We start from the raw sequence: 226,535 nt of genomic DNA on the forward strand, positions 1-226,535 counted from the left end.
GCTTGGCGAGGCGCGCCTTCGCCTCGTCGGTCTTGTCGAGGCGGTCGAGGTCGATCGCGCTCTGGATGTCCGCGTTGCGCTTCAGCGGCGAGGACGCGGGCACGCGCTCGTAGATCGCGATCGCGTCTTCGTACTGGTTCAGCTGGTCGTAGAGATCGGCCAGCGTGACGAGCGCCATCGGGTGCTCGGGCTGAACGTAGAGCGCCAGCTGGAGGTAGACGGTGGCGAGATCCTCGCCGCCCTGCCGGGCGAGCGCGCCGCCGATGCCGTAGAGCACCTCCGCCACGCCCTCCTGGGCGTTCGAGGCCACACGCGCAGGCGGGCGGCCCTGGGCGATCATCTCGCGCATCTCGCGGGCGAGCGGGTGGCGCGGCCCGTTCTTCTCGAAATCGTCGAGCGCCTTCAGCGCGCCGGCCGGATCGCCGTTGCGGGCCCGGAACGAGGCCGCGGCGAGCGCCACGCGGAGGGCGGCGCCGTCGCCGGAAAGCGCGGAGGCGAACCGCTTCTCGGCTTCGTCCTTCCGGCCCGTGAGGTCCGCGATCAGCGCCGCGTGATAATCGCGGAAGGCGCCGAAGAAGTCCGCGCCCTGAAGCTTGTCGAGCGCGGCGAAGGCGCGCTGCGGCTGGTTGGAGCCGACCCAGGACCAGCCGGTCAGCAGGTTGACGCTGAGATCGGCGAGCGGCCCGCGGGCGCCCTTTTCGAGCGCGGAGCGGGCCGAGCCGTAGGCCCCGGTCTTCAGCGAGCGCACCGCCAAGGCGAGCTGCGCGACCCGGTTGGTCGGATCGGCGGCGACCACCCGTTCGGCGAGGCGCATCGCGTCGCCCTCCCCGCCCTCGGCGAGGCTGAGAAGGAAGGCGCGTTCGAGCAGCTGGGGGTTCCGCGGATCGGCCTTCAACGCCGCGCGGAAGAAGGCCGCGGCCGCGTCGACGTCGCGCTGCGCGCCGGCCACCCGGCCCGCGAGATAGGCGCCGGCGAGCGAGGAGCGGCCGGCCAGCGAATCGATGTCGAAGGAGGTTTCGCGGGCGGCCGCAGGCGCGGCGGACAGCGCCGCAACGAGTGCGAAAGCGGCGGCGCGCCGATCGATGAACGTCACGTGTCCGGACCTCCGAGGCTTCCGCGCAGGGTCGCTTCGCGACGGCCGCGCATCGGCGCCACCATGGACCGGTTCGCCGGGCGCCCACAAGTCCGCCGCCCTGCGGCCGTGCGCCTGTTCCCGCGCGGCCGGGCCTGCTAGAGGCAGCGCATGTCCTACGCCGTCGCCGCTCTCTATCAGTTCACGTCGCTGCCGGACGCGGCCGCGCTGCAGGCGCCGCTGCGCGCGCTCTGCGAGGCTCACGACGTCAAGGGGACCGTGCTGCTCGCCCCGGAGGGCGTGAACGGCACGGTGGCCGCGCCGCCGGCGGCGCTAGACGCGTTCCTCGCCGAACTCCGCGAGGGGCCGCCGTTCGCCGGCCGGCTCGACGGCCTGGAGCTCAAGCTCTCGACCGCCGCCCAGGCGCCGTTCGGGCGCCTGAAAGTGAAAGTGAAGCGCGAGATCGTCACCCTCGGCGACCCCGCCGCCGACCCGTCCGTCCGCGCCGGCGCCTATGTCGCCCCCTCGGACTGGAACGCGCTGATCGCCCGCGACGACGTCGTCGTGGTGGACGTGCGCAACGCCTTCGAGGTCGAGATGGGATCGTTCGAGGGCGCGATCGACCCCCGGACCCGGCGCTTCAGCGACTTCAAGGCGTTCGCCGCCGAACGGCTCGGCGACGCCCGCGGCCGGACGATCGCGATGTTCTGCACCGGCGGCATCCGCTGCGAGAAGGCGAGCGCCCACCTGCTGGCGCAAGGGTTCTCCGACGTTCGCCAACTCAAGGGCGGCGTGCTGAAGTATCTTGAGGAGGTCCCATCCGCCGAAAGCCTGTGGCGGGGGACCTGTTTCGTGTTCGACGACAGGATCGCGCTCGGCCACGGCCTGGCCGAGATTCCTCCGGAGGAGACGACGCCATGACGATGAGCAGCGAGACGACGCTGATGGAGCGCCTGGAGGCGCTCGAGATCAGGATCGCCTATCAGGACGAGGCCATCGAAAGCCTGAACCAGACGATCACCCAGCAGTGGGCGCTGATCGACGCGCTCCAGCGCCAGACGGCCGCGCTCGGCGAGCGGCTCGACGACGCGGCGAGCGGCGTCGCGCCCGTCGACCGTCCGCCGCCGCATTACTGACGGCGCCTCGGCTCGCGCGGCCGGGGTGGCGGTGACGTCAGACGGCGACGTGAGCAGCGGCCCCTTGCCGCGGGCCCGCTGCGCGTAATGTTTCCCCGACCGGCGACCGCCCGGCGAGGAGACGCGACATGACGACCGAGGGACGGAACGGCATCACCTGCGTGGTCGTCATGGGGCCGTCCGGCGTCGGGAAGACGACGACCGCCGAAGGCCTCGCGGCGCGGCTCGGCTGGGCCTTCGCCGAGGCCGACCGGTTCCACCCGCAGGCCAACATCGACAAGATGACGGCCGGAATTCCGCTCGACGACGACGACCGCGCGCCCTGGCTGGCGCTGATCCGGGACTGGATCAGCGCGAAGGCCCAGGCCGGCGAGAGCACGGTCGTCACCTGCTCGGCGCTGAAGCGGCGCTACCGCGACGTGCTGCGCGGCGCCGACGCCCGCGTCCGCTTCCTCGAGCTGATGGGCGAGGTCGACACGATCCAGGGCCGGATGGCGTCCCGCAAAGGCCACTACATGCCGCCGTCCCTGCTCGCCTCCCAGTTCGCGGACCTCGAGCCGCTCGATGACGACGAGGACGGCGTGATCGTCGACGTCTCGGCGACGCCGGAGGAGGTGATCTCGGCCGGCGTCGCAAAGCTCGGACTGGCCCGCAGTTGATGTCCGCCGCCTCACTTCAGCGTCCCTAGGAGCCGCCATGAACGCCGCCGCCGCCGCCGCGCCCGCCCTCGGCGCGGGACCCCTGCTGATGATCGCGGCCGTCGCGATCCTCGCGCTTCTGGTTCTCATCATCTACCTGCGGGTCCACGCCTTCGTCGCGCTGGTGCTGGTCAGTCTGGTGACGGCCTTCGCGACCGGCGTGGCGCCGGGAAAGGTCATCGACACCCTCGTGAACGGCTTCGGCGCCACGCTCGGACCCGTGGCGCTGCTCGTCGGCTTCGGCGCCATGCTGGGACGGCTCGTCGAGGTGTCCGGCGGCGCCCAGGCGCTCGCCGACGACCTCATCCGCTTCTTCGGCGAGAAACGCGCACCGCTCGCGCTCGGCGTCGCCTCGCTGATCTTCGGCTTCCCGATCTTTTTCGACGCCGGCCTCGTCGTGATGCTGCCGATCGTGTTCTCGGTCGCGCGCCGTCTCGGCGGCGGGCTGCTGCGCTACGGCATCCCGGTCGCGGGCGCCTTTTCGGTCATGCACGTCTTCGTGCCGCCGCACCCCGGCCCCGTCGCCTCGACCGAACTGCTGAAGGCCGACGTCGGCCTCGTCACCCTGCTCGGCCTCGCGATCGCGATCCCGACCTGGTACGTGACCAGCTACCTCTACGGCGTCTGGATCGGCCGGCGGATCGTGCTGCCGGTGCCGGATCTGCTCGCGGGAGGGCCGCAGGAGGAGCGGAAGGCCAACCCGCCGAAGTCCTCGACAGTGGTGTGGCTGCTGCTGCTGCCGCTCGCCATCATCTTCGTCAACACCGGCCTGAACGGCCTGCGCTCGATGGGCCTCGCCGACGGCGACGCGACCTGGTTCCAGGTGGCCCGGGCGCTCGGGGCGACGCCGGTCGCGCTGCTGGTCGCCGTGCTCGTCGCCTCCTACGTGCTGGGCGTGCGCCGCGGCGAGAGCGCCCAGACCATCGAGAAACTGATCGACGGCGCGCTGGGGCCTGTCTGCGCCGTCATCCTGATCACGGGCGCCGGCGGCATGTTCGGCGCGGTGCTGCGGGCGAGCGGGATCGGGGACGCGCTCGCCGGCGCGCTGAACGGCATGGGGCTCCACATCTTCATCGCGGCCTACGTGATCGCGACCGCGCTCCGCGTCGCGCAGGGCTCGGCGACGGTCGCGCTGATCACCGCGGCGGGCCTCGTGCAGCCTGCGGTCTCGGCCGCCGGCTACGAGGGCGTGCAGCTCGCGGCGATCGTGCTGGCGCTGGCGGCGGGCTCGGTGACGCTCAGCCACGTCAACGACAGCGGGTTCTGGCTGGTCGGCCGGTTCTACGAGATGGACGTGAAGACCACGCTGAAGACCTGGACCGTGCTCGAGACGCTGATCGGCGTCATGGGCTTCGCGCTGGCGGGCCTGATCTTCGTGCTGGCCTGAAACGCGAGACGGGCGGGACCCGTGGGATCCCGCCCGTCGTTAGATCAGGTCGATGCGACGAAGGCCGCTCAGCGGACGCCGAGCAGCTCCACGTCGAAGATCAGCGTGGCGTTCGGGGGAATCACCCCGCCGGCGCCGCGCGCGCCGTAGCCGAGCTCGGCCGGGATCGTCAGCGTGCGCTTGCCGCCGACCTTCATGCCGGCGACGCCCTCGTCCCAGCCCTTGATGACCTGGCCGCCGCCCAGCGCGAACGCGAAGGGCTGGCCGCGGTCGCGGGACGAATCGAACTTCGCGCCCTTCTCGCCGCCCTTGTCGAGCCAGCCGGTGTAATGCACCTGCACCGTCTTGCCGGGCACGGCCTCGGGGCCGGAGCCGACGGCTTCGTCGACATAGGCGAGGCCCGAAGGCAGGGTCTTGGTTTCGGCGGCGGCGGCGCTGAGGGTCATGGCGAGAACGAAGGCTCCGGTCGAAAGACTGCGTAGAAAGGTCATGAGGATGGGTCGAGCTCCCGAGGATGTGGGATCAGGCGCCGGCGCCGAAGGGCGAGGCGATCATGCCCTCGCCGACGACGCGCTCGTGGCTTTCGCCGCGGCTCTTGACGCGGTACTGCGGCTCGAGGTCGTCGCGCTCGGCCGGCATGAGCCGGACGATCTCGACCTCGGCGGCCGTGCGGCCGTAGGCGGACGCGGCGAGCGAGACGTGCTGGCCGACTTTGTAACGATGGATGCGGTCTGACATCCGTCTTGATACCATGCCGCGCACGCCGGCGACAGCGCGCTCTTTGCGGGCGCTGCGGACATCGCGCACTTGACATCCGGGCCTCCGCCCCCAATTGAAGCGTCTCCCGTGGGCCGGCGTCGCGCCCGCGGCCGCGCCGGACTGATGCGGCTTCGCATGTCCGGCCCTTTGTTCGCCTAAGCCGTACCCACGAAGGCCTCGCGCCACTCGGGCGCGACTTGTTCCTTTTGACGGCGTGCGCCGGAACGTCTCCGCGTTCTCAAGCGCTATCGCTCCCGGCCCCGCGCCGCACACATCGAGCTTGAAGGAGACGACGTGCAGGTTCTCGTACGCGACAACAACATCGACCAGGCCCTCAAGGTCCTGAAGAAGAAGATGCAGCGCGAAGGCGTGTTCCGCGAGATGCGCCAGCGGAAGGCCTACGAGAAGCCGTCCGAGAAGCGCGCCCGCGAGAAGGCCGAGGCCGTCCGCCGCACCCGCAAGGCCGCCCGCAAGGCCGCCCAGCGCGAAGGCCTGATCCCCGGCCCGAAGAAGAAGCCCCGTCCCGTCGGCGGCGCCCGTTCGCCGCGCTTCGGCGCAGGCGCGCCCAGCGCCGGCGGCGCGGCCCCGGCCACCGGCGGCTTCGACCGGACCTGAGTCGAAGCGAGGCCCCAGGCCTCGCTCACGCGTCAGCACGCCTCGCTCACTTGCCCGCTCACTTGCCCGCCGGCACGTTGATCACCGTGCCGTTGGACAGAATGACGTCGCCCGGCCGCTGGCCGGGCGCGCATTCCCCGAGCTTCCGCGCCTCGATGGTGGTGCGGAAGCGGCGCTCGCCGCCCACTTCGCCCGCGAGCCCCGTCATCACGGTGGTGGCCTCGGCCCGCGCGAAGCTCTCGAAATCCCCCGACACCACGATTCTGTTGTCGATCGAGGTCGGCCCCGACCGGCAGATCGCGCCGGCCGCGTAGCCGCCGTCCTCGGTGCGCTTGAAGTCGTCGTTGCGGCAGGTGAGCCCCGTCATGGCCTGGCGCACCAGCCGGTCGGTCCCCGCCCCCACGCACTCCTTCGCGACCGTGCGCCCGGCGTCGGTGATCGTCGCGGTCTCCCACAGGCCCGGCGCGCGCGACGGCGGCGAGGCGGCGAGGGCTGCGCCGCCTAGGGCGAGCGAACCGGCGATCAGGGCGAGACGGGCGGCGTGCATGGCGGTCCTCAAGACAGGGCGCTCCTCGAAATGACGCGTCCGGCGTTCTGTCGCGCGCCGGATCGGCCGCGATGCTGGCCCGCCGCGCGGCGTTCGTCCATCGCCCGTTGGTCCGTGATCCCCATCGATCCCGCCTCCTCCGCACGCGAAAATCCGCCCGCCGGGGCTTATTCGCCCCACGGCCGTTCGATCCCTGCGATGACGACTCCACGCAATGTGAAACCGGGAAGGCGCGGAACGCCGGGCCACCCTGTTCTGTAGAAAGCAGATGTCGGTCGCCCGACGTTCCGCGCGCGGCGGTTTCGCGCCTGGCTGCAGTCGGCTCCGGGGCGCTCCTGCCGGGAGGCCTTTCCAAACCTGAGGGCGACCCCCTGGCTTGTATGTGGCGTCCCTCGCGGGGGGCTGAAGCCTTCGGCCTTTGGGACCGGAGGCCAAGCCGCCGCGTTCAGGCGGGTCCGACCCTGGTGTAGGGCGCCCGTCGTAGTGCGGGCGGGCCTCGCAACGCTTCTCGGCCCTTGCGCCCTCATGAGGAACGCGCGCGCCGGGAAGGCCCCGCAGCTCAGACGTCCCGGGGCGGTGACATCCGGTCATCCCCGCCGCAGGCGCCGCCCCCTCCCCGCATGGCCGGCCGGTCCGGACACGCCTCCCGTGACGGGGAGTGGCCGGGAAAAGGTGCAGGGTGATAGGAATAAAGTCAAGGGTGGTTGTGGGGGCGCCCTCTGCGCTTCCTTCCACGCGCCGTCGTGGTCCGGCTTGGCCGGACCACCCATGTCGGGCGTGGCGCTCGACGCTGGAGATGGGTCCTCCGGTCAAGCCGGAGGACGACGGGGCGGGTGGCCCGGAGCGATGCGGCGGAACGGTCCCCGCACCTTGCGGCAGCGTCGTGCGGGCCGCCCCCCCGCCCCCGCGAGCCGTCGTGGTCCGGCTTGACCGGACCACCCATGTCAGGCGTGGCGCTCGACGCTTGAGGTGGGTCCTCCGGTCAAGCCGGAGGACGACGGCGGTGGGTGGCCCCCTCGCCGAAGGCCCGCGCGTGGGTCTCCCCTCCCCCTTGTGGGGAGGGGCCGGGGGTGGGGGTGGTTCCGGATGAGCCGGTCCGCCCACGCCGCCGCTCGGCGTTGGCGCGCGCCGTTCTGCGCCACCCCCACCCTAACCCCTCCCCGCAAGGGGGAGGGGGACGAAGGCGCCGGCCCGCCCGGCCATTGACGCCAGCGCGGCGCCTGCGAAACATGAGCGCATGACCAGCCTGCCCGCCCCCGAGACCCACGACCCGCTCCGACGCCTGGCCACGCTCGCGGCGCTCGCCGTGCTGCTCGGCTTCGCCGTGCAGGGGCTGGTGCTGGCGGCGAAGCTGAGTTTTGGGGCCTCCGTACCGGCCGCAGCTTTTGCGGTCGATCTCGCGGCGGGCGTCGCCTGGTCGGCGGTGGTGTGCCTCGGGGCCTCGGTCGGGGTGTCGGCGTTCCGGGCGAAGGCGGCGCTAGCGGGCCTCATCGCCGCGCTGTTCGCGCCGCTCGGCGTCGCCGCCGCCAAGGCCATGAACCAGACGCTCAGCGCCGCGATCGGCCTGAGCGCGAAGCCCGCCGCCCTCCCCCTAATCGCGCTCGCCGGGTTGAAGGCGGTCGAATACGCCGTGCTCGGCTTCGTCCTCGCGACGCTTGTCCAGCGCGGCGTCCAGAGGCTGCCGCCCTACGCCGCGACGGGCCTCGCCGTCGGCCTCGTCTTCGGCGGCGCGGCGCTCGCCTTGCGCCTGTCAGCCGCGCTCGCCACAGCGCCGGAGATCGCGGCGCTCGCCGTCAACGAGATCGTCTTTCCCGTGGGGTGCGCCGCGGTGGTCTATGTGGGGCAGGCTATGGGGCGGGCGGGATAGACCGCCCCTCGGACCACGCGCTGCGTCATGTCCGTCAAAGCCCGGCATCCACGACTGCATTTTCAGTCAGTTGCTGTGCGGCCCAGTTGACGGTCAGATCGAGGAGAGAACGCTGACAGCCCCAGTTCGGGAGTGGCAGGCCATCTAAAGGTCCAGCTTAACCGCCATTCGTGAACATATTGCCGAACATCGATAGATAGGAATCGAGGACCGAAACGTGCAGCATGCACGAATTACGTGTCATCCGCGGAGTCGCGACTTTGAGTACCCTCACCCGCCAAGCCCTGCGAGTTTATTCGGCATTGTCTGAATTAGGCGGAGGCCAGGGCGACGTTCTAGATGCATTGATACCATTTTTTGATCCCGTACTGTCTGCATTCGACAACAAAATTTTCGATCATAGGTTATTCGCAACCGGAGTGCACCGATTATACGGATGGCGCTTCACTGGAGACATTGCCGAGAAATTCATACCTCGCCTCGAACGAAAGGGAATACTCAGGAAAATCAATCAATCGGGTCGGGACGCCGCCTATATTGTTCGATATCAATCGCAGGCTAGCGGTAACGAGACCGGAATTACTTTAATATTCGAAGAAATAATTGATCTATTTGAACGGTTTCCGGTACTAGTTTCTGATCTTCTTAGTTATCATAAAAATCGCGACGATCTTAAAGATATACTAATACGATTTCTTGTTTCGATGGACTCACAAGGACAAGGTGCCTACTCACCCGAGTTCGGCTATCTTGAACCTTCTGGAGAGGCACAATCAATTCTTGAGAAGCTTGAGGAAGGGGGACGCCCTCTAGATCCAAATGATCGGTACATCTGCGCCCGTTTTGTTCGATACCTCCTTCGAAAGCACCCGAAATACACGGAACATTTGGTAAGACTGGCATCGATTGCATTGCTTACAGAAGTTGTCGAAGATTTTATAAAGCCGACGACGTCTGAAGCAAAAACCAGCTTAACAATCATAATCGACGCTCCTCTCGCATTAGATTACCTTGGCTGCTCGGGCCATGCACACAAAGAGGATATCTCTGCCATACTCGACTCTCTTCGGGCTATTGGAGCTCGATTAATCGTTTTCCCTATCACGTGCCTAGAGATGCAAAGAAATTTGCGAGGCATGCTGACCTTGGAACCCAGCTTACGGCACGGGTACACGCACAACGCACTCATAAAGAAAGAAACATCAATTGAATATGTTCGCGCAGTAGCGAATAATCCAGAAGCTGCCTTGGAACGGTTAGGCATTACTATTAGGCAGATCTCCTTAAATGATAATCCGTATCTTCATAAATATTTTACATCAGAGCAGTACGAAGACTTTTTAGCGTCTGTTAGTTGGGTTGAGCAGCTAAATGCGCGAGAACACGACGCTACTGCAGCCGCTTTAACCATTAGGCTTCGTGAGGGTCGCAGCGCTATCGACATATTCAGTAACCGTTACGTTATGGTCACGCGAAACAATGCCTTCGTTAGGCACACAAGAAAGTATTGCTTGCAGAGTAGAATTATCCTTGAAGGACAAGAATCTCCGATAGTTCACCAGCGAGAGCTAGCCACGATTGCTTGGCTTAGAACCGGCCTTGGTCAGAATGATGCAATCCCGCGTGGGCATCTTATTGCATCTTGTGATAGAGTGCTTCAGCTCAGGCCAGAGGTTCGCCGTGCTCTCGCAGATCAACTCAAAAAGGTTACATCATCTAGAATTGACGAGTTTAACTTATTAATGCTGGACAGTCGGAGCGTCCAGAAGCTCACCGATGAAACATTCAACAACGAGAACGTAGTATCCGCAGAAAATGCAGAGCGCCTATTAGACGTGATCCGCGAGGCTACCGCCGACGAGGTCAGGGAGAAATATGAAGACCAGATTGCAAGCGATCGCGCTGCAGCAGCGGCAAAAATATCTCAGCATCAGATCGAAAGCGAAAAGGCACAAGAAGAACTCGCTAAAGCCGAGAAAGCAGCACAACTTTTTGAATCAAGAAGCGAAAAACAGCTGAATGGCCTAGTCGATAATATTAACAAAATAGCCAATTCTGTGGATTTTATTGCGAGATCAGTTATGATTTTTATTTGCATTCTAGCAGTTTATCAATATATTACAGGATATCTGACAGATCTAACGATTTGGAAAGTGATTATATCGCTCGTAAGCCTCTTTAGTCTTTACAACCTTATCTGCAATGCGCTCGGATACGATAAAGTTACACTACGTAGCCTTATCAACAAAATAATCGTCCAACGACTAAGATCCCAGGCACATCGACTTCACCTGCAGGACCAACTAAACTTCTACGACATCGAAACAGATCGAGGTCAGTTGAAAATCGTCAAAAAAGTTTAAGCTCACATCCCCGAATAATTCGGCCCGCCCGCGCCCTCCGGCGCGACCCACACTATGTTCTGATTCGGGTCCTTGATGTCGCACGTCTTGCAGTGCACGCAGTTCTGGGCGTTGATCTGGTAGCGCGGCGCGTCCGCGCCCTCCTCCACCCACTCATAGACGCCCGCCGGGCAGTAGCGCTGGCTGAGCCCCGCGAACACGTCGTGCTCCGAGGTCTTCTGGAGCGACATGTCCTTCACCTTGAGGTGCGGGGGCTGGTCCTCCTCGTGGTTGGTGTTGGACAGGAACACGGACGAGAGCTTGTCGAAGCTGATCCTGCCGTCGGGCTTGGGGTAGGCGATGCGCGCGAAGTCCTTCGCCTCGCCCGTCGCGGCGTAGTCCGGCTTGCCGTGGGGCAGCGTGCCGAACAGCGAGAGGCCGAACTGCTCCGCCCACATGGAGAGGCCGCCGAGCATGACGCCGAGGCGGGTGCCGAACTTCGACCACAGCGGCTTGACGTTGCGGACGGGCTTCAGGTCCTTGCCGATCGCGCTGTCGCGCCAGGCGGCGTCGTAGGCGTCGAGCGCGTCCTGGGCGCGGCCGGCCTTCAGCGCGTCCACCACATGCTCGGCGCAGAGCTTGCCCGACAGGATGGCGTTGTGGCTGCCCTTGATGCGGGGGACGTTGACGAAGCCCGCCGCGCAGCCGACCAGAGCGCCGCCGGGGAAGCTAAGCTTCGGCACGGACTGGAAACCGCCCTCGGTGATGGCGCGGGCGCCGTAGGAGAGGCGTTTGCCTCCCTCGAAGGTGTCGCGGATCGCCGGGTGCGTCTTGAAGCGCTGGAACTCGTCGAAGGGCGAGAGGTAGGGGTTGGCGTAGTTCAGGTGCACCACGAAGCCGACGGAGACCAGCCCGTCGCCGAAGTGATAGAGGAACGAGCCGCCGCCGGTCTTGTCGTCGAGCGGCCAGCCGAAGGAGTGCTGGACGAGGCCGGGCTTGTGCTTCGCCGGATCGACCTGCCACAGCTCCTTCAGGCCGAGGCCGTATTTCTGCGGCTCGGAATGGGCGTCGAGCTTGAAGCGGTTGATGAGCTGCTTCGAGAGCTGGCCGCGGGCGCCTTCCGCGAAGATCACGTAACGCCCACGCAGCTCCATGCCGCGGGTGTAGTTCGGGCCGGGTTCGCCGGATTTCGCGATCCCCATGTCGCCCGTCGCGACGCCGGTGACGGCGCCCTTGTCGTCGAACAGGATCTCGTTCGCCGCGAAGCCGGGGTAGATCTCGACGCCCAGCGCCTCGGCCTGCGCGCCCAGCCAGCGCGTGACGTCGCCGAGCGAGACGACGAAGGCGCCGTGGTTCGACAGGATCTTGGGCATGCCGAAGCCCGGCAGCCGGATCGCGCTTTTCTCCGTCAGGTAGAGGAAGCGGTCGTCGGTCACCTCGGTCTTGGCGAAGACGGTCTCGTCCTGGCGCCAGTCGGGGAGCAGCGCGTCGAGGCCGATCGGATCGACCACCGCGCCCGACAGGATATGGGCGCCGACCTCGGAGCCTTTTTCCAGCAGGACGACGGAGAGCTCGGGGTCGAGCTGCTTCAGGCGGATCGCCGTGGCGAGGCCCGCCGGGCCGCCGCCGACCACGACCACGTCGAAGTCCATGCCCTCGCGCTCGGGAAGATCCGCCGCGCCCGCCGCTCCATCGCTCATGTCAGCCCTGGCTCCTCAACTCAACGCTTTGGGTGCGCTGCGGCGCACGTTGGAACGGTTCGCATCCCTGCCCGTCCAAGGCTAGGGCGACGATCGTCCGAAGCGAGCAATTCGTGACCAAAGGTGGAGGAGCCGCGGGGCGGCGTGTCCGCGGCGACACGCGGGGGCGGGGCCGGGCGCATGAAAAAGCCGCCCGAAGGGGCGGCTCGCGCGCGTCGCTGGAGCAGCGGCCGCCGGCTCAGCGGCGCTCCTGCGGGGCGGACTGCTGGCAGCGCTGCCGGCCCTCGTTGACCTCGCGCCGCTCCTGCTCGGCGACGCGGTGCGCCGCGGCGGGCTCCCATCTCAGGGACCGAAAGCCCCAGTCCGCGTCCTCGGAAGCCCTGTCCCGATCCTCGAAATCTCTTTCGAAATCGTTCATTGCCCACCCCTCAGCGAGTTGACGCCGAGTGTGGGAAAGCGTTGGGCGCGAGTCAACGTACCGCAACGCAATATTGGCCGCGTCTTGCGCGCGTGGGTCGCAGGGAAGCCGCCCGCGGGGCGGCCTCCCTCTGCTTCGGCGGCCTAGCTCACGCCGGCTCGGCGGCCGGCGACGCCTTGGGTTTCGCGGCCCGGCGCTCCTTGCGCTTGGCGGCGACGCGCGCCGCCTTGGCGGCCTCGCGCGCCGCGGCCTTCGCCTCGGCGCCCGCCGCCACGCGCGCGGCGCGTTTGGCCTCGCGCTTTGCAGCCTTCTCGGCGTCGGTCGCGGACGCGGTCTCTTCAGCCATTGTGTCGTTCCTCATGCGGTGGCGTTACGCCCTGCATGTTGAAACGAGCCGGCAATTTGTCAAACTATTTTACGTTTTCCGCGCGCATGCGTCGCAGCGGAGCGCCTGCGGTAACCAGATCCGTCCTGATGCGGTAAGAAGAGGCCCCCCGCGCAACGCGTGGGATTCGCACGCGCGCCGGGCCGCGCCCTCGCCGAGGGACCGGGCGCGCGGTCGCGGCGTCGAAAACCGTCCATCGATCCCAAAACGATGGACGCAGTGGGAGAACGACCGATGAAACCGATGATCTTGCTCGCCGTCGGCGCCTGCGCCCTGGCGCTCGCCGGCTGCAACGGCGAACGGCGCGGCTACGGCGGCGGATACGGCTACGAACGCAGCACCATCGTGGTGGGCGAGGACTACCGCGGACGGCGGGACGACCGCCGCGCGCGGCGCGAATGGGAGGCCCGCCGCGACGCCGACCGCAGGGCCCAGCACGTCCGGCGGGAGCGTCGCGAAGACGCCCAGGATCGCCGCCGCGAGTGGCGCGAGCGCAAGAACGACTGGCGCTGACCGACGGATCGTCCGTCCCGGATGCGCGGCGCCGGCCTCACCGCCGGCGCCGCGCATCGCTCAGCCGGCGTCTTCGGCCTCGTTCATCAGCACCGTGACGTCTTCGGGCGTCAGCTTGTACTTCGCCATCAGCCGGAGCGTGATCGCCACGGCGCGCGGCACATCCTTGCCGTTGTCGTCCGCGGCCCAGCGCCGCGTGGTGCGCTCGTCGGCCTGAAAGAACTTGTTCGCGCTCGAGAGCGAGAGCCCGACTTCGGCCAGAGCGGCGCGGTACTCGGCAGGCGACATGGGGTCCATCTCCGTCAGGTTCGACCGTGAAAGCTCCCGCTTCCTAGCCCAAGGGCCGCGCCCTGTCCGCCTTGGCTCCCGCTCAGGTGCCGCAAAACGTCCGGTAGGGCTCCTCCGCGACCGGCGGCGCGTCGGCGTAGGGCGAGGCGTCGGCCTCCGGGGCGTAGGGGTCGGACAGCGCGGCGCGCAGGGCGTCGAAGGGCGCGAAGTCGCCGTCCTCGACCGCCGCGGCCAGCGCCGCCTCGACGAGATGGTTGCGCGGGATGAGCGCCGGGTTGGCGCGCTCCATCCGCCGCCGGCGCACGCCGGCGTCGTCGGGCTCGCGCGCGAGCCGCTCGCGGTAACGCTCCGCCCAGGCGTCGAACGCCGTCGGATCGACGAACAGATCGCGCGCGGCGGCCTCCGGGTCGCCCTCCGCGACCGCCGCAAGTCTGCGGAAGGTCAGGGTGTAATCCGCCATGCCCTCGGCCATGCGGTCGAGCAGCTCCTGGACGAGATCCGCGTCGCTGGCCTCCTCCGTCCGCAGGCCGAGCTTGCCACGGTAGCCGGCGAAATATGCGGCCTCGAAGGCGGGCGCGAAGCCGTCGAGGGCCTCGGTCGCCTCGGCGATGGCGCGGTCCTCGTCGTCGGAGATCAGCGGCAGCAGGCATTCGGCCAGCCGCGTCAGGTTCCAGTGCGCGATCGCGGGCTGGTTGGCGAAGGCGTAGCGGCCGTGGCGATCGATCGAGCTGAACACCGCCTTGGGATCGTAGGCGTCGAGGAAGGCGCAGGGGCCGTAGTCGATGGTTTCGCCCGCGATCGAGCAGTTGTCGGTATTCATGACGCCGTGCACGAAGCCGACGTGCATCCACTGCGCGACGAGCGCCGCCTGGCGCGCGACGACGCCTTCGAGCAGCGCGAGCGCCCGGTCGGGCCGCGCGGCGCGCTCGGGATAGTGCCGGGCGACGACGTGATCGACCAGCGCGGTCAGCGCCTCGAGGTTTCGGCGGGCGGCGAAGAACTGGAAGGTGCCGACGCGGATGTGGCTCGCGGCCACGCGCGTCAGCACGGCGCCCGGCAGCTTGCGCTCCCGGTGCACCGGCTGGCCGGTCGTCACCGCCGCAAGCGCCCGCGTGGTCGGCACGCCGAGCGCGGCCATCGCCTCGCTGACGAGGTACTCCCGCAGCACGGGCCCCAGCGCCGCGCGCCCGTCGCCGTTGCGCGAGAACGGCGTCGGGCCCGAACCCTTGAGCTGGATGTCGCGGCGGAGGCCCGCCCGGTCCAGGACCTCGCCCAGCAGAATCGCCCGCCCATCGCCGAGCTGCGGCACGAACTGGCCGAACTGGTGCCCGGCGTAGGCGGCGGCGATTGGATCGGACCCGGCGAGCACGGCGTTGCCGGCGAAGGCCTGCGCCCCCGCCTCGCCCGACAGCGCCCCGGGATCGAGCCCCAGCTCATCGGCGAGCCCGCGGTTCAGCGCGACGAGGCGCGGCGCGGCCACCGGCGTCGGCGGCGTCCGGCGATGGAACGCGTCGGGCAGGCGGGCGTAGCTGTTGTCGAAGGGGATGCTGAGCGTCACTGGGGTCCTGGCGGTCCGGAGGCGGGCGTTCCCGCCATATGGGCTGCGCGTCACGCGGATTGAAGGCCGCTCCGCCCATCTCCGACCCGTCGACTCAGACGGCGCGCCACCCGCGGGTTCGGGCGACGGCCTCGGCGAAGCGCGTGCGGCGGGCGTCCCGCGTCTCCGGCCCGCGGGGCGCATGGCGGCGAGCCTCAGCCGGGGCTGCGAGGTCGATCCCGAAGGCGGAGGCCGCGAGCGCCGCCGCGCCGAAGGCCGTGCGCTCGTCGAAGGCGCCGACGACCACCTCGCGCCCGAGGCTGTCGGCGAGGAACTGCGCGAAGTAGCCGCTGCGGCTGAGGCCGCCGTCGATGGATATCGCGGGCGCGAGGGGGACGCGCGCATGGATCGCCGCGACCACTTCCGCGGTGCGGAGCGCGATCCCCTCCAGCAGCGCCTGTCGGAGATCGGCGCGGGTGGTGGCGGCCGACATGCCGAGGAACAGCGCGGCGGCCGAGCGGTCCCAGTGGGGGCAGGCGAGGCCCGACAGCGCGGGGACGAAGACCAGCCCGCGGTCGATCGCCGACGGCGTTTCAAAGCCGTCGAGCTGCGAAAGATCGTCGACGATACCGATCCGCATCGCCCATTCGATGGCGGACCCGGCGTCGTAGACGCCGCCGTCCACCGCGTAGGTGGTCGCGTCGCCGATCGCCCAGGCGACGGTCGGCAGCAGCCCCTCCCCCGCCGCGCGCACGATCTCGCCGCCGGTGACCGCCAGCGCGAAAGCGCCCGTGCCGAAGGTGATCTTGGCGTCGCCGGGCGCGCGGCAGCCGTGGCCGTAGAGCGCCGCCTGCTGGTCCACGACCGAGGCGACGACGGGGACGCCCCCGATGCGGCCGAACCGGCCGACGGTGGGGCGGATCTCCGGCAGGCAGTCGAGAGGAACGCCGAACAGCGCGCAGAGCTCCGGGTCCCAGCGCCCCGTCGCGAGCCGCATCAACGAAGTGCGCGAGGCGGTGGCGACGTCGGTCGCGAACACGCCGGCGAGCCTGTCGAGAAAGAACGCGTCGGTCGTGCCGAGCCGCAGCCGCCCGGCCTCCCGCGCCTCGCGCACGCGCGGGAGGTGACGGAGCAGCCAGCCGAGCTTGGAGGCGGAGAAATAGGCGTCGAGCGGAAGGCCTGCGCGCGCCTCGACCAGCGCCGCGTGGTCGGCCAGTCCGGCCACCGCGTCAGTGGTGCGGTTGTCCTGCCACACGATCACCGGCGACAGCGCCTCGCCGGTGACGGCGTCCCAGGCGAGGCAGCTCTCGCCCTGGTTCGCGAGCGCGAGCGCGTCGACGGGGCCCGCCGCGGCGACGCAGGCGCGGACGTTGGCGAGCAGCTCGTCCGCGTCGTGCTCCACCCAGCCGGGGGCGGGATGGCTTTGCGCGTGGCGCACGGCGTGCGCGATCGCGGCGGCCCCGTCGCCCGTGTCGACCACGAGCGCGCGGGTGGAGGTGGTGCCCTGGTCGATCGCCGCGATCCGCATGGGCGCCACGTTACGGCGGGGGAAGCCGGCCGGCGAGGTCGGCGGCCAGATGATCGGCGATCGCACGTCCGCGGGACCAGCACCAGCCCGCGGTCTCGACGCTGCGGTCCAACACGCAGGCTGCGAAGATCCGCGGATCGCTCGACCGGCCGAAGGCGTCGAGGACAGGCCTCCCGCGCGCGAGGTCCATGGTCAGGCCCGCGGCGCGGGCGAGGCTCGCCTCCGGCGTGAAGCGGCCGGTGAACAGCACGCCGTCGCAGGCGATCTCCGAGCTCGAGCCGTCGGCATGGGCGAGCGTCGCCCGCCGCACCCGAGGGCTCCCAGCGATGTCGACGACCCGGGCGCCGTAATGCAACGGCACGCCGACGAGCCGCGGCAGCGCCATGAAGGGCGGAAAGCACTGCGGCCCGGCCCGCTCCTCGACCATGGCGACGGGCGCGGCGCCGATCCTGCGGCAGGTGAGCAGGCTCGACAGCGCGACGAGCTCCGTGCCGACGACCAAAGGATAGCGGAACGGCGCCTTGCCGTGCAGATACACGAAAGCTTGCAGCGCGCCTGTTGTGAGCACGCCGAGCGGCCGCTCGCCGGAGACCAGGCGGGCCGCGCGCGGGGTCTCGCGCACGCCGGTCGCGAGCGCCAGCCGGCGCGCGGCGATGCGGCGGACGCCGTCGTCGCCGGCGGTCGTGACGACCAGCGCCTCGCCCGCGCGCTCGATGGCGACCACGTTGGTCGCGAGCCTGAGCGCGACGCCCGCGCGGACCGCGCGCTCGGCCAGCCGCCGGGCGTAGGCCGGGCCGGTCAGCACGCGGCCGAACTCCCGCAGGCCGAACGGCGGATGGCCGCAGTGGCGCGGGTTGCCGCCGGCGTCCGCCTCGCGGTCGACGACCAGCACCGACGCGACGCCCCGCGCCTTCAGCCGCGTCGCGAGGCCAAGCCCCGCCGGACCGGCGCCGACGACCAGCGCCTCGACCTCGACGTCGACAGCCGCGCCGCTCACGGGGCCTCGGTCGGGGTCGCGAGCGGCGCTGCGAAGCGCCCCTCGGTCAAGACGGCGAGGCGCGCGAGACAATGAAAACCCTGGCAGCGCCCCATGGCGCAGCGGGTGCGGCGCCTCAAGCCGCCGAAGTCGCCCGCGGGCAGCGGACCTGCGAGCGCCTGTTCGATCTCGCGCTTGGTGACCAGTTCGCAGTGGCAGACGACTCCGCCGTGGCCGGCTGCGCTCCAGTCCCGCGGCAGGTGCTCGGCGAGGTTGGGCATGGGCGGACACTCGGGCTCGGCGACCGCCGCATGCGAATGGCCGAGCCGCTCGTAGAGGCCGTAGACATGGCGGGCGATCCCGAGCGCCGCCGTCATGCCGGTGGAGCGGACGCCGCCGACCGTGATCCAGCTCCTGTCCGGCATGGCCGCGATCCGGTAGCCCTTCTCCTCGGTCGCGGGGCGGAGGCCCGCGTAGGTCGCGGTGACGGGCATGCCCTCGAGCGCCGGCAGCATCTCGACCGCGCGGGCGATCAGCGCCTTGAGCGCGGCCTCGTCGGTCGCGGCGCGGTCGCGGTCCTGCTGCTCCTCGGCGGTCGGCCCCACCAGCACGTTCCCGAACGCGGTGCGGCAGAGCACGACGCCCTTGGTGCGCTCGGTCGGAACCGGCAGCACGATCGTGCGCAGCAGGCTCGCGGCGGCCTTGTCGAACACCACGAACTGGCCCTTCCGGGGCCGGATCTCGAAGGCGCTCTCGCCCAGCAGGCGGCGGTCGACGACGTCGCCATAGAGCCCCGCGCAGTTGATCACGACGCGGGCCCGGCGCCGTCCGCGCGAGGTCTCGAGCCGCCAGTGCTCCTCCTCTCTGCGCCCCGCCGCCACCTCCGCCCCGAACAGGATTTCGGCCCCGAGCGCTTTCGCCTGCAGGAGATAGGCGAGGAAGGGCGACCAGGGATCGATGACATGCTCGCGCGGGACCAGCAGCGCCTCGCGCGCGCCCTCTCCGAGATGGGGCTCCCGCGCCCGGATCTCGGCGGGGCCGAGCCGCCGCACGTCGTCGACGCTGTTCGCCCGCGCCTGCGCCTCGACGCCGTCGAGCGCGGCCTGCTCCGCCTCCGTCCAGGCCACGACCATGGCGCCCGTCTCGAGCACCGGCAGGTTGAGGCGCCCGCGGATCGCCATGTACTCGGCGTAGCCCGCCTGCACGCAGGCCTGCTCGAGACTCCCCGGCGGTGCGTCGAAGCCGGTGTGCAGGATGGCGCTGTTGGCCTTGCTCGCGCCCGACAGGAGATCGGCGCCGCGCTCCAGCACCAGCACCTTCGCGCCCTCGAGAGCGAAGCGCCGGGCCATGGCGCAGCCGACCGCGCCCGCTCCGATGATCGCCACGTCCGCGAGGGGCATCGCGCTCCGCTGCTCCGGTTCCCGCGCCAACAATGGCGCGCTTCCACAACATGAAACTCTCAACTTGACTGTTCGGTCAACATGAATGACCGTTCGTGCATATCAGGGGAGAGGCGCGGCATGAGGCCGGACAAGCGGCGCGAGCGGATCGTGGCGATGGTGCTGGAGCGGGAGAGGGTGTCGGTCGACGCTCTCGCCGACGCGCTCGACGCGTCCCGCGAGACCATCCGCCGCGACCTCGCCGAACTCGACGGCCAGGGCCGGCTGCGCAAGCTGCACGGCGGCGCCACGCTGCCGGGCCTCAGCCTGTACGAGCCGGACCGCGAAGGCCCGTTCCAGGCGCGGCTCGCGGAGAACGCCGCCGCCAAGCGCGCCGTCGCGCGCGCGGCGATCGGGCTGTTCCGGCCCGGCGACACGCTGTTCGTCGACACCGGCACCACCACGCTGCTGTTCGCCGAGGAGCTGTCGCGGGCGCGCGGGCTCACCGTCATCACCAATTCGGCGGCGATCGCAGCCCTCGCCTCCCGCGGCGAGGACGCCCAGGCCTTCCTGCTCGGCGGCGAGTACCGCGACGGCGGCGCCGAATGCCTCGGCGCCATGGCGATCGACCAGATCCGCCGCTTCCACGCGGTCCACGCGGTGCTGACCGTCGGCGCCGTGCATGAGGCGGGCGTGCTCGACTACGACGCCCGCGAGGCCGAGATCGCCCGCGCGATGGTGGCCCAGGCGCGCGCCGTCACGGTGCTCGCGGACGCGTCGAAGTTCGACCGCAACGCGCCCTTCGTCGTCGCGCCGCTGGAGGCGGTCGGCCGGATCGTCACGGACGCGGTCCCCGCGGGACCGATCGCCGACGCCTTGGTCGCGGCCGGGGTCGAGGTGGTCGACGCCGGCGGGCCGGCGCGGGACGTGGCGCCATGACCGTCGCCGCAGAAACAGGCATGCCTGAAAAGTGGCCCTGTCGCTTCTTGCCCAAGCGGCGCTTTTGGCCGGACCGCTCGAGCGCGAACGTGGCCTCCGAACGCGACCGATCCCGCTTTCAGGAGCGAACCACATGAGCGACACTGCGCCGGACTTCTCGATGGGCGCCGCCTACATGAACGGCGTCTACGTGCCGATCGCGGAGGCCAAGATCCCGATCGGCGACTGGGGCTTCACCCATTCCGACGTCACCTACGACGTCGTGCACGTCACCGACGGCGCCTTCTTCCGCCTCGAAGACCACCTCACCCGCTTCCACAAGTCGCTCGACGGCTACCGGCTCGACCCGGGCGTGACCCGCGACGAGATGCGCGAGATCCTCGGCAAGGTGGTGGCGCTCTCGGGCCTGAAGCGCGCCTTCGTGGCCATGCTCTCGACCCGCGGCATCCCGCGCGTCTACGGCTCGCGCGACCCGATGGACTGCGACAACACCTTCATCGCCTACGCCGTGCCGTGGGTGGACGTGATCAAGCCCGAGGTGCAGGAGCGCGGCGCGCATCTGCTGGTCGCCTCGGTGCCGCGGATCTCGCCGAAGTCGCTCGACCCGACGCTCAAGAACTACATGTGGCGCGACTTCACCCGCGGCATGTTCGAGGCGAAGGACAAGGGCTTCGACACGGCCATCCTGCTCGATCAGGAGGGCTACCTGACCGAAGGCGCCGGCTTCAACGTCTTCATCGTCAAGGGGACCAAGGTGATCACGCCGGACCGCGGCGCGCTCGAGGGCGTCACCCGCCTGTCCGTGCTCGACCTCTGCCCGGAGCTGGGGCTGGAGCCGGTCATCGGCCCGATCACCTTCGACGACCTGATGGACGCCGACGAGGTGTTCACGGCGACGACCGCCGGCGGCGTCATGCCCTGCTCGCGCGTCAACGACCGGATCTACGGCAACGACCGGCCGGGGCCGATCAGCCAGACGCTCAAGGACACCTATTGGCGGAAGCATGTGGAGGGCTGGCACATGACGCCGGTCAACTACGCCGACGCCGAGAACCCGTTCAAGGCCGCGGCCTGAACGGACCGGACTGCGAAGCGGGCCCGGCTGCCGCCTGCGGCCGAGGCCCGCGCGAAGAAATCGGGGAAACGACCAAGGCAGGCTCGGACGCTCACACCCCTCGTGACAAGGGCTTGGCCATGACGACGAACGACAGCCTACCGCTTGGGTCTGCGGCCTCGCCCGCGGGCTTCGACCGCCGCAAGGCGCTGAAGACGATCGCCGCCGGCGCCGCCGCCGCGGTGGCGATGCCCTACGTCCGCCCGGCCTCCGCCGCGCCGACCACGCTGCGCGCCCTGATGTGGGAGGTCTACGCCATCCCCGAGGTCATCAAGGCCTTCGAGGACAAGCACAACGTCAAGTTCTCGCCGACCTTCTTCGACGGCAACTCCGAGGCCTACAACAAGCTCCGCGTCGGCGGCACGCGGGACTTCGACCTGGTGCAGGCGGACGGCTTCTGGCCGGGGCTGTACTACCGCGAGAAGCTGATCCGGGCGATCGACTACGCCAAGATCCCGAACACGGCCAAGGTGTTCCCGGTGTTCAAGCCGGACCGCTTCAAGCTGCTGACCGACGAGGCCACCGGCACGCACTTCGGCGTCACCTGGTGCTGGGGCAGCTACGGCACGACCTACAACACCGCGATGATGCCGAAGGACAAGGTCCAGAGCATCGAGTGCCTGTTCGATCCCGCGTTCTCCGGCCGGCTCGCCACCAGCGCGCGCTTCGAGGAGAACATCGCGCTCGCCGGCATCCTGGTCGCGACCCGCATGGGCACCAAGGACAAGCCGCGCCCGGACGGCAAGCCGTTCAACCCGTACGTCCTCACCGACGAGGAGCTGGCCGGCGTCGAGAAGCTGCTGATCGAGCAGAAGAAGCTGCTGCTCACCCGCTACAACGACAACAACACGCTGCAGCAGCTGCTCGAGAGCGGCGCGATCGCCGCGGCGCCGGAGTTCGCGCAGTCCTACCGCGTGCTGCTCGCCAAGAAGGCCAAGGGCGAGATCGACGCCGACTTCGCCCACCAGCTCATCCCGAAGGAGGGCGGCCTCGGCTGGGTCGACACCTGGCTTGTCACGTCCGGCGTCGCGGACGGCCCCACGCTCACGCTCTGCGAGCAGTTCATGGACATGATGCTCTCGCCCGACATCATGAAGCAGCAGGCGCTGATCGGCGGCGCCTCGACCACGATCGACATCCGCTCGATCGCGACCCCCGAGGAGCAGAAGCTCTACCTCATGGACCGCACCGAGGAGCTGTCGGACATGTACATGTTCGACCAGCCGTCCTCGACGGAGAAGTGGGAGCGGGTCTGGTCGCGCATGCAGGCCGCCTGAGCCCTTCGAGCGCGCGCGGTCCTTCCCGGGCCGCCGCGCTCAAGCGGCGCGCCGGCGTCCGTCTCGCCCACGAACGCCGGCGCGCGAGCCCTTTTCCGATCCGCGTCGTCCGCAGGAGTTCCCAGCGCGTGTCCTACATCTCCCTCGACGGCGTCTCGAAGCAGTACGGCGCCGCATGGGCCGTCGACCGGGTGGCGATGGCGATCGAGAAGACCGAGTTCGTCTCGCTGCTGGGCCCCAGCGGCTCCGGCAAGACCACCCTGCTGCGCATCATCGCGGGGCTGGAAAAGCCGACCAACGGCCGGGTGCTGATCGGCGGCGAGGACGTCACGGACCTGCCTCCGCACAAGCGGGGCGTCGCGATGGTGTTCCAGGAGTTCCTGCTGTTCCCGCACCGGACCGTGCGCGAAAACCTCGCCTTCCCGCTGCGCATGCTGAAGCTGCCGAAGACGGAGATGGACGAGCGCATCGACTGGGTGCTCGGCATCCTGTCGCTGCGCGGGCTCGAGGGCCGCTATCCCAACCAGCTCTCCGGCGGCCAGCAGCAGCGCGTCGCGCTCGGCCGCGGGCTCGTCGGCCGGCCGAAGGCGCTGCTGCTCGACGAACCGCTCGCCAACCTCGACCGCGAGCTGCGGCAGGAGATGGAGGTCGAGATCCGCAAGCACCAGACGGCGCTCGGCATTCCCTTCATCTACGTCACGCACAACCAGGAGGAAGCGCTCTCCATGAGCGACCGGATCGCGGTGGTGCGGAACGGCCGGATCGAGGACTTCGCGCCGCGCGCCGAGATCTACGACCGGCCGAAGACCGCCTTCATCGCCCAGTTCGTGGGGCGCTCGAACCGCTTCGTCGGCGTGTTGAAGCGCGAGGGCGCGACCGCGGCGATCGACGCCGGCGCCGTCGCGCTCGCGACCGCCGACCGGCCCGGGCTCAAGGACGGCGCGCCGGTCGCGGCCTATGTGAAGAACGAGAAGATCCGGCTGCGGACGCCGGAGACGCTGCACGCGGTGGGCGCGAACGCGCTGGCGGCGACCGTCAAGCACGTCATCCTGCGCGGGCCTTACGCCGAGTACGTCCTGACCTGGGCCGCCGGCGAGATGATCGCGAGCCGGCCCCGCGCCGAGGTGGAGTTCTCCGCCGGCGACGCCGTGGTCGCGCACTGGGACCCGGCCGACGTCGACGTCTTTCCCGAGAAGGAGGCCGCCGCGTGAGGAGCCGCCTCGCCCCCTGGCTGACGCTCGGCGTCCCGACCGTTTTCCTGATCGCGCTGTTCGTCCTGCCGCTGCTCTCGATGCTGGTGCTGAGCGTCTGGCGGACCGAGAACTACCACATCGTCCAGGACTGGAACCTCAGGAACTACTGGGTGCTGGCGACCGACGGCGCCTACGCCACCTTCCTCCTCCGCTCGATCGCAATGGCGACCGCGGTCTCGGTGATCTGCACCGCCATCGCCTGGCCGGTCGCCTACGGCATCACGCTCTACGGCGGGCGCTACAAGCTGCTGCTGACGCTGGGCTTCGCGGTGCCGTTCCTCACCGGCGAGGTGCTGCGGGTGATCGCGCTGCAGGGGCTGCTCGGACCCGTGGGCCTCGTCAACGGCGTGCTGATGTCGCTCGGGGCCGCGCCGCTGCGCGCCATCATGTACACCAACGTCGCGAGCGCGATCGGGCTCGTCTACCTCTACCTGCCGATCGTGGTGACGGTGATCTACCTGTCGCTGCTGAACTTCGACCAGCGGCTGCTCGACGCCGCCAAGATCTTCGGCGCGAGCCCGGCGCGCGCCTTCTTCGAAATCGCCTGGCCGCTCAACCTGTTCGGCACGCTGATCGGCTTCGCGCTCTGCTTCATCCCCTGCCTCTCGGCGACGCTCGCGCCGCGCTTCCTCGGCGGCCCGAACGGCACGCTCTACGGCATGGCGATGGCGCAGCAGTTCGGCGAAAGCGGCACCTGGGCGCTCGGCGCCGCCATGGGCGTGGTGCTGTTCGTGCTCTCGATCGCGGCGGTGTTCGTGGCGTTCCGCACGGTCGACCTGCGCCGCACCGGCTTCACGGGCTTCGGGAGGAGCTGATGCGGTTTCGTCCGGGCAAGATCGCGCTGATCGCGACCGTCGTCGTCTCCTACCTCTTCCTCTACCTGCCGATCGTGCACATCGGCCTCGCCAGCCTGTCGCGGAACTCGAGCTTCCCCTACCCCCCGCACTGGTCGTTCGCGACCATGTCCCGGCTGCTCGGCAATTCGCTGTACCAGACCGCGCTCGGCAACAGCCTGCTGCTGGGCGTGCTCGTGGCGACGCTCTCCACCGCGCTCGCCGGCGCAGCCACCATCGGGCTGATGCGGCACGCGGGGCGGAAGACCACCCTGTTCCTCGCGCTGTTCATCGCGCCGCTGTTCGTGGCCGAGGTGCTGCTCGGCATCTCCTCGCTGATCTTCAGCGGGCTGTTCCTGGGGCTGCAGGGCAATCTCGGCTCGGCGGTGCTCGCCAACGTCGTGCACTGCTTCTCCTACGCCCTGCTGATCATGGCGACGCAGCTCTACCGCTACGACTGGCGGCTCGACGACGCCGCCATGGTGTTCGGCGCGACGCCGGCGCGCACCTTCTTCGAGGTGACCCTGCCCCTGATCTGGCCGGGACTGCTGGGCGCCTTCATCGTCACCTTCATCATGGCGTTCAACAACCTCGAGATCTCGTTCTACCTGCTGGGCGCCACGCCCACCCTGCCCTCCGTCGCCTGGGGCGCGCTGCGCTACGGCGTGAAGCCGGAGCTCTACGCGCTCGCGACCTGCGTGAACCTGGTGGTGCTCTGCGTGCTCGCGGTGATGTTCGTGCTGATGCGCACCGGGCTCGCCACCTTCGGCCATCGGCCGGAACGGGAGCGGGCGGCGGTCTGAGCGCCGCGCCCCCGCGGCGCGAATCTTGCGTGCGGTCGGCGTCACGCGACCCTCGCCCGGAATGCCGCCTTGCCCCTGCTCGACGCCCTCGGTCTCGACCTCGAACGCCGGCCCGACGCGCCGCTGCACCGGCAGCTCTACGACCGGCTGGTCGACGGCATCGCCGCCGGCGCCATCAAGCCGGGCGAAAAGCTGCCCTCGACGCGCGATCTTGCGCAGTTTCTGGGCGTCTCCCGCAACACCATCATGCTGGCGTTCGAGCACCTGACGGCGGAGGGCTTCCTCGAAGGCCAGAGCGGCTCCGGCACCTACGTCGCCCGCGAGCCGCCGTCGAAGGCGGCGACGCCGGCGCCCGCGCGCATCAACCCGGCGCTCCGCGCAGCCGGCACGCTCGACCGCTCCTTCGCCTGCGGCTCGGGCTTCGCGGACGTGCCGGCGACGCTCCGGCACATGCGCCGACCGGTGCCGTTCCGCTCCAACTTCCCGGCGGTCGACGCCTTCCCCGTCCAGGTCTGGGCGAAGCTCGCCGCCGACATCTACCGCAAGATGAGCCCCGAGCTCGCCGGCGAGCTGATGGGCGAAGGCGACCCGCAGGGCTACGCGCCCCTGCGCGCCGCGATCGTCGAGCACGTCACGCTGGGGCGCGGCCTCGTCTGCCGGCCGGAGAACGTCGTGGTCTTCGCCGGCGCCCAGCACGCGGTCGACCTCGCCTGCCGCATCCTGCTGACCGAGGGCGAGACCGCCTGGTGCGAGGATCCGGGCTACGACGGGGCCTACGCCTCCGTCACGGCGGCGGGGGCGCGGCCCGTGGCCGTCCCGGTCGACGCCGACGGGCTGGACGTCGCCGCCGGCGTCGCGCGGGCGCCCGACGCGCGGCTCGCCTATGTCTCGCCCTCGAAGCAGTTCCCGCTCGGTATGAGCCTCAGCCTCGAGCGCCGGCGCGCGTTGCTGGACTGGGCGAGCCGCGCCGACGCCTGGATCCTCGAGGACGACTACGACGCCGAGTTCCGCTACGCCGGCCGCCCGCTGCCGGCCCTGCACGCGCTCGACCGCGAGGGCCGCGTGATCTACCTCGGCACCTTCTCGAAAACGCTGTTTCCGGGCCTCAGGCTCGGCTTCGCGATCGTGCCGGACGCGCTGGTCGAGGCCTTCGTCGCGGCGCGCTCGGTGACCGGCCGCTACTCGCCCATGCTGGAGCAGGCGCTGGTCGCGCGCTTCATGAGCGAGGGGCATTTCGCCAGCCACGTGCGCCGCATGCGCAAGCTCTACGCCCAGCGACAGACGCACCTTCTCGACGCCCTCGCCCGCCGGCTCAGCGACTGGATGACCCCGGAGCCGACCGACACCGGCATGGAGATCGTCGCCCGGCTGCGGCCCGGCCTGAGCGCGCGGCGGGTGGCCGCCGCCGCGATCCAGGAGGGGCTCGAGCTGATGCCGCTGTCCGCCCTCGCCCGCGAGGCCGAGGTCGACGATCTCCTCACCATCGGCTTCAGCGCCTTTTCGGCGGAGCAGATGGACGAGGGCGTGGAGACCCTGCGGACGGTGCTCGTGCGCCTGGATCAGACGCCGCGCGCGAACTGAGGCGCGGCGAGGAGCCGGCAGGCGCAGAAATCAGGCCGGGCCGCCGCCTGCGGCGCGCATCTCGAGCAGGCCGGCGTCGATCGCGACCCAGACGAGGTTGGCGTCCGTGCGGGCGTTGAGCTTCGCCTTGATGCCGGAATGGTAGTTCTGGATCGTCTTCTGGCTGAGGGAGAGCGCGTCCGCGATCTCGTCGGTCGTCATGCCGGAAGCGATCAGCTGCAGGATCTCGACCTCGCGGGGCCCAAGCGCCTCCAGCGGCGACTTGCGGCCGGAGAGCCGTTCTACGGCGATCTCATGGGCGATGTCGTCGCTGACCGCCTTGCCGCCCGCCGCGATGGTCGCGATCGCCGCGATCAGCGCCTCGGGCGGGCTGCTCTTGGTGACGTAGCCCGCCGCGCCCGCCTCGAAGGCCTTCAGCGCGTAGGACAGGCCCTCGTGCATCGTGAAGACCAGGATGCGCGCCTTGCGGTCGACCGCGCGGATGCGCCGGATCGCCTCCAGCCCGCTCGAGCCCGGCATGCTGAGGTCGACGACGACGATGTCGGCCGGCTCCCGGCGGTAGGCGAGATAGGCGGCCGCCGTGCTGTCGGCCTCGCCGGTGACGCGGTAGCCCGGCTGAAGCTCGATCAGCTTGCGGTAGCCGGCGCGCACGACCGGATGGTCGTCCACCAGAAGGATCGTAAGGTCGCTCATCGCCTCAGGCCGCCTTGTGCTCGATCGTCGGGCCGCGCCGCTCGCCCACGCGCGCGAGCGGGATCACCGCCGAGATCCGGACGCCGCGTCCGGTGGCCTCCGCGTCGAACCGGCCGCCGAGCGCGTCGACGCGCTCGCGGATGCCGACGAGGCCGTGTCCGCGGCCGGCGCCGAGATCCTGCGCCGATCCGCCGCCGTCGTCCTCCACCGTCACCGAGACGGCGTCCGCCGGCTCCGCGGAGCGCTCGACGCGCAGGCGCACCTCCTGCGGCCGGCCGTGCTTCGCGGCGTTGGTCAGACCTTCCTGCGCGATGCGGTAGACCGTCAGCGCCGCCTGTTCCGGCGTGCCGTCGACGTCGCCCGCGACTTCGAGCCGGAACACGGGCCGCTGCGCCGCGATCGCGACGCGGGCGTTCCAGCTCGCCACCAGATGCGCGAGGCTGTGCTCCAGCCCGACCTCGTCCAGCTCCGGCGGCCTCAGGCGGGCGAGCGCGTTCTTCAGGGTGGCCGCCATGCCTTCGCTGAGGCCCGCGATCTCGCGCGCGCTTTCGGCGATGTCGGGCCGGTCCCTGGCGCTCGCGGAGGCGATCGCGGCGGCGAGCGCGCGGGCGCCGGTGAGGCACTGGCCGAACTCGTCGTGGAGGTCGCGCGCCAGGGCGAGGCGCTCCTCCTCCTGCACGTTGAACAGCCGCCGGGTCACCGCCGCGCGCGCCTCGGTGGTGCGGGCGAGGCGCTCCGTCAGGTCGTTGAACGCCCGGGCGACATGGGCGAACTCGCGGGCGGCGAAGTCCGGCAGGCGCACCGAATGGTCGCCGCCCTCCAGCCGCTGCAGCCCCCGCACGATGGTCTCGACCGGTCGCAGCGCGTGGCCGATCGCGAGCGTGGCGAGCAGCGCGATCGCGATCGCCATCGCGCCCGCCACGCTGATCACGACGCTGACCTGCCGCCAGGCCCGCCAGGCCACCGTTCCCGGCTCCGCCTCGGCTTGGACGGTCCCGACCTCGTGGCGGCCGCTCGCGACCTTGCGCGTCGCCGGCTCGACGGCGCCGAACACGGCTTCGTTGAGCGTCTGGAACCAGCGGGGCGCCTCGCCGATTTCGGAGAGGCCGCCGCAGAAGCGGGTCGGCGCGTCGCCCGTCCAGGCGAGCGTCACGCAGAATCCGGGACCGATGATCCGGAGCGTGTCCGCGGTGCGCCACTCGGGAAAGGCGAGCCTGGCGCCGGACCCTTGCGCGCCGCGGAACATGACTTCGCGCCAGGCGAGGTTCCGGGCCTCGCGCTCGACCCGTTGCGCGGTCGCCGTGACCTCGTCCCGGATGACGCGGTTCGCCTCGATCATCGTCCAGGCGCCCGCGCAGGCGAGGCACAGGGCGACGACGGCGAAGATCCGCAGAACGAGGGTCGCCACCAGCGACATGTTTTCGCCTTTCGTCTCAACGTCTTGGTGTCCAAGACCAAGGCCGCGAAAGCAAGTGTCCCCCGCGAGATCAGGAGAAGTTCCCAGCGCAAGTCGGGAGCCGCGCTCTTGGGATCCTCGCTCTTATCAGCAGTTTCACAACATCAGCGGACGGAACGCTCGAGACGCACCAAAAGACGCCGCCGGCGCCGCCCGCGCTTCCGGAGAACGTCCATGAAACGCGCACTGCTTTTCGGCCTCGGCGCCGCGATCCTCGCCGGGTCCGCGCCCGCTTTCGCCAACGACAGCGTCGAGGCGATCCTCAAGGACCCCAAGCAGTGGGGCATCCAGACCGGCGACTACGCCAACACCCGCTACTCCAAGCTCGACCAGATCACCGCGAAGAACGTCGACAAGCTCCAGGTGGCCTGGACCTTCTCGACCGGCGTGCTGCGCGGCCATGAGGGCGGCCCGCTTGTCGTCGGCGACGTCATGTACGTCCACACGCCGTTCCCGAACAATGTGTTCGCGCTCGATCTGAACGACAACGGCCGCATCATCTGGAAGTACGAGCCGCGCCAGGACCCGAACGTGGTCCCCGTGATGTGCTGCGACACCGTCAACCGCGGCGTCGCCTACGCCGACGGCATGATCTTCCTGCAGCAGGCGGACACGACGGTCGTCGCGCTCGACGCCAAGTCCGGCAAGAAGATCTGGTCGGTCGTCAACGGCGACCCGAAGAAGGGCGAGACCAACACCGCCACCGTGCTTCCGGTGAAGGACAAGCTCATCGTCGGCATCGCCGGCGGCGAGTTCGGCGTGCGCGGCCACCTCACCGCCTATGACCTCAAGACCGGCAAGCTGGCGTGGCGCGCCTATTCGATGGGGCCGGACAAGGATCTCCTCGTCGATCCGGAGAAGACCACCGAGCTCGGCAAGCCGATCGGCAAGGATTCGTCGCTGAAGACCTGGCAGGGCGACCAGTGGAAGATCGGCGGCGGCACCACCTGGGGCTGGTACTCCTACGATCCGAAGCTGAATCTCGTGTATTACGGCTCGGGCAACCCCTCGACCTGGAACCCGAAGCAGCGGCCGGGCGACAACAAGTGGTCGATGACGATCTGGGCGCGCGACCCCGACACGGGCGTCGCCAAGTGGGTCTACCAGGTGACCCCGCACGACGAGTGGGACTACGACACCACCAACGAGATGATCCTCACGGACCAGACGATCGGCGGCAAGGCGCGCAAGCTCCTCACCCATCCCGACCGCAACGGCTTCGCCTACACCCTCGACCGTGAGACCGGCGAGCTGCTGGTCGCGGAGAAGTACGACCCGGTGGTGAACTGGGCCACCAAGGTCGACATGGACAAGTCGTCCAAGACCTACGGCCGTCCGCTCGTCGTCGCCAAGTATTCGACGGAGCAGAACGGCGAGGACGTCAACAGCCAGGGCATCTGCCCGACCGCGCTCGGCACCAAGGACCAGCAGCCTTCGGCCTACTCGCCCGAGACCGAGCTGTTCTACATCCCGACCAACCACGTCTGCATGGACTACGAGCCGTTCCAGGTGGCCTACACCGCCGGCCAGCCCTACGTCGGCGCCACGCTGTCGATGTACCCGGCGCCCAACAGCCACGGCGGCATGGGCAACTTCATCGCCTGGGACAACAAGGCGGGCAAGATCGTCTGGTCCAACAAGGAGATGTTCTCGGTGTGGTCCGGAGCGCTGGCGACCGCCGGCGGCGTGGTGTTCTACGGCACGCTCGAGGGCTACCTGAAGGCCGTCGACGCCAAGACGGGCAAGGAGCTCTACAAGTTCAAGACGCCGTCCGGCATCGTCGGCAACGTCATGACTTACGAGAACAAGGGCCGGCAGTACGTGGCGGTGCTCTCGGGCGTCGGCGGCTGGGCCGGCATCGGCCTCGCGGCCGGCCTGACCGGCGGCAACGAAGGCCTCGGCGCCGTCGGCGGCTACGCCGCGCTCGCCCAGTACACCGCCCTCGGCGGCCAGCTCACGGTGTTCGAGCTGCCGCACTGACCTGACTTCGGGCCTGGACCTCCGGGCCCAGCGTTTTTCCATAGCGTGTCCGGGCTTCCCTTCCTCCCTCGGCCTCGACGCAGAACTTATGGACACGGCGAGCTCCCTCGTGGGCTCGCCGTCTTTTTTTGCGCTGACGCCGCCAACTGTATGCATACATTATTGACAATGTATGTTTTGCGACTTACGTCTCCTCGCATGCAGGACCCAGAGGAGGCCCCCATGACGGCGGCGACCTACCCCCGCCAGATCCCTTACGACGTCGGCGTGCGCGGCCGTTGCCCGCGCTGCGGCGAGGGGAAGATGTTCAACGGGTTCCTGACGCTGAAGCCGAGCTGCGAGGTCTGCGGCCTCGACTATTCCTTCGCCGACCCGGCGGACGGCCCGGCCTTCTTCGCCATCACCTTCGCCTGCCTGCCCTCGGCCTGCTTCGCGGTCTGGCTGGAGCTCGCCTACCAGGCGCCGTACTGGCTCCATCTTTTCACGACGGTGCCGATCATGCTGGCGACGCTGCTGCCGCCCCTGAGGCCGCTGAAGGGCTGGCTGGTCGCGAGCCAGTACTACCACAAGGCCGCCGAGGGCCGTCTCGTCCGCCCCGGCGAAGAGGACGACGCCGAGCGCTGAGCGTCGGCGGAGCGTCGATGGCGCTCAGACCACGTCGTGCAGCGTCCGCCGCCCGTCGCTCAGGATGTCGGCCAGCGTCGTGAGCGCGGACGCGAGCCGCGCCCGCTCCGGCACCGCGCCGAGCGAAATCCGCACCGCCTCGACCGCCGGCCCGCCGACGTTGAACGCGTCGGACGGCGTGACCGCGAGCCCCTGCGCCCGCGCCCGGTCCGCCAGCCGGTGTCGATCCCAGCGCGCCGGCAGCGGCAGCCACAGATGCAGGCCGTTCCGGTGCGCCCGCCCGTCTGGCAGCACGGCGCGGGCCAGCGTCTGGCGCGCGGCGGCCTCGGCGCGCACGCCGTCGAGAAAGGCCTGCGCCGTCCCCTCCCGGATCCAGCGTCCCAGCACCGCCGTCATCAGCGGCGGCGCCATCAGGCTGACCGCGCGAAGACCCGCGACCAGCTCGGCCCGCGCCGCCGGCGACGGCGCCACAACGTAGGCCACGCGCAGGCCCGGCGTCAGGCACTTCGAGACGGTGTGGACGTGCCAGGTGAGGTCGGGCGCGAGCGTCGCGAAGGGCGGCGGCGCGTCCGACGCCAGCGGCGAATAGGGGTCGTCCTCCAGGATCGGCAGGCCGTGGGCGGCCGCGACGTCGGCCAAGGCGCGCCGTCGCGCCTCCGGCATCGTGATCGTCGTGGGGTTCCCGATCGTCGGGTTGAGGTAGGCGAAGGCCGGCTTGCGCGTCCGGCACAGGCGATCGAGCGCCTCCGGCCGCATGCCGTCGGCGTCCGCCTCGACCGCCTGCGCCTCCAGGCCGTACTGATGCGCGATCGACAGAGCGCCGGGATAGACCAGCGGCTCGCAGGCCATGGCGTCGCCGGAGCGCGCGAGCGTCGTGGCGATCGCCGCCATTGCGCCCTGCGCCCCCGCCGCGACGAGGATGCGGTCGGGGTCGACCGCCCCCAGCGTCGGCCGCAGCCAGGCCGCCGCCGCCGCCCGGTCGGAGGCCGAGCCGGCGCCGGGGTGATAGGACATCAGCTGGTCGATGTCGGTCCGCGCGACGAGGTCGGCGACGCTCCGCCCCAGCACCTCGGCCAGCCGCACGCCGCGCGGCGCGGGCGGGATGTTCATGCCGAGGTCGATCGGCGGCGCCGCGGGGTCCCGGCGGGCAGCGACGAACGAGCCGCGCCCCGTGACAGCGTCGAGCAGGGCCCGGCGCCGGGCCTCGGCGTAGGCCCGCGTCACGGTGGTCAGATCGACGGAGAGCGCCTGCGCGAGGCTGCGCTGCGGCGGCAGCCGGTCGCCCTCCCGCAACGCGCCGGAGGCGACGGCGCCCTCGATGGCGTCCGCGATCTGCAGGTAAAGCGGCCCGCCCACGGGGTCGATCCGGGGCGTCCACGACGTCGCGCCGCTCATCCCCCGGCCCTCATCCATGCGCTGGCCGGATTGTATGCGCGACCTTCCCGCCCACAATCAAGCGCCGCATGGCGGCGTCGGGACGGAGGGTCTCTCCCGCCTGACGCGGCGCCCTCCTTACGGCGAGGGGATGGCGCCTTCCGCCACCACCTGCTTCCAGCGGGCGATCTCCTTGGCCTGGAACGCCTCGAACTCCTTGCCGGTGTTCGCCACCACGTCGAAGCCGGTCTTGGCGAAGGCAGCCTTCACCGCGTCGGCGCGCAGCGCGGTCGTCAGCGCGGTCTCGAGCTTGGCGCGGACGGCCGGATCGAGGCCCTTCGGCGCGCCGAAGGCCTGCCAGGAGTAGACGTCGACGCCCTCGACGCCCTGCTCCTTCAGCGTCGGAACGTCCGGCAGCATGGCGTGGCGCTCGTCGCTGGTGACGGCCAGCGCCTTGACCTTGCCGGAGGAGATCTGCGGGGAGATCACGCCAAGGTTCTGGAACGAGGCGTCGGTCTGCCCGCCGACGAGGTCGACGATGGCGGGCCCGCCGCCCTTGTAGGGGATGTGGTTCCCGTGGGTTCCGGTCTTCTGCCAGAACAGCTCGGCCGTCAGGTGGTCCGAGGAGCCGGAGCCGGAGCTTGCGAACGAGACCTTCTCCGGGTTGGCCTTCAGATAGGCCACGAACTCGGCGACGGTGTTCGCGGGAAAGTCCTTCCGCACCACAAGCACGTTCGGCGTGCGCACGGCGACGGTGAGCAGGTCGAAGTCCTTGGCGGCGTCGTAGGTCAGGCCCTTGAACAGCGCGGGGTTGATCGACCACACCGACAGCGCGGCGCAGAGGATGGTGTAGCCGTCCGGCGCCGCGCGGGCGACGGCGGCCGCGCCCATGTTGCCGGTCGCGCCCGGGCGGTTTTCGACGATCATGTTCGTCCCGATGCTCTTCTCGGCTTCCGCCGAGACGATGCGCGCCGCGACGTCCGACCCGCCGCCCGGCGGGAACGGCACGACCACGGTGATCGGACGCTCGGGATAGCCGGCCGCGAAGGCCGGGACCGCGGCGGCGACGATCGCCGCGGCGGCGCAGAAAGCTCGAACGATGCGCATGAGGCGCGTCTCCTGTCAGGCGTTCCCTGGGGTGGGCGCTCTGGCGGCGCCGCTGCCGAAGGGAGACGCTAGCGGGGGCGTCGATGCCGGTCTAAACCAGATGCGGCATCGTCTGATGCCGTTGGCGCATCGTTTGGCGGCGGCCCCATGTTCGAGTTCACCCATCTGCGCTGTTTCGTGGCGGTGGCCGAGGAGCTGCATTTCGGGCGCGCGGCGCGGCGGCTGAACATGACGCAGCCGCCCCTCAGCCGTCAGATCCAGCTGCTTGAGCACCTGCTCGAGGCGAAGCTGTTCGAGCGCTCGAACCGACGGGTGGCCCTCACTCCCTCGGGCCGGGCCTTCCTGCCGGAGGCGCGCCGCCTGCTGCAGCTCGCCGAAGGCGCGGCGATGTCGATCCGGCGCATCGGCGTGGGCGAGGCCGGGACCGTGACGATCGGCTTCACCGCCGCCTCCGGCTACGACTTCCTGCCCCGCATCGTGCGCGAGCTGCGCGCCGAGCTTGCGAACATCGACCTCGTGCTGCGCGAGGCCGTGACCTCGGCGCAGCTCGACGCCCTCGCCTCCGGCCGCCTCGACATCGCGCTGGTGCGGCCGCCGGTCCGCCGCGCGACCTTCCGCTCGCGGATCGTGCTGCGGGAGCCGATGATCCTCGCGCTGCCCGCCGGCCACCCCATGGCCGAGCGCGAGGTGATCGACCTGCACGACCTCGGCGACGAGCCGGTGATCAGCTACTCGCCATTCGAGGCGCGCTACTTCCACGACCTTGTGCTCAGCCTGTTCGGCGCGGCCGGCGTGCAGCCGACGATCACCCAGCACGTCAGCCAGATCCATTCGGTGCTGGCGCTGGTCCGCATCGGCCTCGGCCTCGCGCTGGTGCCGGAGGCGGCGGCGAAGCTGCGGTTCGACGGCGTCGTCCACCGCCCGATCCGATCCCCCGGCGGAGGCATGGCGCAGCTCGCGGCGGTCTGGAGAACCGACCAGGAAAACCCCGCCGCGGAGCGCGCGCTCGAGGTGATCCTGCGCCAGGCGCCCCCGCTCGACGGCTGAACGATGCGCAGGCGACATCAATCGATGCCGTGTTTGTCTTGGACAGCAACGACGCGCGCTGGGACCCTCGCCTCCAAATAACCCGCGCAAAGCGGATCCAAGGAGGACTCCCATGACGTTCGCAGCGACGCCGCTCACCCGCCGCATCGCGCTCGGCCTCGCCGGCGCGGCCCTTCTCGGCGTCACCGCCGCAGCGCCAGCCGCGGCGCAGACCTTCGATCGACCGGTCCGCCTCATCGTGCCCTACGCGCCGGGCGGCACCTCGGACACCCTCGCCCGGATCATCGCCCCGCTCCTGCAGGAGAAGGTCGGCCAGCCGGTCGTGGTCGAGAACAAGCCGGGCGCGGCGGGAAACATCGGCGCCGACGCCGTCGCCAAGGCCGACAAGGACGGGCAGACCTACCTGCTGACCGACGTCGGCACCGTGGCCTCGGCCCCGGGCCTGTTCGCCGACCTCACCTACAAGCCGCTCGAGGACCTCGCGCCGGTGACGATGGTGATGTTCTCGCCCTATGTGCTCGCGGTCAGCCCGAAGCTCGAGGGCGTGACCGACGTCGCGAGCCTTCTCGCCTACGCCAAGGCCAACCCCGGCAAGCTCGCGGTCGCGAACTCAGGCATCGGCGGCGTCAACCACATCACCGCCGTCGCGCTCGCGAAGGAGCTCGGCATCCAGTGGAAGACCGTGCCCTACAAGGGCGGGGCGGCCGCGACCCAGGCCGTGGTCTCCGGCGAGAGCAAGGTGATCATCAACGGCGCCACCGCGACGCTGCCCTTCGTGACCAACGGCCAGCTCAAGGGCCTCGCGGTGACGGGCGACGAGCGGGTCGCCGCCGCGCCGGAGCTCCCGACCTTCAAGGAGGCGAAGCTGCCGCAGCCCGACGTCGGCTCGTGGCAGGGCCTGCTGACCACCGCCGGCTCGCCGCCGGAGAAGATCGCCGCGGTGAACGCCGCGGTGAACGAGGCGCTGAAGCGCCCCGAGGTGATCGAGCGCATCAAGCAGCAGGGCGGCCGCGTAGTCGGCGGACCGGCGGACGACCTCAAGACCTGGCTCGCGACCAACACCGAGAGCTGGGGCAAGATCATCGCCGACGCCGGGATCAAGGGCCAGTGAGGCCGTGACCTCCCGCTTCGACCTGCAGGACGCGCTGTTCGGCGTCTTCCTCATCGCCGTCGCCGCGCTCGTGTTCTACGCGACGCGGACGCTGAGCTTCGGTTCGCCGGCGGACATGGGGCCGGGCTTCATGCCGCGGGCGCTGGCCGGGATCGCGATGGCCTTCGGCCTGTTCTTCGCCGCGCGCGGCTTCAGCCGCGGCGGCGAGCCGATCGAGCGTCCGCGCCTGCGCCCCTTCGTGGCGGTGCTCGGCGCGATCGCGGCCTTCGCCCTGCTTGGGCTGAAGGCGGGCCTCGCGGTCGCCGCCGTCGCGACGGTGCTGGTCGCCGCCGCCGGCAGCGACGAGACCCGGCCCGTGGAAGCGATCCTGTTCGCGATCGCTCTGGCTGCGGCCTCCGTGCTGCTGTTCGTGACGGCGTTGGCGCTCCCCATTCCCGCCTGGCCCTGGTGACGGCATGGAGCTTTTCGACAGCCTGTTCCTCGGCCTTCAGGTCGCGGTCGAGCCGCAGAACCTGCTCTACTGCCTGTTCGGCGTCCTGATCGGCACCGCGATCGGCGTGCTGCCCGGCATCGGGCCGATCCCGACCGTCGCGCTGCTGCTGCCCTTCACCTTCGGGCTGGAGCCGGCGACCGCCTTCATCATGCTGGCCGGCATCTTCTACGGCGCGCAGTACGGCGGCTCGACCACGGCGATCCTGGTCAACGTGCCGGGCGAGACCTCGTCGGTCGTCACCTGCATCGACGGCCACCAGATGGCGAAGAAGGGCCGCGCCGGCCACGCGCTCGCGATCGCCGCGCTCTCCTCCTTCTTCGCCGGCACCGTGGCGACCATCGTCATCGCGCTGCTCGCGATCCCGCTCGCCGCGCTGGCGCTCAAGTTCACGGCGGTGGAGTACTTCTCCCTGCTGGTGCTCGGCCTGATCGCCGCGGTCGTGCTCGCCCACGGCTCGGTCGCCAAGGCGCTCGCCATGATCGTGCTGGGGCTGATCCTCGGGATCGTCGGCATCGACGTCTCTTCCGGCGCCTCGCGCATGACCTTCGGCATCCCGAACCTCGCGGACGGGCTGGATTTCGTCCCCGTCGCCATGGGGCTGTTCGGCCTCGGCGAGATCATCGCGAACCTCGAGCGGTCGCCCGAACGCCGCGTGGTGGCGCAGAAGGTCGGCAGCCTGATGCCGAGCTGGGCGGATCTCCGCCAGGCCTTCCCCGCCATGGCGCGGGGCACCGCGATCGGCTCGTTCCTCGGCGTGCTGCCCGGCGGCGGCGCGGCGCTGCCGCCCTTCACGGCTTACGCGCTGGAGAAGAAGTTCGCGAAGGATCCCTCGCGCTTCGGCCACGGCGCGATCGAGGGCGTGGCGGGGCCGGAGGCGGCCAACAACGCCGGCGCGCAGACCAGCTTCATCCCGCTGCTGACGCTGGGCATCCCGTCGAACGCGCTGATGGCGCTGATGATCGGCGCGCTGATGATGCACGGCATCCAACCCGGCCCGCAGATCATGACCGAGCAGCCGGCGCTGGTCTGGGGCCTGATCGCCAGCATGTGGACCGGCAACCTGATGCTGCTGGTCATCAACCTGCCGATGATCGGCATCTGGATCTCGATGCTGAAGATCCCCTACCGGCTGATGTTCCCGGCGATCGTGCTGTTCTGCTGCATCGGCGCCTACGGCATCTCGAACTCGATGTTCAACGTCTGGCTGATGCTGGGCTGCGCGGCGATCGGCTACTTCTTCATCAAGGTCGGCGTGGAGCCCGCGCCGCTGCTGCTCGGCCTCGTGCTCGGACCACAGCTCGAGGAGAACTTCCGCCGCGCCATGCTATTGGCCGACGGCGACGTGACCGTGTTCGTCACCTCGCCGATCAGCGCCGTGATCCTCGCCATCGTCGCCCTGCTGCTGATCGCGATGTGCTCGCCGAAGATCGCCCGCAAGCGCGAAGAGGCGCTGGTGGAGTAGGGGCTGGCTTTGACGGCCTCTCCGCCCCGACGGCTATACGGATATGCGCATAATTTATTTTTATACGCATATCCGTATAATATATTCTTATACGCTAAAGCGCATATTGTTGTTTTATGCGTTATCGCGTATGCTCTCGGCTATGGCCGAAGACATCGCCCGCACGGAAGAACAGCTCGGCTCGATCCTGAGGCGGCGTCGCCGAGCCGCTGGCCTGACGCAAAGCGCTCTCGGCGAACGGGTCCACCTTCGGCAGGCGACGATCTCGCGGCTCGAGGCCGGGGAGCCCGCGGTTCAGCTCCAGACGGTCATGGAAGTGTTGAGCGCACTTGGGCTCGAAGTCGTCGTGCGCCCGCGCTCGACCACGAAAAGCATCGTGGACCTGTTCTGATGGCGCGGCGCCCCGCCAGTGTTCCGCTCAACGTCTTTCTAAACAGCCGGCATGTGGGTGTGCTGCGGCGGGAGCCGAGCGGCGCGATCGAGTTTCGCTACGCGCAGAGCTGGCTGGAGTGGGAGGCAGCCTTCCCCATCTCGCGCTCGCTCCTGCTGCGCGAGGACCGCTACGTCGGCGACGCGGTCTCAAACGTCTTCGACAACCTGCTCCCGGACAGCCTCGCGCTACGGACACGCATCGCCGAGCGCGTCGGCGCGACTGGGATCGACGCGTACAGCCTGCTCCGATCGCTCGGCCGCGACTGCGTCGGCGCGTTGCAGTTCCTGCCCGATGGCGAGGATCCTGGTCCGGCAGGCGAGGTTCATGCCGAGCCCATGACCGAAGACGACGTCGCCCGGCTTGTCGCCAATCTGGGGCAGGCGCCGCTGGGTGTCGGCCCGGACGGGGATTTCCGCATCTCGCTGGCCGGCGCGCAGGAGAAGACGGCGCTGCTGCGCATCCGGGACAAGTGGTTCAAGCCCGTGGGCGCCACGGCGACCACGCACATCCTGAAGCCCGAGATCGGCCCGAGGACGCTTGGCGTCGACTTTCCCCACAGCGTCGAGAACGAGCATTTCTGCCTCAGGCTCATGGCCGCGTTCGGCCTTCCCGTCGCCGAAACCGAGATCGCCGAGTTCGGCGGACGGCGCACGCTGGTCGTCCAGCGGTTCGACCGCTACTGGCGCAGCGACGGAAAGCTCCTTCGCCTGCCGCAGGAGGACATCTGCCAGGCGCTCTCCGTGCCCCAGACGCTCAAGTACCAATCCGAGGGTGGGCCGGGCGCGGCGCAGGTCGTCGACCTGATGAAGGCGAGCGACACGCCGCAGGACGACGTCGCAACGTTCCTGCGGGCGCTGGTCGCCTTCTGGCTGATAGGCGCGACGGACGGCCACGCGAAGAACTTCAGCATCTTCCTCGCGCCGGGCGGGCGTTTCCGCATGACGCCGCTCTACGACGTGCTGACAGCTCAGCCGACAGTAGACGCGGGTCTCATCACACGGAACCAGTTCAAGCTCGCGATGTCCGCCGGCAAGAGCCGCCACTACCGCATCGACACCATCGCCCCGCGGCATTTCTTGGAGACCGCGACGGAAGCCGGCGTCGGCGGCTCCATCATGCGCGCGATCCTCGACGATCTCGCGGAGAACGCCCTGCGCCTCGCGACCGAGGTCGTCGACAAACTCCCCGCAGGCTTTCCGGAAGAGCTGACCGCGTCGGTGCTGAGCGCGATCCGACGCCGCGCGGACCTGCTGTCCGTCTGAGAAGTCCGCTCCTCTCACCCCCGCTTCCCCTCCTCATGCGTCGCGACCGTCCAGGCGCGGGCCTGGTCGCTGATGGTGAAGCCGAGGCCGGGGCGGTTCGGCACCACCATGCGGCCGTCGCGGATCTCGAGCGTCTCGTCGAACAGCGGCTCCAGCCAGTCGAAGTGCTCCACCCACGGCTCGCGCGGGTAGGCGGCGCAGAGGTGGAGGTGGATCTCCATGGCGAAATGGGGCGCCATCTTGAGGCCCTTGAAGTCGGCGAGCGCCATGATCTTCAGGAACTGGGTGATGCCGCCCACCCGTCCGGCGTCCGGCTGAATGAAGTCGACCGAGTCGTTGCGGATGAGTTCAAAATGCTCGGCGACGGAGGTCAGCATCTCGCCGGTCGCGATCGGCGTGTCGAGGGCGGCGGCGAGCCGGGCGTGCCCCTCCGCGTCGTAGGCGTCGAGCGGCTCCTCGATCCAGAACAGGTTCATGGGCTCGAGCGCGCGGCCGACGCGGGCTGCGGTCGGGCGGTCCCACTGCTGGTTGGCGTCGACCGCGACGGGGAAGGCGTCGCCGAGCAGCTTGCGCACGGCCTCCACGCGGGCGAGGTCCACCATCGGGTCGGGCTGGCCGACCTTGATCTTCACGCCGCCGATGCCCTTGTCCTTCAGGCGGGCGCAGCTCTCCAGCACCTCCTCGATCGGCGACGACAGGAAGCCGCCTGAGGTGTTGTAGGCGCGCACGGAGTCCCGGTGGGCGCCGAGGAGCTTGGCGAGCGGCAGGTTCGCGCGCCTGGCCTTCATGTCCCAGAGCGCGATGTCCATGGCGGCGATCGCCTGGACCGCCAGCCCTGAGCGGCCGACCGAGGCGCCGGCCCAGCAGAGCTTCTCCCAGAGGCGCGCGATGTCGTTCGGGTCCTCGCCAATGAGGTTGTTCGCGATCTCCTTGGCGTGGGCGAACATGCCCGGCCCGCCGGCGCGCTTCGAATAGCTGAAGCCGTGGCCGAAGGCGCCGTTGGCGCTCTCGATCTCGCAGAACAGGATCGCGACCTCGGTCAGCGGCTTCTGCCGCCCGGTCAGCACCTTGGCGTCGCTGATCGGGGTTTTGAGCGGCAGGACGGCAAGCGAGAGCTTCACCCAGGCGATGCGGTCGGTGGTGGCTTCGCCGGGCGCGAGGCGCGCCATCAGCGGGTTTGCGGCGATCGTCGCGGGCGTCGGGGCGGTCATGGGCGGTCTCCTCGGGTTGAGGCCGCCGTTCGCGCGCGGCCGTCTTGGCGTCGCGCTGAGGGGGACGCGACGATAGCCATACCGCGTCCTGGCGCGCCTCTTTGATCCAGAGCGCGCATCGGTTCATGCGAGGTTTGACTTCATGCGGTGGGGCATCGACGGCGTCGCTGTCTCCCCTCCCCCCTGCGGGAAGGGGTAGGGGGTGGGGGTGGTTCCGGATAAGCCGGAGTTGGAAGAAGCAGCGCTCGACGCCGAACGTCGGCGTTCGATGTGCGCCACCGCCACCCCCGCTCTCCCCACGAGGGGGAGAGAGCGCGTCGCGGCTTCATTACCGCCTGCACGATGCCCATGACGCATCGAACCATTCCCTCTTTGGCTTGGACCGGCATCGTCGCCGAGGCTTAACGTCGGCCTCGCACCGGCCGCCAGACGCCGGATCGAGGGAGTCGAGATGTCCGGACCGAGCGACACGCCCGTCGTCACCGAAATGCGCGTCGTGCCGGTCGCCGGCCACGACAGCATGCTGATGAACCTGAGCGGCGCGCACGGCCCGTTCTTCACCCGCAACCTCGTCGCGCTCACCGACAGCGCCGGGCACACCGGCCTCGGCGAGGTGCCCGGCGGCGAGCGCATCCGCCAGACGCTGGAGGACGCGCGCGAACTGATCGTCGGCAAGCCCATCGGAAGCTGGAACGGCGTGCTGAACGTCATGCGCGCGGCCTTCGCCGACCGGGATTCGGGCGGCCGCGGCCTGCAGACCTTCGACCTGCGCATCACGATCCACGCCGTGACGGCGATCGAAAGCGCCTTCCTCGACCTCCTCGGCCAACATCTGAACGTGCCCGTCGCGGCGCTGCTCGGCGAGGGCCAGCAGCGCGACGCCGTCGAGATGCTCGGCTACCTCTTCTACGTCGGCCCCTCCGACCGGACGCCCCTGCCCTACCGGCGCGCGGCGAGCGGCGACGGCTGGATGCGCCTGCGCGACGAGGAGGCGATGACGCCCGACGCCATTGCGCGGCTCGCGGAAGCAGCCCACGCGCGGTACGGCTTCAACGACTTCAAGCTGAAGGGCGGCGTGTTCGCGGGCGAGGACGAGATCGCCGCCGTCACTGCGATCAAGCAGCGCTTCCCCGACGCGCGCGTGACGCTGGATCCCAACGGCGCCTGGTCGCTGAAGGAGGCGGTCCGCGTCTGCAAGGGCCAGGGCCACATCCTCGCCTACGCCGAAGACCCCTGCGGCGCGGAAGAGGGCTTCTCGGGCCGCGAGATCATGGCCGAGTTCCGCCGCGAGACCGGCCTGCCGACCGCGACCAACATGATCGCCACCGACTGGCGGCAGATGCGGCACGCGATCCAGCTCGGCTCGGTCGACATCCCGCTCGCCGACCCGCACTTCTGGACGCTCGCGGGCTCGGTGCGCGTCGCCCAGCTCTGCCGCGACCACGACCTCACCTGGGGCTCGCACTCGAACAACCACTTCGACGTCTCGCTCGCCATGTTCACCCACTGCGCCGCCGCGGCGCCGGGCCGGGTGACCGCGATCGACACCCACTGGATCTGGCAGGACGGCGAGCGGCTGACCAAGGAGCCGCTGCAGATCAAGGGCGGCCTTGTGGCCGTGCCGGAGCGGCCGGGCCTCGGGATCGAGATCGACTGGGCCGAGGTCGAAAAGCATCACGAGCTCTACAAGACCCACGGCCTCGGCGCCCGCGACGACGCGGCGGCGATGCAGCACCTCATCCCCGGCTGGACCTTCGACAACAAGCGCCCCGCAATGGTGCGCTGACCCATGCGCGCACTTCCGTCATGCCCGGCTTCCCCGGGCGTGACGGCGAAACTCCGAAAAGCCGAAAGAAATCAGAAGGGCGAAGCGCGATGAACCTCCCCCAGAACACCTTCAAGACCGCGGTCCAAGCCGGCCGCCAGCAGATCGGCCTGTGGTCGAGCCTCGCGAGCCACATCTCGACCGAGGTGATCGCGGGCTCCGGCTTCGACTGGATCCTGCTCGACATGGAGCACTCCCCGAACGACCTCGCGGACGTCTACGTCCAGCTGCAGGCGATCATGGAGGGTCCGACCCAGGCCATGGTGCGGGTGCCGAGCGACGACCCGATCACCATCAAGCGTATCCTCGACGCCGGCGCCCTGTCGCTGATGATCCCGAACGTCGAGGACGCGGCCCAGGCCGCCCGCGCGGTCGCCGCCACCCGCTACGCCCCGCGCGGCGTCCGCGGCTTCAGCCAGGCGCCCCGCGCCGCCCGCTTCGGCCGCGTGGCGAACTACCATTCGCTGTGCGAGGAGCAGATCTTCGTGACCGTCCAGATCGAGTCCCAGCGCGCGCTGGACAACCTCGAGGAGATCGCGGCGGTCGAGGGCGTCGACGGCGTCTTCGTCGGCCCCGGCGATCTGTCCACCAGCCTCGGCTACATCGGCCGGCAGGGCCACGAGGACGTGGTCGCCACCATCGAGGCCACGCTGAAGCGCATCGTCGCCGCGGGCGCTGCCCCCGGCATCCTCACCGGCGACGAGACGCTCGCCCGGCGCTACATCGCCGCCGGCTCGCTGTTCACCGCGGTCGGCTCCGACATGAGCCTCCTCGCCCGCACCACCGAGGCGCTGGCGACGCGCTTCAAGCAGGGCTGATCACGGCGCGGCCTGTCACGGGCGCCCACGTCCCTTCACCTCTCCCCGCCGGGGAGAGGTGAAGACCAGAGACCGCTCGAAGCGTCCACAGTTTCGCCATAGCTATCCACCGACCGGAGACCTCTCATGAACATCGGATTCATCGGCCTCGGCATCATGGGCAAGCCCATGGCGGGCCACCTCATCGCCGGCGGCCACACGCTGTTCCTGAAGACGCGGCGCGAGGTTCCGGCCGAGCTGGTCGCAGCCGGCGGCAAGCCCTGCGCCTCCGCCGCCGAGGTCGCCGAGAAGAGCGACGTCGTCATCCTGATGCTGCCGGACACGCCGGACGTCGAGCACGTGCTGTTCGGAGAGGGCGGCGTGGCGGAAGGCCTGTCCGCCGGCACGGTCGTGGTCGACATGAGCTCGATCTCGCCGATCGCCACCAAGGCCTTCGCGGAGAAGGTCGCCGCCAAGGGCGCGTCCTACCTGGACGCGCCGGTTTCCGGCGGCGAAGTGGGCGCCAAGAACGCGGCGCTCTCGATCATGGTCGGCGGCGAGCAGAGCGACTTCGACCTCGTGAAGCCGCTGTTCGACCTGATGGGCAAGGCCGTGACGCATGTCGGCCCGGTCGGCTCCGGCCAGGTGGCGAAGGTCGCGAACCAGATCATCGTGGCGCTGACGATCGAAGCCGTCGCCGAGGGGCTGCTGTTCGCCTCCAAGGCCGGCGCGGACCCGGCCAAGGTGCGTCAGGCGATCACCGGCGGGCTCGCCACCTCGCGCATCCTGGAGCTGCACGGCGAGCGCATGATCAAGCGCACCTTCGACCCCGGCTTCCGGATCGCCCTGCACCAGAAGGACCTGAACCTCGCGCTCGAAGGCGCCAAGGCGCTCGGCGTCAGCCTGCCCGCGACCGCGATCGCCCAGCAGCTGTTCTCGGTCTGCGTCGCGAACGGCGGCGCGGGCTGGGATCACTCCGGCATGGCGAGGGCGCTGGAGATCATGGCGAACCACGAGATCGCCAAGGCCTGAGCGGCGCGCCGCGGCGGCCGGTCGAGCCCGGCCGCCGGCGGCGTCAGTAGAAGCCGGTGAGCGGCAGGCGCTCGCCCGAGATCAGGTGCTGCCCCACGCTGCGCGCCTTGTAGGCGGCGGGGTTGTGCGAGGCCAGGGTGCGGGCGTTGCGCCAGTGCCGGTCGAGGTTCGCGCTCTTCTTGGTGGCGGAGGCGCCGCCGGCGTCGAACACCTGCGAACCCGCGCGGATCGCGAGCGCGTCGACCACCACCTTCGCCTTGGCCGCCGCGAGCGCGCCCGCGTGCGCGGCGTCGATGTCTGGCGCCCCATCGACGCGCGAGGCGACGGCGCGGTCGAGCGCCTCAGCCGCGGCCAGCACCGCCGCTTCGGCCGCGAAGGCGGAGCTTGCGATCTCGCCCACCGCCTGCTGCAGGATGGGGTCGTCCGCCGGGTGTTCGGCCGGCGCGAAGGAGAACGAGCGCTTGCGGGTCCGCACCAGCTCCGCCGCGTCCTCGGCGGCGTTGCGCAGGATGCCGGCGACGATCGCCGTCAGGAACAGCTGAGAGTAGGAGCCGGTGTAGGGCCGGGCGAAGCCGAAGCCCTCGCTCTCGTCGTCGAAGATCACCTCGTCGGCCGCGACGCGGACGTCGTCGAGCCGGGTCGTCCCCGTGCCGGTCAGCCGCTGGCCGAGGCCGTCCCAGTCGTCCTCGAGCGTCAGGCCCTTCCGGTCAGCGGGCACGATCGCGCTGACGAAGCGGTCGGCCTCGTCCTGCGCGCGGATCATCACGTAGTCCGAGAACAGGCTTCCGGTGCTGAAGTACTTCACGCCCGCCAGCGTGAAGCCGTCGCCGCGCGCGACGAGCCGCGTGTCGAAGCTCGTGCCGCCGAGGCTGCGCGCGTTGATCTCGTTCATCGCGAGCCCGACGATCGCGCCGCCGGCCACGAGCTGCGCCCAGCGGAGGTGGCGGTCGCCGGTCGAAGGCAGCGCGAAGCGCTCGACGTAGCCAAAATGGTTTCGGACGATGTGCGCGACGTTGGGATCGGCGGCCGCGAGTTCGATCACGACCGACAGCAGCTCGCGCAGCGTGAGGCCGGCGCCGCCCTCCTCCTTTCGCAGCCGCAGCGCGCCGAAGCGCGCCGCCCGCAGCAGGTCGATCTGGGCGAACGGCAGCGTGCGCGTCGCGTCGCGCTCGGAGGCGCCCTCCGCGACGGCGGCGAGCAGCTCCGCAAGCTCGCGCGAGCCGGGCGTGGGCAGACGCGGCGCGACGATGCGGAGGTTGGGGCTGGCGGCGGTCATGGGCGTCTCCTGATCATTCGGCGGCTTCGACTGTTGCGCCGGCGCGCCGGAAGGCGGCGCCGGGATGCGCGGCGCCGAGGCGGGGGCCTGCACCGCCGAGCTTCTCGCGGAGGGTTCCCGATCGGTACGACCGCTTGAAACGGCCGCGGCGCTGCAGCTCGGGCACGAGGTGCTCCGCCACGTCCTCGAACGTCTCCGGCGCAACGGCGTAGGCGAGGTTGAAGCCGTCGACGCCCGTGGCCGCGATCCAGGCCTCCATCCGGTCGGCGACGGTCGCGGCCGAACCGACGAAGACGGGACCCGCCCCGCCGATCCCCACATGCTCGGCCACCTCGCGCACCGTCCAGACGCGGGACAGGTCGGCGCGGGTGACGTTCTCCATGGCGGAGCGCCCGGCCTCGGTCTCCACGTGCCGCACCTCCTGGTCGAGCGCGTAGGCGGAGAAGTCGACGCCGGTCCAGCCGGACATCAGCGTCAGCGCGCCTTCGGGACTGACGTAACGGCGGTAGTCCTCGAGCTTGGCCTCCGCCGCGGCGTCGGTCGGGCCCGTGATGACGGTCGCGAGCGCGAAGACCGTGATGGCGGCGGGGTCGCGCCCGGCGAGGGCGGCCAGGCGGCGGATGTCGGCGACGCGCGGGGCGATCGCCTGCGGGCTCGGGCCGGAGAGGAACACGCATTCGGCGTGGCGGGCGGCGAAGGCGCGGCCCTTCGGAGAGGTTCCGGCCTGGTAGATCACCGGCGTGCGCTGGGGCGAAGGCTCGGACAGATGCACCGCGTCGAGCTGGAAGTGCGGGCCGCGATGGACGACGGCCCGCACCTTCGCCGGATCCGTGAACACGCCGCTCGCCCGGTCGCGCACCGCCGCGTCGTCGTCCCAGCTCTGCTCCCACAGCGCGTAGACGACATCCATGTACTCGTCGGCGACGGCGTAGCGGTCGTCGTGGGCGCGCTGTTGCGCAACACCCGCCGCGCGGGCGGCGCTGTCGAGATAGCCGGTCACCACGTTCCAGCCCACGCGGCCCTCGGTGAGATGGTCGAGCGTCGACATGCGGCGGGCGAAGGGAAAGGCCGGCTCGTAGGAGAGGTTCGAGGTCACGCCGAAGCCGAGGTTCGCGGTGACCGCGGCCATGGCGGGCACGAGCAACGCCGGGTCGTTGGCCGGAACCTGCGTGCCATGCCGCAGCGCGGACGCCGGCGAACCGCCGTAGACGTCGTAGATCCCGAGCACGTCCGCCAGGAACAGGCCGTCGAACAGCCCGGCCTCCAGCGTCTTGGCGAGATCGGTCCAGTAGCCGAGCCGGTTGAACTCGCCGGAGCGGTCGCGCGGATGGCGCCAGAGGCCGGGCGACTGGTGGCCGACGCAGTTCATGGCGAAGGCGTTGAGGCGGATTTCCTTCGGCATCGGCCCCTCCCCTAGCGCGCGCTCAGGCGGCGGACCACGAGGTCGCCGGCGAACTGGACCACGCAGACGAGCGCGATCAGCACCACAATGACGGCCGCCATGACCGTGGTGTCGAAGCGCTGGTAGCCGTAGCGGATGGCGAGGTCGCCGAGCCCGCCCGCGCCGACTGCGCCCGCCATGGCGGAGGCGCCGATCATGGTGACGACGGTGATGGTGAAGCCGCCGACGATGCCGGGCAGCGCCTCGGGCAGCAGGACATGGCGGACGATCTGCCGCCGCCGGCAGCCCATGGCCTGCGCGGCCTCGATCAGCCCGGCGTCGACCTCGCGCAGCGACACCTCGGCGATGCGCGCGAAGAACGGCGTGGCCGAGATCGACAGCGGCACGATCGCCGCCCAGACGCCGATGGTGGTGCCGGTGACGAGCCGGGTCAGCGGCAGCAGCGCCACCAAGAGCACGATGAAGGGCGTCGCCCGGAAGCCGTTGACCACGGCGGCGAGCGCGCGGTTGATCCGCGGCGCCGGCGACAGCCCGTCGGGCGCGGTCATCACCAGCAGCACGGCGATCGGCACGCCCGCCGCGAGCGCGACCAGCGCCGACGCGCCGACCATGGTCAGCGTGTCGAGCAGGCCGTGCAGCAGGCGGTCAATCATCTGCGGCGACATAGCCGAGCACCTTGGACGAGGGCGCGAGGCCCGAAAGCTGGGGAGCGGCCGCGAGCCGCACGGCGAGCAGCAGGCGCCCCTGGGTGTGGCCGCCGATGCGGTCGAGCTGCGCCGAGAGGATGCGCGGCTTGGCCCCGCCGAGCGCCGCCGCGAGCGCGCCGACGTCCGGCTCGCCCTCGCCGGAGAAGGCGAGCTCGACGATCGCGTCGCTCCGGCCCTGCGGCGCGGGGTGCGGCTGCAGGCGGGCGGCGACGTCCTCGGGAAGCCCTCGCGCCAGAGGTCGCAGCAGCGTGCGGGTGGCCTCGTGCCGCGGCTCGCCGAACACGCGCCAGACCGGGCCGACCTCGGCGATCGCGCCCTTGTCCAGCACGAGCACCCGGTCGCAGACCTCGCGGATCACGCTCATCTCGTGGGTGATGAGCACGATGGTCAGGCCGAGCCTGCGGTTGATGTCCTTGAGCAGGGCGAGGATCGACTGCGTGCTCTCGGGATCGAGCGCCGAGGTCGCCTCGTCGCAGAGCAGCACGTCGGGCCCCGCCACCAGCGCGCGGGCGATGCCGACCCGCTGCTTCTGACCGCCGGACAGGCGGGCGGGGTAGGCGTCGCGCTTGTCGGTCAGCCCGACCAGCGCCAACGCCTCACGCACGCGCGTCTCGATCTCGGCGCGCGGACGCTTGGCCACGACCAGCGGCAGCGCGACGTTCTCGGCCGCGGTCTTCGCCGACATCAGGTTGAAGTGCTGGAAGATCATGCCGACGCGCCGGCGCAGCGCGACCAGACGGCCCTCGTCCAGCGCGCCGACGTCCTCGCCGCCGACGAGCACCTGGCCCTCGGTCGCCGTCTCCAGCCGGTTGATCAGGCGGAGCAGAGTCGATTTGCCGGCGCCGGAGCGCCCGATGACGCCGAAGATCTCGCCCGGCTCGATCGCCAGATCGATCCCGGCGAGCGCCGGCGCGGCGCCTTCCGCGTAGATCTTGGAGACGCCGCGGAAGGAGATCGACCCCGCGCCGGCCGCCCGGTCGCGCTCCGCGCTCCGGTCGAACATCAGCGGCTCGACGAACTTCGGCGTCCAATGAGGGGCCGCGAGGGGCCGCGGCGCCGCGTCCGCGCGGGCGAAGAGGGCCTCCATCACTTTTCCCACGCGATCGCGTAGAGCTTCGGGTTGTTCGCGAAGGCCTTGCCGATCGCCTCGCGCACCTTCGGAGAGGAGTGATAGATCTCCACGAACTTGAGGATGTCCGGGTCGGTCTCGCGCCCCTTCTTCACCACGAAGCGGATCGCGAACTGCCGGTCCTCGATGCCGGAGTAGATCAGCGCGGAGCCCGGATCGAAGGTCTTGGCGGCGACGATGAAGTGCGGGTAGCCGAGCGCGAGGTCGACGTCGGCGGTGATCCGCACGAGCTGCGGGCCCTCGACCTCGGTGAAGGTGAGCTTCTTCGGGTTCTCGACGATGTCGTCCAGCGTGCCGAGGAAGCCGACGCCGTCCTTCAGCTTGATCAGCCCCGCCTTCTCCAGCAGCAGCAGCCCGCGGCCCTGGTTCACCGGATCGTTGGCGATCGCGACCGTCCCGCCGTTCGGGATCTCCGCGAAGCTCTTGTGGCGGAGCGAATAGAGCCCGACGTTCGCGAGCGTTCCGACGCCGGCGTCGGTGAAGGCGTAGCCGCGCTGCTTGACGGCGTTGTTCAGGAACGGCTGGTGCTGGAAGTAGTTGACGTCGATGTCGCCGGCCTCGAGCGCGACGTTGGGCGTCGTCCAGTCGCTGAACTCCACCACCTCGACGTTCAGCCCCTGCGCCTTCGCCTCCTCGGCCGCGGCGGCGACCGAATCCGCGTAGGCGCCGGGCGTCACGCCGATCTTCAGCCCGGCGGCCGCGGCGGGCGTGACGAGGGCTGCGGCGAACAGGACGACGGCTGTGAAAAGTCTGCGGGTCATTGTCCGTGATCCGGTGAAGGGTGCGAGGGCGCAGTCTGTTCGGCGCGCGAGCCGCGCGCAGATCGACGTGGCGGTTCGCTCAAAAGACATTAAATCGATAAATTCAGTCAACATAATTTTGCACGTCCTGCCCGGAGGCGGTATCAAGCGCCACGCGCGCCTCGCCGGACGGGGCGACGCGACCGGAGACGACGCTCATGACCAAACCGCTCAGCCTGTTCTGGTTCATCCCCACCCAGGGCGACGGGACCTATGTCGGAACCGACGTGGGCCACCGGCCTGCGGACTACGGCTACCTGCGCGAGGTCGCGACGGCGGTGGACCGGCTCGGTTTCGAGGGCGTGCTGCTGCCGACCGGCAAGGGCTGCGAGGAGAGCTGGATCGTCGCGACCGCGCTTGCGACCGCGACCGAGCGGCTCAAGTTTCTCGTGGCGCTGCGGCCGGGGGTGACGAGCCCCGCCTTCGCCGCGCGGCAGGCCGCGGCGCTCGACCGGATCAGCGGCGGCCGCCTGCTGCTCAACGTGGTGGTGGGCGGCGACGCGGCGGAGCTTGCCGGCGACGGCGTGTTCCTCGACCACGACGCCCGCTACGACCAGGCGGCCGAGTTCCTCACCGTGTGGCGGCGGATGCTCTCCGGCGAGACGGTCGACTTCGAGGGACGGCATCTGACAGCGAAAGGCGCGGAGCTGGCCTTCCCGCCGGTTCAGACGCCGCACCCGCCGCTGTGGTTCGGCGGCTCCTCGGACGCCGCCATCGACCTCGCGGCCGACCAGACCGAGGTCTACCTCTCCTGGGGCGAGCCGGTGGAGCAGGTCGCGGAGAAGATCGCGCGGGTGAAGACGGCGGCCGCCAGGCGCGGACGCACGCTGCGCTTCGGCCTGCGGATCCACCTCATCGTGCGCGAGACGGCGGAGGAGGCCGGGGCCGCCGCGGACAGGCTGATCAGCAAGGTCAGCGACGAGGCGATCGCCGCAACGCAGGCCAAGGTCGCGCAGTCGGACTCGGTCGGCCAGCAGCGCATGACGGCGCTCCACGGCGGCCGGCGCGACCGGCTCGAGATCGCGCCCAACCTCTGGGCCGGCCTGGGGCTCGTCCGCAAGGGCGCCGGAACCGCGCTGGTCGGCGATCCCGCGGCCGTCGCCGAGCGGCTGCGCGAGTATCAGGCGGTCGGGATCGACACTATCATCGCCTCGGGCTACCCGCACCTCGAGGAGTCCTACAAGGTCGCGGAGCTGCTGTTCTCGGAGCTCGGGATCGGCCCCGCCCGCCGCGGCGCCCATGGCACGATCGCCGGCGAGTTCGGCGTCCGCGCGCAGGACAGGCGCGCCGCGACCTCGTGAGCGCAGGCCGCGACTGGCGAAACGCCTTGTGATTTCGGATCGACCGACCGCAGGGCGCGGCGCCTCGACGCGGAGGGCGGCGGGTATTATATCAACCGGTACAAAAACACTGGGATGCCGGAGATGGGCCGCCACAAGGAATTCGACGTCGACGAGGCGCTCTGCGCCGCGCTGCAGGTGTTCTGGCGCCGCGGCTTCGAGGGCGCGTCGCTGACCGACCTGACGGAGGCCATGGGCATCACGCGCCCCAGCCTCTACGCGACCTACGGCAACAAGGAAGAGCTGTTCCGCAAGACGCTCGACCGCTACGAGCAGATGCACCTCTGCTTCGTGGCGCAGGCCATGGAGGCGCCGACCGCGCGCGGCACCATCGGCGAGCTTCTGCGCGGCTACGCCGACGTGCTGACCGATCCCATGCATCCGCCCGGCTGCATGGGCGTCAACAGCTCGGTCTGCACCGGCGGCGGCGAGGCGGAGACGATCCGGCAGGAGCTGATCGCCCGCCGCTCCCTGAACGAGGAGACGCTGCGGCGTCGTCTGGAGCGGGCCGCGGCAGAAGGCGAGTTTTCCGCCGACGAGGACCCCGCCGACTGGGCGCGCTACGTCATGTCGGTCGGTCTCGGCATGGCCGTGAAGGCCGCGGCGGGCGCCACGCGCTGCGAGCTCCATCGCGTCGCCGACATCGCGCTGCGCGCGCTCCCCATGCGGGAGCCGGCGCTGGCCTGAGCCGGCGCGCTTTTTCCGCCGAGTTCAGACGCACGCCTCGTGTTCCGGCTCAAGGCCGGACACGAGCGGCGCATCCGCGGCGATCGTTCGGCCCTACTCGATCCACCCCCAAATACAGCGACGGCCGCCGGGGGATCGTCGGCGGCCGTCGTCGTCGGGAGGGGCGGGCGGGCGTGGGACGCTTCGCGCGCCGCCCCTCCTAACCGATGGAGAGCGGATCGGCGTGGCCGGGTCCCGTCGGCGCGGGACCGGCGGGCGACGGCTCGTGCCCGTGACTCTTGAGCTTGCGGCCACCGGCGAGCGTGCGGATGACGACGTAGAACACCGGCGTCAGGAACAGGCCGAAGGCGGTGACGCCGATCATCCCGGAGAACACCGCGACGCCCATGGCGGCCCGCATCTCCGAGCCCGCGCCGGTGGAGGTGACCAGCGGCAGCACGCCCATGATGAAGGCGAGCGAGGTCATCAGGATCGGGCGCAGCCGCAGCCGGCTAGCCTCGACCGCGGCCTGCAGCGGCGTGCGGCCGGCGATCTCCAGCTCGCGGGCGAACTCCACGATCAGGATCGCGTTCTTCGCCGACAGGCCCACCAGCACGATCAGGCCGATCTGGGTGAAGACGTTGTTGTCCCCGCCCGAGAGCCACACGCCGACCAGCGCGGCGAGGATGCCCATCGGCACGATCAGGATGATCGCGATCGGCAACGTCAGGCTCTCGTACTGGGCGGCCAGCACCAGGAACACGAGGAAGATCGCCACCGGGAACACGATCATCCCCGAGTTGCCGGCGATGAACTCCTGGTAGGTCAGCTCGGTCCACTCGAAGGTGAAGCCCTTCGGCAGCGTCTCCGCCGCGATCTTGGTGACCGCCGCCTGCGCCTGGCCGGTGGAGAAGCCCGGAGCCGCGCCGCCGTTGACGTCGGCCGAGAGGAAGCCGTTGTAGCGCATGGCGCGCTCGGGTCCCGCGCTGGGCTTCACCGTCATCAGCGCCGACAGCGGGATCATCTCGCCCGAGGTCGCGCGCACCTTCAGGAAGCCGACGTCCTCGGCCCGGGCGCGGTAGTCCTGGTCGGCCTGGACGCGGACCGAGTAGGTGCGGCCGAACTTGTTGAAGTCGTTGACGTAGAGCGAGCCGAAATAGATCTGCAGGGTGTTGAACACCTCCGCGATCGGCACGCCGAGCTGGCGGGCCTTGGTGCGGTCGATGTCGGCAAACAGCTGCGGCACGTTCACCTGATAGGAGGAGAACAGGCCGGCGAGCTCCGGCGCCTGGTTCGCCCGGGCGAGGAAGGCCTTCGTGGTCTCGTCCAGCGCCTGGTAGCCGCGGCCGGCCTTGTCCTCGATCTGCAGCTTGAAGCCGCCGATGGTGCCGAGGCCCTGCACCGGGGGCGGCGGAAACATCGCGATCACCGCGTCCTGGATGCCGGCGTACTGCTTGTTGAGCTCCATTGCGATGGCGCCGGCGTTGAGCGACGGGTCCTTGCGCTCCTCGAACTCCTTCAGCCCGACGAACACGATGCCGGCGTTGGAGGAGTTGGTGAAGCCGTTGATCGAGAGGCCGGGGAAGGCGATCGCGTTCTTCACGCCCGGAGTCTTGAGCGCGATGTCGCTCATCTTCCGGATCACGTCCTCGGTGCGGTCGAGGCTCGCGGCGTCCGGCAGCTGGGCGAAGCCGACGAGATACTGCTTGTCCTGGGCGGGCACGAAGCCGCCGGGGATCGTCTTGAACAGCTGTCCCGTCACGCCGATCAGCCCGGCGTAGAGCACAAGCATCACCAGCTTGCGGCCGATGGCGAAGGTCACGCCGCGGCCGTAGCTGTCCGCGCTCCAGGCGAAGAAGCGGTTGAAGCGGCGGAAGAACCAGCCGAACAGAAAGTCGATCCCGCGCGTCAGCCGGTCCTTGGGCGCGCCGTGGCCCTTCAGCAGGAGGGCGGCGAGCGCGGGCGACAGGGTGAGCGAGTTGATCGCCGAGATCACCGTGGAGATCGCGATCGTGAGCGCGAACTGGCGGTAGAACTGGCCGGTAAGCCCTGAGATGAAGGCGAGCGGCACGAACACCGCGATCAGCACCAGCGCGATCGCGACGATCGGGCCGGACACCTCCTGCATCGCCTTCAGCGCGGCGGCGCGGGGGCTGAGGCCCTCCTCGATGTTGCGCTCGACGTTCTCCACCACGACGATCGCGTCGTCGACGACGATGCCGATCGCGAGCACCAGTCCGAACAGGCTGAGCGCGTTGATGGAGAAGCCGAAGAGGTGCATCACCGCGAAGGTGCCGACGATCGAGACCGGCACCGCGATCAGCGGGATGATCGACGCCCGCCAGGTCTGCAGGAACACGATCACCACCAGCACGACCAGCGCGACAGCCTCGAGCAGCGTGTGGAGCACGGCTTCGATCGACGAGCGCACGAACTGGGTCGTGTCGTAGACGATCGAATAGTCCACGCCGTCCGGCATGCCGGCCTTGATGTCCTCCATCTCGGAGCGCACCCGGTCCGCGATCTCGATCGCGTTCGAGCCCGGCGCCTGGAACACCGGCACGGCGACGGCCGACTTGTTGTCGAGCAGCGACCGCAGCGCGTAGTCGGAGGCGCCCATCTCGAGCCGCGCGACGTCGCGCAGGCGCACGATCTGCCCGTTCGCGCCCGACTTCACGATGATGTCGCCGAACTCCTCCTCGCTCTGCAGCCGCCCCTGGGCGTTGAGCGAGAGCTGCAGGTCGACGTCCGAGGGCGCGGGCGAGCCGCCGACGACGCCCGCCGCCGCCTGCACGTTCTGGGCGCGGATCTCGGCGACGACGTCGGAGGCCGAAAGGCCATGCTCGGCGACCTTCTGCGGGTCCAGCCAGACGCGCATGGAGTAGTCGCCCGAGCCGAACAGCTGGACCTGGCCGACGCCGCGGATGCGCGCCAGCCGGTCCTTCACGTTCAGCACGGCGTAGTTGCGCAGGTATTTGGAGTCGTAGCGGCCGTCGGGCGAGATGAGGTGGACGACGAGGGTCAGGTCCGGCGAGGACTTCACCGTCGTCACGCCGAGCGAGCGCACCTCTTCGGGCAGCCGCGGCTCGGCCTGGCTCACCCGGTTCTGGACGAGCTGCTGCGCCTTGTCGGGATCGGCCCCAAGAGCGAAGGTCACGGTCAGCGTCATCACGCCGTCGGTGGTCGCCTGTGAGGACATGTACAGCATGTCCTCGACGCCGTTGATCTGCTCCTCGATCGGCGTCGCCACCGTCTCCGAGATGACCTTCGGGTTCGCGCCGGGATAGGTCGCGCGCACCACGATCTGCGGCGGCACCACGTCCGGATACTCCGAGATCGGCAGCGCCGGGATCGAGAGCAGGCCCGCCAGGAAGATGACCGCGGAGAGGACGCCGGCGAACACCGGCCGGTCGATGAAGAACTTGGAGACGTTCATGGCCGGAGCCTTCGGGTCGCAGCTTGGGCGTCGTCCCGGACGCCGGCGTGCGGCGGAGCGGGGGCAGGCGCAGGGAAAGGCGTTCAGGTCTCGGCGGCGTCCCGGCGCGGCCTCGCGGCCGGTCGGGACGCCGTCACGTCATCGGGTCGCGGAGGCCTGGCGCTCGACCAGCTTCGCGCCGTCCATGCCGACCGGCTCCGGCGCGACCAGCGCGCCCGGGCGGAGCTTCTGCAGGCCGTTCACGACCACCCGCTCGCCGGCGTTCAGGCCGCTCAGCACCACCTTGAGGCCGTCGGCGGAGGCGCCGAGCTTGACCTCGCGGTACATCGCCTTGTGGTCGTCGCCCACGACCAGCACGAAGGTCTTGTCCTGGTCGACGCCGACCGCGCGCTCGCTGACGAGCAGCGCCGGCGCGGACTTGGCCTGGCCGAGCCGCAGCCGCGCGAACTGGCCCGGCATCAGCGCGCCGTCCGGATTGTCGAACGCCGCGCGCAGCCGCACCGTGCCCGCCGTCGCGTCGACCGAGGGGTCGACATAGGACAGGCGGCCGATGACCGGCGCGCCGGTCGCGGTGGTCATCTCGACCGGGATGGCGGCGAGCTTGTCGGCGTGATCGCCGCCCCCGGGAAGGCTTGCGAGCGCGCGCGCCACCGCGCCCTCGTCGGCGTCGAAGCTCGCGTAGACGGGATCGACCGAGACCAGCTTGGCGAGAGCCGGCGCGCCGGGACCCGCGGCGATCAGATTGCCGACGGTCACCTCGATCCGACCGACGCGGCCGGCGACCGGGGCCCGGATCTCGGTGTAGCCGAGGTTGAGCTCCGCGGTCCGGAGCGCCGCCTGCGCGCCCTGCGCCGCGGCCTCCGCCTGCCGCAGCGCGCTGTCGCGGGTGTCGAGATCGCGCTCGGAAATGGTGGAGGCGGAGGTCATGCGGCGGCCGCGCGTGAGGTCGTTGCGGGCGAGCGACACCCGCGCCTGGGCGGCGGCGAGATCGGCGCGGGCGCGGTCCACCTCGGCCTGGTAGGGATCGGGATCGATGGTGAAGAGCGGCGCGCCCTTCGCGACCAGAGCGCCCTCCCGGAAGTGGACGGTCCGGATCTCGCCGGCGACCCGCGAGCGGACCTCGACGCGGTCGACCGCCTCGAGACGGCCGGAGAAGCTCGACCAGTCCACGATGTCGCGCGGCTCGACCGCGGCGACGCTCGCCGGCGTCGCCTGCGGCGCGGCCGGCGCGTCGGCGGAGACGCCGCCGGTCGGCGACAGGATGACGGCGGCGAACGCCAGGACGGCCGCGGCGCCCAAGGCGGCGGCGCGGGCGGAACGAATGACCATCGCTTGCGTCCCCAGCAAGATGCAAAACCATACCGATCAGTATGGTACCGATAGGTAGATTTGCGGAGGCGGGGAGTCAAGGCGAAAGATATCGAACGGTATGAAAAACGCCAGAGACCCTCGCACGCGCTCGCAGGCGGCGCGCGGGAGGGTCTCTGGCGGGAGATCGGCTCGGCTATGTGGAAGCGCCCGCGCGGGCGACCCTCCGGAAGGGTCGTCCGCGGGCGGGGGTGAGCTCACTCGGCGGCGACCGCGCGGCCTTCCGGATCGTCGCCGCGCTCGATGTAGGCCTGGGCGTCCTCGCGGCGCTCGAACACGTGCGGCGCGAGGCCGCGACGGCTGAGAGCCTCCTGCATCTTCAGGCGCAGGAAGGCGCTCGTCGCGTAGCGAGTGGTCTTCAGGTAGTGGTGCTCCGACATGTACTCGATCATCTCGGCGTAGGCGTCGTACAGGTTCTCGCTGATCTTGAAGCCGTCGTGGTTGATCACCGAGTTGACGCGCCGGCCGACCGCCTTGCAGGCGTTGACGAGGATGCGGCGCAGATCCGCGATGTCGTTCTTGCTGCGCGCCTGCCAGCCCTCGAGGTTGACGAACAGGATGTTGCGGTCGTGGTCGTAGCTCACCCGCTCCGGCAGGCGCAGGTTCAGCAGGTCGGCCTTCAGCTCCATCGGCTCATCCATGAAGATGCGCCGGTCCATCAGGCCGGGGTTCCTCACGATCGGCTTGAAGTCCATGTGCGCGAGGATGTCCTCCTCGATCTCGATGCCCGGCGCGACCTCGATCAGCTCGAGACCCTCGCGGGTGAGCTGGAACACGCAGCGCTCGGTGACGTAGATCACCGGCTGGCCGCGCTCCGCCGCGAACTCGCCCGAGAAGGTCACCTGCTCGACGTGGTCGATGAACTTCCGCGAGCGGCCTTCCTTGACGATCTTCACCTCGCCGTTCTCGATCTTCACCTCGAGGCCGCCGACCGTGAAGGTGCCGGCGAACACCACCGCGCGGGCGTTCTGGCTGATGTTGATGAAGCCGCCGCAGCCGTTCAGCTTGCCGCCGAAGGACGAGGTGTTGACGTTGCCGTAGCGGTCGCACTCGGCCATGCCGAGGCAGGTCATGTCGAGGCCGCCGCCGTCGTAGAAGTCGAACATCTGGTTCTGATCGATGATGCAGTCGGCGTTGCTCGCCGCGCCGAAGCTCGACCCGCTCGCCAGCACGCCGCCGACCGCCCCGGCCTCGGTGGTGAGGGTGATGTAGGGCGTCACCTTCTCCTCGGCCGCGATCGCGGAGATGCCCTCCGGGGCGCCGACGCCCAAGTTGACCACGCCGTTCGGCGGCAGCTCGAACGCCGCGCGACGGGCGATGATCTTGCGGGCGTCGAGCGTCATCTTCTTCATGGAGGCGACCGGCACGCGCACCTCCCCGGACAGCGCCGGATTGTGCAGCACGCCGTAGTTCATACGGTGCATCTCGCCCTCGGCGACGACCACGCAGTCCACCAGGATGCCGGGAACGCGCACGTCCTTGGGGCGGAGCGAGCCGTCCTCGACGATGCGCTCCACCTGGGCGATCACCACGCCGCCGTTGTTGCGAGCGGCCATGGCCTGGGCCAGCACGTCGAGGGTGAGAGCCTCCTTCTCCATGGAGATGTTGCCATGGGGGTCGGCGCTGGTGCCGCGGATGAAGGCGACGTCGATCTTGGTGGCCTTGTAGAACAGCCACTCCTCGCCCTCGACCTCCACCAGCTTGACGATGTCCTCGTCGGTCAGCTCGTTCACCTTGCCGCCGCCGAGGCGCGGGTCGACGTAGGTCTTCAGGCCGACCTTGGAGAACAGGCCGGGCTGGCCCGCGGCGCAGGCGCGGTAGAGCTGCGAGATCACGCCCTGGGGCAGGTTGTAGCCATAGATCTTGTTGGCCTTGGCGGCCTCCGCCACCTTCGGCATGCGGCCGAAGTTGGCGGCGATCACGCGCTTCAGCAGGCCGTCGTGGTGCAGCCGGCCGGTGCCGAGGCCTTTGCTGTCGCCGGCGCCGGCGGTCATGATCAGCGTGAGGTCTCGCGGCGCGCCGCTCTCGACGTAGCGCTTCTCCAGAGCCGCGTGGAGCGCCTCCGGGATGCAGCTCTGGACGAAGCCCGTCGTGGTGACGACGTCGCCGTCCCGAATGAGCGCGATCGCCTCGTCCGCCGTGATGACCTTGTTCTTCTTCATGCCCAGCCGTGTCCTGACCCTTCGCCGCGCCGGCCCGCGTGCTGGCGACGCCCGCGCTCTGCGCTTTGTCGTCAATGTAACGGATACGTTCCGGACCGTGCAATCGCTCCCTATGGAGGAAGACCATTGGAGCGACCGGAGAAAAGAGCATTTCGCGAACAGTTGTGCCTCGCCCGCGCCCGCGCTTGTCGTCCGCTCAACGCAGGGATGCGGAACGGCGCGTCTGCGCTGGCATTCCAAATGCCTTGCTGCAGCGCAGCATAAACATGGCAATACTTCACGGCCGCGGCTCCGTGGGGCGGCGTGGCGCGACGGCGCCGTTGGGGGATTGAACCGTGAAGCCGGCCGCGCAATGGTGCCGCGGAAAAATCGGGAACATTTTCCATGCGCATGCTCACCACAGCCGTTCTTCTCGCCTCCGCCGCCGCCCTCCCCGCAGCGGCCGCAGGTTTCGAGCTTCCGCCGCGCAAGCCCGGCCAATGGGAGATGTCGATCCAGGTCGACACCGCCGCCATGCCGCCGCAGGTGATCCGGATGTGCCTCGACGCCGAGACCGACAAGCTCCTGAACGAGAAGTTCAGCGGCATGGCCTCCAACATGTGCTCCAAGCAGGAGCAGACGAAGGACGGCGACGCCATCGTGCTCGACAGCGTCTGCCAGCTCGGCGATATGAAGTCGGAGTCGCACTCGGTGGTGACGGGCGACTTCGACAGCGCCTACACCATGAAGACCGACATGAAGATGAGCGGCAGCAATGCGCCGAACGGGGTGAAGAACATCACCCCCGGCGGGCCGATGACCCAGCAGACCACGCTGAACGCCAAGCGCACCGGCGAGTGCGAGGCCGCGATGAAGCCGGGCGACATCGATCTCGGCGGCGGCCGCGTGCTGAACGTCCGCGACATGCCCTCGCCCAACATCCAGTGAGCGACGGCGGCGCGGAGGCGCCTCAGGCCGCGCGCGGGCGCTCCGCCGCGCCGTAGAGCGTGCGCCCCGCGTCGGTGAGCGCCAGCTTGGTGCGCTGGGTGCGGGCGTCGCGCGAGGCGACAGCCACGAGGCCGAGGTCGTCGGCGAGATCGGCGACGGCGCGCAGCACCAGCGCGTGGGCGAGGCCGAAGACCTTGGCGAAGGAGCGGCTGTCGGCGGCGACGCCGGCGCCCAGCGCCGTCACGAGCCCGGCGTGCAGCGGCGTCAGTCCGGGCGCGGCCTCGGTCACGGCCTCGACCGCGGCCATGAAGGCGGTCTCGTCCTGGGCGAGCGCCGCGGTCACGCCGCCGCCTCCGCGCGGGGCGCGAGCGACACCAGGACCGACTTCGACAGCGGCGTGTCGCTGAGGTCGCCGACCTTGTTGAACGGCACCACGGCGTTGAGCTCGGGATAGTAGCCCGCGATGCAGCCGCGCGGGATGTCGTAGGCGATCAGGCGGAAGTCCTCGGCGCGCCGGGTGCGGCCGTCGTCGGCCGAGCCCACCACGTCGACCCGCGCGTTCGGCGCCGATCCCATCGCGGCGATGTCGTCCGCGTGCATGAAGATCACCCGGCGCTCGCCGTAGACGCCGCGGTAGCGGTCGTCGAGGCCGTAGATCGTGGTGTTGTACTGGTCGTGGCTGCGGAAGGTCTGCAGCACGAACTGGCCGCCGGTCCGGCGCGCCGCCTGATGCTCCACCTCGACCGGGAGCGGGACGGCCGAGAACTCCGCCAGGCGGGAGGGGGTGTCCCACTGGCGTTCGGCGGCGGGGTTGCGCAGCCGGAAGCCGCGCGGCCGGCGGACGCGGACGTTGTAGTCCTCGAAGCCCGGGATGACGCGGGCGATGCCGTCCCGCACGAGGTCGTGGTCCTCGGCCATGGCGGCCCAGTCCACATGGGCGGAGCCGACCGTCGCCGCCGCCATGCCGCAGATGATCGCGACTTCGGACTTCAGATGCGGCGAGGCCGGCTTGTTGATGCCGCCGGAGCCGTGGACCATGCTCATCGAGTCCTCGACGGTCACGATCTGAGAGACCTTCTTGGCGTTGCGGTCGATCTCGGTGCGGCCGAGACACGGCAGGAGGTAGGCGACCTCGCCCACCGACATGTGGCCGAGGTTCGGCTTGGTCGCGATCTGCACCGTCAGCCGGCAGGCCCGCAGCGCCGCCTCGACGACCTCGGTGTCCGGCGTCGCGCGGGCGAAGTTGCCGCCGAGGCCGATGAAGACCTTGGAGCGGCCCTCGACCATCGCCTCGATCGCGTGCCGCACGTTGTGGCCGGGCTTGCGCGGCATGGCCTTGCCGTAGACCGCCTCGAGGTTGTCGAGCAGCCAGGCCGGCGGGTTCTCGTTGATGCCGACGGTGCGGTCGCCCTGCACGTTGGAATGGCCGCGCACCGGGCAGAGCCCTGCGCCTTCGCGGCCGATATGACCGCGCAGGAACAGCAGGTTCGCGATCTCGCGCACGGTCGCGACGGAGTGCTTGTGCTGGGTCACGCCCATCGCCCAGGTGGCGATGACGCGCTCGGCGCCGAGGTAGACGTCGGCGAGAGTCTCGATCTCGTCGTAGGTCAGGCCCGACTGGTCCTCGATCGCGCCCCAGGAGGTCGCCTCGACCTCCGCGCGCCAGGCGTCGAGCCCCGTGGTGTGCGCGGCGATGAAGGCCTCGTCGAGCAGCGACGCGCGGCCCGCCGCCCGCTCGGCGGCGTCGCGGGCGAACACGACCTTCGCCACGCCGCGGATCGCGGCCATGTCGCCGCCGAGCTTCGGCTGGAAATAGTGGCTTGCGATCGAGGTCGACCCGCCGCGGATCATCTCGATCTTGTCCTGCGGGTCGGAGAAGCGCTCCAGCCCGCGCTCGCGCACGGGATTGAGCACCGCCACACGGGCGCCGCGCTGCGCGGCCTTGCGCAGGTCGCCCAGCATGCGGGGATGATTGGTGCCGGGGTTCTGGCCGATGACGATGATCGCGTCGGCGTGGTGGAAGTCCTCGAGCGTCACCGTGCCCTTGCCGACGCCGATCGCCTGGATCAGGCCGACGCCGCTCGCCTCGTGGCACATGTTGGAGCAGTCGGGGAAATTGTTGGTGCCGTAGACCCGGGCGAACAGCTGGTAGAGGAACGCCGCCTCGTTGGAGGCGCGGCCCGAGGTGTAGAACTCGGCCTCGTCCGGATGGGCGAGCCCGTTGAGCTCCTTCGCGATGCCGGCGAAGGCCTGCTCCCAGCTCACGGGAACGAAGCGGTCGGTCGCGCGGTCGTAGGCCATCGGCTCCGTCAGCCGGCCCTGGCCCTCGAGCTCGTAGTCGCTCCAGCCGCGCAGCTCGCTCACGGTATGCTTCGCGAAGAACGCCGGCGTCGCGCGCTTCTCCGTCGCCTCCCAGGCGACCGCCTTCACGCCGTTCTCGCAGAACTCGAAGGATGAACCGTGCTCCGGGTCGCCCCAGGCGCAGCCCGGGCAGTCGAAGCCGTCGGGCTGGTTCGCCTTCAGCATGGCCTTGGCGCCGGTCAGGACCGCGCCGCTCGCCATCAGGTGCTTTCCGCAGCTGCGAAGAGCGCCCCAGCCGCCTGCGGCGTGGGAGCGTTTGAGGGGAGCGGTCGCCTCGGCCATGGGTCAAACCATTCTAAGGAGAAGCGCGAGCCCTACGCGATCGGGCCAGCAATCGATCTGCGAGATAATCCCGAATTTCTCCAACTGCAACAACAGATCAATCGAATACTCCGCACGCAGAAGCTGCATGGCTCCTATGCGCGAAGTCTAAAACAATTCAAGGGAGGCATTTCCCACCCTTACTATCGGATCGGGCTATCGAACGATCGAGGAATCGCTCCAAATATTTCGAGTCATCTACGAGCGCGATCATATGATAGGAAAATCGCATCATGCCGCGGCGCAATATCGAAACCGCGTCCGCGAAGGGTTTTTCCGGCCACGTCGAGTGATTAGATTGCGCGTCCGCCGTCGCCTGCCGCGACGGAGCAAAGGCGTCTGTCCCGCATGCAATCCATCATTTCGATCTCCGGCCTGTCGAAGACCTACGACGGGGGGTTTCAGGCGCTGAAGCGCGTCGATCTCGACGTCGCGCCCGGCGAAATCTTCGCGTTGCTGGGGCCGAACGGCGCGGGCAAAACCACGCTGATCTCGATCGTCTGCGGTCTGGTGAAGGCGACCGGCGGCTCGGTCCAGGTCGGCGGCCACGACATCGTCGCGGACTACCGCGCGGCGCGCTCGCTGATCGGCCTCGTGCCCCAGGAGCTCTCGACCGACCGTTTCGAAAGCGTGTGGGACACGGTGGCGTTTAGCCGCGGGCTGTTCGGCAAGCCGAAGAACCCGGCCTACGTCGAGAAACTGCTCCGCGACCTCTCGCTCTGGTCCAAGAAGGACGAGCGCATCCTGGCGCTGTCCGGCGGCATGAAGCGGCGCGTGCTGATCGCCAAGGCGCTGGCCCACGAGCCGCGCGTGCTGTTCCTGGACGAGCCGACCGCGGGCGTCGACGTCGAGCTGCGCCGCGACATGTGGCGGCTGATCCGCGAGCTGCGCGACACGGGCGTCACGGTGATCCTGACGACCCACTACATCGACGAGGCCGAGGAGATGGCCGACCGGATCGGCGTCATCCGCGCCGGCGAACTGATCCTCGTCGAGGAAAAGACGGCGCTGATCGCCAAGCTCGGCCGCAAGGAGCTGATCCTGCAGCTCGGCGCGCCGCTGGCGGAGGTTCCGGCGTCGCTCGCCCGCTACGGGCTGGAGCTGCGGCGGGAGGGCTGCGAGCTCGCCTACGTCTACGACGGCGCGCGCGAGCACGCCGACCTCGCGGCGTTGCTGACCGAACTGACGGCCGCGGGCGTCGCCTTCAAGGACATCCGCACCACCCAGTCCTCGCTCGAGGACATCTTCGTCGATCTCGTGAAAGAGCGCGCATGACCCCCTCCGTGAACCTGCGCGCCGTCGGAGCCATCTACAAGTTCGAGATGGCCCGCGCGCTCCGCACGATCATGCAGAGCGTGATCTCGCCGGTGATCTCCACCTCGCTCTATTTCGTGGTGTTCGGCGCGGCCATCGGCCAGCGGATGCAGGAGATCGACGGCGTCCCCTACGGGACCTTCATCGTGCCGGGCCTGGTCATGCTCTCGCTGCTGACGCAGAGCATCGCCAACGCCTCGTTCGGCATCTACTTCCCGCGCTTCGCCGGCACGATCTACGAGATCCTGTCGGCGCCGGTGTCCTACCTCGAGATCGTCGTCGCCTATGTCGGCGCGGCGGCGACCAAGTCGATCGTCATCGGCCTGATCATCCTCGCCACCGCCTCGCTGTTCACGCCGCTCACCATCGAGCACCCGGTCCTGATGGTGACCTTCCTGCTGCTGACGGCCTTCACCTTCAGCCTGTTCGGCTTCATCATCGGCGTCTGGGCGGACGGGTTCGAGCAGCTGCAGATCATCCCGCTGCTGGTGATCACCCCCCTCACCTTCCTCGGCGGCAGCTTCTACTCCATCGACATGCTGCCGCCCTTCTGGCGGGCGGTCAGCCTGTTCAACCCCGTGGTCTATCTCGTCAGCGGCTTCCGCTGGAGCTTCACCGGCAAGGCCGACGTCCACATCGGGGTGAGCCTCGCGATGACGATGGTGTTCCTGCTGGCCTGCCTCGTGGCGATCCGCTGGATCTTCAAGACGGGCTATCGCCTCAAGGCGTGACGGCGCATCCCGAAAGCAAGCAGCCCCGCGCGTCGTTCCGGGCGAAGTCCCGGGACCTAACACCCCGCCGCTTTTAGGTTTTCCGACAACGGCGGGGGATGGGTTCCGGCATTCCGCTTCGCTGCAGCCGGAACGACGCCGCGTGTTTGCCGCTCAGTCCGCCGGCTTCACCTTCAGCGTGGAGCCCTCGGCGGCCATCACGCGCACCCGCGCGCCGGCGGGGAGATCCGGGCCGGTCGCGCGCCAGACCGTGTCGTCGATCCGCACGCGGCCGGCGCCATCGACGAGCGGCTCGTCGAGCGACAGAACCCGCCCGACGCAGGCGTGCGCGCGCCGGTTCAGGAGCGGCCGGTCGCTGACCGCGGCGTTGTCGCGGCGGCCGAAGAACCACCAGCCCACGGCGGCGGCGAGGCCGAGCACGGCGAAGGCCAGCACCTCGGTCTGCCAGCCGGGATCGACGAGAAAGGCCAGCGCGCCGACGGCGATCGCCGCGAGCCCCAGCCACAGCAGCACGGTGCCGGGCGCCACGAGTTCGATCGCGAGCAGCGCGACGCCGAGCACCACCCAGCGCCACGGCCCGAGGCCGCCGATCAGTTCGACCAGCACCGCCCTCAGGCCCCCGACGCCGGAGACGCGCCGGCGTTCGGCACGCTTCCGCGCCGGGACCCGGAGGTCCGGGCGGCCGGCGTCGCGCCGCCGTCGCTTCCGAAGGTGTCGCGCGCGATCTCGGCGATGCCGGCGAGCGAGCCGATCAGCGCCGTCGCCTCATAGGGCACGATCAGCGTCTTCTGGTTCGGCGAGGTGGCGAGCGCCTTCATGGCGTCCACGTACTTCTCGGCGATGAAGTAGTTCAGCGCCGCCATGTCGCCGCGCGCCACCGCCTCGCTGACGAGCGAGGTCGCGCGCGCCTCGGCCTCCGCCTGCCGCTCGCGCGCCTCGGCGTCGCGGAAGGCGGCCTCCTTGCGGCCCTCGGCCTCCAGGATCTGCGCCTGCTTCGCGCCCTCCGCCACCAGGATCGAGGCGCGCTTCTCGCGCTCGGCCTTCATCTGCCGGCCCATGGCGGCGACGAGGTCCGCCGGCGGGGTGATGTCCTTGATCTCGATGCGGGTGACCTTCACGCCCCAGGGCCCGGCGGCGGCGTCGACCACGTGCAGCAGCTTGATGTTGATCTCGTCGCGCTGGGACAGGATGTGGTCGAGGTCCATGGAGCCCAGCACCGAGCGGATGTTGGTCATGGTCAGCGCCATCATCGCGCGCTCGAGGCTCGTCACCTCGTAGGAGGCCTGGGCCGCGTCGATCACCTGGTAGAAGGCGACGCCGTCCACCGTCACGCTGGCGTTGTCGCGGCTGATGACCTCCTGGCTCGGGATGTCGAGCACCTGCTCCATCATGTTCACCTTGCGCCCGATCTGGTCGATGAACGGCACGATGATGGTGAGGCCGGGGTCCAGCGTCCGGGTGTACTTCTGGAAGCGCTCGACGGTGTAGTTGAAGCCCTGCGGGACCGTCTTCACGCCGGCGAAGATGACGAAGATGATCAGCAGCGCCGCCGCGATCGCGACGATGTCGAAGCCGGACAGCATAAACGAGGTCCCCCTTTTTGGCGGCGCCATGAGGCGCCAACGGCCTTGCGAACGCAAGCCGCAAGGGCGGCGGCGCCCTTCGGGCGAGGGAACCCGGAGCGCTTGAAAGCCGCGCGTCCCGCGCCCACCTTAACGATCGGCCGGACACCCCGGCCTTCGGAGCGCTTTGTTTACGAGGCTCCGTCAAAGTCGCTTATGCGAAGGACTTTGAACATGTCGCGTATGACGAGTTTTCAGAGCCCGTTTCTGCTCGGGTTCGACGGCCTTGAGCGCGCGCTGGATCGCGTCGCGAAGAGCGCCGACGGCTACCCGCCGTACAACATCGAACGTGTGGGCCCGTCGCTCGACGGGCCGGAACGGCTCCGCATCACGCTCGCCGTCGCAGGCTTCCAGCCCGAACAGCTGGAGGTCACGATCGAGAAGAACGAACTGGTGATCCGCGGCCGGCCGCCGGCCGAGCGCGAGGACCGCGTCTACCTCCACAGGGGCATCGCGGCCCGCCAGTTCGTGCGGGCCTTTCTGCTCGCCGAAGGCATGGAGGTTCTCGGCGCCGATCTTGCGACGGGACTTTTGGTCGTCGATCTCGTTCGTCCAGAGCCGAAACGCGAAGTTCAACGTATCGCCATCGCGTCGCGCGACGAAAGCAGCCGCTTAGCGGAGAAGGAGTGAGTCATGATCCGGGAAAACGCTTCGGTCCGTCAGGGGCCTCTGAGCTCCGCCGAATTCGCGGCCGTCGGCGACGGCCACATCGCCTACGTGAAGCCGATCCTCTCCGAGGAGCTGAACGCCCTGTTTCCGGAGGCTCCCGAGCTTGAGCCGGGTCTGAAGCTGTTCGCGCTGCTCGGCGCCAACGGGCAGCCGATCGTGGTCGCGGACAGCCGCGAAGCCCTCTTCGAGAGCGCGCGCGAGCACGAACTCGTCACCGTCAGCCTGCACTGAGGTCAGCCGCGAAGACCTAAAGCCGGACGCCCTGCGGAGTCACGGGGCGTCTGGCGCTTGCGCTCGGCGCGTGGCCGACCGCCTGCAAACCAAGCAGGCTTAAGCCGCGTTCGAGGCCAGGGGCTGGGTCAGCACGGCGTGCAGCGCCGTCGCGTCGCGGGAGGCGCGCAGCTTCTGAGCGGTCGCGGGGTCGCGTAGGACGCGGGCGACCCGCGCGAGCGCCTTCAGATGGTCCGCTCCCGCCGTTTCCGGCGCGAGCAACAGGAAAGCGAGGTCGACGGGCTCGCCGTCCAGCGCGTCGAAGTCGATCGGGCGGTCCAGCCGCGCGAACAGCCCGAACAGCCGGTCGAATTTCGGCAGCTTGCCGTGCGGGATCGCGATGCCCGCCCCCACGCCCGTGGAGCCGAGCCGTTCCCGCTGCAGCAGCGTCTCGAACACGTCGCGCTCGGGCAGGCCCGTGAGCTCCGCGGCGCGCGCCGCAAGCTCCTGGATGGCCTGCTTTTTCGAATTGACTTTGAGCGCCGGTAATATCGCGTTCTGCGCGACGAGGTCGGCTAGGGGCATCTGACGTCGAAACCTCGGCTGCGCGGCCCGCAGCGACGCATGGGAGCCTGTCCCACGCGCCACGACCGCGGCTCGAATTCAGTGGCCGTCCGCGCCGCCAACCGGGGGCGGGTCAATCCAGCCGACGTTACCGTCAGCACGGCGATACACCATATTGATGCGGCCGTGAACCGCATGCCGGAAAACGACCACAGGCGCGCCGGTGAGGTCGAGCTCCATCACCGCAAAACCCACGGTCATGCGGCGCAGCTTGGTGGTGGTCTCCGCGACGATGACCGGGCTCCAGCCGTCGTCCTCGAGGTCGGTCTCGTCGGTCGGGCTCTCGAACACGACGTAGGGCGCGTTGTCGTTCGAATCAGCCTCGGCGTGATGGTCCTTGAGACGCGCCTTGTACCGCTTCAGGCGGCGCTCGATGCGGGCCGCGGCCTGGTCGAAGCTGGCGTAGGCGTCCGCAGCCGCGCCGGCCGACTGCAGGACGATCCCGCTGTCGAGGTGCAGCGAGCACTCGGTGCGGAACCCGGAGCCGTCCTTGGCGACGGTGACGTGGCCTGAGAATCCCCCGTCAAAATACTTCGACATCGCGCCAGAAATACGATCCTGAACCTGCTCTCGAAGGGTCTCTCCGAGATCGAGGTTCTTTCCGGAAACGCGCAACGACATGGATTTCGCTCCACGGCTGACGACAGGAGGTCGGGCGCTGGAACCATGCCTCGACGCCGCCAAAACCGCGTCGCCGAACGCACCGTCGTCGCCCCTCCTTTTAAGACCTAAGAGCCGCCCATATCGAAGTCAATCGGCCCTTCGGCACGATCATTTTTCCGCTAATCCCTTGAAAAACTTGTCGGAACTCTATTGAGCCGGCACGTTGCGCGCCGACGTCTTCTCGCGCCGCCGCTGCACCGAGGAGGGAATGCGCAGGCTCTCGCGGTACTTGGCGACGGTGCGGCGGGCGATTTCGACGCCCCCGTCGTGCAGCCGCTTCACGATCGTGTCGTCGGACAGAACGTCGTCCGGGCTCTCGGCGTCGATCATGGTGCGGATGCGATGCCGCACGGCTTCCGCCGAATGCGCGTCGCCGCCGTCGGCGCTCGCGATCGAGGCGGTGAAGAAATATTTGAGTTCGAACACGCCGCGCGGCGTCGCCATGTACTTGTTGGCGGTCACCCGCGACACGGTCGATTCGTGCATGCCGATGGCGTCCGCGATCGTGCGCAGGTTGAGCGGCCTGAGGTGCGCGACGCCGTGGACGAGAAAGCCGTCCTGCTGGCGCACGATCTCGGTCGCGACCTTGAGAATGGTCCGCGCCCGCTGCTCGAGGCTGCGCGTCAGCCAGTTCGCCGTCTGCAGGCATTCGGTCAGGAAGGTCTTCTCGCCCTCGTCCTTCGCAACCCGCACCACCTTGGCGTAATAGGCCTGATTCACGAGCACCCGTGGCAGGCTGTCGGCGACCAGCTCCACGAGCCAGGCGCCGTCCTGGCCGAGCCGCACCAGCACGTCAGGGCTGACCGACAGCACCACCTCGCCGCCGAACCCGCGCCCGGGCTTGGGTTCGAGCCGCTTCAGCTCCGCCAGCATGTCGGCGAGGTCCTCCTCGTCGACGCCGCACAGCCGGCGCAGCGCGGCGAAATCGCGGCGGGCGACCAGCTCCAGGTTCTCGACCAGGGCCTGCATGGCGGGATCGTAGCGGTCGCGCTCCCGCAGCTGGATCGCGAGGCATTCCGCGAGGGTGCGCGCGCCGACGCCGCTCGGCTCGAAGGTCTGGATGACGCGCAGGACGTCCTCGACCGCCTCCAGCGAGGCGCCGAGACGCTCGGCGATCGATTCGATCGGCTCGCGGATGTAGCCGGCTTCGTCGACCAGATCGATGAGGTGCAGGCCGATGGCGCGCTCGACGGTCGACGACACGGCAAGCACAAGCTGGCGCTCCAGGTGATCGGCCAGCGTCGGACGGTCGGCCACGTAGGCTTCGAGGTCGGCGCCCTCCCCCGAACCGGCGGAGCCCGGACCGATCGACGACCAGTCGCCGACGTCGGGCGGGGTCTCCGCCGGCGTCCGGGCCGCCTCCTGGGGCGCGTCGTCGGGAAAGACGTTGCCGAAGTCGGTGTCGAGCCGCTGTTCGATTTCGGACCGCGAGCCGGCGCCGCCGTCCTCGGCCCAGTCGTCGGAGCTCTTCGCGCCCTCGAAGGCCTCCTCGAGGCGGCGCTCCTGCGCCTGCGCCTCGTCGGGCACGTCTTCGACCCGCTCCTCCTGCCGCTCCAGAAGCGGATTCTGCTCGAGCTCGTTCTCCACGTAGGTCGCGAGGTCGAGGCTCGACAGCTGCAGCAGCTTGATGGCCTGCATAAGCTGCGGCGTCATCACCAGCGACTGGGATTGGCGCAGAAGCAGCTTTGGGGTCAGGGCCATGAGTGCGGGCGCTCGGACGGCTGAGGCGACGCGGCCCCGGCTGTCGCGCACTCGTTAGCGGCGGCCGGACCGCGTCGTCGACACGGGAACTGGGCGGCCGCGAAGCGCCCGCCAAACGGATCGTCTGCGACTTCGACCCCCGCCGCAAGGCGTGTGGGCCGATTCTTGCATAACGAACCGCTTCGCCGTTCTTAAAGCCGAAACTCTTCGCCGAGGTAAAGCCGCCGCACGTCCGGATGGGACACGATCTCGTCGGGCGTCCCCTCCATCAGCACGCGCCCCGCGTGAATGATGTAGGCGCGGTCGATCAGCCCGAGCGTCTCGCGGACGTTGTGGTCCGTGATCAGCACGCCGATGCCCCGGTTCGTGAGGTGCCGCACCAGCGCCTGGATGTCGCCGACCGCGATCGGATCGATGCCCGCGAACGGCTCGTCCAGCAGCATGAAGCTCGGCCGGCTCGCGAGCGCGCGGGCGATCTCGACGCGGCGCCGCTCGCCGCCGGACAGCGCGATCGACGGCGACTTGCGCAGCCGCGCGACGCCGAACTCCTCCAGCAGGGCGTCGAGGTCGTGCTCGCGCCGCTTGCGGTCCGGCTCCACGACCTCGAGCACGGCGCGGATGTTGTCCTCCACCGACAGGCCGCGAAAGATCGAAGCCTCCTGCGGGAGATAGCCGACCCCTAGCCGCGCGCGGCGGTACATCGGCAGGCGCGTCACGTCGTTGCCGTCGAGCTCGATCCGGCCGCGGTCGGCCGGAACGAGTCCGGTGATCATGTAGAACACCGTGGTCTTGCCGGCGCCGTTCGGCCCGAGCAGGCCCACGGCCTCGCCGCGCCGCACCGACAGGCCGACGTCGTGCACGACGGCGCGGGAGCCGTAGCTCTTGGCGAGCCCCCGCGCGACCAGCGCGCCTTCGGCGACGTCGGCGGTCTCGAAATCATGGCCGTCCGCCGACGGCGAATAGGCGGCCTCGGGCTGCCGCCGTCCGGCGGCGAAACGCGACATCAGGCTCACGCGGCGCTCCTAGGGCTGCTGGCGCTGCGCGGGCTTGAACACGCCCTGCACGCGCCCGCCGCCCGCGGCGCTTTCGACGCGCGACCGCTGGGTCGTCAGGTCGACGTGCAGCCGGTCGCCGCGAATGACGTTGTCGCCCTGGGAGACCACGACGCCGCCCGTCAGCACCACGGTGTTGCTCGGCATGTCGAACACGCCGTGCTGGCCCGTGGCCTTCTGCTCCTTGGAGGTGACGACCACGTTGCCGTCGGCCTCGAGGCGGCGGATGTCGCGGCCCTGCGGCGCGCTCGGCGTGCCGCTCGGGCCCGAGGTCGCGCCCTGGGTCGGACGCTGCCCGTCCTTCGGCTTCTGCGGCTGATCGTTCGGGCCGTAATAGTAGATCGTCAGCTGCTTCGACTTGAGCGTCGAGTCGCCCTGCACCACCTGGACGTTGCCGGAGAACACCGCGGCCTGGTCCTTCTCGCGCACCTCGAGATTGTCCGCCTCGACGTTGACCGGCTCGTCGGAGCGGCCGGAGAACCCTTCGAACGCGCTTGTGACGGACTGCGCCGAGGCGACCGCCGGCAGCGCGAGACTTGCGAAGATCGCGAGAACGAAACGCATCGGCGCCTCCTTGGGCGTAGTGTTTTGAGCTTTCACGGCGTTGGCGGGGGATTGGTGGGGAGAGCGGCGTCCGCGGCGGGGGCCCCCCGACGCAGCGTCAGCTTAACACGGCCGGAGAACCGCATGCTGTCGCCGCTGTGCAGGATCTCCATCCGATCCGCAGTGAGCAGCGAACCGCCCATCTTGATGGTGACGGGCTGGTCGGACACGATCCGGCCCGTCTTCAGTTCCGCCCGTGCGCTGTCGAAGGTCGCGTCGTCGCCCTTGTCGGAGATGGCGCGCACGCTCTTCGTGAGGTCGAGCACCTGCGTCGTCGCGTCGTAGACGCCGACGCTGGAGGTGAGCGTCGCCCACCCCTGGTCCGTCATTTCGATCCGCGCTCCGAGGCCGTCGAGCTCGATCCTGTTGGGGCTTGCGATGGTCTGCCGCGCGGTGCGGGCGGTGACGTCGTAGGCGCGGTCCTGCCCGTTGAAGCCGCGCAGCCGCGGCGCGTCCATGGCGACCGTGGAGCCGCCGACGTCGATGCCGGCCACGTCCACGTGCACTTCGTCGGACAGGGGCTCCAGCACCGCCGCGGCGCCCACCGCGACGACGAGCGCCGCCGCCAGCGTCGGCGTGGCGATCCTCAGCCGCCGCACCAGCCGGCTGTGCCGCTCGGCGCGCCGGAACGCCTCGGCCGGGACGCCGCCCGCCGCAGCCAGGGCGATGATGGGAGAGGACCTCAGCACGCGGTCGTTCCGTCAGGCGTGCGAGAAGATGTCGTTCTCGGCCCAGCCCGCGAGATCAAGCGCCGCGCGCACGGGAACGAAGGCGAAGCAGGCGTCGGCGAAGGCCGTGCGGTTCTCGCGCGCCAGCACGCCGTCCAGCTTGGCGCGCAGGGCGTGCAGATGCAGCACGTCGCTCGCGGCGTAGGCGAGCTGCGCGTCCGACAGCTCGTCCGCGCCCCAGTCCGACGACTGCTGCTGCTTGGAGATCTCGACGCCGAGCATCTCGCGGACGAGATCCTTCAGGCCGTGGCGGTCGGTGTAGGTGCGGACCAGCTTGGACGCGATCTTGGTGCAGTAGACCGGCTCGGTCATGACGCCGAAGGCCTTGTAGAGGGCCGCGACGTCGAACCGGGCGAAATGGAACAGCTTGGTCACCGCGCGGTCGCGCAGCAGCGCCTCGATGTTCGGGGCGCGCGTCTGGCCTGGCGCGATCTGCACGAGATCGGCCGAGCCGTCGCCGGTCGAGAGCTGGACCAGGCAGAGCCGGTCGCGGTGGGGATTGAGGCCGAGGGTTTCGGTGTCGATCGCGACCGCAGAACCGGGGACGTAATCGTTGGGAAGATCGCCCCGATGAAGTCGGATCGTCATGCGCGGCTCTACCGATCATGCGCGCCGGGCGTGCGACGAAGCGAAGCCGCCGGGCAGGCGCGCGTCAAGACGAACACGTTCGAGCGCCGCGAGAATGACTTCGCGACGCTCGAACGTGGATGTGGTGCCCAGAAGAGGACTCGAACCTCCACGGTGTTACCCACACGGACCTGAACCGTGCGCGTCTACCAATTCCGCCACCTGGGCTCGCGGTGGGTCTTAGGGGGTCGACAGGGGGCCTGTCAATGGCGCTGTGAAGCTTATCCCAGGCATCCGCCGCGCGCCCGCCGGGACGGGCGGAGGACATCCGACCTATTGGACGGGGCGCGCGCAATTCAGCCCTAATCGTTGACGAAGGATGAACGCGGGGCCGGCCGAACGTCATCGCAGGGATTTGCCCGATGTCTCTCCACGCACCATCCGCAGCGGCGCTCGTCGCGACGCTCGCGCTTGTCTCCTCCGCATCCGCCCAGCAGCCGCCGAGCGCGTCCCAGGCCGCCGCGGCTCTGGTCGGCCAGGGCGTCGCCGCTCGGGCCGTCGACGACGCCGCCTGCCCCCGCGTCGTGGCGCTCAAGGGCGCGGAGAGCTTCCCGCGCGGCAAGGGGGGCGCGAATCAGGCGACGCTCGGGGGCCTCGCCCGCGACTGCGCCGACCTGGGCGCCGAGACGCTGGTGAAGGTCGCCGTGACCGGCGACGGCGTCCGGGCGACGACCGCCGGACCGAGCTGGTTCAACGCGCCGCTCACCATCGCGGTGCTCGACGACCGCGGACAGGCGGTGGCGACCCGTCGCGCCAAGGTGAAGGTTCAGCTGCCGCGCGGCGCGACGTCCGGCCCGTTCGCCTATGTGGTCGAGGACCTGTCGCTGCCGCCGGCGAAGGACTACGCCGGCTGGTCCGTGGTGGTCGGCTTCGAGATGAGCCAGGCCGAACTGCAGCGCGCCGCGAAGGTGGTGACGGCGGGGCGGTGAGGCGGCCTCGCCTCCGGATCGGCCGCAGACACGACGATCACAAGAAGGCGCCCAAACGAAAAGAGCCGCCCGGAGGCGGCTCTTTTGAAACCTAACGTCGCGTTCGCTCAGTTGAGCTTGGCGCGGAGTTCCGAGAGGCCGTTGTCGAACAGCGTGTCGCCCAGCGGCCCGCGGGCCTGGGAGGTCAGCACGTCGGCGGCGGCGGAGACGGCCGCGTCGGCGGCGGCGGAGCGCACCTCGGTGACGGCCTGGGCCTCGGCCATGGCGATCTTCTGCTCGGCCTGCTTGGTGCGGCGGGCGACGAACTCCTCGACCTTGGCCTTCGCGTCGGCCGCGAGACGTTCGGCGTCGGCGCGGGCGGAGGCGACGATCTCCTCCGCTTCACGGTCGGCCTGGTCGCGCTTGCGGGCGTATTCGGCCAGCAGGCGGCTCGCCTCCTCGCGCAGGGCGCGGGCTTCGTCGAGTTCGGCCTTGATCTTGGCCGCGCGGCGGTCGAGCGCGGCGGTCACCTTCCCCGGCACGCCGAGATAGACGAGCACGCCGATGAAGATGACGAAGGCGACGAGAACCCAGAATTCAGCGCTTCCCATGGTCCCGTCTCCTCAGCGTGCGAGCGAGGCGTCGACCGCCCGCTCGATCTCGGCCGCCGGCGCCGAAGCGCCCGCCAGCCGCTCGACGATGGCCGAGGCCGCGTCGACGGCGATCACGCGGACGTTGGACAGAGCCTGCGCCTTGGTCGCGCCGATCTGCGCTGCCGCGGCCTCGAGCTTGGCGTTCAGCTCGGCCTCGGTGCGCTTGCGGTTGTCGTCGGCCTCCTTGGAGACCCGCTCGCGGGTCTCGGACGCGATCGTCTGCGCCTTGGAGCGCGCGTCGGCGAGCGCCTTTTCGTAGGCCTCGCCGGCCGCCTTGCTTTCGGCCCGCAGACGGCGCGCCTCGGCGAGATCGCCCGCGATGCGTTCGGCGCGGCCTTCGACGATGTTGGCGACGCGCGGGATCGCGACCTTGCTCATCAGCAGGTAGAGCAGGCCGAAGAAGATCGCGAGCCAGAGGATCTGGCCGGCGAAGGTGGACGAATCGAACGGCGGAAACGCGCCGCCGCCGCCATGGCCGCCGCCGTGCGCTTCCGTGCCGGCGTGCGTCTCGGCGGGCGTCGCGTGCTCCGCCTGCGCCAAGATGATTGTGCCGGCCGGACCAGCGGTCTCGGTCATCGAAAGCTCTCCATCGATCGCGCGTCAGGCCGCGCGGGCGGCCGGGAGGGCCGCCTCACGCGAAGGTCCGTCCGAAATCAGACGGCGAACAGCAGCAGCAGCGCGACGAGCAGCGAGAAGATGCCGAGCGCTTCCGTCACCGCGAAGCCGAAGATGAGGCGGGCGAACTGGCCGTCGGCGGCCGAGGGGTTGCGCAGCGCGCCGGCGAGGTAGCTCGAGAAGATGTTCGCGACGCCGACGGCGGCGCCGCCCATGCCGAGGGTGGCGAGACCGGCGCCGATGAACTTCGCGGCTTCAGCTTCCATGACGAGAACTCCGATTGGGACAGTGGGTTTCGGGGCGATGACGCCGCAGGCCTGATCAGTGGCCGGGGTGCAGCGCGTCGTTGAGGTACATGCAGGCCAGCAGCGTGAAGACGTAGGCCTGCAGGAAAGCGACGAGGAACTCGAGCGCGGTGATGCCGATCGCCAGGATGAGCGGCAGCACGCCGAGCGCGAGGCCGACGCCGCCGAGGCTCGCGGAGAGCATCGTCACGAAGCCGGCGAAAACCTTCAGCGTGATATGTCCGGCGAGCATGTTCGCGAACAGACGGACGCTGAGGCTGATGGGGCGCGAGAGGAACGAGATGACCTCGATCGCCGCCACGAGCGGAAGGATGTAGCCCGGCACGCCCGACGGCACGAACAGGTGCAGGAAGTGCGTCCCGTGCTTGGCGAAGCCGTAGATCACGACCGTCAGCATCACGACCATCGAGAGCGCGAAGGTGACGATGATGTGGCTGGTGACGGTGAAGGTGTAGGGGATCAGGCCGATCAGGTTCGCGAACAGCACGAACATGAAGAGCGAGAACACCAGCGGGAAGAACTTCATCCCGCCGTCGCCGGACGTTTGTCGGACCGTGCCGGCCACGAACTCGTAGGACATCTCCGCCAGAGACTGCAGCCGGCCCGGCACAAGGGTGCGGGCCGAGGTGCCGATCATCAGGAAGCCGGTGATGAGGACGACCGTCAGCGCCATGTAGGCGGCGGAATTGGTGAAGGCGAACGTGCCCTCGCCGATGAGCGGAACGATCTGGAACTGGTGGATCGGATCAAGTGCGCCGGCCATCGTTCCTTCAGCCTGTTACGGGCGCGCCGCTCTTGGCGTCCCTCGTCCTCGAAAAATCGGACGTCTCCGGGGTCCCGAAGGCGTCCGACGAAACTGCGCGGCGCGCTTTTCGGGAGGCCTAGTGGCCCGGGCCTTTGACGAGGCCCGCCGAGCGCATCACGTTCAACACCCCGGCGGCGAAGCCGAGCAGCAGAAAGACGATCAGGCCCCAGGGGCTCGATCCGAACAGCTTGTCGACCAGAAAGCCGACGATGCCGCCCGCCACCACGCCCGCGACGAACTCCGAACTGAGCCGGAACGCCTGAGCGAGGCCCGAGGAGACGTCGCCGCCGGAGCGGCCGTCAGCGCCGGTGGATTTGGAGGAGCCCCGCTTTTCGATCTCGCGATCGAGCCGCTCGAGACGCCCGGCCAGATCGCCGTCGCCGGGAGCGTCGTTCCGATCCGGACGCTGGTCGGAGCCTTGCGTCATAACGCTCGCATCCCCTCCCGACCCCCGGAGCCGTTCGTCGCCCCCTTCAAGTCGCGCGCACCCTAATTTTTGGGGCATAGGCTGTCAAGGTTCCGCCGCAAAGTTACAACGCCTTGAAAATAATGTGAAAAACACCGCCGCTCGGGGGTGCGGCGGAAACGTCGCGGGCGCCGGGCGGTATCTCTTGCGGGATATTCGGCGGAAGTCGCCGGCCGGCCGGCCGACAAAGGCGCGCCCGGCTCCGCCAAAGCGGCCGCCAACGTCGTCAAGGCCGCGAATCTGCGTCCAGGAGCGGCCGGGCTTGAACGAGAAAGGCCGGCGCCTCCTGGAGGCGCCGGCCCGTAGCGTCGCGCGATGGGCGATGGATCAGTCGAGAACCGCCTTGCCGTTCGCGTCGACCTTCACGTCCTTCTTGCCGTCGGCCGCCGCGACGTCGATCTCGTAGGCGACCGCGCCGCTTTCGCGCTCGACTTCGGCGCTGACCGCCTTGCCGCCGGCGAGCTGCTCGGCCGCGGCCACCGCCGCCTTGAGCTGGGTCGAGGCCTTGTTGAAGTCCGCGGGCTTCAGCATCGTGAAATAGACCTCGATGGGCTGGTTGGCCTCGCCGGTCACCTGGCCGGAGTTCGGGTCGACATAATACTCGGTGAGCTTGTCGCCCGTCGCGCTCAGCACCTTCACTTCCCAGCGGCCGCCGTTGTCGTCCTCGAACTCGACCTCGGTGGCCTTGCCGCCGCCCTTGGCCTCGGCCGCGTCGATCGCCTGGACCAGCGACACCTTCGCGTTCTTCGCCATCTCGGTCTCGTCGGCGCGGGCGCCGGAGACGGGAGCGAGAGCGACGGCGCCGAGCGCGAAAGCGCCGAGAGCGATGCGGGACACGGTGGACATGACGTAACCTCCGGAAGCCGGTCGGGTTGAGCCGACCGCACGTTGAACGAGGTCGGCGACAGCCGACCTTGGGCAGGCTCAACGCGGAGGCGCTTGCTATGTTTCGTCGCGCGCAGGAAATAAAGCGTGATCCCGCCCCCTTGGCCGGGGGCCGCGGCCGCCCCATGCACGCGCTTTCAGGACCCCGCCTTGCCCTCTCCCCTCTCGGCCGTTCTCAATCGCGATCTCGCGCTCGCCCGCGGCGGCGGGGCCGGGCTCGGCGTCGTCTTCTTTCTTCTGGTGGTGACCGTCACGCCGTTCGCGGTGGGGCCGGACCTGCCGCTGCTCGGCCGCATCGGCCCCGCCATTCTCTGGCTCGGCGCCCTGCTCGCCACCCTGCTCGGGCTCGACCGGCTTCTGCAGGCGGACCACGAGGACGGCGGGCTCGACCTTATGCACCTCGCGCCTGCGCCCCTCGAGCTGGTCGTCGCGGCCAAGATCCTCGCCCATTGGCTCACCACGGGCGTGCCGCTCGTCGTCGCCGCGCCGCTGTTCGCGGTGATGCTCGACGTCGGCCCGCAGACCTCGCTCAAGGTCGCGGCCTCGCTGCTCCTCGGGACGCCGGCGCTCGCCTGCCTCGGCGCGGTCGGCGCGGCGCTCACCGTCGGCCTGCGCCGCGGCGGGCTTCTGGTCCCGGTGCTGATCCTGCCGCTTGCGATCCCGGTGCTGATCTTCGGCGTCGCCGCGAGCGACCCGGCCCGCGACGGCTTCGGGCCGCTCGGCGTGCTGGCGGGCCTCGCGCTCGGCTATGCGGTGCTCGGCCCGGTCGCGGCCGCGGCCGCGCTCCGCCTGCTGCGGGATTGAGATGTGAACGCCTTGCGACGGATGGCGCGTTTCCTGCGGCGCAAAGGCGCCTTAGGTAACGGCGACCTCAGGATGGACGCATTCGACGACCGTAGATCCCGCGAAGACTGACGATCCCGGTTCGCCGGCTTCGCCGCCGACGACCACGAACGGACCGGCCCGACCGAACCCATGTCCCTGCTCTCCCCCGTCACCTCGCTCGCGAACCCCTCGCGCTTCGCGGCCTTCGCCGAGCGGCTCACGCCGTGGCTGATCGGCGCGACTGCGTTCGTCTTCGCGGTCGCGCTGTACCTCGCGCTGGTCGTCGCGCCGCCCGACTACCAGCAGGGCGAGACGGTGCGGATCATGTTCATCCACGTGCCCTCCGCCTGGCTCGCCATGTTCGCCTACACGCTGATGGCGATCGCGAGCCTGGGCGTGCTGATCTGGCGCCACCCCCTCGCCGACGTCTCGGCCAAGGCCGCAGCCCCACTCGGCGCCGCCTTCACCTTCCTCGCGCTGGCCACCGGCTCGCTGTGGGGCAAGCCGATGTGGGGAGCCTGGTGGGTCTGGGACGCGCGGCTGACCTCGTTCCTGATCCTCTTCATCATGTACCTCGGGCTGATGGCGCTGCGCTCCGCCATCGAGGAGCCGTCGCGGGCGGCGAAGGCCTGCGCGATCCTGACGCTGGTGGGATCGGTCAACATCCCGATCATCAAGTTCTCGGTCGACTGGTGGAACACGCTGCACCAGCCGGCCTCCGTGATCCGCGCCGGCAAGCCGACCATGGACCCGTCCATCCTTTGGCCGCTGCTGATCGCAGCCGTCGCCTTCACGCTGCTGTTCACGACGCTGCACCTCGTCGGCATGCGCACCGAGCTGCTGCGCCGTCGGGCGCGCACCCTGCGCCTCACCGCTGCGGCCTCGGCGCCCGCCGCCCTCGCGCCGGAGCCGGCGGAATGACCGACCCGCACTTTGGCTACATCGCCGCCTCCTACGCCATCGCCTTCGTGGTGATCGCGGGCCTCATTCTCTGGACCGCGCTCGACCAGCGCGCCCAGCGCCGGGCGCTTGCGGAGCTTGAGGCCCGGTCGGGGCGACGGCGCGCCGCCGACGGACCGCGCCCATGACCGCGCCGACCACGCCCGGCGACCGGCCCTCGCCACTGCGGCGGGCGCTGTTCGCGCTGCCCGTCGCGCTGGTCGCGGTCGGCGTCTGGTTCTTCTACGGCTCGCTGACGAGCGGGCGGGACCCCGCGGCCCTGCCCTCGGCGCTGGTCGGGCGGGCGGCCCCGCAGACGGCGCTTCCCGCGCTCGAGGGGCTGCTGGCGAACGGCGCGCCGGTCGCGGGCTTTTCGAGCGCGGACCTTGCGACCGGGCAGGTCACGCTGGTGAACGTGTTCGCCTCCTGGTGCGCCCCCTGCCGGCAGGAGCATCCGGTGCTGATGCGTCTGCGGGAGCAGGGCGTCCGCATTCTCGGGCTGAACTACAAGGACACGGCCGAGAACGCCCGGCGCTTCCTCGGCGGCCTCGGCAACCCCTACGAGCGCGTCGGCGTCGACGCCAGCGGCCGGGCGGGCGTCGAGTGGGGCGTCTACGGCGTACCCGAGACCTTCGTGGTGACGGGCGACGGCCGCGTCGCCTTCAAGTTCGTGGGGCCGCTGACGATGGAGTCCGCGGAGGCGACGCTGAAGCCGCAGATCGAGAAGGCCAAGGCGGCGAAGCCCGCGACGGACAAGCCGTCGAGCTGACCGGGCCGGAGCGGGATCGGGCGCCCCGGGACCGGGCTTCGCCGCTCCACGCCGCAGACTTCGGCCAGCGCCCCTCCCCGCGCGCGGCGAAACTCTTATCTCTCTCCCCGTGTCCACCCGCGCCCGCGTCCCCTCCGCAGCCGTGCTGCCCGACCGCTTCGTGCGCTGGTTCGCCGGGCGCGGCTGGAGCCCGCGCGTCCACCAGCTCGAACTCATGGCGCACGCGCAAGGCGGCCGCGACGCGTTGCTGATCGCCCCGACCGGCGCCGGCAAGACGCTGGCGGGCTTCCTGCCGACACTGGTGGAGCTCGCCGAGCGCGGGGCGTCGAACTCCGGCAACGCCGGCATCCACACGCTCTACGTCTCGCCGCTGAAGGCGCTCGCGGTCGACGTGGCGCGCAACCTGGAGCGGCCGATCGCGGAGATGGGTCTCCCCGTCCGCGTGGAGGGCCGCACCGGCGACACGCCCGCCTCCCGCCGCAAGCGGCAGAAGGAGCAGCCGCCGGACATCCTGCTCACCACGCCCGAACAGATCGCGCTGCTGATCGGCGACCCCAGCGCAGGCCGGCTGTTCGAGACGGTGAAGCGGGTGGTGGTGGACGAGCTGCACGCGCTCGGCCCAACCAAGCGCGGCGATCAGCTGGCGCTGGCGCTCGCCCGCATCCGGGCGCTGGCGCCGGACGTCGTCACGGTCGGGCTCTCCGCCACCGTAAGCGACCCCGACGCGCTGCGCCGCTGGCTGGTCGACCCGCGCCGGGGCCGCCCGATGGCGGAGCTGGTGCAGATCGCCGGCGGCGCGGCGCCGGACATCTCGATCCACCAGACCGACGAGCGCCTGCCCTGGTCCGGCCACGGCGGCCGCCATGCGCTGGGCGCGATCTATGAGGAGATCAAGCGCCACAAGACCACGCTGCTGTTCGCCAACACCCGGGCGCAGGCCGAGCTGACGTTCCAGGAGCTGTGGCGGATCAACGAGGACACGCTGCCGATCGCGCTCCACCACGGCTCGCTGGACGTCGGCCAGCGCCGCAAGGTGGAGGCCGCCATGGGCGAGGGCCGGCTGAAGGCGGTGGTCGCGACCTCCACGCTCGATCTCGGCATCGACTGGGGGGACGTCGACCTCGTAGTCCACATGGGATCGCCGAAAGGCGCCTCGCGGCTGCTGCAGCGGACGGGCCGCGCCAACCACCGGCTGGACGAGCCCTCCAAGGCCATCATGGTGCCGGCGAACCGCTTCGAGGTGATCGAGTGCGAGGCCGCCAGAGCCGCGGCGCTCGCCGGCGAGCAGGACGCGGAAGCCGCGAAGCCCGGCTCGCTGGACGTGCTGGCGCAGCACGTGCTCGGCGTCGCCTGCGGAGGCCCGTTCGACGCCGGCGCGCTGTTCTCGGAGGTGACCTCGGCCGCCCCTTACGCGAACGTCGACCGCGCGACCTTCGACGACGTCGTCGCCTTCGTCGCCACCGGCGGCTACGCGCTGCGCTCCTACGAGCGCTTCGCCAAGATCCGGAAGACCAAGGACGGGCTGTGGCGGGTCTCGAACCCGCAGGTGGCGCAGAGCTGGCGCATGAACGTCGGCACCATCATCGAGGCCACGACCCTGAAAGTGCGCCTCGCCAAGGCGCGCCGCAGCAAGGCCGGGGCGGTGGGGCCCGGCGGCTTCGGCGGGCGGGTGCTGGGCGAGATCGAGGAGTACTTCGTCGAGACCCTCACCCCCGGCGACACCTTCATGTTCGCCGGCGAGATCCTGAAGTTCGACGCGCTGGTCGACACCGACGTCTACGCCTCGCGCTCGACCTCCGACGCGCCGAAGGTGCCGACCTACGTGGGCGGCCGCATGCCGCTGACGACCGACGTCGCGGCCCGCGTGCGCGGCATCATCGACGACCGCGCGAGCTGGCCGACGCTGCCCGAGCAGACCCGCGAATGGCTCGGCCTGCAGCAGCGCCGCTCGCTGATCCCGGAGCCGGAGCAGCTTTTGGTCGAGACCTTTCCGCGGGCGGGCAAGAACTTCCTCGTGGCCTACACCTTCGAGGGCCGGCTCGCGAACCAGACGCTCGGCATGCTGCTGACCCGCCGGCTGGAGCGGGCGCACGCCGCCCCGCTCGGCTTCGTGGCGAGCGACTACTGCCTCGCGGTCTGGGCCTTGCGGGACATGGGCGCGATGATCGCGGGCGACCTGCTCTCGCTCGACGCGCTGTTCGACCAGGACATGCTGGGCGACGACCTGGAGGCCTGGCTGGAGGAAAGCGCGCTGATGAAGCGCACCTTCCGCAACTGCGCCATCATCGCCGGCCTGATCGAGCGCAACGTGATCGGCGCGAAGCGAAAGACCGGGCGGCAGGTCACCATGTCGACCGACCTGATCTACGACGTGCTGCGCCGGCACGAGCCCGACCACGTCCTGCTCCGCGCCGCCCGGGCCGACGCCTCCCGCGGCCTGATCGACCTCGAGCGCATCGTCGAGATGCTGGCGCGGGTGAAGGGCCACATGGTCCACAAGCCGCTGTCGCGGGTTTCGCCGCTGGCCGTGCCCGTGCTGCTGGAGGTCGGCCGCGAGCCAGTCTACGGCGCCTCCCAGGACGCGCTGCTGAAGCTGGCGGCGGACGATCTCGTGGCGGAGGCGATGGCGGAGGACTGAGCAACGGCGTCATCCCGGACGGCCGGAGGCCGAGCCGGGATCGTTCGGGTTCGCGCGCAGCCCATACCCACCGCGTCATGGTTCGGCTTGACCGGACCATCCATGCCGGACGTCGAACTCCACGTCGGAGATGGGTCCTGCGGTCAAGCCGGAGGACGACGGGGTGCTTCGCGTGATACCTCCGCCATGGACCGCCGCCTTTATGGACCGCCCCTCCAAGTTCCTGCTACGTTCTCATCCATGACGATTCGCTCCGCCCGCCTCACGCACGACGCGATCGAGCCCACGCTCGACGTCGCGGGCGTTGCGCTGGTCGCCGATCCGCTCGGGGCGCTCTTCGAACCGGCCTCGGGCGCGCTGATCGTGGCGGACCTGCATCTGGAGAAGGGCTCCTCCTTCGCCCGCCGCGGGCAGATGTTGCCGCCCTACGACACCGCGACCACGCTCGGCCGGCTCGCGCGCCTCGTCGCGGCCTACCAGCCGCGGGCGGTGATCGCGCTCGGCGACAGCTTCCACGACGACGGCGGCCCCGCGCGCATGCACGCGGCGGACCGCGCGGCGACGGCCGAGCTTCAGCGCGGGCGCGACTGGATCTGGATCGCCGGCAACCACGACCCCGCGCCGCCGGCGGGCCTCGGCGGCGAAGCGCGCGACGCCCTTGCGCTTGGCGCCCTCATGCTGCGCCACGAGCCGACGGCGGGCGCGGCGCCCGGCGAACTTGCCGGCCATCTCCACCCGGTGGCGAAGGTGGCGGTGCGCGGCCGCTCCCTGCGCCGCCGCTGCTTCGCCACCGACGGCGCCCGCGTGGTGCTGCCGGCCTTCGGCGCCTATGCTGGCGGCCTGAACGTGCGCGACAAGGCCTTCGCTGGCCTATTCTTAGGCGACGCCTTCACCGCCTGGATGCTGGGCGACGCCGGCGTCTACGCCTTCGCATCGCGCGGCCTCCGGCCGGACTGACGCGCCCTCCCGTCCCTTCTCCCCTTGCGGGAGAAGGGGATGGCGGCGCAGCCGACAGCCGGATGAGGGGTGGTCCGGGACATCCTGAACGGCGACGAGGGCGTCCCGGACGACCCCTCATCCGGCGCTTCGCGCCACCTTCTCCCGCAAGGGGAGAAGGGAAGGAGGCCCCGCTGCTCGGATGAGCTGACGGCCTAGATCCGCACCCTCTTCTCCGCCACGGCGGCGAACAGCTCCACGTCGAGCGGCGTGAAGCGGCCCTCGGTCGGGTGCGCGAGGTAAAGCGGGTCCGTCACCAGCGCCGGGTCGCAGCCCTCCCGCACCAGATCCATCTTGCGCTGCTTGAACGTGCCGGTGACGTCGATCGTCCGGCCGATCCGCAGGAACACCGGCCTCGCATAGGGCGGCAGGCTGGACGCCAGGAAGGCGTGAAGGCCGGCGAGGTCCAGCTCGCCCTCCGTCACCAGCAGCGCCATGCCGGCCCGGCCGTCGTAGCCCGGCGCCGCCACGCCGTAGACCGTGACGTCGGTCACGCCGGGGAACATCGAGATCGTCTCGGAGACCTCCGAGGTCGCGACGTTCTCGCCCTTCCAGCGGAAGGTGTCTCCGATCCGGTCCACGAAGTAGAAATAGCCGTCCGCGTCCTGCCGCATCAGGTCGCCGGTGCGGAACCAGCGGTCGCCGGGCTCGAAGGCGTCGGTGAGGATCTTGCGCTTCGTCGCCTCCGGGTCGGCGTAGCCCTCGAAGCGCATCGAGGGCTTCGACGGGTCGTTGAGGATGCGCCCCACCACCTCGCCCACTTCGCCCGGCGGGCACTCCAGGCAGCGGCCCGAGGCGTCGCGCACCTCCTCGCAGGCCTCCACGTCGAAGCGGATGACCTTGGTCGGGAACTTGCGCTTCATGTACCAGGGGATGCGCCCGACGGCGCCCGGCGTGCCGTCGAGGTTGAACAGCGCGACGTTGCCTTCGGTCGCCGCGTACCATTCCAGGATGAAGGGGATCTTGAAGCGCTCGGCGAACTGCGGCCAGACGTCGGGGCGCAGGCCGTTGCCGCAGACGAGGCGCAGCTTGTGCCGCGTCTCGGCCTCGCAGGGCGGCGTGTGCACGAGATAGCGGCAGAGCTCCCCGATGTACTCGGCCAGCGTGCACTCCGTCGCGACCACGTCGTCCCAGAACCGGCTCGCCTGGAAACGCTCGCGGATCACCACCGATGCGCCCGCCAGCAGCGGCGCGCAGGCCGCGATGACGCCGCCGACGGTGTGGTACATCGGCAGGCAGTCGTACATCCGGTCGTCCGGCCGCACGCCCATCGCGCCCATGAAGCCATGGGTGATCGCCATCAGCCGGTAATGGTTGATGTTCGCGGCCTTGGGCATGCCCGTGGTGCCGCTGGTGTAGATGAACAGCGCGCGGTCCTCGACCGTCAGCCGCGGCAGATCGGCGGCCGGCAGCGGCTCGCCGGAAAAGCCCGCCAGCGCCTGGTCGATGCGCGGCCCGTCGAAGGCGGCCTCGCCCTCGGCCGCGCCATGGAGCCAGACCGCCGGGCGCGGCTCCACGCTCACGAAGGCGTCGGCGGAGGCGTAGGCCGGGGCGAGGTTCGCGCCGACGATCACGTGCTTCGGCCCGACGATCGAGACGCAGTGGGCGAGCGGTCCGCCGGACAGGTTGGTGTTGAGCAGCGCGACGACGCCCCCGACCCGCGTGATCCCGAGCCAGCAGGCGAGATAGTCCGGCCGGTTGGTCATCAACAGAGCGACCACGTCGCCCTTAGCCACGCCGTTCGCCTGCGCCCAGCGGGCGTAGGCGTTGGCGCGGGCGTCGAGCTCCGCGAAGCTGTAGGTCTCGTGCTCCGAGATCAGGGCCGTGCGGGAGCCGTGCTTCGCCGCGAGCTCCGCGACGACGTGCGGGAACACCCGCCCGCGGTCGCGGCCGATCGGCATGGTGGCGCGCAGCGCCCGCAGAACCCCCTTGAGGAAAAGCCAATCCCGCGCGAGCCGCGACCACGGCGCCATGCACCCTCCTGCGCTTCGTTCAGCCCGCGATGCGGCGGCGAAGCGTCTTCGTTGTCATCCTGCAGTGAAGCCCGCCCGCAGGCGCGCTGTCCACCCCTGCGAAGAGGCGACGCTTGCGACGGTGAACGGTCACCCGAGCAGCCCGCCGGCGCGCGGGGCGAGCGGATTGTCGGTCATGGCCGCACGGTCCGCCCGGTCGGGGGCGATGCGGCCGGCGAAGGCGGCGTAGAGCTTCGCGAGCAGGTCTGGCTCCAGCCCCTCGCCGATCGCGACCAGCCGGGTGCGGCGGTCGTCGTCCGGCCAGGCGTCGAGGAAGCGCGGCGCGGCGAAGACGTGGCGCACGCCCTGCACCACCAGCGGCCGGTCCGGCTCCTCGACCAGCCGCACCAGCCCCTTCAGCCGCAGCAGCTTCGGCGCGTGCGCCGAGCGCAGCAGCTCCACGAACAGATCGTAGGACGCGCGCGTCAGCGGCGCCTCGCTCGCCAGCGCGACCGAGACCACCGAGCCATGGATCGCCGGCAGCGCGGGAAGATCGGGCTTCGGCGCGTCATGGCGCTCGAGGATCTCGCCCGCCGTCACGGTCGCGGCGTCGACCACGCGCGCCAGCGGCGCGAGCGCCGCGACGGCCGCCCGCGTCGCGGCGGCCTCCGGACCGCTCGCCAGGTCGATCTTCGAGAGAGCCACGAGATCGGCCATCGCCGCCTGCCGGGCGGCTTCGGCGCGCTCGCTGAGCGTCGCCGCGCCGTCCACGGCGGAGACCACGGCGACGACGCCCGCCACCTGGAAGCGCAGCGCGAGATAGGGATGCAGCGACAGCGTCTGCAGCACGGGGACGGGATCGGCGAGGCCCGTCGTCTCCAGCATCAGGCGGCTGAACAGGGGAATGCGGCCGTTGTCGCGGGCGCGCAGCAGGCCCTCCAGCGTCTCGATCAGGTCGCCGCGCAACGTGCAGCACAGGCACCCGCCCGCGAGCGCCACGACGCCTTCGGCGGCATGCTCCACCAGCAGGTGATCGACGCCGATCTCGCCGGCCTCGTTGACCACGACCGCCGCGTCCGACAGCGCGGGGTCGCGCAGCAGCCGGTTCAGCAGCGTTGTCTTGCCGGCCCCCAGAAAGCCGGTGAGCACGGTGAGCGGGATCGGGGTGAGGCGGGGGTCGGTCATGGGACGGGGGCCGGGGGAGACGGGGACATCGGAGATCTGCCGGCTCAGAGAAGGTCCCTACGGCGCCAAAACCCAGCGCCCGTCATCCCCCGGCTTGTCCGGGGGATCCAGGCTTCATGGGACGCAGGGTCCGCTCCGTGGACGCGCCGGATAAACCGGGGCGTGACGAGCCTTATCCTGAACGTTCGCGACGCGAGCCCTCAGAACGACGACTTGCCCTCGGCCGGCACGGCGTTGCGGTAGATCCCGCCGGGCACGGCGACGGGTGAGTTGGAGGCGGCGTTGGGACCCGGCGACAGCGTCTGGCCCGCCTTCTTCGGGGTCAGCTCGATCTTCACGCGGCCCTTTTTGTCGGTCGAGGCCGCGGTCTTCTTCGCCCCCTTCGCCGCGGGCTTCGCCTTCTGGGGCGTGGCGGCCTTCAGCGGCTTCACCTTGGCCGAGCCCGGCTTCACGGCCGCGCCGGGGATCAGCGCCGGGGTCGTCGAGGCCTTCGGCGCGAAGGCCGGCGGGTCCTCGTCGAGACCGCTCGGCTTCGCCGCCACCTGCGGCGCGTTGGGCGCCGGCGTGGCATAGACCATCACCGGATTCACCTGGGTCTTGGACATCAGGATCGGCCGCCAGGGATGGCCGTTCGGGTCGAGCTTGCGGGCGGCGCGGACCTTGGCGGTGGACTTGCCGCACATCTGCTCGCGCAGGTCCACGGGGAAGGCCGCCGTCATGTCGGGCAGGCTCGCCAGCGCGCCGCGCACCGTGGTCGCCGCGAAGCCGCGCTCGAAGGCGTCGATCGCGGTCTCCGACCGCTCGATCGGCGTCGGCGCGCCGAGCACCACGGTGACGAGGTGGCGGCTGCCGCGGGTCGCGGTCGCCACCACGTTGAAGCCGGACGAGCAGACGTAGCCGGTCTTCATCCCGTCGGTGCCGGGATAGCGGCCGACGAGGCCGTTGTGGTTGCGCAGGATGCGGTCGCCGATCTGGATGGCGTCGAGCGAGAACAGGCCGGCCCACTGCGGGAAGTCGCGGTAGAGCCGGGTCGCCAGCACCGCCATGTCGCGCGCCGTGGTGCGCTGCAGGTCGGGGCCCGGCCTCACGGGCAGCCCGTTGGGATTGACGAAGTTGGTGTTCGTCATGCCGATGCGCTTGGCCGTCGCGTTCATTTCGGCGACGAAGCCCTCGACGCTCCCGGAGGCGCCTTCGGCCAGCAGGAAGGCGATGTCGTTCGCCGACTGCACCATCAGCATCTTGAGCGCGTCGTCGACGGTGACGGTCTGGCCGACCTGGAAGCCCATCTTGGAGGGCGGCTCGGCCTGGGCGCGCGCGGTGTAGACCAGCGGGGCGTCCCGGCGAAGCTTGCCGTTCTGGAGCGCCTGCAGGACCACGTAAGTGGTCATCAGCTTGGTCAGCGAGGCCGGATACCAGGGGACGGTCGCCTCCTGCGCCTCCAGCACCTGGCCGGTGGCGACGTCCGCGACGACGAGGGGGTTCGCCGAGGCCGGCGCGACCAGCGCGAGCGTTGCGGCGAGCCACGCGACGGCGCGGCGGGCGGGGGACTGGAGCATGGGCGCGATCGTACTCGTGATGCGTGGTCGTCGAGGCGACGCTCTCGCCCTCGCGCATCGCCGACGCGCGACCGGGCCAGGGACGGCTGCCTAAAGAACGCCTGCCTGAGGCAGGACCGTTGTACCTTCAGAGTCGGAAAAGGTCCAATGACGGGCGTTCACGAGGGGCGGAGCGGGGACGGTCTTTGGGGAGAAGCCCGCGCGCTCTTTCCCTTCTCCCCCTGCGGGAGAAGGTGGCGCGTAAGCGCCGGATGAGGGGGCGTCCGGGACGCCCGCTCCGGCGTCACCCCAACTGCGGCGCGGGATCCTTCTCGTCGGCCGCGTGCGCCAGCGCCTGGGCGGCGACCAGCTTCGCGAAGGGGCCGTCGGCCGCCGCGAGACGGGCGAAGGAGCCGCTTTCCACGATCCGCCCGCGCTCGAACACCAGCACGCGGTCCGCGGAGCGCACCGTCGCCAGCCGGTGGGCGATGACGAGCGTGGTGCGGCCGGCGCGCGCGGCGTCGAGCGCCGCCTGCACCTTCTGCTCGGTGTGCGCGTCGAGCGCGCTGGTCGCCTCGTCGAGCACGAGGATCGGCGGGTCCTTCAGCAGCGCGCGGGCGATCGAGAGCCGCTGGCGCTCGCCGCCCGAAAGCGAGGCGCCGCGCTCGCCGAGAACGGTGGCGAAGCCATGCGGCAGGCGCCGGACCACGTCCAGCACCTCGGCCCTGGCGCAGGCGGCCTCGAGCTCCGCGTCGGTCGCCTCGGGCCGGCCGACGCGGAGGTTGTCGGCGATGGAGCGCGCGAACAGCATCGGCTCCTGGAACACGACGCCGATGTTCCGGCGCAGTCCTTCCAGCGTCATGTCGCGGATGTCGATCCCGTCGATCAGCACGCGGCCCTCCTGCGGGTCGAAGGCGCGGTGCAGCAGCGACAGCGTGGTGGACTTGCCCGAGCCGGTCGCGCCCACCAGCGCCACCGTCATGCCCGGCGTCGCCTCGAACGAGACCTCGGCGAGCGTCGGCCTCCCCGCCTCATAGGCGAAGGAGACGCGGTCGAAGGTCACCTCGCCCCGCACCCGGCCGGGATCGCGCGCGTCCGGGCGGTCGGCGACCTCGGGCACGGCGTCGAGCAGGCGCAGGAATTCGCCGATTCGCGGGGCGTTCAGCAGCGCCATGTTGACGAGGGCGACCGCGTCGCCGAGCCGGGCGACGACGAGCGTCGCGAGCGCCGCGAAGGTCACGATGTCGCCGACGCTCGCGAGCCCCTGCGCGTTCAGCGCCGCGCCCGCCAGCACCACGCCGAGCACCGTCAGCGTGCCGGCGGCGGGCGTCGCGGCGGCGGCGTAGGCCCACCACGACAGGATCGGCATCTGCGCGTCGAGCAGGCGCTGCATCACCCCGCGCACGACAGCCATCTCCCGCCCGACGCTCGCGAAGCTCTGCACCACCGCGACGTTGCCGATGGCGTCGGCGGCGTGCTGGGCGAGGTCGGAGTGGTAGCCCTCGATGTTCTCCTGCTGGGTCTGGGTCTTGCGCAGCAGCGCGATGAGCGCGATCCCGAACACGACCACGAGCCCGATCAGGATCAGCCCCAGCCAGAGGTTGAGCGCGAGCGAGGCCGGCAGCAGCGCGACGACGCCCACCAGCGTCGCGAGCCCCGAGCGGAAGAACGACAGCCAGACGTCGGCGAGCGCGTTCGCGCCCATGGTCAGCGCCTTGACGATGCGGCCGGAATGGGTGCGCCGATGAAAGCTCAGCGGCAGCGTCAGCACATGGCCGAAGGCCTCGGTCATGGCGGCCAGCCGCCGGCGGTGCGACAGCCGGTCGGCGTGGAGGCCGACCAGAACCCGGCCGACGATGGCCGCGAGCGCCACCGCGCCCCAGGCGGCGGCGAGCGCCGGGATGGCGTCCGCCTCCCCCCGCGTCAGCTTGTCGATCACCTTGCCGAACAGCACCGGCTCCGCGAAGGCGGCGAGCGCCAGCGCGACGTTGCCCAGCGCGAGCATCAGCGCGAGCGGCCGCTCCGGCCCGAGCAGGCCGATGGCGCGGACGTAGGTGGCGAAAATCCCGGGAGCGGGGCGATCGGCGGCGGAGGGCACGGACATAGCTGGAAAGATCGCCAAAACGGCCTGCGGCGCAAGGCGACGCGGTAACGCAACCTTAAGATCCGCCCCTGGCCGGACCACACGTTAACAGCTTGTTTACCCTCTTCGTTAACTGTGCGTTGAGAGGTCCACGCCCGGCGCGGCCTCGATCAAAGCCCCTAACCCGCCGCGCGGAGCCGGACCGCCGGGCGCGATGGGACGGGGCGACGCCCAGGGTGCGCGCCATGAGCTTGAGCGATCCGAGATACGTGACAGCCGGCGCCGACGAAGCCGACGCAGGCGGCCATCGGCTGGAGCGGCTGGCGGAACGCCTTTCGGACGCGCGACGCGACGGCGACAGCTCCTCTCCCCTGCCGGAGCTGGAGCAGCTGGTCTCCATGCTGGCGCAGCGCAACATCCAGACCGAGGACCGCCTCGCCAACGCGCTCGAAGGTCTTGCGCGGTGGGTCGAACGGTCGGACGCCAACGCGCCCGCAGCCCAGGCGGCGGTCGCGGCGCTCGAACCGGTCGCGCCGGCCCCGGCGCCTTCCGCCGAGCCCTCGGCGGGCGACCTCGAGGCGCGCCTCACCGTTTTCGCGCGCACGCTCACCGAAGCCCCGGCGCCCGCCCCCATTCCACCGGCCGAGCCGGCGCCGAAGGCCACCCAGCCCGGCTCGCTGCGCGCCGCGCTCGCTGAAATCGCCGCCCGTCAGAAGGATCTGGACGCGAACGAGGAGGCTCCGCCCCTCCCCGCCGCCGTCGCTCCCGACGCCGCGCAGGCGCCCGCCGCGCCGATGGTCGATCCGATCGCGGTCGCCGGCCTGCGCGAAGAGATCGAGACCCTCGGCTCCGCGATCCGCGACATGCCCACCCGCGCCGAGGTCGACGGTCTCGCCCGCGAGATGGCGGCGCTGGCCGCCCGGCTCGGCGAGGACCGGCCGGCCCGGCTCGATTCCGTATCGCTGATGGCGATCGACACCCTCGTCTCCGAGGTCGACAGGATGCGCGGCGACGCGGCGAGCCCGCAGATGCTGGCCCGCTTCGCCGACGAACTCGGCGCCGTCGCGGCGCGGCTCGACCATCTGACGCCGGCGAGCCCCGAGCTGTTCGACACGCTGGCGCAGCGGATCGAGCAGGTGCGCGAGGAGCTCACGCAGTTCCCGCCGATGGCCGCGGTCGAGAGCCTCGCGACCGAGATCCAGGCCGTGCTCGCCCGCCTCGACGCGCAGGAGCGGGCCGCCGCGCCGACCCAGCAGGCGGTCGCGGAGCTGTCGGGCAAGGTCGCGGTTCTCGGCGGCAAGATCGACGGCATCGCCGCCGCCGCGGAACAGCGCGCCGAGGAAGCCGAGCGCATGGGCCAGGCGGTGCGCGCCGAACTCGCGACCCTGTCCAGCGCCGATGCGATGGAAAGCTTCAGCCGCCAGATCGAGAACCTGACCGCGAAGCTCGAGAGCCGGCGCCAGCAGGGGCTGTCCACGGACGAGCTCGGCGCGAAGATCCCGGCGCTGATCGACAAGATCGACGAACTGACGGCGACGTCGGACGCGCGGTCCTCGGACGCCGAGCGCGTCGCCGAGGCCGTGCGCGCCGAACTCGCGGCGATCGCCCAGCCCGCCGCCAAGCTTGACGACATCGGCCGACGGATCGAAGCGCTCACGCTCGAGCTGGCCCGGCGCCCTTCGGGATCCGACGGCGCCGAAGCCATCGCCGGGAAGATCGACGGTCTCGGCGTCCGGCTCGAGGCGGTCGCCGCCGCCGCCCGCGCCCGCGGCGCCTCCGCCGAACGTGTCGAAGAGGCGGTCCGCGGCATCGCCGAGCACCTGATCGCGACCGCGCAGGCGGACGCCGGCGGGGCCAAGGCCTTCGTCGGTATAGAGACCTTCGGCGGCCTCGAGACGCGCATCGAACAGGTGGTCGACGGGCTGGACCGCGCCGGCGGCCGGCTCGACGACCTCAACGCCGGCTTCGCCGCGCTCGCCGCGCGGGTCGAGCAGGCCGCCGCCGAAGCCGGACGGAACGCCGTCGCGGCGCTGCGGGCCGACGTCGGCCAGAGCGCGACGCCCCTCGCCGACGGCTCCGACCAGCTCGCCCACGCCCTGCTCGAGATCAAGGCCGCCGCCAAGCGCGACGACCGGCGCACCTCCGACACGCTGGACGCTGTCCGGCTCACGCTCGAGCGCCTGATCGACCGGATGGAGGCGATCGACGAGGCGTTGAACGCCCAGGGCGTCGGGGTCGGCTTCGCGGAACATCGGTCCGCCTTCGACGACCGCCCGCAGACGGCGCCCGGGCCGCGCGTCGACGCCACCGAGGCCGCTCGCGCCGCCGCGCGCCGGGCGATGGAGGAAATCGACGCCTCCGGCGACCTCGCCGCGCGCTTCGGACGTCCGCCGGCCGACGCCGCCTTCCGGCCGGTCGCCGATCTCGCAGCCGACCACCCGCTCGAGCCGGGCGCGGCGCTGCGCGCCGAGCGCCGGACCGACGGCCTGCTGGACGCCCCTCACGAGCGGCAGCCCGAGGGTCCCTCGGGCGAAGTCGGCGCGCTGAGCGCCGCCGCGCTGATCGCCTCGGCCCGGCGCGCGGTGACGCGGCCGGCGCCCGAAGCCGAGAACGTGATTGCGGAGCTGGCGACGGACGAGCGCCGCTCGCGCGCCGCCGGCGTCATGGCCGTCCTGAAAGCCCGGCGTCGTCCGATCCTGCTCGGGATCGCGGCCGCCCTGATCGTGCTGGGCGTGCTGAAGGCCGCCACCAGCATCAACGACCACGGCGCCGAGACGGCCGCCGAACCGGCCGCCCCGACCGCGGAGAGCGCGCCGCCCGCCCAGCCGGCCCCGCAGCTTCAGGCGCCGGAGCCGGCGCCCCAGCCGGCCCCCGCCGCGCCCGCGGAGCCGCAGCCCGTCGAGCCTGCCCCGGCGCCGAAGCCGCGGGCCGAGGTCGCGCCGCCGCGGGCGAAGGCCGCCGACATCACCGATTTCGCCTTTTCCCAGACCCTCGATCCGTCGGGCCAGAAGTTCACGGCTCCGCCGAAGTCGGACGACATCGTGACCGGCTCGATCAACCGCGGCGACGCGCTGCCGGATTCGATCGGCGGCTCGATGCTCCGGCTGCGCGCGGTGCAGGGCGATCCCTCGGCGCAGCTCGAGATCGCGGACCGTCTGGCCGCCGGCCGCGGCGTCGAAGCCGATCCGGTCGCCGCCGCCCGCTGGCTGGAGAAGGCCGCGGTCCAGGGCCTCGCCCCGGCGCAGCACCGCCTCGGCAGCCTTTACGAGAAGGGCCGCGGCGTGCCCCGCGACCTCGCGATCGCCCGGCGCTGGTACGAGCAGGCGGCCGCCTCCGGCAACGTGCGCGCCATGCACAATCTCGGCGTGCTGCACGCCGAGGGCGGCCTCGGCAAGCCGGACTTCGGAGCGGCGATCGTGTGGTTCCGCATGGCCGCCGAACGCGGCCTGGTGGACAGCCAGTACAATCTCGCGGTGCTCGAGGCCCGCGGGCTCGGCGGCAAGCGCGATCTGGCCGACGCCTACAAATGGTTCTCGCTCGCAAGCGCACAGGGCGACCAGGACGCCGGCCGCAAGCGGGCCGACGTGGCGAAAGCCCTCGGCGCCGCCAACGTCGCGAGCGCCGATCAGCTGGTGACGAACTTCAAGCCGCGCGCGGTCGATCCCGCCGCAAACGAGGTCCCCACCCCTCCCGGCGGCTGGGACCAGGCCTCCGCGAACTCCGCCGCCGCCCCGATGCAGCTGCGCTGATCGGCGCCTGACGCGTTGACAACGCCCGCTCCGGCGGGCGTAACCACATCTGACGGGACGGCGCGACGGGCGCGCCGCCCGCGCGTCGCGGTCCATGCAGATCTATCTTCCGATCGCTGAACTTCCGGTGGACGTGCTGCTCGTGATCGGCATGAGCCTCGCGGTCGGCTTCGTGTCGGGCCTGTTCGGCATCGGCGGCGGCTTCCTCATGACTCCGCTGCTGATCTTCATCGGGGTGCCGACCGCCGTCGCCGTCGCCTCCGAAGCCCCCCAGATCGCCGCCTCCGCCTTCACCGGCGCGCTCGCCTACTGGCGCCGCCGCGCGATCGATCTGAAGCTCGCCGGCGTGCTGCTCGGGGGCGGCGTCGTCGGCACGGGGCTCGGCGTCTGGTTCTTCAACGCCATGCGGGCCGCCGGGCAGCTCGAGGTCGTGATCGCGGTCTCCTACGTCGTGCTGCTCGGCGCGATCGGCGGGATCATGCTCACGGAGTCGCTGAAGGCGCTCCTCAAGACGAAGCCCGCAGCGCCCGCCCGGCGCGTCGGCGGCCGCAGCCTCATCGACCGTCTGCCGCTGAAGCTGCGGTTCAAGCAGTCGATGATCTACGTCAGCGCGATCCCGCTGGTGGGCCTCGGCGTGTTCGTCGGCTTCGTCGGCGCCGTGCTCGGCATCGGCGGCGGGTTCCTGCTCGTGCCGGTGCTGGTCTATGTGTTCCGCGTGCCGACGGCGGTCGTGGTCGGCACCTCGCTTGCGCAGATCCTGATCACCATGCTCGCGGCCACCGTGCTGCACGCGACCGTCAACGCCTCGGTCGACGTGGTGCTCGCGATCCTGCTGATGCTCGGCGGGTCGATCGGCGCGCAGTTCGGCGTGCGGGCCGGCCAGAAGCTGCGCGGCGAGCAGCTGCGCCTGCTGCTCGCGCTGCTGCTGCTGGCCGTCGGCGCCCGCTTCCTGGTCGAGCTCGTGGCGCAGCCGGCGGAGCCGTTCTCCGTCTCGACGACGGGACGGCCGAAGTGAAGCCGCTGGCGGCCCTGGCGGTTCTCGCGCTGGTCGCCGCGGCGGGGCCGGCGCGGGCGGAGAAGCTGGTGCTGGCGCTGTCCTCGCAGCAGATCGCCATCGCCTCGAACTACGCCGGATCGGACGTCACCCTGTTCGGCGCCGTCCGGCCGGACGGCGAGACCGAGGCGCTGCAGCGAAGCTACGATCTCGTGGTCACCGTGCGCGGGCCGGCGACCACGCTCGAGGTGCGCGAGAAGGAACGGACCGCGGGGCTCTGGGTCAACCGCGAGCGCCGCCGGTTCCCGCGCACGCCGTCCTATCTCGCCACGCTCTCGACCCGCCCGCTCGACGACATGCTGTCGCCGGAGATCCGCGAGGGGCAGCGGCTCGGCCTGAAGGCGGCGGCCGCGCCGCGCGGCGAGGACCTCGGCCGTCCGGAGTTCTCCGAAGCGCTGATCCGCCTGCAGACCGGGCGCGGCCTGTGGCGCGAGGAGCCGAAGGGCGTCGTCTTCCTCGACCCGACGCTGTTCCGCACGACCTTCCACCTGCCCCCCAACGTCCCGTTCGGCGCCTTCGAAGCGGACGTCCGCCTGTTCGCGAGCGGCGTGCCGATCGCGCGCGAGACCATCACCTTCCGGGTGGTAAAATCGGGCTTCGAGGACCGCGTCGCCGCGCTCGCGGAGAACTGGCGTCTCGCCTATGGTGTCGCGACGGCGCTGCTCGCGCTCGCCTTCGGCTGGACGGCGAGCGTGGCGTTCCGCCGGGATTGAGCCCGACCGCCGTCGCGGAGCCGCCATGACGCTGATCGCATCCGAACCGGCCGGCGACGACCGCGACATCCCCGAGACGCCGCTGGCGCTGGGCCTCGCCGGGCTCGCCCCCTTCATCGCGCTCGCGCTCGCGATCGCGCTCCAGCACCGGGTGGTGTTCGGGATCGACGCCGCGTTCGCGCTGACGGCCTATGGCGCGACCATCCTGTCATTCCTCGGCGGCGCGCACTGGGGTCTCGCGCTGCGCCATCCCGCGCCCGACATCCGCCGCGCGCTCTACGTCGGCGCCATGGTCCCGCCGCTGTGGGCCTGGGTCGGCCTCCTGGTCGGCGGCGCCGCCGGCCTCGCGCTGCTGGCGGTCGGGCTCGTCGGCCACGGAATCGTGGACGCCGCGCGGTCCGGGCGTTTCGCGGCGCCGCGCTGGTACGGGCGGCTGCGCCTCGTGCTGACGGCGGTCTCCGCCATCGCGATCGTGGCGGCGGCCGTGGTCGTCGGCTACGCGGGATGACGCCGCTTCCGCCGAAGGCCGCGGTCGCGACCGTCGGCTTCTGGCGCGCGGCCGGCCCCGACCGCTGGTACGCGCAAAGCGACGCCTTCGACGCGCGGGTTCGTCGCCGCCTCGGTCGGCTGCGGCGCGCGGCGGCCGAGGGCGCCCTCGCCGGCTGGGCGGGGACGCCGGTCGGCGCGCTCGGCCTGCTGATCCTTCTCGATCAGGCGCCCCGCAACCTGTTTCGCGGCGCTACCCAAGCCTTCGCGACCGACCGCGCCGCGCAGGAGGCCGCGACGGCGGCCGTCGCCCGCGGCTTCGACCGCCGCACGCCCTGGCCGCTGCGCCAGTTCTTCTATATGCCGTTCGTACATGCCGAAGATATTGCGCTGCAACGTCACGCTATCGAGCTGTTTCGCGCGTCGGGCGACGCCGAAAGCCTGCAATGGGCCGTCCTCCACGCCGACATCATCGAACGGTTCGGACGATTTCCCCATCGCAACGGCGCAGTTGGACGGCGATCAAGCGCCGCTGAACTGAAATACCTCGAGACTGGCGGCTTTCAGGGATGACTTCGTTTACGATCTTCCCGAACCCATCCTTAAACGCGACGGCGTTATTTGATTGCCTCAATCGAGTAGGGATCGTCGAATGCCCAGCGACGCAAGCGCATGCCATGACGGCCGCGACGCCGCAGGACGGCGCGGGTTGACCCCCGTGGCCCGCCTCGCCGCGCGCCTGCGTGGGCTGCTGGCGGACCGCTCCGACACGGCGACCGCGAAGAAGGTGGCCGGCGGGGCGTTCCTGTTCCGGGTCGGCAACGCCGGCATCGCCTTCGCCTCCCAGATCCTGCTCGCGCGCTGGATGGGCGAGAGCGAGTACGGCGTCTACGTCTATGTCTGGACCTGGGTGCTGCTGCTCGGCGGCATGACCAGCCTCGGCCTCGCCTCCGCGCCGCAGAGGTTCATCCCCGAATACGCCGACGGCGGCGATCACGCGCTGCTGCGCGGGTTCCTGCTCGGAAGCCGCGTGCTCTCCATGGCGTTCGCGACCGCGGTCGCGGCCGTCGGCCTGCTGGCGCTCTGGCTGTTCGGCGGCGCGCTGGAGCACTGGGCGGTGATCCCGCTGGTGCTCGCGCTGGTCTGCGTGCCGATGTACGTGCTGACCGACGTCCAGGACGGCATCGCCCGCACCTACAACTGGATCGACGTCGCGCTGGCGCCGGCGTATCTCGTGCGGCCGCTGCTGATCCTCGCGCTGCTCGCGGCGCTGAGCTGGGCCGACTACGCCCCGACCGCCGTGACCGCGATGGCCGCGACCATCGTCGCCACCTGGGTCACCGCCATCGCCCAACTCGCGCTGCTGGAAAAGCGGCTGCGCGCGCGCACGCCGCGCGGCCCCCGGGCCTTCGCGCTGCGCACCTGGATGGCGGTGTCGCTGCCGATCTTCATGGTCGAGGGCTTCTACCTGCTGCTCGCCTACACCGACGTGCTGGTGCTCTCCGCCTTCCGCGAGCCGCACGAGGTCGGCGTCTACTACGCCGCCGTGAAGGTGATGTCGCTCGTCGCCTTCGTCTCGTTCTCGGTCTCGGCCGCGGTCGCCCATCGCTTCACCGAATACGCCGTCGCCGGCGAGCGCGAGCGGCTCGAGACGATGGTGCGCGACGCCGCGCGCTGGACGTTCTGGCCCTCGCTCGGCGGCGCCATGATCATCCTGGCGCTCGGATGGCCGATCCTGTGGCTGTTCGGCCCGGCCTTCGTCGAGGGCTACCCCGTGCTGTTCGTGATCGCGATCGGGCTGCTCGCCCGCGCGACCGTCGGCCCGCTCGAACGCCTGCTCAACATGCTCGGCCAGCAGAACGTCTGCGCCGCGGTCTACGGCGGCGCCTTCGTCCTGAACCTCGCCCTCGCGGTCGCCTTCGTGCCGCCCTTCGGCATGATGGGCGCCGCGGCCGCCACCTCGCTCACCCTGGTGATGGAGTCGATCCTCTTGTTTGTCATCACCCGCCGCCGGCTCGGCCTCGGCGCCCTGCCCTGGGGCCGCGGCCCGGGCGGCCGTCCCGTCGTTTCGCGGCTGTCGCGCGTCGCCGACAGCGTCGCGACCGGCGCGACCGACATGGGGCTGGCCGGCCCCGCGCCCGCGCTCGACCTCGGCGCCGCCTCCGGCGCCCGCTTCGAGATCCTCGACGTCGCGGCCATGACGCGGGTCCGCGACGCCTGGGCGGATCTCGCCGCCCGCGCCGCCGAGCCGACGCCTTTCGCCGCGCCCGATTTCGCGATCCCCGCCGCAGCCCATCTGTCGACCGCCCGCCGCGTCCGCTTCGCGGTGGTGTGGCACGCGGACGGCTCGATGCTCGCCGCGCTCCCCATCACCCCACGCCGCCTGTTGCCATGGACCGGCGGCGCGTCGACCACGCTGTGGGCCTATCTCGGACCGCTCGGCACGCCCCTGCTCGACGGCGCGCGGGCCGCCGAGGCCGCAGCCGCGCTGCTCGACGGCCTCGCGCGTTCGGGCCGCGCCACGCTGCTGTTCCGCCTGCTGCCCGAGCACGGCCCCGCCGCCATCGCCCTGCGGACGGCGCTCGCCGCCACCGGCCGCGCCTCGGAGCGCATCGACGGCTACGGCCGCGCCCTGCTCGTCACCGGCGCCGATCCGGAGGCCTTTCTCACCGCCTCGCTGTCGTCGAAGAAGCTCAAGGAGCTGCGCCGCCAGCTGCGCCGCCTCGGCGACGAAGCCCCCATCGTCTTCTCCGAGGCCCGCGCGGCGCACGAGACTCCGGCCGCGCTCGACCGTTTCCTCGCCCTCGAGGCCAGCGGATGGAAGGGCAAGGGCGGCACGTCGATGCGCGACCACGCCGACCAGCTCGCCTTCATCCGCGAGACGATCGCGAACCTCGCCGCGAACGGCGACGTCCGCTTCCTGGAGATGGCGGCCGGCGACGCCGTCGTCGCCTCAGCGCTGGTGCTCGTGAACGGCCGCCGCGCATGGTATTATAAAACGGCCTACGATGAACGTTTCGCCAAGAACTCGCCGGGCGTGCATCTGACGCTCGAACTCACGCGCCGCCTGCTCGAAGACCCGGAGATCGACAGCGTCGACTCCACCGCCATCGCGAACCACCCGATGATCGATCACATCTGGCGCGACAAGCTCGCCCTCGTCGACCTGATGGTGTCCTCGCGTCCCGGGGCCGACCGCACCCTCGCCCTCGCCGCCGCCTCTGAACGCCTGCGCCGCCGCGCCCGCGTCCAGCTGCGGGACCTCTACCTCCGCGCAAAAGGACTCGTTCGATGACCGCAACGCTCAGCGCCGCCGCGACGGATCTCGCGGCCTCCTACCCGCTCCGCCATTTCCGCATTCAGCACGATCTCGCCTCGCATCCGCTGCTGCAGCTGCCGCGGCTGATCGCGCTGACGAAGGAGCTCGAGCGCGACCGGTTCGAGTACAACTCCGGCAAGCTGCAGCCCAACCAGAAGGCCGAGGACACCCCGCTGGTGAGTCTCACGCCCGAGGAGGTGGTGGCGCAGATCGAGACCGCCGGGGCCTGGATGGTGCTGAAGCGCGTCGAGAGCGTGCCGGCCTACCGCGCCATGATGGAGGAGGCGCTGCTGTCGATCGCGAAGCAGCTCGGCCACACGAGCCTCGACAGCGCGAGCTTCCGCGACATCGAGGGCTACATCTTCGTGTCGTCCGCGAACTCGGTGACGCCGTTCCACAGCGACAACGAGGACAACTTCTTCGTCCAGATCCGCGGCCCGAAGTTCTTCCACCTGTTCGACAACGACGACCGCTCGCTGGTGTCGGAGGAGCTGCTGGAGAGCGCGCCGTCCAAGCACCGCAACCTGCCCTACGAGCCGAAGTTCGAGGAGCGGGCGACGGTCTACGACCTCAAGCCCGGCGAAGGCGTGTTCGTGCCGTACCAGGTCCCGCACTGGGTCCGCACCGGCGACGACTACTCCATCTCGATGGCGATCACCTGGCGTTCGGCGGACGTGGTGCGTCGGAACAAGCTGCTGTTCATGAACGCCTGGCTGCGCGAGAAGGGCTTCGCCCAGGCGGCCCCCGGCCGCAAGCCGGCGCTCGACGGCCTCAAGGTCGCGGCCTACACCGCAGCCCGCTCGGCGATCGAGCCGCTCCGCCGCAACGAGACCATGCGCCGCCTGCTGCGCTCGGTCGTGTTCGGCAAGAAGGCGAACTACTACTACGAGGCCCAGAAGGCCGCCGAGAAGAAGGCCGCCTGACGCCGCGCTTCGACGCTTCAGAACATGACGCGCGAATCCCTCCTCGCGCCGAAGGCGTGGGGAGGGTGGCCCTTGGCGCAGCCAAGGGTCGGGTAGGGCCTTCGGGCGTAGGGCGCGGCCGCCGCGCCTGAGCTTCATTCGGCGCCCCACCCCACCCGGCCGGGCTCCGCCCGTCCACCCTCCCCTGTGCCAGGGGAGGGATTTCCCGCGCTTGTCCTTCTATCTTCTCGCCGCCGCCGCTTATCCCCGCTCGCGAAGCAGCCGGCGGATGACCTTGCCGGTGGTCGTCAGCGGCAGTTCGGCGACGAACTCGACCTCGCGTGGGTATTCGTGCGCCGACAGCCGGTCGCGGACGAACGTGCGGATCGCGTCGACCAGCGCGTCATCCCCGACGACGCCCTCGCGCAGCTGCACGAAGGCCTTCACAATCTGGGTGCGCGTCGGATCGGGCTTGCCCACGACCGCCGCGAGCGCGACCGCCGGATGGCGGGAGAGGCAATCCTCGATCTCGGTCGGGCCGACGCGGTAGCCGGACGAGGTGATGACGTCGTCGTCGCGGCCTACGAAGCGCACGTAGCCGTCGGCGTCCATGACCGCCTGATCGCCGGTGGTCATCCAGTCGCCGCGGAACTTGGCCGCGGTCGCCTCCGGCTGGTTCCAATAGCCGAGGAACATCACCGGGTCCGGCCGGCGCACGCAGATCTCCCCCGGCTCGCCCGGCGCGCAGGGCCGTCCGTCGGCGTCGAACAGCGCCACCTCGTGGCCCGGCGTCGGCCTGCCGACGAAGCCCGGGCGCGACACGCCGACGCCTGCGGCGGAGGCCAGCACGTAGTTGCACTCGGTCTGGCCGTAGACCTCGTTGACGGTGAGGCCGAGCTCGTCCTGGGCCCAGCGGAACGCCGCCTCGCCCAGCGCCTCGCCGGCCGACACCACCGAACGCAGCTCCAGCCGGAAGCGCCCGCGCGGCTTCGCGACCGCGGCCATCAGCCGGAGCGCGGTGGGGGGCACGAAGGCGTTTCGGATCTCGGCCTCCTCCAGCAGCGCGAAGGCCGCCTCGGGATCGAACTTGGCGCGGGGCTGCGCCACGACAGGCACGCCATAGTGCAGCGCCGGCATCGCCAGGTTGAGCAGGCCGCCCGCCCAGGCCCAGTCCGCCGGCGTCCAGGCGCGGTCGCCCGCCCTCGGCAGGAAATCGTGGGTCATGCGGAAGCCCGGCAGGTGCCCGATCAGCACCCGGCCGGCGTGCAGCGCGCCCTTGGCCGCGCCGGTCGTGCCGGAGGTGTAGATCATCAGCGCGGGCGCTTCGGGCCCAAGCTCGACCTCGGGCGCCGTTCCGCCCTCCGCGAGCAGCGCGTCGTAGCCGAGCGCGTCGCCGGAGGCGCCGTCGACTGAGACCACGATCTCGAGCGCCGGCGCGGGCGTCTCCATGCCGGCCAGCCGCTCCAGCCCGCCCGCCGTGGTGACGACGGCCTTCGCGGCGGAGTCGGTCAGGCGGTGCGCCAGCGCGTCCGGCCCGAAGGCGAGCGCGAGCGGCATGGCGATGGCGCCGAGCCGGGAGATCGCCACATGGGCGACGATCGCCTCCGCGCCCTGGGGCAGCATCACCCCGACGCGGTCGCCGCGCACGACCCCGCGCGCCGCGAGGCCCGCGGCCAACGCATGGGAGGCCGTGCGGATCTCGCCGTAGGTGGTGGGGACGAGCGCTTCGCCGGGCCGCTTGACGAGCACCGCGACGCGGTCGGGCTCGTCGATCGCCCAACGGTCGCAGATCGCTTCGGCGATGCTGAAGCGGGCCGGCAGGTTCCAGTCGAAGGCGGCGCGGAGCCGGTCGTAGTCCCTGATCTCCGGCAGAAGCACGGCGTCCTCGCCGAGCCGCGCCGGCCCGCCGCCGCTCACGCGTCGGCCGCCTTGACGACCGGCGCGAAGGCCTTGAGCACCTCGTCGTAGACGCCGCGCTTGAACGGCACGATCAGCTCCGGCAGTTCGGCGATGTCGGCCCACCGCCAGTCCGAGAACTCGGCCTTGTGGCCGCCGGGCGAGGCCACGTCGATCTCGGCGTCGGGGCCGGTGAAGCGAAAGGCGAACCAGCGCTGCGTCTGGCCGCGGTAGCGGCCGGAGCGGGTGCGCGCCAGCACCTCCGGCGGAAAGTCGTAGGCGTACCACGCGGGGGATTCGGCGATCAGCTCGACCGACGACACGCCGGTCTCCTCGTAGAGCTCGCGCTTGGCGGCGGCCAGGGGCTCCTCGCCCCGGTCGATCCCGCCCTGCGGCATCTGCCACTCGTAGGCGCGGGCCCTGGGCTCGACGTCGCCGCCCTTGCGGCGACCGACGAAGACGCGGCCGTCGGCGTTGACGAGCATGATGCCGACGCAGCGGCGGTAGGGAAGATCGGTCATGGGCCAGTCACGATCGGGTCTGCGCGCCGCCGGCGGCGCTGACGGGCACGAGCGCGACGCCGCGCTCCGCCAGACCCGCCCGCCAGATGTCGACGCGTTTCAGGAGCAGGGGCGACAGCGTGGCCCAGCCGACGGCGACCGTGCCGGAGCGCGCCTCGCGTTCGAGGCGGGCGAGCGCCACGTCGACGCCCTCCGCGTCGGACGCGGCGTCGACCACGACGGCGGGACGGGCGAAGGGCAGCCCCGCCTGGCTCGCGATCGGCGAGGCCTTGTCGGCGCGGTTGGGCGCGCCGCCGATGAACATCAGCCCGCGCCGGGCGAGCTCGACGAAGATCGGCTGCAGCGCCGGCTCGGTCTCGAGGAAGCGGGCGCCGGCGAGCGGAGCGAGGCCGACATAGCCTTCGGCGCGGCCGAGCGACCAGCGCAGCCGCTCGAGGTTGGCGGACGCCGGCAGGTTGGTCAGCAGCGTCTGCGGGCCGGGGTCGTTGGCGGGGTAGTCGAACGGCTCCATCGGGGCCTGGAGCAGCACCTCGCGGCCGCCGCCGCGTGCCTTGGCGACGAGATCGGCGACGTCGGATCCGTAGGGAGAGAACGCGACCGAGACCTCAGCCGGCAAGGCCGCCAGCGCCTGCAGCGTCGCCTCTCGGCCGACGCCCAGGCCGCCGACGACCAGCGCGACCCGCGCGCCCGTGGCGGTCTCCGCGCCGCGGGCGTAGGCGTCGAGCGGCCGCCGGCCGTCGGCCGCGACGCGCGGCAGGCCGCCGTAGCGGCTGTCCTCCAGAAGCGCCTTGTCGATCTCGCCCGGCGCCGCGGGCGCCCCCCCGCGGGCGGGGCGCGCGTCCTCCGCGCCGGGGACGCGAATGATCACGGGACCGCTCTTCGGCATGGGATCGCCCGGCCGCACGATCGGCACCCCGTCGCGGGCCGCGGCCTCCGGCTTCGCTTCGGCGTGGGTCTCGGGCGCCGCCGCAGCCTCCGGGGCGGGAGCGCCGCGGCGCTCGATCGCCGCCGTCATGACGGGCTGGCCGCCGAGCGGGTCGGTCACGACCATCGCCCAGACGCCGCCGAACGCGAGGACCGCTACGGCGGCGACCGCGACGACCAGCGCCGGATCGACGCGCGGACGCCGACGCGCGGCCGCGGCCCGCGTCTTCGCCAGTCTGCCCTCCACGGGCTTCTCGAGATCGTCGTGGGTCATCGCCCCGGATCGTTGCGCGCCTTCCCGATGGCGCGGTGCGAATCATAGCGGATTCGCACCGCGGCCGCCTCAGGCTTTCGCCGGAGACGGCCGCGGAAGATCAGGTCGGACGGCGCCGGCGTCAGTTCGCGCTGGAGGACTTCGCCGCCGGCGGGAAGTTGGCGTTGCTCTGGATGCCGCGCAGCAGGTCGAGCGCGTAGTTGAGCTGCTTGTCGTCCTTCTTGTCGGCCGGAACATAGGCCGAGGAGCCGGACGCCTCGTCGTCGCCGTTCTTGAGGTGGCCCTTCAGGCCGGCCTCGCCCTTGGTCTCGTCCTTGCCCTTCACGTCCTCGGGGATCTCCTGGACACTCTCGATGTCCGGGACGATGCCCTTGGCCTGGATCGACTTGCCCGAGGGCGTGTAGTAGCGCGCGGTGGTCAGGCGGATCGCGCCGTTGCCGCCGAGCGGGATGATGGTCTGGACCGAGCCCTTGCCGAAGGAGCGCGTGCCGAGCACCGTCGCGCGGCGGTGGTCCTGCAGCGCGCCGGCCACGATCTCGGAGGCCGAGGCCGAGCCGCCGTTCACCAGCACGATGATCGGCTTGCCCTTGGCGAGGTCGCCGGAGCGCGCGTTGAACCGCTGCGATTCGTCGGGGTTGCGGCCGCGGGTCGAGACGATCTCGCCGCGCTCGAGGAACGCGTCGGAGACCGCGATCGCCTGGTCGAGCAGGCCGCCCGGGTTGTTGCGCAGGTCGAGCACGTAGCCCTTGAGCTTGTCCTTGGCGATCTTTTGGTCGAAGTCCTCGAGCGACTTCTTCAGGCCCTCGAAGGTCTGCTGGTTGAACTGGCTGACGCGGATGTAGCCGATGTCGTCGCCCTCGACGTTGAACTTCACCGAACGGATCCGGATGACGTCGCGGACGATCTTGATCTTGACCGGCTCGGTCGCGCCTTCGCGCTGGACCGTCAGCTCGATCGGCGTGTTGACCGGCCCGCGCATCTTCTCCACGGCCTGGTTCAGGCTGAGGCCCTGGATCGACTTGCCGTCGAGCTCGGTGATGATGTCCTTGGCGCGGACGCCGGCGCGCGCGGCCGGCGTGTCGTCGATCGCGCCTTCGACGCGGATCTGGTTCTCGAACATCTGCACTTCGATGCCGAGGCCGCCGAACTCGCCGGAGGTCTGCGTCTGCATGTCCTTGAACGCCTTGGCGTCCATGAAGCTCGAATGGGGATCGAGCCCGGAGAGCATGCCGTTGACGGCCGATTCGATCAGCTTGGCGTCGTCCGGCTTCTCGACGTAGTCGGAGCGCACGCGCTCGAACACGTCGCCGAACAGGTTGAGCTGCCGGTAGGTGTCGGCGTTGCCGGCCGCTTCCGCGGCTGAGCCGAAGAACGCCCGCGGCTGAAGCGCCATGCCCGCCGCGGAGGCGCCAAGGACGGCTCCGAGCAGGACCAGGGAAACCTTTCGCATCATCCGCCTACCTTTTCGCCTGGGACGCCGGCCCACCATGGGGTCGGGTCGATCGAGCCGCCGTCCTTGCGGAACTCGACATATAGCACGGATTTCTGAGCTCCGGCTGCGGCGGTCGGCGTCGCTCCGGAAGGATCCCCGCTCATCACGGCCACCGGTTCGCCCTTGAGGACGAACTGCTTGAGGCCGACGGTGATCCGCTCCATTCCCGCAAGAAGGATATGATAGCCGCCGCCGGCGTCGAGGATCAAGAGTTGCCCGTAGGAGCGGAACGGCCCTGCGTAGACCACCCAGCCGTCCGCGGGCGCCGTGACCGGCGCGCCGGGCCTCGTGGCGAGCGAAAGCCCCTGTTCCGCGCCGCCCGCGCCGTTCGGCCGGCCGAAGTCGCGAAGCTTCTGACCCGACACCGGCAGCGGCAGCATGCCGCGCGTCTCCGCGAACGGCAGCGCCGGCGCCAGCCTGGTGGCGTCGTGCAGGGCCGCGAGGTCGACCTTGCGCCGCGTCTCGTCGCCGGCGGGCCGGCCAGCCGCAGCCGCAGCCTGCGCGGCCTCGGCCGCGGCGCGGGCGCCGGCGACCTCCTGCTCCACGCGGGCGATCAGCCCCTCGAGGTCCTTGACGTCGCGGGCGATCGCCTGCGCCTTGGCGGTCTCGTCGGCGAGATCCGTTTCGCGGGCGCCCATGCGGCGCTGGCGTTCGTCCACCAGCGCGGCGAGGCGCGCGCGTTCGCGTCCGAGGTCGGCGAGTTCGCCGGCCAGCTCGTCGCGCTCGTCGGTCATCATGCCTTTGAGGCGGGACATTTCGCGCAGGTCCGAGCCGAGCGATTCGGCCTCCGCGCGCATGTCCGGCACCACCGCGCCGAGCAGGATCGCGGAGCGCACCGCCTCCAGCGCGTCGTTGGGGCGGACCAGCAGCGCCGGCGGCGGCTGCCGTCCCATGCGCTGCAGCGCGGCGATCACTTCCGCCAGAACGCCGCGCCGCGCGAGCAGCGAGGCTTTCAGCTGGCGCTCCGATTCGGCCATCTCGGCGATGCGCGTCTCGCGCTCGGCGACCTGTGGCTCGCGCTGGCGAATGGCGCCGGCGGCGTCGATCAGGGCGGCCTGCAGCTTGCCGCGCTCGCCCTTCAGCGCCTCGATCTCGGCGGCGATGCGCTGGCGCTCCTCGTCGGCCAGCCGCAGCGCGTCGCGCTTCTCGTCGAGCGCCTTGCGCTGGTCCTCGGAGACGGCCGGCGGCGGCCCGTCCTGGGCGCGCGCGAACGCGCCCGACGCCGCGGCCAAGGCGGCGCCGAGCCCAAGCGCGCGGAGAAGGCGAAGTCGGCTCATCGGGGGATTTGAGCGGCCTGAGGCTTAAGGTTTCGCTAACCACACCTGCCGGGTTTTCGGCCGGCCCGCAACGGGGCGGTGGAAAACCATCGCGGAAGAGCGCGGGTCTCGACGCGCAAGCTTGGCCGGCTCGGTCGAGGATAGGCGCGCCGTCGCGGTCCCCCTCTCCCCTTGCGGGAGAGGGTTGGGGTGAGGGGTCGTCCGGGACGACCTCCATCGCTTCAGGATGTCCCGGATGACCCCTCACCCGGCGCTCCGCGCCACCTTCTCCCACAAGGGGAGAAGGGAAGAGGGCGGCCGGCTTCAGGATCTCACGACCGGTGGTAGGGATGACCTGCGAGGATGGTCGCGGCGCGGTAGAGCTGTTCGGCGAGCAGCAAGCGCACGATCTGGTGCGGCCAGGTCATCGCGCCGAAGGCGAGCTTCGCGGTGGCGCGCGCCAGAAACTCCTCCGCCAGCCCGTCCGCCCCGCCGATCACGAAGGCCACGCCCGCCGCGCCGTCGTCCCGGCGGCGGCCGAGGTCGGCGGCGAAGGCTTCGCTCGAGGGCGACTTGCCGCCCTCGTCCAGCGCGTAGATCAGGAGCCTGGGGTCGAGCGCGGCTGTAAGCGCCGCGGCCTCGTCGCGCTTTCGGTCGTCCGGCCTGCGGGCGCGGCTCTCGTCGAGCTCCACGAGCTCCGGCGCGGACAGCGCGATCCCGCGGCCGACCTGGCCGGCGCGCTCGACGTAGCGGCCCAGGAGTTCGCGTTCGGGCCCGGCCTTCAGCCGGCCGACGGCCGCAATGACGAGACGCATCGCGGCGCGGCGATCAGGACGCCGAGGCTTCCACCGGACGGTCGGCGGACCACATCTTCTCGAGATTGTAGAAGGCGCGGACCTCCGGACGGAAGACGTGAACGATCACGTCGCCGGCGTCGATCAGCACCCAGTCGCAATGGGGCAGGCCCTCGACCAGGGCCTTGCCGTGCCCCTGGGCGCGGAGCTCCTCGACCAGCTTGTCGGCGATCGAGCCCACGTGCCGGTTCGAACGACCGGTGGCGATCACCATCTCGTCGGCCAGCGCGGATTTTCCGCGCAGGTCGATGACCACGGTGTCTTCCGCCTTGTTGTCGTCGAGCACATCGAGGATGAGGTGAAGCAGCGCCGGGTTCGCCGCATCGGGCGCTCCGCCGCCGATATGAGGCGCCATCAACGGCGTCTCCTTCAGCGCTATGGTGGACAGGGGTCTTCGCCTTCCGTCAGCCGTCCTCTTAAGCCGGAGGCTCCTCCGACCGCTTCCACATTAACGGCTTCGCAGGGCCTTTTTCAACCGCCTCAACCCAGGAAAGCGCCGCAGCGTTCACGAATCCTGTCGGACGCCGCGCAGCGCGGTGGAGGACAGCGGCGAACGGGGGCCGTGCAGGAAGGTCCAGGCCGGCGGCGGCGAGCCGGCGAGTTCGGCCGCGGCGGCCTCCGGAACGCGCCGTCCCGCCATGCGCGCGGCCGCCCGGGCGCGAATCGCGGAGAGCGTCGCGCCGGGGCGGTCGACCACCGCGATCGGGACCTTGGCCGCGATCGCGCGCCAGCGCTCCCACATGTGAAACGTCTCGAGGCTGTCGGCCCCCATGATCCACACGAAGGCGACGCCCGGCGCCCGTCGGGCGAGATGCGCGATCGTGTCATGAGTGAACCGGGCACCGAGGGCGTCCTCGAATCCGGTGGCGACGATGCGGGGATGACGCGCGACCGCCTGCGCCGCGGCGACCCGCGCCGCCACCGGCGGCAGTTCGGCGTTGTCCTTCAGCGGATTGCCGGGCGTCACCAGCCACCACACCCGGTCGAGCTTCAGCCGCTTCATGGCGGTGAGCGTCGCCAGCCGATGGCCGGCGTGCGCCGGATTGAACGAGCCGCCGAACAGGCCGATCCGCATGCCCGGGGCGTGCGGCGGCAGCACCGGCGTGCCGACGCGACCCGCCGCTCCCCGGGCTTGGCGGTTCACGGACGCGTCTGGCCCGTCCCGCGGACGCGGTAGTTGAAGGTCGTCAGCTGCTCCAGCCCGACCGGCCCGCGCGCGTGCAGGCGGCCGGTGGCGATGCCGATCTCGGCCCCGAAGCCGAACTCGCCGCCGTCTGCGAACTGGGTCGAGGCGTTGTGCAGCACGATGGCGCTGTCGACCTCGGCCAGGAAGCGCGCGGCCTCCGCCTCGTCGGCCGTGACGATCGCGTCGGTGTGATGCGAGCCGTAGGCGTCGATGTGAGCGAGCGCGCCCTCGAGACCGTCGACCACCCGAACCGCGATGATCGCGTCGAGGAACTCGGTGCGCCAGTCCTCGTCGGTCGCGGGCGTCACGCGCGGATCGACCAGCCGGGTCTCCGCGTCTCCGCGCACCACGCAGCCCGCGTCGAGCAGGTCCGTCACCAGGGCCGAGAGGTGGGAGGCTGCGACCGCGCGGTCGACCAGCAGCGTCTCGGCGGCGCCGCAGACGCCGGTGCGGCGCATCTTGGCGTTCATCAGGATCGACCGCGCCATGGCGAGGTCGGCGCCGGCCGCGACGAAGACGTGGTTGTTGCCGTCGAGATGGGCGAACACCGGCACCCGCGCCTCGGCCTGCACGCGGGCGACGAGGCCCTTGCCGCCGCGGGGCACGATGACGTCGATGTTACCGTCGAGGCCCGCGAGCATGGAGCCCACAGCCGCGCGGTCGCGCGTCGGCACGAGCTGGACCGCGTCTTCCGGCAGGCCGGCCTCGGCGAGGCCGAAGGCGAGCGCGGACTGGATCGTGGCCGAGGAGCGGAAGCTGTCCGTGCCGCCGCGCAGGATCGCGGCGTTGCCGGCCTTGAGGCACAGCGCGCCGGCGTCGGCGGTGACGTTCGGCCGGCTCTCGTAGATCACGCCGATGACGCCGAGCGGCGTGCGCACGCGCTCGATCGCGAGGCCGTTCGGCCGCGTCCAGGCCGCGGTCGTCTCGCCCACGGGGTCGGGGAGCGCCGCGACGGCCTCGAGGCCGTCGGCCATGCCCTTGATCCGGGCCGGGGTGAGGGTCAGCCGGTCGAGGAAGGACGCGGCGACGCCGGACGCGCGGGCGGCCGCGAGGTCCGCCTCGTTCGCGGTCAGGATCTGCCGCTCTGTCGCGAACAGGCGGCGCGCCGCGGCCTTCAGGGCCTCGTCCTTCGCCGGGCGGGCTGCGAGCGCGAGCGTCTTCGCGGCGGCGCGGGCGCTGCGGCCGACCTCCAGCATGATGGCGTCGATCTCGATGAGCCGTTCGGCGGCGGCGGACATGGCTGAACCTCCAAGGGAACGCGCCCTTTAGCGCGTTTCGGAAGCCGCGTCATTACACCGTGGGCGCTGAACGGACCTGCGCGAGGTCCCAAGCCGCGGTCATGGTCCGGCTTGAGCGGACCGTCGATGTCAGCCGTCGCGTTCGACGTCGCCGGTGGGTTCTCCGGTCAAGCCGGAGGACGACAGCGCGCTTTACGCCCCCGTCAGGACGAGATCGTCGCGGTGGATGATCGCCGAGCGCCCCCGGAAGCCGAGGATCTCCTCGATGGCGGCGGTCGGCTTGCCCACGAGCCGTTCGGCGTCGGCGGCGTCGTAGGCGACGAGGCCGCGCGCAAGCTCCTCGCCGTCCGGCGCCCGCACAACCACGGCGTCGCCGCGGGCGAACTCGCCCTCGACGCGCAGCACGCCCGCGGGCAGCAGCGAGCGTCCATGGTTGAGCGCGGTGGCGGCGCCTGCGTCGACGAAGATCGCGCCGCGGGGGGCGAGCACGCCGGCGATCCAGCGCTTCCGGGCCTGCGTCGGGTTCTCGCTCGGCAGGAACCAGGTGCAGCGCCCGCCCTGCTCCACCACCGAGAGCGGGCTGTCGACCTTGCCGGAGGCGATCATCATGTGGATGCCCGCGCCGGTCGCGATCCGGGCGGCCTCGACCTTGGTGCGCATCCCCCCGCGCGAAAACTCCGACGCCGCCCCGCCGGCGATCGACTCCACCGAGGCGTTCACGCGCTCGACGATCGGGATCAGCGTCGCGGTCGGATCCTGGGCCGGGGGGGCGGTGTAGAGCCCGTCGATGTCGGAAAGCAGCACAAGGCAGTCCGCGCTCGCCATGGACGCGACGCGGGCCGCCAGCCGGTCGTTGTCGCCATAGCGGATCTCGGAGGTCGCGACCGTGTCGTTCTCATTGACGACCGGGATCGCCTTCAGCGCCAGCAGGCGGGCGAGCGTGGCGCGCGCGTTGAGGTAACGCCGCCGCTCCTCGGTGTCGCCGAGTGTCAGCAAAAGTTGACCTGCGGTTAACCTGTGATCACCCAGAACCTCGGACCACGCGCGGGCCAACGCGATCTGTCCCACCGCGGCGGCGGCCTGGCTGTCCTCCAGCCGCAGCGCGCCGCGCGGCAGCCCGAGCACCGTGCGGCCGAGCGCGATCGCCCCCGACGACACCACGATCACCTCCGCACCACGTGCGGCGTGGCGTGCGAGATCGGCCGCGAGGCTTTCCAGCCAGGCGCGCTTGAGCGCGCCCGCGACCTGGTCGACGAGCAGCGCCGAGCCGATCTTGACGACGATGCGGTTGAAGGAGGCGAGCGAGGGAGCGGTCACGTTGTGAAGGCCGGCTGGATGTCGGTGTGGGTAAAGTCATCGCCCTTGAAGAGCAGCGGGAGACGGTGATGTTTCGCGACGGCGTATGACATGCAGTCGCCGAGATCGAGCTGAGCCTTAGTGCCGCGCCCCTTGCCGAAATGGGAGATCGCGAAATCGGCCGCGCGGTAATGATCGAGCGTGAACGGCGTGACCTCCAGCGTTGGATCGTCGAGAAAGTCGTTCATGAAAAGCGAGGCCTTGCCGTCCGATCCAAGTTTGCCCGCCAGCACGACCCGGGCCTCGATCAGCGTCGGAGCGCCGACCAGCGCGCCCCTGGCGACAAGCCGCACGAACGCCTCCTCTTCCGGCTCCGCCAGGGCGATCGCGATGATCGCGGACGTGTCGAGAGCGATCACTTCGGCAGACCGTACTCGTCGTACAGGTCGTCATGGTCCGAGGTGGCTCCGGGAAGCGCCTGCGCTGCGGTGCGCTTCGCCAATGCGCGCAGCGATTCATACCGCTGCAACTGAGTTGGGGTCATGCCGTCCACCGCCGGCAGGGTCTCGCCGTAAACCCGCAGGGCGTCTCGGACGACGTCGGTCACCGGCCGCCCGACGCGGCGCGCAATGATGTGCGCGAGTTCGTAGGCTTCGTCGTTACGGACGTTCAGCTGGCGTCCCATGCTAGCTCTCCTTGAACACGAGCTAGCATACACCCGCGCCGTTACGGCCGCCACGCCTCCACGGCGATCTGCGGCATGGCCTCGGCCGCCTCGACGCCCTTGGCCTCGTCGATCACGCCGAGCAGTTGGCGCAGCGTCGCGTCGATCGCCTCGCCGGACTGGGCGGAGAGCACCACCGGCGTCTTCTTCGCCGCGCGCTTCAGGCGCTGGAGCTGCTGCTTGCGGAGCTCCGGCGAGAGCGCGTCGGCCTTGGACAGCGCGACGATCTCGGGCTTGTCGGTCAGCCCGCCGCCATAGGCCTCGAGCTCCGCCCGCACCACCTTGTAGGCCTCGCCGGCGTGCTCGGAGGTCCCGTCCACCAGATGCAGCAGCACGCGGCAGCGCTCGACGTGGCCGAGGAAGCGGTCGCCGAGGCCGACGCCCTCGTGCGCGCCCTCGATCAGGCCGGGAATGTCGGCCATCACGAACTCGCGGCCGTCGACGCCGACCACCCCGAGGTTCGGGTGCAGCGTGGTGAAGGGGTAGTCCGCGATCTTGGGCTTCGCGGCGGAGACGGCGGCCAGGAAGGTGGACTTGCCGGCGTTCGGCAGGCCGACGAGGCCCGCGTCGGCGATCAGTTTCAGCCGCAGCCAGATCCAGCGCTCCTCGCCCTCCTGGCCGGGGTTGGCGCGGCGCGGCGCCTGGTTGGTCGAGGTGGTGAAGTAGGCGTTGCCGAAGCCGCCGTTGCCGCCCTTGGCGAGCACGTAGCGCTGACCGATCTCGGTGAAGTCGAAGAGCAGCGTCTCCTCGTCCTCGTCCAGGATCTGCGTGCCCACCGGCACCTTCATGACCACGTCCGCGCCGTTCGCGCCGGTGCGGTTCTTGCCCATGCCGTGGACGCCGGTCTTGGCCTTGAAATGCTGCTTGAAGCGGTAGTCGATCAGGGTGTTGAGGCCCTGCACGCACTCCACGATGACGCTGCCGCCGCGGCCGCCGTCGCCGCCGTCGGGGCCGCCGAACTCGATGAACTTCTCGCGCCGGAACGAGACGCAGCCGGCGCCCCCGTCGCCGGAACGCACATAGACTTTGGCTTGGTCGAGGAATTTCATGAACGTCGCTTCGTCGTCTGGCGTGTCAGGCGCGCGAGGCTCGCGACAAACGCGTCATGCCCGCTTTTGGCGGGCGTCCACGACTTGAGCGTCGCGTTCGACGTCAGGAAAGGCTCGTGGACGCCCGCCAAAAGCGGGCATGGCGGCGTGCGGCCGTGCGCAGCAGCCGGCCACTGGCCAAACTGCTTTCGCGCAGGCTCTAGCACATTTCTGGCGTAAGCGAACGTCCCAAGGTCAGCGGCGCGGAGCGGCCATGCGGATCACGATGTCGACCGTGCCAATGGGCAGCCCGAGCTTGGACACGCGGGCCTTGTTCTCGACGACGCCGGGGCCGCGGCGCACCAGCGTGTCCTCGAAATGCACCTGCGCCGTGCTTCCGCCGGTCTTGAGCTTCACGTCGTAGGACAGGCGCAAGGTGTTGCCGCTCTCCACACCGGTCGCGACGCCCACAACGTCGTCACGGCGGCCTTCGTAGCGGCCGGGGCCGACTCGGCGGAAGCGCCAGACGTGGCGCTCGGTCTCGCCGTCGGCGTAGGCGATGTCCTCGGCGAGATCGAGCCCCTGCGCGGTGCGACGGCCGTTGAAGACCACCTTGAACGGCCGGGTCGAGCCGGTGAGCGTGTTTCGGAACACGCCCTCCCCCGTACCCCGTCCGGCGAAGGTCCGCTCCAGCGCGAAGGCGGGCCCGGGGCCGTCCTCGCCGACGACCTTCGGCGCGCCGGCGCAGGCGGCGAGAGCAACGGGGAGAGCAAGAGCGGCAAGGACAGCGCGCATGGAAGATGCCTCCGGCGGACGGGACGGTCGACGTGGATACGTCGCCCGTCCCGCCGCGGATGCGCCGCCCGTCAGCCCCCGAAGGCGCGGACGTCCGACGCCGCCCATTCCCGGAACGACAGGAAGGTGTCGCGGTCGAGCCGGAAGCGATCCGCCGCCAGCGAGCCGCCGGAGGCGGGCCGCACCAGCGTCGAGCCCTCCCACTGGAAGCCGCAGCGGATCAGCACCTGGCGCGAGGCCCAGTCGCTCGCCCGGCAGTTGGCGCGCGCCGCCTTGGCGCCGCCGCCGAGGAAGGCCGCCTCGAGCGTCGCCCGCGCCGCCTCCACCATCAGGCCGCGGCCGCGGTGGGCCGCGCCCAGCCAGAAGCCGAGCTCGACCACGCCCGGCTCCACCGACCGCCAGCCGACGCCGCCCACCACCGTCCGCTCATCCTTGAGCCGCAGGATCAGGCTGAGGTTGGTCGGCCGCATCTCGCGCGCCGCACGCAACACGAGGGCCTGGGCGTCCGCGGTGAGGGCGAGTTCGGCGAAGGGCGCCGTGGCGAGGCCGAACGGAGCCTCCGCGGCGCTTGCGATCTCGGCCACGTCGGCGCGCGTCGGCATGCGCAGGCTGAGGCGCGGCGTCTCGATCGCCGGCTGGCCGTCGACCCAGGCGGCGCGCGCAAGCGCCGACGTCGCGATCCGCACGGTCGCGCCGCGCGCCTTTGAGCAGACCTCGGTCTCGCCGGTCGGCTGAAACCCGAGTCGCGCAAGAAGACGCCCCGAGGCGGGGTTGTCGAGCATATGCCCGGCGGCGATCGTCGCGACGTCGGTCGTGGCGAAGACGAAGTCGACGAAGGCGCGCACGGCCAGCCGGCCGACCCCGCGGCCGTGGAAGGGCGCAGCCAGCCAATAGCCGAGCTCCGGCGTCACGCCGGAGGCGTCGATCGCGACCACGCCGGCGAGAACGCCGTCCACCGAGACGCCGGCCGCGAGCATGTCGCGGCGCCCGGCGACGCTCTTCAGCCAGGCTTCGGCGTCGTCGAGGCCGTAGGGATGGGGGACCTGCGTGAGATTTCGGGCGACGGCGACGTCGCTCAAGGCCGCGGCGATGGCCGGGGCGTCGTTCAGGGTCAGGCGGCGGAGGCGGACGATCGTCTCCGCGGTGGTACAGTCTTCGAGCAACAGACCTTCATCGAACAGCATCGACATCGAACCGGACCTTCCGAAACGGCGACGGGGGAGAACGGTCGCCCGTCTCCCCCGTCGGTCCGGACCTATTCGGTCCTGTCTTGATCCGCCGGGGGTGTTGGGCCCGGCGGGAAGCGTCGCTTCAACCCGCCGTCATTCCGCAGCTTCGGCCGCCTGGGCGGCGGTCACGTTCACGTAAGTGCGGCCGTTGGCTTTCGATACGAACAGCACCTGACCTTCGACGGTCGCGAAAATCGTATGGTCCTTGCCCATGCCGACATTGGCGCCCGGATGCCACTTGGTGCCGCGCTGACGCACGAGAATGTTGCCCGGAATGACGTGCTCGCCGCCGAACTTCTTCACGCCGAGGCGTCGGCCTGCGGAATCGCGGCCGTTGCGGGAGGAGCCGCCTGCCTTCTTATGAGCCATCGGAGTTCTCCTTTTCTCGAGCCGGTCAGTTCTTGGAGGCGCCGGTCAGGCCGACGATCTTGACGATCGTGTGGTCCTGACGGTGGCCGCGCTTGCGCTTCGAGTTCTGGCGGCGGCGCTTCTTGAAGGCGATGACCTTCGCGCCGCGCGCGTGCTCGACGATCTCGGCCGCAACCGAAGCGCCCGAAACGAACGGCGCGCCGAACGTCACGTCGTCGCCCGAACCGATAAAGAGGATCTCGCCAAAATTCACTGTGGAGCCGGCCTCGCCCTCGAGCTTGCCGACCGTGATCACGTCGCCTTCGGCGACCCGGTGCTGCTTGCCGCCGGTCTTGATGACTGCGAACATCGTTTTCAAAGTCCCGTGTTCATAACGCGCTCCCGAGGCGGAATGCCCTTGGCGCGGCTTTTTGTCAGTCTGGGTCGTGTCGCCCAAACGGAATGGCGCGAATGAGAGGTCCCACCGCGCCAGCGCGTGTCTCTACAGCGGGAGCGGGGTTCCGGTCAACCGCGAAGCGTCGTCTCTCCCCCGCGCGGCGGCGACGTCAAAGTCCCTTCATCAGCGGGGCTGAGAACGGCGGCCAGTCGCCGACCGGGACCCCGCCCGCGCGCAGCATCTCTCCGGCCCAGACGTTGCAGGTGCGGACCGGCGAAAACGCGCCCACGGCCGCGAAGTAGGCGTCGCCGTAGCCCTGCGTCGCCCCCGCGAGCGGCTGGACGCGCCCTTCGGCGTCGCGGGCGAACGAGGCGTCGATCCGCGCCGTCATGGCGGCGTAGAGCGGCGCGGCGATCCCCACCGCCCGCACGTTGGCGCCGTCCGCCCGGACGCGCGCGACCGGCAGCACGTGCATCACCGTCCGGTCGAAGGCGAGCGCGCGCAGCATGGCGCCGACGGTGAGGTCGGTCAGCGCGCCGACCTCGGCATAGGCCGTGCGGGAGCCCCAGCCGAACGCGACATAGGGCGCGTTGCGGCCGGGCGTGGCGATGGGCGACGCGTCGAGCAGCGACCGCCAGTCCTTCGACGGGTCGATGGTCGGGAGCACGAGATCGATGTGGTAGCCGTTGTCGACGACGAAGATCGTCACCCGCCGGCCAGCCATCGCCGTCATCGAGGGGCCGAAGGCGATCGACCCGGTCGCGGCGGCGCCGAGATAGAGCACCCCTGCCACGGCGAGGGCCTCGATCAGCCCGAGCAGACCCGCGATGATCGTCCGCGCCGCGCGCGCTCTGTCCACAGGCCTCTCCGAGGTTCGAAAAAAGCGACGATACCCGCCTTGCATTCCTTCGGCGGCTGCGGCATAGGAAGCGCCTCGTCGGCGGCAGCGTCGACGGTCGACGAAAGCGGGCGGGCGTAGCTCAGGGGTAGAGCACAACCTTGCCAAGGTTGGGGTCGTGGGTTCGAATCCCATCGCCCGCTCCAGTCGACAAAACGACGAAAGCCGCGGGTAGCTCCGCGGCTTTCGTCGTTTTCGGGCTATGTCGGCCGCTCGTGCGGCGGGCGCGCCAGCAAGATCCAAGCGCTCACGGATGGGCAGGCCCGGACTGATCGGCCGGCGCGTCGCCACGCGACGACCGTCTCGCCACAAGCTTCCTCGCCGCTGTCCGCATCGCCGTGGCCGCTCCTGGTCCCGGGTCCGAGCTACGAAGCGTAGCTGACTTGCGCGGGCCTTTTTTTGATGGCGTTCGATAATTTGATGGCGCTCAATGAGCGGTGCCCTTGGAAATGACGTTGGCAACGTCGGCAGCGACGACGCCTTCGAGAACTTCGACGGGCGGGGAAAGGTCTCCGCGCTCGTCGACCGCACCCTGTCCGTCGATGTTCAGTATTAAAGTGACTGACTCTGCGCGGGTCCGCCGGGCTGCTCTGCGCGGGCGATACCCTCGACAATTGCCTCGTCGGCGGCGAGGCGGAGCGGACAAGCGCCGCGCCGCCCTTGCGGCGACGCCATCTGGGGTGGAACAGTGGCCCGACGAAAGGCCGGCTACCCGAATGGTTCTTTGAGCCTGGTATCCCCGATGCTTCCATCGGAAGCGCTGTGCGGGACATCGCGTTTCGGCAGGCGGCCACTGAGCCTGAGCAGTTGCGACGAAAGAGCTGCATGCCTCGGGTGCGTTTTGAACAGCTCCAACTGAATCTTCACTAACGGACCTTCATTTTTCGAATGAGCGCAATTCGAAACAAGCTCGACATAGCGGTCGCCCTTATCGATGGGGCCCGCGTAATGAGGGCCGCGAGGGATGAGCGATCTCGCTGACGAACCAGATTCGAATTCCAGCGCCCAGGCGATCGGGAGCTGGCTTGCAGTTCAAGCCGCCGTCGACTGGTCGGCGGCGGGCTTGCCCAGGTTCGAGGACTGGGACGTCGCGCTGGTCGCGATAGCGCGCTTGCTGGCGTGCTCCACTTCTCCGATGGCGATGCTGGTCGGAGAAAAAGGCGTCCTCATCGCCAATGACAGCGCCCAGGAATTATTCGCTGAAACGACCGGAGCCGTGAATGGGCGCTCCGTGCTGGAGGCTCTGCCCGACAGCGCGGCTTTTTATTCGTCCGTCCTCGAAGCCGTTCTGAAAGGAAGGGCGCTCAGATTTTGCAAGCAGCCTATCAAAATCAAGCGGCACGGGCAGTTCGTTACGCGCTGGTTCGATTTGGATTTCACGCCGATCACGAGTGCGAACGGCGATGTGCTGGCCGTTTTGGGGATCGCGTTTGAAGTTACGACCTTTGTCCATCGGGTTCGTAGCCTTTCCGAGGCCGAGCAACGGCTGCGCCTCGCTCTGGACGGGTCAGGCATGGTGGGCGTTTGGACGCTTGATGTCGCGAGCCGTACGACCGTCGCGGACGCCAGCGTGGCCCGTACCTATGGTCTTCCTGTCACCGCGTGCGAGGCTGGCATTGCAGATGACCAGTTCATGGCCGCGATCCATCCCGAAGACCGCCAGCGGGTAAGCGACGCCTTGAGCCAAGCGATTGAGACCGGCGCGGTCTACAGATGCAAATACCGCGTCAAGGCGGCCGCCGGCCCGACCCGCTGGGTGATCACATCCGCCAAGCCGGCCTTTGACGAGGCCGGAGATGTAAGTCGGCTTCTGGGCGTGATCATCGATGTGACGGACCAGATGGAGACGGCTTCGGCATTGGCCGAGAGCCGCTTTCAGTTTCAGACTTTGACCGAAACTCTGCCTCAGATCGTCTGGAGCTGCGACGCAGAAGGACGTCACGACTATTTTTCGACGCGATGGAGCGAGTTCACTGGCATCCAGCCGGAAGAAACCTCCGAAGACACGTGGAAAGCCTTAGTCTATCCGGAGCACTGGCCGATCGTCACCGAGGTTTGGGAACACGCCAGGAGCACCGGCGCTCCCTATGACATCGATTATCGCTTCCGCCATCGCTCTGGCGCATATCGCTGGCTGCGCGTCATGGCCCTCCCAATTCGCGACGAGAGGGGCCGGATCACCCGTTGGTTCGGCACAAGCACAGACATTCACGAGACGTATCTCATCAACGAAGAGCGCGAGCGCCTGGCCCGCGAGTTCGAACGCATTGCGACCGAAGATCATCTGACCGGCGTTCTTACGCGCCGCGCCTTCCTCGAAAGGACGTCCAAGCTGGAGGACGGGCAACCCCGCTCTCAGAGACAGACAAGCGTGCTGATGCTCGACATCGATCACTTTAAATCAATCAATGACACGTACGGACATCCCGCCGGGGACCAGGTTCTCTCGGAGACGGCCGCCATGATTAAAGCATCCGTTCGCAAGCAGGATATTGTGGGCCGGCTGGGAGGTGAAGAGTTTGCCGTTTTTCTGCCGCGATGCGCTCGGGACGAAGCCATTTCGGTCGCCGAGCGGATCAGAAAATCCGTTGAGAGCAGAATAGTGTCGTTTAATGATCGCTCCCTGCGCGCGACGGTAAGCATCGGCGCCACGAGCGCGTCGCCGAAATGCATCCACCTTGAGCGACTGCTGACGACCGCTGACAAAGCCCTTTATGAGGCCAAGACATCGGGTCGAAACCGAACCGTATTCGCAGCGACCGCCTTATAAGGCAGGGCTCATATACGTTTTTCTAACCATAGAACATTGAGAGCCTAGCTCATATCGCCTCGAGCGAGGTTGACGGAGCCAGGTTCTGGATCGGATGCCGCGGCCGACCAAGGCTAGCGAGGCGAGAACCGGACCGGCGCCGTGATGGTCCTCTGGGCTCCCGGCGGCGGCGCGGGCACAGGCGAGGCGCGCCGGACGAGGGCCACGACCTCGCTGTCCAGTTCCGGAAATCCGGACGAGCGGGCGAGCGAGGCGGCGCGGACAGCTCCGGCGCCGTCGATGGTGAAGCGCACATAGGCGACGCCCCGCTCGCCCCGCGCTTGCGACCCGGAGGGGTAGCGCTTGCGACGCTCCAGATGAGCCATCAATCGGGCCTGCCAGGTGGCGAGACTGGCCGCGGACGCGCCCGATGAGTTTTGGGAGGCAGCCGTCCGTTCCGCTTGGCGAACCTGGGCCTGCGCCTTAGCCGCGGTCCGGGCGGCGGCTGTCGGACGGACGGGATCGCGCCGTTCCTCGCGCTTCGGCGAAGGGCGGGACGTTTCCGTTGCGCGGTCCGGCGAAGGCTTTGGCCGCGTGCGAGGCAGAAGAACCTCGGCCTGTTCCGAGACGATCTCCTCGCTTTGAGCTTCCGCCGCCTCGAGCTCCGGCTCCGGCGAAGCGAACTCGGCCTGGGGGGCGGCCTCGGACGCCTCCTCGACGGCCAGGGCCTCCGGCGCGGTTTCCGCCGCGACCGCCTCGGTCGGGGCGGCCGGCGCGCTCGCCTCCGAAGATGCGAGGTCCGGAGAGACCTCGTCGATCTCGGTCGCGGCCGCCTCGGGCTCCGGTGCGAGCTCGATCATGATCGCCGCGGGCGGGGCTCCATCGGCGGGCGTAACGGGCGGCGCGCGGAGCAGCCACAGCGCCCCGGCCACATGCAGCGCGAACGCGGCGAGACCGGTCGCTCCCCACAGCGCCGCCGCGTTCCAGCGTGAGCGACGCTCCGCCTCCGGGACCCTTGCGACCGCGAACGCGGGCGCCGAAGTCCAGGCGGCCGAGGTCATCCGAACATCGCCTGAACGCAGGCGCGGACCCGGCGGAATGCGGCCTCGGCCCCGGCGACGACCCGGGCGTCCTCCGTCTCCGACAGCGCGACGGCGTCGAGGGACGACGCGAAGGCGCGCCAGTGCAGGCCTCGGCCCTCCGGCGCGCCCGCGAGATGGCGCGCTCCGAACGTCTCCGACAGACCGAGCTTCGCAGCCTCCTTCAGCAGGAAGGCCGCGCCGAGGTTCGATCCCTCGGCCACGTAGAGCCAGCCGAGCGCCGTGGGCAGGTCGACGGCGCCGCGGGCGAATGCGGGCGGGCCGTCGTCCCTCGCTGCGACCCCGAGATCGGCGAGGTCCTGCTCAATCTGTCCCAACCTTCGGCGTCCGGCGAGATCGGGCAGCAAGGCGTCGAGCGCGGGCTCGGCGTAGAGCGCCTCGATGTCGTGGTGGAAGGCGCGCTGGACGGCGAGGAACAGACCATAGCGTTCCCGGCTTGCGAAGGGAGCGCAGGCCATGATCAAGCGGTCCAGCCGTTCGTGGCTGGGCTCGGTGGCGCTCTTCAGGCGTTTTGTGCGCGGCAGTCCGACCGCGGCGGCGATAAGGGTCATGATGGTCTGCTCCGGGCGGGTCAGCCTCAGAATTTTGCGGTGAGCGCGGCCCGGACGGTGCGCCCCGGCGCCGGCACGAGACCCACGGCGAGGGCGTCCACATAGTAGCGGTCCGTCAGGTTATCGACGTTCAGCTCGGCCAGCAGGTGGTCGTTGACCTTCCAACTCGTGAACAGATCGACGAGGGCGTAGTTCCGCCAGGAGGTGAGCGTCGTCCATCCGGTTCCAGACCCGCCGTTGACGCCCTCCACGGGGCGCCCGCTCACGTAGGTGACGCGACCGCCCAGCGTCACCTTTTCTTCGAAGAACCGCGCCCCGAGCGTCAGCGCCGCGGTCTTCTCCGGCGGCACATGCAGCTGCGCGTAACCCGCGTTCACGCCGCCTTCGTTGCAGCGGGTCTCGCCGAGCTCGGCCGCCTCCGCAGCCGTCAGGCAGAACTGGGTCTTGAGGTAGCGGGTGAAGTTGGCCTCGGCGAAGTATCGGCCGGTGTCGTAGCCGGCGGACAGCTCGACGCCCTTGAAGCGCGCGCGCTCGATGTTGCGCAGCGTGAACACGCCGCTGGTGTCGCCGCCGTAGGTGCGGGTGATGTAGTCCTTGATGTCGTTGTCGAAATAGGCCGCCTTGAACCGGAATTTGTCGCCCTCGAGCAGAACGTCGTTCCGCAGGACGTTCATGCCGAACTCCCAGTTCTTGGCGTGTTCAGGCACGAGGTCGAAGAAGGGCGAGACCGTGAAGGATTCGCCGCGGGTCGCCTCGTAGAGGCTCGGCGAGCGGATGGCCTCAGCGTAGCGTCCGTAGAACTGCACGCCCTTCCACGGCTCGACGGTGACCGCCGTGATCGGCGCGAACCCGTCATTCGACGTGTCCTTACAGATGTTGTCGATCTCATAGACGCAGTCGTCATGGGTCTTGGTCGACGTGTAGCGCAGGCCTGCGTCCAGCGTCAGCCAGTGCAGCGGCCTCCACTGGGCCGAACCGAACGCGCTCCATTCCTGCCGGTCGCCGGCCTTGCCCGGATACTTCACCGGGTCTGGGAAGTAGGGCGGCAGCGGCTCCGTGGTCCGGATCTGAGTCATGTCCTCGTCGGTGTAGGAGAAGCCGTAGTCGAACTTCCAGGCGCCGAAGGACGTGTCGAAGCGCGACGCGTTCGAGACGTTCGCGCCCCATCGCGTCGCGTCGACCCCCGTGTTCGTGACCCACAGGGCGTTCCCGAGCAGCGCGATCGGCGTCGTCTGGGCGATGTCGAAGTTGACGTCGGACCGCCAGAGATTGACCCGCAGGTCGATGAGGTCGTTATCCTCCGGCTTCCAGGTGTAGGTCGCCGTGTAGGTGTCGAGGTCGGTCTTGCTTGGCGCTTCCTGAAAGGGGCCGCCGAACCAAATGACCTGAGACGGGAACATCTCATAGTAAGTGCTGAGATACTTGGTGTAGGCGAGCTCCAGCCGGTGGCCGCCGTCGAGCTTCAGCACGCCCTTCAGCAGATAGGATTCGCTGTCGTTGGACGTATTGAGAACCTCTTCGCCCGGCTGGAAGTGCGTAAGCCCGCCGAGCGTTGGCCGGACGGTTCCATCCGGCTGGACGACGTTCACCGCACGGCCGCCGTCGTCGCCTTTCTTGCCGGCATAGTAGTTGCCGAGCTTACGCCGCGCGGCTCCGGCGACCACCTCGAACCGGTCGTTGCGAGCCGCCGCTGTGAGGCTTCCAAAACCGGAGTTCGGGTCGAGAAGCGACGGCCGGTTCAATCCATCGGTAAAGGCGAAGGAACTCGGCAGCGCGCCGGGGTCGTAGGTCTTGTCGAGCAGCGACCCGTTGATCCCGCCGCGCGTGCCGTGGGCTGGAGGACGGGTCGAGTTGCCCACGGCTCCGCCGCGGACCCGCACGCCGTAGTCCTTGCCGTCGAGAAGGATGTCGTCGGCGTTGATCGTGCTCATCCGAACCACGCCGCCGGTCGCCCCCGCGCCGTCGGACGCCAAGCTCGGCCCCTTCTCGACGGTCACGCCGCCGATGAAATCGGGATCGATGTAGCTGCGGCTCGCCACGCCGGCGTAGCCGCGATAGACGGTGTTGGCCTGCTGGGCCCCGTCCACGGTCACCGGCACGCGGTCCATTCCCTGCATGCCGCGAATGTTGACGTCGACCGCGCCGCTGGTTCGCTTGGCGCCGACCAGGACGCCCGGATTCCCCTCGAGGAAGTCCCCTGGCGAGGTTCCGCGGAAGCGGTCGATCTTCTCGGCGGAAATGTAACTGCTCGAGCCGGGGGTCACGTAGGCGGCGTCCTCGGCGTTCGCCCCACGGCGCGCCGTGACGTCGATCGGATCAAGCACCAGCGAGCCGTCCGCCGGCGGCGCGTCGGAGGGTTTTTCCCCGCCCGTGCGAGTGATCACCACAGTGCGGCCGGAGGTCAGCTGATAGGATAGCCCCGTGCCGGCCAGCAGCCGCGCCAGCGCCTGCTCCGCCGACATTGAGCCGGACACCGAACCGGAGATCACCCCGCGCGACACGGACGACATGGCGGACACTTGCATGCCCCCCTGGCGACCGAAGGCGCTTAAAGCGTTTGGGAGCGGCTGCGCGGGTATCGAGAAAGCGGCGACCTGCTGTCGCGCGCCGTCGTCCGCTTGGGCCGTCGCCGGCGCCGCGGCGTAAGCTGTCAAAGCCGTAGCCGCCATCAAGACCGTGAGCTCCCGACCCCTGCGGCCGCTGCACCAACGCGCGTTCATTCAATCCCCCAAGTCCTCGCCGCGCTTCCAGTGAAGCGCGTTCGGGGACAAGACGGAGAGGCGCCACGTTTTTTTCAGGCTCGGAGAAGAAAAATGCGCCGCGAGGGTCAGAGCCCGGAGACGAGTCTCAGATACGGCGAGATCGAGAGGACGGCGCCGCCGAACGGGGCCACCAGGGCGTGGAGCGCGCGGTCCGGATCCGTAAGGTCATAGAGACCCGTCACCCGTTTCGCCGCGAGCTCGCGATCGGCGAGCACGATCCAAGCGCCGTGCCGGCGGCGGATCTGCTCGACGACCGACTCCAGCGTCGCGTCCTCCACGAACAATCGGCCCTGCCGCCAGCTTCCGACATCTTCAGGAGCGATCGGTCGGCGGCTCGCCTCCCCGGTCGCCCTCGAAAACGACAGCGCCTCGCCGGGCGCAAGCGGCGCGGGGCCGGGGCCGTCGGCCGAGCCGTAACGGGCCTCGACCGCGCCTTTCGCAAGCTCCACGTCGACCATCCCGGAGGTCATGCGCAGGTCGAACACCGTGCCCAGCACGCGCACCTCGACCCCGCCCGCGGAAACGGCGAAGGGCCGGTCAGGATCGCGCGCGATCTCGAACAGGGCTTCGCCCTCGAGCAGCGCGGCGCTGCGCCCGGAATTCGCCTTCAGCGCGCTGCCGGGGCCAAGATGAACCGTGGAGCCGTCGGCGAGACGAATGACACGGGTCTCGCCCGTTCCCGTGACGTAATCCGCTTCCAGCCAGAGCGCCAGCGTCGGGCCGAGGACCAGCGCGAGACATGCGGCGAGCGCCGCCGCGGCGATGACGGCTCGTCCGCCCGAGCGCCAGGCGGCGGGCGGCGGGCGCTGCCACACATGACGCAGCGCCGGCTCGCTTCGTCCGAGCGCGCTCCACGCCATTTCCGCCTCGTCCCACGCCGCCTGCCGCTCGAGCGACGAGGACCGCCATCGGAGGCCGGCTTCGGCGAGGCGCCGGTCGCCCGGCCGATCTCGCAGGCGCAACAGCCAGTCCGTCGCCTCTTCGAGATCGGAGTCGTTTTCGTCGCTCAACGTCCGCTTCCGTCCAACCTGGATCGTCACGCCCATATCATGCGCCTGCACGCGACAAGACGATCGGCGCCGGAATTTTTTTCATTCGATCTGGATAGGGCGGCGAACGTCAGTCGCCTTCGGCCATGCGGCGCGCCACGTGCGTCAGCCCCGCCCGCACGAGCCGATGGGCGGTCGCGATCGAGACGCCGAGCCGCGCGGCGACCTCTTCCAGCCTATGGCCGCCGAAACGATGCATCTCCACGGCGACCCGCGTCTGTTCCGGCAGTTCGGCGAGAGCGCGCTGCGCCTTTCGGGCTTCGTCATCGAAGACCGATTGCTGCTCGGGCGTCCGTATCGACTGCGGCCTCGTCCAGAAGGGAGCCTCATGCTCGGATTGATGGACGGCCTCGAGCTTGCGCCGCCTCAGCACGTCCAGCGCGAGATTGCGAACGATCCGATGGAGATAGCTGAGCGGACTTTGAGCGGCCGCGGCGGCCTGGGCGCGAAAGAACGCCTCCTGCACGACATCTTCCGCGCCGTCGCGCGACCCCACGATCGGCGTCGCGTAATCCACGAGCGCCGCCCGATGCGCCAGAAAAAGGCTGACGTGCTCTTCCGACCGCCCCATGACCCGATGCGTTGTTTGCAAACCCCGCTGTGGCAATACGCCTTCGCAGGCGCGCCCGCAACCAATAGGCAAGTAATATCAAAACTTTAGACCACATCTAATCTATAGGCCGAGGGTGTGTTCCGGTCGAGACCCGCTCATGAAGACGCAAGCCGCATGCGCCCGATCGGTCTTGCACCGATAGATCCGGGCGCATCGATCAAGGACGGCTTGTCGCTCTGTTCGGCAGGCGCGCGGGGAGCGCCCAGCCGCGTCGCGGCGGCGAACTCAAAAAGCGGCGGCGGACATCGCGCCCGGACCGCTCCTGCCCCTCAGATCTGACGGCCGTTGAGGTTCGGATCCTGGGTGCTGATCGCGTCGGTGGTCCGCGGTTCGGGCTCCGGGTGGCCGTCGGCGCGCTCGATCCAGATGCGGATCGGTCCGGGCTCCATGTTGCCAAACGGCGTCGCGAACGCGATTTCGGCCGCGTCACGACCGACGCCGATGCGCACGAGCCCGTCGAGCGCCGCTTGGCGCGTGCCGTCGAACAGCCACCAGCGCCCGTCGAGATAGGCTTCGAACACCGCGTGGAAGTCGGACGGCGAGAGGCCGAAGGCGTAGCAGCTGACGAGCCGCGCGGGAATGCCGAGCGCGCGGCAGAAGGCGATGCCGAGATGGGCGAAGTCGCGGCAGACGCCCGCGCGCTGCACCAGGATCTCCGTCGCCGTGGTCTCGGAGTCGCTCGAGCCGCGGACGTAGTCGATGTTCTGGTAGATCCAGCTGCAGATCGCGCTGACGCGCATGTGCCCGCGCGGGAAGTCGCCGAACTCGCGGTAGGCGAAGGCGGCGAGCCGATCGGACGGCACGAACCGGCTCGGCAGCAGATAGGGCAGGATCTCAAGCGGCAGGTCGCGGATGTCGGTCTCCTGCACCGTCGTCGGATCGGCGCGGTAGACGTCGAGGTCGACCTCGGCCTCGTAGGCCAGCGAGAACTCGCCGGGCGAGGCCAGCGCTCGGACGTAGCGGTTGCCGATGTCCGGGGCGACGTAGCCAAGCTGCTCGACGTTCGGCGTGAACGACAGCCGGTCGACCAACCCGACGTGGCGCGGCAGCTGCGCCACCTCGACGTTGAAGATGAACACCGTCTCCTCGACGATCGTGTAGGCGAGCTCGCAGCCGAGCTTGAACTTCATGGCGGTCTCCGTGGCCCGGGGCCGGACAAGGCTCCCGGCGGGCGGGAGGATCCCGAGGCGGCGAGAGAGCGCGCGGAACGCGCGAGCGCCCGTGCGGTTCCGAACCTAAGGCTGCTTTCTCGCTCCGTCGACGCAACAACGCCCTCGGACCCGCCGCGCGGCGCCCCGCGGAAGGGTCTCAGCCTTCCCCGAGATAGCGCCGCTTCAGATGCGCCTTGAACACGCCGGCGTCGAGCGGGCGGCCGGTCGCGCGGGTGAGAAGCTCGTCGGTCTCGTAGAGCGAGCCGTGGGCATGGACATTGGCGCGCAGCCACGCCACCAGCGGGCCGAAGTCGCCGCGGCCGATCGCGGGCAGGATGTCGGGGTCGGCCGTGCGCGCGGCGTCGAACAGCTGGGCCGCGGTCATGGCGCCCAGCGTGTAGGTCGGGAAATAGCCCCAGCCGCCGGACGGCCAGTGGATGTCCTGCAGGCAGCCGACCTTGTCGCTCGGCGGCGTCACGCCGAGCAAAGCCTTCATGCCGTCGTTCCAGGCGGCCGGCAGGTCGGCCAGCGGCATCTCGTCGGCGATCAGCGCCTTTTCCAGCCGGTAGCGCAGGATGACGTGGGCGGGATAGGTGACCTCGTCGGCGTCGACCCGGATGAAGCCGCGGCTGACGCGGGTGTAGCGCCGCCACAGCGCGTCCGCCTCCCAGGCGGGGCCGGAGCCGCCGAAGGTCTCGCGCATCACGGGCGCCGCGAAGGCCACGAACTCCTTGCTGCGGCAAGCCTGCATCTCGATCAGCAGCGACTGGCTCTCGTGCAGGCTCATGCTGCGGGCCGCGCTCACGGGCTGGCCGAGATAGGCCCGCGGGCGGCCTTGCTCGTAGAGCGCGTGGCCGGTCTCGTGCAGCACGCCCATCAGCGCGCTCGCAAAATCCGATTCGTCGTAGCGCGTGGTGATGCGGACGTCATTGTCGGCGCCGCCGCAAAACGGGTGGGTCGAGACGTCGAGCCGCCCGCGCTCGAAGTCGTAGCCGAGCGCGGCCATCATACGCAGGCCGAGCGCCCGCTGCTTCTCCACCGGGAACGGCCCCTGCGGCGCCTCGTCCTTCGGCCGGCGCGCCTGCGCCGCGATAACCTCGTCGGCGAAGCCCGGCAGGAAGGCCGCGAGATCGTCGAACAGCGCGTCGATCTTGGCCGCACGCCCGCCCGGCTCGTAGTCGTTCAGCAGCGCGTCGTAGTCGCCGAGGCCGAGCGCCTCGCCCTTGGCGCGCGCCGCCTCGCGCTGCAGCCGCAGCACCTCGGCGAGATAGGGCAGCAGGCCGGCGAAATCGGACTCCTCGCGCGCCTTGCGCCAGCGCATCTCGCAGGCCGAGGTCGCCTTGCTGGAGGCCTCGACGAGGTCCGCCGGAAGCGCGGTGTCCTGGGCGTAGACGCGGCCGATCTCGCGCAGGTTCGCCTTCTCCCACGGCCCGAGGCCGTCGTCGTTCGCCGCGGCCTCCAGCCAGTCCCCGACGCGGGGGTCCGTCGCCATGCCGTGCCGCAGCACGTCGAGCAGCGCGACGCTGTCCGCCCGCGTCTCCGCGGCGCCCTTGGGCATCACGGCGGCGTTGTCCCAGTGCAGGATGCCGAGGGCGTTCGACAGCGCGGAGACGCGGCCGAAATGGGCGGAAAGCTCGGAATAGGCGGTCATCGGCGGGAGAACGTCCGGGTTCGCGACGGGAAGCTCATCCAGAGCAAGCCTCGCCGCCCGGTTCAAGGGGCGCGTGGGGGCGCTGCGGCTTGATGGATCCGCCGCCTCGGGCGCCCGCCGCCGTCCTGACTTACGTGGAGAGCAGCGGAAGCACCTCCAGCCGCGGGGCCGCGGTCCACAGGATCGCGGCCTTCACCGTCCGCTCGGGCCAGATCTCGGCGAGCAGCTCGGCGTAGGCCGCGAGCTGCGCGGCGTAGCCGGCGGGGATCGCGCCGGGCGGCGGCGGACGGCGGTCGGTCTTGTAGTCGACGACCAGAATCTCGGCGTCGGTGACGGCGAGGCGGTCGATGCGGCCGGAGACGGCGCGGCCATCCCTGAGCCGCCCGACAATCGGGACCTCGCCGCGGCCGGCGCCCGAAAACACCGCCGCGAAGGCGGGATCGTCGACGATGCGACGCGCCGCCGCCGCGCACTCCGCCTTGAGCGCGTCGTCGAGCCCCGGCGTGCGTCGGCTGAGCCGCGCGGCGGCCTCGGCTCGGCGCTCGGGCGCCACCTCGGGCAGCGTCTTCAGAAGACGGTGCAGCAGCACGCCGCGGGCGCGGGCAGCCTCCGCGCCCGGGCCGGCGGGCGCGGGTCCCGCGTCGTCGTCGGCGACGAGCGCCGAGGGCGAGAGCGGCGGGCCCGGCGCTTCCTCGTGGGCGACGGGCGCGAACAGCCAGTCCGGCGTCTCGTCGTCCGCGGAGGCCTTCTCCTCGGCCTGAGAGGCGCCCACGAACGGGCCGCCGGTTGCGAGACGGTAGAGCGCGCCGCCCTCCGGCTGCTCGATCGTCTCCACCCCCTCGGCCGCGGCGAGGCCCTCGCGGACCAGATCGTACCAGGCGCCCTCGGGACGCGCCCGCCCCGAGTCGTGGCCGCAGACGATCAGCCGGTCCTTCGCCCGCGTCATGGCGACATAGAGCAGCCGGCGGTGCTCGGCCTCGGCCTCGGCGCGGACCAGCGCGCGGGCGGAGGAGAGCGCCGGCGGATCGTCCTCCTTGCGCCCCGCCCAGACCGGGATCTTCGCGGCGCCGTGCCCGGCGCCGGCGCGCGCCACGTCGATCAGCGCGGAGCCGCGGCCCGAGGCCGCGCCGCCGCAGGTGTCGGCCAACACCACGAGGCCGGCCTCGAGGCCCTTGGCGCCGTGCACCGTCATCACCCGCACCTCGCCCGAGGAGACGTCGAGATCGCGCTTAATCTCCGCGGGCGCCGCCCGCATCCAGCCGAGGAAGCCGGCGAGCGTCGGAGCGTGGGTGGTCGAGTGGTCCTGCGCGAGGTCGAGGAAGGCGTCGAGGGGATCGTCGACCTCGTGGCCGAGCCGGGCGCGGTAGGCCTTGCGGGCGCCGCCGCGGGCGATCAGGTCGGCGTAAAACGCGAACGGCGTGCGGCCCGCGGCGTCGTGGGCGAGCGCGGCCAGGCGGTCATGCGCCGCCTGCGCCCGCGGCGGCCCGTCGCCAAGCGCGTCCCGCAGCCGCCCCATGCCCCGGCCGGGCGCGATCGCCATCAGGTCGTCGTCGGTCAGCCCGAACAGCGGGCTCTTCAGCGCGCAGGCGAGCGCGAGGTCGTCGTCCGGCGTGGTCAGAGCGTCGCCGAGCGCCAGGAGGTCCATGACCGCGATGTGTTCGCCGACGATCAGCCGGTCGGCGCCCGCCACCGGCACGCCTTTGCTCTTCAACGACCGCAGCACCGCCTCGAACAACGCCTTGCGCTGGCGGACCAGCACCAGGATCTCCCCCGCCGGCGTCTCCCCCGACGCGATCGCCCGCGCGATCTCCTCGGCGATCCGTTCGGCGAGGCGCACCACGGCGCTCGCCGGTTTCACGGCGTCGAACGGCGCGTCCCAGGCCTCGTCAGCGTGCGCCGCCGGCGCCGCGGCGACCAGCGGCCAAAGTTCGACGGAGCCCGGCGCGCCCACCCGCGTCGTCGAATGCGCGGTGCCCGCCGCGTCCGACGACAGGCCCTTGCGCGCGTTCTCCAATGCGAACACGGCGTCGACGCCGGCGAGGACCGCGGGCGTGGAACGAAAACTCTCCTGCAGCCGCACGTCGTCGAAGCGGAGGTCGACGGCCTGATGGCCGCGCGCGTAGGCGCTCCGGACCTCGCCGAAGATCGCGGGCTCGGCGCCCTGGAACGAGAAGATCGACTGCTTCTCGTCGCCGACCGCGAACACCGTGCGGGTGTCGCCTCCCCGCGCGCCGGCGCCGGCCAGGAACTCCTCGGTCAGCCGCCGGACGATCTCCCACTGCGCCGGCGCGGTGTCCTGCGCCTCGTCCACCAGCACGTGGTCCAGCCCGCCGTCGAGCTTGAACAGCACCCAGGCCGACTCCGTGCGCGCCAGCAGGTTGCGGGTCTTCGCGATCAGGTCGTCGTAGTCGAGCAACGCCTCCGCCGACTTGGCGCGGGCGTATTCGGCGGTGGTGGCGTCGGCGAGCGTGAGCAGCGCGCGGGTGCGGGCGACGATCCGCGCGGCGGCGCGGCGCGGCAGCAGCGCGGCCAGCCGCTCGCGCTCGCCGTCGAGCATCGTCGCGAGGTTGGGGAAAGCCGCGCGGGTGCCCTTGGTGACGAACCGGTTCGGCGCCCGCGGCTGGCCTGTCGCCGTGAGGAACACGGAGAGATAGGCCTCGCGCCGCTCGGTCTCGTCCCCGGCCGCGACCGCCTTCAGGAAGCAGGCCGCCAGATTGCCGTCAGTGGTCGTGCCCTCCGCCAGCGCGTGGGCGATGGCGGGCCACTCCTCCGCCGGCAGGCCGGCGCCGAGGATCGCGGCCTCCAGCGCCTCGGCGTCCTCATGCGGGGCGAGGTCGAAGGTCTCTCCGAGCGCCCGCGCCGCGCCGTCGGGTCCGCCGACGGCGGGGTCGTCGAACAGCCGGCGCAGGTCGTCGCGCCCGCCCACGGCCTCGGCCACGGCGTCGTCGATGGTCTGCGCGGCGACGCGCGGCACGAGGTAGCCAAGAGCCGCGCCGAGCGGTCCCTCCGGATCACGCGCCGCGCGGGCGAGCACCCGGGCGCGGGCGCGGGCCATCATCTCGGCCTGGTCGCGCTCGTCGATCTCGGCGAAGCCCGCGGGCACGTTGGCCTCGAACGGGAACTGCCGGAGCAGGCGGCCGCAGAAGGCGTGGATGGTGTAGATCTTCAGCCCGCCCGGCGTCTCCAGCGCCTGGGCGAACAGCCGGCGGGCGCGGGCGAGATGGGCCCTCGAGGGCTGAGCGCCCTCGAGTTTCGCGACCTCCGCCGCCAGCGCCTCGTCCGGCATGGTGGCCCAGCCGCGCAGGCGCTCCACCACCCGGTTCTGCATGTTGGCCGCCGCCGCCTTGGTGAAGGTAAGGCAGAGAATGCGCGAGGGATCGGCCCCGGAGAGCAGCAGCCGGACCACGCGCTGCACCAGCACGTAGGTCTTGCCGGAGCCTGCGTTGGCCGAGACCCAGGCCGAGGCGTGCGGGTTCGACGCCAGCGCCTGCCGCTCCAGCGTCGCAGCGCTCGGACCGCTCATTCGCCGTCTCCTTCGCCGTCCGATGCGCCGCCGGTGGCGGACCACTCTTTCACCCGCGCGAGGTGGGCGTAGGGGCCTTCCGGGCGCGACAGGAAGGTGGGGTGAGACAGCGAGCGATAGGGCTCGGCCTCGTCCTCGAAGCGATCGACGACCTGCCGGAATCGCGTGAGCGCCTTGGCGGCGACGTCGGCGATCGGCTCGTCCTTGGCGCGCACGTCGACCACCTCGCCGGCGGGATCGCGCCCGGTGAGACGGATCAGCGCGAGGCCGCTCGGCGTCCCGCCGTCGGGCGCGGCGTCGGCGAAGCCGCCGACGGCGAGCAGCGCGGCCTCCAGCGGCAGCTGCGGCGCGAAGCCCGCGAGCACCTGCTTCACAGAGGCGGTGCGGCCGGTCTTGTAGTCGAGGATCGCGAAGTCGCCGTCGTTCAACGCGTCGATGCGGTCGGCGCGGGCGGTGAGCGCGAACTCCCGGCCCATGCGCGTCGTGAAGCGGTGGGCCGCGGTCTGCTCCACCAGCGTGCGCGCCACGAAGGGGGCGCGCGACCGTTCGAAGCCGAGGAACCAGTCGACGATGCGGGCGTACCGCGGCCACCACAGCAGCCGGGCGTCGTCGCGTTCCAGCAGGGGCCCGAAGGCGGCCTCGCCAAAGCGCAGCAGCGCCGGCCGGGCGTCGGGGTCAGCGGCCGTCAGGCCGCTGCGGGCGAAGGCCTCCAGGGCGGCGTGGATGACGTCGCCGAGCTCGCGCGCGCCGGGCTCCGGTCCGACCGGGCCGAGCTCGTCCAGCCGAAGCACGGCGCGGGCGTAGAGCGAATAGGGATCGCGCAGCCAGGTCTCGACGCCGGTCACGCTGATCTGGAGGGGCCGCAGCGCGAGCGGAGGACGCGGCTCCGGCGGCCGGGGCGCGGGCTCGCGCGGGGCCTCGTCAAGCTTTTCCGCCAGCCGCGCCAGCCGCGCGCCGCGGGCCTTGGCGGCGGCGTGGGCTATGGGGTCGGCGACCGCGGCGAGCCGCTGCAGCCAGCGCGAGGGGATGGTCGGCGCGCCGCCGGCTTTCGCCGCCCGCGTCAGCGTCACCTCGCGCGCGCCCAGGCCCTGAACGAAGTCGTGCGCCGAGAGGCCGATGCGCCGCTCCGGCGGGGCGAGGCCAAGCTGCGCCCGCAAGGGCCGGTTGATCCAGGCGTCGCTCTGCGGCGTCGGCGGCCAGACGCCCTCGTTGAGGCCGCCGAGCACCATGTGATCGACGTGCAGCAGCCGAGCCTCCAGCGGCCCGAGAATCCGGAGCCGCGGATGCCTGTCGCGCGGCGGCCGCACGACCCGCCCCGCCATCAGCGCGACCAGCACGCCGGGGAAAGCCCGCGGCGCGATCGGCTCCGCCTCGAGCGCGGCTTCGCGCAGCTCCTCGAGGAACTGGACGACCGCCTCGGCGTCGTCGCCCTCTGCCTCGCCCGCGATCTCCGTGTAGGCGCCCGTGAGCGCGGCCGCGAGCCTTTCGAGCGGCGCGGTCGGCGCATCTAGGGCGCTCGCGAGCGGGCTGAGCGCCGCCTCGAGGCTGTCGACCAGCGCGCGCGCCGCGGCGCGGTCGGGGCCTCCAAATCTCTTCGCCGGACCGTGGCGGCGCTCGCCCTCCTCCGGCTCCCGCAACGCGCGCCGCAGCGCTTCGAAGCCTCGACCCGGCAGCGCCTCCCGGAAGGCCAGGATGTCGAGCGCGTCGGTCGCGCGGGGACCGAGGCCGGGGGCGTCCGCGAGCCGGCAGCGGGGATGGCGCAACAGCGCGAGCAGCGGCGCCGGGCGAGAATCGAAGGCGGCTTCGGCGACCAGCCGCAGCAGGCCGCCGGCGGGCGTCGCCTTGAGCGCCGCGCCCGCGCTGTCGTCGATCGCGACGCCCCAGCGGGCGAGTTCGGTGGCGACCCGCGCCGCGAGGCCGCGGTCCGGCGTCACCAGGGCGGCGGTCTTGCCCGGCGTCGCGAGCGTCTCGCGCAGGGCGACCGCGATGGCCGCGGCCTCGCCGCGCGGGTGCGGCGCGTCCACCAGCGCGACGCCGTCGAGCGACCCGACGACCTCGAACAGGTCGCCCGAACTCGCGCCCCAGGCGTCGGTGGTCTCGGCCGGCCGCAACGCGTCGCCGGCGAGGCGAGCGCGGGCCGCGAGCGCAGGCGAGGCCGGCGCAAGCTCGCGCACCTCGGCGCGGCTGACGCCCAGCGCCTGCGCGAGGCGCGACAGGCCCCGTTGCGGGTGGCCGTAGAGACCGGGCGCGTCGCCGTCGCGCAGGGCGGTCCAGGCGGCGTCGTCGAGGCCGTCGCGATCGAAGCCCGGCAGCACGACGGCGCCCCGAGGCGCGTGGGCGATCGCCGCGATCAGGCGGCGGGTGGCGGGCGCCGAGCCGGTCGAGCCGGCGGCGATCACCGGCCCGGCCCCGGCGATGACCTGCGCCGCCGCCGCGTCGAGCTGCAGCCTGCGGCGCCGGCTGGGATCGAGGCGGCCGACCTGTTCGAGATGCTCGGGCCAGGCCGTCAGCGCCACTTGCAGGAAGGATTGGGTGATCGCCCAGTAGCGGTCGTGTTCGCCCGGCGCGAGGGCGCCGAGCGCCGCGACGTCGACCTCCTCGGTCTCGATCTGGTCGATCAGGGCCTCGAGCTCGGCCGCGAGATGGATCGCCTCCGCCGCCGTGGCCGGGATCAGCGGGCCGTCTTCGTCGCTCAGGCGGAGCATCGAGCGGTCGAGCGCGCCGGCGAAGCCGAACACCAGCCGGGCGAGCGCCAGTCGCCGCTCCAGCGGGGCCGCGGCCGGCGGCAGCTCGCCGTCGGCTTCCGCCGCGTCCTCCGCCGCGCCGGCGTCGTCGTCCACGTCGCCGAGCGGGGCGATGCGCGGCAGCAGCGTCGCCCGGCCGTCGAGCTCGGCCAGGAACGCGTCCCTCAGCGCGCGGGCGGCGCGGCGGGTGGGCAGGAAGATGGTGGCCTCGGCCAGCGCCAGCGGGTCGCCGCGCGGCGCGAAGTCCGGCACGACCGTCCCGTCGAGAATTCCGCGCGCGAGCGTCGCCAGGAACGGCGCGCCGGCGGGGATCGTCAAGACGTTGGGGGCGCGGCCCGTGCTCATGGGTCGGGCGAGCCTAGACCGCCCGCCCGATTCGCCTCAAGCGCCGCTCAGACGCGGGCTTCCGTCACCGCGTCGAACATGTGGAGGTCGCGGCGGTCGGCGCCGAGGATCAGGCGCGCTCCCGGCGCGAGATCGTCCGGGGCGGCGGCGGCGAAGCGCGCGGCGACGGGGACGCCGCCCACAAAGCCCTCGATCCAGGTCTCCGCGCCGAGCCAGGACACCACGGTCACGTCGACCGGCAACCGCGCGCCGTTTTCGGGCGGCAGGCCCTCGCCGATCGGGAACAGCCGCTCCGGCCGCACGCCCAGCAGGCCGTGGGTCTTGGCCGTCATCACGCTCGCCGCCCCGAGCCAGGTCCCATCCTCGAGCGAGAGCCCCGTCTGGTTGGCGCGCACGGGCAGTACGTTCATGCCCGCGGGGCCGGTGAGCCGCGCCACGCGAACGTCCGCCGGACGGCGATAGAGCTCGTCCGGCGCGCCGACCTGAAGAACCTCGCCCCCGTCGAGCGCGACCTGGAGGTCGGCCGAGCGCAGGATCTCGTCGCCGGGCCGGCCCGCGACCACCGCGACGGCCCCGGTCTCCGCGAGATGCGCGCGGAGAGCTTTGACCGCGCGGGCGCGGTCCTCGACGCCGAGCGCCGCGAAGGCGCCGTCGATCACGATCGCTCCCGGCCGGCGCGCAAGCGCCTGCGCCAACGCCGCGAGGATGCGGGCCGACGTCGAAACGTCGCGCGCGCGGCGGGCGAGCAGCGGCCCGAGACCGAGGGCGTCCGCGAGCGCCAGGACGCGCGTCTCGGCCGCGCGGCCCTCGGCGCCGAACCGCGGCAGCCCACGGACGATGTTGGCGTAGAGGTTCGCGCGCGGCTTCAGACCGTCCGGCGCGACCATCGCGGCGAGGCCGGGCACGGCGGTTCCAAACGAGCGCAGCGGCGTTTCGCCGATCGCGATCTCGCCGCTCGTCGGCCGTTCAAGGCCCGCGATCAGCCGCAGCAGCGTCGAGGCCCCGGCGCCCGCCGGGCCAGTGACCGCGCAGAGCGCGCCGGCCGGAACGGCGAAGGACGCGCCCTTCAGGACCGCGCCCCCGGAGTAGGTTTTGACGACGTCGGTGAGCGTGACCGCGGACATCGCCTCAGCCGTAGACCAGGACGCCGGCGAGGCCGGCCGAGCCCACGATCAGCCGCCACCAGGCGAAGGGCGCGTAGCCGCGCTTCGAAATGAAGTCGAGCACGTAGCGCACCACCACCAGCGCCACGAGGAAGGCGCAGACGAAGCCGACCGCGACCAGCCCGATGTCGTCGAGCGAGAGAATGCCGCGGTTCTTGTAGAGGTCGTAGGCGAAGGCGCCCGCCATGGTCGGCATGGAGAGGAAAAAGGAGAACTCCGCCGCCGCCCGCTTGCTGGCGCCCAGCAGCAGCGCCCCGACGATCGTGGAGCCCGAGCGCGAGACGCCGGGGATCAGCGCGAGGCACTGGCAGAGGCCGACCGCGAGGCAGAGCCAGAGCGGGAAGCGCATCGCGTCGTCGAAGCGTGCGTCGCCGTGCGCGCCGTCCGCCAGTGCGTGCGGCGCCCCGTCGAGGTCGCGCGCCTCGTAATGCTGGGTCGGCGTGCGGGCGTCGACCCAGAGCAGCACGAGGCCGCCGACGATGAGCGCGACGCAGATCAGCGCCGGCGTCTCAAACAGCACGGTCTTGATGAAGCTGTGAAGCCCCGCGCCGATCACCGCCGCCGGCAGGAAGGCGATCAGCACGCCGAGCACGAATCGCCGCGCGGCGGGGTCGGTCGGGATGCGCCGGGCGACGTCGATCAGCCGCTGGGCGTAGACCAGCAGGATCGCGAGGATGGCGCCAAGCTGGATCAGCACCTCGAAGGTCTTGCCTGTCGACTCGAAGCCCAGGAAGTGACCGAGGAGCAGGAGGTGCCCTGTGGAGGACACCGGCAGGAACTCGGTCAGTCCTTCGACGACGCCCAGAAGCGCCGCTTCCAGCAGGCTTGCGATGTCCATGACGTTGGAAACCCCTCGGCTCGGCGGCGATTCGCTGTTGTCGCGCGACGACGCCGGTTCTATACGGGGTCCCCGCGCCGCGCCATCGAACGACCGGCGTTCCGGCAGGGCCGCGGCAGGCCGGCCACAGTTCCAAAGCGCAAGCGTTCCCCCGGTCCATGGCGATCCTCTACCACCATCCCCTCTGCCCTCACTCGCGCTTCGTGCGGCTCGTCATGGGCGAGTACGGCCTCGACGCCGACCTCGTGGAGGAAAAGGTGTGGGAGCGGCGCGAGCCCTTCCTCCACCTGAACCCGGCGGGCACGACCCCGGTGCTGGTGGAGGCCTCGATCCCCTCCGTGCCCGGCGCGGACGTGATCGCGGAGTACCTCGACGAGACCCGCGGCCTCGCGCTCGGCGACCGCCGCCTGCTGCCGGAGGCCCCGCGCGACCGGGTCGAGAGCCGGCGGCTGACCTCCTGGTTCAACCAGAAGTTCTTCGACGAGGTTTCGTCCCACCTCGTGATGGAGAAGATCTACAAGCGCTTCATGCCGACCAACCTCGGCGGCGGCGCGCCGGAGATGGCCGCCATCCGCGCGGCGCGCTCCAACATCCGCTATCATCTGAAATATGTCGGATATCTGATCCGGCAGCGGAACTGGCTCGCGGGCGACCGGCTGACCTACGCCGACCTCGCGGCCGCCGCGCATCTGTCGGTGGTGGACTTCTTGGGCGACGTGCCGTGGGACGAGGACGAGACCGCGAAGAGCTGGTACGCGCGGGTGAAGTCGCGCCCCTCCTTCCGCCCGCTGCTCGCGGACGGGATGCCCGGCATGCAGCCCTCGCTGACCTACGCCAACCTGGATTTCTAAGGGCTCTGCGACCGCGTAACGAAGCGCCTTCTTCCCCCCTCCCCCTTGCGGGGAGGGACCGGGGGTGGGGGCGGTCCAGAACGGAACGCGGAGGGCTTAGCCGCCCTGGACCCGACCGTTGCGCCCCATCCTGCGCCACCCCCACCCTTACCCTCCCCGCAAGGGGGAGGGAGACCGAGACCTCGCGCTCTCGTTGCCGAGATCGCGCAGGACTCAGGCCTCCAGGCGCGCGCCCGCGCCGCAAGCTCGCCTTCGCCCCATGACCCCATCCGCCCTCAAGGACGAGCTCCGCGCGCGCGCAGCCTCCTACGGCTTCGAGGCCTTCGGCGTCACGACGCCGGACGCGGTCGTCGCAGCCGGCGCGCGGCTGCTGGAGGCCTTGGCGCTCGGCCGGCATGGGAGCATGGCGTGGCTGGAGGACCGGGCGCAGTGGCGCGCTGATCCTCGAGCGCTGTGGCCGGAGGCGCGCTCCGTCGTCCTGCTCGGGCTGAACTACGGGCCGGACCACGACCCCCGTGCGGCGCTCGAACGGGCGTCCCATGCCGCGATCTCGGTCTACGCCCAGGGCGACGACTACCACGACCTGATCAAGGGCCGGCTGAAGCAGGTCGCAGGGGCGCTCGCCTCCGCGGGCCATGCGGCCAAGGTGTTCGTGGACACCGCCCCGGTCATGGAGAAGCCGCTCGCCGCCGCCGCCGGCCTCGGCTGGCAGGGCAAGCACACCAACCTCGTCTCACGCGCTCACGGCTCCTGGCTGTTCCTCGGCGCGATCTTCACCACCGCCGAGCTTCCGCCGGACGAGGCCGAAACCGACCGCTGCGGCTCCTGCCGGGCCTGCCTCGACGCCTGCCCGACCGACGCCTTCCCCGCGCCCTACCAGCTCGACGCGCGGCGCTGCGTCTCCTACCTCACGATCGAACACGCCGGCCCCATCCCGCGGGAGCTTCGGCCCAAGCTCGGCAACCGCATCTACGGCTGCGACGACTGCCTCGCCGCCTGCCCCTGGAACAAGTTCGCGGAAACCGGCCGCGAGATGCGGCTCGCCGCCCGCGACGCCTTGCGCACGCCGGAGCTACGCCGGCTCGCAGCCCTCGACGACGCCGGCTTCCGCGCGCTGTTCGCGAAGTCCGCCGTGAAGCGCATCGGCCGCGACCGCTTCGTCCGCAACGTCGCGATCGCAATCGGAAACTCCGGCGACGCGAGCCTCGCCGAGGCGCTCGGTCCTCTCCTCGACGACCCCTCGCCCGTGGTGCGCGGCGCGAGCGTGTGGGCGATCGCGCGGCTCGCCCCGCCTGCGACGCTCGCGCCCCTTGCCGCGCGGCGGCTTGCGGCCGAAACCGACGGAGACGTGCGCGCCGAGTGGCGCGCGGCGCTTGACCAGGAGGCGGCGTGAGACGGCTCGTCGTGTTCGGCTGCGGCTACACCGCCCGCCGCTTCGTCGCCCTGCACGGGTCCGCGTTCGACCGCGTGGACGTCACGTCGCGCTCGGACGAGACCGCGGCGCGGCTGACGGCCGACGGTCTCGCCGCCCATGTGTTCGACGGATCTGGCCTGACGCCAGCGCTGGGCGAGGCGCTACGCGCCGCGACCCATGTGCTGGTCTCCGCCCCGCCGGACGCCCACGGCGACCCCACCCTGCGCGGCGCCGGCGAAGCCTTGCGGGCGGCGGGGAACCTCGCCTGGGTCGGCTACCTCTCGACCATCGGCGTCTACGCCGACGCCGGCGGCGGCTGGGTGGACGAGACCACCGAGCCCGAAGCCGACAGCGAACGCGGCGCCCGCCGCATCGTGGTGGAGCGCGACTGGCTCGCGTTCGGACGGGAGCGGAGCGTCCCCGTCCAGATCTTCCGCCTCGCGGGCATCTACGGCCCCGGCCGCAGCCAGATCGACAACCTGCGCGCCGGCACGGCGAAGCGCTTGGTAAAGCCCGGGCAGGTGTTCAACCGCATCCACGTCGACGACATCGCGGCGGCCCTCGCGGCCGGGATCGCGCGCCCCGAGGCCGGGCCGATCGTCAACGTCACCGACGACGAGCCCGCCGCGCCGCAGGACGTGGTGACCTACGCGGCGCGCCTGATCGGCGTGGAGGCGCCCCCGGAGCAGCCGTTCGAGACCGCCTCGATTTCCGAGATGGCGCGGAGCTTCTACTCCTCCAACAAGCGCGTCGCGAACCGCGTGCTGCGCGAGGAGTTCGGGGTGCGGCTGGCCTATCCCACCTATCGGGAGGGCATCGCGTCGCTGGCGGAATGAGCGTTGCAGACTCGGCGGCGCGTCCCGTCGCAGCGGGAACCATGCGCCGGGCTCGGCGGTTCGCAGGGGACGCGATCGAAGATCGCTCGCCTGCCGGCAGGCTGAACCACCGTTCCGCCATCCACGACCTCCGCAGCCTGGAGACGCTCTCGTGAGCCCCCTCGTCTTCCCTGCCCTCACCGCCTTTTACAGCGCCCTGCTCGCGCTCCTGTTCGTTGGGCTGTCCGCCTGGGTGGTCGCCGGCCGGGTGGGCGACAACGCGCTGCATGGCGACGGAGGCCACGAGGGTCTCGCCAAGCGCATCCGCGCGCATGGCAACTTCGCCGAATACGTGCCCTTCGCGCTGCTGCTCGTCGGGTTCTACGAGGCTGGCGGCGGCTCCACAGGGCTCGTGCGCGGGCTGCTGATCGCGCTGCTCGTCGCGCGGCTGCTGCACCCCGTCGGCATGTTCGCGCCGAAGAACACGCCGACCCAGTTCGTCTGCCGCGGCGGCGGGATCATCGTGACCTTCGCCGTGCTGGCGATCGCAGCCGTCGCTCTGCTGCTGCGCTGACGGCAATTGGCGCCGCGCTTGCGTGCTTTGCTCGCGCCGGGCCCTCGCCCGGCCTCAGCGACCGGAGAACGCATGCCATGTGCCGCGGCGACGACGCGACCTGCCCACAATTCGAGCTGCATTACCGCGCCTTCCGCGAGGATCTTGATCATGAGCGCCGCGGCTTCCTGAAAAGCGGCTTCGTGGCGGCCGGCGGCCTCGCCACGCTGGGCGCCGCCGGCGCGTCGCTGGTGACGCCGGCCCTGGCCCAGGCGACCGCCGCGCGCACGCCTGGCGAGCGCAAGCATCACTTCCTGCCGGCCAACGCCGACACCGTGCACTGGGGCTACTTCTCGAAATCGCTGAAGCCGCGGGTCGAGATCGAGAGCGGCGACATCGTCACCATCGAGACCCTGACCCACCACGCCAACGACGACGCCGAACGCATGGTGCAGGGCGACGAGGGCGCCGAGAGCGTGTTCCTCTGGACCAAGGACAAGAAGGGCGTCGACCGCCGCGGCGCCGGGACCACCGATCCCAAGCTCTACAAGAAGGGCTCCGGCGAGGGCCAGGGCGTGCACGTCATGACCGGGCCGGTCTACGTCCGCGGCGCGGAGCCGGGCGACGTGCTCGAGGTGCGCATCCTCGACTGCGCGCCGCGCCCCTGCGCCAACCCGAAGTTCAAGGGCAAGGCCTTCGGCTCGAACGCGGCCGCCTGGTGGGGCTACCACTACAACGACATGCTCGACGGCGCGAAGCGCGAGGTCGTGACGATCTACGAGGTCGACGCCATGGGCTCCAAGAGCTGGGCGCAGGCCGTCTACAACTTCAAATGGGTCCCGCAGACCGATCCGTTCGGCGTCGAGCACGCCACGATCGACTATCCCGGCGTGCCGGTGGACCACACGAAAACCAGCCGCAACTTCGACGTGCTGAAGGGGGTGCGGGTGCCGATCCGCCCGCACTTCGGCACGCTCGGCCTGGCGCCGGCGGAGGCGGACTTCGTCGACACGATCCCGCCGAACTACGTCGGCGGCAACATCGACAACTGGCGCATCGGCAAGGGCGCGACGATGTACTATCCCGTCGCGGTGGAAGGCGGCCTGCTCTCGGTCGGCGACCCACATGCGAGCCAGGGCGACAGCGAGCTCTGCGGCACCGCCATCGAGTGCTCGCTCACCGGCGTGTTCCAGCTGATCCTGCACAAGAAGGCGGACCTCGGCGGCACGCCTCTGGAGGAGCTGAACTACCCCATGCTGGAGACCCAGGACGAGTGGCTCGTCCACGGTTTCTCCTTCGCCAACTACCTGAAGGAGCTGGGGCCGGAGGCGCAGTCCGCGATCTACGGCAAGTCCTCGGTCGACCTCGCGATGCGCGACGCCTTCCGCAAGATGCGCCACTTCCTGATGACCACGCAGAAGCTGACCGAGGACGAGGCGGTGTCGCTGATGTCGATCGGCGTGGACTTCGGCGTCACCCAGGTGGTGGACGGCAACTGGGGCGTCCACGCCGTGGTGAAGAAGGACATCTTCGCCGGCCGCGCGTGACGCCAGATGAAGGGCGCGGCGTCCAGCGCCGCGCCCTTTTGGTTCCTCAGCGCTGGCCGCCGGAGGCCGCCAGCGTTTCGCCGGTCACCCAGCCCGCCGCGTCGGAGGCGAGGAAGACCGCGACCTTGGCGATGTCGTCCGGCTGGCCGAGACGGCCGAGCGGGGTCGAGGCGATCATCTGCCGCTCGAACTCGCTGCCCATCACGCCGGCCGTATGGGTGCCTTCGGTCTCGACGCCGCCGGGATTGACCGCGTTGACGCGGATCTTCTTCGGGCCGAGCTCAGCTGCGAGCACCCGCGTGAAGTGGTCCACCGCCGCCTTGGTCGCGCTGTAGACGGAGGTCGTCGGGTAGACGCCGCGGCCCGCGACCGACGAGACGTTGACGACCGCGCCGCCCTCGGGCCCGAAGCGCTTGGCCGCCTCGCGGATCGCGAGCAGCGAGCCGAGCACGTTGATGTCGAACTGGCGGCGGTAATGCTCGACCGTCAGGTCTTCGATCGCGCCGAACTGGTAGACGCCGGCATTGTTGACGAGCACGTTCGGTCGCCCGACGGCGGCTTCGGTCTCGTCGAACAGGCGCAGCACGTCGGCCTCCTTCGAGACGTCGCCCTGCACCGCGACCGCGCGGCCGCCGGCCGCCTGAATGTCGGCGACGACGCGGTCGGCGCCCGCCTTGTCGGACGCGTAGTTCACGACCACCGCCGCGCCCGCGACGCCGTACGCCCGCGCTATGCCCGCACCGATGCCCTTCGAGGCGCCGGTCACGATCGCGGTCTTTCCCTTGAGTTCGCTCATTGGATTTCCCCTGCAGCGATTTGTTTCGATAGTTAGATGAATGTCGAACTATCGGGGCGCAAGGGGCCGACGCGAGGATTTTTGCGGGGCGTCAGATCGCGGCGAGACGCGCGAGATAGGCGGCGAGCACCTCGCGATTCAGGGTGAGGCTGGCGCACCGGCCCTCCCGGAGAATCGAGACCAGCCCGGCGGTCTCGAGCTCCTTCATGTGGTGCGAGAGGGTCGCGGGGCTGATGCCCTGCGCTTCGTGCAGGGCCGCGCAAGGGGTCGGCTCGGCGTTGCCGCCGATCTCCTTCAGGATCTGCACCCGCCGCGGCTCCGCCAGCGCGCGCGCGATGCGCTCAAACTGGCGGTCCGGCAGAGTGTCGTCGCTGTTTGCCATGACGCTTAGGTAGTGCGTCCCGCGCGAATGTGTCGAGACGCCGCGGCATGGCGGCCGCGCCTCACCGGCGGCGCTCAGTCCGCGACGAGCGAGTCGACGCAGACCTTCCATTCGCCGGCGATCTTCTTCCAGACCACGACGTACTTGCCGGAATTGTCGGTCTCGCTTCCGGCGTCGCCCGTCTTGAAGGCGTAGGTCCCGACCTCGAAGGCCATCGCCCCCGCCGGGTCCACGTCGATCGTCGTCGGACCGAAGACCACGGTGTCGTTGGTGGCGGCGAGCAGGCCAGCCCAGAACTCGGCGATCGCCGCCCGGCCCGCGATGACCGGCGCGCCTGCGACCAGGATGCGGCCGTCCTCCGCATGGACCTCCGCGATCTTCGCGGCGTCGTTCGCCCGGACGGCGGCGAGCCAGACGTCGATGGCGGAGCGGATTTCCGACTCGGAATTGGATGCGAGGGACATGGTTCTCTCGTCTGCGGGGAGACGCGCGGGGCGCGCAAAAAGGGGGGCGGACCGGTGCGTCGCATCGGGACCGCCGGCACGCTACGACAGGACGCCCGGAGTAGACAGCACAAGAAAACGTCATGCCTCCTTCGAAAGCGCCCGCGAGAACGGCCGCGCCCGCGGCGCGGCGACGGGGACGCGCTACCCGGTCGCGTCGAACCTCCGCCCGCCCCTTGATTCCCTTGCCGTGGGGCGCCGCGCCTGCTATCCGCCGCCCATGGCCGCCGAACCCCAGACCAACATCCGCAACTTCTCGATCGTCGCGCACATCGACCACGGGAAGTCCACCCTCGCCGACCGTCTGATCCAGACCACAGGCGGCCTGCAGGCGCGCGAGATGACGGAGCAGGTGCTCGACTCGATGGACATCGAGAAGGAGCGCGGCATCACCATCAAAGCGCAGACCGTGCGCCTCACCTACCCCGCGCAGGATGGCCAGACCTACATCCTCAATCTGATGGACACGCCGGGGCACGTCGACTTCGCCTACGAGGTCTCACGCAGCCTCGCGGCCTGCGAGGGCTCGCTGCTGGTCGTGGACGCGAGCCAGGGCGTCGAGGCGCAGACGCTCGCGAACGTCTACCAGGCGCTCGACAACGGCCACGAGATCGTGCCCGTCCTGAACAAGATCGACCTGCCGGCGGCCGAGCCCGACCGCGTCAAGGAGCAGATCGAGGAGGTCATCGGCCTCGACGCCTCCGACGCGGTGCCGATCTCCGCCAAGTCCGGCATCGGCATCGACCTCGTGCTCGAGGCCATCGTGAAGCGCCTGCCGCCGCCGAAGGGCGACCGCGCGGCGCCGCTGAAGGCCATGCTGGTCGACAGCTGGTACGACACCTACCTCGGCGTCGTGGTGCTGGTGCGCATCGTCGACGGCACGCTCAAGAAAGGGATGAAAATCCGCCTGATGGGCGCGAACGCGGTCTACGACGTCGATCGGGTCGGCGTGTTCACGCCGAAGATGACCGACATCGCCGAGCTCGGCGTCGGCGAGATCGGGTTCTTCACCGGCTCGATCAAGGAAGTGGCCGACACCCGCGTCGGCGACACCATCACCGAGGACAAGCGCCAGACCAAGGACATGCTGCCGGGCTTCAAGCCGGCGCAGCCCGTGGTGTTCTGCGGCCTGTTCCCGGTCGACGCGGCCGACTTCGACGACCTGCGCGCCGCCATGGGCAAGCTGCGCCTGAACGACGCCAGCTTCTCCTTCGAGATGGAATCATCCGCCGCGCTCGGCTTCGGCTTCCGCTGCGGCTTCTTGGGGCTCTTGCACCTCGAGATCATCCAGGAGCGGCTGGAGCGCGAGTTCAACCTCGACCTGATCGCGACCGCGCCCTCGGTGATCTACAAGATCAACCTGTCCGACGGGAGCGAGATCGAGCTGCACAATCCGGCCGACATGCCTGATGTGATGAAGATCGCCGAGATCAACGAGCCGTGGATCCGCGCCACGATCCTCTCCCCCGACGACTATCTCGGCTCGGTGCTGAAGCTCTGCCAGGACCGGCGCGGCCTGCAGATCGACCTCAGCTACGTCGGCAAGCGCGCCATGGTGGTCTACGACCTGCCGCTGAACGAGGTGGTGTTCGACTTCTACGACCGGCTGAAGTCGATATCGAAGGGCTACGCCTCGTTCGACTACCACATCACCGACTACCGGGCCGGCGACCTCGTGAAGATGTCGATCCTGGTCAACGCCGAGCCGGTGGACGCGCTCTCGATGCTGGTCCACCGCACCCGCGCCGAGGCCCGCGGCCGGGTGATGTGCGAGAAGCTCAAGGAGCTGATCCCGCCGCACCTCTTCGTCATCCCGGTGCAGGCCGCGATCGGCGGCAAGATCATCGCCCGCGAGACCATCCGCGCGCTGCGCAAGGACGTGACGGCCAAGTGCTACGGCGGCGACGCCAGCCGCAAGCGCAAGCTGCTCGACAAGCAGAAAGCCGGCAAGAAGAAGCTGCGCCAGTTCGGCCGGGTGGAGATTCCGCAGGAGGCGTTCATCGCGGCGCTGAAGATGGACGAGTGAGGCGGTCGCTTACTCGAACGCCGCCTCGAGGCCTCGCTCCGACCGCGTGACGACCCGGCAGGGCGCGGGGTCCTCGCCGTCCATGACCAGATCGAACCGCGTCGGCAGTTCGGCGGCGCCCAGAACGTCGAGCCGGACGCGGCCGGCCGACACCGCCCGGACGGTGCAGGGTACGCTCTCGCGGCCCGCGCCGAGCACGAGGCTCCCGCGCTTCAGAACCCGCCGCAGGCCCGCGCCCCTCCCGATAGGGCTCGCCGCCACGACGCACCTATTCCGCCCGGCGGCCTTCGCCTGGTACAGCGCCATGTCGGCGGAGCGCAGCAGCATGTCGATGTCGCAGGCGCCGTCGGCCGGCGCCGAAGTCACCCCGAGGCTAGCCGTGACGCGGAAGGTCCCCTCGCGGAACGCGTAAGTCTCGCCGCGGATCGCCTCTCGGATCCGCTCGGCGACGCTCAACGCCCGATCCGTCCCGACGTCGGGCAGCAGCACCGCAAACTCCTCGCCGCCAAGCCGCCCGATCCGCTCCCGGCCCGCGAACTGCGCGGCGCAGGCCAAGACGCTTCCGATCAGCGCCGCGTCGCCGCGATCGTGTCCGTAGGTGTCGTTCACGCGCTTGAAATGGTCGAGGTCGATGACGATCAGGCTCAGCGGGCGCTCGGCGTGGGCCGCCTGATCGATCGCTTTCTGCGCTTCGGCGCGGAAGGCGCGGCGCGACAGCGCACCGGTGAGCGCGTCGGCGTCCGCCAGCAGGCGAAGCTCCAGCTCATCGATCACGATGCGCGCGAGATCGACGAGGATCTCGCGCTCGTCGTCGGTGAACGCTCGCTGCGCCTGGTCCATAACGCACAGAGTGCCGAGCATCTGCCCGTCGGGCGTAACCAGCGGCGCGCCCGCGTAGAACCGGATGTGGGGCTCGCCGGTCACGAAGGGATTCTGCGCGAACCGCGGATCCCGCCGTGCGTCGGTCACGATCAGCGGCGACCCCTGCTCGATCGTGGAGCTGCACAGCGCGGGCCCTCGCGCGGTCTCCTGCGGCCCTACGCCGTGGCGCGCCTTAAACCATTGGCGGTGGCCGTCGATCAGGCTGATCGTGACCATCGAGGTGCGAAAGACCTTCTGCGTCAGCCGGACAATCCGGTCGAACGCCTCTTCGCCCGGCGTGTCCATCACGTCGTAACGCGCAAGAGCCGCAAGCCGCAGATCCTCGCAGGACCTGCCGAGAGCATGGGCGCCCTCGGTCCCGCAGGCTGGCGTTCGCCGTTCCGCTGTCAACGACTGCTCCTCGGTGGAGAACGCCTCCAGACGCGCGTCGCCGGAGGCGCCTCGTCTCCGATGCAATAGGCTCTTCGGTTTACGGAGACGTTAGCGGCGGCTGCGTCTATCAAACGCAGAGAAACGACCGAAGCCGATCGGCCAGCCCCGAGGGGTCCTTCAGCTCGCACTCCCAGATCGTCAGCGCCTCCCAGCCGAGCGCGCCGAGCTCGGCGAGCGTCCGCCAGTCCCGCGCGACGTTGCGCGCGATCTTCGCCTGCCAATACTCCGCATTGGTCTTCGGCATGCGGCTCCCCCGCGGGCAATTGTGACCGTGCCAGAAGCAGCCATGGACGAAGATCACCTTCTTGCGCGAGGGGAACACGAGGTCCGGGCTGCCCGGCAGGTCCTTGCGGTGCAGGCGGAAGCGATAGCCCAGCGCATGGGCGGCGCGCCGGACCTGCATCTCCGGCTTGGTGTCGCGGCTCTTCACCGCCCGCATGACGGCGGAACGGGCTTCGGGCGTCTGCGGAGGCGCGGGGCTGCGGCTCACGCCGTGCGCCGCGCGGCCGCCCCGCGACCGAGCAGCGGCTCCAGCAGCTCATGGGCGAGAAAACGCACCACCGGCACCGCGACGCCGTCGCCCGCGAGCCGGTAGGCGTCGTTGTAGTTCGAGGGCAACGCGTAGGCGTCGTCGAGCCCCATCAAGCGTGCGGCTTCGCGCGCCGACATCAGGCGCGAGCGCACGACGCCGTTCTCGATCACCAGCAGCGTCTGACGGCTCGAGCCGCCGGCGGGCGTGCGCAGACAGCCGGCGACGCCGTCGAACCGCGCCTCCGCGCGCTGCACCTTCGCCCCCGACGCGTCGAGCCGCATGCGGCGGTAGACCGCGCCGACCCGGCGGACCTGGGAAGCCTTGAGGCTCTCGATGCGGGCGCGGTGCAGCGGCGCCATGAGCGCGAGCAGCGCCTCGGTCTCATGCGGGGCGCGCCAGGGCGCGGTCGCCGGGTCGTCTTCGACGATGTCCTCGAGCGCGCGCACATTGACGCGCGGCGGCGACAGGCGCCACCAGATCCAGGCCTTCCGCGCGGCGGGACCGAGCGCGGCGTGGGCCATGTGAAGCGCCTTCGGCCGGAAGGCGGACGGCGCGCCGTGGGCCGGATCGACGGCGGAGGCCGGCGGCTCGACGTCGTCGGCGATCGCCACGATGAAGAGGCGCGGGCGCGACTGCGGGAGGAACAGGGCGGCGTCCACCACCAGCGCGCCGAACCGGTAGCCGGCGTCGCTCAGCGCGGCGCCGATCGAGGCGAAGTCGCGCCCACCGCGCGAGGTCAGCGCCCCGCAGACGTTCTCGAGCACCAGGGTCTTCGGCGCGCGGCCTTCCGCCTTGAGCTGGAGGACCGCGTTCCAGAAGCCCCAGAACGCGCCGGAGCGCGCGCCGGCGAGGCCGGCCTTCGCGCCGGCCAGCGAGAGATCCTGGCAGGGAAAGGAGCCCCAGGCGAGATCCGCCCGCCCGGGAAGCATCGCGGGCGTGACCGCGTGGACGTCGCCCACGTGCAGGTCGTCCCCGCCGAAGTTCGCGCGGTAGGCGGCGGCCTTCTTTGGGCTGAGATCGTTCGCGAACAGGCAGCGCCAGCCGGAGCCGAGGCCGACCCGGGCCATGCCGCCGCCTGCGAAGAACTCATAGAAGGTGAGCTCGCTCACGCCGCCGCCGCCGGATGGCCGCCGCCAGCCGCGTTCAGGCGACCTCCGTGGTGGTGTCGACCACGTCGGCGTCCGGAACGTTCTTCTTGATGGATTCGATCGCGCTCTTGGCCGAGGCCTTGGTGGTGTAGCCTTCGGAGCCGAACATCGGCTCGCCGTTCGACGCGACGTAGCGGAACCGGAATTCGCCCTTCTTGTCTTTGTAGATTTCGAACTTCGCGGCCATTTTCATCTCCCGTTACGGGTCTGCAACGCCCGACTCGCAGGCTATGTCCAACTTCGCGCGCCCGCCAAGCGGGAAGCGGACCGCGTCAGTGGAAATCGCGCGATTTCGGCAGAATGCGGACGTCGCGGGGGTGCGCGCGCGGCTGCTGCGGACGGTCGGGCTGGGGACGACGCATCTCGTCGGCGCGCGCCAGAGGCGGCTCGAGTTCCCGGCTCGACAGGCGGGAGAGCTCGTGGGTGCGGTCGACGAGACGCTCCGCCACCAGATGGACGATCCCTTCGGGGCTGCGCTGGACGCGTCCCTCGACCTGGATCAGCCGGGCGGCCATCACCTCCCGGCGAAAGCGAAGGAGCACGGTCGGCCAGACCACGGCGTTCGCCACTCCGGTCTCGTCGGCGATGGTCATGAACACGACGCCCTTGGCGCTGCCCGGCTTCTGCCGGACGAGCACGACGCCGGCCGCCGTCAGCCGCCGCCCGTCCCGGGCGTCTTTGACGTCCGTGCAGGAAACCGCGCCTTCCCGCGCGAACAGGCCGCGCAGAAACTGCATGGGATGGCCTTTGAGCGAGAGCCGGGTCGTCTGGTAGTCCGCGACCACATGCTCCGACAGCGCCATGTCGGGCAGCGCCTCGCTCCCCTCCTCCGCGCCGAGGTCCGCCGCGTCCGCCGCCTCGAACAGCGGCAGCGCGACGTCGTCCGGCAGCCGCCGCACCTCCCAGAGGGCTGCTCGCCGGTCGAGCCGCATCGAGCGGAAGGCGTCGGCGTCGGCGAGCTTGACCAGTGCGGCCTTCGGCAGCCTGGCCCGGCGCTTCAGGTCGTCGATCGAGTCGAAGCCGCTTCCGCGCGCCGCGGCCAGCGCCTCGGCCCAGTCCTCACGAAACCCGTCGATCTGCCGGAAGCCGATGCGCAGGCGCAGCGCGTCGTCCGGCCGTCTCTCCAGCGTGTTGTCCCAGTGGCTGACCGCGACGTCCGCCCCGCGGGTCTCGACGCCGTGCTCGCGCGCGTCCCGCACGATCTCGGCGGGGGCGTAGAATCCCATGGGCTGGGAGTTGAGCAGCGCGCAGGCGAAGGCCGCGGGATGACGGCATTTCAGATAGGACGAGATGTAGACCAGCTTGGCGAAGCTCGCGGCGTGGCTCTCGGGGAAGCCGTAGGAGCCGAAGCCCTCGATCTGCTTGAAGCAGTTCGCGGCGAACTCCGGATCGTACCCGCGCGCGATCATGTTGCCGACCATCCTGTCCCGGAACACGCCGATGTCGCCGAGGTTGCGGAAGGTCGCCATGGCCCGGCGCAGGCCGTTGGCCTCCTCGCCGGAAAACTTGGCCGCCACCATGGCGATGCGCATGGCCTGCTCCTGGAACAGCGGCACGCCGAGCGTCTTCTCCAGCACGTTCCTCAGTTCGTTCGGGTCATGCGGCGGTCCGGGCTCGGGATACTTGACCAGCTCCGGATTCTGGCGGCGCTTGAGATAGGGGTGGACCATGTCGCCCTGGATCGGGCCCGGCCGCACGATCGCGACCTGGATGACGAGATCATAGAACGCCTTCGGCTTCAGCCGCGGCAGCATGTTCATCTGCGCGCGGCTCTCGACCTGGAACACGCCGAGCGAGTCCCCGCGCGACAGCATGGCGTAGACGTCCTCCTGGCCCGGCTTGATGGTCGCCAGTTCGAGCGCCTGGCGTTCATGGACGCGGATAAGGTCGAAGGCCTTGCGGATGCAGGTCAGCATCCCGAGCGCGAGCACGTCGACCTTCATCATCCCGACGGCGTCGATGTCGTCCTTGTCCCATTCGATGAAGCTGCGGTCCGGCATCGCCGCCGGGCCGACAGGCACACATTCGTCGAGCCGGTCGTCGGTCAGCACGAAGCCGCCCACGTGCTGAGACAGGTGGCGCGGGAAACCGACGAGTTCGCTCGCGAGCTTCAGCGCCGGAAGGAGATAGGGATTGGACGGGTCGAGCCCCGCCTGGCGCACCTGCGCCTCCGTCAGCCCGTCGCCCCAGCCGCCCCAGACCGTGTTGGCGAGCGCGGCGGTCAGATCCTCGCCCATGCCGAAGACCTTGCCGACTTCCCGCACGGCGCTGCGCGGCTTGTAATGGATGACGGTTGCGACGAGCGCCGCGCGCTCACGGCCGTAGCGCGCGTAGATGTGCTGGATCACCTCCTCGCGCCGCTCATGCTCGAAGTCGACGTCGATGTCCGGCGGCTCCGACCGTTCCTTGGATAAAAATCGTTCGAACAGAACGTTGGACTCGGCCGGATCGACCGCGGTGATCCCGAGCACATAGCAGACGGCGGAGTTCGCCGCGGACCCGCGCCCCTGACAGAGAATGCCCTGCGACCGCGCGTAGGCCACGACGTCATGGACGGTCAGGAAGTAATGCGCGTAGTTCTCGCGCTTGATGAACGCCAGTTCCTTGGCGACCAGCTTCGCCACCGCCGGGGGCGTCCCTCCGGGATAGAACCGGGCGAGACCCTCGCGCACGAGGTCGCGCAAATGGCCGTGCGGCGTCTTGTCCGCGGGCACCGGCTCGTGCGGGTAATTGTACTTCAGGTCCTCGAGACTGAAGACGACCTGCTCCGTGAACCTCAGCGTCTCCGTCACCGCGTCCGGCGCGTCCCGGAACAGCCGGGCCATTTCGGCCCCCGGTTTCAGGTGCCGCTCGGCGTTCGCCTCCAGCCTGCGGCCCGCGCCGTCGAGCGTCACGCCCTCGCGGATGCAGGTGACGACGTCGAGCAGCGGGCGTCGGTCGGGCGTGTGGCAGAGCGGCTCGTTGGTGGCGAGAAGCGGGACGCCGACGCGGGACGCCAGGCGCTTCAGCCGCGCAAGCCTGCGGGCGTCGTCGCCGCGCCGCGGCATGGTCGCGCCGAGCCACGTCGCGTCCCGTCCCGTCTCCTTCAGCGCCGCGAGCGCTCGCTCCGTCTCGCGGCCGGGCGCCCGCGACGGCATGACGATGGCGAGCAACCCCTCGCGCCACGCCAGCAGGTCCTCGAAGAGCAGGCGGCACTCGCCCTTCGGTGCGCGCCCCTTGCCGAGGCTGAGCAGCCGGCAGAGCCGCCCCCAGGCGGCGCGGTCGCGCGGATGGACGACGACGTCCGGCGCATCGTCCTCGAACACCAGACGCGCGCCCACCACCAGCTTCGGCGTCGGTTGCGGCAAGTCCTTGTTGCCGAGCGTCGCATAGGCGCGGACGACGCCCGCGACGGAGTTCACGTCCGCGATCCCGATGGCCTCGAGCCCGTAGAACGCCGCGGCCGCGACGTACTCCTCCGGCCGCGAGCCGGCGCGGAGGAAGGAAAAGGCCGTCATGGCGGCGAGTTCGGCGAAGGCGGTCATCCGAACAGGCCGTGCAGGAACCAGCGCGGATGCTCCGCCTCGCAGACGTAAAGCCCGTCGCGGTAGAGCCAGAACCGGGCCCCTTCCGCGTCCTCCACCCGAAAGTAGTCGCGCGTCAGCGCGCCCGGGTCGCGCCGCCACCATTCGAGGGCGATCCGCTCCGGCCCCTCCGCGCGGGCGACCGCATGCGCCACCCGCCGCCACAGGAAGCGGATCGGCGGCCCGTCCGGCACCTCGGCCAGAACCTCGATCGGCTCCGGATCGGCGAACAGCCGCAAGGGCCGGCGCGGCGGCTCCGCGACGGACGGCGCCGGCCAGCTCGCCGCACGCGCAGCCGATCGCCCGCCCCCGGTCGACATCGCCTGGGCCGGACGCGCCCGCGCCTCGCCCTCCGGACGATGGACGTCGCCGGCCAGGAAGCGCAGCACGCGGCGGCGACCATGACGCGCGGCGAGCCGATCGACCAGCTCCGCGACCGCGCCTTCCTCCGCCGCGCCCGGATCGAGGCTGACGGCCTCGGGAGCGAGCGGCTCGACCGCGAGCGCCGACAGCCGGACGAGATCGAAGCCGAAGCCGGGATCGATCGGATCCGCCAGCGCGTCGAGCCGCTCCCTGAGGAGCCGCAGCAGCATGTCCGGATCCCGCGTCGGACGGCCGGTGGCGACCGAGATCCGCGAGACCTTGCCGTCGGCGCGGAAGAAGGCGGCCTCGACGCGGGTCACGCCCTCGCCCGCGGCCTCGAGCCTGCCGGCGAGCGCGCCCGCAAGCGCCCGGCACGCCGCGACCACCGCATCCTGGGTGAGGACGGGTTCGGGAAACCGGCGTTCGATCATCCGCGCCGGCGCCGGCCGCCGCGGCGAAATCGGCGGATCGACCCGGCCGAACGCCTGGTCGAGAGCTGCCACGAGACCGAAGCCGAACCGTGCGGCGAGCTCGCCCCGGCCACGGGCCGCGAGTTGGCCAAGCGTCGTCAGGCCGGCGCGGGCGAGCCCCGTGCGGACCGCTTCGGCGGGACCCAGCGCCGCGACCGGAAGCGCCGCGAGGCGCGCGCGCTCCTCCTCCGGCGTCGCGACGCCGCCGGGCGTGAACCACGCCAGCGCCCGGGCGACGCCGGCCCCGCCCGCGACAGAGACCCGGGCGGTGAGCCCTTGGCGCGCCAGCGCCTGCGCCACATCCTGCGCCATCGCCGCCTCGCCGCCGAAGAAATGCGCGCAGCCCGCGACGTCGAGCAGCAGGCCATGGGGCGGATCGAGCGCGACGAGCGGGGTGTAGCGGTCGCACCAGTCGGCCACCGCCGTGAGCATGGCGTGATCGGCCGCGGCGTCCGCCGGGACCGCGCGCAGATCCGGACGGATCGCGCGCGCCTCCGTCAGCGGCAGCCCGGGCCTCGCGCCCGCCGCCTCCGCCGCGGCGTCGAGCGCCACGATGCGGAGCGCCGCGCCCTGGCGCTCGACGATGACGAGCGGGCGGTCATCCGGCGCGCCGGAGCCCGCCGCCCGCTCCCGCCGCCGCACCCGCTCGACGGGGAGGTTCGGCAAGGCGACCGCCATGATCCTCCGCGCCGGCCCCGAAGCTTCCCGCGTTCCCTGCGGCCACGGCGAAGCCGCGCTCATGGCCGTTCCACCCGAGCGTCCACCGCCCGAGGCCGCCGCGCCGGTTGCGCACCAGCTCGACGTGAAAGCGCGGCCGTCCCCAGTCCACCTCTCCGGGAGGCGATGCGGCGGGGGCGACCCGCCAGCGCGTTTCCGCCGCTGAAAACCCAACGGGCGCGGCGAGCGAGGGCGCCCCCGCCCGCACCACGATCGCCGGCACGCCGGAGCGGCCGGCGGCAAGCGCCAGCCGCCGCACCGCCACGCGGTCGAACGCCGCCAGGCGACCGAAGGGCTCGATCAGCGTGACCGCGAGAGCCGGACAGGCAAGCGCGGCTTCCGCCGCGCGGAGCGTCGCCGCCTCGTCCGGCGCGCGCACCAGCACCAGCCGGTCGGGATCGAAGCCGAGCTCCGCCAGCCCCATCGGCCAGGGCTCCCCGGTCTCGCGCCCGGACATGTCCTGTCGGATCCATACCGCCGTCCTCCCCCGCCGCCCCGCCCTGACGGCGAGCGCGACCGCAAACCCCGTGGCCGCGACGGCGCCCGCCGCGGACACGCCCGACACCGCATGCAGCGCGCCGCGCCGGAGCCCGCCGCCGAGCGCCGCGTCCATCTCGGGCACGCCGAGGACGATCCGCTCCTCCGCGCCGAGAGCGCCCGACGTGTCGGCCTCGATGCGGGCCACAACCGTCCTGAGCGCGTCCAGCGTCTCCGCCACAGCGCGCGTCGTCATCGTTGAAATCCGCAAAAGTTCTTGTTCTGTTCTCTTATAGGGAGCGCTTCAAAACTGAGTCAAGACGCCGCAGACGCCCCGCGTGGGTTTCCTCCCGTCGATCGCAAAAGACTCACCTGAGCACCTCTTGATTGGAACAAATATCGAACATATGGTCGAGGGCCAGACGGGAACAGAGAAAGAACTCCGTGGACATCACCGCCAAGCTCGCCATCCTCGCCGACGCCGCGAAGTACGACGCGTCCTGCGCCTCGAGCGGCACGGACAAGCGCAACTCGGCGGGGTCGAAGGGCGGGCCGGCGCGCGGGCTCGGCTCCACCGAGGGGGCCGGCATCTGCCACTCCTACGCGCCCGACGGCCGCTGCATCTCGCTTCTCAAGATCCTGCTGACCAACGCCTGCGCGTTCGATTGCCTCTATTGCGTCAACCGCGCCACCAGCAACACGCCGCGCGCGCGCTTCACGGTCGAGGAGGCGGTGACGCTCACGCTCGACTTCTACCGGCGCAATTACATCGAAGGGCTGTTCCTCTCCTCCGGGGTCATCCGCAACGCGGACTACACGATGGAGCAGGTGATGCGGGTGGCGAAGAGCCTTCGCCTCGACCATGGCTTCAAGGGCTACATCCACTTAAAGACCATTCCGGACGCGGCCCCCGAGCTGATCGCGGAGGCCGGGCTCTACGCCGACCGGCTGTCGATCAACGTCGAACTGCCTGATGAGACCAGCCTGAAGCGCCTCGCGCCCGAGAAGGACCTGCGCGCCGTCCGCCGCACCATGGCGGATCTGCGCGGGCGGATCGAGGAGGCGAAGGAGCCGACCGCCGCCGGCCGGGCCCGCCCGCCGCGCTTCGCGCCCGCCGGCCAGAGCACCCAGATGATCGTCGGCGCCGACGCCTCCGACGACCGCGCCATCCTGACGACGTCCGCGAACCTCTACGGCTCGTACCGGCTGAAGCGGGTTTATTTCTCCGCCTTCAGCCCGATCCCGGACGCGAGCGCCGCCCTACCGCTCGTCGCGCCCCCGCTGGTGCGCGAGCACCGGCTCTATCAGGCTGACTGGCTGATGCGGTTTTACGGTTTCAGCGTTGCCGAGATCACCGAAGGCGGCGGCATGCTGGACCTCGCGATCGATCCAAAGCTCGCCTGGGCCTTGCGTCACCGCGAGCAGTTCCCGCTCGACGTCGCCCGCGCCTCCCGCGAACAGCTGCTGCGCACGCCCGGCCTCGGCAAGACGGTGGTGGACCGCATCCTGTCCGCCCGCCGCTTCCGCATGCTGAGGGTCGAGGATCTGCGCCGCATGCGCGCGCCGCTCGCCAAGGCCCTGCCCTTCCTCAAGCTTGCGGACCACATGCCGTCGATCGCGACGCTTGAAAGCGAGCGCCTGATCGAACGCTTCGTTCCCCAGCCGCGGCAGATGGCGCTCGCGCTGTGAGTCCGCGGCGGATTGCGCTTGCGGGGCCGTCCGATATCGCCGGCTGGCGCGCGGCCGCGCGCGCGCTGGCGTCCGAAGGCGCGCCCCCGCACGACGTGGTCTGGAGCGTGGGCGACGAGGGCGGCGACCTGTTCGCGGCGCCTGTTGCGCCGCAGGCGCCGCCGCTCGCCCCCTCCGCGCTCTCGGTGCCGCGCGCCTTCCTCGACCTCGCCGAGGTCGCGCTGCTGCACAGCGACCCCGGCCGCTTCGACCTCTGCTACCGGCTGCTGCTGCGGCTCGCCGCCGACCGAACCCTCCTGGGGGACGCCGCCGACCCCGACGTCGTGCGCGCGCACGGCCTCGCCAAGGCGGTGCGGCGCGACAAGCACAAGATGACCGCCTTCGTCCGCTTCCGGGAGGTCACGCGCGAGGACGGCGCGTGGTTCGTCGCCTGGTTCGAGCCGGAGCACCACATCGTCGAGGCGACCGCGCCGTTCTTCATGCGCCGGTTCGCGGCCATGCGCTGGTCGATCCTGACGCCGGAGCGCTCCGCGCACTGGGACGGCGCCGCGCTCGCGTTCGGCGAAGGCGGCCGCCGCGCCGACGCGCCGGACAGCGACGTTCTGGAGGACGCCTGGCGGACCTACTACGCCAGCATCTTCAATCCCGCCCGGCTGAAGGTCCACGCCATGCGGGCCGAGATGCCGCGGAAGTATTGGCGCAACCTTCCGGAGGCCTCGCTCATTCGTCCCCTGATCGCTTCGGCCGCCAAGGCGACGGCCGACATGGTCGCCGCCCCCGCGCCAGCGCCGAAGAAAGGCCAGCGCATGACGCCGATCGAAGCCTCCCCGGACCGCGGCGAACCGACGTCGCTCGAAGCGCTGCACGATGAGGTCGACGCCTGCCGCGCCTGCCCGCTGTGGGAGCCCGCGACCCAGGCGGTGTTCGGCGAAGGGCCGCCCACCGCGACGATCGTCGTCGTGGGCGAGCAGCCCGGCGACAAGGAGGACATCGCCGGCCGGCCGTTCGTCGGCCCCGCGGGCGCGCTGTTCGACAAAGCCGCACGGGAAGCCGGCCTCGAACGCGACAAGGTCTACGTCACCAATGCGGTGAAGCACTTCAAGTTCGAGCCGCGCGGCAAATTCCGGCTGCACAAGACGCCGGGGCCGACCGAGATCAACGCCTGCCGGCCCTGGCTCGAGCGAGAACTCGCCCTCCTGAAGCCCCAACTCGTGGTGGCGATGGGCGCGACCGCCGCGCGGGCGGCCTTCGGCAAACCGGTGAAGGTGGGCGAGCACCGCGGACGCATCGCCCGCCGCGACGGCGCGCCGGACGTGCTGGTGACGGTGCACCCCTCCTATCTGCTGCGCCTGCCGGACCAGGCGCGCCGGGAGGAGGAGTACCGACGCTTCGTCGACGACCTCGCTCTCGCGGCGAACTATCTCGCCGAAGCTGCCTGACGGGCGTCGCGCTTCTCAACCCAGAACGACGTCAGGGCGAGCGCCAGCCCGCCGAGCGCGAGCACCGCGCCGACCCAGCCCGGGGCCGTCCAGCCGAGGCCGGCCGCGATCGCAACGCCCCCAAGCCAGGCGCCGATGGCGTTGGCGAGGTTGAAGGCCGAATGGTTGAGCGCGGCGGCCAGGGTCTGCGCATCCGCCGCCACGTCCATCAGCCGGGTCTGGAGCGCAGGCCCGATCGCGATGCAGGTGCCGATCAGGAACAGGTTGACCGTCGCGGTCCACAGCGTGGCGGAGCCGTAAACGAAAGCTCCGATCACCGCCGCGCTCCAGACCAGCGTCCCGAGGATCGTGGCCTTGAGCGCGCGGTCCGCGAGCATGCCGCCGACGATGTTGCCGGCGATCATGCCGAGGCCGAGGACGGCGAGCATCACCGGCACGAGGCTCACGGGAAGGCCCGTCACTTCCGTCAGCGTGGGCGAAATGTAGCTGTAGACCGCGAACATGCCGCCAAAGCCGACGGCGGCCACGCCGAGCGTGAACCACACCTGGGGCTTTGCGAAGGCGCCCAGCTCGCGGCGCGCGCTCGCGCCCTCCGCGGCGGCGATCGCAGGCAGGAAGGCGCGCACCATCGCCGCCGTCAGCAGGCCGAGCGCCGCCACCGCCATGAAGGTCGCGCGCCAGCCGAAGGTCTGCCCGAGCCAGGTGGCCGCCGGCACGCCCACCACATTGGCCGCGCTCAGGCCGAGCATGACGTTGCTGACCGCCTGCGCCCGCTTGTTCGGCGCGACGAGCGACGCCGCCACAAGCGCGGCGACGCCGAAGTAGGCGCCGTGCGGCAGGCCGGCGACGAACCGTCCGGCGTTGAGCGAGAGATAGCCCGGGGCGAACGCGCTCGCGAGATTGCCCAGCGCGAAGAACAGCATCAGCCAGACCAGCAGCGCGCGCCGCGGCGCCTTGGCGAACAGCACGGCGAGCAATGGCGCGCCGACCACCACGCCCAGCGCATAGGCGCTGATCATGTGGCCGGCGGCGGGGATCGAGACCGCGACGTCCGCCGCGACGTCCGGCAGCACGCCCATGGCGGCGAATTCGCCGGTGCCGAGCGCGAGTCCTCCGACGGACAGAGCCGTCAGAGCGAAACGGGCGCCGTAGGGCGCGCTCGGAGCGCGCTCGGCGGCGTAGGCGTGGGGTTCGGCGGTGATCGCCGCGTCGGAGACGGACATGAAGCCCTCCGGAAAAAAAAGGGCCGGCAGAGCCGGCCCAAGTCTAGGGAGGAAACGCCCAAGGAGGGCTAGGCCAGCGCGAGCGCCGGCCACGCCGATTGGTATACTGTGGCCACGATCATGCTGCAACGCAGCAGTTTGCAGGGCAGTCATGCGTTGGCGCGCAGCGTCACGATCGACCCAGCCACCTGTCAAACAACGGTCATTTGCGCTCCGCAACGCTGCTGCAGCGCAACGATCCCGTTTATTGACCAATAGATATTATCTATTAAAAATCTCGCTCCGGTTGCACGAAGCCACGCCTACGCGCGATCGACGCCGAACCGGCCGAGGCCTGGGAGGTTGATCGCGGGGCTTCGGAACTCCAGCCCGAACACTGCGCCGAGGACGTTGATCTCCAAGCCCTCCATCCAGCCTAGCGTGACGCCGCCATAGCCGCCCGCCGTGACGCGCAGGCCCGTCTTCGAGGGCGTCAGCGCGACCCACCGTCCGTCATAGGGATAATCTTTCCCCAGCGCTGTCGTCGGCAGTTTGGCGTCGAGCTCCGGAACCGCCGCCATCACGGCCGCCACGAAGGTGTTTGAGTTCGGACCCGGCCAGGCGCGGTAGTCGCCGATCGCGGCGAACCCATAGCCCGAGATCGCCTCGCGGATCTTGGGGATGGCCCGCTCGGCCAGAGCGCCGTCGGCGGCGAAGACCAGCTCCGGCGCGCGGCCGAACCAGCGGCCGTCGGCCACGAAGCCGTTGACCCGGATCGGCTGTCCCCAAGCTGTGTAGTCGTAGCGCGTGTAAGCGTCCGCTCCCTTCGGCTTCACAACGATCCAGCAGTGGGAGGCGAAGATCCCGCGCCACCGCACCGTGCGCGCCGCGAACACGCGCACGACCGCCTCCGGCTGCTGGGCGGCGGGCGGCAGCAGACCTGCGCTGGAACGGTCCGCCGCCTGCCAGTCGCGCGGGGCGCTCCCAAGCGCGTACAGCAGCGCGGACAGGCCGAGCGGCAGCAGGAACAGGACGACGAAGCTGCCGGCGAGCACGCCGAACGTTCGGAAAATCATACGCACCCGGGGCAAGACGAGTTGGAGCCGCGTCCGATCCGGACGCTGCGCGAACATAGGCGGGCGGGGCGCTGGGCGGGAGCTGCGCGCTCGATTTCGTGATGAGGCGTATAAGGGCGTCGAATCGGGCTCCGGTCCGAGTGCTCGGCAGGGAGTTTGTGATGCGTCGCTTCGCCAAGGGGTTGGTCGCCCTCGCGGCCGTCGCTGGTTCGGGATGCGCGGCGGACGTGCGCCCGTCTCTCTCGCCCAGCGCCGAACTGGCCGATCCCGTACGTTACGCCTGCAACGACGGCTCGTTTCTCTCGGTGCGGTTTCAGGGCGACGCGGCGGACGTCACCATGGTCGACGGCGAGAAGGCCCGGCTGTCGCGCCTCCGCGCGACGTCCGGCGTCCGTTACGCCGCCGACGGCTACGACCTTTGGAGCCAGGGCGACACGGCCACCTGGACGGCGAAAGGAAGCCCCGCGACTGCATGCCTCGCGACATGATCGGCTGCGTCGGGACGATCACCCGCAGTCGACCGACTAGTCCGTCGCGATCACGCAGCGCGACTTGCCCGCGAGCTTGGCCTGATAGAGCGCGGCGTCGGCCATCTGCAGCAGCTCCGGCAGATCTTCGCCGTGATGGGGCGTCAGCGCGACGCCGACGCTGACGCCGATGGTGACCGACATGCCGTCCCCAAGATCGTAGGGGGCGCCGACTTCGCGGATCAGCCTCTCGCCGAAGGCGGGCGCCTGCGCCCGGTCCACATCGCGGGCGATGATGACGAACTCGTCGCCGCCGATCCGGGCCGCGACGTCGCCGGCGCGCAGCAGGCCCTTGAGCCGGACCGCGGCCGCTTTCAGCAGCCGATCGCCGGCGGTGTGGCCATAGGTGTCGTTCACGGCCTTGAAGCCGTCGAGATCCAGATAGAGCAGAGCCAGACGATGGCGCTCGCCGCGCCCAACTGCGTCGAGCGCCTGCGTCAGGCCGTCTCGGTTCGAAAGCCCCGTCAACGCGTCGTGCCGCGCGCGGCGGTCGTTCTCCCGCTCGGCCTCCATGGTGCCGACCAGCAGACCGTTGAGCCGATAGGCGGCGAGCCGCATGCTGATGAGGTAGAACGGTATCTGCACCAGCGCCGCCAGCATCGCGGGCTCGCCGGAAAACGGCGCCACCAGACAGATGGGGCCAAGGCTGAGCGCGATCATCAGTGCGACGAGCCGCGGAGCGGCGAAATTCCGGAAGCAGATGCCGCCGACCATCGCCGCGGCGGACATGCAGGCGACCGTCGCGGAGACCCAGTCTCCGCTCAGCACGCAGATCGACGCGCCGTAACCCACGCTCGCCGCCCAGACCACCGACAGCAGGAGATAGACGTCGGTGGGCGTCCCCTGTCCCGCTTCGGCGCGGCGGAACGAGAACACCAGCACTGCGAGGCGCAGGACGCCGATCACGATCTCCGCCACGAACCAGGCGATCAGAAGAGGCTGTCCCAGTCGCGCGGCGACGATCCCGGCGATCAGGATGCTGTTGAACACGCCGCCGGCGAAGATGGGCAGAGTGCCGTGCAGGCTGGCGATCAACGCCCGGCGGATCTCGGGCGGCACGTCTTTCCCGGCCTCGGTCAGCCAGCGCATGACCCGCCATCGCGGGAGACTGAAGAGGCCTTTGTGTCCCATGCCGCCAGAATCGTTTGCCGGAGTTGCCGGCCGTTAACCACGGACAGCTTCCATGAACATGATTCCTGCTGCGCTCAAGCCTAACGTGTAGGCGCTCGCGCAACCATCCCGCGCGACCATGCGGAGTCCGCGCCCGCGCGACCGCCCTATGGCGGCCATCCCGGCCCCTCCTTCCCAAAAGGTTGGTATAGAGATCTGACCCGCATCGCAGATCCGCCACGGCGGGCTCGCGAAACAGTTCGACGCCGCGGCGGCCTTCGCAGTAGATTCTCGCTCTCGCGGAACGCCCGGAAGACTTCGATGACCGACGCCGTCGTCCAGACCACCGAACCCTTCGACCTGACGGCTGCGGAAACGGGCAATCTCTTCGAGTCCGTCATCGACATCGCTCTCGCGATCAAGGCCATCGCTACGCATCTGTCGGAAATGGAGGCGTTGAAGGCGCACGGCCTGACGTTCGAGGACTACTGCGTGCTGAACGCGATCGCGGCCGCGCCGGGACGGAAGGCGGCGGCGATCGCGCGCGAAGTCGGCCAGTCGCGCCAGCGGTTCCAGCAGATCTCGGACGACTTCCGCGCGCGCGGGCTGATCCAGAAGGCGAGTTCGGAGGAAACGCCCCGGGCGAAGCTGTTGACGCTGACCGAAACCGGCCGCGCGGCGATCGAGGCGGTCGCGGCCCAGGGGGCGGCGCTCGACGTGCACCTCGATCCCCGCGAGCTTCGCCACGTGGCCATCGCCCGGCGCGCGCTGGTGCGGCTCGACCGCAGCTTCGCCGAGGGCCTCGGCCTGCGGACGAAGAAAGACAAAAAAGCCAGCTGACCACGAGCCGCCAGCGATTTGAGGTGCGCGGACGGTCCCTACCCGCCGGTCAGTCCATTGCTTGCTCGGGCCGCTCCGGCGTGTCCTCGGTCAAGACGCGGGCATCGGGGAAATACCGCGCGTAGAAATCCGCGAAGCGATCGAGGACGATCTCCTGGTCCTTCGCGGACATTTCGCGCCTATGCCGGTGAGGCTGCGCGACGTTGCGTTTCCCGTTCGGCCAGGATGCCGCTTGCAGCGTGATCGCTTCGACGCCGCTCTTCGGCGGCTCGAGATGGAGGTGGCGACAGATCTTTTCGATGGTGCGTTCCGGCGAGAACGCCGTCTCCTCGTAGTGGAGAAGCAGCGCGTCCGGCGCCGCCGTCCACTCCGCCACGCGCGCGATGTTGGCGTTAATCACCGAGAAGGTGCTGGTGATGTCGTCCGGGCGCACATCGTGTTTGAACTCCCTGCCAAGGGATTGGCGACGGGTGGCGACGTCCCTCATGGAGAGAGCCAGATCGCGAGGATCTCTGATGGCCACGCTGAGTTTGGCTTTCCCTTTCGAGAGCATCCTCAGGATGGACTGCGAAGGAGATGCGTGCGTCCTGAGACTCACGAGCGCGTTCGAGGGGACCGCAAGACGGATTGATCGAACGACGCCGTGCCGCCAATCCCGAACGTTATTGACGCCTCCGCCGTGCCCTTTGGCGTCGTCTCGAACCTCGGGCGACAGCTGCACATGCGGATGCCCCAGAGCTTCGAAAAGCGCTTGCGTCAGGTAATAGGTGTAGGTGGAGCCACCTTTTTCCATTCCGAAGCAAACGTACAGCATCTCTTAGCGTCCCGTTCGATGGCTCATTCTTGAGGCAATTAGATGCGACCCGACTTTCGTCTGTAGAGACCGCTGAGGCAACCAAGCCGCGTCTTCGCCCCTGCCCGACTCCACGACGGCAACCGCCACAGCCAAGCCGAGTTTACCGGTGCGTTCAATCCGGGCGATTGAGCGAGCGCCCCGTGTAGCGAACCCTCCCGCGCTGCGGTAGGGTCTGCGCCGCGCTCAAACGGCGGAGGCCGAGGCGCTGCGAATTGCGCGCGCCGGACCCGCCCGCAACATGGAGATGTCGATGTCGAGCAAGCCTTCCGTCGTGTTGCTGGGATTCTTCGCCCGCGGAAACGCTGGCGACGAGGCCTTTCTCCATGTGCAGCACGATCTGCTGAAGGACGACTTCCACGTCATCGTGCCGATCGAACACAAGAACGCCTGCGAAGGCTTCCAGAGCTGGGAGCCCTACAACCAGTGCGAGATCATCAATTACGACGACGTGCCCCGGGTCTATGGCTCGGACGTCGCCGCGCTGCACATCGGCGGCGGCTCGCTGCCGTTCGGTTTCTCCGGGCAGTTCCTGATGTCCGCCCTCGACGCGCAGAAGCGCACGATGATCACGGGCGTCGACTCCTCGGTGAAGTCGGCGCTGGGCCGCGACCACATCCGCTTCGACATCTACAACCGGCTCGACCTGTTTTCCGTCCGGACTACCAAGTCGATCTTCAACCTGCGCAAGGCCGGAGTCGGCGTGCACCACGGCGCAGACTGGGCGCTGGGCCTGAAGGCTATCGAGCCCCCGGCGCACAAGCGCGGCGGAGCCCTGGTCACCCTGCGCAACTTCGGCACGCCGGACCAGGAGCACATCGACGCGGTCAACCGCCTGCACGCCTATCTGGAGCGCCAGGGCCACAAGGTACGCTACCTGCCCTTCGCCCCCGATGACCAGCGCTTCATGAAGTTCTTCCCGACGGCGAACGCCGACAACACCGAGCTCTGCTGGCATGACCCCCGCCAGGTGAAGGGCCTGATCGGCGCGGCCGACGTCGTCGTCAGCGTCGGCCGTCTCCACACGCTGATCATGTCGATGACGTCGCAGGTTCCGACGCTCGCGATCGATCCGAAGATCATGGTCGACGGCAAGCACATCCTGAACCGAAAGAACGTGTTCTTCTGCGAGGAGGTTGGCCTACCGTTCTATTACTCGGTCGACGACATGATCGCGGAGTACGGCGACGACTTCAACAGCCGAGTCAAGGTGATCGACTTTGCGCCGGACTACTACGAGCGACTGAAGCAGCAGTTCGACCTCGTGCTGAAGACGGCGCGCGGCGACGCCGATGTGGACAAGAGCTGGCGCGCCGGCGCCGCTGCGGTTCCGTCCTTCGGGGCGGCGGCGCAGCCGGGCGCGACGTCCCTCCCGAAGCCGGTCAAGGGACCTGACTCCCCCGAGCGCGCCGCGGCGCGTGAAGCCAAGCGCGAAGCCAAGAGGCTGGAGCGCATCCGGGCGAAGGAGGAGGAGCAGGCCGCCAAAGGCGGGACGAGCGAAGCCGCAGAGCGGTCCGACGCCGCCTGATCTCGGCGCCGCCTGCGATCCGACGGCGCGCCCGCGCGGCGCGCCGTTTCGTTCAACCGCGATCGAAGGCGCGGCGGATCGTGGAGATCATGGTCTCGAGGCGCCTCTGGCCTTCGCGCAGCGCTATCTTGCCTGAGGGACGGGCGCGTCCGCCCGAGATGACGGCCATCGCGGCGTCGACGTTCGGCAGGTAGTCGATGTCCAGTTCGGCGGCCATTGCAGCGATCTTGGCGAAGGAGCCGGGATCCTGGTCCTCGACCAGCGGCGGGCAGATCTGCATCACCGGCGTGCGCGTGGTCGCCGCGAAGATGGTCGGGTGCAGTCGACCGACGCTGATCATCAGACCGCTCGAAGCGATGAACTGCTTCACCCGGCGCGAGTTCCACCAGTGTCTCTCGCTCGGCGCCAGGCGATCGAGTCCGAGATCGGCGGCGAACTTGTCGTCTTCCGCGCAAAAGGGCATCAGCGTCGGCTCATAGCCGTTCGCCGCCAGCTCGCCGATCAGCCGCTCGACCTCGCGCACATACTGATACGACACGACCTGCAGCGGAAACTCCCGCAAAGTCACGAGCGCGCGGCGCTCGTTCATCGTGACGTCCGTCGCCTTGTCGGTGACGAGACGCAAAGCCCAATCCGCGCCGTAGGTCACCTTGCGTTTGGCCGCGTTCGCCTGCTCGACCGCAGCGGCCGAGCGCAGCGCGACCACGTTGAACAGCCTCAAGTAGCTTTGCAGAGCGGCGTCCGCGGCGGGTCCCCGGTGAAACCGGCTCGCGGGCAGGTCGGTGCCGGCGAACGCGATGGGAATGCCGGCCGAGCGCGCGGCGATGACCTGATCCGCCACGAAACCGATCGGCAGTCCGCCGCCGCCGACGATCATGGCGCGCGCCGTCCGCGCCGGGTCCGCCAGATTGCCCTGATGAATCCGCTTGCAGCGCTCGTAGGGGTACCAGTTCCAGTAGCCCTCGGCGGCGCCATGCTCGTCGAGGCTCACGATCACGTCGTAGTCGCGCGCGAACTCCTCGTAGATCACCTGGAACAGCGCTTCGTCGCCGCAGTTTCCCCGGCCGAAGAACCCTGCGACCAGGAGCGCCGGGCGGTCGGCGGGCGCGGCGAGCGTGACCACGTCGGCGGCGCTGCGATAGCCCACGTCGGAGACGGAAGCGCCGTCAACGCCTTTCGGCACAAGCAGGAACAGCGCGCTGTCGGCCTGGAAGAAGCGCCAGAACACGCTGAAACCAGCCAATGCGGCGGCGTTCTCGAAAGCCGCGACCGCGGCCGAGCGCCCGACATTGTCGCCGCTGCGCGGCGCAGGCGTCGAGGCGAGAACGGGGGTTCGGGCCTTGGCCAACCGCCGCAGCAGCCCTTTGTCGTCGCGCACGGCGCCGAACACGCCGAGCGCCGTGATCAGGTCCGCCGCCGGCAGTTCGAGACGCGCGAAGTTGCGGCGGGGGACAGTGGATTCGAACTCGACGACGTCGCGACTGTCCCAAGAACTCGGTCTCAGATGCGCTTCGATCGCCGCAGGCTCACGGCCGAGGTCCAGCACATTCAGCCCGCGCCGCACGAACCGGCTCGCGAACCGCGCCTGCGCCTCAAGTCCTTCCGCCATCGCACTCCTCGTCCGCACGCAGCGGGCGCACTCCAACATGCAGCGACCAGCTCACCATGGGTGTGTAGCCGCAATTCCGGCCGCCCCGGAAGCCCTTTCGCTGGGCCGCGGCGTCGAACGCAGCGTTCCGGCTGCGTCCCGTTCGGTCGAGCCGACCGGTTACGCCTTTTTCAGAAACTCGGTGCGCAGCACCAGTCCCTTCACCTGCTTGGTGTTGCACTCGACCTGCGCGGGGTCGCCGGTCAGGCGGATGGCCTTGACGAGCGTCCCGCGCTTGAGCGTCTCGGACGTTCCCTTGACCTTCAGATCCTTGATCAGCGTCACGCTGTCGCCATCCTGAAGCGCCGCGCCGTTGCAGTCGCGCGTGATGTCCTCGTCGCTCATCGGCGGCGTCTCCTCAGTTCCGATTCTTCGCTGCGGCAAGGCAGACCACGACGGAGCGGCGGAGAAAAGGCTCTGCACGGCGCGCGGCCTGCCGCCGGTGGGCGGCGGTTCGCCGCAAGGCCGCCCGGTCCGTCTTTGTGCAGGATCGGCGCTCGGACGCGCGGCGCCTCCTCGGACGAGGGCGCCCTCCCGCGCGGGGCGGCGGCTCAGACCGAGCGCGGGGCCTTTCCGTCTGCCTCCAGCGCGGCCTCGAGGTCGGCCGGGTCGACGCGGTGGAAGGCGTGGGGACCGCCGCGCACGGCGATCGCCGGCGTCTCCAGCGTGGTCGCGGTGCGGCGGTAGGCGAGGAACGAGAGTCCCAGGATCTCCTCCTCGTCGACGACGACCCGGTAGGTCCCGGCCGGCTGGGCATCGCCGATCGCGGCCAGCCGGAACGGATGGCCGAAGGTGACGGTCGTCTCGCTGGTGCGCGTGGACACGCCCTGGCCTCAGGACTTCTTCGGCTTTTCGGCCTTCCCGGCCGAGGCCGAAATCCCGCGCGTGAGCGTCATAGGAGCGGCGACGGGCTCCTTCACCTTCTTCGGCTTTTTGGCTTCCTTGTTGCCGCGCTTTTGTGCTTTGGCCATGAGCTTCGCTCCCGGAGCACCGGCCGCGGGTGCGGACCGGACATCAAAAACCCCGCCGCCTTGAAAGACGACGGGGCGCAGCCGCTGAACGGCTCTTTGGGCGTGACGCCTATGCGCGACGCTCGGACTGCGCCGACCGATGGGTCGACCAGCCGACAAGGCGCCTTGGCGGCGGCCTCAACTCCCGATCAATCGGGAGACGCGATCAGCGCGGAATCTGCAGCTTGTCCGCGGTCATCTTGCCGCTCTTGCGATCGGCCACGAGCTCGTAGTTGATCTTCTGACCCTCCTGGAGATCGGAGATGCCGGCGCGTTCCATGGCGCTGATGTGCACGAAAGCGTCGGCGCCGCCGTCATCCGGCGCGATAAAGCCGAAGCCCTTTTGCGCATTGAACCACTTCACTGTTCCCGAAGACATGGGAATTCCTCTTCCAATAAAAACAATACCCGGGCCGACCCGCAGATTGACCGCGGCTGATTTTGTTGCCGCAACAACAGAACTCGACGTACGTCATTCTATAGTCGACAACGTCCAAATCCTACGTCTTTGAAGCAACATTTCGAAAATGCGCCTACGGCGCAATTTTTACAAGGACCGACTTTGCTAATTTTCGTAAGGTCGAGCGCGGGGCTAAGCCGCATGGTTCTCTTCCTTGATCATCAGGCCTGAGCACGGCCTGGCGGCGACATTTTTAGGAACGCCCTTGGACGTTATGGTCAAGCCGGTCGATGGCCGGGACGAGTGGTTGCTGACCGATCTGCTCGGTCGCCCGATGGGCGTGATCCGCGTGACGGATACGGGCGCGCTTCTCATCGAACCGGACGGCAACGCGCGCATGACGATGACCGGCATGCGCTGTGGCCCCTTCCCGTCGCTCGACGAGGCGCTGGCCGCCATCGAGACGCACACCCGAGGCGTGTGCCGCCGCGAAGCCGGAGAGACGAAGCCCTAGGCGACCCACGTTTCGGACGCGTCGCCAAGGACGGAGACCGTCACCTCCATGTCCGCGAAGGCGTCGCCCGCGCCGAGATAACTGCCGGACACCGGCATGATCTGCCGGATGTCCCGCGCGACGGCCACGGGGATCAGGTTGGCGCTTCCGACGCTCCGGTTCGTCGGATCGAAGGTGATCCACCCCGCGCCCGGAAGATAGACCTCGGCCCAGGCGTGGGTGGATCCCGCGCCGGCGGAGCCGGTCAGCCCCTGCGCCGGGTCGTAGAGGTAGCCGGAGACGACCCTGGCCCCGAACCCCAGGCTGCGGGCCGCTTCCGCGAACAGCGTGGCGAGGTCGCGGCAGGAGCCGCGCCGGCGGCTCAGCGTCTCCACCGGCGTCTGCGTGCCCTCGTCCTCCCGGATCTCATAGACCACGCCGCTCCAGACGCCGACGTTGAGGTCCTTCAGCAGCGACAGCGTGTCGGTGCGGTCGCCCATCACGAAGCCCCGCGCCCAGGCGCGCAGGCGCCCTTCGATGTCGAGGTGCTGGTTGAGCGTCAGCGATCCGAGGTCGGTCCGCTCGTCGTCGGAATAGGGAAAGGGATAGACGACCGCCGAAGCGGCGATGGAAAACACCGGCCAGGCCGGCGCGTCCAGTTCGATCCGCGACACGCAGTCGATCCGGAGCTCGTCGGCCGGGCTTGCGAAGCTCGCGGTCGCCACCGCATTGCCGAAGACGTCGTGCGCCCAGGCGACCGAGGCCTCCGGGGTCAGCGCGAGCTCCGCGCCGACCAGCCGGAGCTCGCGGCTCTCCCGTGGTCTGAGCACCAGCCGATGGGGCTGCAGCCGGACGGGCGTCCTGTACCGGTAGATCGTCCGGTGGCGGATCGTGATCGCGGTTGGGGCCACGCTTTCCCCTTACTGCTCGTCCTCGACCGCCCTCAGACGCGCCGCCACCGCCAATGTGGTCTCCGAGGAGTTCACCACCGCGCCGCCTTCGAGGACGATGACGGTGGATCCCGTCGCCGACGTCTGGATGGCGATCACCCGGTCCGGGCGGACGAAGTTCGTGCCGCCCAGGCTTTTCACTTCAATCAGCTTCGCCAAGAGGATCGCCTTCCGTCAGGCCGCGGCATGGCCGGAGCGCAGGTGTCGCGCGGGCGTCAATAGCCCATATCGCCCGCGCCGGCCGGGCCTCCGGCGTCCGCGACGCTGGCGATCATGGCTTCCGTGGTGATCAGCAGAGCCGCGACCGAAGCCGCATCCTGCAACGCGGTGCGGACCACTTTCGCCGGGTCGATGATGCCCGCGGAGATCATGTTGACGTAGGCGTCGGTCTGGGCGTCGAAGCCGGCGTCAGGATCGTCCGACTGCAGCAGTTTTCCGATCACGATCGAACCTTCCGCGCCGGCGTTGTCGGCGATCTGCCGGATCGGCGCCTCGAGCGCGCGCAGCACGATGGAAATACCCGCCTTCACGTCGGCGTTGTCGGAGGTCACCTGCGCCAGCGCCTTCTTGGCGCGCAGCAGCGCCACGCCGCCGCCCGCAACGACGCCTTCCTGCACCGCGGCGCGCGTCGCGTTCAGCGCGTCGTCGATGCGGTCCTTCTTTTCCTTGACCTCGACCTCGGTCGCCCCGCCCACGCGGATCACCGCCACGCCGCCCGCAAGCTTGGCGAGCCGCTCCTGCAGCTTCTCCTTGTCGTAGTCCGAGGTGGTCTCCTCGATCTGGCCCTTGAGCTGCGCGATCCGCGCCTGGATCGCCTCGCGGTCGCCGGCGCCGTCGACGATCGTGGTGGTGTCCTTGTCGACGCGGACGCGCTTGGCGCGGCCGAGCATCTCGATCGTGACGTTCTCGAGCTTCACGCCGAGATCCTCGCTGACGACCTGACCGCTCGTCAGCGTCGCGATGTCTTCGAGCATCGCCTTGCGGCGGTCGCCGAAGCCCGGCGCCTTCACCGCCGCGACCTTCAGGCCGCCGCGGAGCTTGTTCACGACCAGGGTCGCGAGCGCCTCGCCTTCGACGTCCTCGGACACGATCAGCAGCGGCTTCCCGCTCTGGACCACGGCCTCGAGCAGCGGCAGCAGCGCCTGGAGCCCCGTCAGCTTCTTCTCGTGGATGAGGATGTAGGGGTCTTCGAGCTCGACCGACATCTTCTCGGCGTTGGTGACGAAGTACGGGCTGAGGTAGCCGCGGTCGAACTGCATGCCCTCGACCACGTCGAGTTCGGTCTCGGCGCTCTTGGCCTCCTCGACCGTGATCACGCCCTCGTTGCCGACCTTGGTCATCGCCTCGGCGATCATCGCGCCGACCGACGCGTCGCCGTTGGCGGCGATGGTGCCCACCTGCGCGATCTCCTCGGACGACACGACCTTGCGGGCGCGGGCTTCGATGTCCTTGACCACGGCGATCACCGCCATGTCGACGCCGCGCTTCAGATCCATCGGGTTCATCCCCGCCGCGACCAGCTTGGAGCCCTCGCGAAGGATGGAGGCCGCGAGCACCGTGGCGGTCGTGGTGCCGTCGCCGGCGAGGTCGTTGGTCTTCGACGCCACCTCGCGCAGCAGCTGGGCGCCCATGTTCTCGAACTTGTCGAGGAGCTCGATCTCCTTGGCGACGGTGACGCCGTCCTTGGTGATGCGCGGCGCGCCATAGGCGCGGTCGATGATGACGTTCCGCCCCTTCGGACCGAGGGTCACCTTGACGGCGTCGGTCAGGATCTCGACGCCGCGCAGCATGCGGTCGCGGGCTTCGTTCGAAAAGATGACGGTCTTGGCGGTCATGAGGAGGGCTTTCTGAAAAGGAAGACGGCGAATGGCGATAAAACAGCGAAGCGGTCAGGCCGCCTGCGCGAGCGGGACCTTGTCGAGGACGGCGATGAGGTCGCCCTCCTTCATGATGAGGAGATCGACGTGGTCGATCCGGACCTCCGTGCCCGACCATTTGCCGAACAGCACGACGTCGCCGACGCGGACGTCGAGGGGGATGCGCTCGCCGCGCTCGTCGCGCGCCCCGGGACCGACGGCGACGACCTCGCCCTCCTGCGGCTTCTCCTTGACCGTGTCCGGGATGATGATCCCGCCCTTGGACGTCGCGTCGCCTTCGAGGCGCCGGACGGCGACCCGATCATGGAGAGGGCGGAATGTCATGGAGAGGCCCCTTTCGGGCTGGACGCGCATCAGCGCGCCAGACCCCTATATGGGCGGGTTCTCGCCAGATTGATACGGCGGCCGCAAAATAAGCCACGTCGCAACGGCGCCGGCGTCACGTCGTCCGGAGCTGTCGGTCGGCAGGGCCGAGAATCGGGGGCGAAGATCGGACGGTGTCGCATCGCGACGGACGCCGCCGATCTTGCGGCGACAGGCGCTCACGGCGACCGGAGACGTGGCGCTACTTTCCAGCGCTATAGCTCGTCATGAAGCTCGCCGCGCCGACGGCGTCGCTGTTGGGCGTCGCCAAGCGCGACCCGTCGACATCGCTTCCGAGCGCCCCGCGACCAGGCCCGCGGACAAAGAGCCAATCGAACGATCGCCGTCCCACGGCGCAGCCGCGGCCTCGGCCGAGCAAGAGCCAAGGCGTTTAAATTGCGGCGGCGGGATTGGGACTTACGTTCGGGAGGTGGTGGAGCCGAGGGGAATCGAACCCCTGACCTCTGCAGTGCGATTGCAGCGCTCTCCCATCTGAGCTACGGCCCCGCGTCCCGAAGGCGCGCCATATACGAGGCCGTCCCGGACTCTGTCAAGCGACCGCCCCCCGCGGGCGACGGGCGGCGGGGGAAAAGGCCGTCGGCCGCGCGGGGCGCGCGCCTTGTCGGGCCGGTCCGTCGCCGCTATCACTCGAACCGCCCTCTCCCGACCCTAGGATCGACCGCCGGATGCGCGCTGTTCTCGACGTCGTTCTGCTCGCCCTGCAGCTCTACACGTGGCTGCTGATCGCCATGGCGATCCTGTCCTGGCTCGTGGCGTTCAACGTCGTGAACACCCGGAATTCGGTCGTCGCCGCGATCTGGGACTTTCTGATCCGGATCACGGAGCCGGTGCTCAGGCCGATCCGCAACATGCTGCCCAGCATGGGCGGGATCGACATCTCGCCGATCATCCTGCTGCTGATCATCTTCTTCATCCAGCGCGTGATCGTTCTCTACCTCTATCCGAGCGTCTACTGACCGGCGCGCCGTTCCGCGCCGGAGACGGCGCGCTCCATGTGCGCGCGCGGCTGACGCCGCGCGGCGGCCGCGACGCGATCGACGGAGTGGAGCGTCTGTCCGACGGGACGGCGGTGCTCGCCGTACGGGTGCGGGCCGCCCCGCAGAACGGCGAGGCCAACGCGGCGTTGCGCGCGCTGCTTGCGAAGGCCGCGGGCGTGGCGCGCTCGGCCGTGACGCAGACCGCCGGCCCGACGAGCCGGATCAAGACCTTTGAGATCGCCGGCGATCCGGCCGCGATCGAGGCGCGGCTCCGGGCCGCGGCGGGCGCGCCCTGACGAGCGCGGCCCGCCGGAGAGGTCAAGCCGTTACTTCGCGGCCTTGGCGCGCTCGATGGCGTCGAGGATCATCTGGCGGGCCTCCTCGGCGGAGCCCCAGCCCTGCGCCTTCACCCACTTGTCGCCTTCGAGATCCTTGTAGTGCTCGAAGAAGTGGCTGATCTGGTCGAGCGTGATCTCCGGCAGGTCGGTGTAGTTCTCGACCTTCTCGTAGCGCCGGGTGAGCTTCGGCGTCGGCACGGCGATGATCTTCTCGTCGAGGCCCTTCTCGTCCTCCATCTTGAACACGCCGACCGGGCGGCAGCTGATCACGGCGCCGGGCACGATGGCGCGCGTGTTCGCCACCAGCACGTCGATCGGGTCGCCGTCGTCGGACAGGGTGTGCGGGATGAAGCCGTAGTTTCCGGGGTAGCGCATCGAGGTGTAGAGGAAGCGGTCCACGACCAGCGTGCCCGACTCCTTGTCGAGCTCGTACTTGATCGGCTCGCCGCCGATCGGCACCTCGATGATCACGTTGACGTCGAAGGGCGGGTTGTTCCCGATCGAGATGGCGTCGATGCGCATGGCGTCGTGTCGTCCTTGGGTGTCGCGGGCGAGGGTCGCGCTTGAATAGCGGAGCGGCCCGCCGCGGCGCAAGCGCGCAGGCCGGGATCCGCTTCGGAAAGCCGGGCGGATCGAGGATCCTAGCGCCAGACGAAGGCGAACTTCTCGAGCGTGACGTCGCCGAAGGTCTCGACGCCGCGGGCCGAAAGCTTGCCGCCGAGCCGCGCGTAGAAGGCGCAGGCCGGATCGTTGGCCGCGAGCGACCATGTCGCGGCGCCCGAGAGCCCTCGGGCCGCGAGATCGCCGCGGGCCGCCGCGAACAGGCGGCGCCCGAGGCCCACGCCCTGGTACTCCGGCTTCATGTAGAGCTCGTAGATCTCGCCGCCGACCGCGAGCATGGAGGCGCGGTTGCGCCCGGAGCTGGCGTAGCCCACCGCCTCGCCGCCGAACATGAGCAGGCTGACGCGGGTGCCGCGATTGAGCGCTGAGGTCCACCAGGCGGGGCCGCGCCGCTCGATCATCCGCTCGAGCTCCCGGCCGGGAATGAGCCCACGGTAGGCGTTGCGCCAAGCCTGGTCGTGCACGTTCGCGATGGCCGCTGCATCGGCCGCACGCGCAGGTCGGATCTCGATCGCGACGGTGCTCACCTGTTGAGAGTAAGCCCCGTTCATCGCGCCGGACAAGAGGTGAATGGCGTCGTCGGCGGACCGTTCGACGCGGCCTTGTGGACGCGGCGCGTGGGGCGCGCGATAGGAGGCGCTCGATCGTTCCGCATCTCTTTCAGGGAGCCTCCGCCGAGCCGATGTGGCGCGCGACCGTCCTCACCCTCTACCCCGCCATGTTCCCGGGACATCTCGGCCATGCGCTCGCCGGCCGCGCGCTGGGCGGGGCCTGGTCGCTCGACGCCCGCGACATCCGCGACCACGCCCACGACCGGCATCGCTCCGTCGACGCGACGCCCGCCGGGGGCGGCCCGGGGATGGTTCTGCAGGCCGACGTCGTCGCCGGGGCGCTCGACGCGCTGCCGACGGACGGGCGTCCCCGCATCCTGCTCACGCCGCGCGGCGCCCCCCTCACCCAGGCCCGCGTCCGCCGGCTCGCGTCGGGACCGGGCGCCGTGCTGCTCTGCGGGCGCTTCGAGGGCGTCGACCAGCGCGTGATCGAAGGCCGGGCGCTGGAGGAGATCGCGGTGGGCGACGTGGTGCTGTCGGGCGGCGAGGCGGCGGCGCTGCTGCTGCTCGACGCCTGCGTGCGCCTGCTTCCCGGCGTCATGGGCGACGCGGCCTCCGGCGACGACGAGAGCTTCGAGGGCGATCTGCTGGAGCACCCGCACTACACCCGGCCGCGCGCGTTCGAGGGCCGCCCGATTCCCGACGCCCTGCTGTCAGGCGATCACAAAGCCATCGAACGCTGGCGGAAGATGCGCGCGCGCGCGGACACGCGGGCGCGGCGACCCGACCTCTGGGCGAAATATGTCGCACGCACGACAGGGGGCGTCGACAAGCCCGATAAAGTCGAGTAGTAGACCGGCCACTCACGAGATTCCCTGAAACTTCTCGTGCGCCTCGCGATGCGAGAGACGCGGAGACGACGCCATGAACATTATTGAACAGCTCGACAAGGAGCAGATGGAGGCCGTTTCGGCCAAGCGCGAAATCCCTGATTTCGCGCCGGGCGACACGGTCATCGTCAATGTGAAGGTCAAGGAAGGCGAGCGCGTGCGCGTGCAGGCCTACGAAGGCGTGGTGATCGCGCGTTCGGGCGGCGGCCTCAACCAGAACTTCACCGTGCGCAAGATCTCGTACGGCGAGGGCGTGGAGCGCGTGTTCCCGCTGTTCTCGCCGCTGATCGACAGCGTGAAGCTGGTCCGCCGCGGCAAGGTCCGTCGCGCCAAGCTCTATTACCTGCGCGATCGTCGCGGCAAGTCGGCGCGCATCGCCGAGAAGACCGACCGCAGCCCCAAGGGATCGCTCAAGGGCGGCAAGGGCAAGACGGCGGTCGCCGCCGCCGAGTGATCGGCAGGCGGGCCTTGGCTCCCGCTGGCATCAGAATCTGAAACGGCGCGTCCCAAGGACGCGCCGTTTTCGTTCGTGGTTCGTCGCGCGACGGCGCGGCAGGCGTGGCCTCGTCAGCGATCGGAGTCTCGGAGATCTCAGGCGAACGGGCTCGGCCCGGCGCTGGCGCCGAGCGCTCGCCGCATCCTCCGGAAAGCGAGGACCTCAGGCGCGTTTGCGCGAGGAGACCTTGCTGACCGTCAGCGGGGCGACGACGGGGGCGAGGCCGGCTCCGGCTCGATCACGCCCGCGGAACGGCCGGCGACGAGCCAATGGACCAGACCGCCGACGAAGCCGCAGGCCAGCACCTGCACCGGCTGAAACAGCGGGCCGTCCACGCCGGACGGCAGCAGCGCCCAGGGAAGAGCGGCCGTGAGGGCTCCGACCACCGCGTAATAGGTCCAGGAGCGGATCGCGAACATCTCTCCGATGACGACCGCGACCATCGCCGGCGCGCCGACCAGCGGGGCGAACAGGAACGCCGTCGTCCAGACGCCGACGGCGAACTCCATCCCGAGCAGAGCCACCTCGTCCGGGAACAGCGAGACGTCGCCGAAGGCGCTCGTGGAGATGGCGGCAAGCGTCGCGAAGCCGGCGAGGAGGCCGCAGACGAAGCCGACGGGCGCGAGCAACAGACGCATGGCGATTTGGGCGAGCATCGCCCTCAACGCTCCAAGGCGTCGGAAAGTCTCACTCCGCGGCCTCGAGCGCCAAACGCTCCTTCGCCCGCAGCCGCTTGGTGTCGGACTTCAACTGTCCGCAGGCGGCCGAGATGTCCCGCCCCCGCGGCGTGCGCACGGGGCTGGCGTAGCCGGCCCGGAACACGATCTCGGAGAACCGCTCGATCGTCTCCCAGTCCGAGCACTCGTAGGGGCTGCCGGGCCAGGGATTGAACGGGATCAGGTTGATCTTCGCCGGCACGCCCTTGAGCAGGCGCACCAGCTCGCGCGCCTCGGCCGGGCTGTCGTTGATTCCCTTCAGCATCACGTACTCGAAGGTGATGCGCCGCGCGTTCGAGGCGCCGGGATAGGAGCGGCAGGCCTCCATCAGCTGGGCGATCGGATACTTCTTGTTGATCGGCACCAGCACGTCGCGCAGGTCGTCGCGCACCGCATGCAGCGAGATAGCGAGCTGGGAGCCGGTCTCCTCGCCGAGCCGGCGCATCTCGGGAACGACGCCCGACGTCGACACTGTGATCCGGCGGCGGCCGAGGCCGAGCCCCTCCCCGTCCGAAATCACCTCGATCGCGTCGCGCACGCCGTCGAGATTGTAGAGCGGCTCGCCCATACCCATGAAGACGATGTTGGTGACGAAGCGCCCGCCGTCGTCCGGGACGACCGCGCCCTCGGGAGCCGCGCCCGACCAGTCACCCAGGCGGTCGCGCGCGACCACGACCTGCGCGACGATCTCGGCGGCGGTCAGGTTGCGCACCATGGTCTGGGTGCCGGTGTGGCAGAACGAGCAGGTCAGCGTGCAGCCGACCTGGCTCGAGACGCACAACGTGCCGCGCCCCTCCTCGGGGATGTAGACCGTTTCGATCTCGGCGCCGCGGTCGTGCCGGCCGGTCGAGGGCATCCGAAGCAGCCACTTGCGGGTGCCGTCGATCGAAATCTGCTCGGTGACGATCTCGGGGCGGGCGAGCGTGTAGGTCTCTGCGAGGACCGCGCGGAGATCTTTCGACACGTTGGTCATCGCCGAGAAATCGGCGGCGCCGCGGTTGTGGAGCCAGTGATTGAGCTGCGTGGCGCGCATCTTCAGCTGCCGTTCGGGCACGCCGGCGTCCGCCAGCGCCGTCATCAGCCGGCCGCGCGTGAGGCCCAGGAGCGAGGGCTTCTCGACCGCCGGCGCCACGGCCGGCGCGGAGGCGGCGCCGACGGGCGCTGCGTTGGGATTGCCACGGGTGAGGTCGAGCGTGGTCATGGTGTGGCTGTCGGCGACGGCTGGATGTCCTGAAGAGGCGGGAGCCCTAACACAAAACGCCCCGCGACGCGACCCGTCCGGGCGCGTGCGCTCACGCGTCGCGTTTCGGTCCGTAGGCGGCGAGGAACACCTCGACCGCCTGGTCGACGACGTAGGCCACCCGCTCGGGCGGCGGAGGCGCCTCGCCGCCGATCAGCACCGGCATCATCACCGAGCTGTGGCACATCGTGAGGAACTGCCAGGCGGCGAGCTCCGTGTCCGCGACCGAGAGATCGCCCTGAGCGTTCTTGGCCTCGAGCCACGCCGCCAGCCGCGCGGCGCCTCGCCGCGGGCCGGCGCCGAGAAAAAGCTGGCCGATGTCCGGCTTCCGGTCGGCCGCGCCGATCACCATGCGCACGGTGGAGACGTGAGAAGGCTCCACCATCGCCTCGATGAAGCTGAGGCCCAGCCGGCGCAAGACCTCGCGCACGTCGTGATTGTCGGCGTCGAGCTCGAACAGCCGCTCGGCGGTGAGCGCGCATTGCGCCTTCACCAGCGCGGCGAACAGCTCCTCCTTGCTGTCGAAATAAACGTAGAGCGTGCCTTTCGACACGCCGGCGGCCCTGGCGATCTCGCCCATCGAGGCCGCGTCGAAGCCCTGCGCCAGGAACACGCTGCGCGCGCCGTCGAGGATCTGCCGGCGCTTGGCGCTGTCGAGATGGTCGGGAACCAGGGCGGCGTCCGTCACGGCGTTTCTCAATCCTCCAGGCGCCACGCGCCGCCTTGTCCTTTGCATCCAAACCCGCAGCCCGCAACGCTCCGAGAGCACAGAGGAAGCTCAGCGGCCTCCTGCCGCGCCGCTGAATGCGGCTTCGGCGCGCTCCGCCACGATACGCGGCGACGTCCTGGGGCGCATTCCAACTCCGCCGGGACCTCGCCTTTGAAAGGCTGGCCCGCGTCCTGCGGTCGAACAGCGTCGCCGAGCTTAAATTGACCGAACCGTTCGGTCAATTTAAGCTTTTGGCTCCATTCCTCACGCGCGTTCGCGAGGCGGTCGATCCGGCGCGCTTTCAGTTTCGCCTGCGGCGGGGAGGCGCTGCGAGCAATGTGAAGTTCGGCTTGTGTTGCAACGGTAGCGGCAGCGGCAGCGGACGAAGCCATCGGCCGACCAGCACCCCTTGTCGGCGTCGCGTACGACCCCTCGCAACCGCTGCGAACCTCATCGGCCGCATATGTTTTTGCGCTGCGCATATCTCGCTCGGTTCGATCCGGGACGTTGTGTTTGGGTGCAGGCCAGTCCCTGACGGACGGGATGACTTGAGGAGACACAATTCACGCGCGGCACAGCGGCGAGACGCTCCGGGCGACGGAACTGGAAGCTCGGGACTCCCCGCGCCCGCAAGAGGCTCGCCCTGCAGGTCGACCCCGTCCGGTCAGCGAGGCGTCCTGACCGCCGTCATGTGGATCGTTCCCCGCGCTGCGTCCCCGTCCTCGGTTCTGGGCGAGCGGCGAGGACATCGCCGTTCCTCGCGCCGATCGTTCAATGATCGAACCGCCCTCAATGACCGAACGGTTCGGTCAACCTTGTCACGACCATCGAGATGGGCTAGTTAATCGATGACTGAACGGTTCGGTCAGTTGACGTCCCCCTCCCCTCAGCTGATCTTGAGCCGTTCAGCGCCGCGTGCCGCTCCTTCGGGAGCCTGATCCCCGCCGGAAGAGCGACCTGATGGCGACCTCTCGAGCTGATGTTCACCGCTCTCCCCCGCCCGTGCGCCCCCGGCTGGTCGCCGATGCGGAGCACGAGGTCGCGCGACCGGACGCCAGCGCCCCCGCCACCGATCAGCCGCGGGCGGAAGCGCCGGCGAAGCCGGCGCAGGCCTCCGCCCAGACGCCCGCCGCGTCCGGTTCCCCGAAGCGCTCGCGCAAGACCCTGATCCTCGGGGCGGTCGCCGCCGTCGCGCTGGTTGCGGGCCTCTGGTACGGCTACGACTGGTGGACGACCGGGCGCTTCATGGTGGAGACCGACGACGCCTATGTCGGCGCCGACATGGCGACGATGGCCCCCAAGATCTCCGGCTACGTCGCGACCGTCGCGGTCGAGGACAACGCGCGGGTCAAGGCCGGCGACCCGCTCGTGACGCTCGATCCGGGCGACTACAAGCTGTCGCTCGACGCCGCGGACGCCAAGATCGCCACCCAGCAGGCCTCGATCCTGCGGTTCGACAGCCAGATCGCGGCCTCCGCCGCCCAGATCGACCAGGCCCAGGCCCAGGTCGACAGCGCCGCCGCCGCGCGCGACCGCACGGTCGCGGACTTCGGCCGCGCCCAGGCGCTGGTGAACTCCAGCTATGGCAGCCGGCAGACCCTCGACCAGGCCCGCGCCGCCCGCGACCAGGCGGTCGCGGCCTACGCCTCCGCGGAGGCGGGCGTCACCGCCGCCAAGGCGAACCGCGACGTTCTCGTGGCGCAAAAGGCGGAGGCGAGGCGAACGCTTGGTGAACTTGAGGTTAACCGCGCGCAACGCCAGCGCGATTACGACGCGACCATCATCCGCGCGCCGTTCGACGGCGTCGTCGGCAACAAGGGCGTGCAGACGGGCGACTACGTGACGCCGGGCAAGCGCCTGCTGGCGGTGGTGCCGCTCGACCGCGTCTACGTGGACGCCAACTTCAAGGAAACCCAGCTCGTGGACCTCGCGCCCGGCCAAAGGGTCCGGCTTGCGGTCGACGCCTATCCCGAGCACGACGCGACCGGCGTGGTCGACAGCCTGGCGCCGGCCGCCGGCGCCGTGTTCAGCCTGCTGCCGCCGGAGAACGCCACCGGCAACTTCACCAAGATCGTGCAGCGCGTGCCCGTCCGCATCCGCGTGGCGCCCGAGGACGTGGCGAAGGGCCGGCTGCGGCCGGGCCTGTCCGTCGTCGCCACCGTCGACATCCGCACCACGCCCGCCACCCCATCCAGCGCGTCCGCAGGGACGCGCTGACGAGACCCCGCGCCGGGGAGCTCTGAGTCATGAGCGACGACGTCCTTCCCCCAGGCGGCGGAAGGCCTGCAGGCGAGACCCGCGTCCCCCACGCGTCCGCAGGCCGCGCTCATGGAGCCCCCGGCGCGGGACCCCCCTCCGGGGGCGCCCCGGCCGAACCGGTCGTCACCCCGCGCCGGCTGATCGCCTTCCTCGCCCTCGTCTTCGGCATGTTCATGGCGATCCTGGACATCCAGATCGTCTCGTCGTCGCTGGCCGAGATCCAGGCGGGGCTGTCGGCGAGCCCGGACGAAATCTCCTGGGTGCAGACGAGCTACCTGATCGCCGAAGTCATCATGATTCCGCTCTCGGGGTACCTCGGGCGGGCGCTCTCGACGCGGGTGCTGTTCTCGATCTCCGCCGCCGGCTTCACGCTCGCGAGCGTTCTCTGCGCGACGGCGACGACGCTGCCGGAGATGATCGTCTACCGCGCGATCCAGGGGTTCATCGGCGGCGGCATGATCCCGACCGCCTTCGCCGCCGCCTACACCATCTTTCCGAAGCGCCACCAGCCGGCGATCATGGCGCTCGTCGGCCTCACCGTGACGCTCGCGCCCACGGTCGGGCCGACCATCGGCGGCTACCTCACCGAGCTGTTCTCCTGGCACTGGCTGTTCCTGATCAACGTCGTGCCGGGCGCCGCGGCGACCCTCATCGCCTGGACGATGGTCGACTTCGACGAACCCGACCTCGGCCTGCTCAAGAACTTCGACTACGTGGCGCTGGCGGCGCTCGCCGCCTTCCTCGGCAGCCTCGAATACGTGCTGGAGGAAGGCGCCCGCGACGACTGGTTTCAGGATGAGACGATCCGCGTCCTGACCGTGGTCTCCGTCGTCGGCGGGATCGCGTTCTTCTGGCGCTGCTTCGCTGCGAAGGACCCGCTGGTCGACCTCCGCGCCTACGCCGACCGCAACTTCGCCGTCGGCTCCCTGCTCACCTTCGCCATGGGCGTCGGCCTCTACGGCATGACCTATCTCTATCCCGTCTTCCTCGGCCGGGTGCGCGGCTACGATTCGCTGCAGATCGGGGAGACGGTGTTCGTCACGGGCATGTTCATGTTCATGACGGCGCCGGTCGTCGGCGTGCTCTCCCGCAAGATCGATCCGCGCTACCTCATCGGGGCAGGGTTCCTCGGCTTCGGCGTCTCCTGTCTCGACCTCACCTACATCACCAAGGACTGGGCCTTCTGGGACCTGTTCGTTCCCCAGGCGCTGCGCGGCGTCTCGCTGATGATGTGCATGGTGCCGATCAACGTGGTCTCGCTCGCCACCCTGCCCCAGTCCAAGCTCAAGAACGCGAGCGGCCTGTTCAACCTGATGCGGAACCTCGGCGGCGCCTTCGGGCTCGCCTTCATCAACACCTTCCTGAACGAGCGGCAGGACCTGCACATGCTGCGCCTGCGGGAGAACGTGACCTGGGGCCGCGCCGTCGCCGAGGAGCAGCTCTCGGCCATGACCAACGCGTTCACAGCCCGGCTCGGCTCCGACGCGGAGCTCGCGGCGGTGAAGCAGATGTCGAACATGGTCCGGCAACAGGGTCTCGTGCTGGCCTTCGCCGACCTGTTCTGGGCGCTCGCGATTCTGTTCGCGGCGCTCGTCGTGCTGGTGCCGCTTGTCCGAAGGCCGAACCCGAACGCCGCAGCCGCGCCGGCGCATTGACGGCCGCTCATTCGGGCGGCGTGGTCGCCTTCGCGCGTCCGGTGGACCATGCGACCCAAGCCCAGTAGACGAGAAAGCCGCCGATTCCGAACGTCACGGCGACGCCTCCCAGCGTGATCCGGCCGAACCACCACAAGGCCAGTCCCGCGCAGCCGAGCGCGATTCCCGACAGCAGCATGAACAGCGTAGGTCCGGGCGCGTCGAACGGGACGCTCGCCTCGCCCCGCCATTCGACGCTTTCGACCGCCCAGGCTTCGGCGCGCAAGGCGTCGGGATCGGCCGCCGCTCCGACGGAGGTCCCTCGACCATGACGGGAGACTCCGACGATCGGTCCGGCCCGCGCGGCAAGACCGAGCGCCACGACCACGGACACGCAGGCCCAGGCGGCCCCGCCCATCACGGCGATCATGTCGTGAGGTTCATCATAGAACGCGAGCCAGTAGCCCGCGATCGCGCCGAAGACCAGCGCGATGGTCAGGAACACCGCGGCGACGAACAGCGCGACGGAGCGGCCCTGCTCCTTTGAGCCCTCAGAGTCGGTCACGGAGCGCAAAATAGCTCATGGCGGCCACCAGGATAGGCTTCCGGAGCCAGGTTCCGCCGGGGAACGCCGGAACCGGGAGCCGGCCCAGCAGGTCGAAGCGTCCAAGCTGGCCGGCGACGGCCTCGGCCAGGATCTTGCCGAACATCGGGCCAAGCAGCACCCCCTGCCCCGAATAGCCCGCGGCCACGAGCACGTTCGGCGCGACCGGGCGCACGAAGGGATGCCGCGTCGGCGTCACCCCCAGCACGCCGCCCCAGGCATGGTCGAGCCGCACGCCCTTCAGCTGCGGAAACACCTTCTCCAGATGCCCGCGGACGATCGGCGCCACGTCGTTCGGGAGCGTGGTCGAATAGGTCTCGCCGCCGCCGAACAGCAACCGCCCATCCGGCGTCGGGCGGAAGTAATAGACGACGAAACGGCTGTCGGAGACGGCGGCGCGGCTGGTCAGCGCCTTCTGCAGGCGGTCGCCCAGCGGCTCCGTCGTCGCGATGTGGTTGGCGATCGGCATGACGTGGGATTCGACGGCCGGCTGCAGGCCGTCCAGCAGCCCGTCCGTGCAGATCAGGGCGTGGTCGGCGATGACCGAGCCCTCCGCGGTCTCCAGCACCACGCGGCCGTTCGGCTTCAACCTGAGAACGCGGGAGCCTTCGTGCAGCGTCGCGCCCGCCGCTTCCGCCGCGCGGGCGAGGCCGAACGTCAGCGCCAGCGGGTCGAGATGGCCGCCGCCGTGGTCGATCGAGCCGCCGTGGTAGTCGTCGCTCCGGACCAGCGCGCGCAGTTGGTCGCGGTCGAGCGGCTCGACATGGGGATAGTCGTAGTCGCGCGCGAGCGTCTCGGCGTAGGCATGGGTCTCACGGACGTAAGCCGGCTTATGATCGGCGTGGATCAGACCCTGCTCGTAGGAGCAGTCGATCGCGTGGCGGTCGATCAGCTCTCTGAGAAGCGCCTTCGCGTCCGCCGCCATGTCCCACAGTTTGCGGGCGTCGTCGCGGCCGACGACCCGTTCGAGCTCGTCCTGCTCGTGGCGCTGGCCGGTGTGGACCTGCCCGCCGTTCCGCCCCGAGGCGCCCCAGCCGACCCGCGCCTGCTCGAGCACGACGACTCGCGCGCCTCGCTCAGCCAGATGCAGCGCGGCGGACAGCCCCGTGAAGCCGGCGCCGACGATCGCGACGTCGGCCCGGTTCTCGCCCCGGAGAGCTGCGCGCGGCCGCGGCGCCGGGTTGACGGCGGCGTAGTAGGAAGGGGGGTCAGGGAACGTGTTCCTCAAGATCGCGTCATCCCGGCCGAAGCGCAGCGAAGAGCCGGGATCGTCCTCAAGACGAGGCAATGTCGAGATACAGATCGCGCCACTCGGGATTGTCCTTCTCGATCAGTTCGACCTTCCAGGAGGGCAGCCACCGCTTGATGCGCTTCTCCCGAACGATGGCCGCCTCGGCGTTGTCGTGCGGCTCGAACCACACCAACCGCTCTATGTTGTAGCGGTCGGTGAAGCCCCTGACGCTGTGCGTGCGGTGTTCCGCCGCCCGCTTCGGCAGATCGCTGGTGACGCCGACGTAGATCGGCCCGTCCTTACGCGGCGCCATGATGTAGACGAAGAACCGCTTCACCATCCAACGCCTCGGCCCAAGCCTACCTCACCTGACGATCCCGGCTCGCCGCTGCGCGGCGGCCGGGATGACGGCGGGTGTGGCCTCACACGTTCAGCAGCAGGTACTCCCGCTCCCACGGGCTGATAACGCGCATGAAGGTCTCGAACTCGGCGCGCTTGATCGCCGCATAGGTGGCGGTGAAGGTCTTGCCGAACACATTGTGCAGCGCCTCGCAGTTCTCGAAGGTGGCGACCGCCTCCAGCAGGCCGCGCGGCAGGTCGTAGTCGAGGCCGTGCGCCGAGCCGTCGATCGGCTCGGAGGGGGTGAGGCCCTCGATCATCCCGAGATAGCCGCAGGCGAGCGAGGCGGCGATGGCGAGATAGGGGTTGGCGTCGGACGACGGCACCCGGTTCTCCACGCGCCGGGCCGAGGGGCCCGAGGGCGGCACGCGGATGCCGGTGGTGCGGTTGTCGTAGCCCCACTGCACGTTGATCGGCGCCGAGGACTGCCGGGTCAGCCGGCGGTAGGAGTTCACGTAAGGCGCCATCACGCACATCACGGTGGGCAGGTACTTCTGCGTGCCGCCGAGGAAGGAGAAGAACTCCGAGGAGGGCTTGCCTTGCTTGTCGGAGAAGAGGTTGCTCCCCTCCGCATCGACCACGGACTGATGGATGTGCATCGCGGAGCCCGGCTCGTTCGCGATCGGCTTCGCCATGAAGGTGGCGTAGATGTTGTGTTTGAGCGCCGCCTCTCGGATCGTGCGCTTGAACATGAAGACCTGGTCGGCGAGCGCGAGCGGGTGCCCGTGCCGCAGGTTGATCTCCATCTGCGCCGCGCCCTCCTCGTGGATGAGCGTGTCGATCTCGAGCCCCTGGGCCTCCGAGAAGTCGTAGATGTCCTCGAACAGCTCGTCGAACTCGTTCACCGCCGAGATCGAGTAGGACTGCCGCCCGGTTTCGGGGCGCCCCGAGCGGCCGATCGGCGGCTCCAGGGGATAGTCGGGGTCGGTGTTCGGCTTGACGAGATAGAACTCGATCTCCGGCGCGATCACCGGGGTCCAGCCCTTGTTGGCGTAGAGGTCGACCACGCGCTTCAGCAGCTGGCGCGGGGAGACCTCGACCGGGCGGCCGTCGCGGTGGAAGGCGTCGTGGATGATCTGCGCCGTCGGGTCGGAGGCCCAGGGCACCACGGCGAGCGTGGAGAAGTCCGGCTCGAGCACGAGGTCGCTGTCCGCCGGGTCGCCGCCGCCCGGCTCGTCGTCGGCCGCGTAGCCGCCGGAAATGGTCTGGTGGAAGATCGAGGACGGCATGTTCATGGTGGGCGAGGCGAAGAACTTCGCCGCCGGCATGATCTTGCCGCGCGCGACGCCGGCCTGGTCCGGCACGACGCATTCGAGCTCCTCGATGCCCCGGTCGAGCACCCACTGGCGCGCGTCCTCGGCCGTCGCCGCGCCCCTCCGGTCGGCGATCGCCTCCTTGAGGCCGCTGCGCTTTTTCTTGCTCATCAAGCACCTTCGCGATGGCGCCGCACGGCCCCCGTCCCGTTCAGAGAACGGAAGAGGCCGTCTCACGGCTTGACCCGAGCCGGCGGACATGGCGACGGCGCGCAAGGCCCGAAGGAGCCTGTCGCTGCTTGCGGCGCGCTCCGGATCGGGTCGATCGCAGGAGGTCGAGGAGCGCTCGCGAGGCGGTGAGGACCCGCCCGACGCCGGATCCCCCGACGCGCCTCAAGCCTGCCTGAGGCCGCGGGCCAAATCAATCGCTGCGGCGCCGCATCGATTCGAGGCATGGCGCGCGAGCGGGCAGAGAATGTGTTGTGCGCGTCACGCGGCAGGGCTAGCGTTGCCGTCGACGGCCGTCGCGGGGCGGTCCATCCGGGGATGTGGAGAAGCGACGAATGACGTCGAAACGTTTGGCGCGATCGCTTATCGCGGCGTGCGGCTTCGCTCTGGCGTTGACCGGGCAGGCCCTGGCACAGGCGAAGGAAGTGCGGATCTACAACTGGTCGGACTACATCGACGAGCAGATCCTGAAGGACTTCGAGGCGGAAACCGGCATCAAGGTCGTCTACGACGTCTTCGACTCCAATGAGATCCTCGAGACCAAGCTTCTCGCCGGCAAGACCGGCTACGACGTGGTGGTGCCGACCGCGACCTTCCTGTCGCGCCAGATCAAGGCCGGCGTGTTCCAGAAGCTCGACAAATCGAAGCTGCCGAACATTTCCAACGCCTGGCCCGAGATCTACCAGCGCATCGCCAAATACGATCCCGACAACGCCTATTCCATCAACTACATGTGGGGTACGACCGGCATCGGCTACAACGTCGACAAGGTCAAGAAGGCGTTTCCCAACGCGCCGACCGACAGCTGGAAGCTGGCCTTCGACCCTGAGAACCTGAAGAAGCTCAAGGGCTGCGGCGTCATGTTCATCGACAGCCCCGAGGACCTGCTTCCGTCCGTCATGACCTATCTCGGCCTGCCGCCGGACTGGTCGGACGTGAAGAACGTGGAGAAGGCGGCCGAGCATCTCGCCAAGCTGAAGCCGTTCATCACCAAGTTCCACTCCTCGGAGTACATCAATTCTCTGGCGAACGGGAACATCTGCCTCGCCGTCGGCTATTCCGGCGACATCTTCCAGGCGAAGAGCCGCGCGGAAGAGGCGGGCAAGGGCGTCAACGTCGAGTATTCGCTGCCGAAGGAGGGCGCGCAGCTCTGGTTCGACCAGATGGCGATCCCCGCGGACGCGCCGCACCCGGAGGAGGCCCACGCCTTCCTGAACTACATCCTGAAGCCCGAGGTTGCGGCCAAAGCCTCGAATTTCGTCTCCTACGCCAACGGCAACCTGAAGTCTCAGGAGTTCCTGGACGAGGCGGTCAAGACCAACCCGGCGATCTACCCGACGCCGGAGGTGTTCGCGCGGCTCTACACCGTGCCGACGATCGAGGACTCGAAGACCCAGCGCTCGCTCACGCGCGCCTGGACGAAGGCGAAGAGCGGGCGGTAAGCGACGCCCCCCTCCGCCTGACGGCGTCATCCTCCGGCTTGACCGGAGGATCCATCCCGGGCCTCGAGCGTCACATCGGGGTGGATGGTCCGGGCAAGCCGGACCATGACGCGGCGGAGACGCTGTTTGCGAACGGTCCCGGCTCTCCGGCCGGGACGGCGCCTGACCCAAGCTTCCCCGATCCCTTCCCTCCCGCGGCTGGATGACCTCATGGCGCTGAAGCCCGCCCAGAAAGCCCTCGGCCCCATCCGGCGCTCCTTCGCGCCCTGGCTCGACCCCGCCGCGGTCCCGCTCATCCGGTTCGAGAACGTCGTGAAGCGCTTCGGCGACTTCACCGCCGTCGACGACGTGTCGATCGACATTCATGCCCGCGAGTTCTTCGCCCTGCTCGGCCCCTCCGGCTGCGGCAAGACCACACTGATGCGCATGCTCGCGGGCTTCGAGGAGCCGACGTCGGGCCGCATCACGCTCGCCGGTCAGGATCTCGTCGGCGTGCCGCCGTACCGGCGGCCGGTGAACATGATGTTCCAGTCCTACGCGCTGTTCCCGCACATGTCGGTCGAGCAGAACGTCGCCTTCGGCCTCAAGCAGGACAAGCTGCCGAAGGCCGAGATCGAGGCGCGGGTGAAGGAGATGCTGCGGCTCGTCAAGCTCGAGCCCTTCGCGAGCCGCAAGCCGCACCAGCTCTCCGGCGGCCAGCGCCAGCGCGTCGCGCTCGCCCGTTCGCTCGCCAAACGCCCGAAGGTGCTGCTGCTCGACGAACCGCTCGGCGCGCTCGACAAGAAGCTGCGCGAGGAGACCCAGTTCGAGCTGATGGACCTCCAGATGGAGCTCGGGCTCACCTTCCTGATCGTGACCCACGACCAGGAGGAGGCGATGACGGTCGCGGACCGGATCGCGGTCATGAACCACGGCAAGCTGGTGCAGGTCGCGACCCCGGGCGAGATCTACGAGCAGCCGAGCTGCCGCTACGTCGCGGGCTTCATCGGCGACATCAACCTGTTCGAGGCCGAGGTCGCCGCCAGCGCCGGCGGCCTCGTCACGCTGAAGAGCGACGAGGTCGGCGCGACGTTCAGCGCCGCCGGCGAGGCGTCCCCCGGCGCGAGCGTGGCGCTCGCGGTGCGGCCCGAGAAGGTGCGGATCTCCATCGACCCGCCGCCGGCCGACGCGACCAACGTGCTGAAGGGCGAGGTCTGGGACATCGCCTATCTCGGCGACTGGACCGTGTTCCTGGTGAAGGCCGAAAACTCCGAAAAGATCGTCCGCGTCAGCCGCGCCAACGTCATGCGGAGCGAGACCCAGCCCATCGCCTGGGACGACAAGGTCCACGTCTGGTTCGCGCCGGACGCGGGCGTCCTGCTGACGAGCTGAGGAGCGGCCATGACCGACGCGTCCGCGCCCACGCCCGCCGGAACCAGCCCCTGGGGGCGACGGCTCGTCATCGCGATCCCCTATCTCTGGCTGCTGGTCTTCTTCCTCGCGCCGTTCTTCATCGTCCTGAAGATCTCGTTCTCCGACACGGTGATCGCGCAACCGCCCTACGAGCCGTTGCTCGACCTCGCGCAGGGCTGGCAGGGGATCAAGGACTGGTGGACCGGGCTCGACGCCGAGAACTACGGCATCCTGTTCGAGGACGAGCTCTACGTCGCCTCCTATCTCTCGAGCCTGCGCATCGCGACGATCTCGACGCTGCTGACGCTGCTGATCGCCTATCCCATGGCCTACGCCATGGCGCGCGCGCCCAAGGGCTGGCGGCCGCTGCTGCTGATGGCGGTCATCCTGCCGTTCTGGACCTCGCTGCTGATCCGCGTCTACGCCTGGATCGGCATCCTGAGCCCCGAGGGCCTGCTGAACGCCTTCCTGCTCTGGACCGGCATCATCTCCGAGCCGCTCTACATCATGAATACCGAGACGGCGGTCTTCATCGGCATCGTCTATTCCTACCTGCCGTTCATGGTGCTGCCGCTCTACGCGAGCCTCGAGAAGCTCGACGACACCTTGCTGGAGGCCGCGGCGGACCTCGGCTCGCCGCCGTGGAAGGCGTTCTGGCAGATCACGGTGCCGCTTTCGCTGCCGGGCGTGGTCGCCGGCTGCTTCCTCGTCTTCATCCCCGCGGTCGGCGAGTTCGTCATCCCCGACCTGCTGGGCGGGTCCGAGACGCTGATGATCGGCAAGACGCTCTACAGCGAGTTCTTCTCAAATCGCGACTGGCCGGTCTCCTCGGCGATCGCCGTCCTGCTGCTGCTGGTGCTGGTGCTGCCGATCGCGATCTACAACAACGTGCAGGCCCGCGAAGTGGGGGCGAAAAAGTGAGGCGCGCCAAGTCCGTGCCGGGCGCCCTTTCCCTTCTCCCCTTGCGGGAGAAGGTGGACGGCGGCGTCGGCCGACGGTCGGATGAGGGGTCGTCCGAGACATCCTGCCAGGTTGGAGGTCGTCCCGGACGACCCCTTACCCTCTTCCGCAAGGGGAGAGGGGGACCCGCGCGTCGCGCCTATCCCTCAACGACGCGCCTCGCTCCCTCCCAGTCAGGAGCGCGCGTATGAAAAAGGGGCTCTCCTCCGTCAACATCGTCGCGCTCACTTTCGGCTTCGCGTTCCTCTACCTGCCGATCGTGCTGCTGGTGATCTACTCGTTCAACGACAGCCAGCTGGTGACCGTCTGGGGCGGCTTCTCGACGCGCTGGTACGTGGCGTTGCTCCACAACGAGCAACTGCTCGAGGCCGCCTGGGTCACGGTGCGGCTCGGGCTGATCTCGGCGACGCTCGCGACCGTGCTCGGCACGCTCGCGGCCGTCACCCTCACCCGCATGACGCGCTTTCCCGGCCGGACCCTGTTCTCAGGGATGGTCTATGCGCCGCTCGTGATGCCGGAGGTGATCACCGGCCTGTCGCTGCTGCTGCTGTTCGTGGCGATCGGCCTCGACCGCGGCTTCCTCACGCTGCTGCTGGCGCACGTCACCTTCTCGATGTGCTTCGTGGCGGTCGTGGTGCAGTCCCGGCTGATCACCTTCGACAAGAGCCTCGAAGAGGCGGCGATGGATCTCGGCTGCCCGCCGTTCAAGACCTTCCTGGTGGTGACGCTGCCGATCATCCTTCCGGCGATCGTCTCGGGCTGGATGCTGGCCTTCACGCTCTCGATCGACGACCTGGTGATCTCACAGTTCACCACCGGCCCGAGCGCGACCACGCTGCCGATGCGGATCTACTCCTCGGTGCGGCTCGGCGTGAAGCCCGAGATCAACGCCGTCTGCACCATCATGATCGCGATCGTGACCATCGGCGTCATCGCCGCTTCGGTCGCGACGAAGCGGGCCGAATCCGAGCGGGTGAAGGCCGAGCGCGCCGCCGCCGCGGGACGCTGAGGCGCCGTGGCGGGGCCGCGGACGAGGGGAAAGCGCTTGACCCGCCCGCTGCCATCTGGTGGCTGTCCTGGCGACGGTTCCACGGCCGGGCTGGGCGACTGTCGTCGGATGTTCGGCGCTTAATGCCGTCATGTATAGTCGATACGGTTCCGGCTGAATCCGCCTGGGATGAAGCGCCCCGCGCACAGGGAGCAATCGCCCGGCCACTGTCCCCCGTAGATCAAAGTCCGTAACTGCGCTTTTTCTTACAGTCACGTTCACCTTTTCGAACACATTGAAGGATCTTCACGCATGGCGATGGCTGAAAATCTCGACTCCGAGTCCGGTTCGGCGTCGACCCACGTGATGCCTTTCGAGATCAGGCGCCTGGCCAGCCGCCTCAATCCGGCGACGAACGCCGAGGACGTGGTCGCCGCGACCATAGCCGAGATCCTGGCGCTCGATCTCACGGACTACGAAGAGGTGGTTTATCTCGCGTCCGCCGCCATGAAGAACGAGCATCACGACGCCACGGCCCATCTGCTGGAGAACGCCGTCCGGGTCCGCCCGGAGAAGTCCATCCTGTCCCGCGCGGGCTACACGGCGCGCGAGCATGCGCTGCGCTTCCGCCTGGCTCAGAAGAGCAGCGACTCGGTCGTCGAAGCCGGACTGACGACGCTCCGTTCGCCGGAGCCGCGGAACTTCACGCATCTTCCCCATGTCGGCTTCGACTTCATGCGCGAGGCCTGCGACCATGGCGGCCGCGAGATCCCGCGCACGATCCATCAGATCTGGATCGGCGGAAGAGCCGCGCCGCAGCAGCCCCAGGACGAATGGGGCGAGTGGTGCGAGAAGTACGGCTACACCTACCGCCTGTGGGATGAAGACGCCTGCAAGACGCTGAGCTGTTACGCCGGAGCGCCGTTCCAGAGCTTCTATGGCCAGAAGAGATATGCCGGCGCAGCCGACATCCTGCGGGCCGAGATTCTGGCGCTGCACGGGGGGCTCTACGTGGACATGGACATGTTCCCCGTAGACACGGGCTATCCCCTCCACGAGGTGCTGCCCATGCGGGGCATGCTCTGCCTCGCGGCGAAGTCGTATCGGAAGATGACGGCGGGCGGCCTCTACGTCACCAACTCCGTGCTCGGCAGCACGGCCGGGCACCCGGTGATGAAGCGCTATTTCGACGCCATGGGGCCGTCATGGCAACGGATGCCGCAGGAGTCGGCATGGTGGAGCGTCGGCGCGTGCCTGCTGACGGCCTCGCTGGTCGGCGGCTGCAACACGATCTCGCCCGATCACGTCGGCACCCTCGGCAAAGCCGATTTCGACGACCGTCACGAAGCCCTTAGGGCCATCAACAAGAAGAGAGCGATGCTCTTCTTCAGCGCGAAGCCCTGGCGGTAAGGGCGAGGCGTCCGGCTGGTGGCCCGGCGGCGCCCATCCGCCGAGACCTTGCGGTCGTCGCCCCGGGGTCGGGCGACGACCGGCCCCCGATTCAGTGGGCGTGCATGAGCGCTTGAATGCGCTTGCCGAGATCCGCCAGCATCGTCGGATACGTGGCGAAGGGCTTCTTCTTCATCTTGGCCTGCAACCGCGACAGCCGCGCGCCGAGCTTGTCGGCCGTGAAGTCATCGAGCAATCCGCGGTGATAGATGCCCTCCTCCATGCCGTCTTCGCGCAGCAGGAGAGTCGTCTTGTGGCCCGTCTCCCGCGCGAACCAGAAGTCGACCGCGAACGCGGGCACGTGCTCGGCCAAGGCGAACACGACGGGATGGAACCGGCCGAAGGACACGACCGCGCGCGCCCCGGCGATGACATGCTTCGCCTTCTCGGGCGCGAAGTAGAGATCCTTGATCGTTTTATCGCCGAAGCCGAGCTTCGCGGCCAGCTTGGCGTCGCCCGCGTCGAAGGGCACGACCACGATCTCGCATCCGAGCGAGGCCGCGAAATCCCGGACGCCCTGGAGCCATGGCGTGATCAGCTCGACGTCGTCCGGCGGCCGGGCGCGGAACGTGACCACGATGTAGTCGGAGCTGGGCAAAGGCGCGGCCCAAGGTTCGGCCGCGAGCCCGAACGCCCAGTCCGGGGCCCACTCGCCCGGCACATCGTAGTGCTTCAGCACGTCAATCGAGAGACGGTCGCGAACGGTCGTGACATGCGCGAGCTTGAGCATGGCCCGGCTCGCGTCCACCATCACCGGGTCCTTCTTCGAGAAGAAGTCCTCGTGGATGTGCACGCCCGAGTGCACGATGGCCTTCCCGGCCCGGCGCGCGCAGATCATCTGGTTGTAGCCGAAGCCCAGGCCCAGGCCGCCGCCGCCCAGAAAGAACCCGCAGACGTCCGGCTTCATCACCTCCCCGCGATTGAGGGAGTCGATGCACTTCGCGCCCTTGTACGGCCAGTGGGTGGCCGTGGCGTCGAGCGCCGGTGAGTTCAGCGCGAACTTGTAAGAGAACTCAGGCCCGATGTGGCGGACGATGGAGTGCGAGAGCGCCTCGTCCCCCATGTTCCCTTTTGCGAAGAACCCGCGAAGCACCACCTGCTTAGGCGACGACTTCGGATCGACTTTGGCGGCGGAAATGGGTTTCGGCAATGTTCGGCTCCTCTCGCCGCGTAAGGATGTTCGAAAGCGATTTCTGAAAGCAAGCGCATTCCCGCAGCGGCGCCCTGGGACTCAAGGGCGCGTTTCGGCGGGCTGCGACGGTCGACGCGAGGTTACGATTTGAGCACCTGAAGAATGTCGGCCGCAGCTTGGTCGACCGCGGCCTTGTGCCCGAGGAAAGGCTTCGCAAGGCCGTCGCCGCCGTAGAGGCGGACGAGGCGAGCGATTTCCGCCGGCGTAAATTCCTCGATCCGATCCGTCGGGAAATGGAAAGCTTCGAGCCCGTCCTCGACCAGCTGGAGGCAGGTCTTGTCGTCGGAGCGGCCGGGCCGGACGGTGTCAAGGCTGAAGGTCGGGACGTCGTTCGACATACCGAACACGAGCGGATGATAGCGGCCGAGCGAAAACACGGCTTTGGCCTGCCCCAGCAGGTACTTGACGTAGGTCGGCTTGCTGAAGAGATTGCCCATCATCTCGCCCTTGATGTCCAAGGATCGAGTGAGATTCTGGTCGCTGGCGTCGAAGGGAACGAGCGCCACGTTGAGCCCCTCGCCCGCGGCGTAGTCCGTGATGCTCTTCAGGAACACTGCCGTCCGGGGATTGTTGCGGTTCGTGTCGGCCCTGATCGTGACGACGATATAGTCGCCCTTGGGCTTGGGCCCCTCCGTCTGATTGAGGCCGAACGCCCAATCCGGCACGTACTTCGGATGCACGCCCAACCTCTCCGCCACGACGATCGACCGGCGATGCCGAACGCTGAAGAAGTTGGCAGCGCGCAGGAACGTCGACGTCACGTTGTTGAAGTCGGCAGAACTCTCCGAGATAAACTCCTCAGTAATATGAACGCCGGTGTGGATAATCTTCTTTCCATACCGCCAAGCAAACATATATTGATCCCAGCCGAAACCCAGGCCAAGCCCGCCGCCCCCCAGAAGAAGGCCGGCCACATCGGGCGCAGCTAGCGCTCCTCGGTTCAAGCTCCAGATCACCTTCAGCTTATCGTAAGGCGGAATTTTCGGGGTTATTAATTTTTCTTTGACGTAAACAAGATTATTTGCAGATACAATTATTCGGTAATCATCAGAAAAGTATTGGATCATCGTAGCGAGCAGAGCTTCGTCGCCACAGTTGTTATTGCCGTAAAAACCACGAACCACGAGCCCGGGCAATTCATCCATCAGAGCAACGCCTCCTTTATGACAACACCGTGATCACGGCTGCAACTCCCCGAGGAGACCACCTTCTGAACTATCATGATTGCGGGATCCGTTAAACGGACGCGTCCACGGATTGCTGCATCGCGGCGCCACTGTGTCTGCGCGGCACCTTGTTCGTCGTGCGAACAAGGTCTAGCGGATCGCCTTGACGCCGGCGACGCGGACTGTCGCATCCGACAGGCGAGCCGCGCGGGTCAACGGCGCGCAAATTGCGCCGCTGGCCTGGGAGACCATGTCGGCGACCACCACGCCGCTCTCCGCACGCCGTCCGCGCCGACGACGTCGCTTTGCGAGGCCATGAGGAGCAAAACGTCAGGCATCGCCGGGTCCAGGCCCCCGTGTCGCCAACTTCCGCGGCTTGGACGTTCGCAACGCTTCCCGGGCGCGGCGCATTTCGGATTGGGCAGCGGAGATCCCGGCCCGTTAGCGAGCAGCCGGAGCCGCCGCGCGCAGGCTTTCGCTTCGTCCCGCCGTCGTCGGTCATGAGCGACGGCGCGGCCTGTCGCCGGGATCATGCAGAGAGACATGTCGGCCGGTTGCGCGAGCCTACCGAACGCTGAACTGCACTGGCGCGGTGATCATGCGTTGCGCTTGGGGGGGCGGCGCGGGCACCGGCGAGGCGCGCCGGACGAGCGCGAGCACAGCCTGATCGAGTTCGGAATGGCCGGACGACCGCGCGAGCGAGACCGAGAGCACGTTGCCCTCGCCGTCGATGCGGAACCGCACGTAGGCGGTCCCCGTCTCGCCGCGGGCCCGGGCGGCGGAGGGGTAGAGCTTGCGCCGCTCCAGGTGCGCCATCAGGCGCGCCTGCCACGTCACCGGGCTTTCGCCGGAGGCGCCGGAGGCGCTCTCGGAGGCGGCGGTGCGGTTCGACACGTTCACCGGGGCGCTTGCCTGCTGCCGAGCCGTCGAGGACGGCCGCGACGCGCTAGGGGCCGAGGGACGCTCGCTGGGCCTTTTCGGCCTTGGACGCGTGACGGAGGGCGCCTCGGCCCCAGGCTGAACCGGCGACCGCGCCGCGGGGAGCGGGACTTCGACCGACTCCAGCTCCGGCAGGTCGGGCTCGACAGCGTCGTCGAGCGCCGTCTCCGCGGCCTCGTCCGGGACCTCGGTCTCCGCCTCCTCCGGAACCGCCTCGGAGCGCGACGCGACCGCCGCCTCGGCGGCTTCCGCGAACACTTCGTCCGGCGCGGACTGCTCGGCGTCGGTCGCGACCGCTTCGGGCAGAGGCGCGAGGTCGATCATGACCGCCGGCGGCGGCCCCGGAGACAGGGCGACCGGCGGGGAGCGCAAGACCCACCAGGCGACGCCGGCGTGAAGCGCGACGACGCAGAGCGCGGCCGCCGTCCAGCGCAGGACGTCGTGGTCGGTCGCGCTCGCCCCGATCATCGCCGTCCGGACCATGGCTCAGAAGGCTTTCGCCACCCGGCCTCGGATGCGGGCGAAGGCCGCTTGCGCGCCGCTCGCGGCGCGTGCGGTTCCGGAGGCGTCGAGCGGGGCGGCGTCGAGCGCTGCGGCGAAGCTCCGCCAGCTCAGGCCCCGCCCCTCGGCGGCGGGTGCCAGATGACGCGCGCCGAAGCGTTCGGACAGGCCAAGCTTCGCCGCCTGCTTGAGCAGGAAGGCGGCGCCGAGATTGGACCCCTCCGCCACGTAGAGCCAGCCGAGCGCCTCGGCGACGTCGTGAACCTCTCCCGGGGCGAAGGCGGGGGCGTCGACGTCCTCCTGCGGCGGCAGGCCGAGATCGGCCAGGTCCCGGACGATCAGCGGCAGGCGGCGAAGCGCGGGCAGCCCAGGAACGAGCTGGATCAGCTCCGGATCGCCATAGAGCGCGTCGACGTCCTGGTGGAAGGTGCGCTGCACGTCGAGGAACCGGCCGTAGAGATCGAGGCTCGCGAACGGCCGCGCCGCCATGATCGCGGCGTCCAGCTCCGCGTGCTGCGCGGCGGTGTCCGATTTCAGCCGTTTCGAGAGACCCTCTTGGGCTCGCGACAGGTCCATCGCCGTCATCTCTGGTGCTCCCCCGCGCCGACGTCAGAACGTCGCCGTCATCGACGCGTAGAAGGTCCGACCGGGACCCGGCTGCAGCACGAGCCCAAGCGGGTCGACGTAGTATTTGTCGGTGAGGTTCTCGATACGGAAATCCGCGGTCAGGTATGTGTTGATCTTGTACTGCGCGAAAACGTCCACGAGCGTGTAGGGCTTCCAGTCAACCAAGGCGATGAACGTGCTTGCGCCCTGCGCCGTGGCGTCGCCATGGCCGATGGCGCGGGGGCCGACATGGGACAGACGGCCGCCGATGGTGAGCGTCTCCCAGAATTTCTGGGACGCCGTCAGCGACAGCGAGTACTCCGGCGGCACCTGGTTGGTGGAATAATCGGCATAGAGCGACTTGTTCTCGCAGGCTCCAGCTGTCCGGCAGAACTCGACATTCAGATAGTAGTTCGCCGTCAACTCCGCCGTGAAATCGTGCACCTCATACTTTCCGGAAAATTCCAGACCCGAGAATCTCGCGCGGTCAATATTGTGGATCTGCATGCCCCACCACCCCTCGGGGGCCTGGCGCCACTCACGCGAGATGTAATCCTTCACGTCCCAGTTGAAGTAGCTGAGCTTGACCATGCCACGGTCGCCGTCTGCGAAAACGCCGTCGCGGACGAGGTTGGCGCCGACCTCCCAGTTTCGGGAGCGCTCGGGCTTCACCGCGGAATTGACCTGCATGGTGAAGGCCGAAACCGACTCCATGATGCTCGGCGCGCGCAGAGCGCTCGAGTAGTTCACGAACAGCTGCGCGCCCTTGATCGGCTCCACCGTCACGCCGACCGAGGGGCTGAAGCCGCCGTCGCTCAATTTCGCGTCGTAGTCGTAGCTGCGCTCGAGATAAGGGTCGTTTCGATCCTCCGACCAGAAGCGCGAGTAGCGCAGGCCGCCGTTCACCGTCAGCCAGTCGAGCGGCTTCCAGGCGGACTTCACGAAGCCCGCGCCTTCGTGCCGGCGCCCGTCGCGGTAGTCGAGCCAGGTCTCCGCGTCACGCGTGCCGGGGCTCGGCCGCGTGTCTTCGCCGCGGTAGGACAGCCCGTAGGTGACGTCCACGGATCCGAAGGACGACAACGGCACGACCGAGGTGTTGGTCACTTCCGACCCCCACATGTCGGTGTTCGATCCGGCGCGGAAATCGCCCTTCTTCGGCGGCAGAAACCCCGTGCGCAGCGGATTCCGCAGGTCGAGGCGGCTCCACCACAGGTTCGCCTTCAGGTTGATCAGGTCGTTGTCGTCCGGGTTCCAGCGGTAGCGCAGCGTCCCGGTGTCGAGGTCCGAGCCGGAGGTCTGCGCCTGCTGGACCGCCTGGCCGCGATCGCTGGTCAGGCGCGAGGCGATGCGGTCGCCCGCTTCCCCGCGGAAGCCGGTGTAGCCGAGTTGGACGCTCTGCCCGTCGCCGAAGCGAAGCGTGCCCTTCGCGATCCAGGACATCGTTTCGAGCTGGGTGTTCAGCACCTCCTCACCCTTGCGGGTGTTCGCGATGCCGCCGTTCTCCACATAGGCGGGCCAGTCCTGGCAGTAATTGACGGAGTTGCAGATCCTGCGCGGCCCGACGTTGACGGGCTTTGCGCCGGGCCCGTTCTCGCCCGCGAAGTAGTTGCCCTGCTTGCGATAGGCGAAGCCGGCGACGAGGTCGTAATTCTCCTGCCTGACCGCCGCGACCGCGCTGCCGGAGCCGTTCGTGGGCTCCAGGAAGCCCGGCCGGTCCATGCCGTCCGGGGACGGAGTCGCGACGGGCGCCGCGACGGGTGAAGTCGGCCAGGCGTAGCCGGCGACGGAGCCGGCCTTCGGCTTGGTGGTGTTGGTCCCGAAGCCGCCCTTCACCCGGACGCCGTAGTCGCGGCCCTCCTGGACGATGTCGCCGGCGTCCAGCGTCCGCATGGAGACCGTGCCGGCGGTTCCGAACGACGCGACGTCCGCCCCCTTCAGGATGTCGACGCTCGCGAGCAGATCCGGATCCACGAAGGTGCGGTTCGAGACGCCCTGATATCCCTGATAGACGGTCACCGCGTTCTCTGCGCCGTCCACGGTCACCGCCACGCGGCCCATGCCCTGCATGCCGCGGATGTTCACGTCGATTGAGCCGGCGCCGTTGCGGGCTTCGCCCGACATCACGCCCGGCGTGCCGCGGAAGATGTCCGCGGGGCTCGATCCCCGGAAACGCTCGATCGTCTCGCGCGAGATGTGCGCGGTCGGCGCCGGCGTCACGTAAGGCGCGTCCGCCGGCGCGACCCCTCCGGCGCCCGTCACCTGGATCGGGCTGAGCACCAGCGAGCCGTCCGCGTTTGGGGCGTCGTCCGCCGCGGCTGCGGCCGCGGTAATGACGGCGGTCCGGGCCGAGGTGAGCTGGTAGGTCAGTCCCGTGCCGGCGAGCAGTCGACGCAGCCCTGCGTCCGGGGTCGCTGGACCAGACAGACCTGCGGTGGTCTTGCCCGCGGCGAGATCGGGACGGTAGGCGAGCTGGAGGCCGGCCTGGCGCCCGAAAGCGGCGAGCGCGTCGCCGAGACGTCCCGCCGGAACCGAGAACGGCCGTTCGGACGCCGTCTGCGCTTTGGCGCCCGCAGGGGCGATCAGCGCCGCGCCCGCCAGCAAGCTCGCCGCGAGGCGCAGCCTTGCGCCTCGTTCGTTCCGATGTCCCGATGTCACGCCCGTCGTCCCCGATGACTGATCGATCGACGGAGCGGCGCGCTTGCGTCCGATCCGTCCCCGCTTTCGAGAACGAACGGCGCCTTGGAATTTCCTGCGTGAAGGAGCCCCTGGGCTCAGAAGCGGGAAAGAACGACGAGCCAGGGCGTGATGGCGCGCGCCGATCCGCCAAGCGGAGCGACCGCCGCCGCGAGCGCGTCGAGCGGCGCGGCCGGGTCGAACACGCCGCTGATCCGTTCTCCGCCCAGGCTCGCGTCCGCGATGATCACGCGCGCCGCGCTCCAGCGCGCCACGCGCGCGGCGACCGAGGCCAGGGTGTCGCTGTCGGCGAAGATCAGCCCCTGGCGCCAGGCGGCGATCCGGTCGACCGGCGTGCGCCCCCGCTCCAGGCGGCCATCGTCGCCAAGAGCGCACCAGTCTCCGGGCCCCAGCCGAATCTCGGTGGACACCTCGACAAGCCCGCGCTCCACGGCGACCGTGACGACGCTCGCCTCCTCCCGAATCTCGAAAGCCGCGCTCGCGGTTGAGGCCTTCACCCCGGACGCGCTGGCGACGAAGGCGCGGGCTCCGGCGACGGGCGCGAAATACGCCATGCCGCGGAGAAGTTCCACCGACCGGCTGTTCTCCGAGAAGCCGTAGCGCAGGGCGGTCTCGGGGCCGAGCTCCGCCGGGCACCCGTCCGGCAGCGTGACCTGCCGGCGCTCGGCGACGCCGGTCGCGACGTCCGCTCGCGCCAGCGTGATCGCGCCGGGGAGAACGACCGCTCCCGCCGCGCCCGCCGCGAGGGCCGCGCCCCCGCCGGCCAGGACGCGGCGGCGAGAGACGGCGCGGGCCTGCGGGGCTCGCCGCGCGGCGAGCGCCTGTCCCCCGAGCTCATGCAGGCGAACCGCCTCGCCCCAGACCCGACGATGCGCCTCGCCGCGGGCAAGCCAGCGCTCCGCCGTCTCCCGCGCGACGTGGTTGTCGGGATCGACCTGAAGCCGGAGCAGCAGATCAAGCGCCTCGCTCCAGAGGCCGTCGTCGTCCCGCAATCGCTCCGCCATCCTCGATCCGGCTCGCAAAAGGTCCCGAGCGCCCACGGCTCCGCCCGGTCGCTTACACTAACGACAACGAGCGGAGATAGCGGATTTCTCGTTCGAGCGCGCCCGCGGGGCCGCGATCAGGCGCCGGCGGAGGTCCGCCGTCGAAGGTGGGCGTAGGCCTCCTTCACCAGCGCTCCGGCCCGGGAGGTGGAGAGTTCGAGCTCGCGGCCGACCTCCGCCAAGGTCAGCCCTTCCAGCCGGTTGAGTTCGAAAGCCCGACGTGTGCGCTCGGGCAGTTCGTCGAGGGCCGACACCGCCAGCGCGAGGCGCTGCCGGTCGGCCAGGCGACGTTCGGACGAAGGCTCCGGATCGACCGCGATCGCGAGCGTTTCCGGTGGAACCGAGGCGAACGGAGCGATGCGCTCCCGGCGCGCCGCGTCGAGCGCAAGGTTACGGGCGACCACGGCGAGATAGCCCTCAGGCCGATCGTCCTGGCGCGTGTCCTGCGCGTCGTTGGTCGAGGCGGTCATCAGGCGCACGAACGCGTCCTGGACAATGTCGCCCGCCGCGTCAGGCGACATCCCACGCCGCACGAGGCCATAGCCTATCGCCTTGGCGCTTTGGCGAAACAGGGCGTCGAGGTTCCAGCGGCGCATCACAGGTCCGGCGTTCGTCGGCGACGATGCCGTTCCGTAGCACGGACAAACAGAAAATGATAAATATTTTCAATACTTTAGACTTTTTCCAATCCAATTGAAGCGGCTGACGGGCGAACCTTCTGAGGGGCCTCAGAGCTTCTCCAAGCCCGCTCGCGTGAGCATGGCCTCGCTTCCGACCCGCAGCGGCCTCGACGCGCGCCATCGTGCCGCCGCGCAGCGACCGCCCTGTGCAGATCGAGGAAGCCGTCGCAGGATGCCCGCCCGAACGCCCCTACCGCCCGGGTTCTCGCTGCGCCGCCTGCCGCTTGTCCGCCTCGTGTCGCTTGCGCACCAGGCGGCCCTCCCAGAAGGCGGCCGCCACCATGACGATCGTCGTCAGCCACCCCATGGTCAGGAGATCGACAAAGGGCGCGACGGGAAGGAGCGCCAAAAGCGCCACGACGCCGGCGACGTGCGGAGGCGGCAGGACTCCATAGACCACCTTCTTGTAGATCGCGCTGCCGAGCAGATAGATCGCCGGCCCGCCGGACAGCGTCAGCGCGTAGGCGACTTTAAGCCCGTCGTGGGGATGCGCGAGCACGAGGTCGTTGCCGACCGCGGTCGCGATGATCCCGCCGACCAGGACGGCGTGGACGTAGTGGAAATACGCGCCGATCCGGCCGGGATCATCGGAATGGGTAATGGCGTCGGTCGCGTCCTTGCTCGACGTGCCGAAGTAAAGCCACCACATGGCGAGCGTGCCGAGGAAGGTCGCGAGCAGCGCGGAGAGGATGGGCAAGTCCCAGATCTCGGCGCGCGCCATCGTGGCGCCGGTCGCCAGCAGGGTCTCGCCGAGCGCGACGATCACGAAGAGCTGGCAGCGCTCCGCGAGATGACCTCCGTCGATCGTCCAGTCGCGGGTTTTCGAGCGGCCGAAACCCGGCAGCGCGAAGCCGAACATGGGCGAGACATACTCGCAGAGAACCGCAACCGCCCACAGGACCATCCGCGCTTCATGCTCGACGAAGACGCCGGCGATCCAGAAGACGGCGGCGATCGAGACCCAGCCGAGCATGCGGCGGTAGTTGGCCGCGAGCGGATGATCCGGACCGAGCTCCCAGACGATATAGGCGGTGCGCCCGACCTGGATCGCGACATAGGCGAGGGCGAAGATCCAGCCGCGCTCGCCGAAGGCGCCCGGAATGGCCGAGGCCATGAGGAGGCCCGCCAGCATGACCGCGAAGATCAGTCCGCGGATGCGCGGCGTCTCCGGGTCGAACCAGTTGGTGACCCAGCAGGTGTATTGCCAGCCGAGCCAGACCGCGAACCAGAGGATCAGCGTCTCGATGACGCCCGTGAGGTTCAGATTGGTCAGCAGCTCATGGCTGAGCTGCGTCACCGCGAAGACATAGATGAGATCGAAGAACAGCTCCTCGAAGGTCACCCGCGCATGATGGCCGTCGCGGCGGCGCAGCAGCGGGTGATGGTCGGAGGCGTCGGCGTTGGAGCTGTCGGTCATCGGCGTTCCAGCGTGTCAGGAGCGGGCGAACTGCCAGGCGGCGACCGCTGCGGCCGCAGCCGGCACGGCGAAGACCACCAGCAGGATCGGCAGCTCCTGCGCCACGGTGTAGCCGGCCTTGTTGACGCCGACCCAGAGGTTGGCGATTGAGACCGCGAGCCAGACAGGAACGAATATCTTCGCCGCCATCGCAAGCGCCGGGGTTGTGCCGCCCCAGAGCTGACCGAACAGGATGAAGAGCCCGAGCAGGACGATTCCCGCGACGATGACCATCAGCATATGCATGGCGCGCCCTTTCTCAGCTCGCTGTCGCGCCATCGGCGCCTTTAGGTTCTCACGGTAATATTTGATCATCCCGCTCAGCGCGGCGATCTCGAACAGTCGCTCGAACGCGGCGTGCCGAAATCCTGATGGAGCGCGGCGCACCAGGCGTCATTGAAACACGAGTCGAGAACGAAGCGGCCGGGCTCAGAACCCGGCCGCTTCGTGGATTACTTGGTCGTGTAGCCGCCATTGACGAGGATGGTCTGGCCGGTCATCCACCACCCGTCTGAGACGAGGAAGCGGATGAAGGGAACGATGTCCTCGATGTCGGTCAGCCCGGTCTTGGAGAAGTTCGACAGCGCCGCAGCCGTCTTGTGGTAGGCCACCGCATCGGCTCCCTCGGCGGGATAGAAGAATGGCGTGTCCATCGGGCCCGGGCCGATCGCCGTCACCGAGATGCCCCGCTCGCCGAGCTCCTTCGAGGCTGCCCGCGTGAAATGCTCCACCGGCGCCTTGGTGCCGGCATAGGCCGCGTAGAACGGCGTATAGGCGCCCAGCAGCGACGTGACGACGCTGCAGATCTTGCCATTGTCGTTGAGATGCTTTCCGGCCTCCTTGAGGAAGAAGAAGGCGCTCTTTGAGTTCACCGCGGTCATCTCGTCATATTCAGCTTCCGAGATGTCGGCCATCGGCTTCTTCAGCACCTTGCCGACGGTGTTGACGGCGATATCGATGCCGCCCATCGCCGCCTTGGCGTCAGCGAACAGTGTCTCGTTCGCGCCCGCCGTGGTGAGGTCGGCCTGGAAAACGAAAGCCTGCGCTCCAGCCGCCTTGATGGCGGCGACCGTCTCATCGGCGGCCGGCTTGGTGGCGCTGGTGTTGTAATGGACGGCGACCGCCTTCGCGCCTTGCGCCGCGAGGTCGCGAGCGATCAGCCCGCCAAGGTTCTTCGCGCCTCCCGCGATGAGAGCCGTTTTTCCCTTGATGCTGTGATCGGTCATTGGTGTCGCCTCCTTGGGTTGTCTCGCGGCCGCCAGGCGACCAACTCCTGCAACGCAACATATCGTCTATGGATATGTCATAAAGCCTATCGTCCTGACATCACCTGTCAGGAATGACGGACAATCAACAGAACCAGCGCCCTTGGACCGCATCGATCTCTTCCGCATTTTCACCCGCGTCGTCGAATGCGCGAGCTTCACCCGCGCCGCCGACACGCTCGGGCTGCCGCGCTCGTCCGTGTCGGCCGCCGTGATCAATCTCGAAGCGCGGGTTGGAGCGCGCCTGCTGCACCGCACCACACGAAAGGTCTCGCCGACCCAGGACGGCGCCGCCTTCTACGAGCGATGCCTGCGGCTGATCGCCGATGTGGAAGAAACCGAGGGGCTGTTCAGACAGACATCGGTCGAGCCGACCGGCAGCCTCAGGATCGACGTGCCGGGCCGGATCGGGAGATTGATCATCGCCCCGGCGCTGCCCGAATTTTTGGCCGATCACCCTCGCCTCGACATCGAGCTGCGCGTCACAGATCGGGCGGTCAATCTGGTCGAGGAGAGCATCGACTGCGTGCTGAGGGTCGGGCCGCTCGGCGACTCCGGTTTGATCGCCCGCAAGATCGGCGACCTCGCGCTGATCAATGTCGCCAGCCCCAGCTATCTCGCACGGCATGGCGCGCCGGGCGCCCCGGAGGATCTCGGCGCGCATCTCGCCGTCAACTATGCCTCGCCGTCGACCGGCCGGGTCGAGGATTGGGAGTGGATCGAGGACGGCGAAGTACGGATGCTGCCGATGCGCGCCCGCGTCACCGTGAACAGCGCCGAAGCCTACATCGCCTGTTGCCTTGCCGGCCTCGGCCTCATCCAGATCCCGGCCTACGATGTGAGGCGCCACATCGATGCGGGCGAACTTATCGAGGTGATGCGCCATCATCAGGCCGCGCCAATGCCGATGACGCTGCTCTATCCGCACCGTCAGCATCTCTCCCGCAGGCTTCAGGTCTTTGCCGATTGGCTTGAGCAACTCCTGAAGCGTGAGATGTTATAGGAACCTGGCAGGAGGCGGAGCCCCCTGCTTCGGCGCACATCATGACGTGCTCCTCCGTGTCATCCCGCGGCGGCGCCGAAGCGGTCGCTCTGCCGACATCTTCCCTGCACTGGCGCGGCAGATCCGACAACCACGGCGCCATTGACCGAAGCGGAGATCGATCGAGAGAATACGCCGCCACGTTATACCGACACGAACGTCATGATGGGTCTGGCGCGCCCCCTCAGGGGAGCGCATAGGCGACGAGCTTGTCGCCGCCCGGCGTCATCATGAAATGGTGGCCGCCGGACATTACGGCGACGTACTGTTTGCCGTTCTGCTCGTAGACCATCGGCGTCGCTTGGCCGCCGGCGGGCAGGACGTCGCTCCAGAGGATCTCCCCGGTCTTGATGTCGATCGCCTTGATCAGATTGTCGGTCGCGGCGGCGATGAAGATCAAGCCGCCGGCGGTGACCGCCGCGCCGCCGTTGTTGGGAGTTCCGATCTCCGTGGGCAGGAAGGTCGGCAGACCGAACGGTCCGTTGCGGCGGGCCGAGCCGTAAGGACGATCCCACAGCGTTTTGCCTGTCGCGAGATCGATCGCCCGGATGCCGCCATAGGGCGGCCTGGTGCAGAGCACCCCGGCCGGCGTCTGCCAACCGGCGTTGACCAGAATGCCGAACGGCGTTCCCTCCTGGGCGCCCGCGCCCTCGGCGCTCGAACCGCCGGTCGTCGCTCGCTTGTCGCCGATCGCAAACAGCTTCTCCCGGTCGGCTTCGGCGCGGGGGAGGAGCATGTTGTAGTTGGCCATATCGTTGTAGTTCGCGACGATGACGCCGCGCCGCGGATCGACGGCGACGCCGCCCCAATCGCTGCCGCCATTGTAGCCGGGGTACTCGATCGAGTGGCGGTTGACCTCCGGCGGAGTGAACGGGCCGTCGTAGCGCGCCCGCCGGAAGTTGATCCGGCAGACCATCTGGTCGATCGGGGACAGCCCCCACATGTCCCGTTCCGTCAGATCGGCCTTGCGCAGCGTGTGATAGGTCGAAAAGGGCTGGGTGGCCGCGCGCTGCTCCGGCTCGGCGCCGCCCTGCGGAACCGGACGCTCCTCGATCGGAACCAGCGGCTCGCCCGTCGCCCGGTCCAACACGAAGATGTCGCCGCGCTTCGTCGGGATGAGCAAAGCAGGGACTGTTTTTCCGTCTTTCGGGAACTCGACGAGGCTCGCCTGGGCGCCGAGATCATAATCCCAGACGTCCTTGCGAACCGTCTGAAACGCCCAGCGCGGCTTGCCGGTCTTTACGTCGAGCGCCACAAGCGCGGAAGAATACTTGTTCTCCTCGTCCGAACGCAGTGAAGAGAAGTAGTCGCCCGCGGAATTTCCCATGGGGATGTAGGCGAGACCGAGTTTTTCGTCGCCCGTGAGCGGCCCCCAGCTGTTGGGGGTGCCGAACGAATAGTACTGGCCGGAGGCGGGCAGCTTGGTGAGCTGCGGCTGGTTGATGTCCCAGGCGAACGCGATCTCGCCCGTCACCGCGTCGTAGCCGCGGATCACGCCCGACGGCGCCCATCGACGCTGGCCATCCAGCACCTGATGATTGGCGACGATGACGCCCTGAACGACGACCGGCGCCGATGTGATCGCCGTCGTGCCCGGGATCAGTTTCGCGACCGGCGAGTCCGCGGTGTCCTTCTGGGCCAGACCGATGGTCAGATCCACGCTGCCGTTCGCCCCGAAATCCGGGCAGGGCCGCCCGGACGTCGCATCGACGGCGATGAGGCGCATGTCCAGCGTCCCCTCGATGATGCGTTCGGCGCAGGCGGCTCCCTGCGTCGCGTTCGGATCCTTGAAGTAGGTCACGCCGCGGCAGGCGGCGGTGTAGGGAATCCAGGCCTTGGGGACCTTGGGATCGTAGCGCCAGATTTCCTTGCCGGTGGCGGGGTCCAAGGCGAACATGATGTTCATCGGCGTGCAGCCGTAAAGACGGCCGCCGACCTTGATCGGGGTCAGCTCCGATCCGTAGCGATCGGGCAGGTCACCCGTCGCATAGGTCCAGACGCGCTTCAGCGAAGCGACATTGGTCGGGGTGATCTGGTCGAGATTCGAGAAGCGTTGGGCGCTGGCGCCAGCTCCGTAAGCGCTCCACTCGCCCGGCGCCGGCGCGTTGTCGGGGTCGTCGAAGGCGATGTTTGGGCGCTGTTCCGGCGCGGCGAGGGTGGGACCCTGCCCGCTCGCGAACGCGACTGCGACGATCATCGCGGCGACCGCAGCCCCCGTCGTCAAACCGTAGGCGCGCCGCAGAGCCCGGCCGTTGGCGGGAGACAGAACGGGCAGCAACAGCACCGCGAGGATCAGCAGGACCAGCGGGCCGGCCAGCCTCGGAATCAGCGGCCAGAGCGACGGACCGACCTCGAACAGCGACCAAACGACCGACAGCACAAATGCCGCAAGATAGACGTAAAAAGCCCATGCGTTTTTCTTGAAATACAGAATTCCTGAGGAAAAAACCAAAATTCCCGCAGCTAAATAGTAAAATGTGCCGCCAAGATATATCAGCAACGCGCCTCCGACGGACAGCGCCGCGCCGATGAGAACGAGAACAGATCCAAATAAAAATATAATAACGTTATAGATGTCGGTATAGGATTTCTTGTGATCATTACTCATAACGCATGGCTCCTAAAATTACCCAAAGCGTCTGATCTATTTGAGGGAGAATATCATCTCCGGGCCCGCTCTCATGACCCGACCTTGGTTCAATGCTTGACGGAGGCTGATTTATGGAGCGCGACGAGCGTCTGAGGGAGAGTGCCCGAACTGGGCCCCGTGACGTATGTTTTGCGAGTCTCACAGTGAGACAGTAGCATGCAGTATTGGCTGCTTGAACCCTCCGATGGGCGGACGCAGCCGTCGCGCGCGTCACGCGCATGCCTCGCAGGTCCGAGAGCGCGTATGCGAACTCGTCCGTGAGCCACGCCGACCGTTCGGCCGTCATGCTGCGCGCCCGAGTTGCGGTCGACGCGGCGCTCGAGATCGATCCGGCCTCGATCGAGGCGCGGACGGTCAGAAGGCAGCCTGGGGGTCGATCGCCCCGATAGCGAGCGCCAGCGTCGCAGCACTCGACAGGCTTGCGCTCAGCGCTTCGACGCGAGCGATTTTGGCCTGCAGAAGCCCCGTTTCGGCCAAAGTCGCCGCCGTGACAGAGCCGACCCCGTTCCGATAGGCGACCAAGGCGGCGTCGAACGTTGTCTGGGCCGCGGACACCAAGGCGGAGGCCGCTTCGTAGGCAAACACCGCGCTGCGGAGGCTGTTATCGGCGGCGGCGATCTGCCTTGCCGCCTCCTCCTTCGTTCGGGTGAGGACCAAGGCGGCGGTTTCGGCCCGCGTCTGAGCTTGCTTCAGTGCGGCGGCTCTTACGCCGGCGTCGTAAAGGGGCATCCGCACGCCCGCGAGGACGGTCGCTGAAGCGTTGCGAGAGCTCAGATTGACGGTGGGCAGTTCCTCCCCGATCGAGGGTATCGCCGTCGCGCCGAGACGGCCGGCGGCGTAGGAGCCCGTTCCCGCGATGAACGCCTTGGGCAGGAAATCGGCGGCGGCGGCGCGCATGCCGGCGTCGCTCGCCTTCGCCGCGGCGTAGGCGGCGAGCACATCGGGCCGCCGGCCAAGCGCATCCATGATCGCCGTCTCGATCGGGCGAAGACCGCTTTTGAAAACGCGGCGGCCCGAAATGTCGGACACCACAACCTCGGTGAGCGGCGAGAGCCCCACAGCCGACAACAGCGCGAGATAACCGTCCTTCGTCGCCCCGTCCGCCTGCACCTTCGTGAGCTTGGCCTGCGCCGTGGCCTGCCGCGCCTGAGCGGCGTCCACGATCGTGCCGACGCCGCGGCTCAGCCGACTTTCGGCGGCGATCTCGACGGCTCGCGCATTATTCAGAGATTCCGTTGCGTAGCGCGCTCGAGCCCTGGCGGCGTTGTAGGCGTAGAAGGCCAACGCCACCTCATGAATGACGCGTTGATGCTCCGCGGTGAAGGCGATGTTGGAGACGACCGCCCCTTGCTCCGCAGCTTCGATCACCGCCGCGCGCTGGCCGAAGTCAAACAGCAACCATTCGAGCGAGACGGAGCCCACCCCGCCGCGAGCGGAGTTTTTCGTCTCGACCGAGGTATCGAGCGGACCGGGAGAGTCGGATTTGCTGCGACGGTAACCGCCGGCGACGCTCGCGGTCAGCCGCGGCAAATAGGCGGACCGCGCGATCCCGACAGCGAGCGCTGCGTCCTTCGCCCGGTTCCAGGCCATTCGCGTCGTCGGATTCGCGCTTTGAGCGACGTCGACGAGATCGGCGAGACCGTAGATTCGCCCCCGCTCGAGTCCCGGTCCGCGATCGAGCGTCTTGAGGTCGGCGTTTACGGGCAGCGCATACGAGGATCCCGCAGGTGCGGAGTTCGCTTTGGCGCCAGGGGCGATCTCGCCATTCGGTCGGGTCTGGGGCGCCCACGGACGATCGGGTCGCGGCGGCGCAAGGTCGACCGCAGAACTCGCGCAGCCGGAAAGCGCGCCGACGATGGCGAGAGCGGCGAGGCGATTAAGCGCCCGCATAGCCTGCCCCCGCGGCGTCATCGATCCAGGACAGGCGGAACCTTTGCTCCAATCGCTTCAAGCCGCTGTCGACCTCCGCTGTCACATCTCGATTGGCGACGCTCTCCGGAAGAGGCTGTGCTTCGCCATTTCGCGCGCCCGGATCTATGTGAGCCGCGGCTTCGGCTGCGATCGCCTCGAGACGCATTGACCACTCATGAGACGGATCGCGCTGTGTCGCGAGCGCCAACGGTCCCTGCAGATGTTCGAGGTCGTCGAGCGCCTGTGCGTTTCGATCGATCCAGAACGTGTTCGGTCGTACGGAATCCGGCTCGTAGCGCAGGAGGGTGAGCGCGTCCGTCGCCTTGCCAAACGCGGACTGACCGGCTGAGAGCGCCGCGCGCCGGTCCCCTGGAGAGGTCGCCGTCGCCAGTTTTGCGAGGCAGCGCGCGGCGAGGGCGAGGGCGTCGTCGAGTTGCTTTCCGACGCTGACCGGCCACAAGCGCGTGGCGAACAGGAAGAACACGAGATTTCCGATCAGGATGCCGATCACGCGGTCGCGCGCGTCGATCATGTCATAGCCCGGCCCCGAACCCTGAAGTTCGCAGATGAACAGGGCGAAAGCCATCTGGAAGCCGATGTAGGAGACGCGCTCGCTGCCGACCGCCAACCACGCGCTCACGAAAGCGGACGCGAAGACGAGACCAAGCAGACCTCCGATCGAACTCAGATGCGGCGTGATCAAGACGATCGTAAGCATTCCGGCGCTCGCTCCGATCACGGCGCCGATGATCCGCAGGGTCAGTTTTTCAACAGACTGACCGATCGTCCCGAGCGAGACGATGTAGCAGGTGATCATCGCGGTGTGGATGCCGCTCCAGTCCAGCGCGGAATAGATGAGGTAGCACGTCATCGCCGCGAGCGTCGTCGTGACGGCGTAAGCCGCATAAGCGGGGTTGTCGAAGATATCGGAGGCGAAAAAGCCCTTCTTCTCGGCGGGCTGGTCCGGCGCCGCGTCATCGTGGCCGAACCTGAGGACCAACTCCCGCAAGGCGGCGAGCGGCTTCGAACAGAGCGAGCCTTCGACCGCGGGCTTCGCGGAAATGTCCGCGAGGCTGTCGCCCCGCTCATAAACGGCCGCAAGGTCATCAAGCGTCGCGGCGAGAGCTTCCCTTGAACGGCCTTCGCTCTCAGCCATCGACGGCCGGTCCGCCGTATCGGCGAGGGCGACCAGTTCGACGCTTGCCGACGCCGCTCGCGTCAGCGCGTCCAATTCCCCTGGCTCCGAAGTTCGTTCCAAACGGGCGAGTTTCACGTTCTTCCTGAGGCCTGCGTCGCCCTGGATCAGCTTACGGCGCAGGTTCCGGCGAGCGTCGGGGTCGCCGCGCAAAACGCCGGAGGAGGTTCGGAGACGGTCGCCGATCTCCTGTTCGACGAGACGGCGCGGCGATGCGCCGAAGAGCAGATTGACGACGATGGTCGCCGCCGCTGGCAAGGCCACAAAAAGCCAAGCATAGAGGAACGCCCTCGTCGCGAGTTCGCCACTTTGCGCCGCGCCGAGCAACGTGAGCGCATAGGCGACGATCAGCGACACGATCGGAGCGATTTTGGCCAGTTTGCTTGCCGCTCCGAGGAAAAGAACGGCGAGAGAGATCGCCGACATGGCCGCCACGCGGAGCGCTGGATCGTCGATGACCGCATTCGTGATCGGAAACATCAGGCCGAGGACCGCCGACACCACTACGACGCCCCCCAATGCGAGCACGACGCTTGTCGTCCGATCGGGTTTATTGAGAAAGAAGACGATATAGGCCGCCAGCGACGGCTCGGGGACCTCATAGATCATCGCCAGCAGCACGGTGCACGAACACCCGGCCGCCAGCTTCATCGCCTGAGCGAAGCGACCGGGATCCGGCCGGAGCGCGTCGCCCAGAAGATCTCGGATGTAGCCCCGGCTAGCGGCAGCTGGCGCCATAGCCAACCTCGATGCTTGCGCTTGCGCCAACGCGCATCAGCTCTTCGGGAGGATGTTCGAGAAGCACCCGCACAGGAAAACGCTGGGCGACGCGAACCCAATTCATGGAGCGTTCGACGAGCGGCAAGGTTCGGGGCAGATCGGCCCTGTCGCCGGGTTTCACGCCGAAGCCGAGGCTTTCGACCTCGCCGCGGATCGGCCGCGCGCGGTCGATCATGGAATAGGCGGTGACGCATGTGCCCGGCGGCAGGCGGCTCAGTTCGGTCTCGCGAAAATTCCCGACCGCAAACCACCGCTCCGTGCTGATGAGAGTGAAGAGGGATTGGCCTGGAGCGACATATTCGCCGCTCAGGACGCTGAGACCCACGATCCGTCCCTCATGTGGGGCGACGACGACCGTATCCGACAGGGCGCGCTTCGCCTGCGCCAACGCCGCTTCTCGGGCGCGGATCGTCGCTTCGGCCCCGTCAAGCGAGCCGATGGCCTCCAGGGCGGCGGCTTCCTGCTTGCGGGCCTGCGCCAGGCCTAGGGCGGCGTCCCTTTCCGCGACCTTGGCCTGATCGAACTCCTGCGTCGGAACATAGGACTTGGCGGCCAGCGGACGCAGGCGTTCCACCGTACGCCGCGCGAGCGCCAAATTGGTTTCCGCCCGCGCCGTCTGGGACTTCGCGATCTCCGCGTTCGACGTCTCGGTCGCGATGGAACGGCGGTGCGAGTCCCGCGCGGCGATTGCAGCGCCGAGATCCGCTTCCGATTGGGCCACAGTGAGCTCGTAGCCGGCCGGATCGATGCGGAAGAGAACGTCGCCCTTGGCGACCTTCCCGTTCTCTTCGACCAAAAGCTCCGCGATGCGCCCCCCGACGGAGGGCGCCACATGCACGACTTCGGCGTCGATAACGGCGGCGTCAGTCGAGGGGTGGCTGCGATCGTAGCGAAAAAGCGCGTACGCGGTGGTCAGGCCGGCTGCGATGATCAGCACGGAGGCCAGGCGGCCGCCAATCGAGCGCTTGCGGCGGCCCTCCGACCTCATGGTCATGATAAAAACCAGAAATACACGGCCGCGCCGCAGAGCAGGGCGATCGAGATGTAGACGGAAAGCCGGAAGAGCAGAATCGCGTCGAGGCCGACGACGACGAAAACGACCCGGAGAACGATCGCGGCCACGACGCCTGCGATCCCGCTGAGCAGCCAGAGCGGAAAGTAAGCCCCGAAAATCGGAACGCTCGTCGCTCCATCGTGCGCGCAACCTGCGAGCATCGCAGCGGGCGCCGCGGCTCCCAGAGCCCGCGCCGCGCGCAAATGCGCACGAGCACGACAAGCTAACCCATGACTAACCAAACAGGAATCACCAGATATTGCTTTTTCACGGGGTTCGGCGCGTGACGGAGGAGAGAAAAATATCCTTAATCGGATGGTACCTCAATCCTGCCATTGGTCTTGGCCGGCCAGTTCAGTCCCGGCCTTGAGTGGATTGGATTGAGCGCGGATCGTTCCGGCTCTGAAGTTCAGCGCCCGCAGATGACCTCGTCGAGCGTAAGGCCCTTGAGGGTCTTCACCACCGACCGGAGTTGCAGGCTAACGACGTCGTCGAAGTGGCGTTCGAGCAGCGCAAAACCGCCGGCGCGTCCTCCACGGACATGCCGCGCCGATGCAACACCCATCCAGAATGCCAGCCTCAGCTCCCTCACACGCTGGTCGAATGGGGCTGCGCGATCGTGTGGGCTGTAATCGTGTAGCCGAACGGATCGCAGAACGCGAAGTAGCGGCCGAACGGCCCCTCTTTCGGTGAGAACTCGATATGGGCGCCTTGCTCGACAAGATGGTCGTGGAGCGCGTCGGCATCGTCACAGCCGAACCAGATGGCGACACCCCAGCCGAGTCTGTCTGTTGCTCCGAGATCAACTACGGGCGTGCGAACAGCGAACGGGATCGGCTTTGTGTCGAACACGATGGCTCCCGGCGGGCTATGAGGAGCGGCCTTCAGTCCGACGACGTCCGAGTAGAACGACCTTGCAGCTTCGAGATCCTCGGTTTGGATGCCGATAAAATCGGGTCCGGTCAGATGGGGCATGTCAGCGCTTTCCTTCGCTACGCAAGTCTCTAGTGTCAGGACGCTGACATATATAAGGGCACTGATATGTCAAACGCAAGTTCGCGAATGATCGACCCCTATGCGACGATCGGCTTCGCGCTGAAGCAGGCGCAACAGGCGCTTCGCACGCGCATGGACGCGGAACTGCGGGAGATTGGCCTGACCACGCCGCAATACGCAGTCCTTGCGTATCTGAAGGTCGAAGCAGGGGCTTCGAATGCGGCGCTTGCACGCCGCGCGTTTGTCACGCCGCAAACGATGCAGGCCATACTCGTCACGCTTGAGAAAGCAGGCCTTATTACGCGTAGTCCCCACCCCGAATATGGGCGCGTTCAAAAGACCGAACTAACGACTTCAGGCTATCACGCCTTTGAAGCGGCATCTGCAGTCGTGGCCGATGCGGAGACACGTCTTCGCAATGCTGCGGCGCCCGTCGATCATCAGACTGCCACAGCTATGTTGTTGCGACTTGCCGAGGCGCTCAGATAGAGGCGGCATTCGCTGTTTGCTGATCAGAAGCTGCCAGGCAGGAAAGTCCCAGACGTCGACATTCGGCCGAGCGTAACGAGTGAAAGATGAGCGTTGGCTTTCGGGATCCGCCGAAGCCGGCTCCTACGACGTGTTCTGGGCGTCAGCTCCCCTGCGGGGCCATCGTTTCAAATTTCAACTTGGATTGCCTAAGCGGCAATCGGCGGTGACTGGGTAGGCACCGCGCGGAAAATTGCATCATAGCGTGGAGTCGGCGGGACTGGCGGAGGGAGCGTCCGCCGATGCCCTGCATGTCGGAAGTTTTATACTTACAAATCAGATACTTACGAATCAGACGTCGCACTTAATGTATTGCGTTACGTATTGCGAAATTGGGCTGTCGCGCTGGCCTGGCGAGGTCCAAAATCCTATCCTCCATGAATGAAAACGGCCGCCCCGATGACGAGTCGGGACGGCCGCTGATCGTGTCGCCGCGCGGCTACCACCCGCGCGATCAATCCCTCGGGAAGCAGGCCCGAAAGATGTCCCACCACTATACCAATTTCGTTCATTCTTCAACGCTTTTGACCGAAGGGGAGCGCTTCGTTGCATGGCGTTCCGAGGCCCGGGACGACAAGCCCACCAAGGTCCCCTATGATCCGCGCACCGGACGGCGGGCGAAGTCCGATGATCCGGCAACGTGGGGCACGCGCGAGGCCGCGGAGCGCCGAGCAACGATGCTCCTCAATGGCGGCCGCACGGGCGGCATCGGCGTCATGCTGGGCGACGTGGGCGGGGGACTGTACCTCTGCGGCGTCGACCTCGACTCCTGCCTCGACGGCGACACGCTCGCCCCATGGGCCACCGACGTCGTCGAGCGGTTCCGAACGCGAGCGGAGATCAGTCCCAGCGGGCGCGGGCTCAAGCTCTACTTCGTCGTGACGAGCGCTGATCGCGAGGCGTTGGGGCCGCGCCAACGGATCGCCTTCAGCAAACCCGACCACTGCGAAATCGCCCTCGACCTGGGCGGACGATACTACGCCCTGACCGATCACCACTGGGTGGCCGAACTACTCGTTGGAGCGCTAGAGGGCCTGCGCATCGTGCCGTTGGAGGACTTGCGGTGGCTGGTCCACACGGCAGGGCCGGCGTTCATGGGGAAAGCCTCCAGCGCGAAGGACGACACGGACTCCGGCGTCCTCTACCGGCTGGCGCGCCGCTTCAAGCTCAGTGGCCGGACGTTCGACGACTTCCTCGCCGCGATCGAAGACGACGAGCGCGCGGCGGCCCACGTCGCGAAGGAAGGCGAGAGGGCGGCCGAACGGGCTTGGGCGCGCGTGGTCGACCCGCGCGATCCGCTGGACGCCTTCGACGATGACGAGATCGCTGCGGATATAGAGGCGGTGGTCGGCAAGCTCCCGGCCGATCCGATCACCGCTCGGCTTAATGGTCGCTACGCGCTCGTACGCCATGCCGGCCGCACGCTCGTCGCTGAGTTCGGCCGCGACCGTGCGCCAAATCTCGGCACGGTCGACGACCTGCATCGCTGGTCGGCAAACGACCTCGTCCCAACGTCCGACGGCAAGAAGATGGAGCCCGCGTCCCTCCACTGGCTAAGGGATCCGCGCCGCCGGCAGTTCTCAGAGATCGTGTTCGACCCCAGTGGGCGGGCGTCCCCGCGAGCGCTCAACCTCTGGAGCGGCTGGGCCATCGAGCCCGATCCAGCCGCTTCGTGTGACCTGATCGTAAGCCACGTGCGCGAGGTGCTGGCAGGCGGCGACGAAGAGCGCTTCCGTTACATCATTGGGTGGCTTGCGGACATGGTCCAAAACCCAGGCAGCAAGCCCGGCGTCGCTCTGGTTCTCAAGGGGGGCAAGGGCGCGGGCAAAGACACCCTCGCCGTCGTCATGTCGCGGATCGTGGGCCGGCGGCACGTCGCCCACATCGACAACGCGGACCGGCTCACAAGCCGTTTCAACGCCCCGTTCGCATCCGCCCTGCTGGGCCACGTTGAGGAAGCGTTCTGGGCCGGCGATCGAGGAAAAAAGGGCGCGCTGCAAGCCCTGATCACGGCCCCGACAATGACGCTCGAAAAGAAGGGGATCGACTCGGTCGTGGTGGCCAGCTTCGTCCGGTTCGTCATGACGACGAACGAGGATTGGGCCGTCCCCGCGTCGCATGACGAGCGCCGCTATGCTGTTTTCGACGTTTCGGACTGTCGGATCGGAGATCGGACGTACTTCCGCGACCTCTACGCCCAGATCGAAGGCGACGGGGCTGCGGCGTTCCTCGCGCACCTGTTGGCAGTTGACCTGCGAGGCTTCTCGGTTCGCGACGCGCCCCAGACGGAAGCCCTCAGAGACCAGAAGCTCGCCTCGCTCAGCGGCGTCAACCGATGGTGGTTCGAACTGCTGCACGACGGGGCGCTCGCGGGGAGCGAATTCGACGGGCCGTCCTGGGAAGACGCGTCGATTGAGGTCGACCGTTCGGCCCTGCGGGCGTCCTACGAGGACTTCGTGCGTAAGAACCGCTTTCAGGGGGAGGCGATTAACTCGATCCAGTTCGGCCACGCTCTCAGGGCGATGCTTCCTAGTCTAGGGGATAAACGTCCCCGCGTAGAGGGCGGACGACGGCGCTTCTACACCTTGCCTGCGCTCACACAGTGCCGCCGGGAATTTGAAGCGTGGTTTGGCGACGAACCCAGTTGGGGGACGACGTGATGGCCCAGATGGTCCAAATGACCCCGAACAACACACCGTTCATCTGGACCGAAATTCATCAGCAATTGCAGTCGATTACCTCTATCGGTCCAGATGGTCCAGATGGTCCAGATGAAAGAGGACTTCTTATGGAGAGAGGAACTGAGGCCGGAGGGGCAAATGCGATTCCTATAAAGGTTTGCTCGAAATCATCTGGTCCATCGGGACCATCTGGACCGGCCCAAGAGTATCAACGGTTTGCGGGCACGGGTCGTCTGGACCGCCGTCTGGACCATCGGGACCACGCGACCCTGAGACCCCCCAGAGGCGTGGGTCCCTCTGGGGGGCGGCCGTTCGGGGGGACGCGGAGCTCCCGGAATTTCCCCCTGTGGGGGAAAATGCAAATTGGGATCGTAGAATGACCCACGAAGAGGCCTTCGCCGCTCTGGTGGCAGATCCCGCCGATTACCCTCAGCTTTTCCCCCCTGTGGGGGCGACGATCACGACGGATCAACTGGCCGACCTGCTCGACCTCACCCCCACACGCGTCCAGACCCTTGTCCGGCAGGGGATCATCCCCCAGACGAGCCGAGGTCGCTACGACCGTCGCGATGCTGTCCGGGCCTATAGCGCCGACATGCGCAAAAGGGCCGCCGGTCGAGGCTCGGCGAACCCAGAGTGGACCGCTGCAAAGACGCGCGCCGCCGAGGCGCAGGCCGTGAAGCTGGAAACCGCAAACGCGCTCGCACGAGGCGACCTGCTCTCCGCGGCGGACGTGAAGGCGGAGTGGGCCTTGATCCTGACGGACGTTCGCGCCGCAATGCTGGCCGTCCCCAGCCGGCTCCCCGAACTGGACCGCGCCGCCGTCGCGAGAGTCGACGCCGAAATCCGCGCCGCGCTGGAGGGCCTGTCCAATGGCTGAGCTCGCAGCCGTCCGCCGCGACGCTATGGCCGCGCTCCGCCCGCCGCCGCGGCTCGACCTCGCCGACTGGGTCGAGGCCAACGTCTATCTTCCTTCCAGCCTCGCGGCGCATCCGGGCCGCATGCGGCTGTGGCCGCATCAGGTGGAGATGGCGCGCAGCATGGGGGACCCGGCGGTCGAGCGCGTATCGATCCTGAAGAGCGCCCGCGTGGGCTATACACAGCTCGCCGTCGCCATGCTGGGGAACTTCGTGGCGAACGATCCCGGTCCGATCCTCGTGGTGTTGCCGGCAGAGTCCGACTGCCGGGAGATGATCGTTGGCAACGTCGAGCCTGTGTTCGCCGAGAGCCCAGCTCTCCGCGCAGCACTGTCATCGGCGGAGTCCGACCGCGACACGCTGTTTTCGCGCCGCTTCCGAGGCGGGAGCCTCAAACTCGTCTCAGCCCGCGCGCCGCGCAACCTGCGCGGTCATACGGCCCGCGTGCTGCTGCTCGACGAGGTCGACGGCTTCGAGGTGGACGTGCGGGGCGAAGGCGACCCCGTAGCGCTTGCGGAGCGCCGCACGGCGACCTTCGGCAACAGGAAGATCGTGATGGGCTCCACGCCCGTCCACGAGGGCACCAGCCGCATCCTGCGGGCCTATGAGCGATCGGACCGGCGCGTCTACGAGTGCGCCTGCCCGGCCTGCGGCGAGCGCCATGAGCTACGTTGGGCGGACATCCGTTGGCCGGACGATCAGCCCGCGCGCGCCTTCTGGGCCTGCCCCACGTGCGGCGGCGTGGTCGAGGATCGGGACAAGCCCGCTTTCATCCGCTCGGGCCGCTGGCGCGCCACCGCGCCGGAGGTGAAGGACCATCACGGTTATCGCGTGAGCGCTCTCGTCAGTCTCCTGCCGAACGCCGCATGGGGGAGGCTCGCGGCCGAATTTCTGGAGGCGAAGAAGAGCCCCCAGACGCTCCAGTCCTTCGTCAATACGGTGCTCGGGGAGGCGTGGCGCGACGACGGCGAGGCGATCGACGAGGGTGCGCTCGCCAACCGCCGGGAGTCGTTCGGTCTCGACGCCATCCCGCCCGAGGCGCTTGTCGTTACCGCCGGATGCGACGTACAGGACGACCGCGTGGAGATCTCCACGGTGGGCTGGACGAAGGACGGCGCGGCGCTTGTGCTCGCCCACGACGTGGTTTGGGGCTCGCCGCTGCAGTCCGACACCTGGGCGGAGGTCGACGACCTTCTCCGACGCTCGTGGCCGCATCCCAACGGCGGCACGCTGCGGGTAGACGCCGCCGTGGTCGACTCCGGCTCGGGCGGGCACACGGACGCCGTCTATGCGTTCTGCCGGCCCCGCACGGCGCGGCGGGTGTTTGCGGGCAAAGGCGTCGCGGGCTTCGCGCGCCCGATGGCGGAGATGTCCAAGGCGAAGGCGCTGCGGCTGATCCTTGTGGGCGTCGATGCGATCAAGTCGCAGATCATGAACCGCCTTCAGTCCGGCGCGTCGATCCGCTTCGGGGCGTCCCTCAGCCTCACGTGGTTCGAGCAACTGGCCTCGGAACGACGCGTGGTGCGCTACGTCCGAGGCCAGCCTTACAGGGCGTTCGAGCGCATCTCTGGGCGTCGATCGGAGGCGCTGGATTGCCTCGTCTACGCGACCGCAGCGCGGCAGCTGGTTCACGTTTCGCTAGACAGACGGGAGGAGGAGGTTGCGACGGCCGCAGCGCCGCCGAAGCGGCCGAACGTGGTCCGGAGTGCATGGCTGGACAGTTGAGGGCTGGCGGGCTCTTCTAGAGTCCCGTCTAAACAGAACGGGTTAAATTTGATTGGAGAAGCCCAGTGGGCTCAAAACGCGTCAGAAATCTTTCGCACCAAGAAATAATTACCCATATAGATTCGATTGTGAAGAGTTTGAGCCATCTATGTAAGATATACGATGAAGGTCACCCCTATATATCATTTTCTATGGCTACAGAGATTGAGAAAATACTTGTCAGCAATCCAATTGCAGTAAAATATAGATCAAAAAAAGTATTTAAAACTCAAGATACGCCGGGTGATGAGAGAAATTTAATGCCTGAGCACAAACTGATAATGGGGCGGCTCGATTCATCAGTCCCGATTTTTGATTATTTACCGATCTATCAGGGGGATTGGAGGCCTATCGAGGTCGATTTCGTCGATTGGTGGAACCGTGATGTAATTTACCGGGCTAGTGCAGCAAAGGCGGGTGCACCCCCTGGGGCCATACCTCTTGAGCCTGAAGACCAAGTCCCATACAAGCGGCGCCAGAAATTTGTCCGAAGGGATATTGTCTCAATGATGCGCAATAAATTCGGCGCTCACTTGGACGATTCTGTGCCCGAAAATCTAGATGAGCTGCAGAAAACAAGCTCATTCGGCATTAACGTTTCTCAAGTTTTGGACGACGGTACTGAGCTTAATAGTTGGGATGGCAGCTTGAATATCGGCGCTGGTCCGTGCGCTGCAATGATGCGGCAGATCGCGTTTGAGGTTTTGGCCGCTTACAAATAATTAGGCGAAATTATACTTCAGCCGAACCACTTCTTCGACAGCGCGCGCATGTCCGCGATGAACTGCGCGCGCTCGGGCCGGCCAGCCGCCCACGCCGCGGCGCTGGCCTCGTCATAGAACCAAGAATCAACCTTGCCGTACTGGGCTTCGAAGCGTTGCCGTAGCGCTTCGCTCTCTCGGTCGAAGCGGCCCTCCGCAGACGCCCGGTAGGTTTGAGCGGACGCCTTGAACCACGCTCGGCCGATCGTGTCGCCGTACTGCGACCGTCGATCCCGAAAGCGCCGCTCCCAAGCCCTTCGCTGCTGACGGGACAAGCCCTGCGGCGGACTGAGATCCAGTTCTTCGGGCGGCACGATGCGCATCAGGGGCTCCTAAGAAAAAGCCCTCCCGCGCTGGAGACGAGCGCGGGAGGGCCGCCGAGGCCGGCCGAGGAGCAATGGCAAAACCACCCGGCCGACTTGCTATATCCACCCGAGTTCACAGCTCGCGTCAAGCATAAAATCTGCAATCGATTGGCTACGTGGAGTTGCCTATACTACGAGAACTATGACCTTGGCGAATTAAGACTTGCATTCGAGCGGAGGACTCGGTCTATCATCGTCGCGCCCCCTGACGGAGAACGCGACATGCTTCAGAGTGAACCCGCTTGGCCCGCCCGACATGTTCCGGAGACCAAAAGCCGCGAAGGGATGACCTCGATCGAGGTTGCCGAACGTCTTTCCGAGCGCGGAACGCTCGATCGCGACTTCATTCTGGCGCGGTTTCGCGGCTTTGTTCGCAGGAACTACGTCACGCCGGCGGGTCTCTACGTAGGCGACAAGAAAAAGGCGTACCTTTACGGCCTGCCGGAAACGTTCATCGGCGGCGTTCTTTCGCGTCTGTGTGACGCCGGGTTCAACGATAGCGGCGTCATGCTCGCCGCGTCGCATGCCCTCACGAGCTTCGCGGTTGAGGACTTTCCGGACGGTCCCCCTTTTCTCCACGCAAGCCCGACGACCCGGGCGGCGTCCCCGGCCGCCGTCGTTCTCGACGCCTATGCCGTCGGCGCGCGCGGTTGGATGCTCGACGTGGCGTGCTTCCGTCATCCCGACCACCCGAACCCGGTGAGCCGCGCGCGGATCCGAAATCAGATCATCAAAGGGCCGAACGGCGAGCCGACCGGCACCGACTTTCGGCCGAGCGAGGGCTTCGTGCTTCGCTCAACCCACGTTGTCCCGCTCGACGACGTTCTTCGAGCGCTCTTCGACGTAGCCCCTCGGCCCGGCGAAGCCGTCCACTGACATGCTCGCCCGCGCCCGCGCCTTCGTCGCTGAACTGATCCGCCCGGCCGCGTCCGAGCGAACCCGCCGCTTCGACGGCGCGGCGGGCGGCAGGCGCTTGGGTGGCGTCGGCACGATGGGGCCGATCAATCCCGAGGTAGGGGCCGCGGCCCATATGGTCCGTGCTCGGGCGCGATACCTCACGCGCAACAATCAGTGGCTCGCGAACGCCGTCGCGAACTGGACGACCTCGCTGGTCGGCTCCGGCATTCGCCCGACGAGCGCCAGGCCTGAAGCCCTAGCCGCCTTTGACACATGGGCGCTCGACGCCGATGCGGATGGCCGCACAGATTTCTGGGGCCTGCAGTCCGTCATCGCCCGCGCGCTCGTAGAAGACGGAGAGTCCTTCGTCCTGCTCCGCGCCGAAGACGAAGGCTTCCGGGCGCTCGTGATCCCCGCGGAACAGGTGGACGAGTCCGCGACGCGCGACCTCGACGGCGGCGGGTACCTCGTGCAGGGCGTCGAGTTTGACGCATCTGGGGCTCGTGTCGCCTATCACGTGCTCCCGCACCGCCCCACGCAGATGTTCGCCAGCTACGCGCCGCCCGTGCGGATCGACGCGGCCGACGTTCTCCACGTCATGGCCCCGATCGCCCCCGGTCAGGTGCGCGGCGTCTCATGGCTCGCACCGATCATCCTCCCGGCGAACGAACTGGACCAGCTGACGGACGCCTTGCTGGTCTCTACAAAAATCGCCGCGATGCACGCGGGCTTCCTCGTGGATCAGAATGGCGCTGGCGAACCGTTCGACGGGGATCCGAACGACATCAGCCTGGAGCCGGGCGTCGTTCGCCGTCTCCCCGCCGGCTTCGACATCAAGTTCAGTGGCCCCCAGCAGGTGCAGCAGACCGCGGAGTTCGTGAAGCATTCGCTCCGGGGCCTCGCGGCGGGCCTTGGCCTGCCGACGCACATGCTCGACGGGGACCTGAGCGGCGCGAACTATTCGAGCCTTCGGGCCGGCCTGATCCCGTTCCGCGCCCGCGTCGAACAGATCCAATACGGCTGTTTCACGCCCCAGCTTCTCCGCCCCCTCTGGGCTCGCGTCCAGCTCCTTACGGGCGTCCCCGACGCCGTCGCCGAATGGCTCCCCCCGGCATGGGCTCAGGTCGATCCGCAAAAGGCGATCGAGGCGGACGTCGCCGAGATCAACGCAGGCCTCGCGTCGCGCCGCCAGAAGGTCGCTGCGAGAGGGTGGCCCGTCGAAGAGCTTGACGCGGAGATCGCCGCCGACCGGGAGCGGGAAGCCGGTCTCGGGCTGACGTTCGGCTCTGCTGCAGCAGAGCCGAACGAGCCCCAGCCTGAGAAGGAGCCCGAGTGATGGCCGGCCCGAAGAAACGCCCGTCTGCGGAATGGACGCGCCCGCTGCGCGACGAGGTGAGAGTCGAGCGTTCGATCCTTCGCCATGCGCCGGCCGATGCGCTGACCCCGCGCTATCGCCGAGGATCCTTCGGACCGTCGAGCTTCGACGAGGCGGCGATGACCGTCGAGGCGGTCATCTCAACCTATGCGGACGTCCAACGCCGCGACGGTCGGGGGTCGTACGTCGAGCGACTCGATCCGGCCGGCTTGGACACGAGCCGCCTCGTCGGCGCTCCCCTGCTCGACGGCCACCGGCAGGGCGGAAGCCGCGACGTGATCGGCGTCGTGCAGTCCCTCCGGCATGAGCCCGGCCGCCTCGTCGCCGTCCTCCGCCTGTCGACAGCGGACGACGCCGCCCCGGCTGTCACCCGCATCCGCGAGGGCGTCCTTCGCGGCGTCTCCGTGGGGTACCGCGTCGCCTCGTGGCGGGAGTCCGTCGAGAGCGGACAGCGCGTCCGAACGGCCTCGGCCTGGGCCGTCTTCGAGGTCTCCGCCGTCCCGGTCCCCGCCGACCCCAACGCCAACTTCAGGAGTTCCCACGTGGAAGAAGATGACATCCAGACCGTCGAACGGTCTGAGGCTGAGCCGACAGTCACCGAAACCCGCGCCGCAATCCGAGGCATCGGCCGCGCCGCGGGCCTTCCGACCACTTGGGCGGACGAACAGATCGACGCCGAATCAACCGTCGTCGAGGCCCGCGCGGCCGCCTTCGAGGCGATGCAGACGCGTTCGCGCACGACGCCGCGCATTCGCACGGCCGCTCCGGAGGCCGATCCGACCATCCAGCGCCGGGCGATGGCAGACGCCCTCGCGACCCGTAGCGGCGTCCCGCTCGACGACGCCCGCGCGGAGGCGGCGCGGCCGTACCTGGGCCATTCGCTCCGGGACTTCGCCCGCGCCTCGCTTGAGGCGCGCGGCCACTCCACGGCCGGCATGGCCCCCGACGCGCTGTTTCGGGCCGCGCTCCACACCACGTCCGACTTTCCGCAGCTGCTGACCGGCGCGGGCCGTCGCACGCTGCTTGCCAGCTACACGGCCGCCGCCTCGCCGCTCAAGACGCTGGCCCGGCAGGGCTCCCGCGTGGACTTCCGCACGGGCTCGGCGCTTCGCCTCGGTGAGATCGGCGCGCTTCATAAGGTGAGCGAGTCCGGGGAGCTCGGACACGTCACCCGGTCGGAGGCCGTCGAGAGCTACGCGCTCGACACCTACGGCGCGCTGTTCACGATCAGCCGGAAAGCCCTGATCAACGACGACCTTGGCGCGTTCAACGACTGGGCTTCGGCAGCGGGGCAGGCCGCGGCCCAGACCGAGGCCGCGTTGCTGTGGAGCCTCCTCGCTCAATCGGCCGGCGCTGGTCCGCTGATGAGCGACGCCAAGCGGCTGTTTCACGCCGACCACGGCAACCTTCTCACCGGCGCGGCTCTCAGCGTCGAGGCGCTGTCCGCCGCGCGGCTCGCCATGCGGAATCAGACCGGGCTCGACGGCAAGACCCGGATCGCCGTGACGCCGAAGTACCTGGTGGTCGGTCCCGAGCTTGAGACCACGGCTGAAAAAGTGCTGGCGTCGATCTACGCGGCCACTACGGCCGACGTGAATCCGTTCTCACAGAAGCTCACGCTTCTCGTGGAGCCGCGGATCATGGACGACTCGTGGTTCGTCTTCGCCGACCCCGCGACGGCCCCCGTGCTGGAATATTCGTACCTCTCCAGCGCGCCCGGGCCGCAGATGTCCGAGCGCGAGGGCTGGGAGGTCTTGAGCCGTGAGTTCCGGGTCGTGCTGGACTTCGGAGCGGGCGCGCTCGATTGGCGCGGCGTCGTCCGCAACCCCGGCGTCTGATCCATGGCCTCGCTCGCGGACCTCGTGAAATGGCGGGACGCGCTTGTGGAAGCGCGTCTCTCGGGCGTGCGCGAGCTTCAGGACCAGAACGGGGAGTCGGTCCGTTACGGGACCGACTCTGAACTGGCGCGCGCCATAGCCGCCGCCGATCGGGAAATCGCGGCTATGGGCCGCCGGACCTCAAACGCCTTCACCTTCAAAACCTCGAAAGGGCTCGACCATGCGTAACCACGTTCAAAAGGGTGAGAACATCACCATCCCGTCCCCGGCCGTCGTGGCCTCAGGCGACCTCGTGGTCGTCGGCGCGCTTTACGGCGTCGCAGCTGGCGACGCGGCCGTGGGAGCCGACCTCGACCTCGTGACGACTGGCGTCTATACGCTTCCGAAGGTCAGCGCGCTCGCCATCGCCATCGGCGATAAGATCTACTTCGACACCGCGACCAAGCTCATCAATAAGACCGCGAGCGGAAACACGTACATCGGCGTTGCGGTCGCTGCCGCGGCCAATCCATCCGGCACGGTCGCCGTCCGGCTGAATCCGAGCTTCTGACCGTGAGCGCAGACGAGATCGAAGAGCTTCGCGACGTCGTCGCCGAATACACGGCGACTAACCCGCTGCTCGTGCCTGTGTTCGAGGCGTTCGAGCGTGATTTGGCCGAGGCGCGCAGGCGCGAAGCTGCGGTGCGCCAAGCCCGGCGGTTGTCCGCCCCGGCGCTCCTCTAGAGGGCGATCCCCTCTAGCAGCTTGGCGCGGTGCTCCAGCGCCCCGCCTTCGCCGTAGCGTTCCCGGCCGCCGAGGCTGTGGCCCATGAGGTCGCGGCGGATGCGTTCGTCGATCCCGGCCGTGAGCATGCGGTCTTCGAAGCTGTGGCGCAGGGAGTACAGAGAATGGTCGGGCGTCTGCTTCAGCCCGTTAGCGGCCAGGAAGGCGTTGATGGTCGCGCTGATCTTGTCCTTCCCCGCATAGGTCGGGAAGCCCTTTGGGCATGCCCGGAACGCCTCCAGCGACACGCCTGTGAGCGGGATGAGCCGCCGACTGGTCTCGTTCTTCAACTGCCGCCCCACAGGCTCAATCGAGATGTATGGGGTCTTTCCGTCCAGCCGAATGTGCTGGGGCAACAGGCCCGCGCCCTCGCTCGGGCGATAGCCCGTGTTGACCATCCCGAGCACAATGCAGCGAGCTTCCGTGTTGAGGCCGTCGAGCGCGCCGGGCTTCAGCAGTCGAGTCTTAATCCACTCGACGCTGAAGGGCGGGCGGGCGCGCCGCTCGCCTTCCCTGAACGACAGATCGGAGAGCGGCAGGACGAGCCCAAGCCGCTTCATTTTGTTGACCGTGCGCCATACGACCGCGAGATGGGTAAGGTCTTTGTTGGCGCTGTTCGGCGTGAGGTCTTCCGCCTCCAGCCGATCAAGCCACCACTGGCGAAAGTCCAGCATGTCGTCGCCGGTGATGTCGGCGAGCGCCTTATCGCCGACTTGCTCGACGAAGTTCCGGGTCGCCTTCTTCAGCGGGTTTTGCCAGCGCCGAAGCTGGTCCTCACTCTTGCCGAGCGTCTTGTCTTTCGCGAGCGTCCAGTAGAGGTCCAGCGCCTTCGACACCGTAATTTTGGCCTCGGGCGCGCCACCAAGCAGCGCCGCCGCCGCGAGCGGGTCGGGCTTGCCGTTCACGATCGTCGCGCGGACGCGCCGGGCGCGC

209 protein-coding genes and 3 tRNA genes (2 of these 212 only partly in view) are annotated in these 226,535 nt (G+C 69.5%); 84 read left to right on the forward strand and 128 right to left on the reverse strand.

Translation table 11 applies throughout. The features are described from left to right. A protein-coding gene (locus tag JOD31_RS06505) for a tetratricopeptide repeat protein (RefSeq protein WP_204949503.1) crosses the window boundary here: on the reverse strand, positions 1-1,093 show its 5' portion. It extends 959 nt beyond the left edge of the window; 1,093 of the gene's 2,052 nt are visible here — the first part of the coding sequence; it begins with the start codon at positions 1,091-1,093; the stop codon falls past the left edge of the window. 150 nt (positions 1,094-1,243) lie between these two features. Between JOD31_RS06505 and trhO the strand changes: the two genes are divergently transcribed. The 4 genes from trhO (at position 1,244) to JOD31_RS06525 (ending at position 4,293) form a co-directional block, all read left to right on the forward strand. Next, complete coding sequence (trhO, locus tag JOD31_RS06510; protein ID WP_204949504.1) at positions 1,244-1,993, forward strand: oxygen-dependent tRNA uridine(34) hydroxylase TrhO; 750 nt, start codon at positions 1,244-1,246, stop codon at positions 1,991-1,993. Continuing rightward, a complete protein-coding gene (locus tag JOD31_RS06515; RefSeq protein WP_428980901.1) occupies positions 1,990-2,208 on the forward strand; it encodes a SlyX family protein in 219 nt (72 codons plus the stop codon). The genes trhO and JOD31_RS06515 overlap by 4 nt, the downstream gene beginning before the upstream one ends. Positions 2,209-2,336: 128 nt before the next feature. Continuing rightward, on the forward strand, positions 2,337-2,867 hold the full coding sequence (locus tag JOD31_RS06520) for a gluconokinase (RefSeq protein ID WP_204949505.1): 531 nt from the start codon (positions 2,337-2,339) through the stop codon (positions 2,865-2,867). Positions 2,868-2,904: 37 nt separating this feature from the next. Beyond that, complete coding sequence (locus JOD31_RS06525; RefSeq protein ID WP_204949506.1) at positions 2,905-4,293, forward strand: GntP family permease; 1,389 nt, start codon at positions 2,905-2,907, stop codon at positions 4,291-4,293. 68 nt (positions 4,294-4,361) lie between these two features. On the opposite strand, the gene JOD31_RS06530 is transcribed toward JOD31_RS06525, so the two are convergent. Both JOD31_RS06530 and JOD31_RS06535 read right to left on the reverse strand, forming a co-directional pair. Next, a complete protein-coding gene (locus tag JOD31_RS06530) occupies positions 4,362-4,784 on the reverse strand; it encodes an FKBP-type peptidyl-prolyl cis-trans isomerase (RefSeq protein ID WP_204949507.1) in 423 nt (140 codons plus the stop codon). A 31-nt stretch (positions 4,785-4,815) separates the two neighbouring features. Beyond that, positions 4,816-5,031 carry a hypothetical protein gene (locus tag JOD31_RS06535; RefSeq protein WP_020188036.1) on the reverse strand — a complete coding sequence of 72 codons (216 nt, stop codon included), beginning with the start codon at positions 5,029-5,031 and terminating at the stop codon, positions 4,816-4,818. A 315-nt stretch (positions 5,032-5,346) separates the two neighbouring features. Between JOD31_RS06535 and rpsU the strand changes: the two genes are divergently transcribed. Further along, positions 5,347-5,667 (forward strand): 30S ribosomal protein S21, encoded by a 321-nt coding sequence (gene rpsU, locus JOD31_RS06540; RefSeq protein WP_020188035.1) that lies wholly within the window; start codon positions 5,347-5,349, stop codon positions 5,665-5,667. A 58-nt stretch (positions 5,668-5,725) separates the two neighbouring features. Here rpsU and JOD31_RS06545 read toward each other — a convergent pair whose 3' ends face one another. Continuing rightward, on the reverse strand, positions 5,726-6,214 hold the full coding sequence (locus JOD31_RS06545) for a DUF3617 domain-containing protein (RefSeq protein ID WP_204949508.1): 489 nt from the start codon (positions 6,212-6,214) through the stop codon (positions 5,726-5,728). A gap of 1,237 nt (positions 6,215-7,451) precedes the next feature. Here JOD31_RS06545 and JOD31_RS06550 point away from each other — a divergent pair. After that, positions 7,452-8,081: a hypothetical protein gene (locus JOD31_RS06550; protein WP_204949509.1), complete on the forward strand. Its 630-nt coding sequence runs from the start codon at positions 7,452-7,454 to the stop codon at positions 8,079-8,081. A gap of 260 nt (positions 8,082-8,341) precedes the next feature. Then, on the forward strand, positions 8,342-10,444 hold the full coding sequence (locus tag JOD31_RS06555; RefSeq protein WP_204949510.1) for a hypothetical protein: 2,103 nt from the start codon (positions 8,342-8,344) through the stop codon (positions 10,442-10,444). A gap of 2 nt (positions 10,445-10,446) precedes the next feature. Here the strand turns inward: JOD31_RS06555 and JOD31_RS06560 are convergent, their stop codons facing one another. From JOD31_RS06560 to JOD31_RS06570, 3 genes are all read right to left on the reverse strand, one after another. Continuing rightward, positions 10,447-12,123, reverse strand: a complete 1,677-nt coding sequence (locus JOD31_RS06560; protein WP_204949511.1) for an electron transfer flavoprotein-ubiquinone oxidoreductase — start codon at positions 12,121-12,123, stop codon at positions 10,447-10,449. A gap of 238 nt (positions 12,124-12,361) precedes the next feature. Next, positions 12,362-12,541, reverse strand: coding sequence for a hypothetical protein (locus tag JOD31_RS06565; RefSeq protein WP_204949512.1), 180 nt, complete (start codon positions 12,539-12,541; stop codon positions 12,362-12,364). Between the two features lie 148 nt (positions 12,542-12,689). Next, complete coding sequence (locus JOD31_RS06570; protein ID WP_204949513.1) at positions 12,690-12,887, reverse strand: hypothetical protein; 198 nt, start codon at positions 12,885-12,887, stop codon at positions 12,690-12,692. Between the two features lie 273 nt (positions 12,888-13,160). On the opposite strand from JOD31_RS06570, the gene JOD31_RS06575 reads away from it, so the two are divergent. Then, positions 13,161-13,439 (forward strand): hypothetical protein, encoded by a 279-nt coding sequence (locus JOD31_RS06575; protein WP_204949514.1) that lies wholly within the window; start codon positions 13,161-13,163, stop codon positions 13,437-13,439. 60 nt (positions 13,440-13,499) lie between these two features. Here JOD31_RS06575 and JOD31_RS06580 read toward each other — a convergent pair whose 3' ends face one another. The 5 genes from JOD31_RS06580 to JOD31_RS06600 form a co-directional block, all read right to left on the reverse strand. After that, positions 13,500-13,727, reverse strand: a complete 228-nt coding sequence (locus JOD31_RS06580) for a hypothetical protein (protein ID WP_204949515.1) — start codon at positions 13,725-13,727, stop codon at positions 13,500-13,502. An 82-nt stretch (positions 13,728-13,809) separates the two neighbouring features. After that, complete coding sequence (locus tag JOD31_RS06585) at positions 13,810-15,285, reverse strand: protein adenylyltransferase SelO (RefSeq protein ID WP_204949516.1); 1,476 nt, start codon at positions 15,283-15,285, stop codon at positions 13,810-13,812. 94 nt (positions 15,286-15,379) lie between these two features. Beyond that, on the reverse strand, positions 15,380-16,792 hold the full coding sequence (locus JOD31_RS06590) for an FGGY family carbohydrate kinase (RefSeq protein WP_204949517.1): 1,413 nt from the start codon (positions 16,790-16,792) through the stop codon (positions 15,380-15,382). A gap of 10 nt (positions 16,793-16,802) precedes the next feature. After that, positions 16,803-17,789 (reverse strand): NAD(P)/FAD-dependent oxidoreductase, encoded by a 987-nt coding sequence (locus JOD31_RS06595; RefSeq protein WP_204949518.1) that lies wholly within the window; start codon positions 17,787-17,789, stop codon positions 16,803-16,805. After that, positions 17,786-19,168 carry an NAD(P)/FAD-dependent oxidoreductase gene (locus JOD31_RS06600; protein ID WP_204949519.1) on the reverse strand — a complete coding sequence of 461 codons (1,383 nt, stop codon included), beginning with the start codon at positions 19,166-19,168 and terminating at the stop codon, positions 17,786-17,788. Before JOD31_RS06600 ends, JOD31_RS06595 begins: the two co-directional genes overlap by 4 nt. Positions 19,169-19,288: 120 nt before the next feature. On the opposite strand from JOD31_RS06600, the gene JOD31_RS06605 reads away from it, so the two are divergent. The 7 genes from JOD31_RS06605 to pdxR all read left to right on the forward strand — a co-directional run bounded on the left by JOD31_RS06605 (position 19,289) and on the right by pdxR (position 26,947). Beyond that, positions 19,289-20,086, forward strand: coding sequence for a DeoR/GlpR family DNA-binding transcription regulator (locus tag JOD31_RS06605; protein WP_204949520.1), 798 nt, complete (start codon positions 19,289-19,291; stop codon positions 20,084-20,086). Between the two features lie 133 nt (positions 20,087-20,219). Continuing rightward, on the forward strand, positions 20,220-21,161 hold the full coding sequence (locus JOD31_RS06610) for an aminotransferase class IV (RefSeq protein WP_204949521.1): 942 nt from the start codon (positions 20,220-20,222) through the stop codon (positions 21,159-21,161). Between the two features lie 119 nt (positions 21,162-21,280). Continuing rightward, a complete protein-coding gene (locus JOD31_RS06615) occupies positions 21,281-22,477 on the forward strand; it encodes an ABC transporter substrate-binding protein (RefSeq protein WP_204949522.1) in 1,197 nt (398 codons plus the stop codon). A gap of 128 nt (positions 22,478-22,605) precedes the next feature. Beyond that, a complete protein-coding gene (locus tag JOD31_RS06620) occupies positions 22,606-23,688 on the forward strand; it encodes an ABC transporter ATP-binding protein (protein ID WP_204949523.1) in 1,083 nt (360 codons plus the stop codon). After that, on the forward strand, positions 23,685-24,545 hold the full coding sequence (locus tag JOD31_RS06625) for an ABC transporter permease (protein ID WP_204949524.1): 861 nt from the start codon (positions 23,685-23,687) through the stop codon (positions 24,543-24,545). The genes JOD31_RS06620 and JOD31_RS06625 overlap by 4 nt, the downstream gene beginning before the upstream one ends. Further along, positions 24,545-25,366 carry an ABC transporter permease gene (locus JOD31_RS06630; RefSeq protein ID WP_204949525.1) on the forward strand — a complete coding sequence of 274 codons (822 nt, stop codon included), beginning with the start codon at positions 24,545-24,547 and terminating at the stop codon, positions 25,364-25,366. The genes JOD31_RS06625 and JOD31_RS06630 overlap by 1 nt, the downstream gene beginning before the upstream one ends. A gap of 69 nt (positions 25,367-25,435) precedes the next feature. Then, the gene (gene pdxR / locus JOD31_RS06635) at positions 25,436-26,947 is read left to right on the forward strand and encodes a MocR-like pyridoxine biosynthesis transcription factor PdxR (RefSeq protein WP_204949526.1); all 1,512 of its coding nucleotides are present in this window, start codon (positions 25,436-25,438) and stop codon (positions 26,945-26,947) included. A 30-nt stretch (positions 26,948-26,977) separates the two neighbouring features. Here pdxR and JOD31_RS06640 read toward each other — a convergent pair whose 3' ends face one another. Then, a complete protein-coding gene (locus JOD31_RS06640; protein ID WP_204949527.1) occupies positions 26,978-27,640 on the reverse strand; it encodes a response regulator in 663 nt (220 codons plus the stop codon). Positions 27,641-27,644: 4 nt separating this feature from the next. Further along, positions 27,645-29,057 (reverse strand): histidine kinase, encoded by a 1,413-nt coding sequence (locus tag JOD31_RS06645; protein ID WP_204949528.1) that lies wholly within the window; start codon positions 29,055-29,057, stop codon positions 27,645-27,647. Positions 29,058-29,270: 213 nt separating this feature from the next. Here JOD31_RS06645 and JOD31_RS06650 point away from each other — a divergent pair, with 213 nt between their 5' ends. Both JOD31_RS06650 and JOD31_RS06655 read left to right on the forward strand, forming a co-directional pair. Next, positions 29,271-31,076 (forward strand): methanol/ethanol family PQQ-dependent dehydrogenase, encoded by a 1,806-nt coding sequence (locus JOD31_RS06650; RefSeq protein WP_204949529.1) that lies wholly within the window; start codon positions 29,271-29,273, stop codon positions 31,074-31,076. Between the two features lie 222 nt (positions 31,077-31,298). Beyond that, on the forward strand, positions 31,299-31,700 hold the full coding sequence (locus JOD31_RS06655; RefSeq protein WP_204949530.1) for a DUF983 domain-containing protein: 402 nt from the start codon (positions 31,299-31,301) through the stop codon (positions 31,698-31,700). Positions 31,701-31,724: 24 nt separating this feature from the next. Here JOD31_RS06655 and JOD31_RS06660 read toward each other — a convergent pair whose 3' ends face one another. Both JOD31_RS06660 and JOD31_RS06665 read right to left on the reverse strand, forming a co-directional pair. Next, positions 31,725-33,095, reverse strand: a complete 1,371-nt coding sequence (locus JOD31_RS06660) for an aminotransferase-like domain-containing protein (RefSeq protein ID WP_204949531.1) — start codon at positions 33,093-33,095, stop codon at positions 31,725-31,727. Positions 33,096-33,212: 117 nt separating this feature from the next. Beyond that, a complete protein-coding gene (locus tag JOD31_RS06665; protein WP_204949532.1) occupies positions 33,213-34,181 on the reverse strand; it encodes a Bug family tripartite tricarboxylate transporter substrate binding protein in 969 nt (322 codons plus the stop codon). Between the two features lie 147 nt (positions 34,182-34,328). Between JOD31_RS06665 and JOD31_RS06670 the strand changes: the two genes are divergently transcribed. The 6 genes from JOD31_RS06670 to JOD31_RS06695 all read left to right on the forward strand — a co-directional run bounded on the left by JOD31_RS06670 (position 34,329) and on the right by JOD31_RS06695 (position 39,989). Next, on the forward strand, positions 34,329-35,228 hold the full coding sequence (locus JOD31_RS06670) for a LysR family transcriptional regulator (RefSeq protein WP_204949533.1): 900 nt from the start codon (positions 34,329-34,331) through the stop codon (positions 35,226-35,228). 112 nt (positions 35,229-35,340) lie between these two features. Beyond that, complete coding sequence (locus JOD31_RS06675) at positions 35,341-36,339, forward strand: Bug family tripartite tricarboxylate transporter substrate binding protein (RefSeq protein WP_204949534.1); 999 nt, start codon at positions 35,341-35,343, stop codon at positions 36,337-36,339. A 4-nt stretch (positions 36,340-36,343) separates the two neighbouring features. Then, complete coding sequence (locus tag JOD31_RS06680; protein WP_204949535.1) at positions 36,344-36,790, forward strand: tripartite tricarboxylate transporter TctB family protein; 447 nt, start codon at positions 36,344-36,346, stop codon at positions 36,788-36,790. A gap of 4 nt (positions 36,791-36,794) precedes the next feature. After that, positions 36,795-38,294, forward strand: coding sequence for a tripartite tricarboxylate transporter permease (locus tag JOD31_RS06685; RefSeq protein WP_204949536.1), 1,500 nt, complete (start codon positions 36,795-36,797; stop codon positions 38,292-38,294). A gap of 142 nt (positions 38,295-38,436) precedes the next feature. Next, positions 38,437-38,685, forward strand: coding sequence for a helix-turn-helix domain-containing protein (locus JOD31_RS06690; RefSeq protein WP_204949537.1), 249 nt, complete (start codon positions 38,437-38,439; stop codon positions 38,683-38,685). Then, complete coding sequence (locus JOD31_RS06695; RefSeq protein ID WP_204949538.1) at positions 38,685-39,989, forward strand: type II toxin-antitoxin system HipA family toxin; 1,305 nt, start codon at positions 38,685-38,687, stop codon at positions 39,987-39,989. The genes JOD31_RS06690 and JOD31_RS06695 overlap by 1 nt, the downstream gene beginning before the upstream one ends. A gap of 14 nt (positions 39,990-40,003) precedes the next feature. Here the strand turns inward: JOD31_RS06695 and JOD31_RS06700 are convergent, their stop codons facing one another. After that, positions 40,004-41,200, reverse strand: coding sequence for an L-talarate/galactarate dehydratase (locus tag JOD31_RS06700; RefSeq protein WP_204949539.1), 1,197 nt, complete (start codon positions 41,198-41,200; stop codon positions 40,004-40,006). A gap of 451 nt (positions 41,201-41,651) precedes the next feature. On the opposite strand from JOD31_RS06700, the gene gudD reads away from it, so the two are divergent. From gudD to JOD31_RS06715, 3 genes are all read left to right on the forward strand, one after another. After that, positions 41,652-42,986, forward strand: a complete 1,335-nt coding sequence (gene gudD, locus JOD31_RS06705) for a glucarate dehydratase (RefSeq protein ID WP_204949540.1) — start codon at positions 41,652-41,654, stop codon at positions 42,984-42,986. A gap of 89 nt (positions 42,987-43,075) precedes the next feature. Beyond that, positions 43,076-43,843 (forward strand): HpcH/HpaI aldolase family protein, encoded by a 768-nt coding sequence (locus JOD31_RS06710; protein WP_204949541.1) that lies wholly within the window; start codon positions 43,076-43,078, stop codon positions 43,841-43,843. Between the two features lie 126 nt (positions 43,844-43,969). Continuing rightward, the gene (locus JOD31_RS06715) at positions 43,970-44,854 is read left to right on the forward strand and encodes a 2-hydroxy-3-oxopropionate reductase (RefSeq protein WP_204949542.1); all 885 of its coding nucleotides are present in this window, start codon (positions 43,970-43,972) and stop codon (positions 44,852-44,854) included. A gap of 43 nt (positions 44,855-44,897) precedes the next feature. Here the strand turns inward: JOD31_RS06715 and JOD31_RS06720 are convergent, their stop codons facing one another. Genes JOD31_RS06720 through JOD31_RS06740 form a run of 5 tightly spaced genes read right to left on the reverse strand, consistent with a single transcriptional unit; the run spans position 44,898 to position 50,129 of the window. Then, positions 44,898-46,130, reverse strand: a complete 1,233-nt coding sequence (locus JOD31_RS06720) for an acyl-CoA dehydrogenase family protein (protein WP_204949543.1) — start codon at positions 46,128-46,130, stop codon at positions 44,898-44,900. Between the two features lie 13 nt (positions 46,131-46,143). Further along, positions 46,144-47,532, reverse strand: coding sequence for an LLM class flavin-dependent oxidoreductase (locus JOD31_RS06725; RefSeq protein ID WP_204949544.1), 1,389 nt, complete (start codon positions 47,530-47,532; stop codon positions 46,144-46,146). Between the two features lie 11 nt (positions 47,533-47,543). After that, on the reverse strand, positions 47,544-48,197 hold the full coding sequence (locus tag JOD31_RS06730) for a methionine ABC transporter permease (protein ID WP_204949545.1): 654 nt from the start codon (positions 48,195-48,197) through the stop codon (positions 47,544-47,546). After that, positions 48,178-49,326, reverse strand: a complete 1,149-nt coding sequence (locus JOD31_RS06735; protein WP_204949546.1) for a methionine ABC transporter ATP-binding protein — start codon at positions 49,324-49,326, stop codon at positions 48,178-48,180. Before JOD31_RS06735 ends, JOD31_RS06730 begins: the two co-directional genes overlap by 20 nt. Then, a complete protein-coding gene (locus JOD31_RS06740; RefSeq protein ID WP_204949547.1) occupies positions 49,326-50,129 on the reverse strand; it encodes a MetQ/NlpA family ABC transporter substrate-binding protein in 804 nt (267 codons plus the stop codon). Before JOD31_RS06740 ends, JOD31_RS06735 begins: the two co-directional genes overlap by 1 nt. Positions 50,130-50,326: 197 nt before the next feature. Here JOD31_RS06740 and ssuD point away from each other — a divergent pair, with 197 nt between their 5' ends. Both ssuD and JOD31_RS06750 read left to right on the forward strand, forming a co-directional pair. Then, on the forward strand, positions 50,327-51,469 hold the full coding sequence (gene ssuD / locus JOD31_RS06745; protein ID WP_204949548.1) for an FMNH2-dependent alkanesulfonate monooxygenase: 1,143 nt from the start codon (positions 50,327-50,329) through the stop codon (positions 51,467-51,469). 123 nt (positions 51,470-51,592) lie between these two features. After that, the gene (locus JOD31_RS06750; RefSeq protein ID WP_204949549.1) at positions 51,593-52,195 is read left to right on the forward strand and encodes a TetR/AcrR family transcriptional regulator; all 603 of its coding nucleotides are present in this window, start codon (positions 51,593-51,595) and stop codon (positions 52,193-52,195) included. 199 nt (positions 52,196-52,394) lie between these two features. On the opposite strand, the gene JOD31_RS06755 is transcribed toward JOD31_RS06750, so the two are convergent. From JOD31_RS06755 to JOD31_RS06765, 3 genes are all read right to left on the reverse strand, one after another. Beyond that, positions 52,395-55,610: an efflux RND transporter permease subunit gene (locus tag JOD31_RS06755; RefSeq protein WP_204949550.1), complete on the reverse strand. Its 3,216-nt coding sequence runs from the start codon at positions 55,608-55,610 to the stop codon at positions 52,395-52,397. 138 nt (positions 55,611-55,748) lie between these two features. Next, positions 55,749-56,939, reverse strand: a complete 1,191-nt coding sequence (locus tag JOD31_RS06760) for an efflux RND transporter periplasmic adaptor subunit (RefSeq protein ID WP_204949551.1) — start codon at positions 56,937-56,939, stop codon at positions 55,749-55,751. A gap of 236 nt (positions 56,940-57,175) precedes the next feature. After that, the gene (locus JOD31_RS06765; RefSeq protein WP_204949552.1) at positions 57,176-59,140 is read right to left on the reverse strand and encodes an acyl CoA:acetate/3-ketoacid CoA transferase; all 1,965 of its coding nucleotides are present in this window, start codon (positions 59,138-59,140) and stop codon (positions 57,176-57,178) included. 384 nt (positions 59,141-59,524) lie between these two features. Here JOD31_RS06765 and JOD31_RS06770 point away from each other — a divergent pair, with 384 nt between their 5' ends. Next, positions 59,525-60,067: a DUF3617 domain-containing protein gene (locus JOD31_RS06770; RefSeq protein ID WP_204949553.1), complete on the forward strand. Its 543-nt coding sequence runs from the start codon at positions 59,525-59,527 to the stop codon at positions 60,065-60,067. Between the two features lie 22 nt (positions 60,068-60,089). On the opposite strand, the gene JOD31_RS06775 is transcribed toward JOD31_RS06770, so the two are convergent. Continuing rightward, on the reverse strand, positions 60,090-60,374 hold the full coding sequence (locus JOD31_RS06775; RefSeq protein ID WP_204950395.1) for a hypothetical protein: 285 nt from the start codon (positions 60,372-60,374) through the stop codon (positions 60,090-60,092). A 32-nt stretch (positions 60,375-60,406) separates the two neighbouring features. Then, positions 60,407-62,710: an FdhF/YdeP family oxidoreductase gene (locus tag JOD31_RS06780; protein ID WP_204949554.1), complete on the reverse strand. Its 2,304-nt coding sequence runs from the start codon at positions 62,708-62,710 to the stop codon at positions 60,407-60,409. A gap of 387 nt (positions 62,711-63,097) precedes the next feature. On the opposite strand from JOD31_RS06780, the gene JOD31_RS06785 reads away from it, so the two are divergent. Together JOD31_RS06785 and JOD31_RS06790 are read left to right on the forward strand one after the other, a co-directional pair. After that, positions 63,098-64,024 carry an ABC transporter ATP-binding protein gene (locus JOD31_RS06785; RefSeq protein ID WP_204949555.1) on the forward strand — a complete coding sequence of 309 codons (927 nt, stop codon included), beginning with the start codon at positions 63,098-63,100 and terminating at the stop codon, positions 64,022-64,024. Then, positions 64,021-64,794, forward strand: a complete 774-nt coding sequence (locus tag JOD31_RS06790) for an ABC transporter permease (protein WP_020187982.1) — start codon at positions 64,021-64,023, stop codon at positions 64,792-64,794. The genes JOD31_RS06785 and JOD31_RS06790 overlap by 4 nt, the downstream gene beginning before the upstream one ends. 153 nt (positions 64,795-64,947) lie before the next feature. Here JOD31_RS06790 and JOD31_RS06795 read toward each other — a convergent pair whose 3' ends face one another. Both JOD31_RS06795 and JOD31_RS06800 read right to left on the reverse strand, forming a co-directional pair. After that, positions 64,948-65,400: an NfeD family protein gene (locus JOD31_RS06795; protein ID WP_204949556.1), complete on the reverse strand. Its 453-nt coding sequence runs from the start codon at positions 65,398-65,400 to the stop codon at positions 64,948-64,950. A 5-nt stretch (positions 65,401-65,405) separates the two neighbouring features. Next, positions 65,406-66,374 carry an SPFH domain-containing protein gene (locus JOD31_RS06800; RefSeq protein WP_204950396.1) on the reverse strand — a complete coding sequence of 323 codons (969 nt, stop codon included), beginning with the start codon at positions 66,372-66,374 and terminating at the stop codon, positions 65,406-65,408. A gap of 216 nt (positions 66,375-66,590) precedes the next feature. Here JOD31_RS06800 and JOD31_RS06805 point away from each other — a divergent pair, with 216 nt between their 5' ends. Continuing rightward, complete coding sequence (locus JOD31_RS06805; RefSeq protein WP_204950397.1) at positions 66,591-67,046, forward strand: Hsp20 family protein; 456 nt, start codon at positions 66,591-66,593, stop codon at positions 67,044-67,046. A gap of 3 nt (positions 67,047-67,049) precedes the next feature. Next, positions 67,050-67,316 carry a BQ00720 family protein gene (locus JOD31_RS06810; protein WP_020187978.1) on the forward strand — a complete coding sequence of 89 codons (267 nt, stop codon included), beginning with the start codon at positions 67,050-67,052 and terminating at the stop codon, positions 67,314-67,316. A gap of 99 nt (positions 67,317-67,415) precedes the next feature. On the opposite strand, the gene ptsN is transcribed toward JOD31_RS06810, so the two are convergent. The 8 genes from ptsN to JOD31_RS06850 all read right to left on the reverse strand — a co-directional run bounded on the left by ptsN (position 67,416) and on the right by JOD31_RS06850 (position 73,461). Beyond that, entirely contained in the window at positions 67,416-67,880 is a 465-nt protein-coding gene (gene ptsN / locus JOD31_RS06815; RefSeq protein WP_020187977.1) for a PTS IIA-like nitrogen regulatory protein PtsN, read from the reverse strand. A gap of 78 nt (positions 67,881-67,958) precedes the next feature. After that, positions 67,959-68,540 carry a ribosome hibernation-promoting factor, HPF/YfiA family gene (gene hpf / locus JOD31_RS06820; RefSeq protein ID WP_024816629.1) on the reverse strand — a complete coding sequence of 194 codons (582 nt, stop codon included), beginning with the start codon at positions 68,538-68,540 and terminating at the stop codon, positions 67,959-67,961. Between the two features lie 189 nt (positions 68,541-68,729). Next, a complete protein-coding gene (gene rpoN / locus JOD31_RS06825) occupies positions 68,730-70,283 on the reverse strand; it encodes an RNA polymerase factor sigma-54 (RefSeq protein WP_204949557.1) in 1,554 nt (517 codons plus the stop codon). 191 nt (positions 70,284-70,474) lie between these two features. Continuing rightward, positions 70,475-71,296: an LPS export ABC transporter ATP-binding protein gene (lptB, locus tag JOD31_RS06830; protein WP_204949558.1), complete on the reverse strand. Its 822-nt coding sequence runs from the start codon at positions 71,294-71,296 to the stop codon at positions 70,475-70,477. Positions 71,297-71,305: 9 nt separating this feature from the next. Then, on the reverse strand, positions 71,306-71,899 hold the full coding sequence (locus JOD31_RS06835) for an LptA/OstA family protein (protein WP_204949559.1): 594 nt from the start codon (positions 71,897-71,899) through the stop codon (positions 71,306-71,308). A 32-nt stretch (positions 71,900-71,931) separates the two neighbouring features. Continuing rightward, positions 71,932-72,627: an LPS export ABC transporter periplasmic protein LptC gene (gene lptC / locus JOD31_RS06840; protein ID WP_204949560.1), complete on the reverse strand. Its 696-nt coding sequence runs from the start codon at positions 72,625-72,627 to the stop codon at positions 71,932-71,934. Between the two features lie 12 nt (positions 72,628-72,639). Continuing rightward, a complete protein-coding gene (locus JOD31_RS06845; RefSeq protein WP_103119520.1) occupies positions 72,640-73,254 on the reverse strand; it encodes a ribonuclease D in 615 nt (204 codons plus the stop codon). Positions 73,255-73,376: 122 nt separating this feature from the next. Next, positions 73,377-73,461 (reverse strand) — tRNA-Leu (locus JOD31_RS06850). Positions 73,462-73,655: 194 nt separating this feature from the next. On the opposite strand from JOD31_RS06850, the gene JOD31_RS06855 reads away from it, so the two are divergent. Further along, entirely contained in the window at positions 73,656-74,222 is a 567-nt protein-coding gene (locus JOD31_RS06855; protein ID WP_204949561.1) for a hypothetical protein, read from the forward strand. Positions 74,223-74,329: 107 nt separating this feature from the next. Here JOD31_RS06855 and JOD31_RS06860 read toward each other — a convergent pair whose 3' ends face one another. The 6 genes from JOD31_RS06860 to JOD31_RS06885 all read right to left on the reverse strand — a co-directional run bounded on the left by JOD31_RS06860 (position 74,330) and on the right by JOD31_RS06885 (position 77,891). Beyond that, the gene (locus tag JOD31_RS06860) at positions 74,330-74,812 is read right to left on the reverse strand and encodes a F0F1 ATP synthase subunit B family protein (RefSeq protein ID WP_204949562.1); all 483 of its coding nucleotides are present in this window, start codon (positions 74,810-74,812) and stop codon (positions 74,330-74,332) included. 12 nt (positions 74,813-74,824) lie between these two features. Beyond that, positions 74,825-75,430, reverse strand: coding sequence for a F0F1 ATP synthase subunit B (locus JOD31_RS06865; protein ID WP_204949563.1), 606 nt, complete (start codon positions 75,428-75,430; stop codon positions 74,825-74,827). A gap of 77 nt (positions 75,431-75,507) precedes the next feature. Beyond that, positions 75,508-75,735, reverse strand: coding sequence for a F0F1 ATP synthase subunit C (locus JOD31_RS06870; RefSeq protein ID WP_020187966.1), 228 nt, complete (start codon positions 75,733-75,735; stop codon positions 75,508-75,510). 55 nt (positions 75,736-75,790) lie between these two features. Next, positions 75,791-76,537: a F0F1 ATP synthase subunit A gene (locus tag JOD31_RS06875; protein ID WP_204949564.1), complete on the reverse strand. Its 747-nt coding sequence runs from the start codon at positions 76,535-76,537 to the stop codon at positions 75,791-75,793. A gap of 118 nt (positions 76,538-76,655) precedes the next feature. Continuing rightward, positions 76,656-77,006: an AtpZ/AtpI family protein gene (locus JOD31_RS06880; protein WP_204949565.1), complete on the reverse strand. Its 351-nt coding sequence runs from the start codon at positions 77,004-77,006 to the stop codon at positions 76,656-76,658. Positions 77,007-77,372: 366 nt separating this feature from the next. Then, positions 77,373-77,891 carry a PepSY domain-containing protein gene (locus tag JOD31_RS06885; protein ID WP_204949566.1) on the reverse strand — a complete coding sequence of 173 codons (519 nt, stop codon included), beginning with the start codon at positions 77,889-77,891 and terminating at the stop codon, positions 77,373-77,375. Positions 77,892-78,080: 189 nt separating this feature from the next. Here JOD31_RS06885 and ccmB point away from each other — a divergent pair, with 189 nt between their 5' ends. From ccmB to pdeM, 6 genes are all read left to right on the forward strand, one after another. After that, entirely contained in the window at positions 78,081-78,734 is a 654-nt protein-coding gene (gene ccmB / locus JOD31_RS06890; protein WP_204949567.1) for a heme exporter protein CcmB, read from the forward strand. A 171-nt stretch (positions 78,735-78,905) separates the two neighbouring features. Beyond that, on the forward strand, positions 78,906-79,676 hold the full coding sequence (locus JOD31_RS06895) for a heme ABC transporter permease (protein WP_204949568.1): 771 nt from the start codon (positions 78,906-78,908) through the stop codon (positions 79,674-79,676). Beyond that, on the forward strand, positions 79,673-79,843 hold the full coding sequence (ccmD, locus tag JOD31_RS06900) for a heme exporter protein CcmD (protein ID WP_204949569.1): 171 nt from the start codon (positions 79,673-79,675) through the stop codon (positions 79,841-79,843). The genes JOD31_RS06895 and ccmD overlap by 4 nt, the downstream gene beginning before the upstream one ends. Next, the gene (locus JOD31_RS06905) at positions 79,840-80,463 is read left to right on the forward strand and encodes a DsbE family thiol:disulfide interchange protein (protein ID WP_204949570.1); all 624 of its coding nucleotides are present in this window, start codon (positions 79,840-79,842) and stop codon (positions 80,461-80,463) included. Before ccmD ends, JOD31_RS06905 begins: the two co-directional genes overlap by 4 nt. 109 nt (positions 80,464-80,572) lie before the next feature. After that, positions 80,573-83,101 carry a ligase-associated DNA damage response DEXH box helicase gene (locus JOD31_RS06910; protein WP_204949571.1) on the forward strand — a complete coding sequence of 843 codons (2,529 nt, stop codon included), beginning with the start codon at positions 80,573-80,575 and terminating at the stop codon, positions 83,099-83,101. 240 nt (positions 83,102-83,341) lie between these two features. Continuing rightward, positions 83,342-84,058: a ligase-associated DNA damage response endonuclease PdeM gene (pdeM, locus tag JOD31_RS06915; RefSeq protein ID WP_204949572.1), complete on the forward strand. Its 717-nt coding sequence runs from the start codon at positions 83,342-83,344 to the stop codon at positions 84,056-84,058. 194 nt (positions 84,059-84,252) lie between these two features. Here pdeM and JOD31_RS06920 read toward each other — a convergent pair whose 3' ends face one another. From JOD31_RS06920 to JOD31_RS06935, 4 genes are all read right to left on the reverse strand, one after another. Then, the gene (locus tag JOD31_RS06920) at positions 84,253-86,070 is read right to left on the reverse strand and encodes a long-chain-acyl-CoA synthetase (RefSeq protein ID WP_204949573.1); all 1,818 of its coding nucleotides are present in this window, start codon (positions 86,068-86,070) and stop codon (positions 84,253-84,255) included. 129 nt (positions 86,071-86,199) lie between these two features. Beyond that, positions 86,200-87,234, reverse strand: coding sequence for a CobW family GTP-binding protein (locus tag JOD31_RS06925; RefSeq protein ID WP_204949574.1), 1,035 nt, complete (start codon positions 87,232-87,234; stop codon positions 86,200-86,202). A 200-nt stretch (positions 87,235-87,434) separates the two neighbouring features. Beyond that, the gene (locus JOD31_RS06930; protein ID WP_204949575.1) at positions 87,435-88,790 is read right to left on the reverse strand and encodes a D-alanyl-D-alanine carboxypeptidase family protein; all 1,356 of its coding nucleotides are present in this window, start codon (positions 88,788-88,790) and stop codon (positions 87,435-87,437) included. A gap of 283 nt (positions 88,791-89,073) precedes the next feature. Next, positions 89,074-90,873, reverse strand: a complete 1,800-nt coding sequence (locus JOD31_RS06935; RefSeq protein ID WP_204949576.1) for a glucan ABC transporter ATP-binding protein/ permease — start codon at positions 90,871-90,873, stop codon at positions 89,074-89,076. Between the two features lie 248 nt (positions 90,874-91,121). Here JOD31_RS06935 and JOD31_RS19740 point away from each other — a divergent pair, with 248 nt between their 5' ends. The 7 genes from JOD31_RS19740 to JOD31_RS06970 all read left to right on the forward strand — a co-directional run bounded on the left by JOD31_RS19740 (position 91,122) and on the right by JOD31_RS06970 (position 101,096). Next, complete coding sequence (locus JOD31_RS19740) at positions 91,122-94,601, forward strand: SEL1-like repeat protein (RefSeq protein ID WP_204949577.1); 3,480 nt, start codon at positions 91,122-91,124, stop codon at positions 94,599-94,601. Positions 94,602-94,695: 94 nt separating this feature from the next. Then, the gene (locus JOD31_RS06945; protein WP_204949578.1) at positions 94,696-95,616 is read left to right on the forward strand and encodes a sulfite exporter TauE/SafE family protein; all 921 of its coding nucleotides are present in this window, start codon (positions 94,696-94,698) and stop codon (positions 95,614-95,616) included. Then, positions 95,613-96,368, forward strand: a complete 756-nt coding sequence (locus JOD31_RS06950) for a TIGR02186 family protein (RefSeq protein WP_204949579.1) — start codon at positions 95,613-95,615, stop codon at positions 96,366-96,368. The genes JOD31_RS06945 and JOD31_RS06950 overlap by 4 nt, the downstream gene beginning before the upstream one ends. Before the next feature lie 25 nt (positions 96,369-96,393). Further along, positions 96,394-96,876 carry a DUF3429 domain-containing protein gene (locus JOD31_RS06955; RefSeq protein ID WP_204949580.1) on the forward strand — a complete coding sequence of 161 codons (483 nt, stop codon included), beginning with the start codon at positions 96,394-96,396 and terminating at the stop codon, positions 96,874-96,876. After that, positions 96,873-97,427, forward strand: coding sequence for a DUF924 family protein (locus JOD31_RS06960; protein ID WP_204949581.1), 555 nt, complete (start codon positions 96,873-96,875; stop codon positions 97,425-97,427). The genes JOD31_RS06955 and JOD31_RS06960 overlap by 4 nt, the downstream gene beginning before the upstream one ends. A 145-nt stretch (positions 97,428-97,572) precedes the next feature. Beyond that, the gene (locus JOD31_RS06965; RefSeq protein ID WP_271206132.1) at positions 97,573-100,149 is read left to right on the forward strand and encodes a GNAT family N-acetyltransferase; all 2,577 of its coding nucleotides are present in this window, start codon (positions 97,573-97,575) and stop codon (positions 100,147-100,149) included. After that, positions 100,146-101,096 carry a cupin-like domain-containing protein gene (locus tag JOD31_RS06970; protein WP_204949583.1) on the forward strand — a complete coding sequence of 317 codons (951 nt, stop codon included), beginning with the start codon at positions 100,146-100,148 and terminating at the stop codon, positions 101,094-101,096. The genes JOD31_RS06965 and JOD31_RS06970 overlap by 4 nt, the downstream gene beginning before the upstream one ends. 240 nt (positions 101,097-101,336) lie before the next feature. Here JOD31_RS06970 and JOD31_RS06975 read toward each other — a convergent pair whose 3' ends face one another. From JOD31_RS06975 to JOD31_RS07060, 18 genes are all read right to left on the reverse strand, one after another. Next, positions 101,337-102,992 (reverse strand): AMP-binding protein, encoded by a 1,656-nt coding sequence (locus JOD31_RS06975; RefSeq protein ID WP_204949584.1) that lies wholly within the window; start codon positions 102,990-102,992, stop codon positions 101,337-101,339. Further along, a complete protein-coding gene (locus tag JOD31_RS06980) occupies positions 102,989-103,492 on the reverse strand; it encodes an RNA pyrophosphohydrolase (RefSeq protein WP_204949585.1) in 504 nt (167 codons plus the stop codon). Before JOD31_RS06980 ends, JOD31_RS06975 begins: the two co-directional genes overlap by 4 nt. Before the next feature lie 7 nt (positions 103,493-103,499). Continuing rightward, positions 103,500-104,690 (reverse strand): divergent polysaccharide deacetylase family protein, encoded by a 1,191-nt coding sequence (locus JOD31_RS06985; protein WP_204949586.1) that lies wholly within the window; start codon positions 104,688-104,690, stop codon positions 103,500-103,502. Between the two features lie 121 nt (positions 104,691-104,811). After that, entirely contained in the window at positions 104,812-106,140 is a 1,329-nt protein-coding gene (locus JOD31_RS06990) for a S41 family peptidase (RefSeq protein WP_204949587.1), read from the reverse strand. After that, positions 106,140-107,459, reverse strand: a complete 1,320-nt coding sequence (locus JOD31_RS06995; protein ID WP_204949588.1) for a murein hydrolase activator EnvC family protein — start codon at positions 107,457-107,459, stop codon at positions 106,140-106,142. Before JOD31_RS06995 ends, JOD31_RS06990 begins: the two co-directional genes overlap by 1 nt. A 311-nt stretch (positions 107,460-107,770) precedes the next feature. Then, a complete protein-coding gene (rlmH, locus tag JOD31_RS07000; RefSeq protein ID WP_204949589.1) occupies positions 107,771-108,253 on the reverse strand; it encodes a 23S rRNA (pseudouridine(1915)-N(3))-methyltransferase RlmH in 483 nt (160 codons plus the stop codon). Positions 108,254-108,266: 13 nt separating this feature from the next. Then, positions 108,267-108,647 (reverse strand): ribosome silencing factor, encoded by a 381-nt coding sequence (gene rsfS, locus JOD31_RS07005; RefSeq protein WP_020187938.1) that lies wholly within the window; start codon positions 108,645-108,647, stop codon positions 108,267-108,269. A 150-nt stretch (positions 108,648-108,797) separates the two neighbouring features. Continuing rightward, positions 108,798-109,367, reverse strand: coding sequence for a nicotinate-nucleotide adenylyltransferase (locus JOD31_RS07010; RefSeq protein ID WP_204950398.1), 570 nt, complete (start codon positions 109,365-109,367; stop codon positions 108,798-108,800). A gap of 65 nt (positions 109,368-109,432) precedes the next feature. After that, entirely contained in the window at positions 109,433-110,716 is a 1,284-nt protein-coding gene (locus JOD31_RS07015) for a glutamate-5-semialdehyde dehydrogenase (RefSeq protein ID WP_204949590.1), read from the reverse strand. Between the two features lie 192 nt (positions 110,717-110,908). Beyond that, positions 110,909-112,033, reverse strand: coding sequence for a glutamate 5-kinase (gene proB, locus JOD31_RS07020; RefSeq protein ID WP_204949591.1), 1,125 nt, complete (start codon positions 112,031-112,033; stop codon positions 110,909-110,911). Further along, positions 112,030-112,431 (reverse strand): type II toxin-antitoxin system VapC family toxin, encoded by a 402-nt coding sequence (locus JOD31_RS07025; RefSeq protein ID WP_204949592.1) that lies wholly within the window; start codon positions 112,429-112,431, stop codon positions 112,030-112,032. The genes proB and JOD31_RS07025 overlap by 4 nt, the downstream gene beginning before the upstream one ends. Beyond that, the gene (locus JOD31_RS07030; RefSeq protein ID WP_204949593.1) at positions 112,428-112,697 is read right to left on the reverse strand and encodes a type II toxin-antitoxin system VapB family antitoxin; all 270 of its coding nucleotides are present in this window, start codon (positions 112,695-112,697) and stop codon (positions 112,428-112,430) included. The genes JOD31_RS07025 and JOD31_RS07030 overlap by 4 nt, the downstream gene beginning before the upstream one ends. A 41-nt stretch (positions 112,698-112,738) precedes the next feature. Next, positions 112,739-113,785 (reverse strand): GTPase ObgE, encoded by a 1,047-nt coding sequence (obgE, locus tag JOD31_RS07035; RefSeq protein WP_204949594.1) that lies wholly within the window; start codon positions 113,783-113,785, stop codon positions 112,739-112,741. A gap of 234 nt (positions 113,786-114,019) precedes the next feature. Beyond that, positions 114,020-114,559, reverse strand: a complete 540-nt coding sequence (locus JOD31_RS07040) for a DUF3833 family protein (protein WP_204949595.1) — start codon at positions 114,557-114,559, stop codon at positions 114,020-114,022. Positions 114,560-114,630: 71 nt separating this feature from the next. Beyond that, positions 114,631-115,749 carry a GNAT family N-acetyltransferase gene (locus tag JOD31_RS07045; protein ID WP_204949596.1) on the reverse strand — a complete coding sequence of 373 codons (1,119 nt, stop codon included), beginning with the start codon at positions 115,747-115,749 and terminating at the stop codon, positions 114,631-114,633. Between the two features lie 132 nt (positions 115,750-115,881). Continuing rightward, on the reverse strand, positions 115,882-116,157 hold the full coding sequence (gene rpmA / locus JOD31_RS07050) for a 50S ribosomal protein L27 (protein ID WP_204949597.1): 276 nt from the start codon (positions 116,155-116,157) through the stop codon (positions 115,882-115,884). A 25-nt stretch (positions 116,158-116,182) separates the two neighbouring features. Beyond that, entirely contained in the window at positions 116,183-116,506 is a 324-nt protein-coding gene (gene rplU, locus JOD31_RS07055; protein ID WP_103119556.1) for a 50S ribosomal protein L21, read from the reverse strand. A 196-nt stretch (positions 116,507-116,702) separates the two neighbouring features. After that, complete coding sequence (locus JOD31_RS07060) at positions 116,703-117,392, reverse strand: TIGR02117 family protein (RefSeq protein ID WP_204949598.1); 690 nt, start codon at positions 117,390-117,392, stop codon at positions 116,703-116,705. A 110-nt stretch (positions 117,393-117,502) separates the two neighbouring features. On the opposite strand from JOD31_RS07060, the gene JOD31_RS07065 reads away from it, so the two are divergent. Together JOD31_RS07065 and JOD31_RS07070 are read left to right on the forward strand one after the other, a co-directional pair. Then, positions 117,503-117,577: transfer RNA gene (locus JOD31_RS07065), tRNA-Gly, on the forward strand. Positions 117,578-118,395: 818 nt separating this feature from the next. Continuing rightward, positions 118,396-120,201 (forward strand): sensor domain-containing diguanylate cyclase, encoded by a 1,806-nt coding sequence (locus tag JOD31_RS07070; protein ID WP_204949599.1) that lies wholly within the window; start codon positions 118,396-118,398, stop codon positions 120,199-120,201. Between the two features lie 113 nt (positions 120,202-120,314). Here the strand turns inward: JOD31_RS07070 and JOD31_RS07075 are convergent, their stop codons facing one another. The 11 genes from JOD31_RS07075 to JOD31_RS07125 form a co-directional block, all read right to left on the reverse strand. Continuing rightward, a complete protein-coding gene (locus tag JOD31_RS07075; protein WP_204949600.1) occupies positions 120,315-121,241 on the reverse strand; it encodes an energy transducer TonB family protein in 927 nt (308 codons plus the stop codon). Next, a complete protein-coding gene (locus JOD31_RS07080) occupies positions 121,238-121,831 on the reverse strand; it encodes a biliverdin-producing heme oxygenase (RefSeq protein ID WP_204949601.1) in 594 nt (197 codons plus the stop codon). The genes JOD31_RS07075 and JOD31_RS07080 overlap by 4 nt, the downstream gene beginning before the upstream one ends. A gap of 26 nt (positions 121,832-121,857) precedes the next feature. Beyond that, positions 121,858-124,341 (reverse strand): TonB-dependent receptor, encoded by a 2,484-nt coding sequence (locus tag JOD31_RS07085; RefSeq protein ID WP_204949602.1) that lies wholly within the window; start codon positions 124,339-124,341, stop codon positions 121,858-121,860. 317 nt (positions 124,342-124,658) lie between these two features. Then, positions 124,659-125,603, reverse strand: a complete 945-nt coding sequence (locus tag JOD31_RS07090) for a FecR family protein (protein WP_204949603.1) — start codon at positions 125,601-125,603, stop codon at positions 124,659-124,661. A gap of 109 nt (positions 125,604-125,712) precedes the next feature. Next, complete coding sequence (locus JOD31_RS07095) at positions 125,713-126,213, reverse strand: sigma-70 family RNA polymerase sigma factor (RefSeq protein WP_204949604.1); 501 nt, start codon at positions 126,211-126,213, stop codon at positions 125,713-125,715. A 311-nt stretch (positions 126,214-126,524) separates the two neighbouring features. Further along, positions 126,525-127,385: a transglutaminase-like domain-containing protein gene (locus JOD31_RS07100; protein WP_204949605.1), complete on the reverse strand. Its 861-nt coding sequence runs from the start codon at positions 127,383-127,385 to the stop codon at positions 126,525-126,527. A gap of 178 nt (positions 127,386-127,563) precedes the next feature. Further along, positions 127,564-129,057 (reverse strand): carboxypeptidase M32, encoded by a 1,494-nt coding sequence (locus JOD31_RS07105; RefSeq protein ID WP_204949606.1) that lies wholly within the window; start codon positions 129,055-129,057, stop codon positions 127,564-127,566. 130 nt (positions 129,058-129,187) lie between these two features. After that, positions 129,188-132,580, reverse strand: coding sequence for a double-strand break repair helicase AddA (gene addA, locus JOD31_RS07110; protein ID WP_204949607.1), 3,393 nt, complete (start codon positions 132,578-132,580; stop codon positions 129,188-129,190). Next, a complete protein-coding gene (gene addB, locus JOD31_RS07115) occupies positions 132,577-135,669 on the reverse strand; it encodes a double-strand break repair protein AddB (protein WP_204949608.1) in 3,093 nt (1,030 codons plus the stop codon). The genes addA and addB overlap by 4 nt, the downstream gene beginning before the upstream one ends. Positions 135,670-135,716: 47 nt before the next feature. Then, positions 135,717-136,793, reverse strand: a complete 1,077-nt coding sequence (locus JOD31_RS07120) for an ATP-binding cassette domain-containing protein (RefSeq protein WP_204949609.1) — start codon at positions 136,791-136,793, stop codon at positions 135,717-135,719. 4 nt (positions 136,794-136,797) lie between these two features. Then, the gene (locus tag JOD31_RS07125; RefSeq protein WP_204949610.1) at positions 136,798-137,670 is read right to left on the reverse strand and encodes an undecaprenyl-diphosphate phosphatase; all 873 of its coding nucleotides are present in this window, start codon (positions 137,668-137,670) and stop codon (positions 136,798-136,800) included. A gap of 158 nt (positions 137,671-137,828) precedes the next feature. Here JOD31_RS07125 and JOD31_RS07130 point away from each other — a divergent pair, with 158 nt between their 5' ends. From JOD31_RS07130 to JOD31_RS07150, 5 genes are all read left to right on the forward strand, one after another. After that, positions 137,829-138,521 carry a glutathione S-transferase family protein gene (locus JOD31_RS07130; protein ID WP_020187918.1) on the forward strand — a complete coding sequence of 231 codons (693 nt, stop codon included), beginning with the start codon at positions 137,829-137,831 and terminating at the stop codon, positions 138,519-138,521. A gap of 259 nt (positions 138,522-138,780) precedes the next feature. Beyond that, positions 138,781-139,914, forward strand: coding sequence for a tRNA epoxyqueuosine(34) reductase QueG (queG, locus tag JOD31_RS07135; RefSeq protein ID WP_204949611.1), 1,134 nt, complete (start codon positions 138,781-138,783; stop codon positions 139,912-139,914). Beyond that, on the forward strand, positions 139,911-140,771 hold the full coding sequence (locus JOD31_RS07140; RefSeq protein ID WP_204949612.1) for an SDR family oxidoreductase: 861 nt from the start codon (positions 139,911-139,913) through the stop codon (positions 140,769-140,771). The genes queG and JOD31_RS07140 overlap by 4 nt, the downstream gene beginning before the upstream one ends. A 151-nt stretch (positions 140,772-140,922) precedes the next feature. After that, the gene (locus tag JOD31_RS07145; RefSeq protein ID WP_204949613.1) at positions 140,923-141,324 is read left to right on the forward strand and encodes an MAPEG family protein; all 402 of its coding nucleotides are present in this window, start codon (positions 140,923-140,925) and stop codon (positions 141,322-141,324) included. 77 nt (positions 141,325-141,401) lie between these two features. Next, complete coding sequence (locus JOD31_RS07150) at positions 141,402-142,850, forward strand: acetamidase/formamidase family protein (RefSeq protein WP_204949614.1); 1,449 nt, start codon at positions 141,402-141,404, stop codon at positions 142,848-142,850. A 46-nt stretch (positions 142,851-142,896) separates the two neighbouring features. Here JOD31_RS07150 and JOD31_RS07155 read toward each other — a convergent pair whose 3' ends face one another. The 3 genes from JOD31_RS07155 to JOD31_RS07165 all read right to left on the reverse strand — a co-directional run bounded on the left by JOD31_RS07155 (position 142,897) and on the right by JOD31_RS07165 (position 144,492). Next, on the reverse strand, positions 142,897-143,646 hold the full coding sequence (locus JOD31_RS07155; protein WP_204949615.1) for an SDR family NAD(P)-dependent oxidoreductase: 750 nt from the start codon (positions 143,644-143,646) through the stop codon (positions 142,897-142,899). Positions 143,647-143,737: 91 nt separating this feature from the next. Beyond that, the gene (locus tag JOD31_RS07160) at positions 143,738-144,028 is read right to left on the reverse strand and encodes an ArsR/SmtB family transcription factor (RefSeq protein WP_204949616.1); all 291 of its coding nucleotides are present in this window, start codon (positions 144,026-144,028) and stop codon (positions 143,738-143,740) included. 74 nt (positions 144,029-144,102) lie between these two features. Then, entirely contained in the window at positions 144,103-144,492 is a 390-nt protein-coding gene (locus JOD31_RS07165) for a YybH family protein (RefSeq protein ID WP_204949617.1), read from the reverse strand. Positions 144,493-144,751: 259 nt separating this feature from the next. Between JOD31_RS07165 and lepA the strand changes: the two genes are divergently transcribed. Further along, positions 144,752-146,557 carry a translation elongation factor 4 gene (gene lepA / locus JOD31_RS07170; RefSeq protein WP_204949618.1) on the forward strand — a complete coding sequence of 602 codons (1,806 nt, stop codon included), beginning with the start codon at positions 144,752-144,754 and terminating at the stop codon, positions 146,555-146,557. Between the two features lie 9 nt (positions 146,558-146,566). Here the strand turns inward: lepA and JOD31_RS07175 are convergent, their stop codons facing one another. The 7 genes from JOD31_RS07175 to JOD31_RS07205 all read right to left on the reverse strand — a co-directional run bounded on the left by JOD31_RS07175 (position 146,567) and on the right by JOD31_RS07205 (position 155,397). Beyond that, positions 146,567-147,829: a GGDEF domain-containing protein gene (locus JOD31_RS07175; protein WP_246482384.1), complete on the reverse strand. Its 1,263-nt coding sequence runs from the start codon at positions 147,827-147,829 to the stop codon at positions 146,567-146,569. A gap of 109 nt (positions 147,830-147,938) precedes the next feature. Next, a complete protein-coding gene (locus tag JOD31_RS07180) occupies positions 147,939-148,361 on the reverse strand; it encodes a very short patch repair endonuclease (protein ID WP_204949619.1) in 423 nt (140 codons plus the stop codon). Continuing rightward, a complete protein-coding gene (locus JOD31_RS07185) occupies positions 148,358-149,512 on the reverse strand; it encodes a DNA cytosine methyltransferase (RefSeq protein ID WP_204949620.1) in 1,155 nt (384 codons plus the stop codon). Before JOD31_RS07185 ends, JOD31_RS07180 begins: the two co-directional genes overlap by 4 nt. Positions 149,513-149,546: 34 nt before the next feature. Beyond that, positions 149,547-149,738 carry a YegP family protein gene (locus JOD31_RS07190; RefSeq protein ID WP_204949621.1) on the reverse strand — a complete coding sequence of 64 codons (192 nt, stop codon included), beginning with the start codon at positions 149,736-149,738 and terminating at the stop codon, positions 149,547-149,549. 85 nt (positions 149,739-149,823) lie between these two features. Continuing rightward, positions 149,824-153,075, reverse strand: coding sequence for an error-prone DNA polymerase (locus JOD31_RS07195; RefSeq protein ID WP_204949622.1), 3,252 nt, complete (start codon positions 153,073-153,075; stop codon positions 149,824-149,826). After that, positions 153,072-154,625, reverse strand: a complete 1,554-nt coding sequence (locus JOD31_RS07200; RefSeq protein ID WP_204949623.1) for a Y-family DNA polymerase — start codon at positions 154,623-154,625, stop codon at positions 153,072-153,074. Before JOD31_RS07200 ends, JOD31_RS07195 begins: the two co-directional genes overlap by 4 nt. Further along, complete coding sequence (locus JOD31_RS07205; RefSeq protein ID WP_204949624.1) at positions 154,546-155,397, reverse strand: ImuA family protein; 852 nt, start codon at positions 155,395-155,397, stop codon at positions 154,546-154,548. Before JOD31_RS07205 ends, JOD31_RS07200 begins: the two co-directional genes overlap by 80 nt. 188 nt (positions 155,398-155,585) lie before the next feature. On the opposite strand from JOD31_RS07205, the gene JOD31_RS07210 reads away from it, so the two are divergent. After that, positions 155,586-156,830 (forward strand): putative DNA modification/repair radical SAM protein, encoded by a 1,245-nt coding sequence (locus JOD31_RS07210; RefSeq protein ID WP_204949625.1) that lies wholly within the window; start codon positions 155,586-155,588, stop codon positions 156,828-156,830. Beyond that, complete coding sequence (locus JOD31_RS07215) at positions 156,827-158,269, forward strand: UdgX family uracil-DNA binding protein (RefSeq protein WP_204949626.1); 1,443 nt, start codon at positions 156,827-156,829, stop codon at positions 158,267-158,269. Before JOD31_RS07210 ends, JOD31_RS07215 begins: the two co-directional genes overlap by 4 nt. Here JOD31_RS07215 and JOD31_RS07220 read toward each other — a convergent pair. Further along, positions 158,248-159,492 carry an MFS transporter gene (locus JOD31_RS07220; RefSeq protein WP_204949627.1) on the reverse strand — a complete coding sequence of 415 codons (1,245 nt, stop codon included), beginning with the start codon at positions 159,490-159,492 and terminating at the stop codon, positions 158,248-158,250. The two genes, JOD31_RS07215 and JOD31_RS07220, sit on opposite strands and share 22 nt — an antisense overlap. A 302-nt stretch (positions 159,493-159,794) precedes the next feature. Beyond that, positions 159,795-160,547, reverse strand: a complete 753-nt coding sequence (locus JOD31_RS07225) for a DUF3750 domain-containing protein (RefSeq protein WP_204949628.1) — start codon at positions 160,545-160,547, stop codon at positions 159,795-159,797. Between the two features lie 161 nt (positions 160,548-160,708). Between JOD31_RS07225 and JOD31_RS07230 the strand changes: the two genes are divergently transcribed. After that, on the forward strand, positions 160,709-161,035 hold the full coding sequence (locus tag JOD31_RS07230) for an MliC family protein (protein ID WP_204949629.1): 327 nt from the start codon (positions 160,709-160,711) through the stop codon (positions 161,033-161,035). A gap of 36 nt (positions 161,036-161,071) precedes the next feature. On the opposite strand, the gene JOD31_RS07235 is transcribed toward JOD31_RS07230, so the two are convergent. Further along, on the reverse strand, positions 161,072-162,163 hold the full coding sequence (locus tag JOD31_RS07235) for a GGDEF domain-containing protein (RefSeq protein WP_204949630.1): 1,092 nt from the start codon (positions 162,161-162,163) through the stop codon (positions 161,072-161,074). A 342-nt stretch (positions 162,164-162,505) separates the two neighbouring features. Between JOD31_RS07235 and JOD31_RS07240 the strand changes: the two genes are divergently transcribed. After that, positions 162,506-163,024, forward strand: a complete 519-nt coding sequence (locus tag JOD31_RS07240) for a MarR family winged helix-turn-helix transcriptional regulator (RefSeq protein ID WP_204949631.1) — start codon at positions 162,506-162,508, stop codon at positions 163,022-163,024. 49 nt (positions 163,025-163,073) lie between these two features. On the opposite strand, the gene JOD31_RS07245 is transcribed toward JOD31_RS07240, so the two are convergent. Further along, positions 163,074-163,838: a sulfotransferase family protein gene (locus tag JOD31_RS07245; protein WP_204949632.1), complete on the reverse strand. Its 765-nt coding sequence runs from the start codon at positions 163,836-163,838 to the stop codon at positions 163,074-163,076. 292 nt (positions 163,839-164,130) lie between these two features. Between JOD31_RS07245 and JOD31_RS07250 the strand changes: the two genes are divergently transcribed. Further along, entirely contained in the window at positions 164,131-165,405 is a 1,275-nt protein-coding gene (locus tag JOD31_RS07250) for a polysaccharide pyruvyl transferase family protein (RefSeq protein WP_204949633.1), read from the forward strand. 52 nt (positions 165,406-165,457) lie between these two features. On the opposite strand, the gene JOD31_RS07255 is transcribed toward JOD31_RS07250, so the two are convergent. The 5 genes from JOD31_RS07255 to JOD31_RS07275 all read right to left on the reverse strand — a co-directional run bounded on the left by JOD31_RS07255 (position 165,458) and on the right by JOD31_RS07275 (position 168,442). After that, entirely contained in the window at positions 165,458-167,014 is a 1,557-nt protein-coding gene (locus JOD31_RS07255) for a polysaccharide pyruvyl transferase family protein (protein WP_204949634.1), read from the reverse strand. A 159-nt stretch (positions 167,015-167,173) separates the two neighbouring features. Then, positions 167,174-167,398 carry an alkylphosphonate utilization protein gene (locus JOD31_RS07260; protein ID WP_020187888.1) on the reverse strand — a complete coding sequence of 75 codons (225 nt, stop codon included), beginning with the start codon at positions 167,396-167,398 and terminating at the stop codon, positions 167,174-167,176. A gap of 206 nt (positions 167,399-167,604) precedes the next feature. Beyond that, the gene (locus JOD31_RS07265) at positions 167,605-167,877 is read right to left on the reverse strand and encodes a hypothetical protein (RefSeq protein ID WP_204949635.1); all 273 of its coding nucleotides are present in this window, start codon (positions 167,875-167,877) and stop codon (positions 167,605-167,607) included. Positions 167,878-167,886: 9 nt separating this feature from the next. Then, on the reverse strand, positions 167,887-168,024 hold the full coding sequence (locus JOD31_RS07270; protein ID WP_204949636.1) for a hypothetical protein: 138 nt from the start codon (positions 168,022-168,024) through the stop codon (positions 167,887-167,889). Between the two features lie 205 nt (positions 168,025-168,229). Next, positions 168,230-168,442 carry a cold-shock protein gene (locus JOD31_RS07275; RefSeq protein WP_020187885.1) on the reverse strand — a complete coding sequence of 71 codons (213 nt, stop codon included), beginning with the start codon at positions 168,440-168,442 and terminating at the stop codon, positions 168,230-168,232. Positions 168,443-168,677: 235 nt separating this feature from the next. On the opposite strand from JOD31_RS07275, the gene JOD31_RS07280 reads away from it, so the two are divergent. Beyond that, positions 168,678-168,977 carry a hypothetical protein gene (locus tag JOD31_RS07280; protein WP_246482385.1) on the forward strand — a complete coding sequence of 100 codons (300 nt, stop codon included), beginning with the start codon at positions 168,678-168,680 and terminating at the stop codon, positions 168,975-168,977. On the opposite strand, the gene JOD31_RS07285 is transcribed toward JOD31_RS07280, so the two are convergent. The 5 genes from JOD31_RS07285 to JOD31_RS07305 all read right to left on the reverse strand — a co-directional run bounded on the left by JOD31_RS07285 (position 168,974) and on the right by JOD31_RS07305 (position 172,653). Next, positions 168,974-169,867 (reverse strand): transglutaminase family protein, encoded by an 894-nt coding sequence (locus tag JOD31_RS07285; RefSeq protein WP_204949637.1) that lies wholly within the window; start codon positions 169,865-169,867, stop codon positions 168,974-168,976. The two genes, JOD31_RS07280 and JOD31_RS07285, sit on opposite strands and share 4 nt — an antisense overlap. 9 nt (positions 169,868-169,876) lie before the next feature. Continuing rightward, complete coding sequence (locus tag JOD31_RS07290) at positions 169,877-170,065, reverse strand: hypothetical protein (protein ID WP_204949638.1); 189 nt, start codon at positions 170,063-170,065, stop codon at positions 169,877-169,879. A gap of 56 nt (positions 170,066-170,121) precedes the next feature. Then, complete coding sequence (gene groL, locus JOD31_RS07295) at positions 170,122-171,741, reverse strand: chaperonin GroEL (RefSeq protein ID WP_204949639.1); 1,620 nt, start codon at positions 171,739-171,741, stop codon at positions 170,122-170,124. Positions 171,742-171,795: 54 nt separating this feature from the next. Beyond that, positions 171,796-172,107: a co-chaperone GroES gene (locus JOD31_RS07300; RefSeq protein ID WP_204949640.1), complete on the reverse strand. Its 312-nt coding sequence runs from the start codon at positions 172,105-172,107 to the stop codon at positions 171,796-171,798. A 470-nt stretch (positions 172,108-172,577) separates the two neighbouring features. After that, positions 172,578-172,653 (reverse strand) — tRNA-Ala (locus tag JOD31_RS07305). Positions 172,654-172,832: 179 nt separating this feature from the next. Between JOD31_RS07305 and JOD31_RS07310 the strand changes: the two genes are divergently transcribed. Both JOD31_RS07310 and JOD31_RS07315 read left to right on the forward strand, forming a co-directional pair. After that, the gene (locus JOD31_RS07310) at positions 172,833-173,123 is read left to right on the forward strand and encodes a YggT family protein (protein WP_204949641.1); all 291 of its coding nucleotides are present in this window, start codon (positions 172,833-172,835) and stop codon (positions 173,121-173,123) included. After that, on the forward strand, positions 173,120-173,440 hold the full coding sequence (locus JOD31_RS07315) for a DUF167 family protein (RefSeq protein WP_204950401.1): 321 nt from the start codon (positions 173,120-173,122) through the stop codon (positions 173,438-173,440). Before JOD31_RS07310 ends, JOD31_RS07315 begins: the two co-directional genes overlap by 4 nt. A 30-nt stretch (positions 173,441-173,470) precedes the next feature. Here JOD31_RS07315 and ppa read toward each other — a convergent pair whose 3' ends face one another. Next, entirely contained in the window at positions 173,471-174,004 is a 534-nt protein-coding gene (gene ppa / locus JOD31_RS07320) for an inorganic diphosphatase (RefSeq protein ID WP_204949642.1), read from the reverse strand. A gap of 119 nt (positions 174,005-174,123) precedes the next feature. Further along, positions 174,124-174,630 (reverse strand): GNAT family N-acetyltransferase, encoded by a 507-nt coding sequence (locus JOD31_RS07325; protein ID WP_204949643.1) that lies wholly within the window; start codon positions 174,628-174,630, stop codon positions 174,124-174,126. Positions 174,631-174,785: 155 nt separating this feature from the next. Between JOD31_RS07325 and trmD the strand changes: the two genes are divergently transcribed. Both trmD and rplS read left to right on the forward strand, forming a co-directional pair. Then, positions 174,786-175,505, forward strand: coding sequence for a tRNA (guanosine(37)-N1)-methyltransferase TrmD (gene trmD, locus JOD31_RS07330; RefSeq protein WP_204949644.1), 720 nt, complete (start codon positions 174,786-174,788; stop codon positions 175,503-175,505). A gap of 73 nt (positions 175,506-175,578) precedes the next feature. Further along, entirely contained in the window at positions 175,579-175,998 is a 420-nt protein-coding gene (gene rplS / locus JOD31_RS07335; RefSeq protein ID WP_204949645.1) for a 50S ribosomal protein L19, read from the forward strand. Between the two features lie 239 nt (positions 175,999-176,237). On the opposite strand, the gene JOD31_RS07340 is transcribed toward rplS, so the two are convergent. From JOD31_RS07340 to JOD31_RS07350, 3 genes are all read right to left on the reverse strand, one after another. After that, a complete protein-coding gene (locus JOD31_RS07340) occupies positions 176,238-176,696 on the reverse strand; it encodes a hypothetical protein (RefSeq protein ID WP_204949646.1) in 459 nt (152 codons plus the stop codon). 31 nt (positions 176,697-176,727) lie between these two features. Beyond that, positions 176,728-177,957: a dual-specificity RNA methyltransferase RlmN gene (gene rlmN, locus JOD31_RS07345; RefSeq protein WP_204949647.1), complete on the reverse strand. Its 1,230-nt coding sequence runs from the start codon at positions 177,955-177,957 to the stop codon at positions 176,728-176,730. A gap of 91 nt (positions 177,958-178,048) precedes the next feature. Further along, positions 178,049-178,684, reverse strand: coding sequence for a TetR/AcrR family transcriptional regulator (locus JOD31_RS07350; RefSeq protein ID WP_204949648.1), 636 nt, complete (start codon positions 178,682-178,684; stop codon positions 178,049-178,051). A 981-nt stretch (positions 178,685-179,665) separates the two neighbouring features. Between JOD31_RS07350 and JOD31_RS07355 the strand changes: the two genes are divergently transcribed. Both JOD31_RS07355 and JOD31_RS07360 read left to right on the forward strand, forming a co-directional pair. Beyond that, positions 179,666-180,922, forward strand: coding sequence for an HlyD family secretion protein (locus JOD31_RS07355; RefSeq protein WP_204949649.1), 1,257 nt, complete (start codon positions 179,666-179,668; stop codon positions 180,920-180,922). 29 nt (positions 180,923-180,951) lie between these two features. After that, complete coding sequence (locus tag JOD31_RS07360) at positions 180,952-182,619, forward strand: DHA2 family efflux MFS transporter permease subunit (protein ID WP_204949650.1); 1,668 nt, start codon at positions 180,952-180,954, stop codon at positions 182,617-182,619. Positions 182,620-182,626: 7 nt separating this feature from the next. Here JOD31_RS07360 and JOD31_RS07365 read toward each other — a convergent pair whose 3' ends face one another. The 4 genes from JOD31_RS07365 to JOD31_RS07380 form a co-directional block, all read right to left on the reverse strand. Then, complete coding sequence (locus tag JOD31_RS07365; RefSeq protein ID WP_204949651.1) at positions 182,627-183,163, reverse strand: hypothetical protein; 537 nt, start codon at positions 183,161-183,163, stop codon at positions 182,627-182,629. Next, entirely contained in the window at positions 183,150-184,430 is a 1,281-nt protein-coding gene (locus JOD31_RS07370; protein ID WP_204949652.1) for an NAD(P)/FAD-dependent oxidoreductase, read from the reverse strand. The genes JOD31_RS07365 and JOD31_RS07370 overlap by 14 nt, the downstream gene beginning before the upstream one ends. Before the next feature lie 46 nt (positions 184,431-184,476). Next, on the reverse strand, positions 184,477-184,773 hold the full coding sequence (locus tag JOD31_RS07375) for a GIY-YIG nuclease family protein (protein ID WP_204949653.1): 297 nt from the start codon (positions 184,771-184,773) through the stop codon (positions 184,477-184,479). A gap of 82 nt (positions 184,774-184,855) precedes the next feature. After that, positions 184,856-186,256 carry a glutamine synthetase family protein gene (locus JOD31_RS07380; protein WP_204949654.1) on the reverse strand — a complete coding sequence of 467 codons (1,401 nt, stop codon included), beginning with the start codon at positions 186,254-186,256 and terminating at the stop codon, positions 184,856-184,858. A 392-nt stretch (positions 186,257-186,648) separates the two neighbouring features. Here JOD31_RS07380 and JOD31_RS07385 point away from each other — a divergent pair, with 392 nt between their 5' ends. The 5 genes from JOD31_RS07385 to JOD31_RS07405 all read left to right on the forward strand — a co-directional run bounded on the left by JOD31_RS07385 (position 186,649) and on the right by JOD31_RS07405 (position 192,505). After that, on the forward strand, positions 186,649-187,755 hold the full coding sequence (locus JOD31_RS07385) for a polyamine ABC transporter substrate-binding protein (protein ID WP_204949655.1): 1,107 nt from the start codon (positions 186,649-186,651) through the stop codon (positions 187,753-187,755). Between the two features lie 210 nt (positions 187,756-187,965). After that, positions 187,966-189,126 carry an ABC transporter ATP-binding protein gene (locus JOD31_RS07390; protein ID WP_204949656.1) on the forward strand — a complete coding sequence of 387 codons (1,161 nt, stop codon included), beginning with the start codon at positions 187,966-187,968 and terminating at the stop codon, positions 189,124-189,126. Positions 189,127-189,135: 9 nt separating this feature from the next. Further along, positions 189,136-190,068: an ABC transporter permease gene (locus tag JOD31_RS07395; protein ID WP_204949657.1), complete on the forward strand. Its 933-nt coding sequence runs from the start codon at positions 189,136-189,138 to the stop codon at positions 190,066-190,068. Between the two features lie 226 nt (positions 190,069-190,294). Next, entirely contained in the window at positions 190,295-191,116 is an 822-nt protein-coding gene (locus tag JOD31_RS07400) for an ABC transporter permease (protein WP_204949658.1), read from the forward strand. 291 nt (positions 191,117-191,407) lie between these two features. Beyond that, a complete protein-coding gene (locus JOD31_RS07405) occupies positions 191,408-192,505 on the forward strand; it encodes a glycosyltransferase family 32 protein (protein ID WP_204949659.1) in 1,098 nt (365 codons plus the stop codon). A gap of 91 nt (positions 192,506-192,596) precedes the next feature. On the opposite strand, the gene JOD31_RS07410 is transcribed toward JOD31_RS07405, so the two are convergent. The 10 genes from JOD31_RS07410 to JOD31_RS07455 form a co-directional block, all read right to left on the reverse strand. Beyond that, positions 192,597-193,694, reverse strand: a complete 1,098-nt coding sequence (locus tag JOD31_RS07410; RefSeq protein WP_204949660.1) for a polysaccharide pyruvyl transferase family protein — start codon at positions 193,692-193,694, stop codon at positions 192,597-192,599. Between the two features lie 122 nt (positions 193,695-193,816). Beyond that, positions 193,817-194,881 carry a polysaccharide pyruvyl transferase family protein gene (locus tag JOD31_RS07415; protein ID WP_204949661.1) on the reverse strand — a complete coding sequence of 355 codons (1,065 nt, stop codon included), beginning with the start codon at positions 194,879-194,881 and terminating at the stop codon, positions 193,817-193,819. A 585-nt stretch (positions 194,882-195,466) separates the two neighbouring features. Next, positions 195,467-196,324, reverse strand: a complete 858-nt coding sequence (locus tag JOD31_RS07420) for an energy transducer TonB (RefSeq protein WP_204949662.1) — start codon at positions 196,322-196,324, stop codon at positions 195,467-195,469. A gap of 3 nt (positions 196,325-196,327) precedes the next feature. After that, positions 196,328-196,927: a biliverdin-producing heme oxygenase gene (locus JOD31_RS07425; protein ID WP_204949663.1), complete on the reverse strand. Its 600-nt coding sequence runs from the start codon at positions 196,925-196,927 to the stop codon at positions 196,328-196,330. 24 nt (positions 196,928-196,951) lie between these two features. Further along, entirely contained in the window at positions 196,952-199,603 is a 2,652-nt protein-coding gene (locus JOD31_RS07430; protein WP_271206106.1) for a TonB-dependent receptor, read from the reverse strand. Between the two features lie 116 nt (positions 199,604-199,719). Then, complete coding sequence (locus tag JOD31_RS07435; RefSeq protein ID WP_204949664.1) at positions 199,720-200,646, reverse strand: FecR family protein; 927 nt, start codon at positions 200,644-200,646, stop codon at positions 199,720-199,722. 116 nt (positions 200,647-200,762) lie between these two features. Then, positions 200,763-201,281, reverse strand: a complete 519-nt coding sequence (locus tag JOD31_RS07440; RefSeq protein ID WP_204949665.1) for a sigma-70 family RNA polymerase sigma factor — start codon at positions 201,279-201,281, stop codon at positions 200,763-200,765. A 274-nt stretch (positions 201,282-201,555) separates the two neighbouring features. Further along, entirely contained in the window at positions 201,556-202,782 is a 1,227-nt protein-coding gene (locus tag JOD31_RS07445) for a low temperature requirement protein A (RefSeq protein ID WP_204949666.1), read from the reverse strand. Positions 202,783-202,797: 15 nt separating this feature from the next. After that, the gene (locus tag JOD31_RS07450; RefSeq protein ID WP_204949667.1) at positions 202,798-203,067 is read right to left on the reverse strand and encodes a hypothetical protein; all 270 of its coding nucleotides are present in this window, start codon (positions 203,065-203,067) and stop codon (positions 202,798-202,800) included. Between the two features lie 206 nt (positions 203,068-203,273). Next, the gene (locus JOD31_RS07455) at positions 203,274-204,047 is read right to left on the reverse strand and encodes an SDR family oxidoreductase (protein ID WP_204949668.1); all 774 of its coding nucleotides are present in this window, start codon (positions 204,045-204,047) and stop codon (positions 203,274-203,276) included. Between the two features lie 142 nt (positions 204,048-204,189). Here JOD31_RS07455 and JOD31_RS07460 point away from each other — a divergent pair, with 142 nt between their 5' ends. Next, complete coding sequence (locus JOD31_RS07460) at positions 204,190-205,089, forward strand: LysR family transcriptional regulator (protein ID WP_204949669.1); 900 nt, start codon at positions 204,190-204,192, stop codon at positions 205,087-205,089. Between the two features lie 223 nt (positions 205,090-205,312). On the opposite strand, the gene JOD31_RS07465 is transcribed toward JOD31_RS07460, so the two are convergent. From JOD31_RS07465 to JOD31_RS07495, 7 genes are all read right to left on the reverse strand, one after another. Continuing rightward, on the reverse strand, positions 205,313-207,736 hold the full coding sequence (locus tag JOD31_RS07465) for a membrane-bound PQQ-dependent dehydrogenase, glucose/quinate/shikimate family (RefSeq protein WP_204949670.1): 2,424 nt from the start codon (positions 207,734-207,736) through the stop codon (positions 205,313-205,315). A gap of 396 nt (positions 207,737-208,132) precedes the next feature. Continuing rightward, positions 208,133-209,668, reverse strand: a complete 1,536-nt coding sequence (locus JOD31_RS07470) for a TolC family protein (RefSeq protein ID WP_204949671.1) — start codon at positions 209,666-209,668, stop codon at positions 208,133-208,135. Continuing rightward, complete coding sequence (locus JOD31_RS07475; RefSeq protein ID WP_204949672.1) at positions 209,655-211,622, reverse strand: FUSC family protein; 1,968 nt, start codon at positions 211,620-211,622, stop codon at positions 209,655-209,657. The genes JOD31_RS07470 and JOD31_RS07475 overlap by 14 nt, the downstream gene beginning before the upstream one ends. After that, entirely contained in the window at positions 211,603-212,658 is a 1,056-nt protein-coding gene (mdtN, locus tag JOD31_RS07480; RefSeq protein ID WP_246482386.1) for a multidrug transporter subunit MdtN, read from the reverse strand. Before mdtN ends, JOD31_RS07475 begins: the two co-directional genes overlap by 20 nt. Then, on the reverse strand, positions 212,655-212,786 hold the full coding sequence (locus JOD31_RS19625; RefSeq protein ID WP_271206107.1) for a hypothetical protein: 132 nt from the start codon (positions 212,784-212,786) through the stop codon (positions 212,655-212,657). The genes mdtN and JOD31_RS19625 overlap by 4 nt, the downstream gene beginning before the upstream one ends. 341 nt (positions 212,787-213,127) lie before the next feature. Then, positions 213,128-213,283: a hypothetical protein gene (locus JOD31_RS07490; RefSeq protein ID WP_204949674.1), complete on the reverse strand. Its 156-nt coding sequence runs from the start codon at positions 213,281-213,283 to the stop codon at positions 213,128-213,130. Positions 213,284-213,306: 23 nt separating this feature from the next. Further along, complete coding sequence (locus tag JOD31_RS07495; RefSeq protein WP_204949675.1) at positions 213,307-213,693, reverse strand: VOC family protein; 387 nt, start codon at positions 213,691-213,693, stop codon at positions 213,307-213,309. Between the two features lie 87 nt (positions 213,694-213,780). Here JOD31_RS07495 and JOD31_RS07500 point away from each other — a divergent pair, with 87 nt between their 5' ends. The 5 genes from JOD31_RS07500 to JOD31_RS07520 all read left to right on the forward strand — a co-directional run bounded on the left by JOD31_RS07500 (position 213,781) and on the right by JOD31_RS07520 (position 220,326). Then, positions 213,781-214,203 (forward strand): MarR family winged helix-turn-helix transcriptional regulator, encoded by a 423-nt coding sequence (locus JOD31_RS07500; RefSeq protein ID WP_246482387.1) that lies wholly within the window; start codon positions 213,781-213,783, stop codon positions 214,201-214,203. A 416-nt stretch (positions 214,204-214,619) separates the two neighbouring features. Continuing rightward, complete coding sequence (locus tag JOD31_RS07505) at positions 214,620-216,902, forward strand: primase-helicase family protein (protein WP_204949677.1); 2,283 nt, start codon at positions 214,620-214,622, stop codon at positions 216,900-216,902. A 397-nt stretch (positions 216,903-217,299) separates the two neighbouring features. Next, on the forward strand, positions 217,300-217,803 hold the full coding sequence (locus tag JOD31_RS07510; RefSeq protein WP_204949678.1) for a hypothetical protein: 504 nt from the start codon (positions 217,300-217,302) through the stop codon (positions 217,801-217,803). Then, positions 217,796-219,565, forward strand: a complete 1,770-nt coding sequence (locus tag JOD31_RS07515) for a phage terminase large subunit family protein (RefSeq protein WP_204949679.1) — start codon at positions 217,796-217,798, stop codon at positions 219,563-219,565. Before JOD31_RS07510 ends, JOD31_RS07515 begins: the two co-directional genes overlap by 8 nt. 191 nt (positions 219,566-219,756) lie before the next feature. After that, positions 219,757-220,326, forward strand: coding sequence for a hypothetical protein (locus JOD31_RS07520; protein ID WP_204949680.1), 570 nt, complete (start codon positions 219,757-219,759; stop codon positions 220,324-220,326). Between the two features lie 17 nt (positions 220,327-220,343). Here JOD31_RS07520 and JOD31_RS07525 read toward each other — a convergent pair whose 3' ends face one another. After that, entirely contained in the window at positions 220,344-220,688 is a 345-nt protein-coding gene (locus JOD31_RS07525) for a hypothetical protein (RefSeq protein WP_204949681.1), read from the reverse strand. Positions 220,689-221,015: 327 nt separating this feature from the next. Between JOD31_RS07525 and JOD31_RS07530 the strand changes: the two genes are divergently transcribed. Genes JOD31_RS07530 through JOD31_RS07555 form a run of 6 tightly spaced genes read left to right on the forward strand, consistent with a single transcriptional unit; the run spans position 221,016 to position 225,563 of the window. Then, complete coding sequence (locus tag JOD31_RS07530; RefSeq protein WP_204949682.1) at positions 221,016-221,606, forward strand: hypothetical protein; 591 nt, start codon at positions 221,016-221,018, stop codon at positions 221,604-221,606. Position 221,607: 1 nt separating this feature from the next. Further along, a complete protein-coding gene (locus JOD31_RS07535; protein WP_246482388.1) occupies positions 221,608-222,963 on the forward strand; it encodes a phage portal protein in 1,356 nt (451 codons plus the stop codon). After that, a complete protein-coding gene (locus JOD31_RS07540) occupies positions 222,963-224,840 on the forward strand; it encodes a prohead protease/major capsid protein fusion protein (protein ID WP_246482389.1) in 1,878 nt (625 codons plus the stop codon). Before JOD31_RS07535 ends, JOD31_RS07540 begins: the two co-directional genes overlap by 1 nt. 3 nt (positions 224,841-224,843) lie before the next feature. Continuing rightward, a complete protein-coding gene (locus JOD31_RS07545) occupies positions 224,844-225,068 on the forward strand; it encodes a phage head-tail joining protein (protein ID WP_204949683.1) in 225 nt (74 codons plus the stop codon). Continuing rightward, positions 225,061-225,390 carry a DUF2190 family protein gene (locus JOD31_RS07550; RefSeq protein ID WP_204949684.1) on the forward strand — a complete coding sequence of 110 codons (330 nt, stop codon included), beginning with the start codon at positions 225,061-225,063 and terminating at the stop codon, positions 225,388-225,390. The genes JOD31_RS07545 and JOD31_RS07550 overlap by 8 nt, the downstream gene beginning before the upstream one ends. A gap of 2 nt (positions 225,391-225,392) precedes the next feature. Next, positions 225,393-225,563 (forward strand): hypothetical protein, encoded by a 171-nt coding sequence (locus JOD31_RS07555; protein WP_204949685.1) that lies wholly within the window; start codon positions 225,393-225,395, stop codon positions 225,561-225,563. Here JOD31_RS07555 and JOD31_RS07560 read toward each other — a convergent pair. After that, positions 225,560-226,535: the 3' portion of a tyrosine-type recombinase/integrase gene (locus tag JOD31_RS07560; RefSeq protein ID WP_204949686.1), read on the reverse strand. Its footprint extends 302 nt past the window's final position; 976 of the gene's 1,278 nt are visible here — the last part of the coding sequence; the start codon falls outside the window, past its right edge — the gene reads right to left on this strand; its stop codon occupies positions 225,560-225,562. The genes JOD31_RS07555 and JOD31_RS07560 overlap by 4 nt on opposite strands.

The organism is Methylopila capsulata (genome assembly GCF_016907975.1).
GTDB lineage: Bacteria > Pseudomonadota > Alphaproteobacteria > Rhizobiales > Methylopilaceae > Methylopila > Methylopila capsulata.

Bases quoted from the DNA above. Each gene is read 5' to 3' on its own strand.
- JOD31_RS07380 (WP_204949654.1), bottom strand. From the start codon at position 186,256: ATGAGCAAGAAAAAGCGCAGCGGCCTCAAGGAGGCGATCGCCGACCGG.
- rsfS (WP_020187938.1), bottom strand. From the start codon at position 108,647: ATGGCGCCTCATATCGGCGGCGGAGCGCCCGATGCGGCGAACCCGGCG.
- JOD31_RS07355 (WP_204949649.1), top strand. From the start codon at position 179,666: ATGGCGACCTCTCGAGCTGATGTTCACCGCTCTCCCCCGCCCGTGCGC.
- rlmN (WP_204949647.1), bottom strand. From the start codon at position 177,957: ATGACCACGCTCGACCTCACCCGTGGCAATCCCAACGCAGCGCCCGTC.
- rlmH (WP_204949589.1), bottom strand. From the start codon at position 108,253: ATGCGTCTCGTCATTGCGGCCGTCGGCCGGCTGAAGGCCGGGCCCGAA.
- JOD31_RS07030 (WP_204949593.1), bottom strand. From the start codon at position 112,697: ATGGGACGCCAGCTGAACGTCCGTAACGACGAAGCCTACGAACTCGCG.
- JOD31_RS06960 (WP_204949581.1), top strand. From the start codon at position 96,873: ATGACGCCGCTTCCGCCGAAGGCCGCGGTCGCGACCGTCGGCTTCTGG.
- JOD31_RS06880 (WP_204949565.1), bottom strand. From the start codon at position 77,006: ATGACGCAAGGCTCCGACCAGCGTCCGGATCGGAACGACGCTCCCGGC.
- JOD31_RS06695 (WP_204949538.1), top strand. From the start codon at position 38,685: ATGGCGCGGCGCCCCGCCAGTGTTCCGCTCAACGTCTTTCTAAACAGC.
- JOD31_RS07490 (WP_204949674.1), bottom strand. From the start codon at position 213,283: ATGGGTGTTGCATCGGCGCGGCATGTCCGTGGAGGACGCGCCGGCGGT.
- JOD31_RS07095 (WP_204949604.1), bottom strand. From the start codon at position 126,213: ATGGGGCGGTCGGAAGAGCACGTCAGCCTTTTTCTGGCGCATCGGGCG.
- addA (WP_204949607.1), bottom strand. From the start codon at position 132,580: ATGAGCGGTCCGAGCGCTGCGACGCTGGAGCGGCAGGCGCTGGCGTCG.
- JOD31_RS06565 (WP_204949512.1), bottom strand. From the start codon at position 12,541: ATGAACGATTTCGAAAGAGATTTCGAGGATCGGGACAGGGCTTCCGAG.
- JOD31_RS07505 (WP_204949677.1), top strand. From the start codon at position 214,620: ATGAATGAAAACGGCCGCCCCGATGACGAGTCGGGACGGCCGCTGATC.
- JOD31_RS07395 (WP_204949657.1), top strand. From the start codon at position 189,136: ATGACCGACGCGTCCGCGCCCACGCCCGCCGGAACCAGCCCCTGGGGG.
- JOD31_RS06835 (WP_204949559.1), bottom strand. From the start codon at position 71,899: ATGCGTTTCGTTCTCGCGATCTTCGCAAGTCTCGCGCTGCCGGCGGTC.
- JOD31_RS07425 (WP_204949663.1), bottom strand. From the start codon at position 196,927: ATGACGGCGATGGACCTGTCGCGAGCCCAAGAGGGTCTCTCGAAACGG.
- JOD31_RS06935 (WP_204949576.1), bottom strand. From the start codon at position 90,873: ATGTCCGTGCCCTCCGCCGCCGATCGCCCCGCTCCCGGGATTTTCGCC.
- JOD31_RS07530 (WP_204949682.1), top strand. From the start codon at position 221,016: ATGACCTCGATCGAGGTTGCCGAACGTCTTTCCGAGCGCGGAACGCTC.
- JOD31_RS07450 (WP_204949667.1), bottom strand. From the start codon at position 203,067: ATGCATATGCTGATGGTCATCGTCGCGGGAATCGTCCTGCTCGGGCTC.
- JOD31_RS07155 (WP_204949615.1), bottom strand. From the start codon at position 143,646: ATGAGCGAACTCAAGGGAAAGACCGCGATCGTGACCGGCGCCTCGAAG.
- JOD31_RS06580 (WP_204949515.1), bottom strand. From the start codon at position 13,727: ATGTCGCCTGCCGAGTACCGCGCCGCTCTGGCCGAAGTCGGGCTCTCG.
- rplS (WP_204949645.1), top strand. From the start codon at position 175,579: ATGAACATTATTGAACAGCTCGACAAGGAGCAGATGGAGGCCGTTTCG.
- JOD31_RS06550 (WP_204949509.1), top strand. From the start codon at position 7,452: ATGACCAGCCTGCCCGCCCCCGAGACCCACGACCCGCTCCGACGCCTG.
- JOD31_RS07400 (WP_204949658.1), top strand. From the start codon at position 190,295: ATGAAAAAGGGGCTCTCCTCCGTCAACATCGTCGCGCTCACTTTCGGC.
- JOD31_RS06710 (WP_204949541.1), top strand. From the start codon at position 43,076: ATGAACCTCCCCCAGAACACCTTCAAGACCGCGGTCCAAGCCGGCCGC.
- JOD31_RS06700 (WP_204949539.1), bottom strand. From the start codon at position 41,200: ATGACCGCCCCGACGCCCGCGACGATCGCCGCAAACCCGCTGATGGCG.
- JOD31_RS07515 (WP_204949679.1), top strand. From the start codon at position 217,796: ATGGCTGAGCTCGCAGCCGTCCGCCGCGACGCTATGGCCGCGCTCCGC.
- JOD31_RS07545 (WP_204949683.1), top strand. From the start codon at position 224,844: ATGGCCTCGCTCGCGGACCTCGTGAAATGGCGGGACGCGCTTGTGGAA.
- JOD31_RS07075 (WP_204949600.1), bottom strand. From the start codon at position 121,241: ATGACCTCGGCCGCCTGGACTTCGGCGCCCGCGTTCGCGGTCGCAAGG.
- JOD31_RS06755 (WP_204949550.1), bottom strand. From the start codon at position 55,610: ATGAACGTCTCCAAGTTCTTCATCGACCGGCCGGTGTTCGCCGGCGTC.
- JOD31_RS07300 (WP_204949640.1), bottom strand. From the start codon at position 172,107: ATGACATTCCGCCCTCTCCATGATCGGGTCGCCGTCCGGCGCCTCGAA.
- ppa (WP_204949642.1), bottom strand. From the start codon at position 174,004: ATGCGCATCGACGCCATCTCGATCGGGAACAACCCGCCCTTCGACGTC.
- pdeM (WP_204949572.1), top strand. From the start codon at position 83,342: ATGACGATTCGCTCCGCCCGCCTCACGCACGACGCGATCGAGCCCACG.
- queG (WP_204949611.1), top strand. From the start codon at position 138,781: ATGACCCCATCCGCCCTCAAGGACGAGCTCCGCGCGCGCGCAGCCTCC.
- JOD31_RS07310 (WP_204949641.1), top strand. From the start codon at position 172,833: ATGCGCGCTGTTCTCGACGTCGTTCTGCTCGCCCTGCAGCTCTACACG.
- JOD31_RS06560 (WP_204949511.1), bottom strand. From the start codon at position 12,123: ATGAGCGATGGAGCGGCGGGCGCGGCGGATCTTCCCGAGCGCGAGGGC.
- JOD31_RS06970 (WP_204949583.1), top strand. From the start codon at position 100,146: ATGACCGCAACGCTCAGCGCCGCCGCGACGGATCTCGCGGCCTCCTAC.
- JOD31_RS07475 (WP_204949672.1), bottom strand. From the start codon at position 211,622: ATGGCGCCAGCTGCCGCTAGCCGGGGCTACATCCGAGATCTTCTGGGC.
- JOD31_RS07495 (WP_204949675.1), bottom strand. From the start codon at position 213,693: ATGCCCCATCTGACCGGACCCGATTTTATCGGCATCCAAACCGAGGAT.
- JOD31_RS07225 (WP_204949628.1), bottom strand. From the start codon at position 160,547: ATGATTTTCCGAACGTTCGGCGTGCTCGCCGGCAGCTTCGTCGTCCTG.
- JOD31_RS06855 (WP_204949561.1), top strand. From the start codon at position 73,656: ATGTCTCTCCACGCACCATCCGCAGCGGCGCTCGTCGCGACGCTCGCG.
- JOD31_RS06685 (WP_204949536.1), top strand. From the start codon at position 36,795: ATGGAGCTTTTCGACAGCCTGTTCCTCGGCCTTCAGGTCGCGGTCGAG.
- JOD31_RS06860 (WP_204949562.1), bottom strand. From the start codon at position 74,812: ATGGGAAGCGCTGAATTCTGGGTTCTCGTCGCCTTCGTCATCTTCATC.
- JOD31_RS07220 (WP_204949627.1), bottom strand. From the start codon at position 159,492: ATGTCCGTCTCCGACGCGGCGATCACCGCCGAACCCCACGCCTACGCC.
- JOD31_RS06520 (WP_204949505.1), top strand. From the start codon at position 2,337: ATGACGACCGAGGGACGGAACGGCATCACCTGCGTGGTCGTCATGGGG.
- JOD31_RS06675 (WP_204949534.1), top strand. From the start codon at position 35,341: ATGACGTTCGCAGCGACGCCGCTCACCCGCCGCATCGCGCTCGGCCTC.
- JOD31_RS07160 (WP_204949616.1), bottom strand. From the start codon at position 144,028: ATGGCAAACAGCGACGACACTCTGCCGGACCGCCAGTTTGAGCGCATC.
- JOD31_RS06730 (WP_204949545.1), bottom strand. From the start codon at position 48,197: ATGTCGCCGCAGATGATTGACCGCCTGCTGCACGGCCTGCTCGACACG.
- JOD31_RS07255 (WP_204949634.1), bottom strand. From the start codon at position 167,014: ATGGCGGAAGGACTTGAGGCGCAGGCGCGGTTCGCGAGCCGGTTCGTG.
- JOD31_RS07080 (WP_204949601.1), bottom strand. From the start codon at position 121,831: ATGACCCTTATCGCCGCCGCGGTCGGACTGCCGCGCACAAAACGCCTG.
- JOD31_RS07500 (WP_246482387.1), top strand. From the start codon at position 213,781: ATGATCGACCCCTATGCGACGATCGGCTTCGCGCTGAAGCAGGCGCAA.
- JOD31_RS06515 (WP_428980901.1), top strand. From the start codon at position 1,990: ATGACGATGAGCAGCGAGACGACGCTGATGGAGCGCCTGGAGGCGCTC.
- JOD31_RS07200 (WP_204949623.1), bottom strand. From the start codon at position 154,625: ATGGCGGTCGCCTTGCCGAACCTCCCCGTCGAGCGGGTGCGGCGGCGG.
- JOD31_RS06630 (WP_204949525.1), top strand. From the start codon at position 24,545: ATGCGGTTTCGTCCGGGCAAGATCGCGCTGATCGCGACCGTCGTCGTC.
- JOD31_RS06895 (WP_204949568.1), top strand. From the start codon at position 78,906: ATGTCCCTGCTCTCCCCCGTCACCTCGCTCGCGAACCCCTCGCGCTTC.
- JOD31_RS07130 (WP_020187918.1), top strand. From the start codon at position 137,829: ATGGCGATCCTCTACCACCATCCCCTCTGCCCTCACTCGCGCTTCGTG.
- JOD31_RS07070 (WP_204949599.1), top strand. From the start codon at position 118,396: ATGAGCGATCTCGCTGACGAACCAGATTCGAATTCCAGCGCCCAGGCG.
- JOD31_RS07085 (WP_204949602.1), bottom strand. From the start codon at position 124,341: ATGTCGTCCGTGTCGCGCGGGGTGATCTCCGGTTCGGTGTCCGGCTCA.
- JOD31_RS07165 (WP_204949617.1), bottom strand. From the start codon at position 144,492: ATGTCCCTCGCATCCAATTCCGAGTCGGAAATCCGCTCCGCCATCGAC.
- JOD31_RS06985 (WP_204949586.1), bottom strand. From the start codon at position 104,690: ATGACCCACGACGATCTCGAGAAGCCCGTGGAGGGCAGACTGGCGAAG.
- JOD31_RS07010 (WP_204950398.1), bottom strand. From the start codon at position 109,367: ATGCGGATCGGCCTGTTCGGCGGCTCGTTCAATCCGGCGCACGCCGGC.
- JOD31_RS06945 (WP_204949578.1), top strand. From the start codon at position 94,696: ATGCAGATCTATCTTCCGATCGCTGAACTTCCGGTGGACGTGCTGCTC.
- ssuD (WP_204949548.1), top strand. From the start codon at position 50,327: ATGACCAAACCGCTCAGCCTGTTCTGGTTCATCCCCACCCAGGGCGAC.
- mdtN (WP_246482386.1), bottom strand. From the start codon at position 212,658: ATGACCATGAGGTCGGAGGGCCGCCGCAAGCGCTCGATTGGCGGCCGC.
- JOD31_RS07120 (WP_204949609.1), bottom strand. From the start codon at position 136,793: ATGTCCGCGGTCACGCTCACCGACGTCGTCAAAACCTACTCCGGGGGC.
- JOD31_RS06545 (WP_204949508.1), bottom strand. From the start codon at position 6,214: ATGCACGCCGCCCGTCTCGCCCTGATCGCCGGTTCGCTCGCCCTAGGC.
- JOD31_RS07540 (WP_246482389.1), top strand. From the start codon at position 222,963: ATGGCCGGCCCGAAGAAACGCCCGTCTGCGGAATGGACGCGCCCGCTG.
- JOD31_RS06765 (WP_204949552.1), bottom strand. From the start codon at position 59,140: ATGAAGAAGAACAAGGTCATCACGGCGGACGAGGCGATCGCGCTCATT.
- JOD31_RS06735 (WP_204949546.1), bottom strand. From the start codon at position 49,326: ATGGAGGCCCTCTTCGCCCGCGCGGACGCGGCGCCGCGGCCCCTCGCG.
- JOD31_RS07250 (WP_204949633.1), top strand. From the start codon at position 164,131: ATGTCGAGCAAGCCTTCCGTCGTGTTGCTGGGATTCTTCGCCCGCGGA.
- JOD31_RS06535 (WP_020188036.1), bottom strand. From the start codon at position 5,031: ATGTCAGACCGCATCCATCGTTACAAAGTCGGCCAGCACGTCTCGCTC.
- JOD31_RS06640 (WP_204949527.1), bottom strand. From the start codon at position 27,640: ATGAGCGACCTTACGATCCTTCTGGTGGACGACCATCCGGTCGTGCGC.
- gudD (WP_204949540.1), top strand. From the start codon at position 41,652: ATGTCCGGACCGAGCGACACGCCCGTCGTCACCGAAATGCGCGTCGTG.
- JOD31_RS06990 (WP_204949587.1), bottom strand. From the start codon at position 106,140: ATGCGAAAGGTTTCCCTGGTCCTGCTCGGAGCCGTCCTTGGCGCCTCC.
- JOD31_RS06775 (WP_204950395.1), bottom strand. From the start codon at position 60,374: ATGGCCGCGGTCGAGGCCGTGACCGAGGCCGCGCCCGGACTGACGCCG.
- obgE (WP_204949594.1), bottom strand. From the start codon at position 113,785: ATGAAATTCCTCGACCAAGCCAAAGTCTATGTGCGTTCCGGCGACGGG.
- JOD31_RS06770 (WP_204949553.1), top strand. From the start codon at position 59,525: ATGCGCATGCTCACCACAGCCGTTCTTCTCGCCTCCGCCGCCGCCCTC.
- JOD31_RS06525 (WP_204949506.1), top strand. From the start codon at position 2,905: ATGAACGCCGCCGCCGCCGCCGCGCCCGCCCTCGGCGCGGGACCCCTG.
- JOD31_RS07520 (WP_204949680.1), top strand. From the start codon at position 219,757: ATGGCTACAGAGATTGAGAAAATACTTGTCAGCAATCCAATTGCAGTA.
- JOD31_RS07375 (WP_204949653.1), bottom strand. From the start codon at position 184,773: ATGGTGAAGCGGTTCTTCGTCTACATCATGGCGCCGCGTAAGGACGGG.
- JOD31_RS06980 (WP_204949585.1), bottom strand. From the start codon at position 103,492: ATGACCGATCTTCCCTACCGCCGCTGCGTCGGCATCATGCTCGTCAAC.
- JOD31_RS06670 (WP_204949533.1), top strand. From the start codon at position 34,329: ATGTTCGAGTTCACCCATCTGCGCTGTTTCGTGGCGGTGGCCGAGGAG.
- JOD31_RS07435 (WP_204949664.1), bottom strand. From the start codon at position 200,646: ATGGCGGAGCGATTGCGGGACGACGACGGCCTCTGGAGCGAGGCGCTT.
- JOD31_RS07455 (WP_204949668.1), bottom strand. From the start codon at position 204,047: ATGACCGATCACAGCATCAAGGGAAAAACGGCTCTCATCGCGGGAGGC.
- trhO (WP_204949504.1), top strand. From the start codon at position 1,244: ATGTCCTACGCCGTCGCCGCTCTCTATCAGTTCACGTCGCTGCCGGAC.
- JOD31_RS06925 (WP_204949574.1), bottom strand. From the start codon at position 87,234: ATGACCGACCCCCGCCTCACCCCGATCCCGCTCACCGTGCTCACCGGC.
- JOD31_RS06805 (WP_204950397.1), top strand. From the start codon at position 66,591: ATGTCGCGTATGACGAGTTTTCAGAGCCCGTTTCTGCTCGGGTTCGAC.
- JOD31_RS07235 (WP_204949630.1), bottom strand. From the start codon at position 162,163: ATGCGCTGGCTGACCGAGGCCGGGAAAGACGTGCCGCCCGAGATCCGC.
- JOD31_RS06930 (WP_204949575.1), bottom strand. From the start codon at position 88,790: ATGCTCCAGTCCCCCGCCCGCCGCGCCGTCGCGTGGCTCGCCGCAACG.
- JOD31_RS06600 (WP_204949519.1), bottom strand. From the start codon at position 19,168: ATGCCCCTCGCGGACGTGGCGATCATCGGAGCGGGCGCGGTCGGCTGC.
- JOD31_RS07420 (WP_204949662.1), bottom strand. From the start codon at position 196,324: ATGGTCCGGACGGCGATGATCGGGGCGAGCGCGACCGACCACGACGTC.
- JOD31_RS07040 (WP_204949595.1), bottom strand. From the start codon at position 114,559: ATGCGCGCTGTCCTTGCCGCTCTTGCTCTCCCCGTTGCTCTCGCCGCC.
- JOD31_RS06575 (WP_204949514.1), top strand. From the start codon at position 13,161: ATGAAACCGATGATCTTGCTCGCCGTCGGCGCCTGCGCCCTGGCGCTC.
- JOD31_RS06665 (WP_204949532.1), bottom strand. From the start codon at position 34,181: ATGCGCATCGTTCGAGCTTTCTGCGCCGCCGCGGCGATCGTCGCCGCC.
- JOD31_RS07525 (WP_204949681.1), bottom strand. From the start codon at position 220,688: ATGCGCATCGTGCCGCCCGAAGAACTGGATCTCAGTCCGCCGCAGGGC.
- JOD31_RS07105 (WP_204949606.1), bottom strand. From the start codon at position 129,057: ATGACCGCCTATTCCGAGCTTTCCGCCCATTTCGGCCGCGTCTCCGCG.
- JOD31_RS07205 (WP_204949624.1), bottom strand. From the start codon at position 155,397: ATGACGACGCGCGCTGTGGCGGAGACGCTGGACGCGCTCAGGACGGTT.
- JOD31_RS06715 (WP_204949542.1), top strand. From the start codon at position 43,970: ATGAACATCGGATTCATCGGCCTCGGCATCATGGGCAAGCCCATGGCG.
- JOD31_RS06720 (WP_204949543.1), bottom strand. From the start codon at position 46,130: ATGACCGCCGCCAGCCCCAACCTCCGCATCGTCGCGCCGCGTCTGCCC.
- trmD (WP_204949644.1), top strand. From the start codon at position 174,786: ATGTGGCGCGCGACCGTCCTCACCCTCTACCCCGCCATGTTCCCGGGA.
- rpoN (WP_204949557.1), bottom strand. From the start codon at position 70,283: ATGGCCCTGACCCCAAAGCTGCTTCTGCGCCAATCCCAGTCGCTGGTG.
- JOD31_RS06865 (WP_204949563.1), bottom strand. From the start codon at position 75,430: ATGACCGAGACCGCTGGTCCGGCCGGCACAATCATCTTGGCGCAGGCG.
- JOD31_RS07470 (WP_204949671.1), bottom strand. From the start codon at position 209,668: ATGCGGGCGCTTAATCGCCTCGCCGCTCTCGCCATCGTCGGCGCGCTT.
- JOD31_RS07360 (WP_204949650.1), top strand. From the start codon at position 180,952: ATGAGCGACGACGTCCTTCCCCCAGGCGGCGGAAGGCCTGCAGGCGAG.
- JOD31_RS07340 (WP_204949646.1), bottom strand. From the start codon at position 176,696: ATGCTCGCCCAAATCGCCATGCGTCTGTTGCTCGCGCCCGTCGGCTTC.
- JOD31_RS06650 (WP_204949529.1), top strand. From the start codon at position 29,271: ATGAAACGCGCACTGCTTTTCGGCCTCGGCGCCGCGATCCTCGCCGGG.
- JOD31_RS07015 (WP_204949590.1), bottom strand. From the start codon at position 110,716: ATGTCCGCCGCCGCCGAACGGCTCATCGAGATCGACGCCATCATGCTG.
- JOD31_RS06590 (WP_204949517.1), bottom strand. From the start codon at position 16,792: ATGCGGATCGCGGCGATCGACCAGGGCACCACCTCCACCCGCGCGCTC.
- JOD31_RS06760 (WP_204949551.1), bottom strand. From the start codon at position 56,939: ATGGTCATTCGTTCCGCCCGCGCCGCCGCCTTGGGCGCCGCGGCCGTC.
- JOD31_RS06750 (WP_204949549.1), top strand. From the start codon at position 51,593: ATGGGCCGCCACAAGGAATTCGACGTCGACGAGGCGCTCTGCGCCGCG.
- JOD31_RS06605 (WP_204949520.1), top strand. From the start codon at position 19,289: ATGAGGCCGGACAAGCGGCGCGAGCGGATCGTGGCGATGGTGCTGGAG.
- JOD31_RS07405 (WP_204949659.1), top strand. From the start codon at position 191,408: ATGGCGATGGCTGAAAATCTCGACTCCGAGTCCGGTTCGGCGTCGACC.
- JOD31_RS07445 (WP_204949666.1), bottom strand. From the start codon at position 202,782: ATGACCGACAGCTCCAACGCCGACGCCTCCGACCATCACCCGCTGCTG.
- JOD31_RS06740 (WP_204949547.1), bottom strand. From the start codon at position 50,129: ATGACCCGCAGACTTTTCACAGCCGTCGTCCTGTTCGCCGCAGCCCTC.
- groL (WP_204949639.1), bottom strand. From the start codon at position 171,741: ATGACCGCCAAGACCGTCATCTTTTCGAACGAAGCCCGCGACCGCATG.
- ptsN (WP_020187977.1), bottom strand. From the start codon at position 67,880: ATGCCCCTAGCCGACCTCGTCGCGCAGAACGCGATATTACCGGCGCTC.
- JOD31_RS06790 (WP_020187982.1), top strand. From the start codon at position 64,021: ATGACCCCCTCCGTGAACCTGCGCGCCGTCGGAGCCATCTACAAGTTC.
- JOD31_RS06955 (WP_204949580.1), top strand. From the start codon at position 96,394: ATGACGCTGATCGCATCCGAACCGGCCGGCGACGACCGCGACATCCCC.
- JOD31_RS06615 (WP_204949522.1), top strand. From the start codon at position 21,281: ATGACGACGAACGACAGCCTACCGCTTGGGTCTGCGGCCTCGCCCGCG.
- JOD31_RS07390 (WP_204949656.1), top strand. From the start codon at position 187,966: ATGGCGCTGAAGCCCGCCCAGAAAGCCCTCGGCCCCATCCGGCGCTCC.
- JOD31_RS06885 (WP_204949566.1), bottom strand. From the start codon at position 77,891: ATGTCCACCGTGTCCCGCATCGCTCTCGGCGCTTTCGCGCTCGGCGCC.
- JOD31_RS06810 (WP_020187978.1), top strand. From the start codon at position 67,050: ATGATCCGGGAAAACGCTTCGGTCCGTCAGGGGCCTCTGAGCTCCGCC.
- JOD31_RS07245 (WP_204949632.1), bottom strand. From the start codon at position 163,838: ATGCTGTACGTTTGCTTCGGAATGGAAAAAGGTGGCTCCACCTACACC.
- JOD31_RS06610 (WP_204949521.1), top strand. From the start codon at position 20,220: ATGAGCGACACTGCGCCGGACTTCTCGATGGGCGCCGCCTACATGAAC.
- rplU (WP_103119556.1), bottom strand. From the start codon at position 116,506: ATGTTCGCAGTCATCAAGACCGGCGGCAAGCAGCACCGGGTCGCCGAA.
- JOD31_RS07550 (WP_204949684.1), top strand. From the start codon at position 225,061: ATGCGTAACCACGTTCAAAAGGGTGAGAACATCACCATCCCGTCCCCG.
- JOD31_RS07535 (WP_246482388.1), top strand. From the start codon at position 221,608: ATGCTCGCCCGCGCCCGCGCCTTCGTCGCTGAACTGATCCGCCCGGCC.
- JOD31_RS06690 (WP_204949537.1), top strand. From the start codon at position 38,437: ATGGCCGAAGACATCGCCCGCACGGAAGAACAGCTCGGCTCGATCCTG.
- JOD31_RS07150 (WP_204949614.1), top strand. From the start codon at position 141,402: ATGTGCCGCGGCGACGACGCGACCTGCCCACAATTCGAGCTGCATTAC.
- ccmD (WP_204949569.1), top strand. From the start codon at position 79,673: ATGACCGACCCGCACTTTGGCTACATCGCCGCCTCCTACGCCATCGCC.
- JOD31_RS06655 (WP_204949530.1), top strand. From the start codon at position 31,299: ATGACGGCGGCGACCTACCCCCGCCAGATCCCTTACGACGTCGGCGTG.
- JOD31_RS07045 (WP_204949596.1), bottom strand. From the start codon at position 115,749: ATGTCGATGCTGTTCGATGAAGGTCTGTTGCTCGAAGACTGTACCACC.
- JOD31_RS07270 (WP_204949636.1), bottom strand. From the start codon at position 168,024: ATGGCCAAAGCACAAAAGCGCGGCAACAAGGAAGCCAAAAAGCCGAAG.
- JOD31_RS07385 (WP_204949655.1), top strand. From the start codon at position 186,649: ATGACGTCGAAACGTTTGGCGCGATCGCTTATCGCGGCGTGCGGCTTC.
- JOD31_RS06875 (WP_204949564.1), bottom strand. From the start codon at position 76,537: ATGGCCGGCGCACTTGATCCGATCCACCAGTTCCAGATCGTTCCGCTC.
- JOD31_RS06845 (WP_103119520.1), bottom strand. From the start codon at position 73,254: ATGACGATCCGACTTCATCGGGGCGATCTTCCCAACGATTACGTCCCC.
- JOD31_RS07260 (WP_020187888.1), bottom strand. From the start codon at position 167,398: ATGAGCGACGAGGACATCACGCGCGACTGCAACGGCGCGGCGCTTCAG.
- JOD31_RS06660 (WP_204949531.1), bottom strand. From the start codon at position 33,095: ATGAGCGGCGCGACGTCGTGGACGCCCCGGATCGACCCCGTGGGCGGG.
- lepA (WP_204949618.1), top strand. From the start codon at position 144,752: ATGGCCGCCGAACCCCAGACCAACATCCGCAACTTCTCGATCGTCGCG.
- JOD31_RS06530 (WP_204949507.1), bottom strand. From the start codon at position 4,784: ATGACCTTTCTACGCAGTCTTTCGACCGGAGCCTTCGTTCTCGCCATG.
- JOD31_RS06780 (WP_204949554.1), bottom strand. From the start codon at position 62,710: ATGGCCGAGGCGACCGCTCCCCTCAAACGCTCCCACGCCGCAGGCGGC.
- JOD31_RS07125 (WP_204949610.1), bottom strand. From the start codon at position 137,670: ATGGACATCGCAAGCCTGCTGGAAGCGGCGCTTCTGGGCGTCGTCGAA.
- JOD31_RS06570 (WP_204949513.1), bottom strand. From the start codon at position 12,887: ATGGCTGAAGAGACCGCGTCCGCGACCGACGCCGAGAAGGCTGCAAAG.
- JOD31_RS06920 (WP_204949573.1), bottom strand. From the start codon at position 86,070: ATGGCGCCGTGGTCGCGGCTCGCGCGGGATTGGCTTTTCCTCAAGGGG.
- JOD31_RS06645 (WP_204949528.1), bottom strand. From the start codon at position 29,057: ATGTCGCTGGTGGCGACCCTCGTTCTGCGGATCTTCGCCGTCGTCGCC.
- JOD31_RS06995 (WP_204949588.1), bottom strand. From the start codon at position 107,459: ATGAGCCGACTTCGCCTTCTCCGCGCGCTTGGGCTCGGCGCCGCCTTG.
- JOD31_RS07415 (WP_204949661.1), bottom strand. From the start codon at position 194,881: ATGGATGAATTGCCCGGGCTCGTGGTTCGTGGTTTTTACGGCAATAAC.
- JOD31_RS07100 (WP_204949605.1), bottom strand. From the start codon at position 127,385: ATGAAGTTCAAGCTCGGCTGCGAGCTCGCCTACACGATCGTCGAGGAG.
- JOD31_RS07240 (WP_204949631.1), top strand. From the start codon at position 162,506: ATGACCGACGCCGTCGTCCAGACCACCGAACCCTTCGACCTGACGGCT.
- JOD31_RS07510 (WP_204949678.1), top strand. From the start codon at position 217,300: ATGACCCACGAAGAGGCCTTCGCCGCTCTGGTGGCAGATCCCGCCGAT.
- addB (WP_204949608.1), bottom strand. From the start codon at position 135,669: ATGAGCACGGGCCGCGCCCCCAACGTCTTGACGATCCCCGCCGGCGCG.
- JOD31_RS06870 (WP_020187966.1), bottom strand. From the start codon at position 75,735: ATGGAAGCTGAAGCCGCGAAGTTCATCGGCGCCGGTCTCGCCACCCTC.
- JOD31_RS07195 (WP_204949622.1), bottom strand. From the start codon at position 153,075: ATGACCGCCTTCGCCGAACTCGCCGCCATGACGGCCTTTTCCTTCCTC.
- JOD31_RS07465 (WP_204949670.1), bottom strand. From the start codon at position 207,736: ATGAGTAATGATCACAAGAAATCCTATACCGACATCTATAACGTTATT.
- JOD31_RS06725 (WP_204949544.1), bottom strand. From the start codon at position 47,532: ATGCCGAAGGAAATCCGCCTCAACGCCTTCGCCATGAACTGCGTCGGC.
- JOD31_RS07275 (WP_020187885.1), bottom strand. From the start codon at position 168,442: ATGTCTTCGGGAACAGTGAAGTGGTTCAATGCGCAAAAGGGCTTCGGC.
- JOD31_RS06785 (WP_204949555.1), top strand. From the start codon at position 63,098: ATGCAATCCATCATTTCGATCTCCGGCCTGTCGAAGACCTACGACGGG.
- JOD31_RS07230 (WP_204949629.1), top strand. From the start codon at position 160,709: ATGCGTCGCTTCGCCAAGGGGTTGGTCGCCCTCGCGGCCGTCGCTGGT.
- JOD31_RS07440 (WP_204949665.1), bottom strand. From the start codon at position 201,281: ATGCGCCGCTGGAACCTCGACGCCCTGTTTCGCCAAAGCGCCAAGGCG.
- hpf (WP_024816629.1), bottom strand. From the start codon at position 68,540: ATGTCGTTGCGCGTTTCCGGAAAGAACCTCGATCTCGGAGAGACCCTT.
- rpmA (WP_204949597.1), bottom strand. From the start codon at position 116,157: ATGGCTCATAAGAAGGCAGGCGGCTCCTCCCGCAACGGCCGCGATTCC.
- JOD31_RS06905 (WP_204949570.1), top strand. From the start codon at position 79,840: ATGACCGCGCCGACCACGCCCGGCGACCGGCCCTCGCCACTGCGGCGG.
- JOD31_RS07190 (WP_204949621.1), bottom strand. From the start codon at position 149,738: ATGGCCGCGAAGTTCGAAATCTACAAAGACAAGAAGGGCGAATTCCGG.